Consider the following 229,047-nt stretch of genomic DNA (forward strand, 5'->3'; position numbering starts at 1 on the left):
TGCCGGTGGCGATGCGCGTGCACCTCTGGTGGGCGCTGTGGATCGGCGCCTGGATCGTGGGCCTGGCGGGCGGCCTCGCGACCGACCGGGAGTCCCTGGACTCCTCGCGCGCCGGGGACATCCTCGACGGCGCCGCCGACGTCCTGATCATCGCGGGCGCGGTCATGACCAGCGCCCTGGTGCACCGCATCACCGAGCGCCAGGACGCGCGGGCCGCGGCGCTGGCGCAGCGGATGGCGGTCGGCCTAGCGTCGGGCCTGGGGACGCCCGGGAACCTGCCCCGGGCGTCGCCTCAGTCGCAGTTCGTGCTCGTCCAATAGCCGTCCCAGCGCACGCCGACCGGCTCGCCCGCGGCCTCGGGACGCACGGTCAGCTCGTACGTGTTGACGCCGCCGCACTCGTCCCCGTCGCCGCCGGTCTCCACCAGCCGCAGCGAACTCGCCAGCTGCGTGGTCGCTCCGGGCCAGCTGCCGACCAGGACGAGCTTCTCCTGCAGCACCGAGGGCGGCGTGGCGAAGCTGCCGATCGGCGCGACCTTGTCCTCGGCGGGGTCCTGCAGCGCCCCGACGACCGACCCGCCCTTCGTGACCCAGGCGATCCCACGGTCGTTCGCGACGATCCGCGCGACGGTGTCCTCGCGGGCGGCCAGATCGGCCCCGCCCGGGTTCGGCTTCTGACCCAGCATCCAGCGCTTGCCGGTGTCGGCGCTGCCCGCCCAGACCCGGTCGGTCTTCTTGCCCGCGGCGGTCGTGCGGACCGTCCACGCGAGGTTCACCCCGTCGAACGAGACCTTCGTGTTCGAGGACCACGGCCCCATGTAGCGCGACTTCGGGGCGTGGCCGTAGACCGTGGTGCACGCGTAGAGGCGGGTACCCCGGTGGAAGACGCGACCGGCCCCGTCCTTGACGATCGTCCCCTTCTGGGACGGGCAGCTCTTGGCCTTGGGGGCCGCGGCGGCCGGGGACGGAGCGCCGGCGAGGGCGGAGCCCGCGGCGGCGACGGCGAGGAGGGAGGTGAGGCGACGTGCGTTCATGCTCCTTCAACGCCACGACCGCCACGGAGTGACGCGGTTGACACCGACCTGAGACCCGCCGGTAGTGTCGCTCCATGTCCACGATCGACAGCACGGCCATCGACACGTCCGCCCTCGACGCCCTGCTGCAGCAGGCGGCCGACAGCGGCGCGGTACCCGGCATCGCCGCGGTGGTGTCCACCCGCGACGGCGTCATCTACGAGGGCGCGGCGGGTCGCCTCCACGCCGCTGACCCGGACGCCCCGGCGGTCGACACAAGCACGGTATTCCGGATGGCGTCGATGACGAAGGCGATGGCCAGCGTCGCCGCGCTGCAGCTCATCGAGGAGGGCCGGCTGGCGCTCGACACGCCGGTGCAGGACGTGATCCCGGCGTTCGGCGAGCTGCAGGTGCTCGACGGGTTCGACGGCGACACGCCGATCCTCCGCGCCCCCGCCCGGCCCCCGGTCGTCCAGGACCTGCTCACCCACACCGCCGGGCTGGGGTACTTCTTCTCGAGCGCGAAGCTCACGAAGTGGCACGAGGTCACGGGCGCGCCGGTCGTGCTGACCGGCCTGAAGAGCAGCCTGATGGCGCCGCTGATCCACGACCCGGGCACGATCTGGGAGTACGGAGTCAACACCGACTGGCTCGGCATGGTGGTCGAGGCGATCACCGGCAGCACGCTCGATGCGGTGCTGCAGGAGCGCGTCTTCGGCCCGCTCGGCATGGACGACGCGACGTTCCGCCCGACCGACGAGCAGCGCACGCGGCTCATGGGCATCCACTCGCGGCAGGCGGACGGCTCGCTCGCCCCGGCGCCCGTCGACCTCCCGCCCGACCCCGAGTTCGCGGCCGGCGGCCACGGCTCCTACGCCACCGCCGCCGACCACGGCCGCTTCCTGCGCGCACTGCTGCGCGGGGGCGAGCTCGACGGTGCCCGGATCCTGAAGCCCGAGACCGTCGACCTGATGTTCACCGACCACATCGAGGGGATCACGCAGCCCGACGGCATCGTGTCGGCCGCCCCCGAGCTGTCCAACGACGTCCCCGCGCTGCCGATCAAGACCGGCTGGGGCCTGGGCCTCGCCCTGCGTCACGAGCGCATCCCGGGCTTCCGCGCGGCCGGGAGCGGCGACTGGGCCGGACTGTTCAACTGCTACTACTGGATCGACCGCGAGAGCGGCCTGAGCGCGGCCGTCCTGACGCAGGTGCTGCCGTTCTTCGACCAGAAGGTGGTCGAGACGCTGCTCGCGTTCGAGCTGGCGCTGTACGCGGACGCACCGGCCTGAGCGCCGGCGGGCCCGGCGGCGGCGCGACCGTTTCCTTTGCGACTGCGTACCGTTTCGGACCTCGATGCCGACCGCCGCGCCCCGTCCCCTCCTGCTCCTGCTCGTCGTCCTGACCGTCGTGGCCGGTGCCGCGGCGGTCACCTTCGGCCCCGCGGCAGCGGCCAACCCCGCCGCGGAGCCCGGCTCGCATGCGCTTCGCGGCACCGGGATCGGCGCCCCGCTCGGCAGCGCGCCGGACTCTGACTGCTTCGGCGCCGCCGCCCGCGACCCGCAGCGCCCGTGCCGCGACCCGAAGCTGCGCCTGACCGTCGTCCCCAAGCCCGACGACGCGGTCCTGGAGCCCAACAGCGCCTGCACCCCGTTCGAGCGGACCAAGGTCCTGCTCCCGTGCGCGTTCGGCGCCTCCCCGGACGACGCCGAGAACACCGTCGCACTGGTCGGCGACAGCCACGCCGCCCACTGGCGCGCCGCGCTGGACGTCGCCGCCGCCGGCCGCACTTGGCGCGGGGTCTCGCTCACGCACTCCGGCTGCCCGTTCTCAAAGGCCGTCGCGAAGCTCGACGACCCGGCGGACCTGAAGGAGTGCAAGGCGTGGAACAAGGCCGCGCTGGGATGGTTCACGAAGCATCCCGAGGTGACGACCGTCTTCGTCTCCCAGCACACGGGTGGCAAGGTCGTCGTCCCGTCCGGCAGCACGAACGAGAAGACGCAGATCGCCGGCTACCAGGCGGTCTGGAAAGCCCTCCCCAAGACCGTCACGCGGATCTTCGTCATCCGCGACACCCCGCGGAACACGGGCCGCACCGCCGGCTGCGTGACCCGCGCGATGAAGGCGAAGAAGCCCGCCGGCCCCGCCTGCGCCGTCCCCTACGCGACCGCCCAGGACGCCGACCCCTCGGTCGCCGCCGCCAAGCAGTACGGCGGCAGCCGGGTCAAGGTCATCGACCTCACGTCGTTCATGTGCAGCAAGCGGCTCTGCCTGCCGGTCATCGGCGGGGCGCTGGTCCACAAGGACAACGACCACCTGACGCAGACGTTCTCGACGACGCTCGGGCCGTACCTCCTGCGGGCCATCAACAGGCACGGCGTCCCGGCCCCGCCGGCCGCGGAGGAGTAGGACCGGGCGCCGGCGTCTTGACTTGCGGGCCGGGCCCGCGGTACGACCTGCGACATGACCGACCCGCGCCCGGACGAGCACTACGAGACCCTGCTGTACGCGACGGACGGCCCGCTCGCGACCATCACGCTGAACCGGCCGGATCAGCTGAACACGATCGTGCCGCCGATGCCGGAGGAGCTCGAGCGCGCCGTCGGCCGGGCCGTCCGCGACACGGGCGTCAAGGTGATCGTGCTGCGCGGCGCGGGCCGGTCGTTCTGCGCGGGCTACGACTTCGGCGGCGGATTCCAGCAGTGGGGGGACGCGCTGCAGACCGACGGCGCCTGGGACCCGGGCAAGGACTTCCAGTTCGCCACCGCGCCGGAGATCGCGCCCACCCAGCAGTTCATGTCCGTCTGGCGCGCGCCCAAGCCGGTCATCGCCCAGGTGCACGGCTGGTGCGTCGGCGGCGGCAGCGACTTCGCCCTCTGCGCCGACCTGGTGATCGCCAGCGACGACGCGGTCATCGGGACGCCGTACAGCCGCATGTGGGGCAGCTACCTGTCGGGGATGTGGCTCTACCGCCTCGGCCTGAGCCGCGCGAAGTACCACGCGCTGACCGGGCGACCGCTCACCGGACGTGAGGCCGCCGACGTCGAGCTCATCAACGAGGCCGTCCCCTTCGCCGAGCTCGAGGCCCGCGTCGCGGCACTCGCCGCCGAGCTGGCCGCGATCCCGTCCTCCCAGCTGGCGGCGATGAAGCTGATGACGAACCAGGTCTACGAGAACATGGGCCTGGCGTCGACCCAGACGCTCGGCCCGATCCTCGACGGCCTGATGCGCAACACGCCCGACGCCCGGCGGTTCATCGACATCGCGGAGCGGGACGGCGTGCGCGCCGTCGTGACCGAGCGCGACGGGCCGTTCGGCGACTACAGCCAGGCGCCGCGGGCCGACCAGCCGGACCCGTCGCACGTGATCATCCCGTGACGACGCGCCGCCGCGGGGGAACCGCCGATCAATCGGGGGCACCGGCGGTGCCGGCGGCCACGAGCTGACCGGCCAGGCGGACGAGCGGGCGCCGCAGCGCCCGGATCGCGTCGAGGTCGTTGGCCGCCAGGCGCGAGGTGACGAGCGAGCTCGTCGCGGCGACGAGCGCCTCGGCCATGAACAGGCCCTCCTCGTCGTCCGCGCCGAACAGCGCGGCGACCAGCGCGACGAACCGCTGCTGCCCGGCCGCCCGGTGCGCCAGCGCCGCCGGGCCGGCGGCGTACACCTCGAGCAGGAAGACGCGCGCGAACGCCGGCTCGGCGGCGACCGCCTCCAGATACGACCCGAGGGCCTGGTCGATGCGCTCGAACCGGCCGAGCCCCTCCGCGTCCCCGCCGCCGACCGACGTCCCGATGCCCTCCAGGATGATGCCGACGGCCGCGTCGTAGGCGACCATGAAGCAGTCCTCCTTGGAGGAAAACTGCTGGTAGAAGGTCTCGCGCGAGACGCCCGCCGTGCGCAGGACGTCCGCGACCGACGTGCCGACGAAGCCGCGCTCGGCCATCGCGTCGGCCATCGCGCGCAGGATGCGCTCACGCTGGGAGGCGACCACCTCCTCGCGGGAGAGGCCGTGTCGACCACGGGGCAGGCGCTGCGGACCGGTGCTCACGGGAAGCACCGTATCGCCCCGCCCGCCTCGCACCGGGTTCCGGACCGTCGTCCGCGCGTCAGCGGCGCGCGACGATCGACTGCACGACCCGCAGCGCGCGCGGCGGGCGGCCGGCCGGCGCGTCGGGCTGGACCCGGAGGGTGTTGAGCGTCATCGCGAGCATCGAGTAGTGCCCGACGACCAGGCACAGCTCGATCAGCTCGGCGTCCTTCATGACCGGTCGCAGCTCGGCCCACAGCTCGTCGTCGATGGTGTGGTCCGCGTGCAGCGCGTCGGCGGCGCGCAGCAGCAGCGCCTGCCGGGCCGACCACCCGTCGGCGTCCGCGCCGGCCCTGACCCGCTCGACGTCGGCGGCGGTCAGCCCGGTGGTGAGGGCGATCCGCGCGTGCTGGGACCACTCGTACTCGCTGGCGCAGTTGTGGGCGACGCGCAGGATGAGCAGCTCGGTCTGGTCGCGCGGCAGGACGCCGCCGGGCATCAGCGCGCCCGCGAACCGCAGCCACGGCCGGAAGATGCCGCGGTGCCGCGCGATGGTCGTGAACACGTTCGGCGGCCCGCCCCCGGCGACCAAGCCCAGGAGCCGGGCGATCCCGTGGTTGATCGTGCCGATGTCGGCCCGCCCGCCCGGGGCGATCCGCGGAGCTGTCGAGTCCATGCCCGCCACGCTAACGCATCGACGAACGACCTTGTTCGCCAACCGCGTGACGGCGACGCGATAGCGTTTCGGGACAGCCCGTCGGCAGCGGGTCAGCATGGTTTTCGGGGGCCAGTGCTGGGAACGACACGGACATGTCACGACCGGAGATGAGATGAAGCGCCACACCCTCTGCCTCGCCCTGGCGGCGTGCGTTCTCGCCGCCGGGGCCGCGCCCGCCGCCGCGGCCCCGTACTCGGTCGCCGTCGGCCCGGACGGGACCTCCTACGTCGCCGACAGCGGCTCCAGCCTGATCACCAAGATCGCCCCCGACGGCACCGTCGGCCCGACCTTCGGCGGCACCGGCACGACACCCGGGACGTTCGGCGTCATCACCGGCATCGACGTCGACAAGGACACCGGCCACGTCTGGGTCCTCGACGGCACCAACCGCCTGCAGGAGCTCAGCGCGGCCGGCGCCCCGCTCGCCCTTGCGACCCCGACACCGTGCACCGGCACGACGGACGCGATCTACAAGGGCGGGGTCAGCGTCGCCGACACGTCCGTCTACGTGGCCTCGAGCTGCTCGAACGTCGCCGTCCGGCTCGAGAAGACGAACCTCACGAGCCTCTTCACCTGGAACCTCGACTTCGCGCCCGGCGGCATCTCCTACAACCAGTACGCGTCGGCCGGCTACAAGGTCGCCATCGCCGACCCGGTCGGCAAGCAGGTCAAGCTCTACAAGTCCAACGGCAACGCCGTGACGACGTTCCCCGTCGGCGGGACCGTCACCGACGTCGAGCTCGACGACTACGGCGTGGTCTTCGCGTCCGACCTCGACCAGGACGTCATCCACTTCTACGGCAGCGACGGCTCGCAGTTCCGGCAGCTCGGCGGTACGGGCTCCGATCCCGGCAAGCTGAACGACCCGACCGACTTCGACGTGTTCTGGCAGTACGGCGGCGAGCTGCAGGGCAACCTCTTCATCGCCGACTTCGGCAACGCCCGCGTGCAGCGCTGGAACAGCTACGGCTACACGTACTGGGCCAAGGCGCTCGGCGATCCGGTGCCCCCGGGTGGCGGGACGACGACCCCGCCCGGCGGGGGAACCACGACCCCGCCCGGGGGCGGAACGACCACCCCTCCGGGCGGCGGGACCACGACCCCGCCCGGCGGCGGGACGACGGACCCGCCCCTCGGCGGCTCGCCGGACCCGACCGGCCCGATCGGCGTCTCGATCGCGGCGGGCGCCTCCTACGTCTCGTCGACGACGGTGAACCTCAACATCACCGCACCGGCCGGGACCACAGCCGTCCTCGTGTCGAACGACGGCGGCTTCCAGAACGCGGTGTCCAAGCCCTGGAGCGCGACCAACGTCTACGCCCACACGCTGGCGACGTCCGGCTCCGAGCGCCTTCCGAAGACCGTCTACGTCCGCTTCGTCGGCGCCTTCGACGCGACGAAGACGTTCAGCGACGACGTCATCCTCGACCAGACGGCGCCGACCGTCCGCTCGGTGCGGGCCTCCGGCGGCACCACGGTCGGCCGCGGTACCTCGCTGCGGGCGGCGCGCCGGTCGAACACGAAGGCCACCACGATCCGCCTGAAGGCGTCCGACGCCACCTCCGGGGTCGCGTTCGCCGAGGTCGCCCTGAAGCCCGGCGTCAGCTCGGTCACGCGCCGGTTCGGCCCGACCCTGACCGTCAAGGGCGTCGGACCACGTCCGTACGTCCGGGTCGTCGACGACGCCGGCAACAAGTCCAAGTGGGTCCGCGCGCGCCGTTGACGCCGGAAACGCCGCGATCGCGCCACACCGCCGTACCTGACCCCCCCCTTTTGCTCACGTAGACCCCCGGGAGGGGGGAGGTTCGACGGTCTTCGCGACCGTAGCTTTGGGCCAATGACCATCTGGCTCGAAGCGCGGCGCCTGCACTCGGGCTGCACTGCGGGCCTGTCCCGAGAGAAGAGGGTGCGAGCGTGAGCGCGTTCAAGGATGCCGATGAGGTCTACGAGTACATCGGCAAGATGTTCGAGACGGCGACGCAGACGGAGTCGTTCGTCAAGGCCACGGAAGGGACCAACCTCGTCGTGCTGCTCAAGCAGACGAGCCCCGACGCGACGATGCTGATCGACTTCCCGGGCCAGACCGTCGTGACCGGCGACGCGGCGCTGGAGGGCAAGCACACCGTTCAGCTGCGGATGTCCTCCGACAACGCCAACAAGTTCTGGCAGGGCAAGCTGAACTTCACGCTCGCCATGGCCCAGCGCAAGGTCAAGCTCGACGGCAAGCGCTCCGTCGCGCTGAAGCTGCTGCCGCTCACCGAGGGCCTGTTCGACACCTACAAGCAGCGGCTGGCGGATGCGGGTCGCGACGACCTCCTCGCCGTCTGACCGCGACCGACCCACCCCGACCTACCCGAGAGAGACGGAGAACCAACGCATGGCTACCACCGAGACCGACGACTTCCAAGCCGCGAGCACGACGTCGGCGTTCGACGCAACCCTGAGCGAGGCGGACTTCGACCGCCTGTTCGAGCAGGCGGAGGAGCTCTCTGAGTACTTCCGCGAGATCGGCCCTGAGTTCGACGAGAAGAACACCTTCGCGTTCCCGTCGATCGAGCGGTTCAAGGCGACCGATCTCGGCGCCATCTCGGTCCCGAAGCGCTTCGGCGGTCACGGCGGCAGCCTGCTGCAGACGTCGAAGATCATCAGCGAGCTGTCCAAGGGCGACTCGGCGATCACCCTCGCCTACAACATGCACTACATCATGGTCGGCATCGCCGGCGGCCTGATGAGCGATGAGCAGAACGAGTACTGGCTGGGTCGTGTCGCCAACGGCAAGGAGCTGATGTTCGGCCCCTTCTCCGAGAAGCGCGCGGGCTTCAGCGGCCTGGCCGACATGAAGGCGATCCCGCAGGAGGGCGGCGGCTGGAAGATCTACGGCACGAAGACCTGGGGCACCAACTGCGAGGCCGCATCGATCATCACGACCAACGCGACGATCACCGACGCCGAGGGCAACCTGCCCGAGACCTTCGAGGAGCGCGTCGCGGCCGAGAGCTTCTTCATCGCCGACTTCGGCTTCGACACGGAGACGCTCGAGGGCGACGGCCTGCGCGTCGAGCGGTCGTGGGACTCACTCGGCATGCACGCGACGGGCACGCACGTCATCCACTTCGACGGCTTCTTCATCCCCGAGTCGGGCTTCATCTGCGAGTGGCGCACCGGCGCGTTCGGCGTCCTGGAGTGGGCGTCGCTCACGTTCGCCAGCATCTACCTCGGCATGCAGGCACGGGTGCTCGAGGAGTCCCGCGCGCTGCTCTCGAAGAAGACGCTCGGCGCGGTCTTCGGCGCGATCGCCGCCAACGAGGTCAAGGTCTCGGGCGTCGGACACATCGTGGACGGCGTCGGCGAGATGGCGTCCCGCTACGAGATCTGTCGCCGGGTCCTCTACCAGACGTGCAACGAGGTCACCGAGGGCAAGGACGACGACTGGCCCCTCGAGCTGCGCTTCCCCTACATCGGCCTGGCGAAGACGTTCATCGCCGAGAACGTGATGTGGATGACGAAGCACGCGATGAGCATGGTCGGCGGCCAGTCCTTCCGCCGCGGCAACATCTTCGAGCGCCTCTACCGCGACTCGGCCGCGTCGCTGTTCCAGCCGCTGAACGGCGACCAGACGCGCACGTACATCGGCGAGTACCTCCTGCAGCCGGACGAGCTCGAGGACTGACGCCCGCGCACACCCGCTGCCTGCGACGGCCCCGCCCTTCCCGGCGGGGCCGTCGTCGTTCCGGGACGGCGCAGCGGTCGCTAACGTGCCGCGCGTGTCCGGCATCGGCGTGCTCCGCGAAGGCCCGCTGCACGCCGCCCTGAAGGACGCCCTGGCCGGCCCCGGCGACCGCACCGAGGTCAAGGTCGGTCGCTACGTCATCGACCTCGTCCGGGCCGACGGCGAGCTCGTCGAGATCCAGACCGGGGGCTTCGGCCCGCTGGGCCCGAAGCTCGACGCGCTCCTGGACCAGCACCGCGTGCGGATCGTCCACCCGATCGCCGCCGAGCGCCGGATCGTCCGCGTCGACGAGCACGGCGAGGTGCTGTCCACGCGCCGCTCACCGCGGCGCGCGACCGCCGTCGAGCTGTTCGACCGGCTCGTGACGTTCCCGTCCCTGCTGGCCCATCCGAACCTCACCCTCGAGGTCGTGCTGACGCGCGAGGACCACATCCGCGGGGCTGCCCCGGTGAAGAAGCGGCGCCGCACCCTCGACAGCGGCCAGCGCCGGCTCGTGGAGATCGTCGACCGCATCGTCCTGGCGACCCCGGCCGACGCGCTCGGGCTGCTGCCGCCGCTGCCGGCAGCCCCGTTCACCACCAAGGAGCTCGCTGCGCTGGTCGGCTGCCGCACGGTCCTTGCCCAGCGGACCGCGTACTGCCTGCACGTGATGGAGCTCGTCGAGCCGGCCGGCAAGCGCGGACGGGCGCCCCTGCACCTGGCGCGTCAGGGCTGAACCGGGAGCTGCCTGGACGTCCCGTCGGCCGTTACGCTGGTGTCCAGATGGCCGAACCCGCCCACGACCTCGGCACCCGCCCGCGGCGCACCCAGGCCGAGCGCCGGGCGACCACCCGCGCCGCGCTCCTGGACGCCGCGCTCGTGTCGCTCGTCGAGGACGGCTACGGCAGCATCACCACCCGCGGCATCGCGGAGCGCGCGGGCGTCTCCCAGGGAACCCAGCAGCACTACTTCGCGACCAAGGCGGACCTCGTCGTCGAGGCGATGCGCCACGCGACCGAGCAGATCGCGCACGACGTCGGGCAGCGCGTGCGGCTCAGCGCGGTCGCCGACCCCGCCCAGCACGAGGCGTTCCTCGAGGAGCTGTGGCGCGTGCACCAGAGCCTGGCGTTCCGGGCCGCGCTCGAGCTGTGGATCGCCGCCCGCACCGACGACGAGCTGCGCCGGCACATGCGCGGCCTCGAGCGTGACATCGGCACGCTCCTCCGCCGGACCGCTGCCCCCGTCCTGCCCGACCTCGAGCAGCGCACCCAGGTCCTGGAGCTGCTCGACGTCGCGTTGGCCGCGATCCGCGGGTTCGCGACGCTGGCGCCCGTCGTCCCGGCCGCCACGCTCGAGCGCCGCTGGGCGATCGCCCGGCCGCACCTCGCGGCCGTCCTGCGCGCCCACACCGAGACCCCCGCCTGATCAGGCGGCGAGCAGCGCCTCGAGGCTGTCCAGCGTCCGGTCGACCCGGACGTCGAGCCAGCTCCCCAACTGGCCCGCGACCGGCTTCAGGACCAGGCCGCCGACCTTGGCCTGCAGGGCGATCCGGCTGCCGCCGTCCCGCGGCTGGATCCGGAAGTCGACCTCCATGTTGGTCCGCTTGGAGCCCTTGCCCTTGAGGACGATGTGCCCGGGAAGGTCGAGCTTCGTGACCTCCCACTTGGTGTCGGCGGGGACGCCCAGGACGCGGACCTTGTGCTGGAAGGTCGCGCCGACCTTCGCCTCGGTCGGAATCGGGCCGATCCACCCCTTGTGCAGGGCGAACCACTCGGGCCAGCGGGAGAGGTCGGTGACGAGCGCCGCGACCTCGTCCGGCGTGCCGGGGACGTCGCGGGTGCGGGTGATCTCGGTCATGGTCGGCGGGACGTTACCGGTCGGCCGACTGGCAACACCGGCGGGTGGCGCTCACGCCGGGACCGCGGCCCCGTCGGCCGGGACCGGGACCTCGATCGGCACCGCCTCGACGCCGATGCCGTTCAGCCACGCGTTGCCCGACGCCACGTCCAGCGTCGCGCTGTCGTTCGGCACGAGGTCGTTGTAGCGGCCGCCGCCGGCCGCCACCGCGACCTTCCAGCCGCCCTTGTGGCCCCAGTGCTGGTTCAGCCCGACCGATCCCGGCATGACCTCGTCCGTCACGCGCGCCTCGACCTCGATCCGTCCCCAGCGCGACGCGACGGCGATCGCCATTCCGTCCTCGATCCCGCGCGCAGCGGCGTCGTCCGGATGGATCCGCAGGCGACAGCCGCGGCCGCCGGACATCAGCTTCGGGACGTTGTGCAGCCACGAGTTCTGCGAGCGCAGCTCGCGGATCGTGAACAGGCGCAGCGGATGCTCGGCGTCGGCCGACGGCGTGGCGTGCAGCCGCGCCATCTCGCTCGTGAATACGGGGTGCTCGAGGTGGACCCGCTTGTCCTTCGTGTGGACCTTCTTGCGCAGGACGCCGGTCGCGGGGCGGTCGTGCAGCTTTATGGCGCCGTCGTGCCGCAGCAGCTTCTTGCGGCTGATCCCGCGGCGCCGCAGGCCGAAGAGGTCGCCGTCCGGCGAGACCCGCATGAAGAGGTCCACCCCGACCCACGGCGGCAGGCGGATCCCGAGGCGGCCCATCAGCTGAGCCCCCGGCGCCGGTGACGGCACCAGGCCGATGCGCCTACAGATGTCGTCGAAGATCCGCCAGTCGTCGCGCACGTCCCCCCGGGGCGTGACGATCGCATCGGTCCATGACGCGTTCGGCACCCCGTAGTGCAGCTGGCCGAACAGCGGGAAGCCTTCGCGCTCCAGGAGCATCGTCGGCGGCAGGACGTAGTCGGCCAGGCGACTCGTCTCGGTGAGGTAGGGGTCGAGGGAGACGAACAGCTCCAGGTCGGCCAGCGCCCGCTCCATCTCGCCGGAGGCGGGCGAGGTCGTCGCCATGTTGGTGGACACGGCGACGAGCGCGCGCAGCTGGCCCTTGCCGGGCGTCAGCACCTCGCGCGGCAGGGTCGCCAGCGGCGAGGTCCCGAGGACCTCCGGAATGCCGTCCACCCGCGTGCGCCACCGGTCGTAGCCGTTCAGCTTCATGAGCTTCGTGAACTTCTCCGCGTCCAGGAACGGCTGCGGGAAGACCATGCCGCCGGGCCGGTCCAGGTTGCCGGTGACGATGCCCAGGACGTCGAGCAGGTACTTCGTCAGCGTCGAGAAGCGGCTGAGCGACGCACCGGCGCGGCCGTAGACGACCGCGGCGTCCGCGGCGGCGAGGTCGCGCGCCAGCGTCTCGATGGTGGTGCGGTCGATCCCCGTCTCCTCGGCGGCGAAGTCCAGGTCGACGTCGGCGACGAGCGCGCGCAGCGTGTGCGCCCCGGTCGTCTGCTGCCCGATCGCGGCGCGGTCCTCGAGGTTCTCGTCGAGGATCACCTTCAGCATCGCGGCGAGCAGCCACGCGTCGGAGTCCGGGCGGACCGGGACGTGCTCGTAGAGCCCGGCCGTCTCCGAGCGGCGCGGATCGACGACGACGATCCGCCCGCCGCGCTCGACGATGCCGTTCATGCGGTGGCGGATGTTGCCGATGGTCGCCATCGATCCGTGCGAGACGACGGGGTTCGCGCCGATGATCAGCGCGAACGTCGCGCGGTCGAAGTCGGGGATCGGGTTCACGAGGTTGTGCCCGTAGAGCAGCTCGCCGACGACCCAGTAGTTGTTGATGTCGACGGAGCCGGCGGTGAAGAAGTGCTTGGTCTTCAGCGCGGCGGCCATGCCGAAGGCGAACAGGAACGCCCCGTAGTTCCACCCGGTGGGGTTGCCGAGGGCGACGCCGACGGACTCGCGGCCCGTCGCATCGATGACGCCGTTCAGGCGCCGGCCGATGTCGTCCAGTGCGACGTCCCAGCTCACGGCGGTGAACGTGCCCACCGGCTGGCGCTGCATCGGGGCGGTCAGCCGGTCTGGGTCCTCGAGGATCGCCGGGTAGAGGATGCCCTTCGGACACGCGAAGCCCTCGGAGTTCGGGTGGCTGTCGTCGGGGCGGATCTTCGTGACGCGGTCGTCCTCGACGGTCGCGACGAGCCCGCACGTCGCCTCACAGACGCCACACCAGATCTTGTGATCAGCCATGCCCAACCCTCCCACACCGACGCCCTCCGCAGGCGCCGAGTGATAGCTGACGCGCACCCGTCCGTGCGTCATCTGTCACTCGGCGCGCTGGGTGACCTCCAGGATCGTCTTCGTGACCAGCGCCGGGTCGTCGAACATCGGGACGTGGCCGACGTCCGGCAGCGTCACGAGATCCGCTCCGGGGACGCTCGCCAGCAACGGTCGGCCGTACTTCTTGAAGGGGATCGTCCGGTCCTTCTCGCTCCAGGCGACGCGGATCGGGTAGTCGGCCTGCGCGGCGGCCGGGAACGACTCGCGGCCGCCGACCCACGTCAGGAAGCTGTCGAAGACCGCGCAGCCAAGGGACTCCTCGAGCATCGCCGCGACGTCCTGCGGGGGGACGCGGTCGCCGTGGACCGCGACCGACCAGAGGGCGAGCTTGCGCACGCGCGGGGACTGCAGGCGCTTCGGCGTCAGGAACCTGCCGCCGCGGGCGTTCGCCAGACGTGCCGTCTTCATGAGCCGGATGACGCGGTCGCGGTCGCGCGGGCGGTTCCAGCCCCCGGCCGGCGACAGCGCGGTGACCGACAATGCGCGGCCGCGGCGCCCGAGCTCGAGCGACAGCCAGCCGCCGAGCGAGTTGCCGACGATGTGCGCCCGCTCGATCCCCTCGTTGTCCAGCTGCGCCTCGAGCACGTCGAGCATCCCGTCGATCGAGCCGACGAAGCCCGGATCCAGGGCGGCCGCCCCGTGGTGACCAGGCAGCGTCGGCGCGAAGACTGTGTGCTGCGCGGTCAGGTCGTCCAGCAGCGGGCGCCAGACCCGCCAGGTGCCCATGAACCCGTGCAGCAGCACGAGCGGCTCGCCGCTGCCGCCGCGGAAGCCGGTCAGGTCCCCGAGCGCCTCGTCGCTGACGGTCATCCGCGCCAGACGGGCGCCGGGGCGTCCGGGACCAGGGCCAGCACCTCCGTGAAGCCCTCGACCAGGCAGCGGCCGAACAGCTGCGGGTCCTTGATCGCCGCCGGGTCGAGGTTGACCGCCACGCAGCAGGTGTCGCCGTGGCTGATCAGCACGATCATCGCCGCGCACCCGGGCAGGGGCGCGTAGCCGTAGAAGCGCGTCACCTTCGCGCCGGCGAAGTAGGCGTCCTCCCGCAGCCCGGGGACGTTGCTCGCCTGCAGGTCGTTGGCCTTCGTCAGGCCGCCCGCCAGCTGCGCGATGACGGGACCGGGCAGGCGGGCCAGGGCCGGAGCCATCGCGCCGACGCCGTTCAGGGCGGGCTCGGAGCGGACATCCCGCACCGCCGCGCCGACGGCCTGCATCCGGGCGACGGGGTCCTTCTCGGCGACCGGCCCGGACAGGCGGGCGGCGGCGAACGCGTTGCCGCCGGCCGGGTCGCCCTCCTTGCGGATGCTGATCGGCATCGCGAACGGCATCGCCTCGATGGCGACGTCGTGCTCCTCGTGGTAGCGACGGAAGCCGCCGAGCAGCGCGGCCAGGAAGGCGTCGTTCAGCGAGGCGCCCGCCGCCTTGGAAGCGGCCCGCAGCGGCGCGAACTCGACGTCGAGCGCGCCGAACCACCAGTCGGTGCTGCGATCCGCCAGGAGCGGCGAGGGCGCGGCGCCGCTGTCGCCCAGGACCCGCTGAAGCGACGCGACGTAGCGCGCGAGGTCACGCGCCGCCTTGTCCGGGCGCCCGAACCGCAGCAGGCGACCGGGGACCGAGGCCACCGCGCCCACCACGCCGCGGACGTCCCGCCCGGCCTGGTCGGTGACCGCCCGCACGACGGACGTGCTCCCCGCCGCGGGGAGCGGCGGCGTCTGCTTCGGCCCGGATGGCCCACGCTGGCGCGAGTGCAGCCCGGCGACGAGCTGGATCCCCGCCATGCCGTCGAGCGTCGCGTGGTGCATCTTCAGCGCGTAGACGGCCTCGCCGTCCGGGAGGCCCTCGATCAGGACCGCCTGCCACGGCGGCTTGGCGCGGTCGAACGGCACCTTGGCGATGTCGCGCGCGCGATCGAGGGCGTCGCGCATGGTGGCGCCCTCCGGCAGCCGCACACGCCGCACGTGGTAGTCCAGGTCGAACGACGGGTCCTGCACCCAGCTGGGCTGGCCGAGCCCGGCCGGGCCGTCGACGATGCGCTCGCGGAACCGCGGCACGATGCGGGAGCCCCAGTCGTGCGCGGCGTAGAACCGCTCCCAGTCCGGCTCGCAGTCCAGGACCTCCAGGGCGAGCACCGTCGAGCTCAGCGCGGGATCGACCTCCGCCCGCCACATGATCGTCTCCAGGGCGTTGAGCCGGTCGGCCACGCCCCATTCGAAGACGCCGTCCTCGTGCGCCGTGTTGGTCATGCCTTCGCCTCCGGTCGGGTTCCCGCGTAGCTGCCGGGCCAGTTCTTCAGGACGTCGAGCATCGCGTCGCGGACCTCGTCCGCGTGCGCTCCGACGGTCTTCGGCTTCCAGTCGGTGGTGACGAACGGCGGCAGGATCACGACCTCGACCCGGCCGGGCCGGATCATCTGGCCGCCGCGCGACTGCACGGTGTGGATGCCCTTCAGGACGATCGGGACGACCGGTACCCCGGCCTGCATCGCGATGTGGAACGGTCCCTTCTTGAACGGCGCGAGCCGCGGGGTCGGCGTCCGGGTCCCCTCGGGGGAGATCATCAGCGACTTGCCGCCGCGGACCGCCTCGACGACCGGCGCCAGCGCCTCGCGGGCCTTCGCGTTGTCGCTGCGGTCGATGAACGTCATGCCGGCGAGCTGGAAGAACTGGCCGAACAGCGGCACGTTCTTCGCCTGCGCCTTGCCGACCGCCGTGAAGCGCTCGCGGATGAGCTTGGTCACCACCAGGGGGTCCATCTTCGACTGGTGGTTGAAGAGGAAGATCGCCGGCCGGTGGGACCAGAGGTGCTCCTCGCCCTCGATGACGTCCACGTCGACGCCCGCGAGCTTCAGGCTCACGTCCGTCCCCATGCCCATGCCCACGTCGGCCATCGCGCTGCGCTTGCCGGAGATCAGCCCGACACCGGCGCCGATGCTCATGGCGCCCAGCAGCCCGCCGTAGAAGGCGGCGGTGCGGGCGACGTCCTTCGGCCCGGGCAGGCCCGACGGCGGCTTCTGGCAGCGCAGCACCGGCCAGCCCCGCAGCGCGGCCTCGGCGTGCAGGTCCGGGTCCGGCTCGATCGCGGTCGCGTGCCCGACCGCCTCCAGGAAGGGGATGTCCTCGCGCCCGTTGGAGTACGCGAAGGACGACGCGAGGTCCAGGCCCTGGGCGGCGGCGAGGTCGCGCAGGCCGCGGGCCTTCTCGGGCCCGAACAGGGGCTCACCGATCACCAGGCCGGTGATGCGGCCCTCGATGATCTCGATCTCCGTGCTGAGGACGTGCTCGATGCCGAGCTCGCGCGCCATCGGCTCGGTCTGGAAACGCATCGCGGACGACGCCAGGACCAGGGTGTGGCCCATCTCGCGGTGCGCCTCGACGAGGGCGAACGCCTCGTGGTGCAGCTTCGACGCGATCGTCCCCTTGAAGAGCTTCTCGCCGAGCGCCTCGAGCGTCGCCTCCTCCGTCCCGATCCAGGCCTCGAGCGCGAACGTGAAGAAGCTCGCGAACTCCGACGGGTCGCCGATTCCGCGGCGCGCGATCATGGCGGTGCGCGCGAGCTCGATCGGGCCCATGTCGCCCTTCTTGATCCGGTGCTCGTAGAACGCGCCCGCGGAGAAGCCCGAGATGAGCGTGCCGTCGTAGTCGAACGCGGCCACGACCTGCGGCCCCGGGTCCGCGGCGTAGATCTTGTCCAGCAGGGCGTCAACGGTCGTCATCGAGTACCTCGTTCAGTGCGGCGGTGTCGGCGGAGTGGACCTGCTCGAGCCCGACCAGGACCTCCTTGACCTCGGCGAGCCAGGCGGCCCGCGCGACGCGGACCTCGTCGCGACCGGGATCCACGAGGTCGCGGTTGGCGGCCAGGTCCAGCGCGGCCGCGAACGAGTCGCGGGACACGGCGGCCTCGCTGTGGAGCCGTCCCTGGAGGACCATCTGGTGCCCGACCTCCATGCACTGCTGGACGAACTCCTTGGGGTCGACGGCGAGCCGCGGCTCGCGCTCGTACAGCAGCGTGGCGGCCACGAGCTGCGCGTCGACGAACGCCCGCAGCGTGCGGTGCGCGACCAGCAGCGTGGCGCCGGACAGCAGCGCCGTGGCGCCTGCGCCGTCGGCGGCGCGCTCGCGCCAGTCAGGGTGGATGAGCTCGAGCTCGGCCTGCAGCTGCGTCCGGAACCGCTCCTTCTCCGCGAAGAAGAACTCGAACTTGAGCAGGTCGCGCAGCCGTAGCGCGGCCTCCCACGCCGGGTCGGTGATGTCGGTGCTGTCGTCGGCGCGGGTCCGCAGGACCTCGAGCAGGGCGAGCTCGATGATGGCCCGGTTCACGAAGTGGTGCACGGCGCCGTTGCGGTAGAAGGCGGCGATGTGCAGCTTGCCCGGATCCACCGACCAGACGGGCTCGCTGCCGGCGTCGTAGCACGTGACGATGCCGGCGTCGACGAGGCTGTCCAGGCCGCCGCGCAGGCCGCCCGGCCGGGCCATCTCGATGATGGGACCGGGCAGGTCGCGCCTGGCCGCGTAGTCCAGGAGCGGCCGCGTCAGCTCCTCGATCTGCGGATATGTGAGCGCGACGCCCTGCGACCCCAGCAGCGCGAACGTCACCAGCGAGGTCGGCGTGAGCGGGCTGACGGCGTTGATCCCGTCGCAGATGCGGAACGCCACCTTCTCGAGCCGGACCGCAGGATCGCCGGCCTCGTCGAGCGCCTGGCGGAGCATGAACGGCTCGCCGAAGTGCACGCGCGCCTTGCCCACGTTCTGGCGCTGGCTGCGCACGTAGTCGAACATCCAGCGCAGCCCCTCGCGCTGCTTGGCCTTCCCCTGCTGCTCGGTCGCCATCGCGCCGACCTCGCGCAGGCGGTCGTACACGATGGACACGGGCACGAGCGCGACGTCGTCGGCGCGGTCGTCGTCGATCGCCTCGGTCAGGTAGCGCAGCAGGCCGAGCTTCGGCGGGCGCAGCTTCCCGGTCCGGGTCCGGCCCCCCTCGATGTACCACTCGAGGTTGAAGCGCTTGGACACCAGGTGCCCGAGGAACTCCCGCACCGCGAGCTTGTAGACGCGGTCGGTGCCGAAGTTGCGGCGGATGAACACCACGCCGGCGCGGCGGCCGATCGGGCCGAGCGGCCACCACGCCATGTTGTTGCCGCCCAGGACGTGGTTGCGCGGCAGGTCGTTGGTCTGCAGCGCCTCCTGCAGGACGAGCGGGTCGACGTAGGAGCGGTGCGTCGGCAGGAAGACCAGCGCGTGCTTCTTGTTCAGCTCGCGCAGCGGCTCGAGGCCGGCGCGGTCGACCTCGACCGTCCACGCGTGCGCGTGCATCGGGGCCATGAACCTGCGGTAGGCATCGATCCCGAGCGGGGACTGGACGGTCGCCAGCTCGGCGAGGCACGCCTCGCCGTCGGCCTGCAGGTCCTCGACGGTCCGCCCGGTGATCGGCGCCAGCGCCGCGATGCGCTCGCGGAACCGCGCGCTGGCGGCGATCTGCTCGGCCACCAGGCGCGGGACCTTGTAGCGGTCGCCCAGCAGCAGGCGCTCGGCCCGGTCACACGTGAGGACCGCCTGCCGGGCGACGAACGCGCTCAGCGCGGCGTCCCCGCGGGATCCGGTCTCGGCCGCGAACCGCGCGCGCAGGTCCGCCACGGTCGCCGCCTGGCCGGCGGTCACCTGGACCCGGCCGCGGCTGTGGTCCGCGACACGGCCCTGCAGGACGCCCCACGGACGGCGGGGCTGCATCAGGGAGAGCAGCTCGCCGACCCCGGCCTTGTCCTCCTCGTCCGCGGGCGGCAGCCACGTGACGCGGACGGGCACGACCTCCCGCCCGTCCAGGTCGCCCAGGCGGCCGGCGACCGCCGGCGAGTCGTGCGGGACGACCTCGGCACCGGGATGCGTGCGGCTGCACCACTCGTCGATCAGGCGCTGCTCGGTCGTGCTCTTGGCGCCGACGCTGAGGACCAGCGGCGGCGGGACGTGACCCGACGGCGTATCCGTCGGGTCTGGGCTGAGTGTGGTCATTCGCTTCCCGGGCAGCACGACGTGGACAAGCGCTACCTGCCCACCCTCTCAGGCCGCGCAACCCCGGGCATCGACCCAGTGGGGGACGTCCCTCTCCTGCGCGGGGGGGTAAATCGGTTTCAGCGCCCACGCGCCGGGTTGCCCGGCCCGCCGTCAGGCCGCCGGCTCGAGCAACGTGTCGGCCAGCAGCTCCGCGAACGTCTCGTCCAGACAGCGGCTCATCAGCGCGGGGTCGGTGACCGCGGCGGTGTCGTAGTTGAAGCCGATGCAGGCCTGATCCTGGTGGGTCACGAGCGTGGCGGACAGCGCGCAGCCGGTCGTCGGGCCGAACGAGAACATCCGCAGGACGCGGCCGCCGGCGAGGTAGGCGTCGCGGTTCAGGCCGCGCACCACGAACGCCTGCAGGGCCAGCGGCCGGTTCGAGCGCTCCATGGCCTGGGCGACCAGCGCGGTCGGCGTACGGCTGATCGCGGGCGCCGCCAGCTTGACCAGGTCGACGGTGGTGCGCTGCTCGGCGACCGCGACGCGCTCGCGCAGGACGGCCACCCGCTGGGCCGCGCTCATGCGGCCGGTCGGGGCGCTGATCCGGGCGCGGGCGAAGCGGTCGCTGCTGCCGTCCAGCCGCAGCTGCAGCGGGACGGCGACCGGCAGCTCGTCGAGCGGCGTGCCGAGAGCGGCGTGGTACCGGCCCAGCGCGTCGATCGCCGCGGCCAGCATCCCGTCCGCGAAGCCCCGGCCGGCAGCCGCCCGCAGCCGCTCGGTCGGCAGGTCGATGGCGTGGAAGGCACGGTGGGAGCTGCGGGCCCGCAGCAGCGGGGAGCCGGCGCCGGCGCCGCCGACCAGCGACTCGGCCACCGTCTGCGCGACCTCGAGCGACGCGACGATGCTCCGCGCCGGGTGACGCAGGAGGGTGGCGCCGGTTCGCGCGGCACCGGTTGCGGCGCGGCTGACGGCCAGCGGCGTCTCGGCCACGGCCTGGAGCGCATGCTGCGCGGAGAGCCGTAGCGGCGTGATCGGCTCGTGGATGCCCTGCGGCAGCTGCGGCGACCCGGCGGTCGGCTCGCGCACGCTGCTGTGGAGCAGCTCGAACAGCGCGACGAGCGCCTGGTCGTCGGCCATCGCGTGGTGGAGCTTCAGCGCGTAGGCGGACTGGCCGCCCGGGAGCCCTTCGACGAGCGTGGCCTGCCACAGCGGACGGGTCGGGTCGAAGGTCTCCTCGTGCATCGCGCTCGCGACGGCGAGCGCGTCGGCCAGCGTCCCGCCGGAGCCGAGCTGCACGCGCCGGACGTGGTGCTCGAGGTCGACGCGCGTGTCCGCCCACGCAGGGGGACCGATCCGCAAGGGATCGGACACGACCCGCTGGCGTAGACGCGGGACGCGACCGAGCGCCCAGCTGTGACCGTGGACGAGCCGTCGCCAGTCGGGCGTGATGTCGAGCACCTCGACGACGACGCTCGCCGCGCGGAGCGTCGCGCGGTCGGAGGCGTGCCAGAGGGCGGCCTCGACCGCGGTCATCTCCGTCCCCTGGCCCCAGCGCACGATCGTCCGGTCGTACTGGAAGGCCGCACTCGCGCGATCGGGCGACGGCTGTGGCTGCGGCGCCGCAGCGGGCACGGGCAGCGGGCCGAGCTTGCGTGCGGTCATGATGCGCTCCGTGCTCGCGAGGGCTGCGGGGTGGACGCGTCCACGTCGAGCGTCACCTCGAGGATCGTGGCGGTGACGAGCAGCGGGTCGTCGTACATCGGGACGTGCCCCACGCCGGGCATGACGGTGAACTCGGCGTTCGGGACGCGGTCCAGCAGCGGACGGCCGTGGTCGTCCGCCGGGATCGTGCGGTCGTTCTGGCTCCAGGCGATCCGGACACGGCACGTCACATGGGACATGTCGCTGTTGAAGCCGCCGTCGCGCTGCGTCGCCACCATGAACTGGTCGATGATCGTGCACCCGCCGGCGTCCTCGATCATCTGCAGCATGCGGCCCGGGGGCATGCGGTCCCCGCGCTCCATGACGGACTTCAGCATCGCGCGCCGCGCCTGCGGCGCCAGCAGCGGCCCCCGCAGGAACGGCGACGAGCGCACGCTGAGCCGGGTGATGTTGCGGATCATCGTCGCGGTCCGGTGCAGGTGCCCGGGGTCCCGCCACCCGCCGGCCGGCGACAGCGCCACCACGGACCGCGCCCGCCCCCGGCGCGCGAGCTCGAGCGACAGCCAGCCCCCGAGCGAGTTGCCGCAGATGTGAGCGGTCCCGATGCCGGCGGCGTCCAGGCTCTGCTCGATTCCGTCGGCGAGCAGCTTGATGCTGACCTCGGTCTCGCGCGCGATGACCGGGCCGCCGTGATGTCCCGGCAACGTCACCGCGGTGACCTCGTGGTGCCGCTCGAGCGTCTCGAGGACGGGGTGCCAGATCCGCCAGCTGCCGGTGAAGCCGTGCAGCAGGACGAGCGGCGAGCCTTCGCCGCCGCGGTGCAGGGGTGCTGGGGGTGGCCGGCGCGCGATCGCCGGCTCAGTCGTCGTGTTCGGACAGGGTGATCTGCGAACGGTAGGCCATCGCACCACTCGGGGGCGCCCACCCCGCGGGAGAAGGTGCCCCCCGAAAAGGGGCACAGACCGGCGCACGGACCCGCACAGCGCTGCTACCCGCGCGAGTGACTCCCGGAAGTCCGGCGGATCACCTGTGCTGCGGCACGCGACCCAGCGACCGCACCGCGAGACCGAGGAAGACGACCGCGATCGCGACGAGCCCGATGATCGGCGTCGTCGGCTGCGCCGCGAAGAAGGAGGCCTCCAGGCCGGTCACGGAGCCGAGATTCGACCCCAGCCGCTCGTCCAGCCCCATGGCCCCGCCGATGCCGCCCAGTGCCCAGCGCCCGGTGACCGCGTTCGTCAGCACCTGCAGCGGCGGGATCATCTTGTCGACCGGGATCAGCGCGCCTGCGAACAGCAACTGGGGAATCAGCAGCAGCGGGACGGACGTCGTCGCCTGATCCGGCGTCCGGGCCCAGGCCGACAGCCAGAGCCCCATCGCCGCAGCGCTCCAGCCGGTGACCACGCAGAGCCCGAGAATCAGCGGTGCACCCTCCGGCACCGGCTGCAGGATCAGGACGACGATGGCCATCAGCAGCGTCTGCGCAGCGACGACCGGCATCAGCGTGAGCGCCTTGGCGAAGACGTAGGCCTCCGCGCGCACGCCGACCGCGAGCTCGCGGTCGATGATCGCGCGTTCGGAGACGACGGTCCGGCAGGCCGCGATGACGCCGAGCCAGATGCTCGCCGTCAGCAGCATGAAGCTGAGGAGCATCCCGTAGAACGGGCCGAGGGTCTGGTCCTCGACGACACCGCGCGGCAGGACGACCGCCATCGCGAGGCCGATGACCGGCGCCTGGCCGATGAGGATCGCCAGCGACCGGCGATCGCGCAGCTGGCAGATCGCCGCGCGCGAGACGAGCGTTCCGAGCTGGGCCCCGCCGCCCGGGGCGGCGCCGCGTACGCGGTCGCCGCTGCCGTGGCCCGCCGGGACCGCGGGCAGCTGCGCGTGTCCTCCGCGTCCGGCGGGCGCGCTCAGCGCGGCGTACGCCTCCTCGAGGTCCCGGACGCCGAGGGCGCCCGTCACTCCCTCGGGCGGCCCGATGTAGCGCACGGTCCCCCCCGGGCCCATCGCCACGATCGTGTCGCAGAGGTGCAGGCTGGCGGTGGAGTGCGTCGCGACGAGGACCCCGCGGCCATCGCCGGTCAGCTCGCGCAGCATCACCATCAGGCGCCGCTCCAGACCGGGATCCAGGCCGGCGGCGGGCTCGTCCAGCAGCAGGACCTGCGGCCGGCCGACGAGCTCGACCGCGCAGGACGTGCGCCGGCGCTGGCCCTTCGAGAGGCTGGCGACGCGCGTCTCGCCGAACTCCAGCATGTCCAGGTCGCTGACCACCCCCTCGACCCGCGCGACGAGCTCGGCCTCGCGGGCGCCGGGCTCGGCCCGTAGGCGCGCGGCGAAGAGCAGCTCCTCGAACACGCTCAGCTCGTCATGCAGCAGGTCGTCCGACGGGACGAAGCCGATTCCGCCGGCCGCGGTGCCGTCGCCGGCCAGCAGCTGCACCGATCCCCGCGTCCGGGCCTCCGGGCCGGCGAGCGCGCGCAGCAGCGAGGTCTTGCCGGCGCCGCTTGGGCCGATGACGGCGACCAGCTCGCCGACGCCGAGCGCCAGCGAGACGGGCTCCACCAGGGTGCGGTCGTCGGCCTCCACGCTGACCTCGCGCGCGATCAGCAGCGGCGCGCGCAAGGGCGCCGAGGACGAGCCTGCCGGGACGGCGGCGGCGCGGGTGACGTCGGTCATCCTCGAACCATGCCCTCTCCTGTGCGCCAAAGCATCCGCTGCAGGGATGACTTCCGGGGTGCTTTGGGGATAAGGTTTGTGTCGAAGGAGACAATCGCGACGGTTCCGGCAAGGTCGACGTGATCAGGTCGGGCGGGCGCGGATGGAGGAGAGAGAGGACGGGATGGTCAACCCAGCGCGGTCACTCGACCGGGTCACAGGCAGTTCCCCTGCGGTGGAGGTCGGTGCGTCGCCGGCGCAGCGCGTCGCGTCGTTCGTCGATGTGGTCCAGGAGGCGTTGAAGGACGACGCCGTCGCCTTCCGCATGGCTCAGGCCGGCGTCCTGGTCCGGCTCGACTTCACGGACCGGCCGGTGCAGCCGGTGTTCCTCGCGCTCGACGTCGCCCGTCCGTACGCCACCACGGAGGCCCAGCCCCGTCGCGCGGACGTCGTCCTCACGATGACGACCGCCGACCTCGACAACTGCCTGCGCCAGGGCGAGGAGCTGCCGCTCCGCATCCTCGCCGGCGACATCCGCTTCGAGGGCTACGTCCGCAAGTTCCTGCGCGTGCTTCCCGTCCTGCGCGCCGCCGTGCAGGCGTGCGACGCGGCGCGCGCCCCGGCGACCTGACGGCCCGGGCTCAGTACGCGGACCGGTCCGCTTCCCGGCCGGCCATCATGCGCCGGTAGACGGGGAACAGCGGCTTGGTGAGCGGCAGCAGCGGCAGCAGCCGGGCGATGTCACCGGTGGCCTGGACCTTGCCCTTCGCGAGGCCGACCGCCAGGTTGTACTCGCCACGCCAATAGCGGTCGGCGATGTCCGCCGGCATCGTCAGGACGACGTCCGCGTCCGGCCCCGGGCCGCCCTCCTCGACCGTCATCGGCTCGTGCAGCCGGATCGTCAGCACCGCGTCCGGATCCGTGTGCTGCACCCGCAGCGTCAGCGCGGCGGCAGCCAGCTGCGATCCGACCTCGGGGTGCTCCGCCGCCGCGCGGTAGATCCCGCCGACATAGCGGTACACCTCGCTCGCGTTCTCGAAGATGGGCACGCCTCCATGCTGTCGGCTGGCCCTCGCCGGGACATGCCCCTCACGGGTGAGGGCCGTCCGCTCAAGGAAGGGGGTTGGCGCACCGGAACGCCCTCCGGTGCCCCCGACCCCTGCGTGTATAGTCGCCCCAGGGTTAGAGAGAGAGGGAGTTCGATGGCGACTGCGGCGACGCAGACCGAGAGCACGGACGGCACGCTGGAGCAACGCGCCAAGGCGATCGCGCAGCGCGCGCGCGACCTGATCGAGTCCCACACGCTGGCCACCGATCCGGGGTTTCCCGAGCAGCTGGCCGAGCGTCTCGAGCGCGTCTGCGAGCAGCTCCGCGCGCGACTGCTCGACGACCGCTCGCTGGCCAACGCCCCGATCGAGGCCGCCACGCTCTGCGACGCCCTCGTGGAGCTGACCGACCTGCAGCAGGACCTGCGCGAGACGGTCATCGCGCAGCGCTTCGACGTGCTCTCCCGCATCCACGGCGGGCTCACGCGCCTGCGCGGCGTCGGCTCGGTCGCCGAGCTGCTGCAGGAGACGCCAGAGGAGCTGTGCCACTGCTGCGACTTCGACCGCGCCGTGCTGTCGCGCGTGAACGGCTCCAGCTGGCAGCCCGAGGCGATCTGCATCGCCGCCGGGCAGGACGCGGCCGTCACGGAGGCCACCGAGGAGTTCCTCACGGGGGCCGAGATCCCGCTCAGCCCGATGCTGCTGGAGACCGAGCTCGCGCGCCGCGCGGCTCCGGCCCTGGTCAGCGACCCGCAGACGAGCCAGCGCACGTTCAGCCCGCTGATGGAGGCGTCGGCGACGACGGCCTACGTCGCCGCGCCGGTCCTGCAGGGGCGCCGCGTCATCGGCTTCCTGCACGCGGATGCGTTCGGCAGCGGCCGCGAGCTGACGACGCTGGACCGCGACAACCTCTGGACGTTCGCCGAGGGCTTCGGCCTGATCTTCGAGCGGATGGTCCTCGTCGAGCGCCTCGACGCCCAGCGCTCGCGGGTGCGGGACGCCTTCCGCCACGCGGAGGCGAACCTGGACCAGCTCTGCGACGCGGAGGTGAAGCTCGCCCGTCAGGAGCGCGAGGCCACCTCGGTCACCCAGAGCGCGGCGGGCATGCTCGCGCCGACCCAGTCGCGGATCAACCTGCTGCTGACCGCGCGCGAGCGCGAGGTGCTGAACCTGATGATCAGCGGGGCGCGCAACAGCACGATCGCCGACGAGCTCGTCATCGCCGAGGGCACCGTGAAGTCGCACGTCAAGAACATCTGCCGCAAGCTGCGGGCCTCCAACCGGGCGGAGGCGGTCTCGAAGTACCTGCAGATCGTCATGCGCGCAAAGCTCTAGGCGACCCGACCGTCCGATGACCGTCACCGACGAGCCCCGCGAGCAGCCGTTCCCCGCCGCGTCCCCGACCGTCCGCTGGCGACGCCGGCGCACGCAGCTCACCGCCCGCATCAACGAGGCGGTGCAGCGCGCGAAGGTCCTGATCGGGGCCGACCTCGAGGTCGAGCCGCTCGACGCGAGCAACCCGGGCCAGGCCGCGGAGGTCATCGCCTCGCTCACCTGGCTCGCCATCGAGCGCCTGCGCGAGCAACGGCCCGGCCGGGCGGCGACGGTCGGCATGTGCGAGCTCGTCTGCGACCTGCAGCGCCTCTCGCTCGAGCTGCACGACCACGAGATGGCGACGCGCACCCGCCGCATCGCCGCCGTCGAGTCCGGCCTCTCGAGCCTGCGCGCGATCTCCGACACGTCCGACCTGCTGGACCGCGTCTGCAAGGAGCTCGTGCGCAGTGGCGGCTTCGGCCGGGCGCTGCTCTCGCGGGTCGAGGACGGGGTCTGGTCGCCCTGGGTCGGGCACTTCTCCGACGCGATGCCCGGCTGGTTCGACGCCTGGATCGACACGCGCATCCCCCTCGGCGACATGGTGCTGGAGACGCAGCTGCTGACCGAGCACCGGCCCGCGCTCGTGCACGACACGTCCGCGCCGGAGGTCCACCAGATCACGCGCGACGGGCTGTCCGGCTCGTACGTCGTCGCCCCCGTCATGCCGGCCGGCAACGTCGTGGGGTTTCTCCACGCCGACCATCACCCGTCCGGCCGGCGCTGCGACGAGGCCGACCGCGACGTGCTCTGGGCGTTCGCCGAGGGCTTCGGCCACATCTACGAGCGCACCGTCCTGCTGCAGGGCGTGCGCGCCCAGCGCGAGGAGCTGCGCGACCTGATGTCCGACGTGGACCAGGCCATGCAGCAGCTCAGCGAGTCGGAGATCGAGCTCGCCTTGCAACCCGCCTCGGGCTCCGTCGTCACCCGGACCGCCGTCTCGGTCCTCACGACGATGAGCGCGAAGATGGAGGAGCTGACGCCGCGCGAGGCGGAGGTCCTCGCGCTCATGGTCGCCGGCGCGAAGAACGGTGCGATCGCCGAGAAGCTCGTCATCACCGAAGGCACCGTGAAGTCCCACGTGAAGCACATCCTGCGCAAGCTCGGGGCGGTCAACCGCTCCCAGGCGATCGCGCACTACCTCGGGGTCTCGCACGACGACCTCGACCGCGCCTGACCGCCGGCCACCAGCGCTGGACGCCCCGCGAAAGGGCGACCTCACCGCGTCTCCTCCCAAAGGGGGGGGATCGTGCACCGCAGGCGGGATGCTCCGGAAATGGCCCGGTCTTAGGTTCGATGAGGGATCAGGATCGCGTTCGGTGCGATGTCTGATCAGCCGGACGCACCGGTAGCCGACAGGGAGAGAGAGACCCGCCATGAACCAGCAAGCCCACAGCCTTCCGGCCCTCACCGCCGAGTTCTTCAACCGCGCCGGCGACGACGCGGAGCTGAGCGAGCGGATGAGCTTCGCGGACACGGTCGTCCACATCTACTTCACCGACCTCCCCGACGGGGACAACGCGTGCACGATCTATCTCGACCGCAACCCGATCGGCGGGGAGACGGGCGCCGTCGGCAAGGCCGAGGTCGAGCTGTTCGCGCCGTCCAAGATCTTCATGGGCCTGTTCGCAGGCAAGGAAGCGCTCCCGATCGCCATCGTGCGCGGGGACGTCGAGTACAAGGGCCCGGTGCGCAAGTTCCTGCGCGTCGTCCCGATCCTGACGTCGTTCGACTTCGACATGTTCAAAGACTCCTCACCGGTCACCGGCGAGGCGATCCCCAATCCTGCTGGCTAGCGACCTCCCTCTCTCGCCGTTAGCCGGAAGCACTGCAGGAGGATCGGGCAGGAGGACGACGGGCGCCTTCCCTTTAGGCGCCCGTCGTCGTTTCTGTAAGTAGTTCACGGGGCGCTCCTTTCGGGGCGCCTCGTGTCTTTTCCGGTCAGAGCGCCGGGCCGTCGAACGCCGCGCGGCGCTCCCAGGCCTCGGGCCGACCGCCGGGCCAGTAGCCGAACGCGAGCAGCGCGATGCTCACGAGCCAGGAGATGAACATCGCGTCGCCGATCGGCAGGATCGGGAACGCGCACGCACCCGCGACGCCCCAGTAGCCCAGGAAGCTCGTCAGCAGCCCGACGCGCATCGCCGCGAGCGACAGCCGCGCGACCCAGAACGCGAAGACGGCACGCGCGGCGAGCTCGATCAGCGCGGCAGAGGTGGCGGCGTCGCTGCCGTCGATGAGGTCGCCGGCACGCTTCGCGGTGAGCGGCCCCGAGGTGTACGTGTCGGCGATGTCCTTGAGCGTGAAGTAGCGCCACATGACGGCGGCGGTGACGAGGACGGCGCCGACGACCAGCGAGCGCTGCACCCATGCGGACACCGTGACGCCTCGCCGGGCGACGAGCCAGATGAGGTACAGGCCGACCGGGATGCAGATCAGGAGCCCGACGCCCTTCAGCGCCGCGCCCAGCGCGTGGAGGTCGGCGTGCGCGGCCAGGTCGGCGAGCTCGTTCTGGCGGTCGACGTCGGTCCGCGTCGCCTTGGCCGACCCGGGCTCGCCTGCCCCCTCCCCTCCGCCGGCCCGCGCCAGGCCCAGCGACGCGACGAACACCGCGACGGCGACGAACCCCACGATGCCGGCGATGCGGCCCCGGCGCCGCTCCTCCTGGGCGTCGATCGGCGGCGCGTCGGACCCGTCACGCGTTCCGGCGCCCGTCGGGTCCGTCATGCCACCGGCTCCGGGACGGATGACCCCCGCCGCCGTGACCGGCCGCCGGCGTCCCCTGTCGAGGGCGTGGCGCCGCGGCCGCGATCGAGCGCCACGGCCAGCGGCGGGACGAGCGCAATCGCGGCCAGCACCGACAGCGTGAGCTCGAGCGCGGCGACGACGCCGAACTGCTGCAGGACCGGCAGCCGGCTGAGGCCGAGCACCAGGAAGCCGAGGGCGACCGTGCCGGCGGAGACGATCAGGGGCGTGCTGAGCAGGTCGGTCGCGCGGCGGGCGGCAGCCTCCGGGTCCAGGCCCGCCCGGCGCTCCTCGTGATAGCGCGCCTCCAGCAGCAGGCCGAACTCGACGCCGACGGCGAGGACCAGCGGATCCAGTCCGGCGCTCAGCGGTGACAGCTCCAGGCCGATGCTGTCGACGACGACCGACGTCACGCCGGCGGCGAACAGCGCGGGCGCCAGCGGGATCAGCGCGCGGCGGACGTCGCGGCGCGCCGCCAGCAGCAGCAGGAAGATGATCAGCGCGCTCAGGAGCAGCAGCCACGGGCGCTCCTTCTGCAGGCCGTCGACGCCGGCCGCCGACAGCGCCTGCAGCCCGGAGACCTGCGCGGTGATGCTGCGCGGAGCGCTGCCGTCGAGGACGTCCTGCATCCGCTGGATGAGCTCGGCCTGCTCGCCGGCCGAGCCCAGCGGGATGCCGTAGCTCAGCTCGGCGCGCGTGCGGTCCTTGGTCAGGATGCCGTCGACGAACTGCGCGGGGATCAGCTTCAGGATCCGCGGGATGGCCGCCGCATCGGGGACCCCGGCGCCCGCCGTACCCAGGATCGTGGCGAGGTTCGGCCCCGGGTCCAGCTGGCGGTCGAGCTTCAGCAGCTTCGGCTCGACGTCCTGCATCCACTGCAGCCCCTCGGGGGACGCGACGTTCTTCCCGGTGACCGCCACGCGGATCTGGCCGCCGGTGCCGAGCTCCTCCTGGAGTGCCTCCAGGCGCTGCAGCTCCGGCATGTCACGGTCGGCGAGCTTGCGCACGTCCGACTGCACGTCGGTTCCGCCGCTGAGCACCAGGCCCGCGAGCGTCACCCCGATCAGGACGGCGAGTGCGGCGAAGCGGGCACGCGGGCCGAGCGACGGCCGCGGCAGGCGCAGCTCGGGAAGCGGCCGTGCCGGCCTGTCGAGGGCGACGATCAGCGGCCCGGTGAGCAGCAGCAGGCAGAGCAGACTGCAGCCGACGCCGAGGGCGAGCGTCAGGCCCAGGCGCCCCACCAGCGGCACCGGGCTGAGCATGAGCGCGAGGAACCCCGCCGCCATGACGCCGCCGGCCAGCAGCAGCGTCGGCCCGACCTTGTCGACAGCCGCGTCCGCCGCGGCCCTGGGCTCCAGGCCGCGCCCGCGTTCCAGCCAGTACCTCGCCTGCAGCTGCACGACGTAGTCGACCGCGAGCCCGAGGATGACCGGCAGCGCGGCGAGGGTGGCCGGCGTGAAGCCCAGGCCCAGGGGCCAGCTGAGGCCGGCGGTCAGCGCGACGGCGGCGCCGGCCGGAACCAGCAGGTAGAGCGCCCGGTTGCGTAGGCCCAGGCCCAGCAGCAGCGCGACCGCCATGGCGATGACGACGGCGGGGGCGACCCGCAGCAGCTCGTCGGCGACGCGGTCGGTCGCCTGCGCCACGACGAGCGGCGCGCCGGCCACCGACATCTGCACCCCCGGGAGTCTGCTGCTGCCGATGATCGCCCCGGCGCGGCGTCCGATGTCGGTCACCTCGGCGTCCGAGAGCCCGGCGCGGGGACGCAGCACGACCAGCGCGTGCTCGCGGTCGGGGAACAGGAACGCGAAGCGCTTCTTCGGCTCGACGCCCGAGCCGAGGACAAGCTGCGCGACGAAGTTGCGGTTGGTCGCCGACGGCAGCCCGGTCGCGCCGAAGCGCGCGAGCAGCGCCGAGTACTCCTGCTGGACCGGGGCGAGCGCCTTCAGCCGCGTCTGGTCCTTGATCGTCTCGACCTCCTCGGGCGTGAACTTCCCGCTCTTGGTCGCCTCGGCGGCGGCGGCGTTCGCCGCCTTGTCGGCGGTCTCGGCGATCGGGCCGAGCTCCCGCTTGACGACCGCGAACAGCTGGTCGACCGACCGGTGGACGAAGGTCGACGGGCCGATGGCGGTCTTGACCCCGGGGATCTTCGCCAGCCGGGTCTCGATGACGTCGAGCTTCTCGATGTTCGCCGGGCTCAGCGTCGCGTCCAGGATGTCCCCCTTGAGCAGCACGACGATCGGCTCGCCGCCGAACGCCCGCTCCTGGGCGATCGTCGCGGCGCCGACGTCAGACCCCGAGCGGGCGAGCAGCGTCTGCGACGACGTGGGCGTCAGCTGCAGGGCGGCCAGCGCGGCCACCAGCACGGCGAGGACCCCCAGAACGAGCGCACGGCGCGGTCGTGCGACCGCGCCGTGCGCCATCCGGATGGCGACATCCGGGATGCGCCTCATCGAACCACTCCCATAGGCGGAAGCTACTTCTTCTTCGCTGCCGCGTCGGCCTCGATGATCGGGTAGTTGCCGTCGAAGTCCGACAGGCCGGCCGTCTTGGCGATCCCGGGCGGACGGTAGGAGTTGTTGTGCGTGTTCTCGATCTGCGAGACGGCCTGCGACTTCAGCAGGATGTTCGCCGCCTGCAGCATCGCCGGCGAGAACGCCGCGAAGCTGTGCTCACCCGCCGGGCAGGTGCAGCGACCGATGCCGCCGTACTTGTCCCAGAAGATGTTGGACGAGAAGTGCTGGAGCGTGTTGACGACGTCCATGTTGTACGGCTTGAGGAAGGACAGGAACGGGTTCAGCTGTCGCAGCGTCGCCTCGAGCGCCGGGAACGTCGGGTTGCCCGCCTTGGAGAACGAGCGCAGCTGCGTCAGGAGCGGGTCGGCCCGGTCGGTGAACTTCGGCAGCTCGTCGAACAGGCGGTTGGCCTGGTCGGCCGTGGGGCCGAGATCGCGGATGACGGGCGTGAGGTCGCGCAGGGCGACGTTCAGGTCCCGCACGACCGGCACCGCGCGGCCCGAGAAGCCGGAGAGCCGCGTGACGCTGCTCTGCGCCTGGCGCAGCGTGGCCGGGAACTCGGCGAACGCGCTCTTCAGCTGCTCGTCACGCTCGGACACCGCCTCGGCAGTGACCTTCGCCGACTTCAGCAGCGTGGTCAGGTCGGCACGACGATCCGAGATGGCCCGGAAGATCGTGTTGCCCTGCTGGATGAGGTCGCCGACCTGACGGCTCTGGGCGTTGAGGACGTCGGTGACCTGCGTGCCCTTGGACGTCAGCGGCGCGAGGTCGCCGATGAAGGCGTTCAGGTCCTTGCCGTGCCCCTGGAGGCCGCCGCCGAGGGCGCGGAGGTTCGTCGAGATTGCGGCACGCGTGTCCTTGTCGAGCGAGTTGAGGACCTTGTCGATCGGCACCGCTTCCTTGCTGGCGCGGTCCGGCAGCGAGCCCCCGTCCTTCAGCTCGCCGCTCGACGGCGAGCCACGGGTGATCTCGACGTAGTTCTCGCCCACGAGCGTCTTCTGGCGGACCAGGACCGTCGCGTCGTTGTAGATCGGGACGATCTCGTCCTCGAGGTCCATGACCACCAGCGCCTTGGTGCCGCGCGGCTTGACGTCGACGACCTCGCCGACGGTGACACCCGCCGCGCGGACGTCAGCGTGCTTGAGCAGCTGCTGCGGCTCGACCTGGGCGTTGACCGTGTACCGGTTCTGCGCGGTGGGCAGCCGCCCGCCGGCAGCGCCGTAGTAGTAGATCAGGATCAGGAGCGCGCCGAGGCACACGAGCGCCAGGACGAAGACCTTCCCGAACAGGTTGTTGATCTTCATGGGTTCACGATCCTGTCGCCGCCTTGGACCTTGTCTTCGAGGTGGCACGGCACGAAGCGCTTCCACTCGGGTGAGGGGAAGAACTCGCCGAGCGAGTTGAAGTCGACGTTCACGTCGGCGCGGAAGTTCGCCACCGACGAGTTGGCCGGCGCGGGCGTCGCGTCACCGAGCTTCGTCGCCGAGAGGAACCGGCTGACGAACCGTCCGGTGATGTCCAGGCAGGGCACGCCCATCTCGACGCCCTTGTCGAGCTGCGGCGCCTGCGTCCGCAGTTGCTTGAACACCCCGACGAGCGATCGGGACGTCGGCCTGACGGAGCGGGCCAGTGGCCTGAGCTCCCTGACCGGCGTGCGGAGCGCCTGCAGCGCCGGGGTCGCGTCCTTCGCGAACTCGTTCAGGCTGTCCAGGCCGGACGGCAGCTGCTTGGCCACCGGCCGCAGCGACTGCAGGGCCGGGTCGAGGACCTCTTCGGTCGCCCGCAGGTTCGCGAACGAGCTCTTCATCGCCTGGAGCGTCCCGGGCAGCTGCGCGAGCGTCGCGGCGAACGGGCCGTCGTTGTCGTTCAGCGTCCCGAGGACCTCGTCGCCGTGCCTGACGAAGCCGGCCAGCTGGCGGTCCTTCTCCGACAGCTCACCCGCGATCCCGCTGAAGGCGGTGACGAAGCGCTTGAGGTTCTGCCGGCGCTCGGCGAGCGCGTTCAGCACGCTGGTCGCGTTCTCGAAGAACGGCTTCAGCTGCACGAAGCCCCAGCGCAGGTCGTTGCCGCCGTCCTCCAGACCGCGGCCGAGCTGGTTCAGCAGGCTCGCGAGGTTCGTCCGCGTCGGGTCGTCGAAGGTCTGCAGGACGTTGCCGATCTGGACCGGGGAGATGGTCCGCTGGTCCGGGAGCACGTCGTTCTTGCCGAGCTCACCGGCGGCCTTGGTCCCGCGGGTGATGATGTCGACGTACATGTCCTCGAGCGGCGTGATCGGCCGGATCCGGACCTGCGCGTCCTTGTAGAGGGGCGCGTACTTCTTCTCGAGGTTGAGCGTGAGGATCGCGCGGCCGTTCGTCAGCTCGGACTTCTTGATCGAGCCGGCCTTGACGCCGGCGAGCCGCAGCTCGACCCGGCTGGGGACGACGCCCTTCGCGTCCGTGAACGCGACCTTGTAGGGCTCGTACTTCACCCACGGCTTGTCGCCCGCCAGGTTGCGGATGATCTGCGCGCTGGCGAACAGGCCGGCGACCATCAGCAGGACGAACATCGCAAACGGGCCGGAGGCGCGGCGCGCCTCGAGCTTCAGGCGGTCGATGCCCGCCTTCTCGGCGGCAACACCCTTGTTATCGAGCGCCATCTCTAGCGTCCCTTCCTGAGCTTCGTCGCGAGCGACTTGGTGAGCTTGGGCAGATCCTTGAGGAGCTTGTTGCCCTTGATGTACGAGTTGAGCGTCTCGAGCGAGAGACCCTCGACGCCCTCGCCGCGGAGCTTGAACAGCTTCGGGTCCTTGCCGGTCACGGCGCTGGCCATGGCGACCTGCGTCATCGCGCAGGCGAGCTTCGCCTGCGTCTCCGGGTTGAAGACGTCGATCTTGCAGGGGGCGATGTTCAGGGCGTTCGCGCCGGCGGCCGCCTCGAAGTTCGCCATCGCGCCGTAGCGGTCACCCCAGGACGTCGCCGCGCTGGCGTGCGAGGCGAGCGGCCCGATGTTCGTGTAGTTCACACGGTGCGTGGCCGGGTCCTTCGCCTTCAGGAACGGGATGTACTTGTCCTCGGCCAGGGCCAGCGTGTGGTTCAGCGGCTCCAACGCGGGGACGCCCGAGTTGGCCGCGGTCCGCAGGTCGGTCAGCGCGGGCCGCACGTCGTTCAGCGTCGGGCGCAGGTCCGCCAGCAGCGGGCGCAGGACGCGGAGCGTCGTGGACGTCTGGTCCGCGGTCGGTGCGAGCTTGCGCAGCCCGGGCTGCAGCTCGTCGGCGACCGGGTCGACGATGTCGAGCGTCGTCTCCAGCCGGTTCAGCGTCGTGCGCGTCTCGCGCAGGGCGGCCGGTGCCGTGTTGAGCGTGGCGGCCAGGTTGGCCCGCTGCGCGGAGGTGACACCGAGCGCGCCGGCGCCGTTGTCCACCAGTCCGCCGAGGGCGACCTGGTCGCCGGCCAGCTCGCCGAGCGCCTTGCTGGCGTTCGCCACGAGCTCCGGCAGGTCGGTGCCGGGGTCCAGGCCGCGCAGGCCGGGGAGACCTTCCGCCCCCGCCTGCATCGAGCCGACGGCGCCGGTCGAGCCGCCGAACCTGCCGGGCGCGCTTGAGCCACGCAGGCCGTCGGTCGCGCTGCCGATCGCGCCGCGGACGGCTTCCGGATCCGCGAAGCCCTTGTCGAACTCGGTGATCATCGTCGCGAGCGCGGTGCGGCCCTTCGCGTCGAGCGGCTCGAGCGTCGTGTCGAGCTCGACCTGGTCGGTGGTGCGGCTCTTCGGCAGCGTCCCGCCGGCCCACTTCGGTGCGCTGGGCGACCCGGGGTCGATGTCGACGTAGAGGTTGCGGCCCAGGAGCGTCCGCCAGCGGAGGGCCATGCGCAGATCGCTGTGGAGGTCGAGCTTCTGGCCCTTCTTGATCTCCATGGTGACCAGCGCGCCCTTGCCGTCGGACGCACGCTCGATCTTCTTGACCTGGCCGACCTCGACGCCCTGCACGCGGACCGGGGTGTAGCCCGGGCGCACGTTGGCGCCGAAGGCGAACTCGGCCTTGAGCTCCTTGCCGCCCCCGGAGAGGAGCGGCACGCTCGGACGCGTGTAGATCGTGTAGAGGAAGATCGCGGTCAGGGCCACGAAGATGGCGCCCGTGCGGATCGTCTTCGGGCGGTACTGGCCCGGGCGGTAGTCGAACCGGCCTCCGATTTTCGCCATGACTACTTGCCTCCGAAGTTGACGTCGCGGGCCGGGTCAGCCCGGATGTTGGGATCGGTCTCCCAGGGGATGTTCGTCTTGCTGAACGGCTTGACGCCGGCCATCAGGTTGCGCTCGGGCAGTGGCGGCTGCATGCCCGACGCACCGACCTGGTTCTGGCACGGCCCGTAGTACGGGGACGCGTTGACGAAGTTGTCGTACAGGTTGTTCAGCGCCTCGCTGCCCTTGCCGGCCTGACCACCCGTCTGCTCGGGGCGGACCGCCAGCAGCTGGAAGCGGATGAAGTTGTTCGAGGCCGCGTCACCGATGCCGAGGTACTGACCCCAGCTGAGCACGCCGTTCGTGAGCTCGCATGCCCGCGGACTCAGCACCTGCAGCTGCGGGTCGATGTTGCCCAGGAAGCTGTCGACCGCCGGCAGCGCCGGACGCACCTTGTTCAGCAGGCCGAGCGTCGGGTTGACCGCGTCGTTGGCGAGCTGCAGCGTGTCCTTGACGTCGGTCAGCGGCTCCTGCGCGTTCACGAGCAGGGTGTTGGTCCTGCGCAGCGCCGAGGGTGCCGCGCGGAACGCCGGCCGCGCGGTGCGGGCGAGCGTCGCCGTCTCACCGACGAGGCGGTCGACCTGCGGCAGGGTGGACCGCAGCGACGCGAGCGTCGGACGGGCCTGCGCCAGCGTGCCCTGCACGTCCGGCTTCGCGTCGGTGAAGATCTTCAGCGCCTGGGTCTGGGGCCGGAAGCCCGCGACGATGTCGTTCGCGGCGTCGTCGAAGCCCTTCGCCACCTGCGCGCCGTTGCGGATGAACCCGCTCATCTGGTCGCCGGGTCGCGAGGTGATCGCGTTCGAGACGCCACGCAGGCCGGCGAGCAGCCGCGGGGTGTCGCGGAAGGTCTCGTTCAGGTCGTTGCCGCGGCTCGCCGTGCCGTCGCCGAGCTCGCGCAGGAGCGTCGAGGTCTTGGCCCGGGTCTGCGTGTCGAAGGTGCCCAGGACCTCGTCGAGCGCGACCGAGTCCTTGACCGCGGAGCTCTTGATCGTGTCGCCCTCCTGGAGCATCTGCGTCGACGTGCCCGGGAAGATCTCCAGGTAGCGGACGCCGACCGCACTGCGCAGGCGGACCTGCAGCGTGGAGTCGACGGGCAGCGGCTTGAACTTGTCGTCGAGCTTCAGGTCGACGACGGCCTTGCCGTTCTCGACCCGCGGCTCGAGGATCTGGCCGGCGCGCACACCGCTGAGGCGGACCTCGTAGTGGTTCGAGAGGTTGTTCGCGTCCTCGAACTCGGCCTTGATGTTGTAGTAGCCGCGCCCGGGGACGCTGACCGCGGCCTGGTAGCCGATGTAGAACGTGATCGCGGCGAGGATCAGGCCGGAGACACCGACTGCCGCCATGAACCCGCGACCGCGGACGTTGCCGACGGCGCGACCGCGCCGGCGGGGGATCCGCGAACCACCTGAGGAGTTGCGCATTCTCGTAGCCATCGTCTACTGCCCCATGAGGTAGTCGAAGAGGCGGACCGCATCCGAGCCGGTGTCGGTGGGTGTCGCCCCCTGCTTTTTGCCCTTGAGCCGGTCACCCAGTCCGGGCACCAGCCCGTTCAGGGTGTTCTGGACGGTCTCACCGACCTGATCGCCGGCCGCCTTCACAGCGGGGAGCACCTTGTCGGTGGTCTCCTTGAGCTTGTCGGTGAGCTTCTTGACCGGGTTGTCCGACGGAGCGGCCGCCTGGTCCTGCGGCGTCTCGGTCGTGGTCGGCGTCTCGGGCGCCGTCTCCGGCGTCACGTCCGCGGACTTCTTCTTCGTCGCCGGCTTGTTCAGGTCGACGTTCGTGAAGTTCTCGATCGCGTTGTCGATGTACTCCGTCGCGATGTTGAGCTTCGCCCCGATGAAGTGGCCGATGCCGTCCCGGTCGCGCAGACCCAGGTTCAGGTTGTTGATGAAGTAGAAGAGGTCGTTCCAGGCGCGACGGTCCAGCTGCGCGAGCAGCGGCGAGGCGAGGTCGAGCTGCTCCTTGGCGTTCTGCATCGTCGGCTGCAGCGCCTTCACCGTCGGGGTGGCCCCCTTGGCCAAGCGCGTGAGCGCCGGGCTGACGGCCTTGGCCTTGTCGAGCGCGGGCCGTGCGTCCTCGGCGAAGTCCGGGATCGTCTCCAGGGTCTTCTTCAGGGGCGCGGTGGTGTTCCGCAGGTCGACCGCGGCCGGCCGCAGGTCGATCGCGGCGGCGTCGAGGTTGTTGAGGGTCGAGCGCAGCTGCACGAGCGTGCCCGGGGCGTTCTGGATCGTGCCGGCCAGGTCCTGGCGCTTCTGCGCGACGACGTCGAGCGCTTCGCTGCCCTGACGGATGAGGTTGCCGAGGTCGTCGCGGCGGCCGTTCACGAGCGTGGCGACGTGGTCGGCACGCTTGATGCCGGCCTTCATCGCGGCGTTCTCGTTGCGGACCTGCCGCAGGAGCTTCGTGGTGTCCTCGATCGACGGCGGCAGCTCGGCGAGGAGCTTGTTGAAGTCCGTGCCGCGTCCGTTGAAGGCGACGCCGACCTCGTTGATGAGGATGCCGAGCCGCGTCCGCGTGTCCGCGTCGAGCATGTTGAGGACGTCGTCGAGCTCCACCGGCTGGGCGGTGTCCTTCTTCGGGATCGTGTCGCCCTTGCTCAGCGGCTGGCTGCTGTCGCCGCCCTTGATCTCGGCGTAGCGCTCGCCGAGGAGGTCGGTCGGTCGGACGTTGACCTTCGCGCCCTTGCCCAGCGGCCACGCGCCCTCGTCGATCTCCAGCGTTGCGATGGCGGTGTCGTCGTCGCGGACCTCGAGGTCCTTGACGACGCCGGCCGGCACGCCGTGGATCTTCACGGACGAGTTCTTGCGCAGGCCGCCCGCGTTCACGAGCTCGGCCTTGACCGTGTACTTGTCGTCGCTCCCCGACATGGCGAAGAGGACGACCGCCGCGAGGACCACGACGAGCGAGAGGATGCCGTTACGCGTCTGCTTGGACATCACTTACCGCCCTCCGCCTTGAACTTGGCGATGTTCTTCGCGGACTCGGGGTCCTTGAAGGGATCGAGGTTCTCCTTCGTGTAGCCACACTCGGGAATGAACTGCGGCTTGCCGGCGCTGTAGCCGGGCGGGCGCGGGAACGCGTACTGCTTGATGTTCCCCTCGCCGGCCGAGAAGGTCGACGAGTCCGTGACGCCCGGGATCTGCGCGAACTCGGCGGAGCTCGTGCTGAGCTGCGGCTGGGCGCGCAGGCCGTACTGGACGATCTTGTCCTGGCCGTTGACCTTCTCGATGCGGCCGCGGAACATCGGCGGCGCGGTCGGGTCGACGATCGAGTCCAGGCCGATGAACTGGCCGTTCTTCAGGTCGTACGTCTGGTGGGACGTGGCGAGGCCGACGAAGGCACCGCCGAGCTCCGGCGCGTACGGCCGGATGCAGGCGACCATCGGGGCGAGGTCGGTCAGCACGCTGGAGGCGCGCGTGACGGTGGGCGTTCCCGTGCGCAGCAGCTGCGTGATCTTCGGCGCGGTCTTCGTACCGGTCTGCAGCGTCTGGACGGTGGTCGGGACGATGCTGCGCAGGTCGGCGAACGCCGGGCGTGCGGCCGCGGCGAGCGGGACCAGCGCCTTGGCGCCGGGGCGCAGCGCGGTGATCAGGCCGTCGAGGTTGTCGATCGAGCCGTCGACACGACGGAGGCTGGAGCGCGCCTGGGTCAGGGTCGGGGTCAGCTCGGCGATCGAGTCCTGCGTGCCCTTCGTGTTCGCGGCGAAGGTGGCGAACGTCCGCGCGGCGACGGTGACCAGGTTGCGGACGTTCTCGTCGCGGCTGGCCAGGGTGCTCGTGGCGCGGTGGCCGTTGCGGACCAGGGCGCGCAGGGCGAACGTGTCGGTCGCGAGGTCGCTGAGGACGTCGGTCGCGGCGCCGGTGCCTTCCGGAGCGTTCTCGAGGATCGCGCCGACGTCCTTCTCCTTGTCCTTGAAGGACGCGCCCATCCCCTTCTGCCAGCTGGTCAGCGAGCCGCGGACCTTCTTGTTCAGGGTGTTGAGCACCAGGTCGACGTCGACCGCGGGCTGCGTGTCGGCCGTCGGGATGATCCCGTCCTGCTTGATCTCGGGGTTGGTCGCCGGCCCGGGCTCGAGGTCGAGGCGGCGCGTGCCGGACCCGATGGTCGTGCCCCAGCGGCTGATGACCTTGGTGCCCTCGTGGAGCGGCCAGTACTTCTCGTCGTTGATGCCGATCTCGACGAGCGACTTGCCGTCCTTGTACTCGACGCTGCCGATCTTGCCGACCTCGATGCCGTCCACCGAGATCGCCAGGCCGGGCACGAGGTTGAACGCGCTCGAGAAGTTGGCCTTGATCTGGTGCTCGGTCTTGCGGGTCCCCATGACCCACAGCACGAACCAGATGAAGACGGCAGCGAAGACGACTGCCCAGGGGTTGTCGAGCAGCCACCCTACGGGGCTGCGGCGGTCCTTCGTCATGTCGATTTGCTCCTAGCCGCCGACGGGGATCTTGGGGTTGACGCCCCAGAAGAAGAACGTGAAGCCTTCGTTGAGGACCATCGTCAGGACGAGCGCGACAACCATGCTCTTCGCGGTTGCTGCGCCGACGCCGACGGGTCCGCCCTTGGCTTTGAAGCCGTAGTACATGGCGGCGATCACGATCGACACCCACATGATCAGCGTCTTCACGTAACTGAAGATGATCGAGGTCAGATCGGTGAACGACCAGTGCACCGACTGCCACGTACCAGAACTGATTTCTCCGATCTGGCCGAGGATGACGAAGATCTCACCGAGGTAGAACGTCGCCAGGCCGATGATGAAAATCGGGGCCGAGACGAGGATGTTCGCCAGAAGGCGGGTGCCGATGAGGTACCGCATCGGGTTGATCCCCAGCGACTCCATCGCGTCGATCTCGTCGTTGATCCGCATCGACCCAAGCTCAGCCACGTAGCCGCAGCCGATCTTCGCGCCGACGAAGTAGGCGAACATGAACGGCGTCGCCTCACGAATCGGACACAACGCCGAGAACACACCCGCGTACGACGATGCGCCGTAGCCGCGGAGGATGTACACCGACTCGTTGCCGCACGTCAGGCCGAACGTGAACTGCATCGCCAACAACACCAGGGCGGACCCGGTGATGAGCATGCCCAGCTGCCGCAGCATCTCGCTGAAGTACCGCAGGCTGCCGGGGATCTCCACGAACGCCCGCCCCGCGAACTGGGCCATCTCACCAGCCTCGGTCAGGATGTTCCTGACCGGCTCTGAGAACCCCTTCGCCAAACGGCTCGAGGCTTCGCTGCCGCCGGCACGCTGCCGACGGTACGGGGAGGTAACGGTAGAAGCTTCCATAGCTCTCAGCCCCTATCGCAACGTCGCCGTCTCAGGGAACGCCCCGAGCAGCAACGAGTTGAGCAAGTAGTTGTAGACGTAGATCAATGAGAACGCCACGACCACGGCCTGGTTGACCGCGCGGCCGACACCCGCCGATCCGCCCTTGGCGTTCATCCCCTTGTAACAGCAGACGATCGCGATGATGAACCCGAACGTCAGCACCTTCAGACCGTTGAACACGATCTCCGCAATCGTGAAGTTCGACCCGAACGTCGCCACAAACCCCGCCGCGGTCTCCTTCCACACCGTCATGTTCGCCACCATCTGACCGACGATCGAGATCAGCGTGTTCCAGTAGTTGAACACCACCGTCATCAACCCCAGCGCCAGGAACCGCGGAACGATCAACGACTTGATCAGATCCGTACCCAGCACCGCGAGAGCGTCCAGCTCATCCCGGATCTTCCGGGCACCCAGATCAGAACAGATCGCGGTGCCGGCCACACCGGCGACGACCATGCCGTTGATCCACGTCGCGAGCTCCCGGATCGACGCCATGATCGCGAACGACCCCAAACGATCCGTCGTCGCCAAAGTCGCGATGATCGACCCGCCCGTGATCCCCGGAGCGCCCCAGGAGAACACGGCGGTGCAGAACATGCACGGAATGAACGCCCGCTTGACCACCAGCCACGACTGCTCGATGAACTCAGGCCCCCACGAATACGGCGGCGTGAACATCGACACGATCGTCTGACCCGTGAGCATGATCATGCCCGCGAGCTGCTCCAGCCAGCCGAACGGACCGTTGCCGAGCGTGGGCTTGGGAGCCGGGCGTACGCCGGTCCCTGTCCCTACCCCAGGTCCTGTGACTACTTCTTGCGTGGCCATCTACCTCTCCCTTGCCCTGACGGGCGTCCAGCGCGGTCTTCAGGCCGACCGGGGATAGACGTACCCCTGGTCGGTAGGGCGAGCCTAGGTCGCGGGGGTGGACGGACGCCATACCCCCTGCGGGTGGTACCCCTCAACCTTTGGGGTACATGAAGGGGGAGTAATCCGCCGAAATACCCCATGAACACTGGGTTTCTGGCCTAATCCCGAGCTAAAGGCAGGGCCCTGACAGGTCTACCCCCTCCGTCGACCAGACCGCCGGCGTCGCGTGGACGCCGGCTCGGGGAGCGCCTCGGCGTCTACCGGGACGGGCGGGGGTGCAGCGCCTGCATGAGCTCGTCGCGCAGCGCCTCGAGCTCGCTCGTCGGCGGCATCGCCGGCCCGCGGCGGGGCGTCACGCAGGTCGGCTCCCAGCCGGGGACCCGCGCGCTGAGCTCGACCTCGAGCTGCCCGATCTGGCGCAGCAGCTCACGCCGCATCGGGCCTTCGTCGATCGGGTCGGGGGCCGCCGGGGGCGCCGGTGGGGCGCCCGCGTCGGACGGCGGGATGGTGCGCTCGCGCGTGGTCATGAGCTGCTTCAGACCGTGGCACGGCGACGCGCCAGATGCAAACCGGTCGGCGCGGCCCCGCTACGCTGCGCTCCCCATGGACCAGGGAATCGGCGTGATGAAGGTGGCGGTGTCAGACGCCGTACGCGCAGACTTCCCCCGGCTCCAGCTCTGGGTCAGCTGGGTCGCGGTGCCGCCCGGCAAGAAGAGCTCGCCTGCCCTGCGTGAGCATCTCGCCGACGTCGACGACCGCGTCAAGGGGTTCGCCGTCGGCTCCCTCCGCCTGGACCCCGTCGCGTCGGCGTACCGCGCGTTCGCCCGGCAGATCGGCCTCGACCCCGACGCGGACCGCAACCCCCTCGAGCGGCTGGCCGTCGAGCGCCTCACGGTCGGCCGGCTGGCGAGCGGCGGCCCGCTCGCCGACGCCATGACGGTGTCGATGCTCGAGACGGGCATCCCGCTGTGGGCCATCGACTCCGAGCAGACGAACGGCTGGCTGCGCGTCGACGCCGATGAGCGCGGGACACTCGTCATCGCCGACGACAAACGCTCGCTCGTCCCGCTGCTGGCGACGCCCGGGACGGACCTCGCGCCCGCGATCCACCGCCGCTCGCCATCGACCGCGCTCGTCTACGCGCTGCAGGTGGGCAAGGTCCCCACGCCCGCGGTCGAGGAGGCCTTCTGGCACCTGAGCGCCGCCGTCGCCGACCGATCGCACGTGCGCTAGATGCTCCCCCTCGCCATCGGAACCCTCGGCCTCGGGTTGACCGTCGTGGTCATCATCGTCGTGCTGACCGCCATCGGCATCGTCCGGGCCCGCGGCAACAAGAACAGCACCTTCCTCGAGTGGGACCCGATCGACCGCACGGCCTGGCGCCGCGAGGTCGACGACGCCGACGTCGTCCACATGCTGGCCGAGCACAACCAGCGCCGGGCCGAGCGCGGCCTGGACCCGCAGACCATGGAGGAGTACGTGGAGCAGCTCAGGCGGCGCTGACCCGCCGGAGCGGGTACGCTGCGGCGGATGGAAAATCCGAACGAGCATTCAAAGTCCCCCCGAAGTAACCCCCTTCTCCCCCACCGGGTGAGGATCCGGGCGACGGGGACGGAGTAGCGTCGAGCGCCATGACCCCCGACGTCGCTTCTGCGGGCCCCTGGTTCGCGCTCGGTGAGGACCACCAGCACATCGTCGAGCAGGTCGAGCGGTTCGCGAAGGACCGCTTCTGGCCGCTCCAGCAGCGGATGGACGACGACGAGTGGTGGCCCGAGGAGGTCTTCCCGTCGTTCGGCGCGGCGGGCTACCTCGGCGTCACCGCACCCGAGTCCCTCGGCGGCGCCGGCCAGGACTTCTTCAGCTCCGCGCTCGTCATGCAGGCGCTCTCGAAGTGGAACCCGTCGATCGGCCTGGCGGTCCTCGCGCACGAGAACCTCTGCCTGAACAACATCCTCCACAACGCCAGTGCCGAGCTGTGCGAGCGGTACATCCCCGGCATGAGCGACGGCTCGATCGTCGGCTGCCTGGGCCTGACCGAGCCCGGCGCCGGGTCGGACGCCCTGGGCTCGATGCGCACGACGGCGAAGCTCGACGGCGATCACTACGTCCTCAACGGCTCCAAGCTCTACATCACGAACGGGCCGATCGCCCAGGTCTGCCTCGTCTACGCGAAGACGAACCTCGACGCCGGCGCGCACGGCATCACGGCGTTTGCGGTCGACTGCGACACGCCCGGGTTCGAGATCGCCCAGAAGCTGAAGAAGATGGGCATGCGCGGCAGCCAGACCGCGGAGATCGTCATGGACGACTGCCGCGTCCCCGTCGAGAACGTCGTCGGCGAGGTCGACAAGGGCGTCCGCGTCGTCATGTCCGGCCTGGACCTCGAGCGCATCGGTCTCGCGTTCATGATGATCGGGATGTGCGAGCGGGCGCTCGAGCTCTCGATCGAGTTCGCGCAGTCCCGCGAGCAGTTCGGTCAGAAGATCTCGCAGTTCCAGTTCATCCAGGGGATGGTCGCGGACATCTACGCGGAGACCGAGTCGCTGCGGTCCTTCTGCTACCAGGTCGGCGCCGAGGCGACCGCCCTGGAGGCGAGCGGAGCCGACAAGAAGCACCTGAGCAAGCGCGCCGCCGCGTGCGTCCTGCAGGCCGGCCTCGTCCTGATGCGCTGCGTCGACCGCGCCGTCCAGATCCACGGCGGCGGCGGGTACATCTGGGAGACCGAGGTCAACCGCCTGTACCGCGCCGGCAAGCTGCTGCAGATCGGCGCCGGCACCAACGAGGTGCGCCGCATCATCATCGCCCGCGACCTCCTCGGCCGCTAGCACCCCGTGCCTTCCCCCCGTCCCGCCGTCGCAGGAGCAGGAGCAACGCCATGAGTCTGAACGCCGTGCTGATCGCCAACCGCGGGGAGATCGCGGTCCGCGTCATCAAGACCGTGCAGAAGCTCGGGTTGCGGGCGATCGCGGTCTACTCCGACGCCGACGCGGCCGCGCCGCACGTCCGGCTCGCCGACGAGGCCGTGCGCCTCGGCCCGGCGCCCGCGGGGCAGTCGTACCTGTCGGTCGAGAAGGTCCTGGAGGCAGCCCGCACCAGCGGGGCGGACGCGATCCATCCCGGCTACGGCTTCCTCTCGGAGAACGCCGGCTTCGCCCGTGCCTGCGTCGACGCCGGCCTGACGTTCATCGGCCCGTCGGGCGACGCCATGGAGGCGCTGGGCGACAAGGTCAGCGCGAAGGCCGTCGCCGACAAGGCGGGCGTGCCGGTCCTTCCCGGCCTCAGCCGCCCCGGCCTCACGGACGACGACATCATCGCCTTCGCCGACGCCGAGGGCGACGGCGTCTTCCCGCTGATGGTCAAGGCCGCCGCCGGTGGCGGCGGCCGCGGGATGCGCGTGGTGAAGGACCGCGCCGGCCTGCCCGAGGCCCTGGGCGCCGCCCGCCGCGAGGCCGTCGCCGGCTTCAGCGACGACACGCTCCTGGTCGAGCGCTACGTCCCCCGCTCACGGCACGTCGAGGTGCAGGTCGTCGCCGACCAGCACGGCGGCGTCATCCACCTCGGCGAGCGCGAGTGCTCGCTGCAGCGCCGTCACCAGAAGGTCGTGGAGGAGTCGCCCTCCCCGGTGATCTCCCCGGAGACCCGCGAGAAGATGGGCTCGGCCGCAGTCCAGCTCTTCCGCGAGGCGCAGTACGTCGGGGCGGGGACCTGCGAGTTCCTCGTCCCCTATGAGACGCCCGACGAGTTCTTCTTCCTCGAGGTCAACGCGCGCCTGCAGGTCGAGCACCCGGTCACCGAGCTGGTCACCGGCCTGGACCTCGTCGAGCTGCAGCTGCGGATCGCGGCCGGCGACCCGCTCGGCATCGCGCAGGAGGACGTCACCCTCACCGGCCACGCGGTCGAGCTGCGAATCTGCGCGGAGGACCCGTCGTCCGGCTTCCTGCCCGCGACCGGCACGCTCGTCGACTACATCGAGCCCGTCGGCGACGGCGTCCGCGTCGACAGCGGCGTCGGCCGCGGCTCGGTCGTCGGCAGCGACTACGACTCGCTGCTCGCGAAGCTCATCACCTACGCCCCCGACCGCGAGACCGCGCTCGACCTGGCCGTCGAGGCCGCCGGCGGCCTGCACCTGCTCGGCGTCACGACCAACACGGGGTTCCTCGCCCGCCTGCTGCAAAGCGAGGAGGTGCGCGCGGGCGACATGGACACCGGCATGATCGAGCGCGGCATCGCGGCCGTCGGCCCCACGCACGACGACGTCGTCGGTGCCGCCGTCGCGCTCGCGGTGATCGAGACCCTCCTGATCCACGAGGCCGGCGCCGCCACCGGCGACCCGTGGGACTCGCTCGTCGGCTTCCGCATCGCCGGCCCGCGGCCGGTCGAGGTCAAGCTGTCCGCGCCGTCGCTCGACGAGCCGCTGCTCGTGCAGGTCGCCGGCCCGCCGTCGGCGCTGACCGTCACCGTCGCCGGTGAGAGCGCACCGGCCGCGGCCGAGCGGACGGGGCCTGAGAGCGTGTCCATCCGCATCGCCGGGTGGCGGAGCGAGTGGCACCGCGCGGCGAGTGGCAAGCAGCGGTGGGTGGCCAGCGGCGCCGACGCGTTCGCGTTCACGCTCGTGGAGCCCGAGGTGCTGGGGGCCGACGCCGCAGCGGCAGGCGCCCTCGAGGCGCCGATGCCCGGCACCGTGCTCTCGGTCCGCACCGAGGCCGGCGCCCACGTCAAGGAGGGGGACGTGCTCGTCGTGATCGAGTCCATGAAGATGGAGCTCGCGCTCACCGCTCCCACCGACGCCGTCGTCGAGGCCGTCCACGTCACCGAAGGGCAGTCCGTGCGCCAGGGCCAAGCCGTGGTCGAACTCGAGGAGGAAGAGTCATGAGCAACGTCCTGCGCTCCCACGCCGTCCCCGGCTCCGAGGAGTTCGTCAAGAACCAGGAGGCCCACGCCGCGCTCGCGGCCGACCTGCGCGAGCAGATCGACGTCGTCCGCGCCGGCGGCGGGCAGAAGGCGGCCGACCGCCACACGAGCCGCGGCAAGCTGCTCCCGCGCGACCGCGTCGAGCAGCTGCTGGACCGTGGCTCGCCGTTCCTGGAGCTGTCGACGCTCGCCGCCCACGGCATGTACGACGACGGCGCCCCGGGCGCCGGCATGATCACCGGCATCGGTCGCGTCAGCGGCCGCGAGGTGATGATCGTCTGCAACGACGCGACGGTGAAGGGCGGCTCGTACTACCCGATGACCGCCAAGAAGCAGACGCGGGCACAGGAGATCGCGCTGCAGAACCGGCTGCCGTGCGTCTACCTCGTCGACTCGGGCGGCGGCTTCCTGCCGCTGCAGGACGAGCTGTTCCCCGACATCCGCGGCTTCGGCCAGTCGTTCTACAACCAGGCGAACCTGTCGGCCGAGGGCATCGCGCAGATCGCCGCGGTGCTCGGGTCCTGCACCGCCGGCGGCGCCTACATCCCGGCGATGTGCGACGAGACGGTCATCGTCAAGAACCAGGGGACGATCTTCCTCGGCGGCCCGCCGCTCGTGAAGGCGGCGACCGGTGAGGACGTGAGCGCCGAGGACCTCGGCGGCGGCGACCTGCACACCAAGAAGTCCGGCGTCGCCGACCACCTCGCCGCCGACGACACCGAGGCCCTGGCGATCGTGCGCGAGATCGTCGCGTCGCTCGGCACCCGCGACACGCAGAACCCGCCGTGGCAGCGCCTGGCGCCCGAGGCCCCGGCTGTCGACCCGTCCGAGCTGACCGGCGCCGTCCCTGCCGACCTGCGCACGCCGTACGACCCGCGCGAGATCATCAGCCGGATCGTCGACGGCTCGCGCTTCCACGAGTTCAAGGCGAACTACGGCTCCACGCTCGTCACCGGCCTCGCGCACCTCCACGGCCACCAGGTCGGGATCATCGCCAACCAGGGCGTGATCTTCAGCGAGTCCGCGCTGAAGGGCGCGCACTTCATCGAGATGTGCGACCAGCGCGGCATCCCGCTCGTCTTCCTGCAGAACATCACGGGCTTCATGGTCGGCCGCGAGGCCGAGGAGGGCGGCATCGCCAAGCACGGCGCGAAGATGATCTCCGCCGTCTCGACCGCCCGCGTCCCGAAGCTGACCGTCATCGTCGGCGGCTCGTTCGGTGCCGGCAACTACGGCATGAGCGGCCGGGCGTACTACCCGCGCTTCCTGTGGATGTGGCCGAACGCGCGCATCAGCGTCATGGGCGGCGATCAGGCCGCGAACGTCCTGGCGACCGTCGGCCGCGAGACCGACCCCGAGAAGATCGAGGCCGGCAAGCAGAAGATCCGCGACCAGTTCGAGCGCCAGGGTCACCCGTACTACGCCAGCGCCCGCCTCTGGGACGACGGCGTCATCGACCCGCTGTCCACGCGCGACGTCCTGGGCCTCGCGCTGTCCGCCTGTGCGAACGCCCCCCTCGGCGAGCGCCGCAGCCCCGTCTTCCGGATGTAAACCACCCCCAACGCAGCAGGAGAGAGAGTCATGGGCAAGATCGAAGGTGGGTGCCTCTGCGGCGCCATCACATACTCCAGCGAGGCCGAGCCGATCCTCACCGGCATCTGCCACTGCACCGACTGCCGCAAGCAGTCGGGCACGGCCTTCTCGATCAACCTCGGCGTCCCGAAGGACGAGCTGGTGATCACCGGCACGCCGAAGACGTTCGACACGATGGGCACCGACCGCGGCGCACCCGCGCACCGCTCCTTCTGCGGCGACTGCGGCTCACCGATCATCTCGGTGCTCGGCGACGCGCCGGACATCGCGTTCATCAAGGCGGGGACGCTCACCGACCCGTCGTGGGTCGAGCCGGAGCTCGAGCTCTGGGAGGAGTCCCGCCTGCCCTGGGTCGACCGCGTGGAATCGGACGAACGCGGGTACTTCCCGCGCGGCCTGAACACCGACTGACCCCCGACCGCCCCCTTCGGGGGGTGCCACTGCACCCCGGGGGGATGATCCGGTGTCCCCCGGGGTCCATGCTGTGTCCATGAGCCCGTTCAGCACGATCGAAGCGGCCCTGGACGACATGCGCGCCGGGAAGATGGTCGTGGTCTGCGACGACGAGGATCGCGCTGACTCGGACCCGCCCGCCCACCTGACGTTGGCCGCGCAGTTCGCGACGCCCGACGCCATCAACTTCATGGCGACCCACGGGCGGGGCCTCATCTGCCTGGCGATGACACCCGAGCGCTGCGACGACCTCGGCCTGCCGATGATGACCGACGCGAACGGCTCGACCTTCGAGACCGCGTTCACGGTGTCGATCGAGGCCCGCGTCGGGACGACGACCGGCATCTCCGCCGCCGACCGCGCCCGCACCGTCCAGGCTGCGGTCGCCGCCGGCGCCACGGCCGCCGACATCGTCTCCCCCGGCCACATGTTCCCCCTGCGCGCCAAGCCGGGCGGCGTCCTGGAGCGGACCGGGCAGACCGAGGCCGCGGTCGACCTCGCGCGCCTCGCGGGCCTCACGCCGGCCGGTGTCATCTGCGAGATCATGAACCCGGACGGGACCATGGCGCGCGTCGACGACCTGCGCAGCTTCTGCACCGAGCACGGCCTGAAGATGATCACGGTCAAGGACCTGATCGCCTACCGCCGCCGCAACGAGCAGCTGATCGAGCGCGTGGTCGAGACCACGATGCCCACCGCGCACGGCGTCTTCCGCGCGATCGGCTACCGCGACCTCGCGACCGGGGCGGAGCACATGGCCCTCGTCCGCGGCGACGTCATGGGGCGGCACGACACGCTCGTCCGCGTCCACAGCTCCTGCATGGCCGGCGACAAGCTCGGCTCGGCGGCCTGCGGCTGCGCGAGCAAGCTCGACGACGCGCTGCACCGGATCGACCGCGAGGAGGCGGGCGTCATCGTCTACTTCGAGCAGCCGGGCCTCGGCTGCCTCGGCGAGGCCGCGGAGGGCCACCTCCCGAATCCGGGGGCGACGCCGTTCGACGAGCTGCGCGAGTTCGGGATCGGCGCGCAGATCCTGGCCGACCTCGGGCTCGGCTCGATCCGCCTGATGACGAACCACCCCAAGCGGATCCGCGGCCTCGAGGGCTACGGCCTGACGCTGAGCGACCAGGTCCCGGTGGGCCCGGCGTCGCCGGCCCGCCGTCCCCTGCCGCCGGCCGGCCTGCCGCTACTTGAGATGGACCTGCTCGACGAATGGCGTGACGGGTGTGCGGCATGACGGCACACTGTCCACGTCGGCAAAGCCAGAACGAGAGGATGTACCGATGACGATCGTGCCGCAGTCCTGCACCAGCGCCATGTTCGGCGACCTGATGGCCGAGCTGCCCGCCGGCGTGGCCGTCGTGACGGTCGGCGACGGCGGAACGCCGAAGGGCCTCGTCGTCACGAGCCTCACGGCCTACACGGCGAACCCGCCGTCGATCCTCGTCTCCGTCGCGCACACGTCGCGCTCCTACGACTCGCTGCTCGCGGCCAGCCACTTCGGCGTGCACGTACTGCAGGTGGGCCAGGACGAGGTCGCGGGCAAGTTCGCCAGCAAGGACGAGGACAAGTTCGCGGGCATCGACTGGGAGTGGGACGGCGACGTCCCCAAGGTCAACGGCTCTCTCGCTTACCTCAAGTGCGAGACGTCCAAGGCGTTCCACCACCTCGATCACACGGTGCTGATCGGGGAGATCGGCGACGTCGACCGGGACGAGGCCGCCGAGCCCATGCTGTACCTGCGCCGGCGCTTCGCCTGGCGCGTCTCCGGCTGAGCGCCCGTCAGGAGGTCTCGAGCCGTGGCGTGAAGCGCCACAGCTCGATCGCGTGCTCGATGCGCTCGACGATCGCCTCGACCTCGACGACCTGCTCGTGCTCGAGCGGTCCGCCGGCGATGGCGGCGACGATGCGATCGGTGTCGTTCGCCAGCTCGTCGAAGTCGACGCCGATGTTGCCGCCGTCCAGGTCCCGCAGCTCGAGCTCCAGCAGGTGCACCGCTGCCCGCACCTGCAGCGCGGCGGCGCGCGTGCGCCCGTGGTCCAGGTCGGTGTAGGCGCGCAGGAGCAGGTCCTCGCCCTCCAGCACCGAGGCGCGCCCCGCGAGCACGTTCGCCGTGGTCTCCGACGGCGCCAGGCGCTCCTCCCGGCTGGCCTTCAGGCCGAGCGGCAGCGGCAGGACGGCGGCACGCGTGAACTTGCCGTTCGGGAGGGACTCGGTCGTGCCGTAGCCGATGCGCGTGGTCCGGGAGTCCCGCTGGGCGACCTCGCGGACGTACGGGTCACGCGAACCGGCCCGGTAGGCGCGGATCGCGCGGTTCAGGACGAGGAGGCCCTCGGCGACCCACGCCTGTTGCGCGTCCTCGTCGACCGACAGCTCGAGCAGCTCCGCGTCCGCGACCTTGCGATCGAGGGGGCGGGTGCCGCGGATGAAGGTGGCGAGCAGCAGCGGCACCTCGGCCGGGCCACTGTCGACCTCGGCCTCCTTGGCCTTCCGCCGCAGCTTCGGGATCCGTGCCGGCGCCACGTCGACGCTGATGGCCAGCACGTCGGCCGTGCCCTTCTGCATCGTCTGGCCGGACAGCTGCTGTCGGCGCGTGAGGGCGTCGCTGCGGAGGGCCGCGCCCGTCGAATCCACCGAGCTCGGGTGAGCGACGATGTAGCGTCCGGCGTGCGGGCCGATCGCGTGCGTGAACTCGAACTGCACGGCGAGGAATGACGACGCCATGGGGCGACTGTACCCCCGCGAATGAGGGGTGACCCACCAAAGGTGGAGAGAAGTACCCCTACGAAGGCACGCCAGGTCTGGTCCGCGGAGAGGATGATCATCCAGCTTGCATTGCCGCGAGGAACGATCGCCAGAGGAGAGCAGCACATGAGTGGCTTGACAGAAGTTCCGTCCATCGGAGGACCCGGCGCCCCGGACCCGGCAACACGCGACCTGCTCGACAGCGCTGCGAACTTCGCGTTCCACGAGGGCGCCGAGTCGCTCATCGAGGATGTCCCGGGTGAGTTCTGGTCCATCCAGTGCAAGGACGTCTACAAGAACTTCGGTCGCCACCAGGTGCTCGACGGCCTGAACCTCGGCATCCCGGAGGGCATGATCTCGGTCGTGCTCGGCCCGTCCGGCACCGGCAAGTCGGTGCTCATCAAGCACCTGATCGGCCTGCTCTTCCCCGACGGCGGCGACGTCCTCGTCCACGGCCAGTCGGTCCCGCAGCTACGGATGTCCGAGCTGCTCGAGCTCCGCCGCCGTTTCGGCATCCTGTTCCAGGACGGCGCGCTCTTCGGGTCGATGAACGTCTTCGACAACACCGCCTTCCCGCTTCGCCAGAACTCGAACCTGTCGGAGAGCGCGATCCAGGACGTCGTCCGGGCACGCCTCGCCGAGGTCGGCCTGTCCGGCGCCGAGACGGCCATGCCGTCCGAGCTCTCCGGCGGCATGCGCAAGCGCGCCGGCTTCGCCCGCGCACTCGTGACCGAGCCCGAGATCGTCGTCTTCGACGAGCCCGACTCCGGCCTGGATCCCGTCCGCACGTCGCTGCTCTGCGACCTGATCCGGGACATGCACCGGCGTCACGGCGGCACGTACATCCTGATCACCCACGACATCGCGACGATGCGCCAGATCGCCCAGTACGTCGCCGTGCTGTGGAAGGGCCGGATCGTCCAGGCCGGCGGCCGCGACGAGATGCTCGCGTCCGAGAACCCGTTCGTCCGCCAGTTCCTAAACCGGCAGTCCGAGGGCCCGCTCGGCATGGACTGAGCCCCAGGGCTCGACCGCAGCAAGCCTCTCCGATGCCCGGCCGCCGCCGGGCATCGGCTGTTTAACAGGGCCTTGGCGAGGCCGTCCTCCTTTCGACCGGGGCATCCACCCCTTAGGGAAGACGGCACGCTCGGGCGCCGGTTCTAGCGTCTTCGTGACGAGGGTCACCTGGCCCACTCCGTACGCACCCAAGCCTCGGGAGATACCGCCCCATGCATTACAACTTCGCCATCAAATGGCTCAAGGCCTTCCGGTCCAGCTCGGAGGAGGTCTGCGCGCTCTACGCCGACGACTTCATCTTCGAGGACCCGATGCTCGACCAGCACAACGTCAACACCAAGCCCGACCTGCTGCGTCTGTTCTCCCTGTACGCCAACAAGGACCGCGAGAACGGCCTCGGCGTGCACAACTTCCGGGTCCGCGGGTACGAGGGCGACCGCGACTGCGGCCTGATCTCGTGGGAGTGGAGCCCCGAGGACTGCGCGAACTTCATCGGCATCGACGTCGCCGGGAAGCCTTTCCTCACCATGGGCCACACGTGGCACGAGTACGACGCGGACGGCAAGATCACCCGCGAGTCCTCGTGGTGGGACGCCGCCTGCATCCTGCGGCAGACGCACGAGATCAAGCCCGACCGGCTCACCACCGGCACGAAGCAGGCGGTGACGGCATGAGCAACCTCGAGCACGCGCAGAAGTGGGCCGACGCCCTCGGCAACGACGTCGAGGCGCTCGTCGCCCTGTACGCCGACTACCCGACGATCCAGTTCGGGAAGATCGAGGACCACGAGGTCGACACGCTCACCGACGCGGACATGATCCGCGAGCAGCTCGGCCCGATCAGCGCCGGCGAGAACGGCAAGTACACCTTCACGGCCACCGAGTGGCTCGGCAAGGAGAAGTTCGGCCTGATCCACTGGGACGTCACGATCGAGGGCGCCTCGACCTTCCGCGGGATCCCGACCGAGGGCAAGACGCTCACCGGCACCGGCTCGACCTACCAGGAGTTCGACGACCAGGGCAAGATCCTGCGCGAGAACACCTACTGGGAGGACAACCGCATCTTCGAGCAGCTCGGCATCGCGCTCATGCGCCCGCACTACTGGGAGGAGGACTTCGACATGGAGGCCTTCCTCGCCGAGGCCGCGGGCTAGCCGCGCCGGGCGACATCGACGTCTGACCGGGGCCCGTCGACGCTGACGGGCCCCTCGTCGTATCCGGGTACCTAAGAGCACTCTTAGCGTCTCGCCCGATAGGTGGAGGAACCTCCCCCTTCCAGGCCATACGGCGGTGCTGCGCGGTCGAGATACTCGATCGCATGTATCCAGGCGCCCAGGACCCCAGCAAACCCGCGATCATCATGGCCGGGTCCGGCCATACGACGACCTACGGCGAGGTCGACGCCGCCGCCAACCAGATCGCCCAGCTGTTCCGCGACGCCGGCCTGCAGCCCGGCGACCACGTCGCCTTCGTCGCCGAGAACTCCCCCGAGTACCTCGTCTTCGCCTGGGGCGCCCACTACGCCGGCCTGCTCTACACCGCCTGCTCCACGCAGCTCACCGGTGAGGAGATGGGCTACATCATCGACAACTGCGAGGCCCGGATCGCGGTCTTCTCCTCGCGGTACGCCGACCGGGTCAAGGGCGCGCAGGGCGCGGCTCCGAAGGTCGAGAAGTGGTACGCGATGAAGGGCGAGATCGATGGCCTCGAGTCCTTTGAGGAGGCGTACGCGAAGTTCCCCGCCGAGGCCACCGAGCCCGACCGGATCGCCGGCCGGGACATGCTCTACTCGTCCGGCACCACCGGCAAGCCGAAGGGCATCCGCCCGGCCGATCTGACCGCCCCGCTGGAGACCGAGCCGATCATCGTCACGCCGATCCTCAAGGGCATGTTCGGGGTCGGCGCCGACGACGTCTACCTGAACCCGGCACCGCTCTACCACGCCGCTCCGCTGCGGTTCTGCATGGCGAACCACCAGCTCGGCGGGACCGTCGTCGTCATGGAGCGGTGGGACGAGGCGAAGGCCCTCGACTACTTCGCCCAGTACGGCGTGACCGTCACCCAGCTCGTCCCGACGATGTTCGTGCGGATGCTGCGCCTGCCGGAGGACGTGCGCGCCGCCGCCGACGTCTCGAGCCTGCGCCTCGTCATCCACGCGGCCGCCCCGTGCCCGCGTGAGGTCAAGCAGCAGATGCTCGACTGGTGGGGCCCGATCATCCACGAGTACTACGCGTCGACCGAGGCCTGCGGCCTCACCTGGGTCACGCCCGACCAGTGGCTCGCGAAGCCCGGCACCGTCGGGAAGGCGCTCGTCGGCGTGCCGCACATCGTCGACGAGGACGGAAACGAGGTCCCGGCCGGGACCGACGGCGCGGTCTGGTTCTCGGACGGGCCGCAGTTCCAGTACCACAACGACCCCGAGAAGACGGCCGGCGTCACCAACGACAAGGGCTGGCAGACGTTCGGCGACATCGGTCACCTGGACGAGGACGGCTTCCTGTTCCTGACCGACCGCGCGTCCTACATGATCATCACGGGCGGCGTGAACGTGTACCCCCAGGAGGCCGAGGACGCCCTGCAGTCCCACCCGAAGGTCATGGACGCCGCCGTCTTCGGCGTCCCCCACCCCGACTTCGGCGAGGCCGTCCAGGCCGTCGTGCAGCCCGTCGAGATGCCGGCCGACGAGGCGGCAGCCGCTGCGCTCGAGGAAGAGCTCATCGCCCACTGCCGCTCCGGCCTGGCGAAGCTCAAGTGCCCGAGCTCGGTCGACTTCCGCGAGGAGCTGCCGCGCACCCCCACCGGCAAGCTGCTCAAGCGCCTGCTCAAGGACGAGTACAAGGAATCGGCGACCGCAGGCGCCGCCGGCTGATGTCGGACACCGTCGCGCCGGCGCCGCTGTGGGAGCCGCCGGCCGAGTTGATCGAGGCGGCCGAGGTGGCCGCCCTCATGCGCGACGTGGGCGCGGCGGACTACAACGAGCTGTGGCAGTGGTCGGTGGACGACGTCGAGCGCTTCTGGGGAACCCTCTGGAAGCGCTTCGACATCGTCGCCGACGGTGACCCGTCCCGTGTCCTGGACACCCACGACATGCCGGGGGCGCGCTGGTTCCCAGACGTGGCGCTGTCGTTCCCCGAGCACGTCTTCCGCGGCAAGGACGCGGCCGCCCCGGCCCTGCACTTCGCGACGGAGAGCCGCGCCCTTGAGCAGTGGACCTGGGCCGAGCTCGCCGAGCAGACGACGCGGATCCGCGCGGGCCTGCGGGCACTCGGCGTCGAGCGGGGCGACCGCGTCGCCGGCTACCTGCCGAACATGCCGCACACCGTCGCCGCGTTCCTGGCGACGACGTCGCTCGGCGCCATCTGGTCCTGCTGCTCGCCGGACTTCGGCACGCGCACGGTCGTCGACCGGTTCGCGCAGATCGAGCCGAAGGTGCTGCTCGCCGTCGACGGCTACGAGTACGGCGGCAAGTCCTTCGACCGCACGCAGATCGTGGCCGAGCTCGCGGAGGCGCTGCCGACCGTGCGGCAGACGGTGACGCTGCCCTACCTCGGCGACGCGGGCAACTGGGACGAGCACTTCCCGGCCACCGACGAGCCGCTCGCGTTCGAGCGCGTGCCGTTCGACCATCCGCTGTGGATCGTCTACTCGTCCGGGACGACGGGGCTGCCCAAGCCGATCGTGCACGGGCACGGCGGCCCGCTGCTGGAGCACCTGAAGACCTGGCGGCTGCACCACGACATCAAGCCCGGCGACCGCGCCCTGTGGTTCACGACCACCGGCTGGATCATGTGGAACTACCTGGTCTGCGGGCTGCTGTCGGACATCTCGATCGTCCTCTACGACGGCAACCCCGGCTACCCGTCCCTCGGCGCGCTATGGGACCTCGCCGACGAGGCCGACGTCGCGCTGTTCGGCGCCGGCGCCGCGTTCATCCACGGCTGCATGCGCGCCGAGGTGCTGCCCGCCCAGGGCCGCAAGCTGACGTCACTGCGGTCGGTCGGCGTCACGGGCTCGCCGCTGGCGCCCGAGGGCTTCCCGTGGGTCGCCGAGCACGTCGGCCCGCACATCTGGCTTGCGTCCACATCGGGCGGGACGGACATCGCCGGCGGCTTCTTCGGCGGCTCGCCGCTGATGCCCGTCTACTCCGGCGAGCTCTCCTGCCGCATGCTCGGCGTGAAGGTCGAGGCCTGGGACGACGAGGGCCAGGTCGTCGTCGACGACGTCGGCGAGCTGATCGTCACCGAGCCGATGCCGTCGATGCCGGTCAAGTTCTGGAACGACGCGGGGGACGAGCGCTACCGCGAGTCGTACTTCGAGACGTTCGACGGCGTCTGGCGCCACGGCGACTGGATCCGCATCACCGACCGTGGCTCGGCCGTCATCTACGGGCGCTCGGACTCCACGGTCAACCGCGGCGGCATCCGCATCGGGACCGCGGAGATCTACAACGCCGTGCTCGCGATCGACGGGATCGAGGACGCGCTGGCGGTCGACGTCCCGCCGGCCGACGGGACGGGCGACAGCTGGCTCGGCCTCTTCGTCGTCCTCGCGGGCGGCGCCGAGCTGACGCCGGAGCTGACCAAGCAGGTCGCCTCCGCGATCCGCGCCGACGCGTCCCCCCGGCACGTCCCGGACGAGCTGCTCGCCGTCCCGGACCTGCCGAAGACGCTGACTGGCAAGCTGCTCGAGGTCCCGGTGAAGAAGCTCCTGATGGGCCGCGACCCGGGCTCGGCGGCGAACGCCGGCTCGCTCGCGAACCCAGAGGCGTTCCAGTGGTTCGTCGACTGGTCCCGCGAACGCGGCCCGGTGGCGTAACAGCGGCTTGGCAGCTGGGTCGCGCGTCGGCGTGCGGCCCAGAGAACGCATGGGTTCCTTGCGCCGCGCGCCGGTCGGGTGCGCCGGGTTCGTGCACCTGCCGGATCCGCCCGGCGCTCCGTTACGATGTCCGGACATGCCGTCCGTCACCCGCAAGTCCCAGAGCACGCGCACCCAGCGCCGTGACGACGCCCGCCACCGCCTGCTCGGGGTGGTCGAGAAGCTGCTCGAGGAGGGCGAGTCCTTCACCGAGATCAGCGTCGAGCGCCTCGTCTCCGAGGCCGGCATGTCGCGGTCGACGTTCTACGTCTACTTCGAGGACAAGGGCGATCTGCTGCGGGCTTGGTTCGAGGACATCACAACCGAGCTGTACGGCGCCGCGACGGACTGGTTCGCGCTCGACGCGTCGGCCTCACAGGCCGACCTGCGTGCCGCGCTGGACAAGGTCGTGAAGACCTACAAGCCGCACACCACGCTGATGGCGGCGACCTACGACGCCGCGGCCTACGACGCCAACGTCCGCGAGCTGGTCGAGGGCATGATGACCACGAACATCGCCGGCCTGCGCAAGCACATCAAGACCGGTCAGTCCGGCGGGTTCGTCGACCCCGCCCTGCCCGCCGCGCAGACCGCGGCCTGGCTGCAGTGGATGGCCGAGCGCGGCCTGCACCAGCTGGTACGCACCGCCGGCGGCGCCGAGCTCGAGAAGCTGATCGACGCGTACACCGGCATCGTCTGGAACACGCTCTACGCGCCGACCCGCAAGTAGCTCCGCGCGGCGGCGCTCGCTGCTCAGCGCCCGGTGAACGCCGCCGGCCGGCGAGCCGCGAATGCTGCGACACCTTCGCGCGCGTCGTCCGTCGCGCCGCACGCAACCTGCGCGTCGAGCTCAAGCGTCAGGTGCTCGGCCCAGCTGACCGTGCTCGCCCCGCGCAGCAGCCGCCGGGCGTGGCCGTAGGCGACCGTCGGCCCCGCCGCGAACCGGCGACCCTCGGCCAGTGCGCGGTCGGCGAGGTCCGCCGCCGGGACGACCTCCGACGCGATCCCCCACTCGACCGCCTCGTCGGCGTTCAGGACCTTGCCGCCCAGGATGAACTGCTGCGCGCGCCGCAGGCCGACGAGCCGCGGGAGCGCCCACGCGCTGCCACCGTCCCCGCTGAGACCCAGCAGCGGGAAGCCCGCGGCCAGCTTGGCCGTGTCGGCGACCAGGACGATGTCCGCGCACCACAGCAGCCCGAGTCCGCCACCCGCCACCGGACCCTGAGCCGCGCAGACGATCGGAACCGGTAGGTCGCCCAGCGTCGCGAGCGTGCGATGGAACGGCCGCACCATCGCGTCGAGCTCGTCGGGCATGCGGTCTGCCTCGCGCGCGAAGTGCGCGAGGTCGCCGCCGACGCTGAAGCTCGCCCCGTCCGCGGTGACGAGGACCGCCCGGACGGTGCCGTCCGCGGCGATCGCGTCGACCGCGTCGCCCAGCGCCGCGACCCAGGCCGGATCGATCGCGTTGTGTCGCTCCGGCGCGCTGAACGACAGCTGCGCGAGGCCATCCTCGACCGTCAGGCGAACACGCTGCTCGGGGCTCATGGTCGCAGCCTACCGGCCGTCGGCCACATGCTCTGCACACACTGATCGGACAACCTGTAAGACTTGGCTGCATGAGTCTTCCCGTGCCGGCCGGAACCACGCGCGTCGTCGCCATCAGCGGCGCCGGACGCGGAATCGGGCTCGCCACCGCACGTGCCCTGCACGCCAGCGGGGCCTGCGTCGTCCTGGGTGACATCGACGTCGAGGCGGCCGAGGCTGCCGCCGCCGGCCTCGGCGATCGTGCCCTCGCCGTCCGGCTCGACGTGTCCGATGCGGACTCGTTCGTGGCGTTCGTGGACGCCGCCGAGACCGCGTTCGGGCCGCTCGGCGTCCTCATCAACAACGCGGGGATCATGCCGATCGGCCCGTTCCTGGACGAGGCGCCGGCGACGGCTCAGCGCGCGCTGGACATCAACATGATGGGCTGCCTGAACGGGATGCGCAGCGTCCTCCCGGGCATGCTCGAGCGGGGCCGCGGCCACATCATCAACGTGGCCTCCGTGGCCGGGAAGTCCCCCGTCCCCGGCGGCCTGACCTACGCCGCCACCAAGGCCGGCGTGATCTCGATGACCGAGACCGCCCGCGTCGAGTACGCCGGCACCGGCCTGGCGTTCACCTGCGTGATGCCCTCCTTCACCAACACCGAGCTCATCGCCGGCACCAAGGGCACACGGTTCGTCAAGAACATCGAGCCGGACGACGTGGCGGCGGCGATCGTGGCTGTGATCGCCAGGCCGCGGCCCGACGTGTTCGTCCCGAAGGTGGTGGGGACGCTGGCGCGGACCCAGCCGCTGATCGGCCGTCGTGTGCGTGACCGGATGAACAAGGCCATCAAGGCCGACCGCACGTTCCTCGAGGTCGACCAGTCGGCCCGGGCGGGCTACGACCGCCGGATCGGCACCACGCCGCAGCCGCCGTCCCTGACCCCGGGCGACGAAGCCTGAGCGTCGCACTCGCTCCCGACGCCCCGCGTTTGGGGGGGGTCAGGTGGGGGTCGGAAGGGCTGCGTAGAGGTCGGCGAACTCGGCCTGGATGTCGGCGACCAGGTCCCATGCGTCCGGGACCAGCTCGCGGTCGCCGACGACGCCGATCTCCAGCTCGCCGGCGTAGCTGACCACGGTGACGTTGAGCGCGGCCCCGTCGAAGATCAGGCTCAGCGGCGCGACCTCCTCCATCGGCGCGCCGTCGAGGTGCAGCGTCACCGGCGGGCCGGGAACGTTCGACAGCACCAGGTTCAGCGGCGGCGCGAGCAGGCCGCTGCCCATCAGGCGCATGATGCCGCCAGCGAGCGGCGCGAACACGAGCGGGAAGATCAGCTCGTTGGCGTCCTCGAGCAGCGTGGTCGGCGCGTCGGCGTGGCGGGCCTTCGCAGTGTTCATGCCCTCCGCCGCCGCCTGCAGCCTCGCCACCGGGTCGGCCAGCTGCGTCGGCACCGGCACGACGTACGAGGAGATCGCGTTGCTGATCTTCCCGTCGCTGTTCGCGGTCCGCACGCTCGACGGGACGAACGCGAGCAGCGGCTCGTCCGGGACGCCGTCCGTCGCCGCCAGGCGACGCCGCAGGCCGCCGGCGACCGCGCCCACCACGACGTCGTTGAACGATGCACCCGACGCCGACTTCAGCGTCCGCACCACGTCGAGGCTCACCCGGCCGAACGCGATCGAGCGCCCGGGCGACAGGGGCCCGTTGAAGCGGACCTTCGGCGCCTGCAGGTACTCGCCGTGGTCCTTGGTCTCGCCGGGGCGCAGCCCCTGGCCCGCACGGGCCGCCTTCGCCGCGGTCTGCGCGCCGGGCAACGCGCGCAGCATCGGGACCTGGTCGAGGTACGGCAGCGCCTTGGCCCCCGACCGGGCGGCGCGCAGCGGGTGCGTGACCGTGCGGCGGACCGTGGTGGCGGCGCGGTGCGAAGCCGGCGGCGGCGGCGTGTGCGGGACGACGTCCGGCAGGTCGCTGCGGTCGGCCGGGTCCGGCTGGACGTCCAGCAGCAGGCTCAGGATCGTCGCGAACGCCAGCGCGTCCGCGGCGGCGTGATGGAAGACCATGGCGACGGCGACGCGGCCGTCGGCGAGCCCGTCGATCAGGACGAACTGCCAGAGGGGGCGCCGGCGATCCAGGCGGGTGGCCATCAGGTCCGCGGTCACGGCGGCGAGCTCCACCGGCCCGCCCGGCGCTGGGAGCGTCCGCTGCAGGACGTGCGCGTCGAGGTCGACGGGGCCGTCGACGAACGACGGGTGGTCCAGGCCCAGCGGGCTCGTCTGCAGGCGCCAGCGCAGCGCCGGGATGCGCTCGATACGCCGCTGGAAGAGCGCTCGGACGCGTTCGCGCGTGAGGACCTCGCCGTGTCGATCGGGGCCGAAGATGCCCAGCCCGCAGTAGTTGCTGGTCATGTTCCCGGCCTCCGCGGCGAGGAACTGCGCGTCGAACGCCGTCAGCGGGCGCGCGCGGTCAGGTGTGTCGCTCATATGGGTCAGGCCTCGCCGCGCCAGCGCAGCAGCGAGGGATCCAGCAGCTTGTGCAGGCCACCGTCCGGCAGCCAGGCGAGCGTCTCGAGCTCGAGCGGGTCCAGATAGCCGACGTGCCCGGTGCGCAGATCCTCGATCCGCAACCTCGGCCCGTTGCCCTCGGTGTCGATCGAGACCTGGACGGACGCGAACTCGCCGCTCACCTCGCCGAGCCCGCCGGTCCCCTCTTGGATCTCGCCCGCCATCAGATCAGGAACGCCAGCGTGTAGAGCGGCCGGTCGTTGTCGACCAGGAAGACCTTCTTGTAGGCCATCCGCAGCCCGTCGTCGGTGCGGCGCAGCGTGTACTCGCTGCGGCCGGCCCAGAGCGTGACGCCGCGCTCGCGGGACTCGTACACCAGGAAGTTCGCCCCGACGCGGATCGCGCCGCCGTCGTCGTCCCCCGCGCCGTCGAGCAGCTCGACGTTCGAGATCAGGCGGCGCAGCTTGGACGGCGGGGTCTGCGAGTGGCGCTTGCCGGTGTGCAGCTGCTTGATGCGGGTCGCGATGCGGGCGCGGTTGTCGAAGATGATCGACACCTGCTTGGTCGGGTCCGAGTCGTCGGCGTTGGCCGGGACCCAGTAGACGCCGTCGTCGGTCCACAGCGCCTCCCAGTCGTCGTAGCGCAGCTCGTCCTGAAAGCGCGCCTCACGGAAGATGAACTGCTCGACCTCGCGGAGCAGCTCGATGTCGAGGACCGTCATGCCACCAGGCCCTGCGGACCGGCCTTGACCGCCGTCTCGGGCTCGGGCACCGGGGCCTCCATCAGCGAGCGGTAGTGCTTCCAGATCGCGCGCTGCGGGACCTCGTCGGTCGCGTCGCCGACCGTGAACCCGTTCTCGTCCTGGCGCTCGCGGTGCATGCCGCGTTTGATGACGAGCCACTCCGGGTTGCGGGCGTGGACGCCGCGCTGGTTGCGCTCGTACATCTCGCTGTCGTCCGCCAGCAGGAAGCCCGCCGGCCCGACCGACCCGATCGTCTGCTGCAGCATCCGCCGGTTCATGTCCGGGGCGCCCTTGTACTGGACGGCTGTGACGTGCTGCACGGTCTCGTCGACCGCGGTCGGCTGCAGGACAAAGAGCTGGATCTCCGCGATGAACAGGTTCGGGAAGACCATCACGTGCGGCGACCCGTCGATCAGGATCTCGCGGGTCTTGTCCCCGTGGACGGCCGTCAGCTGGTCGACGTAGTCGGGGACCTTCTTCGGGTCGGTGCCGAACCAGCCGAGCGGCTGGTCCAGGCGCCGGAACTCGGGGCGCAGGTCGTTCTCGGTGTGGCCGTTGCCGAGGTCCCGGCAGACGGCCGTCGACTTCTCGCCGTAGAGGTCGCCGATGCCGCTGGCCGCGACGGAGAAGATCGAGGAGTGGACGAACTGCGGGTGGTAGCCGTCCGTCTCGTTCTCGAGCAGCATCTTCCAGTTGGCCTTGCACTTGTGCTGCAGCCAGCCGGCGGTGAGCTCGACCTCACCCGTGGGGGAGAGGCGAACCAGGCGGTCAAAGGCGTCGGTGGCCGCGCCGAGGTGCTCCTCGAGCGTCGGGCCGTCCTCCGCGAACGAGCCGAAGACGAAGCCCTGGTACGTCGCGACGCGGGCGACCCGGCCGAGGCCGAGGTCCTTCTTCGCCTCGCGCCCGCCGTAGCCGCTGTTGAACGGGTAGCCCAGGAGCTTGCCGGTGTTCGAGAACGTCCACCCGTGGTACGGGCAGCGGAACGCCGACGAGTTGCCCTTGGCCGCGTCGCAGACCAGGTTCGCCCGGTGCGTGCAGCGGTTGAGCAGCAGGTGGATCTCGCCCTGCTTGTCGCGGCTCATGATGATCGGCTGCGGGCCGATCGACTTCAGGACGTAGTCGTTCGGCTCCGGGACCTCGCTCACATGGCCGACGTAGACCCACGTCGTGTACCAGATGCGCTCGAGCTCGAGGGCATAGATGTCCGGGTCCGTGTAGAGCGAGCCGTGGACACGTCCCGGCTCGATCAGGTCGTCCCAGCGGACCGCAGTATCTGCGCTCGTCATGCACGCATCCTACATGATTTTACGATCTGTCCGGACAAAGTGTCCGAGACATGTTCGCGGACGGCGATCAGGCGGTCGCGACGCGCCCTTCCAGCAGCTCCTCGACGACCAGGCGGGCGGTCGTCGCGCACGACTGGGTGCCGCCGTCGCCGTACTCCCGCACGCCGTCACCGACGTTGAAGAGGTTGTCCAGCGGCGTCTCCCGCGGCAGCTCGTAGCCGGACGCCGCCCGCTGGGCGGGCCACTCGTCGCGCATGACGCGGGCGTCGATGACCCGCGTCTCGGGGTCCTTCATCCCGGGCAGCTCGCTCTCGAGCTCCTCCAGCGACAGGCGCAGCTCCTCGGCGCTGTCGAAGTCCCCGATCGCGGGGCGCGGGACGGCATAGACGACGGTCAGGTGCCAGCCCTCGGGCGCGAGCTCGGGGCAGGTCGCGGTCATGTTGCCGGCGTTGCAGATGCGCTCGGTGGCGCTGAAGACGATCAGGCCGGGAGTGTCGAGCAGCGGCTCGCGCGACGCGACGTGGATGATGATGTTCGCGGACGGCTTGGACTGGCGCGCGATCGAGTCGACGTACTCCTGGCCGAGCGTGTCGGCCCCGCCGGCCAGCGCGATCGTCGCCGTCGGCCCGGCGTTGGAGATGACCGCGCCGCAGGTGACCTCGGTGCTGACGCCGTCCCGCTCGATCGTCGCTCCGGTGACCCGGCCGCCGTCCACGTGCAGCTTCGTCACCGGGCTCGAGAGCCAGATCTCCCCGCCGTCGCGGGTGACCACGTCCGCGATCGCCTGGCACACGCCGATCGTCCCGTCCGGGTGGAAGCCGAAGTTCCGGAACGCGCCCTTCTGCATGAAGTAGGTCAGGAACGCCTTGGCGGGGATCTCGTCGGCGTTGACCGCGAAGATCGCCGCGGCGAGGTTGCGGAAGAGGCGGTGGACGGTCTCGTTCGAGGTCGCGCCCGCGATCCACTGCTCGAGCGTCAGCTGCTCCTCCGGGTACTCGCCCTTGCGTGCGTCGCCCAGCCCGGACAGCACCTTGGCGCCCTTCTTCGTGATCTGGTCCAGCAGGAAGGACCAGCCGCCCTTGGCCGGGTTGACGGTCTTGCCCTTGATGCGGAAGACGTTCGCGGGCTTGGGGTAGCGGATGTCCAGAACCGCATCGAGGTCCGTGAACGTCTGCTCCATGTCGCCCCCGTTCTCGATCGCGACGGCGCCCGTGTTCACCTTGAAGCCGTCGACGTCGAAGGTCGACGCGCGCCCGCCGACGCGGTCCTCGCGCTCGACCAGGAGGGTGCTGACCCCCGCGTGCTGCAGCCGGGCCGCGGCACAGATGCCGCCCATCCCGGCGCCGATGACGAGGACGTCCACGTGCTTGGTCTCGGTCTCCATGTCCCGAGGCTAACGCATTTCCGGACAGTCTGTCCAGGCGGACCGTCCGCGCAGGTCGCCGGCGGCCGGTCACCGGTAGCCTGCAGCCGATGGCGACCAGTGCCCAGGCCGCGATCCTCGCGGCCACCGAGGAGCTGCTGGCGGAGCGGTCGCTGAGCGATCTGAGCGTTGCCCGGATACTGCAGCGCGCAGGGGTCTCACGGACGACCTTCTACACGCACTACCCCTCGAAGAACGCCGTCGTCGCCGCCTGCTTCCGGCAGTTCATGGACGAGGTCCTCGTCGCCGTCGACCCGTTCCTGGCCGGGCCGGCCGCCGACCCGGAGGCGGTCATCCGCGCGAGCCTCCGCGGCTGGGTCGCAACGTGTCTCGAGCACCGCGGGCTCGTACGCGCGGTGAGCGAGGAGTGGCCGCACGACGACGAGCTGCGCCGCCTGTGGTGGGGCCGGCTGGAGCGCGGGGCCCGCGACATCGCCGCGACGATCGTCGCCGACCGGGCGACGGGTGCAGCGCCGCAGGGCGCGGACGCGGTCGCGCTGGCGTCCTGCCTGATCTGGGCCTTCGAGCGGGTGGTGCACGTGGCGCTGGCCGGCGGCGCCCACGGGCTACCGGACGCGGAGTCGACGGTGGAGCCGCTCGTGCAACTCCTGGTCGGGGGGGTCTACGGGCGTCCTCTGGCCTCCCCCGCGCCCGTCTTCCGCGTCGAGTGATAGCTGACGCACACCCGTGTGCGCGTCAGCTATCACCCGGTGCGTTCGTGGGGGCCGCCGGGACGATCGGGCGACCGTAGATCGTCCCGACGTAGAGCTGCACCAGCGGCTCCACGATCGCGTCGAGCCCGGTCAGCGTCCCGTGGCCGCCGAAGAGCGCGACGTGGAACGCGCGCTCGGTCGCCCAGGCCAGGGTGGCCCCGAGGGCCTGCGCGTCCGCGCCGGGCGGCGCCACTCCCGCGGCGCGGTCGCGATCGATGACGACGGCGATCTGCTCGCCGACGGCCTTGCCGACCCCCAGCCAGAGCTCGCGCAGCTCGGGTGCCCGCGGCCAGCCCTCCGTCGCCGCGAGCCAGATCTGGTGGTTGGCGGCCGCCCCGTCGAGCCACGCGGTGATCCCGTCCCGGAAGACGTCCTCCACCGGGCGGCCCGACGGGGCCAGCAGCCGCGCCATGTCGCCGGCCGCGCGCGCCGTCACCGACGCCGCGAGGGCGAGGACGACCGCGTCCTTGGAGCCGAAGTGCTCGTAGAAGCTCGACCGCGATGTCCCGGACGCGGTGACGATCTGCGCGACGGTGAGGTCGGCCAGTGACGTGGCCCGGAGCAGCTCGGCGGTCGCCTTGAGGACCGCGGACTCGGTCTTGGGCCGGCGCCCGCGACGGGGCGGGACGGCGAGCGTGTCGTCGGGTTCGGCGATCTGCCGGAGGCTACCGGCGCCGCGGGGGGACCTTCTGTTTCGGGGCAGTCAGATGATCTGGTTGCGGCGAAGAAGCGAGCACTCTCGTAGGACGCGGAACAGCCTCACGACGGCGCGACCGGCTTTGGCGGCGGCGTGTGCCGTGGTTCCGCGGGCGGGCCGCGGTGGCAGCCAAGCGGGAGCGGAGCTCCTCAGGCTGGGCGTCGTGCCACGCGTGGAGGGTTTGGGGGGTATGCCCCGCCGAATCCTCCGAGGGACCACCGCCGCCCGGCCGCGACCAGGACGCGTGGAGGGTTAGGGGGGCAAACCCCGTCACATCCTCCGAGGACCCCGATGTCGCGGGTGCGGAGCCGACCTTGCGCGCTGAAGCATGCATGGCATGCGCTGAGGGACAAGGTCCCCGATCTCCGCGGTTCGCACAGCCGGCCACCCCGCCCACAGCCCCGCACCCAGGCCGCCGCGACCGCCCAGCGCATCCACCGTCTGCAGCCCGCAGTTCCCACAGCCACCGCGACCGCGGCGGTCCTCGGCGTCAGCACCACCAGCACGCGAGCACCCGGTCCTCGGCGCCAGCGCCACCGACCCCCGACCACAACCGCCCTTCCAGCGCAAGGTGGGGGTGCGATTGCCGCCGCGGGTCGCTTCGCACCCTGCGGTCTGCCCCATGCGGCACCCGGCCCGCCTGACGCTTACGACGGTTAGTATGCGCACATGCGGATCGGCAGAGTTCTTGGAGTGCGCGTGCGCGCCGGCGCCGTCCTGGCCGCCGCATGCGTCGCGGCCGCGCCCGCCGCGCTCACCGGCGCGGCGCCCGCGACGGCAGCCAAGAAGAAGACCGGCTGCGCCGCGCTGTCGACGAAGGCCAAGCAGAAGCAGTGCGTGAAGCTGCGCAAGACCACCAAGCTCCGGCGCGGGATCGTGTGCTCGCTCGGCGCCAAGAAGGGGCTCGAGTACCGGCGGGCCGGCTACTTCTGCCTCGACATCTCCGCCGGCCAGGACGGGTCGCTGACGTACCTGGAGGAGCTTGGGCGCTAGCGGCCCTGCCACTCCGGCGGGCGCTTCTCGGTGAAGGCCCGCGCGCCCTCGCGCGCGTCGTCCGACGCCATCACCGGGCCGACGCGCTCCTCCTGCCGCGCCCAGAAGTCCGCGTCGTCCCACGACCACTGATCGCGCAGGATCGTCTTGGTCGCCCGCAGCGCCAGCGGGCCGTTCGCCGCGATCGCGGCCGCAAGCTCCAGGGCGCCGTCGAGCGCGCCGCCCGGTTCGGTCAGCCGGCTGATCGCGCCCAGCTCATGCAGCCGGTCCGCCGTCGTCAGCTCGCCCGTGAGCGCCAGCTCGGTCGCGAACGCCGCCGGCAGGATGCGCGGCAGCCGCCGCAGCGCGCCACCGGCCGCGACCAGGCCGCGCTTGACCTCCGGCACGCCGAGCTTCGTCCCGCGGGCAGCCACGATCAGGTCGCAGGCCAGGGCGATCTCGAAGCCGCCGGCCACGGCGAAGCCCTCGACCGCCGCGATCAGCGGCTTGTCCGACGACCGGCGCACGATGCCCGCGAAGCCACGGTCGCCGGACCACGGGCGCTCGCCCGTCTCGCCGAACGCCTTCAGGTCCATGCCCGCGCAGAAGCCCTTGCCCGCCCCGGCGATGATGCCGACGCTCAGCCCGTCGTCCGCGTCGAACTCGTCCAGCGCCGCGGCGATCGCATCGGCCAGCGGCTTGTCGATCGCGTTGCGGACGTCGGGGCGGTTCAGCGTCAGGACCAGGACCGGCCCTCGCCGCTCGACCAGCAACCGGTCCTCGCCGGACGAGCTCACCGCGTCAGTCCTGCTCGGCGCCGACGATCGAGACGAACGACACGCACGTCCCGGGCCGGCCGCCGAGGTTGTGCGTCAGGCCGAGCTTCGGGTTGTCCAGCTGACGCTCACCCGCCTCACCGCGGAACTGCTGCCAGTTCTCGAAGAGCATCCGCAGGCCGGACGCGCCGACCGGGTGCCCGAAGGACTTCAGGCCGCCGTCGGAGTTGACGGCGATCCGCCCGTCCAGGTCGAAGGCGCCGTCCAGGACGTCCCGCCACGCCTCGCCACGCTCCGAGAAGCCCATGTCCTCCATCAGGACGAGCTCGGTCGGGGTGAAGCAGTCGTGGACCTCCGCCAGCGCGATCTGCGTGCGCGGGTCGGTGATCCCGGCCTGCTTGTACGCGTCGGCCGACGAGCGGACGACCTCCTCGAAGGTCGTGTAGTCGTAGCCCGGGTCCATCGGGCCGTTCGCGGGCCCGGCCGCCAGCGCGAGCGCCTTGATGAACATCGGCCTGTCGGTGTACTTGTAGGCGTCCTCGGCCCGGACGATCAGCGCGCAGGCGGCGCCGTCGGAGACACCTGAGCAGTCGAAGATGCCCAGGCGGCCGGCGACCAGCGGCGACGCGGCGATCTTCTCCTTGGACACCTCCTTCTGGAACTGCGCCCGTGAGTTGAGCGCGCCGTTGTGGTGGTTCTTCCACGCGATGTGGGTCATCGCGTCGCGCATGTCCTGCGGGTCGACGCCGTACTTCTTGCAGTACGCGGGGTCCAGCAGCGAGAACGCCGCGGGGGCGGTCACGGTCTGCTCCGGCGCCGTGCCGTCACCGGCGACGTTCGACCGGACCAGCCCGGAGAACCCGGTGTCCTTCAGCTTCTCGACGCCGACGGCCATGACGGTGTCGTAGGCACCCGAGGCGACCGCGTAGCAGGCGTTGCGCACGGCCTCGGACCCCGTCGCGCACATGTTCTCCACGCGCGTGACGGGCTTGTAGTCCAGGGCCATCGGGCGGGACAGGACGGCGCCGGACTGCCCGGAGTTCATCGTCCCCAGCCAGAAGGCGTCGACGTCGGCCAGCGTCAGCTCCGGGGTCGACGCGAAGCACTCCTTGATGGCGTCGACCAGGAGGTCGTCGGCCGAGCGGTCCCAGTGCTCGCCGAAGGTCGTGCAGCCCATCCCCACGATGGCGACGCGATCACGGATGCCGTTGCTGGCCATGACTCAGCCCTCCCCCTCTGCGGCGCTCAACGGCACCGCCTTCCAGAAGTAGTTGTGGACGCCGTCCACCGTATAAAGCCGCCGGAAGCTCATCTTCACGCGGGTGCCGATCTGAATGTCCTCGGGCGTCGCGTCGGCGAGCTCGACCATGTAGCGGCCGCCCCCGTCGAAGTCGACGACGGCGTTGATCATCGGCGGCGACGGCGAGAAGGCGAGGCGGTCGACCGTGAACGTCGCGACCGTCGCCTCGTTCTTCGCGAGCGCGATCCGCTCCATCTCGTCGATGTGGTGGCAGCTCTTGCAGACTCGCAGCGGCGGGGCGTGGACGAAGCCGCAGTTGGTGCACCTGGAGCCGACGAACGCGAACTTCCACGCCTCGGTGCGGCCGGCGGGCGGGCCGGCCGGACGGTCGGGCTCGGGCCGACGCGGCGGCTCGCGGTCCAGGAGCCCGCGCCACGTGAGGTACTGCGCGTAGGCGACGTCCCGGCCCTCGGCGAGCTGCTCGTGGACGCCGACGCCCGCGCGTCCCTCGGCGATGAGGTCCGTCGTCCGGAAGACCGTCGCGTCACAGCCGTCGGCCGCGGAGATCACCAGGATCGTCTGGCCCGGCTCGGCCCGGTCCAGGACGGCGGCCAGCTTGAGGCCGACGTCCGCGGCACCGGCGTATCCGAGCCGGCCCTCCTCGGAGGGGACGGCGCCGGCGTGCTTCTTCGCCGCGGCCCCGGCCGATCGCGTGTGCGGCGAGGACACGATCACGTGGTCGGCCTGCTCGATCCCGGCGGCGGCCAGCACGCGCTTGACGGCGTCGGCGATCAGCGGCAGGTACATCTCCTGGCCGAAGCGCTCCTCCCAGGAACGGCTCGCGATGTCGCCCGGCGTACGCCAGCGGTCCAGGAACTCCGCGCTCGCGCTCGCCTCGGCGACGACGACGGCGATCGCGTCGGCCTCGTCCCCGAACAGGAACGCCGCGGCACCGTCGGCCCCGCCGCGCTCGTCGGCGGACGACGGCCGACCGGTCCGCAGGTCGCTCAGGATCGCCAGGCCCCCGAGCGCAGCGGACGCCTTCAGCGCGCCGATCGCCGAACGCGGCGAGCCGGCCATGTCGACGGCGAAGCCCTCGTGCCCAAAGTCGAGTGCCGCGTGGATCGCGGTCGCGTTCGTCTTGTCGAGGTACGGCGGGGTGCTCGTGGCGAAGTGGATCGAGACACCCGCAGTCGCAGAGCCGAGCGCCCGTCGAGCCGCCTCGACGCCCATCGTGGTCGCGTCCTCGTCGTAGGAGGCCACCACGCGGGAGCCCTTCCCGCGCTTCGTCCCCAGAGCCGCGCCGAGCTCCTCGTTCTGGAGGCGGTAGCGCGGGACGTAGGACCCGTAGCCGACGATCCCGAAGCTCATGCGTACAGCCCCTCGACGACATCCGAGTACTTCGCATCGATCGGTCTCCGCTTGAGCTTCATCGTCGGCGTGAGCTCGTCGCCGCCCGGCAGCCACTCCTCCGCGATCAGCTCGTACTTCTTGATCTGCTCGACGCGGGCGAGCTTCGCGTTCGCCCCCTCGACCGCGGCGTCGATCGCGGCGCGCACATCGGGGTCCGCAGCGACGGCGGCGACCGACGCGTCGGTCATCCCCGCCCGCGCGGCGTGGGCCGCGGCGGCGTCGGGGTCCAGCACGATCAACGCGACGTTGTACGGGCGGCGGTCACCGATGACCGCGACCTGGCCGATCAGCGGGTGGGCCCCCTTGATCACGCCCTCGATGTTCGCCGGGGACATGTTCTTGCCCCCCGCGTTGATGATCAGCTCCTTCTTGCGGTCGACGATCCGGACGAAGCCGTCGTCGTCCATCGTCACCACGTCGCCCGTGTGCAGCCAGCCGCCTGAATCGATCGCCTCGGCGGTCTTCTCCGGGTCGCCGCGGTAGCCGCGGGTGATGGTCGGTCCCTTGGCGAGCAGCTCGCCGTCGTCGGCCACCTTGAGCTCGAGGCCCGGGATCGCCGGCCCGACCGACCCGATCCGGGCCCCGTCGGGGTGGACCATCGTCAGGCAGCAGGAGGCCTCGGTCATGCCGTAGATCTCCGTGACCGGAAGGCCGATCGCCAGGAGGAACTCGTGCACGTCCCGGGACATCGGCGCGGCGCCGACGACCATCCACTCGACCTGGTCCAGGCCGATCTTCTCGCGCAGCTTGGAGAGCACCGCGGCGTCCAGGGCGGCGTACCGCTCGGCGAGCGCGTCCGGGACGGGCTTGCCGGCGTCCTTCAGCTGGGCGACCTCGACGCCGGTCGCGATCGCGGTCTGCAGCGCGCCGCGGCGGGTGTCGTCCGGCTCGTTCGCGACGGCGGCATCGAGCGCCGCCTTGATCTTCTCGACGACGCGCGGGACCGCGCCCCAGATCGTCGGCTTGACGACGGGCAGGACGGCGGCCACCTGGCGGGCGTCGGCGACGGGGATGACGTGGATCCCGAAGACCATCTGGTTGTAGTGCGAGGACCAGCGATCGGCGATGTGGGCCGACGGCAGGTAGGACGTCAGGCGGGCACCGGGCCTGAGCGGCAGCACGCTGCCGACCGCGCGGCACTGGGCGAGCATGTTCGCGTGGGTCGTCTCGACGCCCTTCGGCGGGCCGGTCGTCCCGCTCGTGTAGATGAGCGTGAGGACGTCGTCGGCCGTGACGGCCTGCCAGGCGGCGTCGAAGTCGAAGCCGTCCGCGGCGCCCGCCTCGAAGTCGGCGAGCGGGACGGTGCCGTCCGGCGCACCGTCGACGCAGACGATGGTCGACGGCTCGGCGCCCTCGCCGCGGGCGGCCTTGATGCGGTCGACGAACGCCTCCTCCGCGATCATCACCCGCGCCTTCGAGTTCTCGAGCAGGTACGCGATCTGCTCGGGCGACGAGGTCGGGTACACCGAGAACGGGGTCGCGCCGAGGTGGACGGCGGCGGTGTCGCAGAGGTGGAACTCGATGCGGTTGCTCATCAGCAGCGCGACGGTGTCGCCGCGGCCGATGCCCGCGGCGGCGAACGCACCGGCGAGCTGCCGGACCCGGGCCGCGTACTCGCCGAACGTCACCTCGACCGACCCGTCGGGTGTGCTGAGCGCCACCTGATCCTGGAAGCGCGCGGCGGTGGCCTGGAACGCCTCGCACATCGTGGTCGCGGCCGGAGCGGCCTCGACCGGCGCGGGCCGTGTCTCTTCAGCGGTCGACATCGCGCCAGCTTACAACAAGTATGGACAAACTGTCCGAGCTAAGGACGGGGTGGGGGAAGTCCAGCCCTCCGGCCATCCCTGGGGTCGCGCGGATCCATCCCTGGGGTCGTGGGAACCGCGCCGCCGCCGCGGCAGTGTGCTGCCCATGACCTCCTCCTTGCCCCGCACCCCTCGCACCACGCGCCGCAGCCTGGCTGTCGCCGCGACGACCCTCCTCGCCACGGTGGCCGCAGCGGCCGCGGCGCCCGGAGCCCACGCCGAGACGCGCTACACCACCCCGTTCAGCTCCGCGACCACCGCACCCGGCGTCGCCGGCGCCTGCACCCCGAGCGCGCCCTGCCAGATCAACGCCGCGTTCGCCGCGGCCCAGCCGGGCGACACGATCCACGTGGCCGCCGGCGACTACGGCAGCGCCGACGCGCCCCTCACCCGCAGCCTCGTCCCCGGCGGACTGGCGGCGAACGTGACGATCCACTTCGAGGACGGCGTCCGGCTGGACCTCGCGCCGACCGGCAAGGGTCCTGGCCTGGCGGTGCCCACCGGCGCGCGGGTGCACGGCAACGGCGTGCAGCTCCGGTTCCGCGGCGACGGGTACGGCGTGGCGAACTTCGGCGGCGCCGTTGAGCGCATGGAGGTCCGATCGAGCGACGGTCCCAGCTGCGTCGCGCGCGGCGCGGGGGCACGCTTCACGTCGACGCTCTGCCTGAACACCCGCGCCACCCTCGGGTACGGGTTCGTCAGCACCGCCGAAGCGGTCGAGGTCGACCACCTGACGGCCGTCGTGACGGGCGACTACAGCAGCGCGATCCTGGTCGACTCGCGCGGCGGGAGCGCGTACGACTCGGACTCGCCGGCACGCCTGACCATGCGCAGCTCGATCGGATGGGCGTTCGACGCGGCGTCCCGCGTGAGCGCAGGCCTCTACTTCGCGACCGACGGAAACCGGTCCGCGACAGCGACTGTGGTCCGCTCGATCGTGAGCAGCCACGGCGCCCAGGGCCCCGGACCGTGGGCCCTGGACGACCAGGGGATGCGCGGCGCGGACCCGCGTCCCGTCGGCACCGGCGACTGGCACCTCAAGGCCGGGTCCCCCGCGATCGACGCCGGCGACGACGCGCCGGGCACGACGAACACGCGGGACCTCGTCGGGAACCCGCGCGTGAGCGGCGCGGCCAGCGACATCGGCGCCTACGAGTTCGACCCGCGCCACCCCGGGTCGGCGGCGGTCGGCGGCGGGGGCGCGGCTCCGGTCCTGACCCCGGGCAGCGTCACCCCGCCGGCGCCGGCGACCACGACCACGGGCACGGGCACCCCGTCAGAGCCCGCCTTCACCCCAGGCAGCGTCGCCGCGCCCGTGCCGGCCACCACCACCACGAGCACGACATCGGGGCCGGTCCTCACCGCGCCGTACACGTCCACCGCCGCGCCCACGGTCACCCGGCGCTGCGTCGTCCCCCGGGTCGTCAACCTCACCCTCGCGGCCGCTCGGCACCGCCTGACGAAGGCGGGCTGCGCCGTCGGCCGCGTCGGTGAGCTGCGCCGACTGTCCAACGGGACCCTCGTGGTGCAGCGGCAGTCGATCGCCGCGAAGCAGCGACGCGCGGCCGGCACGCGGGTGAGCCTGGGCCGCCTCTGAGCCCGCCGGCCCACTCGCCCGCTCGCCCACCGAAACGCAGTGCAGCCGGTGACGCTCAGCGTCACCGGCTGCATGCCGTTCCCCCGTCGCTACGCCGCGGGTGGGCCGCCGCGCAGAGGCCTACCGGCCGTAGACCGCCTTCACCAGCTTGCCGAGCATGCGGGAGCGCCACGGCTTGTACGGGAACATGTTCAGGTCCTTCTTCAGCGCGAAGGGCACGATCATGATCGTCTGCGTCTTGCAGTACTTGCGGATGCCGTTCGCGCCGTGGCGCGACCCGAGGCCGGACTGCTTCCAGCCGCCCATCGGGGCACCGAACGCGACGTAGTTGAGGATGGCGTCGTTCACGACGACCGCACCGGCCTCGACGCGGCGGGCGATGGCCTCGCCCTTGGCGGTGTCCTTGGACCAGACGGACGCCTGCAGCCCGTAGATCGAGTCGTTCGCCATGCGGACGGCCTCGTCCACGTCGTCGACCTTCATGACCGGGATGGTCGGGCCGAACGTCTCCTCGGTCATGCAGCGCATCTCGTGCGTGACGTCGGTGAGGACGGTCGGCTCGAAGAAGCGCCCGGTGCCCGTCCCGGCCTTGCCGCCGATCTCGATCTTCGCGCCCTTGGCGACCGCGTCCTCGACGTGCGAGCGGACGATGTCCAGCTGCGGCGCGAAGGTCAGCGCGCCGACCTCGACGGAGCCCGCGCCCTCGTTGGCGCCCTGGCGCAGCTCACGCACGTTCGCGACCAGCTTGCCGACGAACTCGTCGTACACCGGGGCCTCGACGTACACGCGCTCGACCGAGATGCAGACCTGGCCCGAGTTGAGCAGGCCGTAGTAGGCCGCGGCGTTCGCCGCGCGGTCGACGTCGGCGTCGGCGCAGACGATCATCGGGTCCTTGCCGCCGAGCTCGAGCGAGACGGGCGTGAGCGTCTTGGCGGCACGCTCCATGACGGCCTGGCCGGTGCGCGTCGAGCCGGTGAACATCACGGTGTCCGACACGTCGATGACGGCGGCACCGGTCGCGCCGTCGCCCGCGGCGACCGCGAAGACGTCGGGGGCGATACCGCTGTCGTTGAGCATCTCCTCCACCAGGAACGCCGTCATCGGCGTGACCTCGGAGGGCTTCAGGATCACGGCGTTGCCGGCCATGAGCGCCGGCACGCAGTCGCAGAACGCGTTGACCAGCGGGTAGTTCCACGGGCCGATCACGCCGACGACGCCGACAGCCTCGTAGCGGACCTTGACCTTGCGGCCGACGATGAAGACCGAGCGGTGCGCGACCTTCTCGTCCTTCAGGTACTTCTTCGCGTTCTTCGCCCAGAAGGTGAACGACTCCACGGCGACGGACAGCTCGAGCTGCGCGTCCTCGTAGGTCTTGCCCGTCTCCCGCGAGATGGTGTCGAGCATGCGGTCGCTGTTGTCCAGCAGCCATTTGCGCGCGCGCAGCAGGACCGCGCCGCGGGCCTCGAAGCCGGCCGCTGCCCAAGCGGGCTGCGCCATGCGCGCGCGGGTCGCGAGCGCGTGCACCGCCGCGTCGTCGAGCACCGGGATGTCCGCGATGATGGTGCCGCGGGCCGGGTCCTCGACCGGGATCGTGCGACCCGAGGCCGCGGTTTCTTCAGGAATGCGGACGTCGCTCATCCCGCGATTGTCGCACACCCGGCGATCACGCTTCCACGGTGACCGGACGGTCCGTACGGACCCGTTGTCCGAAACCTGGGACGATGGCGGACGATGGCCTCGCCCGACCGCCGCCCGCCGAGCCGCCGCACCGAGCGCCGCGAGGAGATCCGCACGCGACTGCTCGAGGTCGTCGAGCGGCTCCTGGCCGACGGCGAGAGCTACACGGAGATCAGCGTCGAGCGACTCGTCTCCGAGGCGGATCTGTCGCGCTCGACCTTCTACGTCTACTTCCAGGACAAGGGCGACCTGCTGCACGCCTGGTTCGCGCGGATCACCGACGAGCTCGTCGACGCCGCGCGGGTCTGGTGGGCGCTCGGTCCCGGCCTCACCGAGGCGCACGTGCACGACGCGCTCGCCGGGGTCGTCGTCACGTACCGGCCGCACGCGACGCTCATGGCCGCGCTCTACGACGCGGCGGCCTACGACGTCGCGGTCCGGGAGCTGGTCGACGCGATGATGAGCACGAACGCCGCCGGGCTGCGGCGCCACATCCGTGCGGGGCAGAAGGCCGGGTTCGTCGACCCGTCGCTCCCGGCGGCGGAGACGGCCGGGTGGCTCACGTGGATGGCGGAGCGGAGCCTGCACCAGCTGGTGCGGGACGCCTCGGACGCGGAGCTCCCGCTGCTGGTCGACGGCTGCTGCGCGATCGTCTGGAACACGCTCTACGCACCCGTCGCGCATTGGGAGCCTGTTGAAGAATCTGCCGTCGATGCGAGCGTGGCCGGATCGTGGATGCCAGACGACGACGGGTGAGCCGAAGAAGGCTGGTGGCCTTCCACCGGCTCGCCCGTTGGCGGCTGGCGCCGCGAGACGGTTCGGTCGCGCGGCGGGCTTTCTTCGGGCAGGCTCCTAGACGCGGCATACTCCCGCCAATGCGTCCGGACACCACGTCCAGCCCATCCGCGACCGAGCTGGTGACGGTCCGCCACGAAGCGGGCGTCGCCCACCTCGAGCTGAACCGGCCGGAGGCGCTCAACGCCTGGACCCCCGACCTGGGGCGTGCGCTGCTGGCCGCCGTCCGCGACGCGTCCGCCGACCCCGCGGTGCGCGCGGTCCTGCTGACCGGTGCAGGCCGCGCGTTCTCGGCGGGGGCGGACGTCAAGGTCCCGCGCGAGCACCTGCCGAACGGGGACATCGACCTCAGCGTCAGGCTGCGCGAGATCTACAACCCGATCGTGGCGGAGATCCGCGCGGCACCGAAGCCGGTCGTCGGCGCGGTCCAGGGCGCGGCCGCCGGCCTCGGCTGCTCGCTCGCGCTGTCGTGCGACCTGCTGGTGGCGTCCGAGTCGGCGTACTTCCTGCTGGCGTTCGTCCACCTCGGCGTGATCCCGGACGCGGGGGCTGCGTTGTTCCTGGCCGAGAAGGTGGGCTCGCTGCGGGCGGCCCAGCTGATGATGCTGGGCGAGCGGCTGCCGGCGGCGACCGCCCGCGACTGGGGCCTGGTGACGGACGTCGTCCCGGACGCCGAGCTGCGCGACACTGCGACGGCGCTGGCCACCCGCCTGGCCGCCGGGCCGACCGTCGCCCTGGCGAGCATGAAGCGGACGCTGACGAGCGCCGCGCAGTCCCGCCTGGCCGACCACCTCGAGCTCGAGGCGACCCTGCAGCAGTCCCACGCGACGACGGACGACTACGCCGAGGGCGTCGCGTCGTTCAAGGAGAAGCGCCGCCCGCAGTTCCGCGGCCGCTGAACGTCAGCGGGCCTCGAAGACCGGCTTGCGGCGTTCGATGACCGCCGCCAGGCCCTCGCGGGAGTCGTAGGTCCCCGACAGCTCGGAGACCGTCCGCGCCTCCTCGGGCAGCCGTGCCTCCACGACCGAGCCGAGTCCGTCCCAGAGCAGCCGCTTGGTCGCGGCCAGCGCGAGCGTCGCGCCGGCCGCCAGCGACTGCGCGAGCTTCAGCCCCTCCTCCTTGACGTCGTCGTCCGCGACCACCCGCGTGATGAGGCCCATCTCGAGCGCCTCGGCCGCGCTGATGGTCGGGTTCGTCAGCGCGATCTCCATCGCCTTGCGCAGCCCGACGAGCTGCGTCAGCGTCACCGAGCCGCCGGCGTCCGGGGCCATGCCGACGCGGGTGGCGCCGAGCAGGAACTTGGCGGACTCCCCGGCGATCACGAGGTCGGACGCACAGACCATGCCGAAGCCGCCGCCGCCGGCCGCGAAGCCGTGTACGGCACTGATGACCGGTGCCTGCAGGCGCATCATCGCGCTCGCGCAGATCTGCAGCCCCTGCGTCGCCTCCCGCAGGTAGTCCGGCAGCGCCTCGCCCTTGGAGGCGAACGTCTTCACGTCCCCGCCGGCGCAGAAGTGCGGCCCCTCGCCGGTGATCAGCAGCGCGCGCAGGCGCGGCTCGCCGTGGGCCGCCATGAGCGCGGTGTAGAGCGACTGCAGGAACGGGACGTCGAGGCCGTTGGAGGCCTCGGGACGGTTCAGGCGCAGGTGCGCGACGCCGTCGTCGTGGAGGTCCAGCAGGACGGTGCCGGAGTCGATCAGTGCGGTGGACATGTGGTGGTCAGGCTCCCCTGCTCGTGGTGAAAGATGCGATGCCGGCGCCACCGGCCTCCCCGGCGATGTGGTCGACGACCGCGCGGCGCTCGAGCGCCAGCCCATCGTCGAGCGTCCCCTGCAGGCCGTCGAGGACCAGCCGCTTGATGCCGGCCAGCGACCGCGGGTCCTTGGCGGCGAGCTTGGCCGCGAGGTCGACGACGACGGCGTCCAGCTCGGCTGCGGGCACCGACCGGTAGGCGAGTCCCCAGGCGACGGCGTCCGGTCCGCGGAGACGATCGCCGGTGAGGATGTGGGTCAGCGCGCGCTGCCGGCCGACCAGCCGCGGCAGGCGCTGCGAGCCGCCGCCCCCCGGCACCATCCCGAAGTTCGAGTGGTTGTCCGCGATCTTCGCCTCATCGGCCACGACCACGATGTCGCTCGCCTGCATCAGCTCGAAGCCGCCCGCCATGGCGAAGCCCTCGACGGCGGCGATGACCGGGACGTCGAGCGTCGCGATGACCGCGGTCGCCCGGCCGAAGGCCTCGAACAGGCCGGCCATGGCGTCCGGCCCCTGCGCGCGCAGCTCCTGCAGCGCCTTGAAGTCACCGCCGACGCAGAAGTTGCCCCCGGCGCCGCGGACCACGATGACGTGCACGTCGTCGCGTCCGGCGAGCTCCGCGAGGCCCTGCTCGAGCCGGGTCGCGAGCTCGACCGTGATGGCGTTCATCGCGTCGGGCCGGTTCAGCGTCAACGTGCCGACGCCCGCGTCGGCACGCGTGAGGACCACGGGTTCCATGACGGCGATGCTACCCCAATCGGGCGGTTTGTCCGGACGGTGTGTCCCGAAGGGGTGACACAGGGGTCGGACAAGGTGTACGGTCATTCGCATCATGACGACGGACACCCTCGATCTGACCGACATCGACATCACCGACGCGACGTGGTTCGCGGACGGCATGCCGTACGAGCTCTTCGCCCGCATGCGCCGCGAGGCCCCCGTCCGGTGGAACAAGCTCCCCGACGGCACCGGGTGCTGGTGCGTGACGCGGCACGAGGACGTCTCCGCCATCAGCCGCGACACCGAGACGTTCTCGTCCAACAAGGCGGGCATCTTCCTGCACCCCGACCAGGTCCTGCCCCTGGATCTCGCGCGCAACCTGCTGCTCTACATGGACCCGCCGCAGCACACGAAGTACCGGCTGATCCTGCAGAAGGCGTTCACGCCGAACACGGTCAAGAAGCTCGAGGACATCATCCGGGCGCGCGTCACGAAGACGCTCGACGCCGTCGTCGAGGCGGGCGAGTGCGACTTCGCGCACGACATCGCCGTCCCCATCCCACTCGGCATGATCACCCAGCTGATGGGCGTCCCGGACGAGGACATCCCCCAGTTCTACGCCTGGACCGAGCAGATCGAGGCCGCGCAGCGGGCGGACGAGCCGAACGCCGCGTCCAACGTCTTCATGGAGATGGCGGGCTACATCCACGCGCAGATCGAACGCCAGATCGGCGAGGGCAACGAGGAGTCGCTCGTCATGCGCCTGCGCGCGGCGGAGGTCGAGGGCGAGCAGCTCACCGACCCCGAGATCCTCGTCTTCTTCGGTCTGCTCGCGTTCGCGGGGAACGACACGACGCGCAACACCCTGGCCAACGGGATGCACGCGCTGCTCGAGCATCCCGAGCAGCTGCAGGAGCTCGTCGACGACCCCTCGCTCATCCCCGCCGCGATCGAGGAGATCCTGCGCTACACGTCCGTCGTGCGCTGGTTCAACCGCACCGCGACGAAGGACACCGAGCTCGGCGGCCAGCAGATCAAGGAGGGCGACCGCGTGATCATGTGGTACGCCTCGGCCTCGTTCGACGAGGAGGTCACCGAGGACCCCACGCGCTTCGACATCCACCGCGACAAGCCCGACCACAAGACCTTCGGCGGCGGCGGGCGCCACTTCTGCCTCGGCGCCGGGCTGGCCCGCGCCGAGCTGCGGATCTCCCTCGAGGAGATCACCTCGCGGCTGAAGGACATCAAGCAGTCGGGCGACCTCGAGCGCCTGCCGTCGTCCTGGGCCAACGGCCTGGTGAAGCTGCCCGTGACGTTCACGCCGGGCCCGAAGCTCGGCGAGTAGCGGGCAGCCCGGCCCCCGGCCCGCGCTCCTCGGAGGATCTGACGGGTCAGGCCCGCCGGATCCCCCGGGCTCCGGTTCAGGCGGCGGCGAGCAGCGCGTCGGCCACCGCGGCCGCCGCGGCGTCCGCTCCGCCGGCCAGCCGGCGGCTGGACTCCGCGCGGCGGTAGTAGAGCATCGCGTCGTGCTCCCACGTGGCGCCGACGCCGCCATGGATGAAGATGTTCTCCGGCGCGCTGTAGTCCAGGGCGTCCGCGGCCGCCGTGCGCGCCGCGTTTGCGAGCAGGCCGAAGTCGCTGTCGCCCCAGGCGTTGCCGGACGCGACCAGGAGCGACCGCGCACCCTCCGACAGGCGCAGCATCTCGACGAGCTTGTGCTTGATCGCCTGGTAGGAGCCGATCGGGCGACCGAACGCGACGCGGTCCTTCGCGTACTCGGTCGCCATGGTCAGGCAGCCGTCGACGGCACCGACCGACTCGGCCGCCAGCAGCGCGCGCTGCAGGTCGCGGCCGGTCGTCGCCGGGACGTCGGCCGGGAGCGTGAGCGCCGTCGCGCGAGCACCGCTGAACGCCACGTCGGCGAGCGCACGCGTGCTGTCGTAGGCGGCCTTGCCGCTGACGGTGACGCCGTCGGCGCCGGTGTCGATCACGCTCAGGACGGCGGCGCCGTCGGCGTCGCGCCCGAGGACGACCAGCACGTCGGCGCCGTCGGCATCGAGGACGCCCGTGACACCGCCGTCGAGGACCGCCGCGTCCCCGTCGACCGTCGCGGTGACCGCCCCCGGCCGGTCACCCGCCGACGGACAGACCAGGGCCGCACGCCTGTCGCCCGACGCGAGCGCGCTGCGCAGCCCGCTGTCGGCGCCGGCGGCCTCCAGCAGCGCCGTCGCGGGCAGGTGGCCCAGCAGGCGGGCGTCGGCCAGGCGGCTGCCGCAGGCCTCGAGGATCAGGAGCGCCTCGTACGCGCCGAGGCCGACGCCGTCGGCGTCCTCGCCGATCAGCAGGCCGGTCCAGCCGGCCTCGACCGCGACGGGCCACAGGGACGGATAGGCGGACGGCTCGTCAAGCGCCTCGCGGGCGGCCTCGACGGTCTTGTGGCGGGCCAGCGCCTCGGCGGCGGCCTGCTGCAGGAAGGACTGCTCGTCGGTCAGGGCGCGGTACATGTCGTGTCTCTCCTAGGCGGCCGCGCCGGCGGGCGCCGGGGCAGCGGGTGAGGGTGCGGACGGCGGCGGGACGATCCGCGGCTCGGGCGGAAGGCCCAGGTAGCGCTCGCCGATGAGGTTGCGCAGGATCTCCTCGGTCCCGCCGGCGGAGCGGACACCCGGCAGCGCGGAGACCTGATGGCCCCACTCGCCGAACAGCGCGTCCGGGCCGAGCGCGTCGACCACGAAGCGGCACGCGTCGAGCGACGCGACGACGCTCGTGATCTTGATCAGGCCGGCCTCGGGGCCGGGGACCTTGCCCTCGGCGATCTCCTGCACGACGCGCTCGCTCGTGTGGCGCAGCGCCAGCAGCTGCGACGCGGCCTGCCCCATGCGGACGCGCAGCGCCGGGTCGGCGGACGCGGCCTCGTCGCTGGCGATCGCGGCGACCAGGCGCTCCAGGCGGACCGCGTGCAGCCCCGAGCCGACCGCGACGCGCTCGAAGCCGAGCATCGTCAGCGCGACGCGCCAGCCCTCGCCGGGAGCGCCGATGATGGCGTCCGCGGGGAGCTCGACGTCGTCCATGAAGACCTCGTTGAACTCCGCGTCCCCGGTGATCTGCCGCAGCGGCATGATCTTCAGGCCGTCCGCGTCCATCGGGACGAGGAACATCGTCAGGCCCTTGTGCTTGGCGACGCTCGAGTCGGTCCGCGCGAGCAGGATGCCGTGGGCGGCGTGCTGCGCGAACGAGGTCCAGACCTTCTGCCCGTTGACGAGCCACGTGCCGTCGTCCCGCTGGACGGCCTTGGTCTGCACGTTCGCGAGGTCCGATCCCGCGCCCGGCTCGGACAGGAGCTGGCACCAGAACTCCTCGCCGCGGATGAGGGGACGCAGGAACGTCTCCTTCTGCGCGTCGGAGCCGTGGGCCATGATCGTCGGGCCGACCATGCCGATGCCGATGAAGTCGAATGGGCCGGACAGGCCGCGCGCCTCGAGCTCCTGGTCGACGATGACCGCCTCGGCCGGGGTGCCGCCCGGGCCGCCGGCGACCTCGGGCCAGGTGACGCCGACGTAGCCCGCGTCCGCCAGGACCCCCTGCCACTCGCGGAGCCGCGCGACCGCGGCGTCGTCCTGGGGCTCCAGGACGTGACGCGGCGGGGCGTCCTTCCCGTGCTCATCGAGCCACGCGCGCAGGCGCTCGCGGTAGGCGTGCTGGTCGGGCGTCAGCTCGAGGGCCATGACCGCAACTGTACACCGTGTCCGAGCAATGTGTGCGGGCACCTCGGCCGGGGGTGGCAACCACCCCGGACGGGGCACTCGATGTGCCACCACGTGCGCCCGTGGCACGTGGCGGCACATCGAGCAGGGTCAGCCGGCGAGGCCCGCGCCGATCGCCGCGCGGTAGCGGACCAGTGGCGCCGCGCGGTAGCGCTCCTCGCGGCGGTCGTCGGCCAGCCCGTCGAGGAGCGCGAGCACACGGCCCAGCCCGATCCGCTCCGCGAGCGCGACCGGGCCGACGGGGTAGTTCAGCCCGAGCTCCATGCCGGTGTCGACGTCGGCGGGGCTGCCGTTGCCCTCGCCGATGAGGACGGCCGCCTCGTTGATCACCTGCACCAGGATGCGCCCGAGCACGAGTCCCGGGCCGTCCCCGACCGGCTCGACGAGCTTGCCGAGCGTCGTGAGCAGTACGGCGAGGCGGTCGGCCGCGTCGGGATCGGTGAGCGGCGTCCGCGTCACCTCGACGAGCGCCGCCGCCGTCAGCGGGGCGACCACGTGGAAGCCGGCCGCCGCCGGGGCGGTGAGGTGCAGCGACGCCGTGCTGAGCAGGACAGCGCGCGGTCCGGCCGCGCGTCCGCCGTCCCCGCCCCCGTCCGACGGCGAGGCGGACGCGTCGACCGTCAGCCAAGCAACCTCGCCCGCGGGACCGGCGGAGGACGAGACCGCCCACCCCGCGTCGGCCGCCGCCTCGCGCAGCTCGACGGCCACGCGCGTGTCACCGAGGACGACGAGCGCACGTCCGTCGCCCCCACCCGGGCCTGGGGCGGCGGGGTCCGCCGCGCGTGCCGGGGCATCCTCCCCGTAGGGATACCACCCGATGCCGGTCTTGCGGCCCAGCCGCCCGCCCGCGACCATCCGCGCCGCGAGCGGGGACGGCCGGTAGCGGGGTTCGCCGTAGGTCTGCCGCAGGAACGACTCGGCGACCGCGTGGTTCGTCTCGATGCCGATCAGGTCCATCAGCTCGAACGGCCCCATCCGGAAGCCGCCGCCCAGGCGGACGATGCGGTCGATCTGCTCGGTGGTCGCGATGCCGTCCTGCAGGATCCGCAGCGCCTCGAGGAAGAACGGGCGGTTCACGCGGTTGACCAGGAAGCCCGCGATGTCGGCCGCGTCGATGACGGTCTTGCCCATCGCGTCGCCGACGGCGCGGGCGGTGGCGAGCGCGTCCGGCCCGGTGGCGAGGCCGGCGACGACCTCCACCAGCCGCATCACCGGCGCCGGGTTGAAGAAGTGCAGCCCGACGACCCGTTCCGGGCCCTCGACGCCGGCGGCGATCTCGGTGATCGAGAGCGACGAGGTGTTCGTCGCCAGGACGCACGCCGGCCCGACCACCGCGGCCACCTCGCCGAGCAGCGCGTGCTTGAGCTCCAGGCGCTCGGGGGCGGCCTCGATGACGCAGCCGCATGGCGCGAGCTCGGCGATGGAGCCGACGGGCTGCAGCCTGGCGAGCGTGGCCGCCTTCGCCGCCGCGTCGATCCTGCCACAGGCCTCCATCCGCCCGAGGCCGTCGGCCACCCGCTCGATCCCCTTCTGGAGCGCGGCCGGGTCGGGGTCGTAGAGGTACGTCGTCGCCCCGGCGTGGGCCGCGAGCTGCGCGATGCCGGCGCCCATCTGCCCGGCGCCGAGAACCCCGATCGCCTCCGGGACCGTCCCGTGCTGCGCGTGTGACTGTGCCTCGGTCGTCATCGCCCGGAAGCGTATCGGACAAGCTGTCCGGCCAGATCGTTCGGTAGACGTCCGAGGCGTAGACTTCGGCAGGTGCCTGCCGCCCGCCAGACTCCGGCACCGACTCGGGACGACCGCCGCCGCCGCATCACGGACCTGCTGCTCGTCGAGGTCGAGCAGCTCCTGGAGGCCGGCGAGAACTACGCGGACATCAGCGTCGAGCGGCTGATCACGGCGGCGAACATCTCGCGGTCCACGTTCTACGTCTACTTCGAGGACAAGGGCGCCCTGCTGCTGGCACTGGCCGAGGACGTCGTCGAGCAGCTCGTGCTGTCCGCGCAGGCCTGGTGGTCACTCCCGCACGACCTCGACCGACCGCTGCTCGAGCAGACCATGCGCGGCATCTTCAGGACCTACGCCCAGCACGCGAGGATGTGGGAGGCGATGATCGACGCCGCCGCCTACGACCACAAGGTCCGCAGCTCCTTCCGGCGGGTCGTGGACGGCTCGACGCTCGGCCTCGAGCAGCACATCCGCGCCGGCCAGGCGGCCGGGTCGATCCGCGCCGAGCTCGACGCGAAGCGGACGGCAGGGTGGCTCACGTGGATGACCGAGCGCGGCCTCTACCAGCTGCTCGGGGACGCCACCACAGCTGAGACGAACCGCCTCTGCAAGGCGCACACGGCGATCGTCTGGCACACGCTCTACGACGGGGTCGCGGCGGCGTGACCGTCCGGCAAGCACGTCCGGCGGCGTGCGCCCGGACCCCGCGGTAGCGACGGTGGCGCGCGGCAGCACCAGCGACGGTGAGCGCCGGGTGCTCGACGCGATGGACGCGTTGCTCGCCGAGGGGACGTCCTACACCGCCCTCGACATCGGCCGCATCACCGAGCGTGGCGGCATCGCCCGAACGTCCTTCTACAACACGTTCCCCGACAAGCTGACCGTCCTGCTCACGGTGCTGCGGCCGGTCGTCGACCAGCTGTTCGGAGTGGTCGACCGCTGGGCGGGCGACCCTGCTGCCGACGCGGCCGGCCTGCGCCGGACGACGCTCGATGTCGTCGCGGTGTATCGCGACCATGCGCACCTGCTCGGAGCGCTGGCCGAGGCCGCGACGTACGAGCCGCGGGCAGCCGCGTTCTGGCAGGCGCACATGGAGGGCGTCGTGGGCACCTTCCGGCGGCGCATCGAGGAGGCCCGGAGGCCGCAGTCCGGCGTGGACAGCACCGATTCGCAGGCCGCGGCGATGTGGCTCGCCTGGGGGACCGAGCGGGCGATCGCCCACCACGTGGCCGCGGGCGGCGACCTGCCGGACGAGCGGTTCGCCGACGCGATCGCCGACAACGTCTGGGCCACGATGACGGGCCACCGGCGCTAGTTGAGCGTCAGGCAACGTTGTTAGACAACCTGTCTGGACGCTACGGCAGGGACGACCTAGGGTGGCGCCATGGCCGTCATGTCCCCTCGCGTCCCGCCCACCCCGCTCGACCCACCGCCGCCGGTCACGGGCGTCGGCGTCGGCATCGTCGCCGGCCAGGTCGAGCTCGACCGCGAGGCCCGCGGGGTCCACGGCGGGATGGTCGGCGCCTGGGCGGTGCTGGGCGCGCTGCTGGTGGGGCTCACGCTGTCGATCTGGGTCCGCTGGGTCACCTCGGGCACCGAGTTCGACCCCGCGCCGATCCTGGGCCCGGACAAGGTGCCGACCTGGAACCTCGTCGTCCTGCGCATCGAGGAAGCGCTGTCCTTCCTCGAGATGGCGGCGCTGTTCGCGTTCGCGGTCTACTTCCCGCTGAAGCGCTTCGGCAAGCTGGGCCTCGACGCGAAGATCGCCCTCGGCTGCCTGATCGGCAGCGTCACCGACGGCGTGCTGAACATGCACGACTACCTCTTCGCGTGGAACGCCAACTCGGTGAACATGGGCTCGTGGGCCTCGTTCGTCCCGACGGCGTCCCCGGACCACAAGTCGCGCTACGCGGAGGCCCTGATCTGGGGCATCCCGATGTACACCTACTTCTGCATCGGCGTGGCGATCTACGCGACGAAGTGGATCGTCCGCTGGCGCCGGGACCGCGGCTGGTCGAACGCGCGCTGCTACGGCGTCGTCTTCGCGATCGCGCTCGTTTTCGACTTCGTGGTCGAGAACCTCGTCATCCGCCTCGGGCACGGCTACGCGTTCGCGCGGACGCCGTCGGCGCTGACGATCAACGCCGGCTCGCAGTTCCAGTTCCCGGTCTACGAGATGGTCTCCGTCGCCCTCCTGGGCTGCCTCTTCACCGGGCTGCGCCTCAGCGCGATCGACTCACCGGACGGCCTGTCCTACGTCGAGCGGGGCTTCCACCGCCTGCGGCCCGCGCTGCAGGCTCCGGCGCGGTGGCTCGCGGTCATCGGGTGGTGCGTGACGACGCTCTTCGTCGTCTACCACCTGCCGTTCCAGTTCTTCGGGCTCACCGGCGACTCGGTGGCGGACCTGCCGTCGTACATGCTGCCGGGCGACAAGCCCTGACAGACCCGGCGGGGGTGGCAGCGTCAGGTGTCGTTCTCCGACACCTGACGCTGCCACCCCCCTCCGGCCGGGCCGTCTAGCAGTCGGCCTCGATGCGCGGGTACTTGTAGCCCGACGCCGGGACCTCGTCCGGGCCGGCCGGCGTGTTGGTCAGGGCGGACGTCCGGCCGACCGACCCCGGCTTGGGGTAGGCGTCGAAGTTCGTCCGGTTGTTCAGGACCCGGCCGATGAGGCCGGTGTGCAGCAGCGTGTCCCGCGCCTTGATGACCGAGTCCGGGAGGCCCGAGTTGAAGCCACCCTCCTCCACCGCGGCGAGCCGGATCAGGTGCCCGGTCGCGTCGTAGCTGTTCGAGGCGGACCCGAGACCTATAACGATCCCGAGGGCGTCCCGCGTGTACGGGGCGATGTAGCGGATCATCGGCGCGACCTCGCACACGGTCTTGTGGACCTTCGGCAGCGCGGTCGAGAGCGGACCCGAGAGCGACGTGATGTTCTTCAGCGTCGTGCGCAGGCCGGGGGCCGCGCCGGACAGGTTGCTCACGACGCCGCGACCGGCGTTCGCCGCCGGCTGCAGGCGCGTGACGGCCGGGCGCAGCGCGGTGAGCGCCGTGGTGGCGTCGTCGACGACCGGTCGCGTGGTCGCCGAGACCCGCTTCACGGTGTCCGACGCGCTCCGGATCCGTCGCAGCGACTCCGGCAGCTGCTCGACCGTCTCGCGCAGCGCGTCGTCGCGGTCGGCGATGGCGCGCAGGCTCACGAGGCCCTGGTTCGCGATCGTCGTGATCGCCTGGTCGCGCTGGCCGATGGCGGCCGCCACGTTGCCGAGCTGGTCGATCAGGCGGCTGGCCTTGACGCGGTCCTTGTACAGGACGTCGACGGCCTTGCTGGCCGGCTTGAGGAACTCGCCCGCCCCGCCGAGCAGCTCGTTGAGCTCCTCGCCACGGCCGTCGAGGGCGCCGCCGACGCCCTGGATCGTCTGGCGCATGCGCTCACGCGTCTCGCCCTTGAAGACGCTGAGCACCTTGTCGACGTCGACGAACTCGTCGGACTGCGCGACGGGGAGCGGGTCGCCGGACTCGAGCTTGCGCGCCGACCTGCCGGCCGTCAGCGAGATGTAGTTCTCGCCGACCGGCGTGTGCTGGCGGACCTGGACGCGGGTGTCGGCCGCGAGCGGCAGGACGGCCTTGTCCTTGATCTCGAGCTGGAGCAGCGCCCCGGCGCCCTCGCGCTTGACGGTCTTGACCCGGCCGACGTCGACGCCGGACATCGTGACCCGTGAGCCGGGCGCGAGCGCCGCGCCGGTCGGGATGACGGCCGACACCTTGTAGTTCTCGCCGCTGAGGCTGGGGAGACCCCCGCCCTTGGCGAGGATGAAGAGCGCCCAGGCGACCGCGACGGCGGTGAAGCCGAGCAGGCTCAGCAGGGACGGGAGCAGCGTTCCGCGACGGGTCATCAGCCTTCGTCTCCGGTCGTCGGGACGGCGCCCCGCACGGTCTTGCCGCCGGCGCAGTTCTGGACGGGGGTCCGCGTGGGCAGGCTGCTGGTCACGTCCGGCACGCCGACGGCGAGGTTGCCGCGCGGGATCGGGCCGGTCAGGTCACCGAACTTCGACAGCGACGAGTTCCACTGGAAGAAGCCGATGACGCCCTGCTCGCACTTCGTCAGGCCGTCCGTGATCTTGTTGATCGAGTCGGTCTGCGGGCGCAGCGCGACGACGGACGCACGCAGGTCGCTCGCCACGGGCCGCAGGCTCGTCGCCAGCGGGGTCAGCTTCGTGACGGGCGACTGCAGCCGCCGGGCCGCCGGCCCGAGCACGTCGTTGAGCGCGCGCACGTCCTTCAGCGCGTTCGGCAACTGGTCGGCGACCGGCCCGAGGTCGGTCACGGCCGTGTCGACGTCGCCGAGGACGCCGCGGACCGCCGCGAAGCTCGCGTTGATCTCGTTGACCGTGGACGGCAGCTCCGCCAGCGTCTGGTTCAGGTCGGGCGAGCCCTCCTGCAGCGCGCCGAGCGTGGCGCTGCCGGCGGTCACCAGGGTGCGGACCTGCTTCTGGCGCTCCCCGAGTGCCGTGGTGAGGATGCCGGCGTTGTGGACGAGGCGCTTCATCAGGCGCTCGTGCTTGGCGACCGCGGAGGAGATGCGGCCGGCCTCGGCGACGAACGGCGTGAACTCCGCCACGGCGTTCCGCAGCCCCGCACCGCGGTCCTTGAGGCCGTTGCCGAGGTTGTCCAGCAGCTGCTCCATGCGCACCCGCGTGTTCGGCTGCAGCGCGTTGAGGACCTCGTTGATCTTGACGTTGCTCGCGGTCCGCGGCTCGGGCAGCGCGTCGCCTGACTTCAGCTCGCCGGCGGCCTTCGTCCCCGGGTCCACGAAGTCGAGGTACATGTCGTTCAGCGGCGTCTCGGGACGCAGCTCGGCGCGGGCGTCCTTGTAGATGGGGAAGTCCTTGCGCACCGACAGCTTCAGGACGAGCTGCGTGCCGCGGCGGTCGATCTTCTTGATCGTGCCCGCCGGCACGCCGCGATAGCGCACCTGGTTCACGCCGGCCAGCACGCCGAACGCGTCATCGATCTCGACGTTGACCTCGCGCGTGCTCTTGAACAGCGTCGGAGTCAGCTGCGAGAACAGCAGCGCGCCGCCGACGAGCGTGGCGATGACGCCGAGCAGGATCGGGGGCAGCGACGGCAGCGAGCGCTTGCTCTCGAGCCGCAGGCGGGTGGCGTTCAGCCCCTCGGTGATGCGGTCCCGCGTGTCGACGGTCACTTCGAGCTCCTGGCGTTCTTCTTGGCTTGCAGGACGGGCGGGAGGTACTCCAGGTAGTTCTGCAGCGCGGTCTGCAGGCCGTCGCAGGCGACGAGCTGCGCCGCGGTCGGATCGGTCAGCGCCGTCTTGCACGGCAGGTAGACGGACTTTGAGCCGCCGGTCGCCGGGAAGCGGATGATGTGGCCGTTCTTGTCCTGCTGGGACGCGAGGCCGCCGAAGCCGGCCGCGGTGCCGCCGATCATGACGCTGGTCGGCTTGCCGGTCTCCGGGTCCTTGCGGGCGAGGTACGGCAGGATCTTGTCGTCGAGCTGGTCGAGCGCCGGCTGCAGCGCGTCCATCAGCGGGACGCCCTGCGCGCCGAGCGACGCGAGCGAGGTCGCGGTCGGCCGCAGCGCGCGGACGACGGGCCGGGCCCGGCGCAGCAGCGTCGAGGTCGAGCCGAGGGACGGACGCAGCGCGGCGAGCGTCGGGCCGACGTCGGCCGCCGACCTGTCGAGCTTGCCGACGAGCGTGTCGGCGCCGGACAGGGTCGTGTCCAGGCGGGCGAGCGTCGTGCGCACGTTCTCGGTGAGGGCCGGACCGGCATCGAGCGTGGCGCGCAGCTCGGCGGCGCGGTTGCCGGTCGTCGTCAGGAACGAGGCGGCGCCGGCGACCAGCTTGCGCAGGTCGTCGTCCGGCGCCTGGAGCGCCTCCATCGTCGCCGCGGTGCCGGTCAGGACACGACGCAGGTCAACGTCCTGGTCCTGTCCGCGCAGGCCGCGCAGCGTCTTCTCGAGGTCGGGGGACGCCTGCTCGGCGGCGGTCAGCAGGCCGGGCAGGTTGTCCGGGTCGCGCAGGCCCTTGCTGAGCTCGCCGGGCAGCACGGTCAGGCCCTTGCGGGCACCGCCCTGGAAGACGGAGGTGACGTCGTCGAGCTCGACCTGCGAGCGCGTGTTCGCCCGCGGGATGGTCGTGTCGCCGAGGGCCCCGGTCCGCGCGGTCCCGCGATCGATCTCGAGGTAGAACGACGAGCCCAGCAGGTTGCGCCAACGCAGCTCGGCGACGCTGTCCTTGTACAGGGGCCCGGCGCCGTCCTCGACGTCGAACGTGACCTTCGCGCCGCGGCCGCCGCCGAGGTCCTCGATCTTGCGGACCTCGCCCTCCTTGCGGCCGTCGACCCGGACGGGGTCGCCCGGCTGAAGCTGCGGGACAGCCGCGAACTCGGCGGTGACCGTCCGGCCGTCCTTGTGCAGCAGGTCGTACGCGTAGCCGAGGTACCAGAACAGCGTGACCGCGACCAGGAAGACCAGGGCGAACGCGCCGAGGCCGGCCATGCCGAAACGTGTGCGGAGCTGGGTCATCGCCCGGTCCCCCCGTCGAACTGGACATAGGGTTTGGCGAGGAACTTGCACGGCCCGGAGCTCTGCGCCGTGTCACGCGTGCTGAACCCGGTCGTGTCGGTGATGCCGAGCGGCTCAGCGCTGATCGGCAGCAGCAGCTGTAGGCGGAACGCCTGGGCCTGACCGATCGGACCGGTCGGGCCGGGCTGCGAGAAGCCGGTCATGCTGCGCATCGTGGTGCCGAAGTTGACGACGTCGCAGCGGTACTCGGCGATCGTCTTCAGCGGCGGGCTCGCGTCTTGCAGCGCGTTCTTCAGCGGCGTCAGGACGGGCGACAGGCTGCTCGTGATCCGGAGCGCGCCCGGGACGGCGTCCGGGACCTCCTTCAGGAGGGCGTCCGTCCGCTTCAGCGGCTCCTGACCCTCCTTCAGCAGGCCGGTGAGGCTCCGCAGACCGGCCGGCGCCTTGGGCAGCGTCCGGTTCACCGCGGTGGCCGCGCCGCGCAGGGAGACCACCAGGCGCTCGCCCTCGGACAGGCCGGGGGTCAGTGCGTTGAGGGCCGGCGGCGCCTCGTCGAGCGTCGCGCGCATCTCCTCGCGACGGTCGATGAACGGCTCCACCGCGGCCGATGCGGCGGGCATGAGCTCGCCGAGCTTGCCGCGGTTGCGGTCGAGCGGCGCGACGGCTGCGTCGAGCGCCGGGACCAGGCGGCCGGCGGCGCCCTCGCGCTTGAGCACCTCGGCGGCGAAGACCCCGAACGGCTCGGCGCGCGTGCCGGCGGCGTGGATGCCGTCGTTGAGCTTCTCGCCGTTGGCGAGGAAGCCCTGACCGAGCCCGCCGAGCATGTTGCGCAGCTCGCCGCGGGTCTGCTTGTCGAACGTGTCGAGCGTCTCGGGCAGGCCGAACGTGTAGCTGGCCTCGGTGCCCTTGATCGTCGCGTCCTCGGCGACGGTCTCGGTGCTCTTGCCGGGGATCAGCTCGACGTAGCGGGCGCCGAGCAGGCCGGCGCCGCGGACCGCGACCTTGGTGTCGGCGGGCAGGCTGGTGCCGGGCTCGATCTGCAGCTCGACGCGGGGGTTGCCGTCCGGGCCGATGTCGCGGCCGAGGACCTGGCCGACCCGGGCGCCGGCGACGCGGACGGGGTCGTGGCTGAGGAGGTTGCCGACCTGCGGCGTGGAGACGTACACGCGGGAGTAGTTGCGCGCGGGGACGCCGTTGTAGACGCGCAGCGCCTGCCAGCCGAGGAACGCGAGCAGCGCGATGACGGCCAGGCCGCCGGCGGCGGTCGGGAGCGGCGGCGGCGTGTCGCGCCGGCGCGTGCTGCGGGTGGGTCGTCGCGTGCGCATCAGTTGCCCAGGAGGTAGTCGAGGAGGGCGGTCGGGTTCTGCTTCGGCGTGTTCTGCGGCTTCTGCTTGCCGCCGCTGAGCGCGCCGGTCAGGCCGTCGAGGACGCCCTGCACGGTCTTGCCGACGTCGGGCAGCTTGATCTCCGGCAGGCCGGGGACCTTCAGGGACTTCGGAACCTCGAGCAACGGCTTGCCTGCGCTGCCTGCGGACGAGCCGGAGGACGGCGCCTGCGGTGCCTTGGCCGCCGCGGCGGGCTGCTTACGGCTCGGAGCCTGCTTCGCGGTCCGCGGCGCGAGGCGCTCGATCACGCTCTGCAGCGCGTCCGGGGCGATCGAGGCCTCACCGCGGAAGATGTGGCTCGCCCCGTCGCGGAACTGGATGGCTGCCGCCCAGTTCTCCAGCACCGCGAGGATGTTGTTGATCGAGCGGTCGGTGGTCGCGAAGATCGGCGGCAGGTCGCTCGCCGCGGTCTGCCGGACGGCCTTCAGCGTCGGGACGGCCTTGCGCAGCACCGGGGTCGCCCTCGCCGCGAGCTTCTCGAGGTCGGGGGCGACGCCGGTCGCGGTCTTCAGGGTCGGCGCGGCCGAGTCGGTGAACGGCTCGACCTGGTTCAGCGTCGTGCGGAGCGGCGCGGAGACGGCGCTCAGCTGCCGGGCGGCCGGACCGAGCGGCTTGGTGGTCTGGCGCAGCTCGGCCAGGAACGAGCGCAGGGTGCGCAGCCCGCCCGGGGCGGCGGCGAGCGTCGCCCGCAGCTCCGCGCGCTTCGTGGAGCCGGTGACCGCGGCCTGCCCGACGCGGTCGACGAGCTTGACCACGTCGTCCTTGCGCGCCGTGACCGAGGCCACGTAGCGGTCGCCCGTCTGGACGAGCCGCTCGAGCTCCGCGTTGTCGTCGGCCAGCTGCTTGAGCAGCGGGTTGGTCTTCCTGACCGCCGGCCCGATGTCGCGCAGCGTGTCGCTGAAGTCCTGGCGGCGGCCGGTGAAGGCGGTGCCGGCCTCGTTGAGGAAGATCGCCAGGCGCGTGCGGGTGTCGGCGTCGAGCACGCTGAGCACGCGGTCGAGGTCGGTGCCGGCGACGATGCGCGACTCGGGCACCACGAAGCCGGACGCGGCCGGCTTGGCGGCGGAGCCCTTCGTCAGCTGCACCTGCTTCTGGCCGAGGACGTTCTGCGCGACGATCGTGGCGCGGGTGTCCTCGCCGATCGGCTTGTACTCGTCCTTGATCTGCAGCGTGGCGACGGCCTTCTGGTCCTTCGTGTCGACGTCGACCTTGACGGTGCCGACCCGGACGCCGCCGATCGTGACCGGCGAGCCGTCCTTCAGGCCGTCGGTGTTGTCCATGCGGAGCTTGAGCTCGTAGCCGCTGGAACCGCCGGTGAAGACGATCGCGGCGACGAGGGCCACGGCGGCGACGAGCGTCACCCGGGCGATGGTCGCGGGCTTCACTTGGTGCCTCCGGCAGCCGTCGGGATCTTGTTGGTGAAGGACGCGGCGCCCTCGACGTCCTTGCTGGGGTCGACGGCGTCCTTGCCGGCGCCGCACTCGTCGATGTACCACGGCTGGCCGGCGTTGTAGCCGGGGGGCCGCGGGAAGCCGTAGCGCAGGTCCGGGAACGTCTGCTTCAGCTGGGCCGGGGTCTGCGGGACGTCGTTGGTCGGCGTCGGCAGGAAGTTCTCCACGCGGGCGCGCAGGTACTTGTCCTTCGTGTCCGACCAGGACATGAAGTCGCCCCAGGTGGTCAGCAGGCCCATCAGCTCCGGCGTGTACGGCCGGATGCAGTTCAGGTTCTCGATCGCCTTGTCGGCGATCGACCCGATCTGCGGCGTGAGCGTGGTCGTGCGCTTGAGGAACGTGTTGACCTGCGGCGTGGACCGGCGCACCGTGGCAAGCGTCGCGTTCGCGTCCGGGGCGATCGTCTGCACGGAGGCCAGGACGTCGTTCAGCGGTGCCGCGATCGTGCGCAGCTGCCGGACGCCGGGGTGGAGCTTGGTGGCCAGCGCGCCGGCGTCGTCCAGCGTGCCCTCGGCCTTGGTCAGCGTCGAGCGCGTCTGCGCGAGCATCCCCGGCAGGCGCTCGACCGTGGTCTTCAGCTGCGTCTGCTTGTCGGCGATGGCGCTGAACGTCGTCGCGGCGCCGGTGAGCAGGCGCTCGAGGCCCGGGTCGGCGCGGCGGACGGCGTCGACCACGTCGTCGGTCTTGGTCAGCGTGAGGCTGAGCGCGTTGCGGTCGTCGGTGAGGTCCTCGAAGACGCGGGCCGCCTGCGTGATCGCCTGGGGCGTCTTGTCGAGCGTCTTGCGCAGCGGCTCCTGCGAGCGGTCGAGCGTCTCGCCCGAGCGGTTGACGAACGACTTCAGGTCGCGCCGGACGTCGGTGTCGAAGACCGACAGCAGCTGGTCGACCTCGACCGGGACCCGGAAGTCGAGCGCCGGGATGTCGGCGCCCTCCGTCAGGGAGGCCCCGCCCTCTTTACCCGGCGTGACGAGGATGTGGCGGTTGTAGAACGCCGCGGTGCCGCCGAAGCGGGCGGTGAAGGTCGTGTCCTTCGGGAGCGGCCAGGCGCGGTCCTCGACGCTCAGCGTGAGGCGGGCCTTGGCGCCGCCGTCGATCGCGCGGACGTCGTCGATGACGCCGATCTTGCCGCCGCCGGCCTTCAGCTCCTGCCCCTTGATGAGGTTGGTCGCGTCGCTGACGGTGGCGTAGAGCGTGTGGCTGCCGGCGTTCCCGCCGCCGGTGAGGAGCACCACGAGCAGGACGATGGCCGCGAGCCCGCCGAGCGCGACTGCCCTGCGGATGACGACGGGCTGGACGGAGGCGCGCACGTCAGCCTCCGATCGGGATGTTGAGGTTGCGGCCGTAGAAGAAGACCCCGAAGAAGGCGGCGATCACGTGGACCAGAACCAGGTTGATCATCAGGGACTTCGCGACGGCCCGGCCGACGTCCGCCGGGCCGCCGCTCGCGTTCATCCCGTAGAAGCAGGCGACCAGCACGCACGGCAGCGTCATGAACCCGAAGGTCACGAGCGCATAGAGCTGGCCCGTGACGCTCTGCACGCTGAATGTCACGTCCAGGAACTGGCGGGCGCTGTTGCCCTGCAGCACGACGACGATGTCGAGGAAGTTGCCGAGGTTCTGGCCGATCAGCGCGATCACCGTGCCGAGCGGGACGAACAGCATCGCGGCGAGCACGCGTGTCCCGACGATGAACTGCATCGGGTCGGTGCCGGTCGAGGCGTAGGCGTCGATCTCCTGCTGGATCTTCGCCGCGCCGATGACCGCCGTCATCGAGCAGCAGATGCTGGCGCTGAGGACGTAGCCGTACATCGTCGACGACGTCTGACGCTGGGTCAGCAGCCCGGTGAAGACGCCGACGAAGTCGCCGCCGCCGATGGTCCGCAGGAAGAAGAAGCCGAACGTCGCCACGGAGAACCCGAGGAAGACGCTCATCGCGAGGAGGATGAAGCTGCTGCGCCGGATGATCTGGGCGTTGAGCCGCAGGATCTCCGAGAAGTAGCGAGTCGACCCGGGGACCGCGCGGAGCGCACGGGCGGAGAAGACGCAGAGCTCGCCCATCTCCTCGAGGAACTCCTTGACGGGACCGGCCTTCGCGCGGCCGGCGGCGGGGACCTCGGGCTCGGCGCCGGCGGGCGTGGGGCCTGTGGCTTGAACGGTGGCCATGGTCAGCCCTTCAGGACGAGGAGGTCGGGGAAGATGGTCAGGAACCCGATGTTGAAGACGCTGTTGAACGCCCAGATCCCGAAGAACGAGACGACGACCGTCTGGGTCACCGTGAGGCCGACGCCTTCGGCGCCGCCCTTCGTCGCCAGGCCCCGCTCGCAGGCGACGATGCCGATGAAGAAGCCCATGATCGCGTGCTTGAAGAACGTCGAGTACAGGTCTAGCGGCTGCAGGTTCAGGTACATCGACTCGCGGTAGACCGAGGACGGGAACTCGAGGAACGCCGGCACCAGCGTGTAGTAGGCGGCAATCGGGACGAGCAGCCCGATCAGTCCCAGGATGAGCGCGGCGTAGACCATCGCCATCACGCGCGGGACGATCAGCGTCCGGAACTGGTCCACGCCGAGCACCGCCATGGCGTCGAGCTCCTCGCGGATCTTGCGGGCACCGATGTCCGCGGCAAGGGCGCTGCCGGCGATCCCGGCGATGATCATCATCGTGATCCAGGTGGCCACCTCGCGGGTGTAGCCGACCATCACCCCGCCCGGCGCGCGGTCGGAGACGCCGAGCGTGTAGGCGACCTCGCCGAAGTTCAGGACGCCGAAGCCGATGATCCAGATCGCCTGGGAGATGGCGAGCGGGATGATGCAGCGGCGCATGGCGAGGTTCGCCTCGACCATGGCATCCGGGAGCCACGAGTACGGCGGCGTCGCGGCCAGGCGCAACGTCTTCGGGCCCAGCATGAACATGTCCTTGCACGTCTTCAGGACGCCGTAGGCCGGCGACCCCTCGACGCGCACGCCGACACTCGCGCGCCTGTTCCCAACGACCTCTCCCATGCCCATATCCGATCGTACAGCGTGTTCGATTACTAGACCCGACCGGGGGAAAGACCCACCCCTGTCGGGTGAATCCGTCAGGCCTCGGTGACCGCGGGCCGACCGTCGGGCGCCTCGGCCCCGCCGGCCTCCGCGGCCGCGACGGCATCCCAGTGCCGGGCCTCCTCGACCGCGTGCGCGCCGACGCCCTTCTTGTCCTCGCGCTTGAACAGCTTGAGCATCGTCCGCGCGGCGTTCTGGCCCGGCATCCCGCTGATGCCGGCGACCGGGTGGGTCCCCGAACCGGTCAGGAACAGGCCGGGCACGGGCGTCGAGTAGCCCGCAAAGCCCGCGGCCGGCTTCAGCGGGCCGAAGCGGGTGATCAGCGGATCGACGTGGTAGACGGTGCCGTCGAGGGCGAAGTGCCGCTCCTCGATGTCCGGAAGCATGCGGACGCGGTGGAAGACGTCGAGCTCTTCCAGGCCCTCGTAGTAGTGGTCGCTCTGCTCGATGATCGTCTTCGCGGCGTGCTTACGGGCCGCGTCCCAGCCCTCGCGCGGATCGTTCGGCGCCAGGCCGGACCAGAACCACACCGAGTCGCAGCCCTCTGGTGCGAAGCTGCGGTTCGACGGCAGCGCCGTGGCGACCTGCATCAGGCCGGGGTACGTCTCGGGGAGCTCGCCGCGCTTGACCGCGACCTGCGCCGCCTTGGCCTGCTCGTACGTGTGGTAGCCGTTGGCCGGCAGGCGGCAGTCCAGGCCGTCGCCGCGCCACTTCTCGATCTTGGTCATCGAGACCTTGCCCTTGGTCAGGACGTCGAGCTTCAGGTCGGCGAACGAGCGCGACTTCGTCGGGATGTGCGCGACACGGTTCTCGAGCTTGGGCGGCAGGGTGCCCTTCGGCAGCAGGTCCCGCAGGACGCGCTTGGGGCTGAACGCGGTCAGGACGCCGCGGCGGGCGTGGATCTCCTGCCCGCCCTTGATCCGCACGCCGGTCACGCGGCCTGAGGTCATCACGAGCTCCTCGACCTCCGCGCCGCACTGCACGCTGCCGCCGTGGTCCTCGATCAGGCGGATGAGCGCCTTCGGCAGCTCGCCCGTCCCGCCTTCGAACATCGCGACGCCGTACTTCGTGATGATGCCGAGGTAGATCAGCGACCAGCCGGAGAAGTCCGAGTCGTAGGACATGAAGGGCAGCCCGATCAGGACGATGGCCTTGATCGGATCGCTCTCGAAGGACTCCTCGAGCGCCTCGAGCTCGGTGCAGCGCATCCAGCGACCGAGGGCCAGCAGCTCGCTGCGGTGCTTGAGCGTCTTCCGGGCGGCCTCGAAGATCTTCTTGATATCCGGGCGGACCGGGTTGGTCTGCATGACGGGAACGCCGATGTCGACCGCCGCGTGGACGACCCGGTAAAGGTCGATCAGCGCCGCCGCGTCCTTCATGGACCAGTACTTGAGCTCGTCCGCGGTCTTCTGGGCGTCGCGCCAGAGGGCGAGCGACGTGTGGTCGTGGTTCAGCTGCAGGTGGACCGGATCGATCACCTTCATCTTCAGCCCGTACTTCTCCTCGAGCTGGAGGTCCTTCATGATCGTGGTGGTCCGGAAGAGCGACGGCTGGATCGAGGCGTCGTTGACCTTGTACCCCGGCATCTCGTCGACGTCGGAGGTCGACGTCATGCCGCCCGGCTCGGTGTGGGCCTCGACGACGTGGACCTTCAGGCCCGCCTTCGCCAGGTAGGCCGCGGCGATGAGGCCGTTGTGGCCCGCCCCCGCGACGATGACGTCGGCGCTGCTCGTTGTGCTCATCCTGTCCACTCCCCGTGACGGTGGCTGATTCGACCCTCGGTCGGGTCGACCATACACTATGTCCGGTCAGCGCGTCAGGCGTCCATACCGAGCGGCCCCTCCGACTGCCCGGCGAGGAACTGCTTGATGAACGGCTCTTCCGAGGAGAGCAGCTCCTGGGCCATCCCGGCCGCCAGGGTCTGCCCCCGCCAGAGCACCGCCATGTAGTCGGCGATGCGCTTGGCCAGCGCGATGTTGTGGGTCACGACGATCATCGTGCCGCCGTACTGCGCGTGCTGCTCGACCAGGACGTCCCCGAGCAGCGCCGTGCGCACCGGATCCAGGCCGGAGTCGGGCTCGTCGCAGAGGATGATGCTCGGGTTCAGCACCAGCGCGCGGGCCAGGCCGGCGCGCTTGCGCATGCCGCCGGAGAGCTCGCCGGGCATCCGCTCGATGGCGTAGAGCATCCCGACGGAGTCCAGGCGGTCCTCGACGACCTCCCGGACCTCCTTCTCGTTCAGGTCGGTGTGCTGCCGCAGCGGGAACGCGACGTTGTCGTAGACGTTCATCGCGCTGAACAGCGCGCCGTCCTGGAACATCACCCCGATTCCGCGGCGCAGCCCGAGGACCTCGGCGCGGCTCATCGCCTTCAGCGACTTGCCGCGGATCAGGACGTCGCCCTGGTCGGCCTGCAACACGCCGATGATGTGCGACAGCAGCACGCTCTTGCCGGTGCCGGACGGGCCGAGCACCACGGTGATGGTGCCCTCGGGGATCCCGAGGTCCAGCCCGCGCAGGACGGCGTTGGACCCGAACGCCTTGTGCAGGCCGCGGGTCTCGATCGCCAGCAGCTCGTTGTCGATCGTCTCGCCGACGGCGCCGCCGCCGCGCTCGAGCTCGTCGACCCCGGTGAGGCCCGCATCCTCCTGCAGGGCACCGCGGATGATCGGCTCGACCTCGAGGTACTTGCGCACCGGGCCGCGGAACTCAACGTCCCCGCCGAGGATGGCCGCCACGAGCGAGTACGTGCCGGTGACGGCGGCCTCGGCCTGCTTCGCGGACAGGAACAGCTCGATCTCGGACGGTTCGAGGTCCACGACCTCGCACGGGCGCCGGTCCAGGCGGATCGTGAACGACTGGTCCGCCCGGTCCTGCACGTTGAACGCGACGGTGGTCGGGACGTGCACGAGCCGCTCGATCGAGGGGCGCCCGGAGGCGAACACGCGCTGGTGTGCTTGGCGGAGATCGACGGACACGAGGGTGGCAGAGCCGACGGTGCGACCCGCGTACGACACTCCGCCGTGGGCAAGATCATCGGACACGGTGTTCGACGCTACACGTCGACGGCGACGGGTGTCAACACCGGACAGACAATATGTTTGAACGCGCTGTCTGGTCGCCGTGTGGCCGGCCGTCTCCGAACGCGACGGACATGGCCTGCGCGGCCCCTGCTCCGGCCTCGTGGGAGGATCGCACGGCGGTGGACGTCAAGGACCTCATCCCGAGCTACGAACGTCTCAGCGCGCTCGAGGACCTCGACGACCTGCTCACCGTCGCGGCGGAGGTCGCCGCGGACACACTGGGCTTCGACCGTGCCGTGGTGGCCGCCGTCGCCGACGGTCGCGTGGGCCGGGTCGTCGGTGCGTCGCCCGCCGGCGAAGAGCTGCGAGCCGGCCTGCTCGCGGGCCGGACGAGGCTCTGGACCGACGATGACTCCGGCGGGCCGCCCGTCCTGCCCACGACGCTGCCGCCCGGGCTGCGGCCGGGCCTCGGCCTCGGCCGCCACATCTGGGCCTGGGTCGCGCCCGACGACCGGCCACTCGCGCTGCTGATCGCCGACGGGCGCGCGGCCCCGATCCGTGCGGGCGACCGGACGGCGGCGCGGAACGTCGCGGCGGTCGTCGGCATCGCCGTCGAGCGCGTGGTCCTGCGCCGGCGCTCGCGGGCGTTCGCCGCCGACGTGAGCGCCTTCGGCGTGCTGGCGCGGGGCATGTCCAGGGAGGTGCTCGACGGGGAGCCCACGTTGCCGGCCGGTCCCGACAGCGGGCGCGACGCCATGGCCGCGCTCCCGGACGTGGCGCTGCTCGCGCGGCTCACGCCGCAGGAGCGACGGGTGGCGGTCCTGCTCGGCGAAGGCCGGACGAACGCGGCCATCGGCGAGCTGCTCCTGCTCGCGCCGGACACCGTGAAGGCCCACGTCGGACGTATCCGGCGCAAGCTCGGGGCGAGCACCCGGGTGGAGGCGATCGCGTTGCTCCTCGGGACGCCGCGGGCGTGAGCACGGCGGCACAGAGCGCGCAGCTGCTCGCCGCGTACGCCGCGTTCCGCACCGCGCGGAGCGTCGAGGACCTCTTCGCGGCGGCCGCCGAGGCCGCCCCCGCAGCGACCGGCTTCGACCGCGCGATCATCGCCGCGGTCCGCGACGGGCACCTGACGGCGGCGGGGTCGCGGCCGATCGGGCATGGCCCGAGCGACGAGCTGCGCCGGCGCCTGATGGCCGACCCGGTCCGCCTGCGCCCCGGCACCGAGGAGGCCGAGCACACCCGGCTCGTCCGCCGGCCGCGCGCCGCGGGACGCGTCCCCGGGGCCGCAGAGGCCCTGGGGCTCGGCGCCCACGCGCTCGCGGTGGTGGCGCCCCGCAGCAAGGCGCTCGCGCTGGTCGTGGTCGACCGCGCGCGACGTCCTCCGAGCGCTGCCGACCTCGAACGGGTCGACGCGTTCGCCGGGCTGGTGGCGATCGCGCTGGGCCACCTGCTGCTGCGCCGGCAGGTCGCGGACCTGGCGCAGGAGGTGCGGCAGTTCGCCGGCACGGCGCAGGCGCTCGCCGCGGAGGTCCGGGATGCACCGGCCGCGATCGTCGGCGAGGGGCTCGTCGATCCGCGGCTGATCGCCGGGGCCGACGCGGGGCGGGGTGACGCGGCCGACGTCTACGGGCGGCTGAGCGAGAAGGAGCGCCCGGTCGCGCGCCTGGTGGCCGCGGGGCGCTCGAACCGCGAGATCGCCGCCGCGCTCACCCTCTCCCCCGAGACGGTCAAGTCGCACGTGGCGAGCATCCTGCGCAAGCTCGGGGTGCCGGGGCGCGTGGAGGCGGCGACGCTCCTGCTGCGCGCGGAGCGCTGAACGGTCGCGGTCGCGGTCGCGGTCGCGGTGGCCGGCGGTGGGCCGTGGATGTGTGGTCCGGCGGTCGTCCGGACCCGGCGCGCGCTCGATGTGCCACCACACGCCACCCGCGCACGTGGTGGCACATCGGCCGCGGTCGCCCGCTGGACCGCCCCGGACCATGGGCGCTCGATGTGCCACCACACGCCACCCGCGCACGTGGTGGCACATCGAGTGGGCCGCGCGGCGGAGGCGACGTCAGCGGGCGCCGGCGAGCGCGGCCTTGATCCGCGCCGCGGTAGCCGCCGGGTCGCGCGTGACGTCCGACCACGACAGGCGGATGACCGTGTACCCGCGCTCCCGGAGCCACGCGTCCTTCTCGGCGTCGCGGCGGCGCTGGGCAGCGGTCGCGTGGAACGCCTTGCCGTCCGTCTCGACCACCAGCCAGGCACCCGGCCACCGGAAGTCCGGCACCCAGGGCCCGAGCGGCTCGTTCACCAGCGGCCGCGGGATGCCGTAGGCGTCGCACAGCCGCAGGAAGCGCAGCTCCAGGACGCTTGCGACCGCGGCCGGGTCGACCGCGCCCTCGAGCACCGCCCTCAGGTTCGGCGTCCCGCGGTAGCCGCGGCGGCAGAGGACCTCGGCCGCGAGCTCGTCCGGATCGAGCTTGTGCAGCACCTGCGCCTGCTCGAACACACGCTCCAGGCGGCTCAGCGGCAGGACGGCAGCAAGGTCGAGCAGGGTCCGGACCAGCGTGGTCACGCGCAGCCCTCGATGGATCGTCACGTGCTCCGGCGGCAGCTCGGCGCGGTGCACGGTGATCGTCGGCCGGCCGCGCCGGCGGGTCCCGGGCGGAATCGTGACCGTCGTCCTGACGGCGCCGCGGAGGACCTCCCACTGGGCGCCGGCCGCGTGGAAGCTGAGCGTGGCGTCATCCCCCATCGTCAGGAGCGCCGAGGCGAACGTCGCTTCTCGCGGGCGCTGCTTGTGTCCCACCAGGTAGACGCCGCGGTGCTCTCGCACGAGCCACCCCCGCCCGCACAGCCGGCGGATCTGCGATTCGGAGACGCCGGCTTTCCGGAGCTCAGCCCAGGTGATGCGGCCGTGTTGGCGTTCGGCGACGCGCCGGACCTTCTTCATGACGGAGGCGTTCATGCCCCCTATAGGTCGCGGGCGACCGGCTTCGCCCCTCTAACCCAGCGCTCGATGTGCCACCACCTGCCACCCGCGCACGTGGTGGCACATCGAGCGGGTGCGCCAGGGTCAGACGCCGACGGGCACCCGGTCCGGCCGCCCGGCGACCGGCGCCGGCTCGGCCGCGGGCCCGGGGACGCTCGGCGCGGGCGGCTCCGGTGGGCGCTTGCCGGTCGCCACCAGCGAGATCACCCAGACCAGGAACGCGATCAGGCCGACCGTGATGATCGCCGAGCCGTAGGTGAACCAGTACGACATGTCGCCGCCCAGGGTCACGTACATCGGCCAGCCCGTCCCCGCGTTCGACAGGCCCTCGGAGACGAAGATCAGCGGGATCACACCGGCGAGGCCCCAGCCGCGCCCGAAGTACGGCTTGACGCCGTACACGAACGCACCGGCGGCGAGCGCAGTGAAGGCGTTCGCGCAGCCCCACCACAGCGGGTGACCCCAGATGTTGAAGGGCTGGTTGCCGTAGTAGTTGTAGACGTCGGTGAAGAGTCCGGGAGCCTCGAGCAGGTAGTTCACCAGGACGAACGTCCCCCAGAGCTGGAAGACGCCCTTCGTGGTGATGCCCTTCTCGAACTGCTTGCACGTGTAGTACGCGAAGCCGCCGATGTACCACGGGTAGATGATCGGGACGAACAGGGGCATCGTCCGGTCCAGGAAGGTGAACGTCCCGATCGAGCCGTTCTCCGTCAGGTAGACCATCCCCATCACGTCGACGAACGGCTCGAACAGTGATGCGGCCAGGCCGCCGACCAGGCAGAACGCGAGCAGCGGTCCCTGCCCGGTGCGCAGGTGCCGGATCGCCAGGTAGATGACGGCGACGAGGGGAACGGCACCCCCGATCGTGAAGATCAGCTCGGCGGTCTGCGGCATCTCGATGCCCGTCGGCGGGCTCGGCACGGCTGCAAGCATGGGTCAACGTCCTCCCTGGTTCACCAGACGAGTCGACCATACATCCTGTCTGGCGCCGCTGCAAGCCCCGCCATCGGCGGCCGTCACTCCACGCGCCGGACGTCGAGCGTGTAGACGAAGACGCCGCAGACGCTCACGGTCCGGCCCGCGCCGCGCGGGCATCCGCGGTCCCGGCCCGCGTGCCTCACCACCTCGCGGATCTGCGTCCGCTGCCCCGGCTTCAGCCGGCCGATCTCACCGAGCGCGGTGGCGTCGAGGGGAATCTCGCCGGGAAGGCCGATCTCGTCGGGGAGCATGTCGGACGTGGCGAGCGGGCAGTCGTCGAGCAGGCTCTCGACCGGTCCGCCCGCCAGTCCGTACAGCGTCCGCTTGCGCAGGACGAGGCCGAGCGACCCGCCCTTCGCCGAGGACCGGGCGCAGTTGCCGTTCAGGCGTTCGTCGGCCGGGACGTCCGGGCACGGGCCGTACTCGCTGGTCGGCCCGCAGCCGCACGGATACCCGCGGTGCTGGGTGCCGCTCGTCCTCAGGCGGGTGCTGACCTTCGCCTGCAGGAACGAGTGACTCAGGATCAGGCCGACCGGGCCTGGCGGGTCGAAGACGGTCAGGATGCCCTGCCGCGCGGTCCTGATGCTCGTGGTGACCAGGCCGTCGACCTTCGTCCAGGACGCGCAGCGGTCGCCGATCTTGCCCTCGCGGACGGTGAAGTCGGTGCTGTCGGTCGCGGAGATGGTGGTGCGGTACTCGCGCGGCTCGACCGCACCGGCCGCGGCCGGCGCCGGGGCTGCACCAGTCAGGCCGGCGAGGGCGAGGGCGGCCGCGCAGGCGACGTTCGACGGCAGGCGGCGGGGTGAACGGGGGCTCATGGCGGCGACACTAGGCACGGCCCGCGGCGCCCACATCGGGTGACTCCCTCGCCCGACGACCCGCGGAGCGCGAGCGTCGGGAGTCGTCCGGACACCGCGTTTATACGCCGTGAATGGACACCCCCGGACCCACCGGTAGAGTGCCGGGAGTGAGCGCCAGCCCCGCCGGTCGGAAGCGACCCCGAGCCCATACCGGAGACCAGGCGGCCGAGCGCGCGATCTTCGAGGCCACCGAGCAACTGCTGGCCGACGAGCGCCTGCACGACCTGTCCGTCGCCCAGATCATCAAGGCGGCCGGCCTCTCCCGGGCCAGCTTCTACCACTACTTCAGCTCGAAGTTCGAGGTCGTCGCCGCCCTGATGGCGCGGATCTGGGACGAGATCTACTCCGACACCCACACGGAGCTCGAGGGACCGTGGGAGGACCCGGGCGACGCGCTCCGGTCCAGCCTGCGGACGGGCATGGAGGGCTGGTTCGCGCACAAGGCCGTGATCCACGCCGTGCTCGAGAACCAGCACGCGGTGCCGGCTCTGGCCGAGGCGTGGTCGGCGCTGTCCGGGCGCTTCGCCGCCGCGCTCGCCGAGCAGATCCGCCGCGAGCGCGAGGCCGGCCGTGCCCAGGCGGGGCCGTCCGCCCTGCCGCCGGAGACGATCGCGACGATGCTCGTCTGCGGCGCCGAGCGCATCTTCTACGTCGGATCGACCGGGACGGACAGCCGGATGCGCACGCACGACCAGCGCCTCGACGCGATCGTGACGATCGCGCTCGCGGCGATCTACGGCTCACCGACCGGCCCCGCGGCCGCGAAGGCCGCCTGATGGCCACCGCTGCGGCACCCCGGGAGGCGGCGGACGGCAGCGCCCGGGCCGCCATCCTCGGGGCGACCGAGCGCCTCCTGCAGGACGAGTCCCTCGACGAGCTCAGCGTGGCCCAGATCCTGACGGCGGCAAACGTCTCCCGCGCCACGTTCTACTTCTACTTCGCGAGCAAGGACGACGCGTTCATCGCGCTGCTGGCCGGCTTCATGGACACCTTCGTCCCGCGCTTCGAGGCGATCGTCGGGGACGTCGAGCGTCGCCGCGACCCGGCCCTCCTGCGCGAGGACATCGCCGCATGGCTCGCGATCGAGCCTCCGCACGAGGTGATCGTGCGCAGCGCCGTGGAGGAATGGCCGCGCCGCGCGGAGCTGCAGGCCGTCTACCTGGCGGGCCAGCGGCGCCTGTCGAAGGCCCTCGCCAAGGCGATCGATCAGGACCGGAAGGCCGGCGTCGCCCTCGCGAGCATCCCGAGCGCGCAGCTGGCGGCCGGCTGGATGTGGACGATGGAGCGCTCCTGGTACGAGGCGGTCGGCGGCGCGACGCACATGCGGGACCTGCCCGCCGTCCGCGACGCCCTCGCGGCGACGCTGGTCGCCGCGATCTACGGCCGCTGAGGACCGTCCGGCCGGCGGCCCGCGGACCGGTCCGCACGCCGCCGGACGAGGAGCACCGCCCGGGTCAGCCCTGGACGACGAGCCGCGTGCGCAGCCGCGCGACGGCGCCCGGGTCCAGCCCCTGCGCGATCAGCCACGCCGCCGCCCCGCCGGCCGCGTCGAAGACGTCGAGCGCCGTCTGGATCGCGGCCGCCGGGGCGGTGAAGGCCTCGGGGTGCTTCGTGCGCAGCTTGGCCATCAGCTCGGCGCCTTCGCCGGCGCTCATGCGCTCGACGACTCCGCTCATGTTGGCCTCGGTGGCCACGTAGTCCGCGACGATGTCCCCCCGCGCGACGCCGGCGGCGGCGAGGACCGCAGCGATGACCATGCCGGTGCGGTCCTTGCCGGCGGCACAGTGGATGAGCACAGGCCCGGGCGCGTCGGCGACCACGCCGGCGACCGCGGCGATCCTGCCACCGGCGGCGTCGATCGTCCGCGCGTAGAGGCCTTCGAGCCCGCCCTCGAGCAGCTGGCTCCCACCCGCGATCTCCTGGACCGAGAGGTGTGCGGTGAGCGGGTGGTGCCGCACGTCGGCGCCGAGACCCGCGAGCGGGTGCTCGGTGTTCTTCTCCCCCGAGGCGCGCAGGTCGACGACCGTGCGCGGCGGCCAGACCGGCAGCCCCCCGTCGCCGTCCCCGTCCCACGGGGCGTCTCCGCGGTACAGGATCCCCGACGCGACCTGGCCACCACCGGCGACCGGGATGCCGCCGACGTCGCGGAGGTTCTGCATCGCGGAGAGGTACATCGCCTATCAGATAGCGCACGCGCGGCGGGCGTTGTGAACGGCATGCGAAACTCCCCTTGCACCCCGACCAGACACTGCGTATGGTTGCGTTGTATGGGGCGCCCGCCCCTCGACGTCATCAATGAGGAGGTTGACGCTTCGTGCTGTCAGAGGAATATGGGATGCAGCCCGCGCCGGGTTACGGGAAGCTGCTTCCCAACGCGCCGAACCTGCATCCGTCCGATTTCGAGATGTGGTTCTTCCTGTTCTGGGCGGGCGCGCTCGTGGTCGTCATCGCGCTGCCCTGGGCCTTCATGCAGTACCGCAAGGGCAATCACATGCCCGCGCTGTGCCTCGCGGGCGGCCTGGCCTGCTCCATCCAGGAGCCGATGTGGGACCACCTGGGGCACCTGCGCTGGGCCGAGGCGCTGCCGGACGCGTTCAGCAACTTCGGTCTTGACGTCCCCGTCCTGATCCCGCCGTGTTACATGCTGTTCTTCGGCCTCGAGGTGTTCTTCATCTTCACGATGCTGAACCGCGGCATCACGCGGAAGGACCTCGCGCTGCTGTTCGTCGCCTGCGGCATCACGGACGCGATCATGGAGCACCCGGGCCTGCTGATGGGCATCTACGAGTACTACGGCAACGGCGGCCCGCAGCCGTTCGACTTCGGCAACAAGTTCCCGTTCTACTGGTCGATCGTGAACTCGGCCGGGTTCATGGCCGGCGGCGTCATGTGCCACTACCTGTGGCCGAAGCTCAAGGGCAAGGGCTGGAAGGAGCTCATCATCATCGCGATCCCGCCCGTGGGGATGATGGTCGGCTACAGCTTCACCGCGTGGCCCGTGTTCCTGGCCATCAACGCCAACATCTCCGTCGAGCTGCAGTGGATCCTCGGCGGCGGCGGCTGCGTCATCGGCGCGATCGGGTTCGTCTACCTGGTGGCCGAGCTCGTCTGCGTCGAGGAGTCCGACGTCGAGTGGACCCTCTGGAACCTGTTCAAGGCACGCTTCATGCTGCCGGCGCAGCGTGAGCGGTTCTACGAGTCGGGCGGCAAGACGACGAAGCGGCAGCCGAAGGTCGTGGCGAGCACCACCACGAAGTAGCCACACCCCGGTCCCACGCCGTACCGGACGGCCGTCCCGCAAGGGGCGGCCGTCCGTCGTTCCAGCCCTCGACCCGCCTCAGACCACGTTGTAGAGGACCAGCAGCACCGCGAGGACGACGACCACGTAGGCCTCGAAGATCCCCTTCAGCGGCTGCAGCGCGCCGCCGAGCTCCATGAACTCGTGGCCCACGAGCCAGACCTTGACGAAGGCGACGACGAGGACGATCGCGGCGACCGTCGTGTGCGAGCCGGAGCCGTGGTCGGCCCCGAGGATCCAGGAGACGCACGTCGCGGCGACCAGCACCACGTAGACGGCGAAGAGGCGGGTGCGGAGCAGGGCGGCCATGGTCAGTTCACCAGGTAGAGGAGCGGGAAGAGGACGACCCAGAGCAGGTCGACCATGTGCCAGTAGCTCGCGCCGCTCTCGATCAGCATGCGGTCCTTGGCGGTGAGCGCGGGCCGTCCCGAGAGGCGCATCAGCCACACCAGGACGCCGATGCCGGCGGTGACGTGCAGCAGGTGGATGGCCGTGAAGACGTAGAAGTAGGCGAAGAAGTCGTTCGTCGCGGGGACCAGGCCGGCGTCGATCTTCGTCCCGTACTCGGCGGCCTTGATGACGGCGAAGCCGAGCCCGCAGGCGAGCGCGAACCCGAACAGCTTCCGCGCCCGCAGGTGGTGGGCCGCCCCCGGCTCGCGGGCGGCCCGCACGGCGAGCGCGACGAGGACGGAGCTGGTCAGCAGCAGGATCGTGTTGAGGGCGCCGGACGTCACGCTCAGGCGCGCCTGGGACTCCCGCACCAGGTCGGGCTGCTCGGCGGCCAGCACGACGATCACGGCGAAGAAGACCGCGAAGACGATCATGTCTCCGATCACGAAGACCCAGATGCCGACCTCGCCAGGGCTGCGGCGCGCACGCGCGGAGGGGGTGCTCATGCGGGGACGGCCTCCCGGTCGGCGGACGTCGGCGGCGGGGCGGTGGCCCCCGCAGCCGCGGACTCCTCCTCGGCCCGCTGCTCGCGGATCGCCCTCCGCAGGACGTGGCTCATCACGATGAACCAGTTGCCGAACAGCACGGCCACGACCCAGAAGACGACGGCGCCGTTCCAGGCGAACGCCCCATCCTTGAAGTAGACGACCAGCAGACCCGGCAGGAAGAGGAACGCGGTCCAGAGGTTGTAGTACCCGACCCAGCGGGGCAGGATCGGCTTCTCGCGCTGGTCGGCGAGGATCGCGACGCCGATCGCAGCGAGCTGGACGCAGGCCGGCGGGAAGTTGCCGATGAACGGCAGGAACGCGAGGTCGTTGAGCGCCTCGGTGATCTGCGGGTCGCGGGTCGGCTCGAAGGCAGCAGCGAGGAACATCCACATCGGGACGAGGATCGCCAGGACCCCCGCGGTGCCACCGATCAGTTGCAGCGTCGGCAGCGGCGAGTCCGGCCCGGCGATGCGCCGCAGCTGCACGCTGATGAGCGCGACGAGCGGCGCCGTGAGGCCGGCCGAGATCATCATCACCACGAGGCCGGCCCGCAGGCTGTCGGTGTCCTCCTGGTAGAAGGCGGCGACGCGCTCCGCGTTCCAGCCCGGGGACGGCGGCGGGATCATCCCGGCGACGATGAAGCCGGTGAAGAAGACCGCGACGAACGCCGGCCCGCACCACGCACACCACATCTGGATTCGTGAGTTCACTGCCGCCCCTCCGGAGCTCCGTTGCCGATCAGCCGACTCACCATACATGTTGTCCGTACGGTCCGTTTATGGCCGGAAGAGGGCCGGACACGGGTTCCGAACAACCTGTCCACTAGCATCGCCGACGTGTCCGAGCAGCCGCCAGACCCCCGCGACCTCCCCGAGCCCGGAGAGGTCACGAAGGCCGCCGGCGGGGCCGAGCTGGACCGGCGCCGCGCGCTCGCCGACGGCATGGGCGGGGCCACGCGCGTCGCCGCCCACCGCGCCGCCGGCAAGCTGACCGCGCGCGAGCGGATCGCCCTGCTCGTCGACGAGGGCTCGTTCGTGGAGCTCGGCCGGCTCGCGTTGTCAGACCGGCCCGAGGTCGGCGAGCGTGCCCCGGCCGACGCTGCGGTCACCGGCGTCGGCACCGTCGACGGCCGCAAGGTGGGCGTCATCGCGATCGACGCGACCGTGCTCGCCGGCAGCACGGGCAAGGTGGGCGCCCGCAAGCAGGGGCAGATCTTCAGCCTGGCCGCCCGCAAGGGCTACCCGATCGTGACGCTCGGCGACGCGAACGGCGGCCGCCTTCCCGACCTGCTCGGCTCGGACTTCGGCGGATCCGCGGGCGGCGACGAGGGTGAGCACTTCCTCGGCATCCGCGTCACGGGCGACCGCATCCCGCGCGTCAGCGCGATCCTCGGCAACGCGTACGGCGACCCGGCGCTGTGGTCCGGGGCGTCCGACTTCGTCGTGATGTCCGAGGGCTGCTCGATCGCGCTCTCGGGCCCGTCGCTCGTCGGCTCGTCGACCGGCGCGGCGACGACGCACATGGACCTCGGCGGGCCCGAGGTGACCGTGAAGACCTCCGGCCTCGTGACCCAGCTGCACCCGACCGAGCAGGCCACGATCGGGGCGATCCGGACGTATCTGAGCTACCTGCCCTCGCACGCGGCCCTCGACCCGCCGCTCGCGGAGCCCGTCCCGCCGGCCACGCCGGGCGCCGACCTGGCCGCGATCGTCCCCGACCGCGGGCGCCGGGGCTACGACGTGCGCAAGGTGATCGACGGCGTCGTCGACGGCGGGTCGTTCTTCGAGCTGCACCCGGACTTTGCGCGCTCGATCGTCGTCGGGCTCGCCCGCGTCGAGGGCCGGCCGGTCGGCATCGTCGCGAACCAGCCGAAGTTCCGCGGGGGCGTCCTTGACGCCCCCGCGATCACGAAGGCGCACCGGCTGATCGACCTGTGCAGCGGTTTCGGGCTGCCGCTCGTCTTCCTGCAGGACATGCCGGGCGTGATGATCGGGATCGAGGCCGAGCGCCTGGGGGTCGGCCAGCGGCTCATGGGGCTGTTCACCGCGGTGGCGCGATCACCCGTCCCCAAGGTCACGATCATCCTGCGCAAGGCCTTCGGCTTCGGCTACATCGCCCTCGGCGGCCCGTCGATGGGGACCGACTACGCGGTCGCCTGGCCGAACGCCGAGATCGGGTTCATGTCCGCCCCGAACGCGGTGCAGGTGCTGTACGCCAAGCGGATCGCAGCCGCGCGCGAGGCCGGCGGCGACGCAGCCGCGCAGGCGCTGGCGGCCGAGCTCGAAGCCGAGACGCACAGCCACTTCGCCCCCTGGCAGGCCGCCACGCAGTCGTTCCTGCACGACGTGATCCAGCCGGAGGAGACGCGGCAGGCGGTCGTCGACGGGCTGTTCATCGGGACCGGCTACCACTGACGCGGCACCCTTCGTCAGGGCGCCCTTACCGTTGTTAGGTTACCCTTACACGAATGGGACGCTACACCGGACCGGTAGAGAAGCTCGAGCGGCGCGAAGGGGTCGACCTCGGCCTGAAGGGCGAACGCTCGCTGCTGGGGAAGACCGCCCTCGCGCGTCGCGGACCGGTGCCCCCGGGCGAGCACGGGATGCGCCGCCGCAACAAGCAGAGCATCTACGCGACGCAGCTGCGCGAGACCCAGAAGCTCAAGCTCATGTACGGCGTCCGCGAGAAGCAGTTCCGCCGCTACCTCGTGATCGCATCACGCCGCCGCGACGTCACCACCGGCGCCGCCCTGCTCGAGATCCTCGAGCGCCGGCTCGACAACGTCGTCTACCGGATCGGGCTGGCGAACACCCGCGCGCAGGCGCGGCAGTTCGTCTCCCACGGGCACATCCTCGTCGACGGGGTGCGCTGCAACATCGGGTCGCGGCTGCTCGAGGCGGGCAACACCGTCGCGCTGCAGACCGGGTCCGCCGTCGAGCCGATCGCGCGCGAGGCGACGCAGTCCCTGGGCCGGGTCGAGCGCTGGCTGGAGGCCGACCTCGACGCACTGCGCGGCCGGGTCGTGCGCGCCCCGAACCGTGACGAGATCACGGTCCCGGTCGACGAGCAGCAGGTCATCGAGCGGTACTCGCGCCGGTGAGCTCCACCGATCCGCAGCACGCCCCGTTCGGCCGGGTCGTCGCCCTCCACGACCCGTCGCTCGAGGCCATCGCCTGGGCGCTCGTCGGGGCGCTCGGCGGGGACACGGCCGCCCGCCTCCACGCCCGCACCAGCGTCCTTGCGCAGCGCCTCGACGGCGTCGGGTCCGACCCGGCGCTGCAGCTCGACGCGCTCTCCGGCCGCGTGGCCTGCGGCTTCGCCGTCCCCCGCCGCGCCGCACCGGACCTCGAGGACCTGCTGCCTGACCGCGTCCTCGAGTCCCGGAGCGGGACCGCGCTCACCGTCGCGCTGCTCGTGGCCGTCGTCGGCCAGCGCCGCGGCTGGGACGTCGAGATCGTGTGCGGGAAGGCGATGGCGTTCGTCGCGCATCGCCGGCTGGACCACCCGCTCGTGTGCTCGCCGCAGCACGACGGCCGGCTGATCGACGCCCGCGACGTCGAGGACGGCGACCTGTGGCGGATGTGCGCGCACGAGGTCGCGGACACGCTGCTCGCGCGGATCGCCGGGCGCGCCCGCGGGATCGCGCGGCACGACCTGGCGACGCGCGCGCTCGAGCTCTCGTGCGTCCTGCCGGGCACGCCGCAGGACATCGCGCGCCGTCAGATGGCGCTGACGCGGGCGCGGTCCGCCTTCAACTGACCCGCCGGACCCGCCGGTTGACCGTCTGACGACCGGTTTTGGCCGTCCCGACGACCAAAACTGGTCGTCAGACGGGTGGAAGGGTGGCGACGGTCAGGTGCGGATGCCGATGGTGCCCGCCTCGGCGAGCCGCCCGATCTCGGCGTCGCTGAGGCCGAGGTACTCGGTCAGCACCGCGTCGGTGTGCTCGCCCAGCAGCGGCGCCCGGCGGACCGGGACGCGCGGGACCCCGGAGAAGTCCAGCGGCGTGCCGGGCATCAGGTAGGAGCCGACGCCCGGGTGCTCGGTCGTCGTCCACATCGGGTTCTCGCCGGACAGGCGCGGGTCGTAGTGCACCAACTGCTTGAACGTCTGGTAGGGCCCCCAGGAGACCCCGGTCCCCGTGAACAGGCGGCGGATCTCGGCCAGGGCCCGGGCCGCGAACCACGGTCGCAGGATCGCGGCGATCAGGTCGCGGCCCTCGTAGCGACCGGACTCGCTGTCGAGGTCGATGCCGGCGGCCTCGCCGATCTTCGCGAGTGCCGGACCGAGGCCGGTGACCTCCTGCAGCGCCGCCCACTGCCGCGGCGTCAGCGCGACGATCATCACGCGGCGATCGTCGCGGGTCGCGAAGTCGTGCCCGAACGCGCCGTACAGGTAGTTGCCGTCCTTCGTCTGGTCGTGCCCGTCGAGCTGCGCCTCGGCGACGCGCCCCAGGTGGCCGACCATCGCGAACGCCACGTCCGACAGCGCCAGCCCCACCAGCTGCCCCTCGCCGGTGCGCGTGCGGTGCCGCTCGGCCGCGAGCAGGCCGGTCGCGGTCAGCCCGCCCATCACGGCGTCCCACGACGGCATCAGGGAGTTCGCCGGCTCCGCCAGGTTGCGCGGACCCGACGCCGCCGGGAAGCCGGTCGCCGGGTTGACGGTGTAGTCGACCTCGCTCGTGCCGTCCCGGTTGCCGGTCAGCGCGACCATGATGAGGTCCTCCCGCGCCGCCTTCAGCTTCTCGTAGGAGAGCCAGCCGCGAGCCGGGAAGTTCGTGATCAGGTTGCCCGCCGCGGCGATCAGCGCGGTGATGAGCTCACGGCCCGCGTCGCTGCGCAGGTTCACGCTGACCGAGCGCTTGCCCTTGTTCATACCCGCCCAGAACAGCGATTCGCCGCCGGGGGCGAGCGGCCAGCGCAGGTGGTCCAGGCCGCCGTCGATGTCGTCGAAGCGGATGACGTCGGCGCCGAGCTGGGCGAGCGTCATGCCGCCGAGCGGGGCCGCGACGAAGGCCGAGCCCTCGATCACCTGCAGGCCGTCGAGGATGGGTTTCGTCGTCATGGCATGAGCCCCACTGCGGACCAGTCGAGGACGGCGCGAGGGTGCTCGTCGGCTGGTCCTTGGGCCGACGAACGCGCGCGGAAGTGGACGAGGCCGCCGTCGGCCAGCGGCTCGAGGCGCGTCAGCTCGACGGTGGTCCGCAGCAGGTCCTCCTCGAACGTCGGCCCGAGGTGGTCGCAGGAGTGCCACGCGAGGACGGTCGCGAGGTCCGGCAGCACGCGGACGACGTGCGCCGCCGCGACGCCGATGACGTGGCCGCCGTAGACGAGGCGCTGCCCGTGGGCCCCGCTGCTGCCGTCGGTGTGGGTCATCGCGAGGTTCAGCGACAGGCGTGCGAGCTCGGGGGCGCTGGTCACGGTCTCCCCCGCCTCGACCACGTACCGGCGGTGGGTCTGCAGGTCGGCGAACAGCGGGCCGAGGGGCTCCTCGCGCAGCGGGGCGAGCGTCCAGCCCGCCGGCACGAGGGCTGCCACGTCGACCTCGTGGCCGACCGCGGCCAGGTCGTCCGCGTGGACCGGGGCGGCGTCGCCGTCAGCGTCGGCCGGGCGCGAGGGCAGGAGCGGGCAGCGCCAGAAGTCGAGGACGTCCTTGCCGTCCTGGTCGGTCGTGGTCACGCGCAGCGCCGCGATGCCGCGGCCGCGCGAGGAGCTCTTGAGCGCGACGACCTCCGTGCTGGTGCGCAGCGTGGTGCCGACCGCGACCGGACGGCACGCCAGGCCGCGGTAGAAGAGGTTCCCCAGGACGCGGCCGCTGGGGGCCGTCGACTGCCCGATGGCGATGTCGCAGACCAGGGCCGGATGGGCGAGGAGCCCCGGCGACCCGGTCACGGCCGCGTACAGCGGTGCGTCGAGGGACAGGCGCAGCCGGTCGCCGATGGTCGCCTGGTGCAGCGCCGCGTGGCCGTCGGTGAGCGTCAGGCCCGGCGCGGGGAAGATGTCGCCGACCGCGAGGTCGTCGAAGTACGGCGGCCCGACGGGGATGACGGTGAGGCCGTCGTCGCCCGCGTCCGTTGCGGGCACGTCCGGGACGGGCCGGGCCGGGAGCGCCGCGATGCGGCGGGCACGGCGGACCATCGCCTCGTCGACCATCCCGCCCTGCATCCGCGCGACGGCCGAACCTGAGGCAGCGGCGGCGGCCACGGCGGCCTGCACGTCGGCCGCCCACCGGTGCTCGTCGGGACCGGCGGCGAGCCCGTCGTTGATCGGCCCGACCTGCTCGGGGTGGATCGCCCACTTGCCGTCGAAGCCGAGCTCGCGGACGGCGGTCACCGCTGCGGCCAGGCCGGTCGGATCGCCGAGCCGGAAGTACGGGCCGTCGATCGCCTCGACGCCGCCGGTGCGCGCGGCGGCGAGCAGCAGCTCCTGGGCGACGAGCCACCGGTCCAGGTCGTTCTCGGCGCCGCGTCGCCCCAGGGCGGCCGCGAGGTCGGCGTAGCCGAGGATCAGGGCGGTGACGTTCGGCGCCTGCGCGACCGCCGCGGCGTTCATGAGCCCGAGGGGCGTCTCGATCAGCGCGTGGACGGACGTGCCGTCCGGCAGCGCCGCCGCGACGCGCGCCAGCGTTCCTGTGTCCTCCGCCTTCGGCAGGACGACCGAGAAGCCGTCCCGCGCGAGCCGCGCGCAGGCCGCGAGGTCGGCGTCGAACTGCGGCGTGTCCGCCCCGTTCACGCGCACGGCGACCGTCCGGCCCGACCACTCCGGGCTCGTCAGGGTCTGCTCCACCTGGGCGCGTGCCTCGTCCTTCGCCTCGGGCGCGACCGCGTCCTCGAGGTCCAGGACGACCTCGTCGGCGGCACTGGCCAGTGCCTTCGCGTGCATGCGCGCGGCGTGACCAGGGACGACGAGGCAGGAGCGCCTCACGAGGACTCGGTCGGCGACGTCGGCAGGGGTGGCCACGGGGGTGATGCTACACCTCACCCTACGTCCCGCACACGACGCCCGGACACACTGTTCGATGAACGCGGAGGTTCATTTCCAGCGGCCGGCAAGGACGCTAGCCGGCGGCGGTCTCAGCCCTTGGGCGGCAGCGTGCGGACCAGCGCCACGCTCCGCTCGACCCACGCGGAGAGCGCTGCGTCGTCCGCGATGGCGGACGGGGCCACCCGCAGCCAGCCCGTCATCTCGCGGCCGTTCATCTCCATGGGCGTCACCCCCGGCGCGCCGAGGAGCGCCTCGGCGCTCGCCGGGTCGACGCGGGCCAGGAGGCCTCCCTGGGCGGACGCCGTGACGCTCATGTGTCCGTGCAGCAGGAACGTGAGGCCGCCGAACATCCGGCGCTCGGTGACCGCGTCCTCCCCCGCGAGCTGCTCCCGGAGGCGCTGCGCGAGGTCCTCGTCGAAGGCCATGGGCGGCACCGTAGCGAGCCGGCGGACCCGGGCGACGCGTTGGCTGCACCGGTCCGCGCCGGCTCATCCGTCGCAGGCCGCTGACCAGCGCGTGAGCAGGTGGTCGAGGCCGGCGCCGCGAACCGTGCCGCCGATTCGCCGGACCAGGACATCGCCCGGGCCGAGCACGAACGCGTCGTCCGGGATGCGGGGGTCGTCCCCCGCGGTCAGCGACGGCAGGCCGAACGCCGCCAGGCTCGACAGCACCCGCGCACCGCCCAGGACGGCGGGCGACGCAGAGACGCCAGGGTCGCCGGTATCGAGTCCGTCGTCCAGCACCGGCCGGTCGTCTCGCTCGACCCGGGTGCGGGTGCGGACGGCGCCGCCGGGTTCACCGTGCCGTCCGAGGACGAGGGTGTCCCGGTGCACCGCGGACGCGCTGCCCTCGAGCGCGAGCCGCACCGAGCGCCGCACCCTGGCCCCGTGCGCGATCACCAGCGGCTCCTCCGCGATCACGACGCGGGCGCCGTCGGCCACCCGCACGTCGAGCGACTGCGCGGCGGCCGGGACGCCGGGGGCCATCGGGTGCGCCAGCGTCGCCGAGATGTCCTGCAGGACCAGGGACGCCCCCGGGCCCACGTCGACCTCGAGCCGGACGTCGTCACCCCCGACCAGCATGGCGCCGGTCTGGACGATGCCCACCCGCACCGCCGCCTCGCCGAGGCTCGCTCCCGCCCACCCGCGCAGCTGCCGCAGGCCGATCGGCAGACCGGACCGTAGCTCGCGCACGACCGTCCGGCCGCCGACGCGCGTCACCACCAGCCGGGCCGAGGCGGTCGCCGGACGCGCGACATCAGCCGGTGCCGATGATGCCTCAGTGGCTATGGCCGTACAGCTCCCCGTCCCCATCCGCGTGGAAGTGCGGAACCGGCGGGCCGACGTCGACCGTCGTCAGCGTCCCGGTGCGATGGTGCTCGAGCTGATGCACGACCCAGGCCGCGACCTGGGCCGCGCCGCCCTGGCGCAGGCTGATCGGCAGGACAGGGAGGTCGCCGCGGTGCGACCGCGCCCCGGCGAGCATCACCTCGACGTCCGCCCCGACGTACGGCGCCAGGTCGGTCTTGTTGATGACCAGCAGGTCCGATCGGGTGATCCCCGGGCCGCCCTTGCGCGGGACGTCGTCGCCCCCCGCGCAGTCGAGGACGAAGATCTGCACGTCGGCCAGCGCCGGCCCGAAGACCGCGGTGAGGTTGTCCCCGCCGGACTCGACGAGGACGATGTCGAGGCGGCCGTGGTCGAGCTCCAGCTGCTCGACGGCCTCGAGGTTCGCGGTGACGTCGTCGCGGATGGCGGTGTGCGGGCAGCAGCCCGTCTGCACCGCGACGATCCGCTCGACGGGCAGCACGCCGGTGGACCGCAGGAACTCGGCGTCCTCGGTCGTGTAGATGTCGTTCGTGACGACGCCGACCTCGAGCTCGCCGGAGAGCGCCCGGCACAGCTCGGCGATGAGCGAGCTCTTGCCGGTGCCGACGGGGCCGCCGATCCCGACGCGCATGGCGCGCGCCGCCGACGCGGTGGCAGGAGCGGCAGACGGATGGATGTGGCTGTCAGCTCGCAAAGAGCCTCCCTCGGTCGGTGGTGTGGCGAAGTGAGCGGCGCTCGACGAGCGGCGCGGAGAGGCTCGGCAGGTCGTCGCGCAGCGCGGCGGCGACCGCGAGCGCGGCGGCCTCCTGCAGCTGCGGTGCGAGGCGCGCGATCCAGCCTGCGGCGTCCCCCGCGTCGACCGGCAGCAGCTTGACCGCGGCGGCGGCGACCGTGGCGGCGTCGTCGTGCAGTGCGATCAGCGCCGCCTGCTCGGACGTCAGCCCGCCGGCGCCCGCCACCACGCCGAGCGCGACGCAGCGCGGCGTGTGGCTGCTCGCGGCGCGATACGCCGGGACGATGCCGGCGTCCGGGAAGAGCTGCGCGCCGGTCCGCAGGAGGCCGCGGCCGAGGGTGGTCGCCGCGGTCCGCAGCGCCGGGCTCGGGCAGCGCGCGACCGCCTCGTCGTCGAGCGCCAGCAGCAGGTCGAGGTCGCCTGAGGCCAGCACCGCCGCAGCAGACAGCGCAGCCTCCGTCACGGCGACCGTCCGGAGCCGGCCGCGCATGAACGCGGGCACCTCGTCCGGTCGCAGCCCGCTCTGCACGGCGGCCTCCAGACCGGCCGAGTGCGCGTACGAGCCCGTCGGCGTCCGCGCGTCGGACAGCAGCAGCATGATCGGGTTCAGCATCCGGTCCGCCTCAGAACAGGCTGTAGCGCTGGGCGAGGGGCAGTTCAGCGACCGGCGCGGGCTCGATCAGCTCGCCGTCGACCGTCACGGTGAAGGCATCCGAGTCCACCACGATCGACGGCATCGCGTCGTTCAGCGGCATGTCCGCCTTCCCGGTCGTGCGCGTGTCCCCGACCGGCACCATGCGGTGCATCAGCCCGAGTCGCTCGGGTAGCCCGTCGTGGATCGCCAGCGGCGAGACGAACGTCAGCGAGTGCCGCCCGGCGACCGTCGGCAGCGCGCCGTACATCGGCCGCATCATGATCGGCTGCGGCGTGGGGATCGATGCGTTGGCGTCCCCGATCGGCGCGCCGACCGCCGCCCCGCCTTTCAGGACCATGTCCGGTCGGATGCCGAAGAACGCCGGCGACCACAGGACGAGGTCCGCGAGCTTGCCGACCTCGACCGAGCCGATCTCCGCCTGCAGGCCGTGCGCCACCGCCGGGCAGATCGTGTACTTGGCGACGTAGCGCTTGGCGCGGTCGTTGTCGGCGACCTCGGACGCACTCAGCGCCCCCCGGCGGAGCTTCATGACGTGCGCGGTCTGCCAGGTGCGGATGATGGTCTCGCCCACCCGACCCATCGCCTGCGCGTCCGAGCCGATCATCGAGATCGCGCCGAGGTCGTGCAGGACGTCCTCCGCGGCGATCGTCCCCTCCCGGATCCGCGACTCGGCGAACGCGAGGTCCTCCGGGATCGCGGGGTTCAGGTGGTGGCAGACCATCAGCATGTCCAGGTGCTCGGCGACCGTGTTGACCGTGTGCGGCCGGGTCGGGTTGGTCGACGACGGCAGGACGTTCGGCTCGCCGGCGATCGCGATGATGTCCGGCGCATGCCCGCCGCCCGCCCCTTCGGTGTGGTAGGCGTGGATGGGCCGGCCGGCGACAGCGGCGAGCGTCGTCTCCAGGTACCCGGCCTCGTTCAGCGTGTCCGTGTGGATGGCCGCCTGGACCCCGGCGCGCTCGGCCGCCCGCAGGCAGGCGTCGATCGCCGCGGGCGTCGAGCCCCAGTCCTCGTGCAGCTTGAACCCGCCGGCGCCGGCGCGGGCCTGCTCGTCCAGCGCCTCGTCGGACACGGAGTTGCCCTTGCCGAGCAGCAGCACGTTGACCGGGAACGCGTCCAGCGCCCGGTGCATCAGCTCGAGGTTCCAGGCGCCGGGGGTGCAGGTGGTGGCGCGCGTCCCCTCGGCCGGCCCGGTCCCGCCGCCGATCAGCGTGGTCACCCCGGCCGCCAGCGCCTCGGTGACGATCGTCGGCGTGATGAAGTGCACGTGGCAGTCCACGGCGCCGGCGGTGAGGATGCGGCCCTCGCCGGCGACGATCTCGGTCGAGGCCCCGATCCGCAGCGCCGGGTGGACGCGGTCCACCACGTCGGGGTTGCCGGCTTTGCCGATCGCGACGATGCGGCCGTCGCGGATGCCCACGTCGGCCTTGACGATCCCGCTGTGGTCGAGGATGAGCGCGTTCGTGATGACCACGTCCGGGGCCCCGTCGGCCCGGGTCGCCAGCCCTTGCGCCATCGACTCGCGGATGGTCTTGCCGCCGCCGAAGACGGCTTCGTCGCCGGGCGGTCCGGTGAGGTCGGCCTCGACCTCGATCCAGAGGTCGGTGTCGGCCAGGCGCACGCGGTCGCCGACGGTGGGCCCGTAGAGCGCGGCGTAGCGATCGCGTCCGATCGAGCTCATGACCCGTCCCGCATCTGCAGGCCGGGGACGGACGCCCGGCCGCCGAGCGCGACGAGCGTGATGTCCGCGTCGACCCCCGGCTCGAAGCGCACGGACGTCCCGGCCGGCACGTCGAGGCGGAAGCCGTCGGCCGCCGCGCGGTCGAAGTCGAGTGCCGCGTTCACGTCCGCGAAGTGGAAGTGCGAGCCGACCTGGATCGGCCGGTCGCCGGTGTTCACGACAGTGACGCTGACGCGTGCACGGCCGGGGGCGAGCAGATGCTCGCCGTCGGGCGTCCAGACCTCACCGGGGATCATGCTCACGCGACCGGGTGGTGGAGGGTGACGAGCTTGCGCCCGTCCGGGAACGTCGCCTCGACCTGCACCTCGTCGAGCAGCTCCGGGATGCCGTCCATGAGCTGCTCCCGGGTCAGCACGCGCCGCCCGTCGTCCATCAGCTGCTCGACCGAGGCGTCCCCGTCCCGCGCCCGCTCGAGCACCCACGTCGCCAGCAGCGCGACGGCCTCGGGGTGGTTGAGCCTCACCCCGCGCGCGAGGCGGTCGCGGGCCACCATGCCGGCGACGGACAGCAGGAGCTTCTCCTGGTCGGACGGGGTCAGGCGCACTTAGTTACGTCCCTTCATCGGGGTGAGCGAGGCGTGCTCGGCGAGCTCGGCGGCCAGGGTCTGCACGGCGTGCGGGTCGGGATCGGGGTCGCCCGCCAGCAGCTCGATGCCGGCGGCGTCGGCGGCGACCTCGTGCGCCCCGACCATCCGGCTGGCCCCGGCGATCTGGTGGGCGTGGCGCCGCACCCCCGCGACGTCGCCGTGGTCGAGCGCCGTGTGCAACGCGGCGAGGTCGGTGGTCAGCGACTCGAGGTAGCGGAGGGTGATCTGCTCGCGCAGTGCCGGGTCGCCGCCGGTGAGCTCGTCGAGCACCTCGCTGTCGACGGCAAGACCGCCCTGCGGCGCGCCCGCTCCGGGCCCGGCCGCCGGCCGCGACCACGCCAGGTGCGGGAGCCACCGCTGCAGGGTCTGGGCGAGCGTCGCCAGGGTCGCCGGCTTGACGACGAGATCGTCCATGCCGGCCGCCCGGCAGCGGTCACGCTCGCCGCGCAGGGCACTCGCGGTGAGGGCGACGAGCGGCGTGCGGCCCTGGCCACGGCCGGCCTCGAGGTCACGCAGCGCCCGTGCGAGGCCGTAGCCGTCGGTCCCGGGGAGGTTGATGTCGCTGAGGACGAGCCCGTAGCGCGTCTGCCCGCAGAGCGCGAGGGCGGCGTCCGCGTCGCCGGCGACGTCGCACGCGAACCCCATCGCCCGCAGCTGGCGCTGGATGATCTCGCGGTTGACGGGATGGTCCTCGACGAGCAGCAGCAGGCTCCCGTCACGGGCGGCCTCCTCGCGCCCCGCCACGGCGCGGGCGAGTTGCGGGACCGGCTGGTCGTCGTCCGCGCCAGGTGGCGTGGTCGTCGCCAGCGGCAGCTCGACGCGGACCGTCGTCCCCGTCCCCGCCGCGCTGCTCAGTGACACCTCGCCGCCCATCGCGTCCACGATCTGGCGGCTGATGACGAGCCCGAGTCCGGTGCCGTCCGTCCGCCGCGTGGTCCCCGACGCCGCCTGCGTGAACGGTGAGAAGAGCTCGGCCTGATCGGCCGCGGTGATGCCGACGCCGGTGTCCGTGACGCAGATCGCCACGCGCTGACTGCGCGCGTCGCTGCCACCCTCCACGACCTCGGTGCGCAGCGTCACCCCGCCGACGTCGGTGAACTTGACCGCGTTGGCGACGAGGTTGCCGAGCACCTGGCGCAACCGAACCGGGTCGGCCTCGTGCCCGGCCGCCAGGCGCGGGTCGCGGACCGTCGTGATCGAGAGGCCCTTCCCCGCGGCCGCCTGCCGGTACTGCGCCGCCAGGTCGTCGACCAGCGCACCCAGCGCGACCGGGGCCACCACCAGGTCCAGGTGGCCCGCCTCGATCTTCGAGAAGTCGAGCACGTCGCCGATCACGGCGAGCAACGAGCGGGCCGAGCGCGTCGCGACGTCGACGAGGTCGCGCTGCTCGTCGTCGAGCCGGCGCAGCGCCAGGATCTCGAGCGTGCCGGTGACCGCGACGAGCGGCGTCCGCAGCTCGTGGCTCATCATCGCGAGGAACCGCGACTTCGCCCGGTCGGCGGCCTCGGCGTCCGCCCGCGCCTGACGCAGGTCGGCTTCGAGGGCCTTGCGCTCGGTGACGTCGGCGACGTAGCCGTAGAGGTCGCCGCTGCCGTTCGGCCAGGCGCGGGCCTCGGCTTGGGCCTGCATCCAGGCGACCTCGCCGGTCGGGGTGTAGATCCGGTACTCGTGGTGCCAGGTGTCGCCGCTACGGGCTGCGGCCACCATGGAGTCGAGCCACGCGCCGCGGTCATCGGCGAGCACAGCGCGGGCGACGGCGGGGAAGTCGACCCCCTGGTTCGCGGCGACACCGTGCACGGAGGCGTCCCGGCTCGCGAAGCGGACCGACAGCGCATCGTCCGCGTCGACGTGGAACTGGAAGACGGCGCCGGGGACGCGGTCGGCGATCGTGCGCAGCCGGCGGCCGGCGTCGCGGGCCTCCTCCTCGGCGGCCCGGCGGGCGGCGAGGTCCCGCTGGACGGCGTCCGCCATCGCGTTGAAGTCGCCGGCCAGGCGGCGCAGCTCCAGGACGCCGTCCGCAGGAGCGCGGCCCGACCAGTCGCCGCCGGTGATTCGCCGCGTCACCGCGGTGAGCCGCTGCAGCGGGCGCGCGATCATCCGCACGGCCAGCGTCAGCAACACGAGCACGACCAGGCCGAGCAGGATCAGGATCGCGCTCTGGGCGACCAGCAGGTGGTCCGTCCGGGTCTGCAGCTGCTCGCTGCGCCGGGTGGTGCGGGCATCGACGAGGGCGGTGAACCGCTCGATCGCCGCCATGATCCGGCGCTTCTGGACGTGGTAGGACGCATCGACGAGCCGCCGGTACTGCGGTGCCACGGCCTCCAGATAGCCGGCACCGGTCCCGCGGACGATGCGCGCGGCGACGGTGTCCATCACCCGCCGCTCGAGCTGCGCCAGGCCGTCCGAAGCACGGAGCGACGCGTTGAGCGCGGTGAACTCCCCGGGTGCGAAACGGGCACGGCGCATCAGGCCGGGCAGCGACACCGGGGGGCCGTGCGTGACCCGGTCCCCGCCATCGGCCAGGACGCGATCCCAGAACGAGCTGTCGTAGCCGACCGGGCGCGGGGCCCGACCCCGCCTGATCGCGAGGATCTCCTCGTAGAACCGGCGGTAGCGGGCGTCGCCCGTCGTGACGTAGAGGCGGACCATGCGGGTGAGGTCGTTGGAGCTCTGGCGCATCTGGTCCGACAGGCCGAACGACGTCACGCGGGCGTGCTCGGCGGCGGTGCGGTCGGCGGCGGTGTCGCGCTGCAGGATCGTCACGCTGAACAGCGCTCCGGCGAGCGCCATCACGAGCGTGAGGAGCGTCCCGAAGAGCACCCGGATCGACAGCGCCCGCCGCCTCACGTCGCCACTTCCTTCCCTGCCCCGAACCAGCCGTCGACGGCCTGCAGCAGCAGCCGCGCCGTGAGCGGCTTCGGGATCGCGCCGAGCACCTGCAGACCGTGGTCCCGGACGCGCGCCGCGGCGTCCGCGAGGACGTCCGCCTCCAGGCCGCTGGCGATCACCACCGCCGTGGCCGGGGCCCGCGCGGCGACGTGGCGCAGGAACTCCACCCCGTCCATGCCGGGCATGTCGAGGTCGCAGATCAGGATGTCCGGACGCGGGTCGGCAGCCAGCAGCGTGAGCGCGGACGGCCCGTCGGCGGCCTCCACCAGCGCTCCGGCACCGAGGTTCGCAAGCATCTGGAGCATCGTGCGGCGCTGGAACTCGTGGTCTTCGACCACCATCAGCGTGCAGTCGGCGAGCGTCATCGTCCTCCTCCTGGAAGTAGACCCAGCGCGCGGCCGCGGTCGACCGCCTCCTCGCGCGAGCCGACGCCGAGCTTGGCGTAGAGCGCGCGCGTGTGGGTCTTGATGGTGTTGCGCGAGATGTAGAGGGCGTCGGCGATCTCGCGCAGGCTGCCGCCGCCGGACATGGCCTGCAGGACCTCGACCTCGCGTGCGCTGAGCTCGTCGGCCCCGACGAGGGCGATGCGGGCGGCACCCCCGCCGGCGGACGGGCCCGCGGGCGCAGCGGGGCGGCGGGCCCCGTCGGCCGACTGCAGGACGGCGTCCAGCCCCGCCAGCAGGTGCCCGGGAGCGACCGCGTCGGCCAGGCGGCCGCGGCACGCCCGGGCCGCAGCGTCGGCGGCCTCGCGGTCGCCGGCCGCGACCGCCCCGCGGGCGAGCTCCAGCAGGACGGCCGGGACCATCTGCGACGAGTCACGCCACTCGCGGGCCAGGGCGAGGCCGGCACGGCAGCTCGCGACGGCCTCCGCGCCGCGACCGTCGAGCGTCAGCACCCGGGCGGCCGCGCAGGTCACCGGCAGCGCGTGCGGCGCCGTCCGCAGCGGGCCGGCGTCGCGGGCGGCGGCAGCCCGGGCGGCGTGGTCCCGTGCGGCGTCCAGCGCCCCGCGGTCGCACGCGACGAGCGCCAGGACCGCCGACGGCAGGTAGGCGACGAGCGGCAGCGCGGCGGACGGCACCCGCGGGTCGGCGTCCTGCGCCGCATGGGCCATCCGCTCGGCGTCGTCGACCCGGCCCAGGAGCAGCAGGTGCCAGGCGGTCAGGGCCTGGACTGCGGACCGCATCGGCGCGGCGGCCGGCAGGACCGCGAGCGCCGCGTCGGCGGCCGCGACCGCGCTGCCGGGATCGTCGAAGCACAGCATCGCGGTCAGGCACTCGCGGGCAAGGCCGAACGACGCCGTTCCGTCCGGCATGGGCCCTGCCCACCCTGCGCGCTCACCGTCGGCGAGCCAGGCGTCGCGCCGGGTCCGGGAGCCGTCCAGCGCCGCGAGCAGGGCGCTGACGAAGCAGAGCCGGGCGTCGCCGCGGACGACGTCCGCCGGGAACCGCGCGATCCACTCCCGCGCCCGGCCGCCGAGCGCACCCGACTGCACGAACTGCGTGGAGTGGCGTGCCAGCAGCTCCGCCGCCGGGTCCCAGGCCTCGGCGGCCAGGTAGTGCTGGAGCGCGTCGTGCAGCTCCGTCTCGCCGCCCTCCGCCTCGAACCAGCGGCCGGCGCGCAGGTGCAGCTCGCGCACGCGCACCGGGTCCTCGGCGGTCAGCCGGTGGCGGAGCACGTCCCGCAGCAGGTGGTGGCAGCGATACCACGTGCGCGACCGGTCCAGCGGGATCAGCAGCAGCGACGACCGGGTCAGATCGCGGAACGCGGCGCGCGTCGCGTCCTCGTCCCCCAGCACCCGGACGCAGAGGTCGACGTTGAACCGCTCGAGGACGGCGGTCTCGAGGACGAACCGGCGCTCGTGCCCTGGCGAGGAGCGGAGGACCTCGTCGGTGAGGTCGCCGAAGAGATCCTCGTCGCTCGCGGTCAGCTGGGCCATCACCTCGGTGATGGGGTCGCCGAGGCGCAGGCGCATCGCAGCGAGGTAGAGCGCGGCGGGCCAGCCCTCCGTCCGCCCTTCGAGCCCCGTGACCTCGGCGTCGTCCAGCGCCAGCCCGAGCCGGTCGCGCAGGAACGCCGTCGCCTCGCCGGGGCCGAACCGCAGCTCGGACGTCTTGACATCGAGCAGGTCGCCCTGGATGCGCAGGCGCCCGAACGCGGCCAGCCCGGGATCCCGGCGGGACGCCAGCAGCACCCGGTGCGCCGCCGGCAGCCGTCCGAGGACCCAGTCGAGGCTGTCGCGTGTCGCGCCGTCGTCCGCCACCAGGTGCAGGTCGTCCAGGATCAGCGTGATCGGCTCGGGCGCCTTCGCGAGCGCGTCGAGCAGGGCGATCAGGACACCGCTGCGCAGGTCCGCGTCCGGGGCGTCGACGGCGTCGAGCGCCGGGTCGACGTCCGCGCCGAGCAGCTCGCGCAGCGCCGTGAGGACCGCGGCCCACAGGCGCGGACCGCGGTCCTCCGCGTCGAGGGAGACCCATGCCACCGGTTGGCTCGTCCGCAGCGCGCACTGCGCCAGCAGCGTGGACTTGCCGAAGCCGGGCGGCGCGGTGACGAGGATGACGCGGGCGCCGCTGCGATCGACCGCGTCGAGCAGCGCGGACCGCTCGATGTGCTCGTCGCGGACCGGGGGACGGTGGAACTTCGTCTGGGGGAACACCGCCGCCGCCTTCGGGGTGGGCGGGGTGAGCTCTGACCTCGCGGCAAGGGCCGACACACGCGCATCGTCGTGGAGTGCCGGGCGTCCCACAATCGCCCGGGTGGCGAATCACCCCGGGTGATTCTCGCCCGGCGGGAGGCACCGGCAGGACGGGCCTCCCCGGAGCGACCTCACTTCCGCTGCGGCAGCTGCTCGGTGCGGACCTTCTTGTTGTCGTTGTCGAGGATGTCCACGGGGAGCGTCTTCGTCGTGTTGCGCAGGTAGTGGAAGCGCAGCGACTCGCCGGTGTCGGGGTTGACCCCGTAGAGCTCGCCGAAGTAGTTGCGGGCCTTGAAGTTCGACCGCTTCCCGATCGGCTCGGACTCGACGGTGACCACGAACCGCGCATCCTTGGCCGACAACCGCTGACCGCCCGGACTGGCCACCTCGACCGTCCCGTTGGCGGGCTTCAGCTTGAGGCCGATCGGCGAGCCGGGCTTAAAGCCGATCCAGCCCGTGGCCATGGTGATGAGCCGGGCCTTGGGCGCCGTCCCGCGCTTGTGGCCGAGCAGGTCGAACTGCGGGAACTCGGCGGCGAGCGTCGGGCTGCCCGGGAAGTTGCGGCCGGAGATGTAGAGGATCCCGAGGTCGTCGGCCGGGAGGATCAGCTTGTCCTGCTGGCCCCGGTTCATCTTGATGCCGTCGACGTAGAAGACCACGCCCCCGCCGTTGACCGAGATCCGCGTGGTCACCTCGCGCTTCAGATCGGCTCCGTCGACCGTGACCTCGTACTGCGGGTGGCCCAGGGGCAGGTGATAGCGCGGCTCGGCGCCGCCCTCCCAGTTCTGCACGCTGAGGTCCTGGATGACCTTGACGCCCGGGATCTCGCGGACGAAGCGCCCGTCCTTGAAGCCCGTCTCGCGGCCCTGCTCGTCCTTGAAGAGCAGGCGCGGGTGGTTCGCGTCCCGGCCCCGCAGGACGACCTCGATGTACTTCAGCCGGTCCGGGACCGGGTACTCCAGGTCGCGACCGGGGACCTTCGGGCAGAACGGACACGGCTGCAGGCCCTCGCCGGGCTTGGTCGGCAGCAGGAACAGCGAGCGCGTCCGGGCGTCGCCCTCGTAGACCTCGTCGGCGTTCGCCGGGTTGATGCCGCCGACGTACCGCCAGCGGTTCGTGTTCGTGTCGACATCGACCCCGCGGATGACCCCGGGGAAGTTGTTGTCGTAGACGAGGACCTTGGCGAGGCCGCGGCCCTTGTCCTCGACCGCGAACGGCGTGATCGCATGGCCGCCGGTGCCGTCGGCCTTGTAGATGCCGAGGGTGTACGCCTCCTTGTCGGTGCGCAGCGCCGCGACCAGCTTGTTCAGGACCTGGGTCGGGGTCCCTTCGACCGCGCGGTCGGTGACGGCGGGCAGGGACTGGTAGGCGAAGTCCTCGGCGATCAGGGACTGCAGGTCGGTGTTCCCGCGGACGGGCAGGTCGATCGTGCGGTTCGCGCCGTACACGGCCGGCTTCAGCGTCTTGGCGAAGAACCGCAGGGCCGTCACCGAGAAGCCCATGCAGTGACCGTCGGCCATGGCCTCGTTCTGCTGCTCCATCCACTGTGCTGCGGCCGGGATCAGCCGGCACGTGGGGCCGGTCCCGATCGCGCAGACCTGGTTTCCGAAGATGTCCTCGACGTTCGCGGGGCGCAGGTTGACCGGGCCGGCGTCGTTGCCGTAGTTCTCGAAGGCGAACCCGTCGACGTCGGGACGGAAGCCGGAGTCGCCGACGATCGCGCCGGTCGGCAGGTAGCTGCGTCCGCTGCCGGCGCTGGCCGCGTCCCCCAGCAGCCCGGCGCGGAGCGTGACCTTCCCGGGGGCCCTGACGACCGAGTCGATCGGCGCTCCGATGGCGGTCGACGCCGCCCCTGCCGTGGCGGAGGCAGTGGTCGAGGAGGACTTCCCGCCGCAGCCGGCGACGAGCAGGGCGAGCGTTGCGATCAGCGCCGGGCCTACCGCCCGGTGCCGCAGTACGAGGTTCATGGCGCCGAAGCTACGGCCGCCGCGCCGCGTCCGCACCGGTGATCGGACCCTGAACTTTGGTGCGTTCACCCGGGGTGATCGCGCCGTGGGGGGATGTGCGGTCACCCGGGTCTGCCGCAGCCTGCTGTCACCCGGACCAGCCGCAACCCTGGAGGCGCAGATGGACCTTGACCTGCAACCCGACGACGTGACCCTCGACGACCTGGAGGCACCTCCGGTCACAAGGACCGCGCCGCAGCCGCCCGTCGTCCCCACCGGTGAGCCCGCCGCGAAGGACGCGCGCAGCGAGATGCTCGAGGACTACTCGCTGCGGTACGCCCCCACGACCTACCGCAAGTGGAGCTCGCTGATGGTGGGCAACACCGCCCTCGGCGGCATCGCCTACCTGGCGGACTTCGCGATCGGTGGCTCGCTCGTCGTGACGTTCGGCTTCACGAACGCGCTGTGGGCGATCCTCCTCGCCGCGACCGTCATCTTCCTCACGTCCTTCCCGATCGCCTTCTACTCGGCGAAGTACTCGATCGACATGGACCTCATCACCCGCGGTGCCGGCTTCGGCTACTACGGCGGATCGGTCACGTCGCTGATCTACGCGTCCTTCACGATCATCTTCTTCGCGCTCGAGGGGTCGATCATGGCCCAGGGGCTGAAGCTCGGGTTCGGGCTGCCGCTCTGGCTCGGCTACTTCGTGTCGGCGATCATGATCCCGCCGCTCGTCGTCTTCGGGATGAGCCTCCTGTCCAAGCTGCAGGCCTGGACGCAGCCCATCTGGCTCGTCGGGATGTTCCTGCCGTTCATCGTGATCGCGTTCGCCGAGCCCGAGACGTACTCGGAGTGGACGCACTACGGCGGCGTGGACGGGATGGGCTTCTCGTTCATCGCGATGGGCGCCGGCGCGGGCGTCGCGCTGTCGCTCATCGCCCAGATCGGCGAGCAGGTGGACTACCTGCGCTTCATGCCGACCAAGACCAAGGAGAACGCGACGGCCTGGTGGGTCGCCGTCATCGCGGCCGGCCCGGGCTGGGTCATCCTCGGCGCGCTCAAGCAGCTCGGCGGCGCGTTCCTCGCGTTCTACGTGATCGGCGAGGTCGGCAACGCCAAGGCTGTCGAACCGGTCGAGCAGTTCTTCGCCGGCTTCGACGAGTTCCTGCCCTACACCCTGGCGCTCGGCGTCGCGGTCTTCTTCGTCGTGCTCTCGCAGGTGAAGATCAACGTCACGAACGCATACTCGGGCTCGCTGCGCTGGACCAACGTCTTCTCGACGGTCTTCAAGTGGTACCCGGGCCGCGTGTACTTCGTGTTCTTCAACGTCGGCATCGCGCTCGTGCTGATGGAGGCGGACATGTTCTCCTTCCTCAACGACCTGCTCGCCTTCTACTCGAACGTCGCGATCGCCTGGATCGGTGCAGTCGTCGCCGACCTCGTCATCAACAAGCCGCTCCTGAAGACGAGCCCGTCGTTCATCGAGTTCAAGCGCGCGCACCTGCGCAACTTCAACCCCGTCGGCTTCGGGGCCATGGGCGTCGCGTCGGTCGTCTCGATCGTCGCGTACTTCGGCGCCTTCGGCGAGACGCTGGACGCCTGGTCCCCGTTCCTGGCGATCACCATCGCGATGGTCCTGTCGCCTGTCCTGTCGATCGTGACGAAGGGCAAGTACTACCTCGCCCGCACGCCGACGGTCGACCCGGCCGCGCGCTCCACGGTCCAGGTGCAGTGCTCCGTCTGCGCCGAGCACTACGAGATGCCGGACGTCGCGCACTGCCCGTTCCACTCCGGCGCGATCTGCTCGCTGTGCTGCACGCTCGAGTCGTCCTGCAAGTCGGTCTGCAAGACGGAGCCCCAGCCCGAGGTCACGGGTTTCGCGCTGCCGATGGCAGGCAGCCAGGCCCCATGATCGGCTGACGCACCAAGGTTCCCCTGGTCAGGAGCAAGCACGCGCTACGCCCCGCCGAGAGATGTCTCGGCGGGGCGTTCGTGTCTCTACGAGGCGTCCAGGAGCGGGCGCGGGTCGAAGGCGACGCGGATCTGCGCGATCCTGCCGTCCCGGACGCGGCTCCAGTTCGCCGTCAGCATCGGTGGGGCCGGCCTGGTGTGGAGCTCGAACATCGTGACGACGTCCTCGCCGTCGACGGTCACGGCCTTGACGTCGATGTCGGTGACGATCTGCGACATCCCCTCGATGCCCTTCACACACTCGTCGGGGCCGTCGGCGGTGCCGAGGGGGCCGCGGAAGCTGACGCCGTCCGCCAGGACGCTGCGGAGGCGGTCGAAGTCGCGCGCCTTCCAAGCGCTGAAGTAGGTCTCGGCGGCGGTCCTGGTCGCGGCCTCGTCGGTCTTCCTCGTGGTGGTCATGGGTCCATGCTCGTGCCTGAGTCCCCAGAACTCAAAGAACGATTCTTGCTTCGTGCTAGAACTGCTGGTTATGGAGCTGAGGCAACTTGAGTACTTCGTCGCCGTCGCCGAGGAGGCGTCGTTCACCCGGGCCGCGGCCCGCGTCCACGTCGCCCAGCCGGGGGTCAGCGCGCAGGTCCGGCGCCTTGAGGACGAGCTCGGCCAGGCGCTCTTCGACCGCTCCGGGCGGGCGGTGCAGCTGACCCAGGCCGGCACGGCGATGCTGCCGTACGCGCGGCGTGCCATCGGCGCTGTCGCCGGGGCGCGGGACGCCGTCGACGAGCTCGCCGGCCTGGCGACGGGCGAGGTGACCATCGGCATGATCACCGCGTGCACGTCGCTGGAGCTGATGGACCTGCTGGCGGAGTTCCGCGGCCGGCACCCGGGGATCGCCATCCGGCTCCGCGAGGCCGGGTCCGACGAGCTGCTCGAGGGGCTGCGGACCGGGCACCTGGACCTCGCGTGGATCGGGGTCTCCAGCCACTCAGGCGACCCGCCCGGCATCGCGACGCGCACGCTGGTCGAGGACACCGTCGTGGCTGCCGTCGCCCCCGGGCACCGGCTGGCGGGGCGCAGCGGCGTGACGCTGCGCGCCCTGCGGCACGAGCCGCTGGTCACGCTCGTGCGCGGGACGGGGGTCCGGTCGGCGCTCGAGCACGGATGTGCAGCGGCAGGGGTGGTCCCGACCGTCGCCTGCGAGGCGACCGCACCGCACACCGTCGCCGAGCTGGCGGCACGGGGCCTCGGCGTGGCGACGCTGCCGGCGAGCGTCGCGACCGCGTACGCGGGGGTGCTGCAGACGCTGACGCTCGAGCGCGGCCGGTTGCGCAGCCGCATCGCGCTGGCCTGGCGGGCGGACGAGCCGTCCGGACCGGCAGCTCGTGTCCTGATCGACCACGTCCGCGACGAGCTGCCGCGGCCGGACGCGCCGACGGGCCCGGTCAGGCCCGCCGGGCGATAGCGGACGCAGCGGCACCGCCTGCCGGCGAGCGACCGGGGTCCCGCCGGGTGGACAGCGCGCGCCGTCCGCGCTACTGTCCCGCGCCGTCATGTCCGTCAGCTCTCGCACATCCGACCGCTCGCCCCGCTCCGGGCCGGTCGCCGCCGTCCGCGCCCGCTTCCTCTAGCGACCGCCGCACGCCCGGCCGACTTTCCGGCCCGCGGCGTTCCCCGCACGCAGCGCACGTCCTCGATGTGCCACCACGTGCCACCCGCGCTCGTAGCGGCACATCGAGCGCCGCCCAACGCATCACACCGCCACTCCCGACGCCCGTCCGGCGACCCTCGGGGGGTTCGACTCCCCCGGCGCGTCCTTCCCGTGCCCATCCGCATGCACAACTCGATCGCCCCGTCCCCTGCCGCCACGCGGCAGCACGCGTCGCTGCCCGCGCTGCGCGTCGCCGTGTCCCCGCGCGACGTCACCGACGAGCTCTACGCGAACGACGTGCTGGCCGCGCGCTTCCTGGCCCGGATCGAGCGGGACGACCTGCGCCACGTCGCCAGCCGGACCTTCCCGCGCCGGAGGACCGCGTTCGGGGACCTGGGGGTACTCGGCGAGGTCGAGCTGACCTGGACCGTCGGCGACGCCGAGGACGCCCTGATCCTGGTCGACGGTGTGCTGCCGGCGCTGCTGATCAGCTCCCGCGGGACGTGCGAGGTCGTGGTCGCCGCCCCGGACGCCGCTGCCGCTCGCGACACCGCGGCCGGGCTCGAGCGGGCGCTGCGCGACGAACCGCCACCGGACGACCGCGTCCCGCTGCGCTTCTGGGCCCGGGGCGACAGCGGCGGGGAGCTGCAGCGGCGCGCCGTCGACGCCCCGGGCTGGGACGACGTCGCGCCGAACTACCCGCCTGCCGTACGGGACCAGGTGGCCGGCCTGGTGGCCGCGACCGCGCCGGCCGGCGGATCCCTGCTGCTGTGGCACGGCCCTCCGGGCACGGGCAAGACCCACGCCCTGCAGGCGCTGACGCGCGCGTGGCGCCCGTGGTGCACCGCGCACTACGTCACCGACCCCGAGGCGCTCCTGCAGGGGACGGCCTACCTGATGGACGTCGCCACCCGCCGGCTCGGCGACGAGCAGCGGCCGTGGCGGCTGATCGTCCTCGAGGACGCCGGCGAGCTGATGGCCGCGGACGCGCGCTCGGAGGTCGGACAGGGCCTGTCGCGACTGCTGAACCTGACCGACGGCCTGTTGGGCCAGGGGCTGCGGTGCATCCTGCTGGTGACGACGAACGAGCCGCTCGGGCGGCTGCATCCGGCGATCCGCCGCCCTGGCCGCTGCTGGGCCGAGGTCGCCTTCCCGGCGTTCGGCCCGGCGGACGCGGCGGCGTGGCTCGCACTGCGCGGGGTGGAGCACGACGCCGGCCGCGGTCCGGTGAGCCTGGCGGAGCTGTTCGCGATCGCCGACGGGCGGACGCTCGGGCGGGACACCGCGGCCGGGCCGCGGGTCGGCTTCGCGCAGGCCCTCCGGGCCTGACGCCCCGCCGCGCTCCACGCGCTGCCTGCTGTCCGCGCCGGCGCCCTTGGGATGTGCGGCCGGGGCCGACTCAGGGACGAGCGCGGGCGACCGTCGCGCAGACCAGGTAGTCCACCCCACCGCCGAACGGCCAGCGCCAGAACGCGGTCTCGGTCACGGGGGCACCGAGGCGAGCGGACGCGGCGCGCGGATCGCAGCCGAACGGCAGGCTCCCCTTCAGGGCCAGCCGGAGGGCTGCGTCGGGCCCGTCCTGCTCGGCGCACGCCAGGACGTCGTCCAGCGCGAACGGCTGCCGCTGGCCGTCCCACCAGCCCAGCAGGTCGTGCAGGTGGACGACGATGCCGTCGGGCGCCGCAGCGTGCAGGCGCGCGACGGCCGCGTTGGTCACGCCCTGCCCGGACTGCAGCAGCGCCCGGTCGATCGCGAGCCCGTCCAGCCGTCCGCTGTCGGCGAGCGCGGGGTAGAGGAGCTGCGTGTAGAGGCAGTCCGCGATGACGACGTCGTGCGTGCCGAGGTCGACGTCAGCGGCGGCGCCGGCCGCCGACGGGCGCTCGCCGAGCGCCGCCCGGATCGCCGCGTCGGCCTGACCGCCGGTGATGTCGGCGACCCGGGTGCGGACGCGCGAGCGGTCCCCGAACGCCACGCGGCGGCGCGCGCGGGCGAGGGCGCCGTCGTCCAGGTCGATCAGCTCCAGCGCCTGCGCGCGGGCAGCGATCCGGCGCAGCGGAAGCGTGTCGCCGTTGCCCGCACCGACGACCGCGACGCGCGCGCCACGCGGGACGTGCCGGGCCAGCAGCGACCAGGCCGCTTCACGGGCGGGCGCCCAGCGGCGATGCCGCGCGCGGTCGCCGTTGGCGTTGCGCGCGACGTTGGCCCCGGCCACCGTCGGCACCGCCCGCGCGGTACGTGGCCCACTCACCGGCGCGCCTGGGGCGAGGACGATCGGGCCGCGCAGGCAGGTGCATCGACGCTGACGGGGCGGCCGGCCACGGCGGGAAGGTACACCGCGGGCAGACGCCGGACCCCGCCGACCGTCGGGTTCGCCTGCTGATACATGGATCTACGACTACCTGACGCCCTACTATCGGACGTCATGGCGACCAGCACATCCTTCTCCGCGACCGACGACTGGGCCACGGTCCTCGGGAGCGTCAAGCAGTTCGAGGCCGAGCGACCCGCGCCGTACGGCGTGGCGGTCGAGTCGGCCCTCGAGGACCTGCAGTCCGCGGCCACGAGCGGCCGTCCGCTCGCGCCGCTGCTCGCGGCGGCCACGCGCGCCGGCTGCTCGGCCGACGACATCTTCCATGCGCTCGGCGAGGTTCGCGGGACGGGCGCGCAGGCACCGCCGCTGTAGGCGACGACGACAGCGGCGGCCGGACGCGCCGCCGCCCGGTCAGGCCGTCTCGTCGCCGAGCGCTCCGCGCCAGACGTGCACCAGCGCGTCGAGCAGCGCGTCCTCGGCGAGGGTCGGCCATGCCAGGTGCTCGGTGATCGACCGCTCCGTCGACCACACGAGCACATACGCGCGCGCGTCCGCCTCGTCGGCGGTGATGCGCGGGTTGGACGCCAGCAGCCGGTCGCGCGCCAGGACCCGGAAGCCCTCGTGCACGCGGCGCCACAGCGCGGCGACGTCCTCGTCGTAGGTGGCGCCCTCGACGAGGGCACGGACCGCCCCTTGGTGCGCGGCGAAGGTCCGCAGCAGCTCGCCGAGCGTTCCGCGGACGTCGCCGGTCCCGTCCCGCAGCCATGGCTCGGTGCCGCGTGCGAGCTCCGCCGCCAGCCGCTCCCCGAGCGCGAGCGCGAGCGCGCGCTTGTCCGCGAAGTACGCGTAGAACGTCGCGCGCGAGAAGCCGGCCTGCTTGGCGATGGCGTCGATCGACAGCTCGCCGAACGGGGCCCCGGCGGCGACGAGTGCTTCCGCGGCGTCGAGCAACGACGCCGCTCCGAGACGGCGCTTCTCCGCGACATGCGTGGACCGGCGGGCGAGCGGCGACATGACGACGAGTCTACGCGACACGACGACTGGTATCGAAGTCCAGACTCAAAGACTTGACAAGCTGTCAAGTCGTGGTGCATAGTGTGCCCATGACCTCGATCAACAGCGCAGCACGCACCGCCGTCGAGAGCACGGCGATCATCGCCGTCTTCGGCCTGGGCCGCGTCGGGTTCTTCTCGACGGTCCGCCGCCACACCACGGCGGTCGACGACCTGTTCGCCACCGACACGGTCGACGGCCTGCTGCGGAGGATCGGGGCATGACGGCCACGGCGACCGGCGTCGACCTGAGCTCGCTCGACCTCGGTGACCACGCCCACTGGCAGCCCGAGCCCCCGTACGAGTTGCTGGCGCAGATGCGCCGCGAGGCGCCGGTGCACTTCAGCCGCAACGACCGCTACCCCGGCGAGGGCGGCTTCTGGTCGCTGACGCGGGCCGCCGACGTCCACGCCGCAACGCGCGACTTCGAGACGTTCTCCTCCGAGGGGCGCGGCATCTTCCTGATCGACGACATCGGCCTGCCGCTCGAGGTCCAGCGGCTGCAGATGATCTCGATGGATCCACCGCGGCACGACCGCCTGAAGCAGCTGGTCGGCAAGGCGTTCACCCCGAAGCGGATCGCGGCGCACGAGGACACGGTCCGCCAGATCATCTGCGACGTCCTGGACGAGTTCTCGGACGCAGACCGCTGCGACCTCGTGCATGACATCGCTCGCCCGGTCCCGGCCCGGGTGATCGGGTCACTGCTCGGCACGCCGCTGGAGGACGACAGCAAGCTGCTGCGCTGGACCAACGTCGCCACCGCGTTCGAGGACCCGGACATCCGCTCCGGCTGGGGCGACAGCGCCGACGAGATGGTCGACGTCGTGAACTACATCAACGCGGTGCGCGAGGAGCACATCGCGCACCCGACCGACGACCTGCTGAACGGGCTGATCAACGCGGAGGTCGACGGCGACCGGCTGAACGAGCTGGAGATCGCGACCTTCTTCATCCTGCTGCTCGCCGCCGGCAACGACAGCACCCGGGCCACCTACAGCGCGACCATGCGCGCGCTGATGAACGACCCCAAGCAGCGGCAGCTGCTGCTCGACGACCCGTCGCGCATACCCGCGGCCGTCGAGGAGGGCCTGCGCTGCTTCCCGGCGTTCAGCTTCATGGGACGCATGACCACCCGCGACGTCGAAATCAACGGGACGACCATCCCGGCCGGCGAGCGCGTGCTGCTCTGGTACATCGCGTCGAATCGCGACCCCGAGCTGTTCGAGGATCCCGAGCGCTTCGACCTCACGCGAGAGGGACTCGAGAAGCACCAGGCCTTCGGCGCCCGCGGCCGTCACTTCTGCCTCGGCGCGGCGCTGGCGCGGATGGAGCTACGAATCTGGATCGAAGAGACGCTGCGGCGCTTCCCCGACATGCAGCAGGACGGGGAGACCAAGCGGGTCCAGGCGCTGTTCCTGAACCAGTATCGGTCGATCCCGGTGCGCCTGCGGTAGCCGCGGTGACGGACCGGGGTGCGGCGGGTAACGTCCGACCATGCCGATCAAGCTCCCCCCGGCCGTCGCCCGCTTCAACCAGCGGATCAACAACCCCGTCCAGGGGCACTTCGCCTGGCTGCTCCCGCCGTACGCGCTGATCGTGCACACCGGTCGCAGGACGGGGCGCACGTTCTCGGTCCCGGTCACCGGCTTCATGGCGGGCGACCGGCTCGTGGTGCCGCTGCTCTACGGGCGCGGGTCGCAGTGGGTGCTGAACCTGGAGGCCGCCGGCGGTGGCGAGGTCGTCCGCCGGGGTCGGCGGTACGTCCTCGCCGACCCCGAGGTCGTCAGCACGCCACCCGCGGCCCTCGGCCCGGTCGCCCGGCGGGTCAGCGCGGCGGCCGCGCATCAGCTCGTCGCGCGCCTGGGCGAGCCGCTGCCCGGGGGACCGAAGGAGCTTCACGCGCTACGGCCGCGCAGCCGCCGGCGCGGGAGCTGACGACCGGCATCACCGGACCGTGCGTCCGGTGATGCCGTTCTGCCGTGTCGTCGCGATCGCTGCCCGACTGCCCCAGCCCGGTGGTCGGCCGGCGGGCGCCGAACTTGTGACCGGCGGCCGGCCGGCCGCGGCGATCGTGGCGCGCGCCACCCGTCTCGCGGCCGCGGCCGGGCACCGCGACTGTCGGCGGACCCGCCCCGCGGCTCGGGCATACTTGGCCGATGCGCGTCCCTGTTCCCGCGGTCGCAACGACCGTCCTGCTGGCGTTGCTGGCGGGACCCGCGACCGCCGCACGCGCCGCCGAGGTGACCGTCACCTCGTTCGACGGCACGAAGATCAACGCGGCCTTCACCCCGGCGGAGGGACTCAAGCCCGGCGAGCGCGCACCCGTGATGCTGATGACGCACGGGTTCGGGCTCACGCGGGAGTCGGTCGAGGGAGGCCTGGCCGAGTTCGGGCAGGTCGGTGCGCCGGCCTTCCGGGCACGCGGCTACAGCACGCTCACCTGGGACTCGCGCGGGTTCGGCCGCTCCGGCGGCGAGGTCGGCCTCGACTCGCCGGACGTCGACGGCCGCGACGTGTCCGCCCTGATCGACTACCTCGCCGCCCGCCCGGATGTCCTGCTCGACAAGCCGGGCGACCCGCGGATCGGCATGCACGGCGCGTCGTACGGCGGCGGCATCGAGTGGGCGACCGCCCTGCGCGATCAGCGCGTCGACGCGATCGCCCCCGCGATCTCGTGGGTCAGCCTCACGGACGCGCTCGCGCGGGACGGACGGGTCAAGCTCGGCTGGGGCGCCGCCCTGGTCGGGCTCGGCGAGGCGTCGGGCCTCGCGGTGGGCGTGCTCGCACCGCAGGGGCTGGAGCTCGGGGCGATGCCCGCGGCACTCGTGCAGCACGCGGTCGAGTCGGCCGCCACGGGGGCGGCGTCGCCCGCCTTCACCGACTACCTGCGCGCCCGCGGCACCGAGGACCGCCTCGAGCAGGTCCGCGCCCCCGCGCTGATCCTGCAGGGCACCGCCGACACGCTGTTCACGCCGAGCCAGGCGGTGAAGATGCGTGCGCTGCTGCGGCCGGCCGGGGTCCCGGTGAAGATGGCGTGGTTCTGCGGCGGGCACGGCGTGTGCCTGACGGGCAACGCGCTGGCCGACCGGATCGAGCCGATGACGCTGGCCTGGATGGATCGCTGGGTCAAGCGCGACAAGACCGTCGACACGGGCCCCGGCTTCGAGTGGGTGGCGGACGACGGCCAGGCGCGCAGCGCCGCCGACTTCCCGCTCGCGCGGGCGGGCACCGTGGCCGCGACCGGCAGCGGCACGCTCGCCCTGGCCCCGGCGGCCGCCGCCAGCGGGCTCGCCGTCCTGGCCACCCCGTCCCCCACCGCCGTCGACATCCCGATCCCCGCGCCGCGGACGGCGACGGACGTGGTCGGCGACCCGCAGCTCGAACTGCGCTACAGCGGGCGCGCGGCGGGCGGTCCCACCCATGTCTTCGCGCAGTTGGTCGACGAGGCCCGCGGCATCGTCGTCGGCAACCAGGCGACGCCGGTCGCCGTGGTCCTCGACGGGGCGACCCACACCGTGCAGACGTCGCTCGAGGGGGTCGCGATGCGGATGACGCCGTCGAGCCGCTACCGCCTGCAGATCGCCTCCGACACGACGATGTACGGCGTCGGGCACGCGGTCGGGTCGGTCCGCATCCTCGAGGCGAACCTCGCGCTGCCGGCGGGTGACGCGGCAGCGACCAAGCCGGCGGCGTTCACCCTTCCCGGCACCCGGTCCACCTGCGCCACGCCCCGCACCATCACCCTCGCCCTGGGACGCAGCCGCCACCTGGCCGACATCGTCGTCCGCCTCGGCGGACGCACCGGCAAGCGGATCGCGTCCCGCCGGCTGGCGGGGACCCGGGTGCGGTTCACGCTGAAGGGCCAGGCGCCGGGCCGCGTGACCGTCACGGTCACCGCGCGTCGCCGGGGCGGCGGCAGCTTCACGCTCACGCGGCGGTTCCTCACCTGCGCGCGCGGCGCGGTGCGCGGATGACGCGGCCCCGGCGGGCGCGCCGGTCCCGGCGCCGCGGACGGTCGTCGGGCCGCCGGAAGCGCACCCGGCCGGACATGCGCACCGCGCTGACCGAGACCGTCGCCGCCCGGCTGGGACGGTCCCACAAGCGTGCCCGGGGCGGCCGGCCGTGGCTGCAGGGCGTCATGGTCCTGGTCCTCGTGCCGCTGCTGTCGGTGATGGCGCGCATCCGCGTGCACGGCCGTGAGCACGTCCCCTCCGAGGGCGGCTTCATCCTCGCGCCGAACCACCCGTCGGTCCTGGACGCGTTCTTCGCGGCGCTGCCGCTGCTGCCCCGCCGGATGTACTTCATGGGCATGGCCGAACTGTGGCAGCGGCCGCTGCCGGCGTGGCTGATGTCGCGCGTCGGGGGTTTCCCGATCGTGCGCGGGACCTGGGACCGCGACGCCTTCGAGACGGCCGAGGCGGTCATCGGCCGAGGGCGTGTCCTGGTCCTGTTCCCCGAGGGCGGGGTGAGCCCGGCCGACGGCTACAAGCCGGCGAAGCCCGGGATCGGGCACATCGCCCATCGCACCGGCGCCAGCATCGTCCCCGTCCACCTGTCCGGGCCGCGGCGCCTGTACCGCTGGTGGAGCTGGCCGCGGATCACCGTGACGGTCGGGGCGCCGATCGCTGTCGCGCGCGACGAGGAACCGAGCCGCGAGCGGTCGCTCGCCACCGCCGAACAGGCGCTCGCGGCGATCAAGGCGCTCGACCCCGAAGGCGACGCCCGCTGACAGTCCATCCGGGCCGGATGTGCGAACCCACCCAGGCATCACCCCCGGATGGTGGTGAGACACCCCTGACCGCCGTGCGAACGGTCGTTATGGTCGGAGCAACACGTTTTCCACGTCACAGGAGAGAGCATGAGCACGCAGACCTTGATCGAGAGCAACGAGCTCTTCATCGGCGGCGGGTGGGTCAGCCCGCAGGGCTCGGACCGCATCGACGTCTTCTCGGCCAGCACCGAGGAGCTGATCGGATCGGTCCCGGACGGCACCAACGCCGACATCGACGCGGCTGCGACCGCCGCCCGCAACGCCCTCCAGGATCCGCAGGGCTGGTCGTCCTGGTCGGTCGACGAGCGCGCATCAGCGATGGAGCGCCTGGCGGACGCGATGGACAAGCGCTCGGAGGAGATGACCACCCGCATCTCCATGCAGAACGGCATGCCGATCGCGATTGCCCAGCAGCTCGAGGGCGTCTTCCCGCAGGTGCTGCTGCGGTACTACGCCGGGCTCGTGCGTGGCACGGACTTCGAGGAGGAGCGTGCCGGGCTCCTCGGCGGGACGATCATCGTCAAGAAGCAGCCGATCGGCGTCGTGGGCGCGATCGTGCCGTGGAACTTCCCGCAGGCCCTCGCCGCCTTCAAGCTCGCGCCGCTGCTGGCCGCCGGCTGCACCGTCGTCATGAAGCCGTCGCCCGAGACGGTCCTCGACAGCCTGACGCTCGCCGAGGCGATCATCGAGGCCGGCATCCCCGACGGCGTCATCAACATCGTCCCCGGTGGCCGCGAGGTCGGCGCCTACCTGGTCGAGCATCCGCAGATCGACAAGGTCGCGTTCACCGGCTCCACTCCGGCGGGCCGCAAGATCGCCGCGCGCTGCGGCGAGCTGCTGCGCCCGGTCACGCTCGAGCTCGGCGGCAAGTCCGCGGCGATCGTCCTCGACGACGCGGACATCGCGAGCTCGGTCGAGAACCTCTTCTCGGCCACGCTGCTGAACAACGGGCAGACGTGCTTCCTGGGGACACGCGTCCTCGCGCCGCGGTCGAAGTACGACGAGGTGCTGGCGGTCTTCGGCGGCCTGGCAGACGCGCTGACCGTCGGCGACTCGATGGACCCCGCCACGCAGATCGGCCCGATGGCGTCCAAGCGCCAGCAGGAGCGCGTCGAGGGCTACATCGCCAAGGGCAAGTCCGAGGGCGCACGTGTCGTGGCCGGCGGGCGGCCGACGGGCCAGGAGCAGGGCTGGTTCGTGCAGCCGACGATCTTCGCCGACGTCGAGAACAGCCACACCATCGCCCAGGAGGAGATCTTCGGGCCCGTGCTGTCGGTGATCCCGTACGACAACGACGAGCAGGCGATCGCGATCGCCAACGACTCGGAGTTCGGCCTCGGCGGCAGCGTCTGGACCGGCGACGCCGAGCGCGGCGAGGCGATGGCCCGCCGAGTGCAGACCGGCTCGATCGGCATCAACCACTACATGATCGACCCGGCCGCGCCGTTCGGCGGCGTGAAGCAGAGCGGCCTCGGCAAGGAGCTCGGGCCCGAGGGCCTGCAGGCCTACCTGTCGACGCAGTCGATCTACAAGACCCAGGGCGGCGCCGGGGCCGGCGCGCCGTAGGCCGGTCAGGCAGCGGGGCGGCGACCACGTGGTCGCCGCCTTCTGGCGGCCCTGGGGGCTCGGGTCAGCGGCGGCACTTCTGGTTGTCGGCGATCCCGTAGCACGCTGCGGGGGCCCGCTTGCTGACGTCGGTCGACGACGGGGTGCTCCCGTCGATGGTGGACGGCGTCGACACGGAGGACCCCGTGACCGTCGGCGGGGCGCTCGCGGCGTCGGCCGCGGGCTGGGCGTCCGCGGCGGGCTGCGCGTCCGCAGCGGGCGCGGGGGCCACCGCCGGCGTGCTCGTCACGTAGGTGACGACCTGCTCGGTGGTACCCGGTACGCGGGCCTGGTTCTGATCGTCGGCGGCGCCGCAACCGGTGCCGACGCCGAGCGCCAGCACGGCGATCGTCGCCACGATCACGGGTCGGGCACGGCGGCTGTGCGTGCGCGCAGGGTCATTCGCCGGCTGGGAGATGGTCGTCGCGCGATCCTTCGCACTGTGGTTGAGCATGCTCGGTCGGCTACCCGGAGGTGCCCACGCGAGTCTTCCGCTGGCGCATCGCCGCTATGCCGGGTCCGCGTCCGTCCGCGCGTTGACGAAAGCGACGACGCTTTGTCGGCAACCAGACCGGGGTGCGTTTCAGATGTTGGCGCCGTTCCCGGACAGCGTGCCCGGACGCACTGTAGGCTGACCGGTCATGGAGCGCTTCACGGGCCGTCGAGCCCTGGTCACCGGCGGCGGCAGGGGTATCGGGGAGGGCATCGCACGTCGGCTCGCGGCCGAGGGAGCCGAGGTCATCATCGCGAGTCGCACCCTCGACGTCGCGCAGGCGGTCGCCGACGAGATCGGTGCGCGCGCGGTACAGGTCGACATCTCCGACACCGACGCCGCTCGCGCCGCCGTGCTCGACGCCGGGCCGCTGGACATCCTCGTCAACAACGCCGGCTTCGACGACCCGGGGTTCTTCGGCGAGACGACACCGGACCGCTGGCGGCGCCTGCTGGACACGAACCTGATGGGCACGTTCGCCTGCACCCACGCCGCTCTGCCCGGGATGGTCGAGGCCGGCTACGGTCGCATCCTGAACGTCGGCTCCGAGGCCGGCCGGATCGGGTCCAAGGGCAACGCCGTCTACGCGGCGACGAAGGGCGCCCTGATGGCGTTCAGCAAGTCGCTCGCACGCGAGAACGCCCGTTACGGCATCACGGTCAACACGCTGGTCGTCGGACCGATCGACACACCGCTCCTGGACAAGGTCCGGGCGAGCGAGCACGGGCCCAAGATGGTCGCGGCGATGGAGGCCGGCACGCTGCTGCGCCGGCTCGGCACGCTCGACGAGGTCGCGGCGACGGCCGCGTTCGTCCTGTCCGAGGAGGCGTCGTTCATCACGGGCGAGAACGTCGGCGTGTCCGGCGGGATGGGGATCGGGTCCGCCTGAGGACCTGACGGGCGCCGGCCGGCAGGCACGGCTTCCCGACTGCGGTCAGGCCGGCGTGGCCGGCACGCGGCCACCGGCGACCCACTCGGCCTCGAGCCGGCCGAGCTCCGTCTGCGGCTCGTCGCCGAACAGCGTCTCGCGCGCGATCAGCGACCAGTTCGCCGTCGCGCCGAGCTGGCTGAGCACCCCGAGGACGAGCCCGAAGGCGCGCATGGTGGTCACCTGCTCCGCAGGGAGGGTGATCTCCCCGAAGCCGTCGGAGCGCATGTTCGCGTGCTCGAGGACGATGCGCGTCACGTCCGACGGCTGCACGGACACCTCGCGGTCGTCGAGGAACCACCACGTGGCAACCCGATACTTCTCGAGCAGCTTGTCCGCGATCTCGGGGCCGGCGGTGACGATGCCCTGCGCGCGCGAGAGCTCGTATAGGCGCTGCGCGTCCTGGGCGTAGGCGGCCTGCAGCACGGTCCGCTGCACCTCGACCTGCTCCTTCGACTGGCGCTTGAAGAACCCGAAGTCCAGGAACGCGACGCGGCCGTCGTCCAGGAACAGCGAGTTGCCCGGGTGGGGGTCCCCGTTCAGCAGCCGGTTGCGGAACGGACCGCTCACGTAGAAGCGGAAGAGGATCTCGCCGAAGCGGGCGCGGGCCGCGGCGGCGTCCCCCGTCACCGCGGCGAAGGGACGCCCGTGGACGAACTCGGTGACCAGCACGCGCTCGCGGCTGAGCTCGGTGATCACGTCGGGCACCACGATGAACGGATGGTCGCGGTAGGCCCGGGCCATGGCGCGGTGGTTGGCGGCCTCGAGCTCGTAGTCGAGCTCCTCGGTGATCCGCTCGACGACCTCGCGCGCGACCTCCTTCGTCGCGAGCCCCGGCGTCACGCGGGCCGCTGCCTTGAGCAGCAGGTGCACGTTCTTCAGGTCGGCGCGGACGATGTCCTTGATCCCCGGGTACTGGATCTTCACCGCGACCTCGCGACCGTCACGCAGCCGCGCGCGGTGCACCTGGCCGATGGACGCCGCGGCGATCGCGGTCTCGTCGAACTCGGCGAAGACCGCGTCCAGTGGCTGTCCGAGGTCCTCCTCGACGACCTTGCGCATGTCCGCGAAGGCAACGGTCGGCGCCATGTTCTGAAGCTTGGCGAGCTTGGCCTGGAACTCCTCACGGACCTCCTCGTCGGTGAAGCCGATGTCGACGACCGAGAGCGACTGGCCGATCTTCACGGCCGCACCGCGCATCGACCCGAGCACCGTGACCATCCGCTCGGCCGTCTCGAGCGCGGCCTTGCGGTTCGCCGCCTCGCGGGCCTCCTCGCTGCGAGCGACGTTCGCCGTCCTCGTCCCGGCCTTGCGGACCGCGGTCCCGGCCGCCAGGCCGCCGAGCCGGGCGGCGCGGCCCAGGCGTGAGCTGTTCAGGCGATCGGCCATGCTGCACATGGTGGCGGCACCGGGCGAGGGCGTCCCGTGGTCGCCCCCTCTCCGTGTGACCACGCGGTGTGGCCCAGCCACACCCGCCCCGCTGCCGTCCCGCGATCAGCCGGGGTCGAGCGGCATCCGGCTGATGACGCGGGCCTCGTCGGCCGGCACGCCGAGCATCCGCAGGACGGCCTCGGCGTGCGCCTGGTCGGCGTCGGCGGGGGCGGTGCCGTTGAGGATCGCGCGGATCAGGGCGAACGCGCTGCCCGCGAGCATGAGCAGCAGGACGTCGAAGTCGGCCACGGCGAACCGGCCGCTCGTGATGCCGGGCTCAAGGGCCGCCTGCGCGTACGGCAGGGTCGCTTCGATGAAGAGGTCGTCGCCGTGGTGGAGGTTGACCAGCAGACGGGCGAACTCCGCGTCCTCCGACGCGAGGCGGATGAAGCTCCGGTCGGCGATGGAGGCGACCACCGCCGGGTCCGCCTGCGCCGTCACCGCGGTCACGGCGACCGACGCCAGCGCCTGGATGGAGTCCCGGAGCACGGCCTCGACGAGCTGCTCCTTGGACTCGAAGTAGTTGTAGAAGGAGCCGCGACCGACGTCCGCGGCCTCGGTGACGTCGCCGATCCGCAGCCCGGCGACCCCCTTGTCGGCGATCAGCGTGCGCGCCGCGCCGATCAGCAGGCCGAACGTGCGCTCCCGGCGCCGGTCGCGGCGCCCGGGGACGGCGGGAGTGACCGCGTCGCTCGTCGGGTCGGCTCGCATGCCGTCCGAACACTACGCCAAGTACGAACCCTGCGCCAGTATTGAACATTCTTTCAGTTTGGGTTACGGTCGCCGGGGAGAGCGAAAGGGAGGAAGCACCGCATGCACATGAAGAGCACTCACGCTCAGCACGACGTGATCGTCGTCGGGGCGGGCCACAACGGGCTCGTGGCCGCCGCGTACCTGCGCAAGGCCGGGTTCGACGTGCTCGTCGTCGAGGCCTCGCCGACCGTCGGCGGCATGATCTCGACGAACCCCGTGATCGACGGGGCACCGGGGCACCTCATCAACGAAGGTGGCATCCAGGCGTCGCTCTTCCGCGCCACCAGCATCGTCGAGGACTTCGACCTCGGGCGCTATGGCTTCCGCCAGCTCATCGCCGACCCCTTCCACGTGCACCTCGATCCGGAGGGGCCGTCGCTGGCGTTCTGGCGCGACGCGCGGAAGACCGCGGACGAGATCCGCCACTTCTCCCGTCACGACGCGTCGAACTACCTCGACTTCGCCCGGCAGCTGGACGCGGCGATGGACCTGGCGATCCCGTTCATGCTCGGCCACCCCACGCGGCCGGCGCTGAAGGACATCCTGCCGCTGATCCCGACGGCGGCCCGCCGGCGCAAGGACCTCGCGCCGCTGCTCAGCTTCCTCACGACGTCCCACGCCGAGGTCATCGAGGAGCGGTTCGACCATCCTCTCGTGCGCGGCGCGCTCGCGTCGATGCCGCCGTTCTGCTGGATGACGCAGGACGGAACCGGCTGGGCGCTGATCTACATCGCGATGTGCCACCGGACGAACTCCGCACGCTTCGAAGGCGGGACGGGCGCGCTGACGAACGCCCTGCACGCGTGGCTGAAGGACAACGGCACGACCGTCCGCACCGCTGCCCCCGTCGACGAGCTGCTGACCGACGGCACCGCGGTGACCGGCGTCCGGCTGCAGTCCGGCGAGGAGCTGCACGCGTCCCGCGTCATGGCCTCGTGCAGCCCGAAGGCGACCCTCTCGCAGCTGCTGCCGAAGGGCCTCCTCCCCGACCACCTGCAGCGCCGGGCCGACCGCATCCCGACGAACGTGCTGGAGACGACGACCTTGAAGATCGACGTCGCCGTGTCCGGGAAGCTCGACATGCCACGCCACAACAAGTGGCGCAAGGACGGACTCGACCTGTGCCGGCCGATCGTCTCGTGGCAGACCTACGAGGAGCACGTCGACGCCTGGAACGACGTCGTCGCGCACCGGTGGCCGAGCGCGATCCCGTTCATCGGCATCGTCCCCTCCCGCATCGACCCGACGCAGGCCCCCGCTGGTCAGGACACGTTCTGGCTGTGGTCCGGCATCACGCCGCGCAACCCGGACCAGCCCTGGGAGGAGGTCCGTGACGCGATCGGCGACAAGGTCCTGAAGGAGTGCGCGACGGTCTACGAAGGCCTCGAGTCGCTCGAGATCGGGCGGCGTGTCTTCTCCGCGCCGGACATCGAGGAGCGCTTCCACGTCCCGGACGGCAACGTCTACCACGTGGAACCGGCGGCGATGCGCTTCGGGCCGCTGCGCCCCGCACAGGGCTTCGGCGCCTACGAGACACCCGTCCCGGGACTCTGGATCACCGGCGCCGGCACGCACCCGACGGGCGGGATCAGCGGGATCCCCGGGATGGTCGCGGCCAAGACCATGATCCGGCACGCCGGACGCGACTCCGCCGTCGACCGCGCCAAGCGGCTCGTGGGAACCCGCTGAGCCGCATGCCACCTCCGGAGAGCGTGAGCACCATCCCGGGCGCGTCCGGCGACATGGATCCGCGAATGGCCGATGCGCCGCTGAGAAGCGCGCTCGAGTCGGTCCTGTCCCAGCGCCTGCGGGCCGTCCGCCGTCTGCGCCACGCGATGACGAGCGTCTGCTTCGTCACGCCCACGGAGGCGGTCACCGTGCTGCTCGACCGGTCGCCCCCCGTCGTGGCGGCGGACGACGAGCCGGCAGAGGTCGAGATCGAGCTCACCGCGGCCCAGGCGCAGGCGTTCGCCGCGGGCGCACTGCCCCTGACCGCCGCGATCGTCGGCGGCCAGGTCCGGCACCGTGGCCCGGTCCGCAAGTACCTCGAGGTCGATCCGATCCTGCGCGCGCTGCTCGGCCGCACGGACGGCGGCGGGGCCGGCAGCGGAGATGCCGGGGCGGCCGTCCCGGCCGCGGGCGGCCCGCCGGACAGCGCGGCACTGGACCCCGACCTGCTCGCCATCGAGACGCGCGGCGTCCACAAGGCCTTCGGTTCGTCGTCCGTCCTGAAGGGCGTCGACCTGCGCATTCCCGAGGGCGTCATCTCGGTGATCCTCGGTCCGTCCGGCACCGGCAAGAGCGTCCTGCTCCAGCACATCCTCGGCCTGATGTCCCCGGACGCGGGCGAGGTCCTGGTGCGCGGTGCGCCGCTCAGCCGCATGTCGCGATCCGAGCTGCTCGGCCTGCGCCGTGAGATCGGCGTCATGTTCCAGGACGGCGCGCTCTTCAGCGCGATGAACGTCTACGACAACGTCGCGTTCCCCCTGCGCCAGCACTCGAACCTCGACGAGCGCGAGATCCGTCGCGTCGTCGAGCAGCACCTGGACGGCGTCGGCCTCGCCGGCGCCGCGTCACGAATGCCGGGCGAGCTCTCGGGCGGGATGAAGAAGCGCGCCGGCCTGGCCCGCGCGCTCGTCCTGAACCCCGGGATCGTCCTCTGCGACGAGCCCGACTCGGGGCTGGACCCCGTGCGCACCGCGCTCCTGGGGGACCTGCTCGTCGACCAGCACGCGGAGTACGGCGGGACGATGGTCGTCGTGACGCACAACGTCGCCCTGGCGCAGTCGATCTCCGACCACATCTCCGTGCTGTGGCAGGGCCAGGTGCTGCAGGACGGGCTGTCCGAGCAGATCCTGCAGTCGGACTCCGCGTTCGTCCGCCAGTTCCTGGCGGGCGACACGGTGGGCCCGCTGACGATGGACGCCTGAGCGGTCCGCGGCGGTCGGGCAATCGGGGTCACCACCGCCCGATGAGGGCCGGAGGGTCCTGCGGGCCATACCCGTCGAATCCTCCGAGCGCCTGGCCTGGGCCGGCTGCGCGGAGAGACTGGCGGGCCTGATCCCCCAAAGCCTCCGAGCGAGCCGGGAGGCCCGGACCACCGGGCCCGCGGCGTCAAGCGCCGCAGACCTCGACTGCGTCAGGCCGGCGCCGGCGTCCGCGTCTCGCGCGGGACCTCCGGGACGGCCGGCACCCGAGCCTCGTCCGGCACCCCGAAGACCGCGGCCTTGATGATCCCGAGCTTGGTGGTCTCCGCGACTTCGGACTCGGGGCGGGCGACCACCAGCGACAGGATCCAGACCACGTACAGCGCCAGCGCCAGCGTGATCGCCGTGGCGATGTGCGTCACGAACAGCGACTCGTCGCGGTTCAGCGCGGTCCACACGGGCCACGCCGTCGCGGCGTTCGCGAGGCCGTCGGACATCGGGATCAGCGGGACGATCGCGACGATCTTCCAGCCCGGCATGTACGGCTTCAGGCGGTAGATGAGCGCGCCGATGATCATCGGCATCAGCGGGTTGACCATCACCCACCACAGCGGCAGGCCCCAGAAGTTCAGCGGCTGCGGTCCGTAGTACTCGTAGGCCCCCATGAGCACACCGGGGCTCTCGAGGAAGATGTTGATGCACGCGTCCATGGCGTAGAGGAGGAACAGCGCCTTCTTCGTGATGCCGTTCGAGAAGATGCGGTACGCCAGGTACGCGAGCCCCCCGACGTACCAGATGTAGACGAAGTTGATGAACAGCGGGAAGTCGCGCCCCATCGACGAGAACGTCGTGATGTTCGCGTCCTCCTTGATGTAGCAGAGGCCCATCGTGTCGACGATCGGCTCCCACAGGCAGGCGATCGCGCCGCCGAACAGGCACATGAGCAGCAGCGGCCCCTTGCCCGTCAGCAGGTGGCGGACCGCGAAGAACAGGCCGATGACCACCGGGATGCCGAGGAAGATCGTGAAGACGATCTCCGGCGTGTAGGGCATCGTCGAGTCCGGATGCTTCGGGATCGGCGCGACAGCGAGCAACGTCGAGAGCATGCCCTTACCCTAACCGAAAACTGAAAGAGTTTTCAACTTTGATTTACCATTCATCGCGAGTCGTCAGCGGCCGCAGTCCGCCGTCACACGGGGGTAGACCCAGCCGGACTTGGCGAGTCCCTCGGGGCCGTTCACGGGCGTCTTGATCTGATCGACCTTCCCGATCTGGTTCGGCTCCGGGTACGGGTTGAAGCTCAGGGGCCGGAGCTTGCCGAGGATGCCCTTGTTCATCAGCTCGAAGACCGGGTCCGAGACGGACTTCGGAAGGCCGGCCAGCTCGTTCTCGCTCACGAGGGGCACGAGCCGGATGACGTGGCCGATCGCGTCGTAGCTGTTGGCCGCGGACCCCAGGCCGGCGAGCGTCGAGACGACGTCGTTCGTGTAGGGCTTGAGGTAGCGGATCATCGGGTTCAGCTGGCAGAACATCGAGCGCAGCTGCGGGAGCGCCTTGGTCGCCGGGCCCGACAACGCGCGGACGCGTGCCAGCGTCCCCTCCAGCGGCGGCGCCGCGGCCCCGAGCTCCCGCACCACGCCGCGGCCCTCCGAGGCCGCCGGCCGCAGCGCGCGGACGGCGGGGCGCACCTGGCGCACCGCGGTCGCGAGCGACAGCACGACCGGGGTGGCGCGGTCGGTCACGCGGCCCACGGTCCCCGACGTCTTGCGGACCTGGCCCAGCGTCGCAGGGAGGTCGGCGATGAGCCGCTCCAGCGCCTCGTCCTTGGCGGCGATCGCCCGCAAGGAGGTGAGGCCCTTGCGCGACACCGTCCCGATGGCCGCCTCACGCTCGCCGATGGCGGCGGTGACGCGCCCCAGCTGCTGCACCAGGCGGCTCACCTGGCGACGGTCGGTGTAGCCGATATGGACCACGTCGGCGAACGGGTTGATCGTGCCGGTCACGCCGCGGACGAGGCCGTTCAGCTGCTCGCCGCGTCCTTCCAGCGCGCCGCCGGTCGCCCGGATGAGCGATCGTGCGCGCTTCTGCGTGGGACCGCTCAGCGTGGACAGGACCTGGTCGACGTCGACGAACTCGCCCGCCTGCTTGATCGGCACCGTCGCCCCGGAGGCGAGCGTCGTCGCCGACCGACCCGGCTCGATCGACACGTAGTTCTCGCCGACCGGGGTGTGCTGGCGCAGGCGGACCGTGGAGTCCACGGGCAGCGGGAAGACCCGGTCGTCGGTCAGCTCGAGCCGGACGATCGCGCCGACGCCGTCCCGGTCGACCGCCTTCACCGTGCCGACCTCGGCACCGGACATGGTGACCCGCGAGCCCGGGGTCAGCGAGGCGACGGTGGGCAGGACGACCTTCACCGAGTACGTCTTGCCGAACGTCGGCAGGCCGCCACCCAGGTAGAGGCAGACGAAGAAGAACGAGCCTGCCGTCAGGACGAGGGCGAGGGCGGCAAGGGAGTGCCGGCGGTAGTGGGGGATCTTGGTGCCCATGGTCTGCTCAGCGCCCGTCGCTCGGCTTCGCGGGACGTCCGCCGATGGGGCGACCGGGGGCGCAGGAGCTCGGGAAGAACTCGCTGGGGTCGTTCAGGACGCTGCTCGACTGCGCGCCGGCGGCGAGGTTGCCACGCGGGAACGGCGCCCGGCTGTCGCCCAGCTTGCTGATCGACGCGTTCCACTGGAAGAAGCCGATGACGCCCTTCCGGCACGCGACGAGGTCGCTCGTCACCTTGTTCACCGTGTCGATCTGCGGCTGCAGCGCGTCGACGGTGCTCGCAAGCTCACGCGAGAGCGGCCGCAACGTCGCCGTGAAGGGGACCAGGCGCCGGACCGGCGTCTGCAGCGCGCGGACGGCCGGTCCGGCGTCCTTGTTCAGCGCTCGCAGCGCGGTCAGCGAGGACGGCAGTGCGTCCGCGACCGGATCCAGCGCGCGGACCGCGCCGTCGACGTCGCCGACCACCCCGCGGACCGCGGCGAACGACGAGTCGAGCGACTGCATGGTCGGCGGGAGCGCCCTGAGCGTCGCGCCGAGGTCGCCACGGCCGTCCCGCAGGGTCGCGAGGGTCCGGCTGCCGCTGTCGACGAGCGTGCCGAGCTCCTGCTGGCGGTCGCCGAGCGTCGTCGTCAGCTTCGCGGTGTTGTGCACGAGCCGGCGGACCATCGGCGCTCGCCGCGCCAGCTGGCGGCTCACGCGGCCGACGTTGTCGATGAACGGGACGAACTCGGCGAACGCCGCCCGGAGGCGGGCGCCCCGGTCCTGAAGTCCGTTCCCCAGTTCGTCGAGCAGCGTGTTCAGCCGGTTGCGGACCGGGGCCTGAAAGACGTTGAGGACCTCGTCGATGCCGACCGGGACGGCGGTGCGGCCCGCCGCCAGCGGCCGCGAGCCACGCAGGACACCCGCACGCTCGGTCCCCCGGTCGACGATGTCGAGGTACATGTCCTGCAGCGCCGTGTTGGGCCGCAGCTGGACGCGGGCGTCGCGGTAGATGTCGCCGTACTTCTTCTGCACCTTGGCGGTGATCACGGCACGCTGGTCCTTGATCTCGATGCCGGTGATACGGCCGATGCCGATGCCCTTCAGGCGCACCTCGTCCACGCCCTGCACCACGCCCGTCGCGTCGTCGACCACGAAGGCAAGCTCCTCGGTGCTCGAGAAGAGCGTCTTGCTGATGTGCGTGGCGATGTAGCCGGCGACGAACAGGCCGATGGCGGCAGCGATGAGCACGGTCACCAGCGGGCGCGCTCCGCGACGGGCCTCGAGCTCCAGACGCCGGCGGCCACCGCGCTGGCTGAGCCGGTCACGGACCTCGAGCTCGTCGTCGTCGTCCCAGTCGTCCCGACCGCCGTCGCGGCCCGACGTGCTGCGCAGCTCCGTCATCGCTTCCTCCGCGCCGGCGGCGGCGCGCCTTCCGCGGTGCCCGGGGCGGGCGCGAGCGGGTTGTAGGAGAAGAGCCGCGAGAGCGTGTCCTGCAGCGCCTCGCACTCGATCTGCTTGGCCTTGTCCGGGTTGTTGATGTAGGTCTGGCAGGGCAGATAGAGCGGCGCGCTGCCGGCGCTCAGGGCGAAGCGGAGGAAGTGCCCGTTCGCGTCCATCTGCCCGGCCGACCCGGCGCCGAGACCGGCGAAGGTGCCGCCGATCATCACGGTGGTCGATTTGCCGGTGTCCGGCGCCTTCTCCGCCAGGTACGGAAGGATCGTGTCCTGGACGCGGTCGAGGGACGGCTGCACCTCGGTGAGGAGCGGCAGGCCGCGACGTGCGGTGGTCGCCAGCGAGCGCACGGCGGGCCGCAGGTCGCGCAGCAGCGGGGTCGCCCGGGTGAGCAAGGTGTCGGCGCTGCGCACGGTCGGGTTCAGCGCCCGCAGCGTCGGGCCTACGTCGCCGGCCGGGTCGCGCAGCTTGCGCACGAGCGGATCGGCCAGGTCGAGCGTCGTGTCGAGGGCGGTCAGCGTGGTGTCCGTCCGCCGCAGCACCCCCGGCGCGAGGCGCAGCGTGCTGTCGATCGCCCCGGCGCCACGGCCGGTCTCGTCGAGCGTCGCGGCGGCGCCGGCGACGACGGTCCGGAGGCGCCCGGGCGCCGCGCCGAGGATGTCCACGGTCCGCGCCGCACCGGTGACGAGCTCCTGCAGATCCTCGTCCTGCCGGGTCCCGCGGGCGGCGTTCAGCGCGAGCCCGATGTCGGGCGACGCGTCGGCGGCCCGGTCCAGGAGACGGCCGGGGGTCGCATGGTCGGCGAGGGCGGCGGACAGCTCGCCGGGCAGGCGCTGCAGGCCGGTGCGTGCGTCCCCCCGGACGATGCCGGTGATGTCGTCGAGCTCGACCTGGCTGGACGTGCGGCTCGCCGGGATGGCACCGGTGAGCGGGCCGTCGCTCGCGTGGCCGCGCTCGAGGTCGACGACGAAGGCCGCGCCCAGGACCGTCCGGAAGTGCAGCGCCGCCGTGGCGTCGCGGTACAGGTCGCCCGCCGAGCGCTCGATGCTCATGGTGACCTTGGCCGCGCGGCCGCCGTCCGCGAGCTCGATGCGGCGGACCTTGCCGACGTTCACGCCGTCGATCCGGACGGGGTTGCCCTTGCGCAGCTGCTTGGACGAGCCGAACATGGCGACGACGTCGCGCTTGCCGCCGCTCGTCGCGATGTTGCGTGCGATCCCGGTGAAGTTCAGGAGCACGGCGGCAAGGATCACGGTGATCGTGACCAGACCGACCACGGACGTCCGGCCACCGATGCGCTCGGAGAAGGACCCGGTCATGGCTTCGGGATGTGCGGGTAGGTGGTCGGGCCGTACTTGCAGGGTGCGGGGTACCCGTCCTTGATGAGCAGGCCGGTCTGGTCGGAGACCTGCGTCACCTCGCCGAGCGCGGGGACGATCGCCTGCAGGCGGAAGTTCTTCAGCGGGCCATTGGGGCCGGTGCCCGTGCCGCCGGATCCGGTCATCGACCGGAACGTCGTGCCGAGGTTGATGATGTCGCAGCCGTAGCGGCCGATCGTGGTGACCATCGGCGTCAGGTCGTCGCTCGCGGCGCGGACGCCGGGCAGCACGGGCCGCAGCGCGTTCGCCGTCTTCAGCAGCTGCGGGACGGTCGGCCGTGCCTCCTGGAGCAGCGCGTTCGCGCGTTCCAGCGGGGTGTCCGCCTCACGCAGGAGTGCAGCGGTCTGCCGCAGGCCGGCGGGGGCGGGCGGCAGGGTCCGGGTGGCGGCGGTCGCGAGCGTGCGGACGGCGGCCAGCAGGCGCACGCCCTTCCCGAGCCCGGCGTCGGCGGCCGCCAGGGCCGGCGGCGCGGCGTCCAGCAGGGCGCGCACGCCGTCACGCCGGGTGACGAACGGCTGCAGTGCGTCGGACGTCACGGCGAAGCCGGCGGTGAGGTCGGCCCGGTTGGCGTCGAGCGGTGCCACTCCGGCACGCACCGACGGGAGCAGCGCCTGCACCGACCCGGGCCGGTCGGTGATCGCGGTGAGGAAGTCCTGCGCGTGCGTGATCTCGTCGCTGGCCCGGCGCAGCAGGGTGTTCACGCCGGTGCTGCGGGCCGCGAGGCCGGTGCCCAGGCCCTCAAGTGCGTCCTGCAGCCGGCCGCGGGTCCGCGCGTCGAAGGTGTCCAGGGTCTCGGGGACGCCGAAGGTGATCGATTCGCGGGCGGGCCGGACCTCACCGCCGTCGCGCAGCTCCGTCTGCGCCCGACCGGGGACCAGCTGCACGAAGCGGCCGCCCAACAGCCCGTTGGCGCGGACGACGAGCGTGGTGTCGGCGGGCAGGGTCGTGCCCGGCTCGAGCTGGAGGCGCAGGCGGGCGCGACCACCGGTGGTGGTCCCGACGGCGCTCACCTGACCGACGCGGACGCCGTCGACGCGGACCGGGTCGTGCTCGAGCAGGTTGCCGACCGCGGGCACCGAGGAGCGCACGTACATGTAGTCGCGTCCCGGCACGCCGCTATAGAGCGAGACGGCGAGCGCGATGAACGCGACGATCAGGCCGACGACGACGCTGCCGCGCAGGACCACCTGGACCGGCGGGACCTGGTTCGTGCGCGGGCGGCGGCGAAGGGGACGTCGGGTTGCCATCGTCAGGGCCCCAGGAGGAAGTCGAGCAGGGACGCGGCGGCGGGCCTGCGGTCACCGGACGGGGACGGGGCCGGCGTGGACGGGCCCGAGCCCTTGGGACGCAGCAGGCCGTCCAGGACGTCGGTGACCGGGTCGACCACGCCGCCGACGACCTTCTTCAGGGCCTCCTTCGCCGTGGCCGGGCGGTCGCCGCCCGCGGGTGCGGGCGACCCCGGCTGCGCGGGGGACGCCGCCGCCGGTCCGTCGCCCGTCTTCGCACCCGTCCGCCGGGCGGGCTTCGTGGCCGCCGCGTCGGCCGGCTTGTTCAGCCTGTCCAGGACGCTCGTCAGCAGGTTCGGGCTGAACGTCGCCTCGCCGCGGAAGATGTGGCTCACGCCGTCCCGCAGCTGGATCGCCTGCGACCAGTTCTCGATCGTCCCGAGGAGGTTGTCGGCGCTGCGATCGAGCGTGTCGGACACCGGCGTCAGCGCCGTGGCGAGGCCGGCCAGCGAGCGGACCGTCGGCTCCGCGCGGCGGAGCGTCGGGGTCGCCCCGTCGGCGAGCGCGGTCAGCTCGGGCGCGACGTCGGTTGCGGTGTCCAGCGTCGGCCCGGCCGCCCGGCGGAACCCGTCGACCTCGGTGAGGGTCCGCCGCAGCGCGGGTGCCGCGCGCGTGATGTCGCGGGCGGCGGGGCCCAGCGGGACCGTGGTCCGCTCGAGCTCGGCCAGGAACCGCTGCAGGGTGGAGAGTGTCCCCGGCGCCTTCGCGAGCGTGGCACGGAGCTCGGCGCGCTTGGTCTCGACCGTCTTCGCGGTCTGCCCGAGGGTGTCGACCATGCGCACCAGGCCGTCCTGCTTGGCGGCGGTCTGCGCGATGAAGCGGTCGCTCGAGCTGATGAGCGCGGCGAGCGTGTCGTTGTCGCTGACGAGGCGGCCGAGGAAGACGTTGGCGTCGGCCAGCGTGCGCGGCACCTCCTTGACGAACCGGCTGATGTCCCACTTGCGGCCGAGGACCGAGGCGCCCGCCTCGTTGACGAGGAGCGACAGCCGCGTGCGGGTGTCGGCGTCGAGCGTGTTCAGGACCTGGTCGAGGTCGGTGGACGTCGAGACGCGCGACGCAGGGAACTCGTAGCCGTCGGGTGCGGGCGTCGACACGTCGCCGCCCGTGAACGAGATCTGCTTCTGGCCGAGGAAGTTCACCGCGGAGATCGCGACGCGGGCGTCGCGCGGGACGACGGTGCCCTCGTCGAGGACGATGTCGGCCAGGACCTTGTCCCCCTCGCCGAGCTCGAGCTGGACCTTGCCGACCTTGACGCCGCCGATCGACGCGGGCGAGCCGTCCTGCAGGCCGCCGGCGCTGTCCAGGCGGAGCTTCAGATGGGTCTTGCCGTCGTCGCCGCCACGCACCACGAGCAGGAGTGCCAGCGCGGCCACGGCGCCGACGACCCACGGGACGATCCGGGCGGTGCGGACGGAGATCATTTCCGGGTCTCCGAGTCCAGGAACGGGTTGACCTGGTCGGCGGTCACGCCGCAGTCGGGCTGGTACCACGGCTGGCCGGCGACACCGCCGGGCGGGCGGGGGAACCCGAACTCCATACCGGGGAACAGCTGCTTTGCGGTGCCGGAGTTGTAGGGCAGCGCGTTGAAGGACGCCGGCAGCGGGACGATGACGTTCGCGCGGATGAACTTGTCGCGGCCGTCCGTGTCCGACAGGAAATCGCCCCAATTGGTGAAGAACGACGCGATCTCCGGCGAGTAGGGGCGCAGGCACGTCAGCTCCGTGGAGGCCTGCTTCCCGATGTCGCCGAGCTGCGGCAGCTGAGCGGTGGCCTTGGTGAGCAGCGGGTTCAGGTCCGGGACCGCGCGGCGCGCGGTCGCGAGGGTGCTGCGCGCGTCGGGGCCGACCTTCACCACGGTGCCGAGGACGTGGTTCAGCGGGCTGGCGATGCGCTGCAGCTCGGTTGCGCCGGGGGCCAGGCGATCGGTCAGCGCAGCCGCTGCGTCGAGCGTGCCGTCGGCCTTGGCGAGCGTCGTCCTGGCGTGCGCGAACGTCCCGGGTGCGGCATCGAGCGTCGCCTTGAGCTCGCCCTGCCGCGCGGCCACCGCGTCGAAGGTCCGGGCGGCGCCGGTGAGCAGCGTGCGCAGACCGGGGTCGGCGGTCTGGACGGCGTTCACGACGGTGTCGGCCTGGCGCAGCAGCGTGTCGAGGGCGCGCTGGTCGGCGGTGAGGTCGACCATGACGTGGCTCGCCTCGTCCAGCGCCGCGGGGGTGACGCCGAGCGCCCGCGTCAGGCCCGGGCGGGCCTGCTTGAGCGTGGCGCCGGCGTTGTCGATCATCCCGCGCAGGTCGGTGCGCACCCGCGGCGTGAAGGTCTGCAGGAAGGTGTCGAGCTCGACCGGAGTCGTGAAGTCGGCGGTCGGCAGCGCGGCCCCGTCGGCGATCGGTGGCGCGCCGCGACGGCCGAGCTTCAGGTCGATGTAGCGGTCGTCGTAGTTCGCCGTCCCCGCCCAGCGCAGCTGCATCCGCGTCCCGGTGGGCAGCGGCCAGACGCTGTCGTCGAGCCGCAGCCCGAGCCGGACCTTGCGCCCGCGCTCGACGGGATCGATGGAGCTGATCTCCCCCACGGTCACCCCACCGGCGCGGATGCGCTGGCCGACGACGGTGTTGGCCGCGTCGCCGACGGTGACGTGCAGGTCATGGCGCCCGTCGTCGTCGCCGCTGACGACGAGCAGCAGGACGACGGCGGCCACCGCGACGAGCACCGAGGTGAGGAGGCCGCGCACCGGTCAGCCGCCGATCGGGAGCTTGGTGTTGCCGCCGTAGAAGAGGATCGCGAAGAACGCGGCGACGACGTGCAGGATCACGACGTTGACGAGGATGCCCTTGGCCACAGAGCTGCCGACCGCCGCCGGGCCACCCGTGGTGCGCAGCCCGAAGAACATCGCGGTGGCGGCCGTCGTGATCGCCATCACCGTGATGGTGATGAGCACGTAGAGCTGGTCGTTCAGCGTCTGCACGGCCCAGTTGAGGTTCAGCAGCGTGTCGCCGGACAGGCCGTGGACGACCGTGACGACGATGATGTAGACGCCGATGATCTGGCCGATCAGCGCGATGGCGCAGGCGATCGGGACGAAGATGATCACCGCGACCATGCGCGTGCCGACGATGTAGCGCATCGTGTCGACGCCGGTGGACTCCAGCGCGTCGATCTCCTGCTGGATCTTCATCGCACCGATCTCGGCGGTGATGCCGCAGCAGATCTTCGAGCAGAAGACGTAGCCGAACATCGTGGTCGCGGTCTGCCGCGGCCCGATCAGCCCGCTGACGAGCCCCATGAAGTCGCCGGCGCCGAGCGCGCGGAGCAGGAAGAAGCCGAAGTTGCCGATCGACATCCCCTGGAAGATGTTCATCACCAGCATCAGCAGCAGCGTCCCGCGGACCATGCCCGCGGCCTGGCGCAGCGCCTCGGAGAAGTAGCGCCCGGTCCCGGCCGTGCCGACGAGCGAGCGCCCGAGGAACTCGGCCCACTCACCGGTGCCGTGCAGAGCGCCGGCGACCCGACCCAGCTTCCGGGGTCGCGGCGGCAGGACCGGGGTCGTGTCCCGTGCGTCCTGGACCGCCATCAGCCGCGGAACTGCCCGGTCTCGGGGAACAGCGTCAGGTAACCGAGGTTGAAGACGCTGTTGAAGAGCCAGATCCCGAAGAACGTGATGACGACGGTCTGGTTGACCGCCCGGCCCACGCCCTCGGCGCCGGCCTTGCACGTCAGGCCCTTGTGGCAGGCGACGACGCCGACGAAGAACCCGAGGATCGTGTTCTTGACCAGCGTCGGGAAGATGAGGTCCAGCGGGATGATGTTCGCCTTCAGCGAATGCGCCCAGACCCCGTTGGAGAAGCCCAGGGTCGTCGGTGCGAGCAGGAAGTTGATGAGGACGACGACCGCAAGGCTGAAGATCACGAGCAGCGGCATCGCGACGGTCGTGGCGACGATCCGGGGGACGACGAGCGTGTCCACCTTCTTCACGCCGAGCACGTCCAGCGCGTCGAGCTCCTCGCGGATCTTGCGCGCGCCGAGGTCGGCGGTGATCGCGCTGCCGACGATGCCCGCGAAGACCATGCCCGTGATCCAGGTCGCGATCTCCCGCGACCAGATGAGGAAGATCGCGCCGGACTCGCGCTCGACGACGCCGAGCGTGGCGAGGATCGCGCCGAACAGGATGATCCCGTAGCCGATCAGGTACACGCCGTGTGAGACCACGAGCGGCAGGACGCAGCGCTGGAACGCGCTCGACACCTCGACGACCGCATCGCGGTACCACCGGTACGGCGGCTTGACGGCCAGGCGCGCGGTCTTGACGGCGAGCGCACCCATGTCGCCCGCCGACTGCAGCCGCTCATAGAGGGTCGCGTCGGTGAGCCGCCACACCGGAGCGGGGGGCGGTCCAACCGCCTTGGCCGCCCGGACGGGCGGCTGAGCCTTGACTCCCACGGCAGCGACGCTAGCCGCGAAGCGCACCCCCGGACCAGCCCCCGTACGGGGGTGACGGCACCCCCAACGGCAGGTTTGCACACGCTGTCCGAGCCAACGGGTGCAAGTGCGGTACGTTCGTCCCGCCCCGGCTCCCTCAGGAGGTTCCGCGATGACCATGACCGACCCCGACGGACGCGGCGAGCACCGCTCGCTGGCCGACGACGACCGCGTGCTCGAGCACGTCGAGCGGCTCGAGCGGCTGCCGGTCATCCACCGTCGCCTGCGGGCGTGCACCGGCGTCGCCGCGATGCTCGCGGAGGCTGCCGAGCTGACGCGCAGCGAGTGCGGGTTCACCCGTGCGCTCGTGCTGACGGTGTCCGCCGGCCGCCTGACCGCGGCCGGGACCCACGCGCTCGCCGATCCGGCGAGCGACCGGCTGCGGCGGCGGGCCCAGGCGAACCCGGTCGCGCTCGTCGCGGGAACGGTGGAGAGCGACGTCGTGCGCGGCGTCGCACGGCGCCGGCGGCGCCCCGGGGCGGCCACCCCGACCAGCCTGCTGGCCGAGGCGCTCGGCCTCGAACACCCGGCGTACGGCGCCGTCGCGCCGGAGTCGCAGGCGCTGGCGCTGCTGGTCGTCGACCGCCCCGGCCGGCCGATCGACGCGCTCGACCGCGCGATGGTCACGAGCGTCGCCTCGACGGTCGGCATCACGCTCGAGCACCTGATCCTGCACGCACGCATGTCCGAGGTCTCGATGGAGCTGCGCAACCTGACCTCGTCGGCGCAGGCGCTGATGACCGAGGTCCTCCACGCGCCCCTGACGATTCCCACCGAGCGCCGCGACCGGGCCGCGTTCCCGCGTGCCGACCTGGCGTCGATGCCGGCTCGCGGCAGCGTCCGCGAGATCCTGACCGACCGCGAGATCCAGATCGCGGCGTTCCTGGTCGAAGGTCGATCCAACCGGGAGATCGCCGCCGACCTGATGCTGTCCCCCGAGACCGTGAAGGACTGCGTCGTCCGGATCCGCCGCAAGCTGCAGGCGGGCAACAGAGTCGAGGCGGCCGCGCGGTACCTGCAGCTGACGCAGGCGGGCTGAGCGCCGTCGGCGGTCAGCGGTGGCTGAAGCCCTCCGTCGTGTTGGCCAGGAGCGCCACCGTCACGGGTCCCGTCCCGGCCCGCGGGTTCGACGTCACCTCGAGGTCGCAGAACCCGACGCGGCCGTCGCGCTCGACCTCGCAGATCGCGTCGATGCAGCTGACGCCGTGGTGCTCGGAGAGCGTGCCGTGGATCGGCCGTGCCTCGACCGCGAACGTCTGCCCGTCCGGGAACGTCCAGGTCGCGTGGCCCGCGCGGTAGGAGACGCCGTCGGCCTCCATCGTGACGGTGATGTCGATCGCGTCCGCGTGGATCACCTCGCCGTCGCGGACCACGTAGCCGAACTGCCCGAGCGACCCGTCGACCGCGTGCCAGGAGATGCACCCGAACGACAGCTCGGGGCCGAACGTCCCCGGCATCCAGCGGTGGTTCAGCAGCGTGTCCCACTTGCGGATCCCCCAGCTGCGGTCGCGGTGGCAGAGGCCGTCCTCGATCTCGTAGCGCTGCCCGTCGAGCTCGACGGTGCCGGTGACGCGCCCGGACGTCTCGAAGTGCGAGGACGCGAAGTCGTCGACCAGCGAGCCGGCGTTCTTCGGGAAGAAGTCCGTCCGCGGGTAGAAGTCCTCGACCTCCAGGTCGATGCGGCAGCCGTCGTCCTCGACGCGGTACCGCAGCCGGTCGCCGGCGTGGGTCAGGCAGTGGCGTCCGTCGAAGGCGCCGAAGCCGTCGTCGCGGCGGTCGGCGTCGGTCAGCGGCGTCGCGACGTTGCGGCGGAAGCGGCGCCCGTCCTTCGCGACGACGCCGGACCACAGCGCCACCAGGCCGTCGCGGTGGTTCGGCTCATGGCCGATCCGCGTCAGACCGCCGATGCCGGCGGCCGGCGAGTACCACGTGAGGAACGCGCTGTCCTGCCACCACTCGTCCGGCTCGGGCGCCTGACGCAGCTCGGACCCGGCGCCGTGCTGGATCGTCGTCGCGCCCACGGGTCAGCGGTTCCCGATGAAGCTCTGCGCGTCACCGGTCGGCGACTCGACGCCGATCAGCTTGGCCAGCAGCTGACTCGCGGGGTTGTTGAGCTTCATCGGCGCGTCCGGGGGCAGCATCCCGAGCTCGATCATCAGGTTGCCCGCGCGGTGCATGAGCGCCGAGAGCCGCACCGCGGCCCACGTCTCGTAGAAGTCGACGTCGAGCGCGGGACGGCCGCTGAAGCGCTCGTACGTGGCGATCGCCTCCTCGCGCGTCAGGAAGCCGGGCGGCAGCGGAGCGCCGATCCCCTCGGTGTGGTGCCGCAGCAGGAACAGCCACCAGCCGAGCTCGACCTCGGGCGGCCCGAGGCAGACCATCTCCCAGTCGAGGACCGCGGTCACGCGCAGGTCCGGCGCGAACATCATGTTGCCCACGCGCGCATCGCCCCAGTTCAGGACGGTGTCGCTGAAGGTCGACGGGCGGTGCTCGGCGATCCAGCGGAAGCCAGCCTCGACGGCCGGGTTCGCATCCCCGGCGCGGCCCCAGTCGAAGATGCGCTGCCAGAGGTCGACGTCGGCGTCGAACGGATGCACGCCGTCCGCCGGGACGAGGAAGTCCAGGCCGAGCGCCTGCCAGTCCGCCCGGTGGATGTCCGCCAGGACACCCAGCGAGTTCTCGCAGAGGGCGCGCTGCTGGGCCGCGTCCAGCTCGAGGACCCAGCCGGCAGCGGTGAACGGCGGGTCGTCGCTCGGGATGTCGCCGAAGGCACGCTCCATCACCAGGAACTGCGCGCCGAGGACGGACGGGTCCTCCTCGACCCAGCGGGCGCGCGGGACCGGGACGCTCGTGCGCTCCGCCAGCGCCTGCATCACGCGGAACTCCTTGACGAGGTCGTAGTCCATGAAGACCGCCGGCCCCTCCGGCGCGACGCGGGCGACGAGCTGCTCGGACGTGGCCTCTCCGGACGACGTCGTCCACGACGCGTCGAACAGGATCGTGAGGTTCGACATGCCGCTGGCCTGCGGGACCTCGAGGTTGTCGATGCCGACGTCGGTCGCCTCGGGCAGCTGCCGCCGCAGCCAGGCCTCGAGGTCGTCCTTGATGTCCTGCGGGTCCTTGTTGGACAACGCCATGGTCTCTCTCCTCTGGTCTCTCGGGTCAGGCGCCCGCGGTTGCCCGCGCGCGATGCTTCATGGCCTGCTGGTAGGTGTCGAACCACAACTCCTGGTAGGTCGCATGGGCGACACGCCCCTGCTCGTCCTCCCAGCGGTAGACGCTGTCGTGGAACGACGTGTTCGGCCACGCCGGCAGCGACGCCGCGGCGACCGCCTCGCCGGTGAAGCGGTAGATCCGGCCGGTGTCGTCCTCGGCCTCGACCTCCTGCCGCATGGGCAGGTAGATGTCCGGGTGGTACTCGAGGACGTTGCGGCGGACACGGACGATCTCCCGCGTCTCGCCGTCGACGACGACCCACGCGTAGTGGTGCGACGGCCGGTCGCCCACCTCGAAGAGGCCCTTCCAGGCGGGGTCGGTGTCCAGCGGCTCGAAGCTGATCTGGTTGAAGATGAGGTCCTCGCCGAAGTACATCGGCGACCAGCCGACCGGCGGGACGGGGACCGCGCCGTGCTTCTCGACGCGGACCTGGCGCCACGAGCGGTCGCGCGGCGCGTGGCAGTCGATCGCGTACTCCTCGCCGCGCAACTTGAGCGTCCCGACGCAGTGCATGAACTGCTCGCTGCCGCCGGTGTCCTTGGCGGGGTCGTGGTGCTGCTCCTCGCCGGGCATCACGTGGCCACGGGCGAGCAGCGGGGTGACCGCGGTCTGCGTCACGTCGATCTCGCACGCGCCGTCACCGGACGCGTAGGTGATCCGCGCGACCCGTCCGAGCTCGAGGAACTCGATCCGCAGGCCGTTGGCGGTGGTGATGGTGTTCGTGCTGGTGTCCACCTCCGGCCACGGCATCGTCATCTCGTAGTCGACGAACGCCATGTCCTGGATCTCGACGTTGTCGGTCCCCTGGAAGACGCAGACCCCGCCCTGGCTGAGCGGGAAGAACGGCTGGTAGCGGACGTAGAGGAACGCCCCGATCTGCGCCTCCGGGATCGAGAACCCGAAGTAGTGCGTGTGGATCGTGTGCGGGTCCCACTGCTCGCCGTCAGCCGGCTGCGGCAGGACGAGGTCGGTCTCCGGCGGGTGCGTGTTCATGGCCATCGTGGGGTGAGCATAACCAGATAGTGAAAGAACTTTCAACTTTGGCTATCCGTTCGTCTTTGGGTGTGCCAGCATGGTCGCCGTGGCCGACACGCAGAACCAGGGCGCCCCCACCCGAACCGACCGCCGCCGCGAGCGGACGCGGGCGAAGCTGACCGGGGCGACGCGCGAGCTGATCACCGAGAAGGGCGTCGCCGGACTGCGGATCAGCGAGATCACCGACCGCGCGGACGTGGCGCTCGGGTCCTTCTACAACTACTTCGACTCGAAGGAGGACATCGTCGACGCCGTCGTCGAGGAGTCCCTCCGCGAGCTGGCCGAGGCCGTGGCCCATCCCGCGACCGCCGACCAGGACCCGGCCGAGCTCGTCAGCTCCGCCATCCGCCGCTTCGTCCACCTCGCCTACGAGGACCCGACGTTCGCGCGGCTCGTCGTCTACCTCAACCACGCCGACTCGTTGTTCGCCGTGGCGGTCCACCCAGCTGCTCGCGGCGCGGTCGAGGCCGGGATCGCGTCCGGCCGCTTCCGGGATGACGACGTGGACGTCGTCGTGACCGGCATCGTCGGCGGGGCGCTCGCGCTCATGCGCGGCATCGTCGACGACCGGGTCGGGCCGGGGGCGCAGGACAAGTACGCCGAGGTCGCGCTGCGCGCGCTCGGCGTCCCGCTCGACGAGGCGGCCGGCATCGCGTCCCGGCCGCTCCCCGTAGCCCCTTAGGACGCCGAGACCCGGTGAGCATCGGACCGGGTGACGAAAACCGGGTCTCACCGGTGGAGGGAACTGAGGCACGGCCGTGGACCGGATGAGGGATGCCACATCGGCGCGGGCCGCCCGCGTCCTACCATCCAGCGGTGAGCACGGCGCTGCCCGAGGCGGGAAGAGGACAGCAGCGGACCGCCCTGGTGTCGATCGGCGCGGCGATCGTGCTGGTCGTGCTGAAGCTCGGCACCGGCATCGCCACCGGCTCGCTCGGCCTGATCTCGGCCGGGATCGAGTCCAGCGGGGACGTCTTCGCCGCACTGCTGACGTTCCTCGCCGTGCGGCTCGGCGGGCGGCCGGCCGACGACGACCATCCCTTCGGCCACCGCCGGGCGGAGAACCTCGCCGCGCTCGGGGAGGCCGCCATCCTGCTGGGCGGCGGCATCTTCATCACGATCGCCGCGCTCGGCCAGCTCGCCGAGGGCTCGAGCCACCTGGACGCCCGCTGGTACGTGTTCGCGGTGATCGGCGTCGCGATCTGCATCGACGTGAGCCGCATCGCGGTGTCGCTGCGGACGGCGCGCAAGTACTCGTCGGCCGCGCTGCAGTCGAACGCGATGCACTTCGGCGCGGACCTCGCCGGCTCGATCGCGGTGCTGGGCGGTCTCGTCCTCGTGGCGGCCGGCCTCGACGCCGGGGACGCGATCGCCGCGCTCTTCGTCGCCGGGGTCATCTTCGCGGCGGCGTTCCGGCTGATCTACGTCAACGCCCGCGTGCTGATGGACACCACACCGCAGGAGGCCTACGAGCGCGCGCTCCGGGCCGTCGCCGCATCTGCCCCGGGTGCGGACGTGCAGCGCCTGCGCGTGCGCGAGTCCGGCGGGCGCTACTTCGCCGACGTCGTGGTGGGGGTCCCGCCGGCGCAGCCCGTCCTCGAGAGCCACCAGACCGCGGACGCGATCGAAGAGGCGGTCCACGCCGCCCTGCCGTTCAGCGACGTCGTCGTCCACATCGAGCCGGGCGGGCACGACCTCTCGTTGCGCGAGCAGATCCTCGGCGTCGCGCTCGCGGCGCGCGACGTGCGCGAGGTGCATGACGTCAACGTCTTCGAGCGCAGCGACGGGGCGATCGTGACCCTGCACGTGAAGTTCGACCCGGCGCTCCCGCTGATCGACGCGCACCGCACCGCCGACGAGATCGAGTCCGGCCTACGCCGGCTGCCGGGGATCCGCGAGGCGCGGACCCACCTGGAGCCGATCGAGCCTGCGACCCGCACGGCGCGGGACAGCGACGGCGCGCACGACTGCCATCGCGCCGTGGCGGCGCTCGTGCTGCGGATGTCGGGGCGGACCGCCCGGGATCTGAGCGTGCTGGAGACGCAGTCGGGCCTGGTGGTCCTGCTCACCGCGGTGGTCGACCCCGACCTCGGACTGGCCGCCGCGCACGACGCGGCCGGCAGTCTGGAGGCGGCGATCCGCCGCGAGGTCACCGGGCTCGCGCAGGTGATCGTGCACACCGAGCCGCTGGCCCACTGAAGCCACCGCGTAGCCCACACCGTGCGCGGGGCGTCCCGGTCAGGCCGGGACGCCCCGCGCCACGTCCGTCAGAGGGCTTCGATGATCGTGGCGTTCGCCATGCCGCCGCCCTCGCACATCGTCTGCAGGCCGTAGCGGCCGCCGGCGTCGCGGAGCTGGTGGATCAGCGTCGTCATGATCCGCGCGCCGGAGCCGCCGATCGGGTGCCCGAGCGCGATCGCGCCGCCGTTCGGGTTCAGCTTCGCCCGGTCCACCCCGGTCTCCTTCAGCCACGCGAGAGCCACCGACGCGAACGCCTCGTTGACCTCGAAGACGTCGATGTCCCCGATGCTCAGGCCCGCCCGCTGAAGCACCTTCGCGGTCGCCGGGATCGGGGCCGTGAGCATGATGACCGGGTCCTCGGCGACCACCGCGACGCTGTGTACCCGCGCGATCGGGGTCAGGCCGAGCTCCGCCGCCTTCGCGCTCGTCGTCATCAGCAGCGCGCCGCCGCCGTCGCTGATCTGGGAGGCGTTGCCGGCGGTGACCGTCCCGCCCTCCTTGAACGCCGAGCGGATCTTCGCGAGCCCCTCGATCGTCCCGCCGCGACGCACGCCCTCGTCGGTGTCGACCACCGTCCCGTCGCCGCTGGTCACCGGCGCGATCTGCGCGGTGAACCGGCCGGCGTCGATGGCGTCGGCCGCCCGGGCGTGGGAGGACAGCGCGAACTCGTCGAGCTCCGTGCGGGAGAGGCCCCAGCGCTCGGCGATCAGCTCGGCACCGACGCCCTGGTTCGGTGCGACGCCGTCGTAGCGGGCGAGCAGGGCGGGGCCGTACGGCTCGCCGCCCTCGGCGGAGGCGCCCATCGGCACCCGCGACATCGACTCCATTCCGCCGGCGACGGCGACGTCGTAGTGCCCCGCCACCAGGCCTGCCGCCGCGAAGTGGACGGCCTGCTGCGAGGAGCCGCACTGGCGGTCGATCGAGACGCCGGGGATCGACTCCGGCCAGCCGGCGGCGAGGACCGCGCTGCGGGCGACGTTGAACGACTGGTCCCCGACCTGCGCGCCGACGCCCCAGATGACGTCCTCGACCTGGGCCGGGTCGATGCCGGTCCGCTCGGCGAGCGCGCGCAGCAGATGCGCGCCGAGGTCGACCGGGTGCACCGTCGAGAGCCCGCCTGCCCGCCGCCCCACCGGGGTGCGGACGGCCTCGACGATGACCGCATCGCGCGCGGCCGCCATCAGGACGCCATCCCCAGCGAGAGCCCGCCGCTGACGTTCAGCACCTGGCCGTGGACGTAGTCGCTGCCCGGTGAGCAGAGGAAGTAGACGCCGCGCGCGGCCTCCTCGGCGGACGCAGCGCGCCCGAGCGGGATCGCCATCCCGAAGCCCTGCCGCACGACCTCCGGGACGCCGAGCGTGATCTTCTCGCCGGAGGACCCGGCCTCGACCTCGCCGACCGTCCCGACCGGCGCCGTCAGCCGCGTCTCGATGACGCCGAACGCCACGCAGTTCACGTTGACCTTGAAGCCGCCCCACTCCTTCGCGGTCGCCCGGGTCAGGCCGACGATCGCGCCCTTGCCGGACGCGTAGGCCACCTGCCCGGCGTTCCCCATCACTCCCGCCAGCGAGGTGACGTTCACGACCTTGCGGAAGACCTCCTCGCCGGCCTTCTTCTCCGCCTTGGCCGGCTCACGCAGATGCGGGGCCGCCGCGCGCAGCACGCGGAACGGGACGACCGTGTGGATGTCGAGCATCGCCTGGTACTGCTCGTCCGTGACCTTGTGCAGCGGGCCGTCCCAGGCGTAGCCGGCGTTGTTCACGACGATGTCGAGCCGGCCGAACGTGTCGACCGCCGTGGCCACGAGGTCGTCGCAGACCCCCGCGCCGGTCAGGTCCCCCACGTGCGCCGCCCCGGGCGTGGCGAGTGCACCGACGACGGCCTCGGCCTCGGCCCCGTCGCGATCGGACACGACGACGTGCGCACCCGCGTCCGCCAGTTTGCGTGCGACCTGCTCGCCGATTCCGCGACCGGCTCCAGTGACGATCGCGACCTTGCCGTCCAGCTCACCCATTGCTGCCTCCTCATCATTTCCGGACACTCTGTCCGGGCATCCTAGCCGCACACGACGTCCGGCACGAATCAGCGGGTCCGTTGTATGATGCAACGCATGACGCCGCTTCCTGATCCGTCGCTCGCCGCCGCGAGCCCGTTCGTCCGTCATGCCGGCCTGGAGGTGCTGACGGCCACCGCGGAGGAGGTCACCGGCCGGATCGACGCCGGCACCGACCACCACACGCCCTGGGGCGTCGTGCACGGTGGGCTCTACTCCACCGCGGTGGAGTCAGCGTGCTCGATCGGCGCGTCGGTCGCCGTGAACGACCAGGGGATGTTCGCGGTCGGCCTGTCCAACCACACCGACTTCGTCCGCGCCCATCGCGCCGGGCCGCTCGACGTCCGTGCCTGGCCGGTGCACCAGGGGCGCACCGGCCAGCTGTGGCAGTGCGACGTGACCCGTGCCGACGGCAAGCTCGTCGCGCAGGGACGCGTGCGCCTACAGAACGTCCCGCTCGCCGCAGACGGCTGAGCGCGCACACTGGCCGGGACGGCGGCGGGCCGCCGGCTCCCACAGGGCTGAACCGGGCGAGCGTCCGATGTACGGTTGCCCATCTTCCTCGAGCGCGACAGCGAGCTGGCGTTGCTGGACCACCTCCTGGAGCTCGCCGTCCAGGGCACGGGTGCGCTCGCCCTGATCGAGGGGCCGGCGGGGATCGGCAAGTCCCGCCTGATCGAGGCGACGGCGCGTCGGGCGGCCGGCTCGGGGCTGCGCGTCCTCCGAGCCCGCGGGGCCGAGCTCGAGCGCGAGCTCGGCTTCGGCGTCGCCCGTCAGCTGCTGCGACCGGCGCTCCTCGACACAGACCACACCCGCGGGACCCCCGGCCACGGTCCCGGCGCCGGCGTCCGGGCGGTCCTGGACCCCGTGCCAGGGGCGGCAAGCGACCAGGCGGCGGCCGTCGACGCGCTCTACTGGGCCGTGCACGACCTCGCCCGCGACGCGCCAGGAACCCTGCTCGTGGTCGACGACGCGCAATGGGTGGACGCCCCCACGCTCCGCCTGCTGGTCCGGCTCGCCGTCGGCCTCGACGACCTTGGCGCCGCGCTCGTCGTGGCGGTCCGCAGCGGCGAACCGGACCCCGACGGGCTGATCACGCGGCTCGGCGCCCATCCCGGCGCGCGCCTCGTGAGCCCCGCGACCCTCACCGACGACGCCGTCGCGACCCTCGTGCGGTCGGCGCTGGGCGACCGCACGGCACCCGAGCTGTGCCGCGCGTGCGCGGTGGCCACCGGCGGCAACCCGTTCCTCGTCAGCGAGCTCACGGCCTCCTTGAAGGCCGAGGGCGTGCCGCCGACCGCAGACGCGGTCGCGGCCCTGGCCGGGATGGTGCCCGCGGCCGTGGTGCGGTCGGTCCGCGTGCGCCTCGCGCGGCTGCCCGCGGCCGCCCGCGCCCTCGCCGAGACCGCCACCGTCCTGGGCCCCGACGCCCCGCTGCGCCACGCGGCGACGGTCGCCGGGATCGACGCGGCCGCAGCAGGCGTCGCGGCGGACGCCCTCGTCGGCGCCGGCATCCTGCGCAGCGCGGACCCGGTGCTCTTCCACCACCCGCTCATCGCCGACGCGATCGCTGCCGCGCTCTCCGAGATGGCGAGGGGCCGCAGCCATCGTCGTGCGGCCGAGGCGCTCGCCGCCGAGGGCGCCCGTCCCGAGCGCATCGCCGCGCACCTGCGCCGCACCCCGCCCGGCGCCGACCCCTGGGTCGTGGACACCCTTCGCGGTGCGGCAGCGGACGCGCTCTCCCGCGGGGAGGCACGGAGCGCGGCCGGGCTGCTTGCGCGGGCGCTCGACGAGCCACCTCTCCCGGAGCTGCGTCCAGGCCTGCTCCGCGACCTCGCCCGGGCCGAGGCCGCCGCCGGCAGCCCGGCCGCGCTCGAGCGACTCGCCTTGGCCCACGGCGACGACGAGGACGTCCACGAGCACGCCCGGACGCTGCAGGCGATGTCCCGCCTGCTCTTCTCCCGCGGCGAGGTCGCCGCCGCCGTCGATGCCGCCGAGCGTGGCCGCTCCGCCCTCGCCCCGGACGACCAGCTGGCGGGCCGGATCCTCGCGAGCCAGATCGCCAGCATGTTCTTCCTGCCGGGGGCCTGGGAGCAGACGCATCGCCTCGCCGCCGAGCTCGAGTCCGGGCTCGACGCGGGCCTGTGGCGGCCGGAGCCGCTTCTGCTCGCCCAGCTCTCGACCCTCCGGGGCGTCTGGCTCGCCGAGGGTCCCGCGCGCGTGCGCCCGCTCGCCGAGCGGATGCTGTCCGCCGTCCCGGACGTGCGCGAGGTCTGGCAGGGCGACCCGAGCCTCGCGGCCGCACTGGTCTTCGTCGGCGAGCACGTCCTGGCCGACCGCGTCCTCGTCCGGATGGCGCAGCACGCCCACCGGACCGGGTCGCCGATCTACGCGAACATGACGGCCCAGTGGCGCGGGACCCTGCGGCTGCAGCAGGGCTGGGTCGCAGACGCCGCGCAGGACGCCCAGCGCGTGATCGACGCGGCGCCGCTGGGCTGGACCTCGGAGACCGGGTGGAGCGCGACCGTGCTCGCGCTCGCGCGCCTGGAGCTCGAGGACCTCGCCGGGGCGCACGAAGCGGTCGCCATCGGCATGCGGGGCGACCATGGCCTACTGCCCCACGGGTTCGTCCTCCACGCCGCGGGCGCGGTGGCGCTCGCAGCCGGCGACGCGGCGACCGCCGTGCGGCACTTCACCGGCGCCGGCACCCACCTGCGCGGTCGGTTCGCGCTCGAGAACCCGGCCGTCGTGCCCTGGCAGGCCGGTGTCGCCGCCGCGCTGCGGGCGCTCGGGGACCCTGCGGCGGCGACCGCGGCGGGCGAGCACCTCGCCGCCGCGCGGGCGACCGCGGTGCCGTACGCGGTCGGCCTGGCCCTGCGGGTCGCGGCGGACTGCGCGGACGACCCCGACGAGCGCCTCGCCACCCTCCAGGAGGCGATCGACCTCCTGGGCCCGTCCGGCGCGCAGCTGGAGCACGCCCGCGCGTTGTGCGACGTCGGGACGACCCTCCGTCATGCGCGCGAGGTCGGAGCCGCCCGTGAGGCGCTGACCAGCGCCCTCGGCCTGGCCGAGCGGCTGGGCGCGACCGCGACCGCCCGGCGCTCCCGGCGCGAGCTCCAGCTGACCGGGCTGCGCGCCGCCCGACGCGGCGCCGGGGAACAGGCCACGGCGCTGACCCCGGCCGAGCGCCGCGTGGCCGAGCTGGCCGCGCTGGACCACAGCAACGCGCAGATCGCGCGGATGCTGTTCGTCACCCAGCGCACGGTCGAGTCGCACCTCACGCAGACCTACCGCAAGCTGGGGATCCGGTCGCGCGTCGGCCTGGCCCGTGCGCTCACGGACACCTGACTCGCCGGCACCGACCACGGTGTTGTGGTTTTCCACGGTGACAGCGGTCGCATGGCGCGGGAGGATGGCCGCTGGCCAGGATGGCCGGGGGTGACGACGGAGGCGCGAGCGGAACGGGACCCGGCGCGCGGAGATTGACGTGGGGAGCGGTGGCATGAGCAGGCAGCGGCAGCGGACGGCGTGGGGACGACGCATGGGCAGTGGGGCGGTCGTCTTGGCGGCCCTGGCTGCGCTCCCGACCACCCCGGCACCGGCCCGCGACAACGCCGAGCTGCTCGGCGCGAACGCCTCGACGCTCGTCCGGGAGCCGATGATCCGCCCGGCCGGGCTGGGCACCGACCCGATCGAGAAGCTCCGCTACGGCAACCCGACCGAGGGCATCGACCTCGTGACGGTGCCGGAGGCGAGCCCCAGCGGCGACGCCGAGCTCACCCTCCCGATGAGCATCCCGGCCGGCCGCGGCGGGGTCCAGCCGGACCTCACCCTCGGCTACAACTCCAGCGGCGGCCCGGGATGGGTCGGCACCGGCTGGGACCTCGACCTCGGATCGATCGAGGTCGACACCGGCTTCGGCGTCCCGCGCTACGACGAGGACCTCGAGACCGAGACCTACACGCTGGACGGCGACCAGCTCGCGCCGAACGCCATCCGGACGGAGTTCCTCCCCCGCGATCGCGGCCGCGCCGACTTCACCCGCCGCGTCGACACCGAGGGCGACCTGATCATCCGCCACGGCGACGACCCGACGGACTACTGGTGGGAGGTCCGCGACAAGCTCGGCGGCATCCGGTGGTACGGCGGCTACCCCGACACGGGCGGCTTCGACGGCGTGCGGGTGCCCGGCAGGGACCTGGACGAGCGCGCGGTCCTGCGCACGAAGCCCGGCGGCCCGATCTACCGCTGGGGCCTGACCGCGGTCCGCGACGTCGGCGTCAACCTGATGCGCATCCGCTACCAGAAGGTCAGCGGCGAGCGAGTGGGCCGCGACCAGGAGAGCCGCGGCACGCAGATGTACCCGCGCGAGGTCCTCTACACCGCTCGGTCGGACGAGAGCGTCGAGGACGACACCGGGGACCCGGCCTGGAAGGTCGTGTTCCTCCGCGACGACGACATCGACCCGCAGCCCACTCCGCGCAAGGACGTCATCGTGGACGCGTCCGGGGGCTTCCTGCAGGTGACCTCCGACCTGCTGCGACGGATCGAGGTGCGCACCGGGGTGCAGAACGACGACGGGTCCCTGCGCGACTTCACGACGCTCTCGAAGGCCTTCGACCTGCACTACACCGAGGGGGCGTTCGGCAAGGCGATCCTCACGAAGGTCGACCAGCGCGGCACCGACAACACGGTCTTCGCGCACAACGACCTCGACTACTTCGACGACGCCCGCGACAGCGGCGGCGGGTACGAGGGTTTCGAGGGCGAGGCGTCCTGGGACACCGGCAACGACGGCCTGGCCACCGACCTGCTCAGCGCCTTCGGGTCGAGCGCACTCGGCGCGACCGAGTCGGACTCGGGCGATGCGAGCGCGTTCGTCGGGTTCAACCCGACGAGCCCCACGAAGAACCTGGCCATCGGCGGCTCGGTGAGCGTCAGCGGCGGCGCCGGCCGCTCCACCATCGAGTTCCTCGACATCAACGGCGACAGCCTGCCCGACAAGGTCTACCGCAAGGGCCCGGGCGACGTGCGGTTCCGGCTCAACACCTCGGGGCCGAGCGGGTCGACCACCTTCGGCCCGTCGCACGGGATCGACGGCCTCTCGGCGCTGTCGACCGACTTCGACATCGGCATCAACGCCGGCCCCGAGGCGTACGTCGGGGTCTTCGCGACGCAGTTCAGCACCGGCGGCTCGGTGTCGGTCGGCGAGGACTACTTCGCCGACGTGAACGCGGACGGCCTCCCGGACTACGTCACCTCCGGCAAGGTCCTCTTCAACCACCTCGAGGGCGGCGTCCCGACGTTCGAGGACACGAGCGACGGGACCAAGGTCCCGATCGGCGAGCGCGACCTCGAGGTCCCCGACATCGAGAAGCTCGATGAGCTCGAGCAGGTGCAGCGCGACAACTCGCCGGTCCAGGACACCGTCCGCCGCTGGGTCGCGCCCTATGCCGGCACGGTCGACATCGACGCACCCGTCACGTTCGACCCGCCGCCGGACACCCGGACGCCGCCGGTGCCGGACGACGACGGTGATGGCGTCCGCGTCTCGGTCCAGCGTGGCGACGACGTGCTGTGGTCGGACACCCTCACGACGCCCGGGAGCGAGGCGACCCCCACCGACGTCGACGATGTCCACGTCAACCGCGGTCAGGCCATCTACTTCCGCCTCCAGACGGGCGACGACGCCGCGCGCGACCAGGTCCGCTGGGACCCGGAGATCCACTACGACGACTTCGACGAGAGCCAGGAGGGCCCAGGTCGCGACGTCAACGGCCGGCTCGAGCGGACCTACCGCGCGTCGGGCGACTTCACGCTCGCCGGACGGCCGGCCGTCCCGATGGTCGCCCCGCTCGACGGCGTCGTGCGCTTCGAGGCCACGCTCAGGAAGCCGAAGCTCCTCACGGACCAGCTCGCCGTGGTCGTGCAGAAGAACGGGGTGGATGTCCTGCGCCGGGTGATCCCCGACCGGGAGACCCACCCCGACGGCCTCTCGCTCAGCGCGAACATCCCCGTCGTCGCGCCGACCGACACGACGGCCGACAAGCTCTCGGTCCGGCTCGAGGTCGACACGGACGTCGACGTGGCCTCGCTGGACTTCAAGCCGCGCCTCTTCTACACGTCGGCGCAGCGCGACGGCCAGACGATCCCGACGAACCGGCCCGACGGGTCGCTGGCCCTGGAGATCCCGGTCCTGCCGTACATCGACCTCTACCCGTCGAGCTCAGCGGTCGCGCCGCCGGAGGGCGTCGCTGTCATCGGCACCGGGGTCCGGGCGAACGTCGTCACGAACGGCGCGCAGCCCGGGACGCGGGTCGTGCTGTCGCTGAAGAGCTCGGACGGCCTCGTCGCCAAGAAGGCCGCGACGATCAGCTCGGCCGACCAGTTCCACCAGACCCCCATCACCATCGGCCCCGACGAGATGGACCGCGAACTGGACGGCCCGACCTGGATCGACCTCACGTTCGCGGACCCGAGCGCGTCGGCGATCCTCGACGACGCCACGAAGGTCACCGAGCTCATCGGCGGCATCGGGCAGTCGCTGCCGTTCACGACACGCTTCCAGGGCCCGCAGGGCTTCTTTCCGCTGCCCTACCGCGGCTGGGGCTACGCGGGCTATTCGTCGACGGGCGCGATCGACACTCCGCTCGACGAGGACGCGTTCACGTTCCGGGAGGACGACTTCCCGAAGACCGCGCCCACCGGCTGGAGCGTCACGGCCTACCCCGACCCGTCCCGCGGCCGTGCGTACCCGTTCATCCCGTACTCGCTGCCGCTGACGAACGCCGCCGGGCAGCAGACGGGCACGGCCGACGTCTGGCGGGGCGCCAAGGACAACATCGTCGGCGGGGCGACCTTCGCGCGCGCCTCTCGCCGCGGTGTCGACGACCCCAGCGACGTGCAGGGCTTCCAGCCGTCGGCATCCGAGGGAGCCGGCGTATCGGCTCCGCGGCGGGTGGGTGTCAGCGCGCCCCAGTTCTCCTTCAACGCCGCGGCCCTCCAGCTGAACGGGTCCTTCGGCGGGACGCCGAGCTACGGCCTCGTCGACTACATGGACCTCAACGGCGACGGCTTCCCCGACGTCGTGACGCCGGACAACATCGAGTACACCGGCCCCCGCGGCGCGTTCTACGACGACAACGGCGACCACGACTACGACGCCCCGGCCATCGTCCGGCAGGACTCGATGCTCGGGTTCGGCGCCGGGTTCGCCGGCTCGGCGATCAGCCCGAAGGGCGACGACAAGGGCCAGGGCGGCACGTCGTCCGGCGACGGCAAGTCGACGAAGAGCGGACGCTCGCGGCGGATCGCCTCGCAGGTCGCGTCGAGCTTCAACCTCGGCGGGTCGTTCGGGCTGGAGACCTCGTTCTCGAACCCGTCGCTGACCGAGGACGCGGTCGAGGAGCTGCCGTCGACGGCAGCGCCGACGCTCGAGTCCGACTACGCGGACGTCAACGGCGACGGGCTCGCCGACCGGATCGAGGCCTCGCCCACCGAGACCACGGTCTCGCTGAACCTCGGCTACTCGTTCGCCGCCCCGATCGCCTGGTCGAACGGCGGCTTCGAGGCCGGCGTCACGATCTCCGGGGCGCTCGGGATCGCGCCCGGGTTCCAGTACAACAAGCGCGAGTTCGCGGGCGGGCTGTCGTACAACGAGGGCGTCTCGCTGGCCCAGACCACCTGGTCGGACGTCAACGGCGACGGGATCCTCGACCGGCTCACCAAGCAGCCGGACACGAACATCACCGTCGCGTTCGGCACCGGCGCGGGCTTGATGGAGGACACCGACTACGGCCGCTGGACGGAGGGCACGATCGGCCTCCAGGGCGTCGAGGGGATCCGGCTCGGCGAGCAGATCGTCCAGGACCGCAGCCGCTCCCTCGGCGGCGGCCTGGACTTCACCTTCGGGATCGGTCCGCTCTGCACGTTCCTCTGCTACATCGTCGTCAACCCCGGCCTGCACTACGACCGCGAGGTCGGCAACACGACCGTCGACCTGATCGACGTGGACGGCGACGGCGCCCCCGACTCGGTCAGCAGCCTCGCCGACGACAGCATCCAGGTACGGCGCAACCGCGTCGGCCGCTCGAACCTGCTGCGCTCGGTCTCGAACAGCATCGGCGGCGAGCTGCGGCTTAACTACAAGCGGGCGGGGAACACGGAGAAGAACCCCGACGGGCAATGGGCGCTCGCGAGCGTCCAGGTCGACGATGGCCACGCGGGCGACGGCACGGACGTCGAGCTGCGCACGTTCGAGTACGAGGACGGCGTGTTCGACGCCCTCGAGCGCCAGCCGCTCGGCTACGGGAAGGTGACGGAGACCGTCCGCGACTTCCGCGGCGACGGCAACCCCGCCGACGACCCGCAGGTCCAGCGGATCGAGCGCACCTACCGCAACGCGACGGTGTTCGACGCGGGCCTCCCGACGCGCGAGAAGGTCTTCGGCGCCGACGGCAAGCCCGTGCGCGAGTCGGTCAGCACGTGGGTCACGGCCGAGCTCGAGAACGCCACGGCAGTCGATGCACTGGCGATCGCGCGCAACGAGCGGCTGCGGTTCTCGCTGTCCCCGCGTCGGACGAAGCTCGAGGAGCGCTCGTTCGCCGCCGACGGCAGCGTCGGCCAGGAGACGTGGAACGACTTCCGCCACGACGAGCTCGGCAACGTGATCTGGCAGCACGACGAGGGCGCGCCCGAGAACGACCAGGACGACCTGATCGCCGTCACGAGGCCGTCGGACTGCACGACGGGCCACCTGCAGGACGAGGAGGACGACGGCAACGACCCCGACGAGGACCCGTCCGGGTTCGTCTGCGGAGTGAAGCTTCCCGAGGGGCGGATCTCCCCCCTCTTCGACCTGGACCGCTGCGCCACCTGGACGAGCATCCCGGCCGAGTACACGGTCACGGACGGCGACGGGAAGGTGCTGCGCCACCGCGACGGCAGCCCGGAGCTGTGCGACAACAGCTCGGTCACGCACCTCGTCGAGGACACGGGTCCGGGCACCGCGCAGGCCATCACGAACCTCGAGTACGACGACTGGGGCAGCTACAACAAGATCACCTACCCGGGGGTCACCGAGGCCGCCCGGTACGGGGTCGAGTACGTCTACGACGCGAACACGCACTCGCAGGTCGCGAGCGTGAAGGACACCTACGGCCTGCAGGCGAGCGCGACCTTCGACGGGGCCACCGGTCGGATCACCTCACGGACCGCTCCGAACGGCGCGCAGACCCGCTACGCCTACGACCCGCAGCACCGGCTGAGGTCGGTCACCGCCCCCGGGGAGACCAAGCCGCAGACCATCCAGTTCGAGTACCGCACCCTGGCGCAGGATCCGCTCGTGATCGCGCGCCACAGCGACCCGGCGCGTCCGGGCGACCCGATCGAGACGGTCGCGTTCGCCGACGGCCGCGGGCGCGTCACGCAGACCAAGCGCGATGCGACCGTCACCGGCGATCCGGCACCGGCGAACGTCATGGTCGTGGAGGGTGCCTTCGACCGCGACGCGCTCGACCGCACGACCAGGACCTTCCAGCCGACCGAGGAGCCAGTGGGCAGCGCTCACGTGTTCAACCCCGTGCGGTCCACCGTCCCGCCGACCCAGACGGCGTACGACGACGCGGGGCGGGTCAGGACGGTCACGTACGCCGACGGCGGCGTCGTGCGGTCCGACCACGCGTTCGGCAGCGACGAGGGCACGGGCGGCACGAAGGCCCGGCAGGTGACGGTCACCGACCAGGAGCAGAAGGTGAAGCGGACGTCCACCTCGGCGCGCGGCGACGTGCTGGCCGTCGAGGAGCGCGGCACGGGCGCCGGCCCGGTGCGGCGCACGCGCTACGGATACGACGCGCTGGGGACGCTCACGACCGTCGTCGAGCCGGGCGGCGGCACGACCACCCACACCTACGACCAGCTGGGCCGGCGGCGGTCGACCCGGACCCCCGACGCGGGCCTCACGGAGCTGCGCTACGACGCAGCGAGCAACCTCGTCGCGAAGGTGACGCCGAAGACGCGGGCGACGAGCACGCAGATCGCCTACTCGTACGACCAGGAGCGGCTGCTCGCCGTCGACTACCCCGACGCCGCGACCCCGGACGTGACCTACGCCTGGGGTCCCGCGACCGGGCCCGCGAACGCGCGGGGTCGTGTCGTGAAGACCACCGACGGCGCGCGGGACCGGACGGTCGAGTACGACGCCTTCGGGCGCGTGACGAGCGAGACCGCGCTCATGAAGGTCCCGGGCTACGACGTGAACGCCATTACCCGCGCGGCCAACACGTACGTGACGTCATTCACCGCGGACCTGCTCGGCCGGCAGCGGACCGTCACCTACCCCGACGGCGAGGTGGTCACGAACGGGTACGACGCCGGCGGCCTGCTGAACCGCGTCGAGGGCAAGAAGGGCGGCCAGACGACCGTCTACGTCGACCGGCTGGAGTACGACCGCTTCGGCGCCAAGCGCCTGCAGGTCAACGGCAACGGCACGCGGTCGACCCAGGCCTACTCGGCACTGACCCGGCGGCTGCAGCGCAAGATCACGACGACCCCGACGCGCGAGGTGCAGGACCTGAACTACACCTACGACCTCGTCGGCAACGTCAAGCGGCTGAACAACGACCTGCCGCCGCTGCCCGCGGGGGCGACGTCGATCGCACCGGGGTATCAGAACTACACCTACGACGACTCACACCGCCTCGCGGCGGCCGACGGCTTCTACACCGAGCCGAACAGCAAGACGCGGAAGTACACGACCGCGCTCACGTACGACCTCGCGGGGAACCTCGCGAGCCGGCAGCAGACCGATCAGCGCATCGGGCCCGGCACGAGCACCAGCACGCTCGCGCCGACGAGCTACTCGCGGACGTACACGTACGACCCCGCGACGGCACACCGCGTCAAGACGTCCGCCGGCCGCACGCTCACCTACGACGCGGACGGGAACCTGACCGGGTGGGCGGTCTCGTCCTTCGGCCTCGCGCGGAAGCTCACCTGGGACACGGCCGGGACCATGCGCTCGGCCGCCGACCGGCAGACGGCGACGTACGTCTACGACGCCGAGGGGCAGCTCGCGATCCAGACCGGGCCGGTCGGGCGCCCGGTGTTCGTGAACCCGTGGTACACGGTGGACACGACCGCGAACAAGCTGACGAAGAACATCTTCGCGGGTCGCGAGCGGCTGCTCACGAAGATCGTCGCACCGACGCAGCCCGAGCTCGGCCAGCGCTGGCTGCACACCGACCTGCAGGGCAGCGTCACCGTGATCACCGACGACAAGGGGGCGGTCCGGCAGCACACGGAGTACTTCCCCGGCGGTGAGCCGTGGATCGTCGACGGCCCCGAGACGAGCGTGAGCTACCAGTACGCCGGCACCCACACGTCGCTGGCCGGGGACATGGTGAACCTCGGCGTTCGCTGGTACGACCCGCGGGACAGCCTCTTCACCGCCCCGGACCCGCTGCTGGCGGACGATCCCGCTGCCGTGATCGAGGACCCGCGGCTGCTGCCTGCCTACACCTACGCCGAGTCGAACCCGCTGCGGTTCGTCGACCCGGCAGGCACCGACGCCGAGGACGCCCAGGCCACGCAGGTCGCGGCGCTCGGGGCAGCCGGGGCGGCGCCGGCCACGGAGGGCGGCGAGGCGGTCGGTCCCGGGCTCGGCATCCGGCCGGGCGAGCGGCCTTACGTGGCCACGCCGCGCGCGGGCTCGCGGATCGACCGGGTGCGGTCGACACTCGAGCCACTCGGCACCGCGTCGCTGTTCAGCTACGGGAAGACCAAGGGCAAGGACGGCAAGAAGCGCTTCGACGTGTCCTTCGCGCCGGCGCTGAACAACCTCAGCGAGTTCTCGCTCCGCAACGCCCCGGGCAACATCCGGTCCGGCTTCAACAAGCTGCGGCGGGCGTTCTCCTCGGGCAAGGGCGGCTGAAGCCGGGCGGCCGGTCCGTCGTCGCGATGACGGCGGGCCGGCCGACGGTCGAGCGTTCAGGCGGTCAGGAGCCGCCCTCCTTCAGCGCCACCTCGATCGGCTCGAAGTCCGCGCCCTTGGTGTCCTCGTCGGCCAGGGCCGCCAGCGCCTTCGTCGCGTACTCGTTGGTGTAGGCGAGGCCCTCGGGGGCCTTCTTGATGACGGTGTCGCCGTCCTGGTTCTTCGTCGTCTGCGCGATCTTGACCGTCTGCTCCCAGGCGGCCTCGTCGATGATGCCGATGCCCTTCGGCGACGGCCAGATCAGCTTGTTGACCTCGTTCGCCTGCCACAGCTGGTGGCTCGCGCCGAGCTTCGAGCCCTTGGCGACGACGATGTCGCGGCACTCCTCCGGGTTGTCCCGGCAGTAGATCCAGCCCTTGAAGGAGCCCTCCAGGAACTTGACGGTCTGGGCCTGATAGGCCGTGTCGGACTCGAGCTTCTCGGTGTTGGCCCAGATGGCGTCCTGGAGCATCGCCGTCCCCTGCTCGTTCCAGTCGATGACGGTGAAGTCCTCCGGCGTGAACAGCTTTCCGGTCTTCGGGTTCTTGGCCTCGAGCACCTGGGCGTACTCGTTGTAGACCATCGCCTGGGCGGCGTCGATATCGCCCTTCAGCAGGGCCTGCATGTCGAACTGCTGCTGGACGAGCTTGACGTCCTTGCCGGGGTTCAGGCCCGCCTTCGTCATGCCGGCGAACAGCTCGAACTCGTTGCCGAAGCCCCAGTTGCCGACCTTCTTGTCCTTGAGCGCGGCGGCGGTCTTCAGGTCCGCGTCCTTCTTGGAGACCTGCAGCGTGCCCGACCGCTGGTAGACCTGCCCGACGTCCGTGATGCCGGCGCCCTGCTCGCGCGACTGCAGCGCCTTCGGCACCCACGCGATCGCGTAGTCCGCGTTGCCCTGGGCGAGCACCGTCTGCGGGACGATGTCCACGCCGCCCTCGATGATCTCGACGTCGAGCCCGGCGTCCTTGTAGAAGCCCTTCTCGACCGCCGCGAAGTAGCCGGCGAACTGGGCCTGCGTGAACCACTGCAGCTGCAGCTTCACCTTGCTGAGCTTGACGGGGGCGGCTGTGCTGGTGGTGCCGCCGGCTGCGGCCGCGGGGGTGCTGCTCGAGCTGTCGTCGTCCGAGCCGCACGCCGACAGCGCCAGCAGTGAGGCGGCAAGCGCGGCTGCCACGGCGCCGCGAAGGGTCCTGGTCACGAGATCTGTCTCCTCTTGGAATTGGGTCGTTTGGTGTGTTTCAGGTGCTCGCACGGCTGCGTTGCCATGGCATGGCCAGGCGCTCCGCCAGCAGCGCGACGAGGTAGAACGCCAGCCCGAGGCCGATCGCAGCCGTCACGATCGCCCACGCGCGGGGGTAGGCGGAAGCTGCGGCGGCCGACGTGATCGCCGGTCCGAGACCCTCCTGCAGCCCGCCGAAGTACTCCGAGACAACCGCCGCGATGACCGCGGTGGACGAGGCGATCCGGAGTCCGGTGAAGAAGAACGGCAGTGCACCGGGGAGGCGCACGTTCTTGGTCATGGTCCACGGGCTCGCCGCGTACGAGCGCATCAGCTCGGCGTGCACCGGGTCCACCTGCCGCAGGCCGCGCAGGGTGTTGACGAAGATCGGGAACGCGACGGCGATGATGATCACGAGGCGGCGCGGGGTCGTCGACGTGGACGTGAACATCGTGTTGAAGATCGGCGTCAGGGCGACGATCGGGATCGTCGCGACCGCGGCCGCCAGCGGCGTGAGCATCTCGTCGAAGGTCCGCAGGCGGGACGCGAGCAGCGCCAGCGCCAGGCCGATCAGCAGGCCGACGGCGAGCCCGACGAGCGCGTTCTGCCCGGTGGCCCAGGCCTGCTCGAGGATGCGGTCGTGGTTCTCGCGCAGCTGCTCCCAGATGGCGCTCGGCTTCGGGAGGACGAACGGCTCGATGTCGCGGACGTTGACGAAGACCTCCCAGAGCGTCAGGAAGGCGATCCCGAACAGCAGTGGGGGCCACGCGGCGCCGAACGCGCGCCGCACCTACCCCAGCTCCTTCTTCAGCGCCGGGGGCGTGGCGGGGACGGCGGCGACCGGGTCGGCCGCGGCGCCGGCGTTCTCGGGAAGGCGGCCGCGGAGCGCCTCGCGCACCTCGGTGACGCCGGCGTAGAAGCGGTCCGACTCCCGCGTGTCCTCGTCGCGGGCGCCGAGCGGGACCTGCACGACGTGCGTGATCCGCCCGGGACGCGGGGACATGACCACGACCCGGTTCGCGAGGAAGACCGCCTCCGGGATCGAGTGGGTGACGAACACGACGGCGGCGCCGGTCTCGGCGCAGATCCGGATCAGCTCGGACTGCATGCGCTCGCGCGTCATCTCGTCCAGGGCGCCGAACGGCTCGTCCATCAGCAGCAGGCCGGGCCGCGGGGCCAGCGCCCGGGCGATCGCGACGCGCTGCTGCATGCCGCCGGAGAGCTGGCTCGGGCGGTGGCGCGCGAACTCCTCCAGGCCCATCAGCGCGAGCAGCTCCCGCGAGCGGGCCTTGCGCTCGGGCTTGCCCAGGCCGGCGAGCTCCAGCGGGAGCTCGACGTTCTTCTCGACGGTCCGCCACTCGAGCAGGCCCGCCTGCTGGAACGCGAACCCGTAGTCCTGGTCCTTGCGCGCCTGGGCCGCCGGCTTGCCGGAGACGAGCGCCGTACCGGTCGTCGGCTCGATCAGGTCCGCGATGACGCGCAGGAGCGTCGACTTGCCGCAGCCGGACGGTCCGATCAGCGCGACGAACTCGCCGGCGCCGACGGTCAGCTCGACGCCATCGAGCGCACGGGTTTCGCCGAACTGCTTCCCGACCCCGGTCAGCTCGACGGCGTTGGCTGCAGGCGTCATGACAGCACCTTCGCGGTCGCGGTCCCGGCCGGGATGCGCGGCTCGCGGACCGCGGCCTCGGAGACCGTCACCGGCTGGTAGCGCCGCAGCGCGAGGTCCAGCAGCGAGATCGCGGCGACGGCGACGAGCCCCATGAGCGCCGCGCCGATGATCGGGGCGTAGACCTTCGCCGGGTCACCGGTCGCCTGCTGGGCGTAGGAGATGATGAGGCGGCCGATGCCGCCCTGGCGGCCGGTCGAGATCTCCGCGACGACGCCGCCGACGACCGCCGCGGCCGCCGCGAGGCGCAGCGACGGGATCAGGTACGGCACGCACGAGGGCAGCCGCAGGACGAGGGTCGTCCGCCACCACGGCGCGGCGTAGGACCGCAGCAGCTCCTGCTGCACCGGCGTCGGCGAGCTCAGCCCGCGCAGCGCGCCGATCGCGACCGGGAAGAACGCGAGGTAGGCGGAGATGATCGAGACCGACATCCACGGCTTCCAGTCCTGCCCGAGGATCGAGACGTTCGCGCCCCACCCGTACACGAGCGGCGCCAGCGCGATCAGCGGCACGGTCTGCGAGAGGACGACGTACGGCAGCAGCGCGCGCTCGACGATCCGGACGCGCTGCATCGCCAGCGCCAGCAGGAAGCCGACGACGACGCCCGCCACGAAGCCGGCGAAGGCCATGCGCAGCGAGTACCACATGGCGTTCGCCACGGCGACGAGGACCGTGTCCCCGCCCGTGACCTCGTCCTCGGTGAACTCGCTGAGGACCTGCGAGAGGTGCGGCATCGACGCGTCGTCGGACCGCGGCAGGATCTGGCTGCCCGAGAGGCTGACCCCGTCGTCCGGGACGACGGCCTTGTAGAGCTCCCAGAACGCGGCCAGGATCAGCAGGGCGATCACCGGCATGAGGGCCCTGCGGACCCGGGCTGCGGTCATTGCTTGGCCGCCTCCCGCGCGTTGACGAACGGGATGACCTGCTCGCCGTAGGCCTGCAGGGTCGCGTCCTTCGCGTCGTGCTGCAGGTACAGGGCGAACTGGTCGACGCCGAGGGCCTCGAGCTCCTTGAGGCGCTCGACCTGCACCGACGGCGGCCCGATCAGGCAGAAGCGGTCCACGATCTCGTCCGGGACGAACGACGTGTGGTCGTTGCCGGCCTTGCCGTGGTCGTTGTAGTCGTAGCCTTCGCGGCCCTTGATGTAGTCGGTCAGCGCGGTCGGGATGCCGGCGCCGCCGCCGTCCCCGTAGCGCGCCACGATGTCGGCGACGTGGTTGCCGACCATGCCGCCGAACCAGCGGCACTGGTCGCGGCCGTGCTGCAGGTCGTCGGTCACGTACGCCGGCGCGGCGACGCAGATCTTCACCGACGCAGGGTCCTTGCCCGCAGCCTCGGCGGCAGCCCGGACGGCCGCGATCGACCACTCGGTGATGGCGGGGTCGGCGAGCTGCAGGATGAACCCGTCCCCCACCTCGCCGGCGAGGGCGAGCGCCTTCGGGCCGTAGGCGGCGACCCAGATCGGCAGCCTGGAGTCCGGACTCCACGGGAACTTCAGCGCGCTGCCCTTGTACTGCGCGGTCCCGCCGTTGGCGAGTGCGCGGATGACCTCGATGCACTCCTTCAGGTCGGCGAGCTTCACCGGCTTGCCGTTGATGACCCGCACCGCGGAGTCGCCGCGGCCGATGCCGCAGACCGTCCGGTTTCCGTACATCTCGTTCAGTGTCGCGAACAGCGACGCGGTGACGGTCCAGTCGCGCGTGGCGGGGTTCGTGACCATCGGCCCGACGTGCAGCTTGTGCGTCTCGTTGAGGATGCGGCTGTAGATGACGAACGGCTCCTCCCACAGCAGGTGGGAGTCGAACGTCCACGCATGGCTGAAGCCGTAGGTCTCGGCCCGCTTGGCGAGGTCGATGACGCGTGCGGCGGGCGGGTCGGTCTGCAGGACGACGCCGAAATCCATGGCTCTACGCCTTCGCTTTCTTGTCGAGGTCGCCGGCCGCGATCAGGGGGAGGGCGGCGCCGACGGTGCGGCCGTACGCCTCGATGGCCACCCGTAGGGCGTCGTCGGGCGAGTCCTCGATCTCGGTGTGGGACAGCGGTGGGTCGGACTGCGCGAACAGCATCACGGAGGGGACGAGGCGGCCGACCTCGGTCGCGTCGTGCAGCGGGCCGGACGGGATCGGCTCGCCGTCGCCGCCGCCGGCCGCGGCGACCGCCTCGCGGGCGAGCTGCACGAGCGTCGGGTGGAACGGCGTCGGCGTGGCGCCGAAGACGCGGTTGATGCTGACCTGGCAGTCGAACTCGGCGGCCGCGGCCGCGATCGCCGTCTTGCAGTCGGCGAGCATCGCGGCCAGGACCTCGGCGTCGAGGTGCCGCATGTCGAGCATCATCTCCGTCGTCCCGGCGACCGCGGTGATGACGCCCGGGGTGGACCGCATGGAGCCGACCGTGGTCACCCCGCCGTGGCGGATCCCGACCTCGCGGATCTCGAGGGCGGCGATGGCGGCGGCCGCGAGCGTGTCCCGCCGCAGGTGCATCGGCGTGGAGCCGGCGTGCGCGGCCTGGCCGGTGAAGTCGATGAGGTAGCGCTCGTCGCCGACCGTGCCAGCGACGGCGGAGGCGAGGCGCCCGGTGTCCAGCAGGACAGGGCCCTGCTCGATGTGGAGCTCGAAGTAGGCCAGGGCGCCGTCGAGCTGCGCGCGAGCGTTGGTCGCGGCGGCGGCGAGGTCGATGCCGTTCTCCGCCAGCGCGTCCTCGAGGCGCACGCCGCCGGCGTCGCGCAGGTCGCGGACGTCGTCCGGGTCGAGCGTCCCCGCGACCGCGGAGGAGCCGACGAGCGAGCGGCCGAACCGCGCGCCCTCCTCGTCCGCCCAGTCGACGAGCTTGACGGTCACCGCCGCCGGCGTGTCGGCCGCCGCGAGTGCGCGCAGGACCCCGAGCGCCGCGGTCACGCCGAGGACGCCGTCGAGCCAGCCACCGTTCGGGACGGCGTCGATATGGGAGCCGACGATGACGAACCCGCCGTCGTCGTTCGCTCCCTCCAGCGTCGCCCAGAGGTTGCCGGCGGCGTCCTCCTGAACGTCGACCGGCAACTCGGCGAGCTTGCCGCGCAGCCACGCGCGGGCGGTCCGCCAGTCCTTCGACCACGCCAGCCGCTTGGCCCCGGCGAAGCGACCGCCGCTGGCGGCGGCCAGCTCGTCGAGGTCCGCGATGACGCGCGCCACGTCGATGGTCAGCGCATCGCTCACGGGGCGGTCACCGCTTCCGGCACGGACAGCGAGCGCGCGACGTACTTCCCGTGGCCGGGCGCGGTCCTGATCTCGCCCTGGTCGTAGACGAGCGTGCCGCGGCAGTACGTGTGGCGGACCGACGCGCTCGCGGTCTCGCCCTCGTAAAGGTCGTAGTCGACGTTCATGAACGAGTTCGCGACGCCGTAGGCCCGCGGCGCCGCCGGGTCGAAGACCACGATGTCGGCGTCCTTCCCGGGCGTGATGGAGCCCTTCGCCTGCAGGCCGAAGCGCCGGGCGACGGTCGTGCTGGTGCGGTCGACCAGCTGCGACGGCGTGATGTGGCCGGCCATGACGCCCTCGTCCCAGAGCTTCGCCAGCCGGTGCTGGATGACGGGCAGCCCGTTCGGGACGAGGCTGAAGTCATCGAGCCCGCGCGACTTCTGCTCGTCGTTGAAGGGGCAGTGATCGGTGGAGACGGACTCCAGGACGCCGCGCCCGACGTAGTCCCACAGCGGCGCGTGGTTGGCCGTGTCCCGCAGCGGCGGGGAGCAGATGTAGCGGCAGCCCTCGACGCCGGGGCGGCGCAGGTCGTCGATCGTGTTGACGAGGTACTGCGTGCAGGTCTCGCCGCTGACGCGTGCGCCGCGCTGCTGCGCGGCCTCGATCTCGGCGGCGGCCGCGGCGCAGGTGACGTGGACGACGAACAGCGACGCGCCGGTGTACTCCGCGATCCGCGCGGCGCGGCCGGTCGCCTCGGCCTCGACGAACTCCGGCCGGGTGAGCGCGTGGTGCACGGCGCTCGTGTTGCCCTCGCCCCGGGCGCGGGTGACGAGCAGATCGACCATGTCGCCGTTCTCGGCGTGGACCATCGTCAGCGCGCCAAGGTCGCGGGCGCGCTCCATCGCCATGGCCAGCTCATCGTCGCGGACCATCAGCGCGCCCTTGTAGGCCATGAAGAGCTTGAAGGAGGCGACGCCCGCGTCGACCATGACCGCCATGTCCTCGATCGCGGCGGGGGTCGCGGCGGTGATGGCCATGTGGAAGCCGTAGTCGACGTGGGCGGTGCCGGCGGCGCGCCCCTGCCACTCGGTCAGCGCGGACTGCAGGGACTCGGGGTCGGACTGGATCGCGAAGTCGACGATGCAGGTGACGCCGCCCGCGGCCGCGGCCTGCGTGCCGGTGTCGTAGTCGTCCTGGGACCACATGCCCATGAACGGCATCGTCAGGTGCGTGTGGTTGTCGATCAGGCCGGGCAGCAGCAGGCAGCCGGAGACGTCGACGACCGCCGCGCCGTCGGGCGCCTCGATCTGCCCGACCGCGGCGATCTGCTCGCCGACGACCAGGACGTCCGCGTCGTACTCGCCGTCGGCGGCGACGACTCGGCCGCCCTTGAGCAGCGTGGTGGACTCGGTCATGCGGTGGCCCTCCGTCTCGTCAGTTCGGTCCCGCAATCGGCCAGGACGTCGCCGACGCGGGACACCAGGGTGTCGATGTCCTCGTGGGTGCAGGTCAGGGGCGGCGCGAGGTGCAGCACCGCGTCCCCGCGATCGTCCGGACGCGCGATGAGTCCCGCCTCCAGCAGCCTCGCGGGCAGGTACCCGCGCAGCAGCCACTCGCGGGTGTCCGCGTCCAGTTGTGCGTCGTCGTCGTCACCCACCAGCTCGAGCGCCCAGAAGTAGCCCGCGCCGCGGACGTCCCCCACGATCGGCAGGCCGCGGAGCTGGTCCAGCCCGGCCTTCAGGTACGGCTCGTTCGCCCGGACCTGCTCCAGGACGTTGTCGCGCTGGAAGATCTTCAGGTTCTGCAGCGCGATCGCCGCGCACAGCGGATGGCCGGCGAAGGTGATGCCGTGCATCAGCGTGAGGCCGGGCTCGTACAGGGGCGCGGCCACCTTGCCCGACACCATCACCGCGCCCATCGGCGCGTACGCCGACGTCAGGCCCTTCGCGGTCGTCGCGAGGTCGGGGACGATCCCGTAGCGCTCGCTGCCGAGCCATTCGCCCAGGCGGCCGAAGCCGCAGATGACCTCGTCGGCGCAGAGCAGGATGCCGTGGCGGTCGCAGATCTCGCGCAGCCCCGGCCAGTAGCCGGCCGGCGGCGTGAGGCAGCCGCCGGCGTTCTGGACGGGCTCGGCGATCAGCATCGCGATCGTGTCCGGCCCCTCGGCCTGGATCGTCGCCTCCAGCTCGTCGAGCAGCCGCCGGCAGAACGCGGGTTCGTCATCGCCGTCGGGTGCGCGGAAGGCGTTGGTGTTGGCGACGTGCGTGACGTCGATCGCCGGCGGGCCGAACTGCGCCTTGTAGCCCGGGACGCCGGTGAAGGCGAGGGCGCCGAGCGTCACGCCGTGGTAGGCGATGTCGCGGGCGATCGCCTTCGTCCGCTGCGGCTCGCCACGGGCGACGTGGTACTGGCGGACGATCTTCCAGGCGGACTCGACGGACTCCGAGCCGCCGTTCGTGAAGAAGACGTGGTCCAGGTCGCCGGGCAGGATCTCGGCGAGCGCATGCGACAGCTCGACCGCGGCGGGGTGCGCCGAGCCCCACACCGTCGCGAACGCGAGCTGCTGCAGCTGGGCGGCCGCGACCTGCCCCATCTCCTCGCCGTAGGAGTAGCCCAGCTGCGCGCAGAACAGCGACGAGAGGCCGTCGAAGTAGGCCTTGCCCTCGGTGTCGAACACGTACGGCCCGGCGCCGCGCTCCAGGACCAGCAGCGGGTCCGTGTTCCCGTTGCGCGCGAAGTGCAGCAGGAGGTTGTCGCGGGGGTCGGAGAGCAGCATCGCCTGCGCCATCGTCCTCCTTCGGCCCAGCGCGCTGCAATCGCTCAGCTGTCAGGTTTGGATGCGCCAGGTATGACGATCTGTCATACGGCTGGGGCCGTTATGGACCATGCTCAGCGAGCTGCGCGCGTACGCTTGGACGCGGTGTCCACTCCGATCCGCTTCCCGGCCGAGCCGCAGATGACCGTCGACGCGGCCCTGCGGCTCCCCGCCCTGCGCCGCGGAGCGCCCGAGGTCCTGGCCGGGACCGATCAGCTGGACCGCCCCGTGCGGTGGGCGCACTCGTGCGAGGCACGGCATGTCTCCGAGCTGCTGGAGGGCGACGAGATGCTGCTGATGACCGGCATGGGGCTGGGCGGGTCGGCGAGCGACCAGCGCGCGTTCGTCCGGGACCTGGTCGAGCGGCGCGTCGCCGGCCTGGTCATCGAGCTCGGGCGCGTGTTCCAGGCGATGCCGGCGCCGCTCGTGCAGGAGGCGCGGCGCCTGCACCTGCCGCTGATCGCGCTGCACGAGGAGGTCCGCTTCGTCGAGGTCACCAAGCAGCTGCACTCGGCGATCCTCACGCGGCAGCTCGCGGTCGAGCGCCGCGGAGCGGAGCTGCACGACCAGCTGACCGCGATGCTGGTGGACGGGGCCGGGGTGCCGTCGATCCTGGGCTCGATCGCGCACGCCATCGGGAACCCTGTATTGCTCGAGCGCGCCTTCGGCGGGGTCGTCTTCCACGCCGCGCACGAGGCCAGCCCGGAGGAGCTGCTGGCCGACTGGGAGCTGCTGCGACCGCGCGTGGACGGCGGCGCGCCGCTGCTGGCGGCGACCGCGCCCGTCCTGGCGAGCGGTGGCCGCATCTGGGGGCGGCTGGTCGCCGTCCCCCACGAGCGGCCGGTCGACGGCCTGGCCCGGGCGGCGATCGAGCGGACCGCGCCGCTGATCGCGCTCGCGCTCGGCCGCAGCGGAGAGGAGCAGCTGCTCGAGTCCCGCGAGCGCGGCAACTTCCTGCACGACGTCATGACCGGCCGGATCGCGCCGGAGGACATCGCGGCCCGCGCGGCGCGGCTGGACCTGCCGACGCCGCACCACCGGCTGCTGGGGATCGTCGCTGCGCGCCGGGACGACGCGCACGCGAGCTCCCCCGACGAGCGGCGGGCGCCGGTCGCGCTGCGGGACGTGCGCGAGGCGCTCGCCGTGTGGGGGATCGCGAGCCTGCTCGGGACGCGGTCCGGGGCCGAGGACGTCGTCATGCTGCTCGCGCTGCCGCGCGGCATGACGCGCGACACCGCGGTGGAGCACGCGGTGGACGCCCTGCACGCGGCGGGCCTGGACCGGCCGCCCCCGACGATCGCGGCCGGGCCGCTCGCCGACTCGTGGGCCGAGCTGCCGGACGCGCTGCGGGCAGCGGACGGCACCGCTGAGACCATGCGCCACGGACCGGCACGGCGCTGGCACGACGCGACCGTCCCGGACGTCGAGCGGCTGCTGTGGGGCCTGCGCGGCGACGAGCGCCTGGGGGCGTTCGCGCGCCAGCGGCTGCGGCCGGTCCTGGACCACGACCGTGGCCGGACGGCGGTCCTGCTGCCGACGCTGCAGGCGCTGTGCGACCACCACTGGCAGAAGGCCCCGGCCGCGCGGGAGCTGGGGATCCAGCGCCAGTCGCTGTACGCGCGCATCGGGCGGCTCTCGCAGGTCCTGGACGCCGACCTCGAGGACCCCGAGACGCGCCTGGGCCTGGACCTGGCGGTGCGGGCGCAGCGGATCATGCCCGCCCCGCCCCTGGCCGAGTGAATGCGGATCCACCGGGCTCGGAGCCCTGCGATCCGCCACTCACCCACCCCAGCCGCGGTGAATGCGGATCCACCGGGCCCGGAGACCTGCGATCCGCCACTCACCGGTGGCACGGTCACCGCGGCGCTACGGCGCAAGCGCCACGGCAGTCGCGGTCGCCCGCGCCGCCACCTCGCCCGTCTGCCGGACGACCTCCAGGGTGATCGACGCCAGGCCGTCCACGACGTCCGTCACGGTGCCGGTGAACGTCAGCTCGTCCCCGGGCCAGACCTGCGCCGTGTACCGGACCGCGAAGCTGCGGATGTTGTCCGGGCCGACCCAGCGGGCCAGCTGGACGCCCAGGATGCCCGCGTGCAGGAGACCCATCCCGAAGACGCCCGGGTAGCCGGAGGCCTGCGCCAGCGTCTCGTCGTGGTGGATCGGGTTGAAGTCGCCGCCGGCGCCCGCGTAGCGGACGAAGTGGTTGCGGGTCATGGGGCCGACGGTTCGCGGCGGCAGCACGTCCCCTGCGGCCAGCGGAATCGGGGCGGACGGGACCGCGCTCATGGCGCGGCCTTCTCGACCCAGGTGTCGCGCAGCGCGGCGACGGCCTCGCCGCGCTGGTTGACGAACGCGGTGTCGATCTTCAGGAGCGTCATGGTGCCGCCGGTGCGGCCCGGCCGTTCGGTGACGTCCGCCACGACCATGGTCGCGGTCAGGTCGTCGCCGAGCCGCACGGGGACGCCGGTGAACGTCCACGCCGACTCGCCGTGCAGCAGCCGCCGGATGTCCATCCCGAGCGCGAGCGGCGGGCCGATGATGCCGCCGTCGGACCAATGCGCCGCCAGGACCGTGGCGGTCGGCGGCACCGGCACGCCCCCGTCGAACCCGTCCGCGGCGGCGGAGTCCGCGTCGTGCCACACCGGGTCCTCGTCGTGGAGCGCGAGCGCGAGCTCCCGGAGCTTGGACCGCTCGAGGGGGAACGTGAGCACTCCGAGCGTGCGCCCGACGGCTGCGGCCAGGTCCGCCACGGTCAGCCGCGCAGCTCGCGCGCGACGGCCTCGACGCGGACGAGCTCATCCAGCATCGCCGTCGCGGCGTCCTGCATGACGTCGTTCGCCTGCACGACGCCGTCCTCGATGAACTGCGGGTGGAACGGGATGCTCACCGCCTCGAACAGCGGCAGCATGCTCAGCGTCGTCACGACCTGCTTGAGCTGCTGCACGGCGCGCGTCCCGGCCGCGACGCCGCCGTAGGACACGAAGCCCACCGGCTTGTGCTTCCACTCCGCGTGCAGGTAGTCGATCGCGTTCTTGAGCGGAGCCGTGTAGCCGTAGTTGTACTCGGGCGTCACGAAGACGAAGGCGTCCGCGGCCGCCACCTGCGCGCTCCAGTCCTTGGTGTGCTGGTGCGCGTACTCGCCGAGCCGCGGGTGCTTGGGCTCGTCCATCATCGGCAGGTCGATCTTCGCGAGGTCGGCGACCGCGACGTCGAAGCCGCCGTGGCTGCGCGCGCGCTCGGCGAACCATGTCGCGATGGGCAGCCCGGCACGGCCGGGGCGCGTGGATCCGATGATGATGCTGAGGGTCGGCATGGCGGCCGACGATAGCCCTTGGGCGCGTTCAGCCCTCCGGCCACAGCCGGCCGCGGAGCGCCGACGCGCGGGCGGCCGGACGCCCGACCGCGTGGCGGATCGTCGCCTCCGTCCCGACCACGACGAGCCGCTCGGCGGCGCGGGTGACGGCGGTGTACAGCAGCTCGCGGGTGAGGATCTGCGAGTCCGCGTCCGGCAGCAGGACCGCCGCGGTGCCGAACTGCGAGCCCTGGGCCTTGTGGACGGTCATCGCGTAGACGGTGTCGACCGCGCGCAGCCGCGTCGGGCTGAAGGCGAGCGGCTCGCCACGTCGCTCGAACGCGGCCACGATGCGGTCCGGCCCGGCGGCGACCACGACGCCCGTGTCCCCGTTGAAGAGCTTGAGGCTGTAGTCGTTCTCGGTCATCAGCAGCGGGCGGCCGACGTACCACGCGCCGCGCGGGTCGAACCCGGGCACCGCCGCGGCCAGCCACCGCTCGATGCTGCTCATCCACCAGGCCGCGCCGTGCGGCCCGCGGCGGTGCGCGCAGAGCACGCGGAAGCTGCCGAGCGCCTCGAGGGCAGCGAGCGCATCGCCGGCCCGGGCGGCCTGCAGGACAGCCTCGCCTGCCGCGACGGCGGCCGCACGAACCGGCTCGAGCGTGGCCGGGTCGGCGGTCGCGACGTCGACCGCGATCCACTCGACGTCGGCGGTGCCGGCCTGCAGGCACGCGATGGCGGCGTCGGCGTCGGCGGCCGCGATCGCCTCGGCGAGCGTCGCGATCGCCCCGGCGTAGCGGTGCGTGCGATCGAGGACGACGATCCCGTCCCCGACCCCGGAGGCGGCGCTTCCGGGCGCCGCCGCCGTCGTCGCGATCGCGGTCCCCGCGGGCTGCCCGGTCGCCGCGGCCAGCGCCGCCTGCGCGGCCGCGCTCATCACCGGGCCGCCCGCGGCCGGCCCGACCACGTCGCCGAGGACCGCGCCCGCCTCGACCGAGGTCAGCTGTCCGGGATCGCCGACCAGGATCAGGCGGGCGTCCGGGCGGACCGCCTCCACGAGCCGGCCCATCAGGCTCAGCGAGACCATCGACGTCTCGTCGACGATCACGACATCGTGGGGCAGCCGGTTGCCGCGGTGATGGCGGAAGCGGCTCGCCGAGTCCGGCCGCCAGCCCAGCAGGCGGTGCAGGGTGACGGCGCCGGAGCCCAGCAGCGCGTCGCGGACGTCGGGGGCGACGGGCAGGCCGGCGGCCTGGGCGTGGACGGCCTCCTCGAGCCGGGCGGCGGCCTTGCCGGTCGGTGCGGCGAGCGCGATCAGCGGCGGCGACCCACCGCTGCCGGCGGACTGCTCCACGAGCAGCGCGATGACCCGGGCGACGGTCGTCGTCTTGCCCGTCCCCGGGCCGCCGGCGATCACGGTGAACCGCCGCAGCACGGCCGACGCCGCGGCCAGGGCCTGCCGGCCGGTGCGCGCCTCGCCGGGGAACAGCCGGGCCACGCCATCGGCCAGCGCCTCGGCGTCGACGCCAGGAGCGGCCCCGACGCCGAACGCGGCGAGGTCGGCGGCGATCTGGAGCTCCTCGCGCCAGTAGCGGTCCAGGTACAGGCGGCCGTCGACGAGCCGCAGCGGTCGCGGATCCGCGGCGGCGTCCGCGGCAGGTTCCTCGCCGACCGCGACCAGCGGGCTCGCCGCCACCGCGGTCGCCCACGGGCCGGGCGCCGGCCAGGGCAGCTGCTCGAGGTCGACGGGGACGTCGGACTCGACGGCCGCCGTGGCGGCGATCGTCCCCAGGTCGACGTACACGTGGCCGAGGCGCGGGGCGCGGACGGCGAACGCGATCGCGAGCAGGACCGCGTCGTCTGCCCCGCCGGCAAGCCGTGCGAGCCGCTGCGCGACGTGGACGTCCGCCGCCGCCAGGACGCCCGCCGCGTTGAACGCGTCCAGCGAGCCACCGGCGCCGTGGACGCGCCGCGCGTCGAACGGATCGGTGACGAGGTCGGCGGAGCTCACGACGCGATCACCGCCCCGGACGGACGCGTCCCGCGGGCACGATCGCCCGGTCCGGCATGCAGCGCAAGCGGGTCCGTCGTCATCGGGACGCACCCCGCTCCAGCAGGTCGCTGAGGTCGGTCACCAGCGCACCGGGCGGACGCCACGCGAAGACGCCGAACGGCGTCCCGTCCATCCGCGGCGTCGCCGGCCCGGCGAGCCCGCGCATGAAGAGGTAGAAGACGCCGGCGATGTCCGTCGCCGGGTCGTATCCGGGGACGCGCAGGCGCAGGTAGCGGTGCAGCGCGACCGTGTAGAGCAGGCCCTGCAGCGCGTAGTGCGACCGGTACATCTCGGCGCTGATCGCGGCGGGACGATGGTCCCACTGGGTGAGCGGCTGCAGCGGGTCGCCGAGGCGGTTGGTCTTGTAGTCGACGATGCCGAAGCGCGGCCGGCCGCCGTGCGCGGCCCCGCTCGTCACCCGGAAGGCGAGGTCGATGCTGCCGGTCAGGTAGCCGGCCAGCGCCGCCCGCAGGGCCGGGTCGGCGAGCCGGTCCGCGTAGCCGTGGAGCGGGTCGCCCGGGTCCAGGTGCCGGCGCAGGACGGCGGCGATCGCGCCCGGGGTGACGACGCCGGTCGGCGTTTCACCACCGGCGAGGGGCAGCTCGAACGCGAGCTCATCGAGGCGGTCGGCACGCGTGAGGTCCGCGAGCCGCAGGTCGTCCGCGAGCGGGCCGAGCGGCGTGCGCAGGCCCGCCACCAGACCGGCGACGACGACGGCCGGGTCACCGACGTCGAGCGCCCGGCGGGCACGTTGCTCGGCCAGCCGCGCGGCGACCTCGGCCTCCAGGTCCGGGGCGGCGAAATCGGCGGCCTCCAGCAGGTTGTGGACGAGCGTCCCGATGTCGACCCCGCCCGGCATGTCGGCCAGCAGCGACGGCTCGGCGCGCAGCGCGGCGTCGGCGGTGGCGGCCGCCGACGCCGCGTCGGCGGAGTCGACCGGTGCGGACCCGTCCGCGTCCGGCTCGTCGTCGACCAGTCCCTCCTCCGGCTCGCTCGCGACGCGCAGGTCGTGCGCCGCGCTCGTGATGTCGCTGTAGGACGTCCGCCGCCAGGTCCGGTCGATCGTGCGGTCGAGCGTCGCGGCGGAGAGCGCCGGCGCGGCCGGGGGTGTCGTCGCCCAGCGGTCCGTCGCCCGGACGGGGACCGACGACTCGACCGCGATGCACCCCGGGGCCGCCGCCGCGAGCTCGCGCAGGCGCGCGGCCGCGGCCGCGTCGGGCTGCACGCGGTCCGGTCCCTGCGCCTTGACGGCCCCGCCGGGACCGCGGTCGAACAGCAGCCGGCTGAGCGCCGAGCCCCGGCTGTCGTGCGTTCCCGCCCACCAGACGACGGCCTGGTGCTGCGCCCGGGTGAGCGCGACGTAGGCGAGGCGCAGGTCCTCCCCGCGGATCTCGTCCCTGTGGCGGACGCGGTGCTTCTGGAAGTCGGGGGACCCGTCCAGCCCGACGTCGAGTGTGCGCCGGTCCCCGTTCGCCGGGTCGTGGAAGAAGACCGGCTGGCCCTTCTTCGCGATCGGCGAAGGGTCCCAGAGCGACGGGTAGTAGACGACGGGGAACTCGAGGCCCTTGCTGCGGTGGATCGTCAGCACCTGCACGGCGGCGGCGTCGGACTCCAGGCGCCGGCTGCGCTCCTCGTCGGTCTCCCGCGCGACCTCGGCGATGCGCTGCCGCAGCCACGTCGCGAGCGCCGCGACCCCGAGGTGCTCCTCCGTCGCCACGCGGTGCAGCAGCTGCCCGATGTGGCGCAGGTCGGTGAGCTCGCGTTCACCGTCGTGGGTCCGCAGCACCCGCGGCGGCAGCTGCTCCTGCAGGGTGATCGTCTCCAGCAGCGAGGCGACGCCGGCCTCGCGCAGGACGTGGGCCCAGCGGTGCAGCCGGCGGTGGACCCCCTCCCACGCTGCGTCGTCCGCCGCCGCGACGGCCGCGGCCGTCCAGCCCAGGAAGGCGGTGAGCGCGACGGCGCGCGCGTCCCGGGCCGACGTGGGCCGCTCCAGCGCCTGCAGCAGCGCGAGCCAGTCCTGCGCCGGCCGGCCCTCGAAGACGCTCCCGGCCCCGTTGATCACGGCGGGCACGCCGGCCGCGTCCAGGCGCTCGCGGATCGTCGCGGCGTCGAAGTTGCGGCGGACGAGGACGGCGACGTCGCCGGGGACGACGGGACGACGGGACCGCCCGCCGTGCTCGTCGGTCTTCACGTCGATCTCCGCGCCGGACGCGAGCAGGCGGACGATGTCGTTCGCCACGTCCGCGGCGATGTGCTCGCGGACGCTGCCGACCTGAGCCGCCCCGGTCTGGGTCAGCGTGATGGGCGGCCGGGAGCGGTCGACGACGCGGATGCGCAGCGGCGCGGACTCGGGGGCGCCGTGCAGCCGGCGCGCCCGGTTCAGCTTCGTCGCCTTGACGTCCCGGTACACGATGTTCTCGTGGCCGAGCTGCGCACCGGCGAAGAGCTCGTCGTAGGCCGTGATCAGATCCTGGTCGCTGCGCCAGTTCTCCGCGAGGGTCTTCACCGTCACTGCGGCGTCGGCCGCCTCCAGGTAGGAGTAGACGTCGGCGCCACGGAACGCGTAGATGGCCTGCTTCGGGTCGCCGATCAGGATCAGCGTGCCGCCGGGATGGCCGAACGCCGCGTTCATGATCGCCCACTGGTCGCGGTCGGTGTCCTGGAACTCGTCGACCAGCACGACGCGGTAGCGCGCGCGCAGCCGTTCCGCCACCGCAGGCCCGCCCTTCGGGTCCTCGAGCGTGGCCTTCAGCCGGGTGAGCAGGTCGTCGTAGGTCATGACCTGCGTGTCGCGCTTGCGCTGCGCGAGGACCTCGCGGGCGGCGTTCGCGAGGCGGGCGCGCATCGCCCACGGCTTGTCCTCGCCCGGCCGGTCGCGAGCCTCCTTCGGGCTGAGCGGGGAGACCGGCAGCAGCACGGCGGACGGGTTCTCGATCGCCTCGCGCGCGACACGCCGCGCCTCGTCCTCGCTCAGCACCTGGGTGGCCTGCTGCCAGAACGCGCGGATGTAGAGGTCGTCGACGACCTCGTCGATGAGCTCGCCGACGTCCTCCACGAACGCGCAGTCGGACGCCACGTCCCCGGCGAACCCGAGGCTGCCCAGCGCCTCCAGGCAGAAGCCATGCGTGGTCGTGATGGTGGCGGCGTCGAAGTCCGCGACGGCGCGGGCGAGGTTGCGCCGGCGGTCCGTGACCTGCTCGCTGGTGCCGTCGGCCAGCAGCGCGGCGACCGTGTCCCCGGACGGGACCGGCCCGCCGTCCAGGACGGCGCCGAGGATCCGCTCGGCGCTGACCAGCCGCTCGCGGACACGCTCGCGCAGCTCGCCGGTCGCCATCCGCGTGAACGTCACGAGCAGCAGCTGGTCGAGGGTGACGAGGCCCTCGGCGACGTAGCGCGCGGCGAGCGCGGCGATCGTGAACGTCTTGCCCGTCCCCGCGCTCGCTTCGAGCACGGCGACGCCGGAGGGCAGCGGCCCGAGGACGTCGAACGGCTCGACGGCCGACCGCAGGGTGCGCTCACCACTCACGGGGCGCCCTCCGACGTGGGGAAGCGAGCCCCTTGGGTGGGGTGGCCCGGCCGAAACCGAGCACGCAGCGCGAGCGGTTCGGCGCTCATCGGTCCGTGACCTCCTCGACGTCCAGCAGCGGGTCCCACAGCCGCAGCGCCCAGCGGCCCAGCCGTGACCCGTGGTCCATCGCCCACCCGGGGCCGCGCTCGCCGTCGGCGGGAGCGATCGCCAGCAGCTCGTCGAACGTGAGAACCCGGCCGAAGACGCGCACGTGCTCCGCCTCCTCGTCCTCGCGGGAGAAGCGCATCTCCTTCCCCCAGGACGACGTCCACTCCTGCGACGCGGGACGGATCGGATCGCGGCCCGCGCGGACCGCGCCTGCATACGCCGCCGCGGTCCGGCAGGCCAGCGGCGGCGGGTCGCAGAGGCCGCGGTCGACGAGCGCGAGCAGGTCCGCGAGGTGCCGCTGGGCGACGGCCTGCCGCGTCTGCGCGTCGCCACCGAGCGGCGGGATGCACGCGATCGACACCTGCCGCCCGGATCCCGCCCCGAACCGCGCGCGGCCGATCGTGACCGCGGTGAACGGGCGCTGCGGACGCGCGGCGGTGAGCGCGAGCAGGCGCACCCACGCCGCCAGCCGGTGCTTCGGCCCCAGCCGCGAGGAGGTCACGAGCTGCAGCGTGTCGCCGCGCAGGCCCGCGACGGTCCCGCTGAGCCGGCGACCCCCGTCGAGCGGGACGCGCACGTCGAGCGAGGCCAGCTGCGCGGTCGCCTCCAGGCGGTCCAGCGCGACGGCGTAGATCGCCTCGACGCGGTCCCTGAGCTTCACCAGGATCGGGAGGGCGAGGTGCCCGGGCGGGACGGCGCCCCGCGCGCGTTCGGCCTGGACGATCTGCGCCATCGACTGGCCGCCGAGCCGCGCCTGCAGCATCCGCTCGGCCACCGCCCACTCCTGCAGCGCGTCCAGCCCGATCGGGATCGCGTCGTCGAGGTCCTCCGAGAAGTCGCCGAACCCGACGCCCAGGCGCTGGCGCAGGAACGCCCGCGCCGGATGCGCGGCGAAGCGGACCACGTCCTCCAGCTCGACGACCGGACCGGTCACCGGGGGCAGGGCGGCGGTGAGGAACGGCGGGCGCGGCACCCGCGTGCCGGCGAGGGCACGCGCCCCGCGGAGCGTGACGTGGTCGTGGCTGAACGGCCGGCCCGCGGTCAGCAGGCCGGGCGTGAAGTTGCGCGGGTCGAAGGGCTGCAGCGGGTGGCGGACGGTGATGCCGGCCCGGGCCGCGCGGTCGTCCCCGGCGGGGGCGCGGACGGTGCGATCGACGACGTCCAGCAGCTCGCCGACCGGGACGGCGGGCGGACGCGGCGCGTTCGTCCGCTCGTCGTTGCCCGTGTAGGTGATGATCAGCCGGTCGCGCGCGGCGAGCAGCGCGTCGAGCAGCATCTGGCGATCCTCCGTACGGCCGTCGTGGTCCCCGACGTGCGGTCCCGAGACGATCAGGTCGTCCCCGTCGTACGGCGCCTTGCGCGGGAAGACCGCGTCGTCCAGGCCGAGCAGGCAGACGACCGCGTGCGGCACCGAGCGCATGGGCGCGAGCGTGCAGAAGGTCAGGTGCCCGGTGCGGAAGTTGGCGCGGGTGGGCCGGCCGGCGATGCGCTCGCCCAGCAGGTCGCGCAGCTCGGCCAGGTCGATCGTCGCGGCGTCCGCGCCGGCGGCGGTCCCGGCCCCGGCCGCGGCGTCGACGAGCCCGGCGAGCACGCCGTCGAGCGCGGCGCGCTGCCAGCCGTCCCGTGGCCCGGTGGCGGTCAGCAGGTCGGCGGCCGTCCCGAGCTCCTGCGCCCACGCGCGTACGGTCCGCGGCTCGCCGAAGCGGTCGACGGTGGTCTGCAGGCGGTGGACGAACTCCGCGAACCGCCCCGCGAGATCGATCGCCCCGCTCTCGACGTCGTCCAGCGGCAGCACCCCGCCGACGAGCCGCTGCTCGTCCTCGGTCATGCTGACGCCGAGCAGCACGCGGTCCAGGCCGCTCGCCCACGTGTTCGCCGGCAGGCCGTCCAGCTTGAAGGGGCTCCGGTGCGCGGCGTCGAGCCCCCAGCGGATGCCCGTCCGGCCGATCCACGCCTCGAGGCGCGCGATCGCGTCGTCGTCCAGCGCGAAACGGCGGCGGACGGGAGCGCGGTCCGCCAGGTCCAGGACCTGCGACGCGGTCAGGCGCCCGTCGGCGAGCTCGAGCAGCCGGCCGATGGTCCCGAAGATCGGGTTCGTCTGGCGCAGCGCACGGTCGGCGAGGCGGACGCGCAGGTCGGGGGCGACCGGGTCCGGTACCTCGGCGGACGGGCCGGCACCCGCGGCAACCGCCCCGAAGTCCTCCTCCTCGCCGGCCTGCAGCGCCGCGTCGCCGACGCCGAACGTCGCGTGGACGAGCGGCGCGAACGTCTCGATGTCCGGGCACATCACGATCACGTCGCGCGGCTCGAGGTCGGGACGCTCGTGGAGGACGTGGAGGATCGCGTCGCGCAGGACCTCGACCTGGCGGGCGCGCCCGTGGCAGGAGTGCAGCTCGACGCTGCGGTCGGCGGCGTGCAGGTGCGGACGGGCGTCGTCCGCCCCCGGCAGCGGTGGCCCGGGCGCGCCGCGGTTCGCGCGGACGTCGGCCTGCAGGCGCCCGAGCAGCGTGTCCGGCGCCGCCTCGTGCGACTCGAGCGGGTGGTCCGTGCCGCCGGCGCCGACGACGAGCTGCAGCTCGCGGGCGTCCCGACCCCACGATTCGAGCAGGCGGTTCGCGACGCACCCCGCCGTCGGGTCGTCGGCGCGACGCAGCACGGGTCCGGTGTGCGTGGCCAGGGTCGCGCCGACCGCCGACCACAGCGCCGGCGACGGGTGCAGCGCGAACACGTGCACGTCGCGGTGGACCGCGACCGCGCGCAGGATCTCGAGCTGCGCGGCCGGCAGGCGGGTCAAGCCGAAGAGCGCGACCCGCTCCGGGAGATCGAGCACGCCGGGGTCGGCCGCGATGCGGCGAGCGGCGAGCTGAAGCCGCTCGGCGGGGTCGGGGGCGGCGATGCGCTCGCGCAGGCGACGCCACAGCTCGGCCTGCCACGCGGTGTGGTCGACCAGCGGCGCGCCGGAGCCGTCCACGTCGTCCCCCGCCGCCCAGCGCGCGAGCATCGCGGGCCGCTGCGTCGCGTACCGGTCGTAGAGGTGCGCCAGCCGGCGGACCGCGACGAGCCGGCGCGGCCGGACCGCGGCGTCGCGGACGGCGAGGCCCGCGCTGTCGTGGAGGTGGTCGGCGAGGATCCGCAGCCACGGGTCCTCGAGGTGGGCGTCGACGACGTCGAGCAGCGGCCAGACCACCCGCTCGCGCGCCCAGGCGTCGGTCCTGGGGTCGATGCCGGCGGCGGCCGCGACCGCCGTCTCCGCGATCTCGCGCGGGGACGGGAACGCGACGTTGGCCAGGATGCCGTCGGTCCGTCCCGGTCCGCTCGTCCCCACCTGCATCGACAGCGCCTGCGTGAGCCAGCGCTCCATCCCGCGGGTGGGGACGCCGACGACCTCCGCCGCGAACGGGTCCGCGGGCGGGGTCGCCAGGAGCTCGCCGAGCGCGTGGACCAGGACGTCCGCGCGATCGGCTCGGTGCAGGTGCAGCATCGGGTTCCGTGAGTCGTACACCACGACGCGGGTCGAGGCGAGCGCGGCGGGTCTGACACCGCACCTTGCGCATGTCTTCTTGTGCCGGGCGGGCTCAAGGCCGGCCCGTCACGTGCCGATCAAAGGAGCAGCAGCAGTGCCGGGAGCCCAGGTTGGAAGGGCCGTCGTCCGTCAGGTGGACGACCGGGAGGGGATCGACGTCCTCCCGCCCCGGCCGCCGCTGCGTCCTCGTTCGCTAACGCGAACGACCGTCCGGGGCCGCGATCGCGGCCACCGTGAACGGCTCCGGCGGCTGCATCGCGCTGCGCTTGTCGAACTGGGAGCCGACGGCCAGCAGGCGCTTTCCGTCCTTGGCGATCGTCGTCGGGTACTGCAGCTGCGGCCCGGTCACGCCGGGGCCGACGATGCCGCGGCGCCCGTCGGCGGACAGCTGCACGGGGACGATCAGCTCGTCGCGGTTCCGGGCGACGTACAGCGCGCGGCCGTCCTGCAGCAGCCCGTCGCCGTTGACGACCGTCCGGCCGCCGAGGTCGATCTCCGAGACGTCCTTGGTGCGGACGTCGACGCGGAACAGCTTGCCGGTCGGGGACTGCACGATGGTGAGGATCCCGTTGCGCGCGCTGATGCCATTCGCGTTGAAGCCGGGGCCGTAGGTGAACGCCGAGCCGGTGAAGTCGACGAAGCGCTCCACCGGGCCCACCGTGCCGCCCTTGCCGAGCTTGAAGCGGAACAGGATGGGGCGGTTCGAGTCGGTCACGTAGGCGTAGTCGCCGTCGATCGCGACGTCGTTGAGGAACCTGGGCGTCGTGCCCGGCTGCGTGTCGAGGACCTTCAGGGTCGCCCCGGTCCGGGCCGACAGGACGAAGATCTTGCCCGTCGCCCCGCCGGCCACGATCAGGCGGTTGCCGGCGACCTTCATGCCGATCGCGGTCGTCCGCCCGTTCGCGCCCGCTGCTGCGAACGGCTTCAGCGCAGCGGTGCGGACGTCCCCGCGGTAGATCGTGCCGTCGGTCGTCGAGCCGACGTAGAACGTGTCGCCGGCGAGCGCAATGCCCTCCGGGAAGATCTTCTCGCCGGGGATCGAGTAGACGGCGGGACGCGCGCCGCCGTCCTTCTGGGCGAGGGCCGTGGTCGAGGCGCCGGTGACGGCGAGCGCCGCGACGAGCAGGGTGGGGATGAGGGGTTTCCGCATGGGCCTGTTGTTGCCCGCACAACCACCCTGCGAAGCGCATCCCGGCGTATTCGCGCTGACCTCCCGTCCGTCAGCGGCCGGCACCGCCGAGCGCGGCCTTGAGCGACGTGCGCCCGCGGACCTGCAGCGACGCCCCGCGGTAGATCCGGTCGGCGAGCCGCAGCACGACGAGCGTCATCGCGAGCATCAGCGCCACCGACAGCGCGACCTCCCACCAGGCGACCGCGCCCTGGATGACCCGTCCGGGCATCACGATCGGCGCCCACGGCGGGAACAGCGACATCGCGGTGGCGATCGTTCCGTCCGGGCTGCTGATCGCCCCCGTCGAGAGCAGGTAGCCGCCGACGAGCAGGATGGTCAGCGGCGACGTCACCGACTGCAGGTCCTCCTGGCGCGCGCACAGGGCGCCGGCCATCGCGTAGGCGCACGCGTACAACAGGTACCCGAGCATGAAGTACAGACCCGTGATCGCGGCCGCGCCCGCGGCGATGCCGGACGCGTCGAAGGCGCCGGATGCGGTCGCGGCGATCGCCCCCAGGACCAGGAACGCCGCGGTCTGCAGCAGCCCCACCAGCCCGAGCCCGAGGACCTTCCCGAGCAGCAGGCGGCGCGGCGGGACGGCGGCCTGCAGGATCTCGACGACGCGCGAGCTCTTCTCCTCGACCACGCCCGAGGAGACCGTGAGGCCGTACGTGAAGATCACGAGGTAGAGCAGCAGCGCGCCGATGTAGGCGACACCCTGCTTGGCGTCGGCGTCCGCGTCGCCGAGCTCGGTCGTGGGCAGCGGCGCCGGGGACAGGACCGCGCGTGCCTCGGCGCCGCGCAGGCCACCGCGCTCGACGGCCTGCCGCTGCGCGTCCGCTCGCCACGCGGCCTGCGCGAGCGCGATCGATCGCGCGTCGGCGTCGACGCCGACCAGCAGCCGCGGACCGTCGACGATCGCCAGGTCCACGTCGCCCTCGTCGACCGCCGCCCGCGCGCTCGCCGCCGACCCGAACGCCTTCTGCTCCGGCTTCAGGTCGTAGCTCTTGCCGGCCGCCTGCATTCCGTCGACGACGCGCGCGGCGTCCGGGCCGGACGTGCCGACCGTCACCTCGTCGGCCCCGCCCGAGCCGATCAGGCCGGCGGCGAGCCCGGCCCCGACGGCGGCCAGGCAGAAGATGAGCGTCGTGATGCGGAACGCCTTGTTGCGCAGGCGCTCACGGACCTCGCGCTGGGCGACGAGCACGACCTGGGAACGGGCGTTCATCGGACCACCTCCGCATCCGGGTGGGCGTCCTCGGCGTCCGGGTCCGGTGGCGCCACCGCCTCGCGGTAGAGCTCGGCCAGGGTCGGTCGCTCGTGGCTGAAGTGCAGCAGCGTCCCGGCGGCGCGGGCGGCATCGATCACGTCGTCGACGCCGGCGTCGTCCGCCAGCTCGACGACGACGGCGCCGCGGTCGGCTCGCACGCCGCGGACGCCGGGCACGGCTCGCGCCCAGTCGCCGGCCGCGTCAGCGCCCTCGACCTGCACGCGCACGCGGGTGCCGCCACCGGCCGCTCGCAGGTCTGCGACCGCCCCCGCCGTGTGGATCGTGCCGCCCGTGATGATCACGACCGCCTCGCACTGGCGCTCGACGAGCTCGAGCTGATGGCTCGAGAAGAGGATCGCGGCACCGGCGGCCGCGCGCTCGACCAGGACCTCGGCGAGGGCGTCGACGCCGGTGGGGTCCAGGCCGCTGAACGGCTCGTCGAGGATGAGGAGCTCGGGATCGTGGACGAGCGCCGCGGCCAGCTGGACGCGCTGCTGGTTGCCGAGCGACAGGGACTCGACCTCCTCCCCGCGACGATCGGCGAGACCCAGCCGCTCGGTCCAGTGGTCCGACGCGCGGACCGCGGCCTTCGCGTCCGCCCCGTGGAGGCGGGCCAGCCAGGTCAGCTGGTCCCCGATCCGCATGCGCGGGTACAGCCCGCGCTCCTCCGGCATGTAGCCGATCCGCTGACGCCCGGGCTCGTCCAGGGGCGCGCCCTGCCAGCGGACCTCGCCCGCGTCCGGCGCCAGCAGTCCGAGGATGATCCGCATGGTGGTCGTCTTGCCGGCGCCGTTCGGGCCGACGAAGCCGACGGACTGCCCCGGCTCCACCGTGAGGGAGACGCCGTCGAGGGCTCGTCGCCCGTCGAAGCTCCGGGTGACGTCTTGGACTTCGAGCATGCCCGGCCCCCTACCCGCCGGGGGAAGCCCCTCAATCCCGCTTCGGTCTGCGTAGCGACTCGTTGTCGCGTTTGCCTGTCCGCCGAGCCGCTGCACACCTGTTGCCCGGGACCCTCCCGCAGCGAGGATGTACCATCGTCGTTCACGTGAACGGTCAACCCGACAGCTCGCCGACGGCCGATCCGATCGACGCGCTCGACGCCGCCGCCGACCGGCCCCGCCGCATGACGCGCGCGCAGCAGCGCGTGGCGACGCGGCTGGCCCTGCTGGAGGCGACGGCCCAGTGCCTCATGGAGGAGGGCTACGACGGCCTCACCACCCGGCGGGTCGCCGAGCGGGCCGGCGTCGCGCAATCGACGCTCATGCACCACTTCCCGACGCGGGACGCGTTCCTCGTCGAGGCCGTCACCCACCTGGCCATGCGGCTCGCCGACCAGGCGCTGGACCGGATCGACCTGCAGGCCCTGCGCGACCCCGCCGGCCGGGGCGCGGTGCTCGACCAGGCGTGGACGCAGTTCACGACCCCCGAGGCGCTGGCGGTCCTGCAGCTGTGGACGGCCGCGTGGAACGAGCCCGAGCTTGCCGCGACCCTCGCCGAGCTCGAGGCGCGACTCGGCGCGATCCTGATGGCGACGGCGTCCACCCTGTTCCCCGAGCAGACGGACGACGCGCGTTTCCCGGCCTTGATCGACACGGCGGTCTGCCTGATCCGCGGACTCGTGATCGGCATCCCGATCAGCGGGATGGACGCGACCGCCGCGCGTTGGGCGGCGATGCAGCCAATTCTGCTCGAGGCCGCGGCGCAGCTCCTGGACGTGCCACCGGACCCTGACTGACTGCGGCCGGTCCGCTCGGGTCGCGTGGTCGCCGGTCCTGAGCGACCGCGGCCGGACCCTTGCCCGTGCGTCGGCTACGCCCCCGCGAAGTTGGGCGCGCGGCGGTCGAGGAAGGCCTTCATGCCCTCCTGGCCCTCGGGGCCGCCGGCCTGCGCGCCGATGCTCGCGGCCTCGGCGTCGAGTTGCTCCTGCAGGGTGTGCTGCAGCGCGGTCTGCAGGAGCCGGCGGGCGCGGCCGTGGGCCTCGAGCGGGCCGGCGGCGAGCTGCGTCGCGACCTCCTCGGCGGCGGCGGCGAGCTCGTCGTCCGCGACGACGCGCGTCACCAGGCCGATGTCCGCCGCGTCCTGCGCGCTGAGCACGGTGTTCAGCAGCGTGAGCTCGGTCGCCTTGCGCAGCCCGACGATCCGCGTGAGCAGCCAGGTCGCGCCGCCGTCGGGCGTGAGTCCCGCCTTGGTGTAGGCGAGCGTGAGCTTCGCCGAGGTCGCGGCGAGGACGATGTCGCCGGAGATCGCCAGGCCGAAGCCACCGCCGGCGGCCGTCCCCTGCACGACGGTGACGACGGGCGCATCGATGGACGCGAGCGCCTGCTGCGCGGCGTGGAAGTCCGTGGCCAGCGTCTGCATCGCGGCGCCCGAGTCGTCGGCGCCGAGGACGTAGTCGAGCTTGCCGCCTGCGCAGAACATGCGCCCGGTGGAGGCGATGAGGACGACGCGCACGTCGTCGCGCCCGACGAGCGACTCGGCGTGACGGCGCAGCGCCGCGCCCATCTCGCCGTCGAGGGCGTTCATCACGTCGGGGCGGTTCAGGGTCAGGCGGGCGATCCCGTCCTCGACCTCGAGGGTGACGGCTTCGGCGGTGGCGGGAGTGGACATGCGGCGGACCATACCCGCGGCGAGGACCTTGGACCCTCGCCGCGGGAACGATCGTTACGGGTGCCTCAGGCGGCGGCAGCGGCCTTGGGGGCGACGGCGTCCTCCTTGATCATGTCTGCGGCCTTCTCGGCGATCATGATCGTCGGGGCGTTCGTGTTGCCGCGGACGACCGTCGGCATGACCGAGGCGTCGACGACGCGCAGCCCCTCGACCCCGTGCACCTTCAGGCGCGAGTCGACGACCGGGCCGATCGCGCAGGTCGACGTCGGGTGGTAGATCGTCATCGTCTGGTCGGCGATGAAGTCCATGAGCTCCTCGTCGGTCGCGTCCGGCTTCGGCGCGCGGAACTCGCCCGTGATGAACGGCTTGAGCGCTTCCTGCTGGGAGATCTCCAGGGCGACCTTCACGCCGGCGAGCATCGTCGCGCGGTCCTCCTCCGTCGTCAGCCAGTTGTGCTGGATGCGCGGCTTGACGTACGGGCTCGGCGTGCGCAGCGTGACCGACCCGACGCTCGTCGGCTTCACGACGCCGGGGCCGAACGCCACGCCGTGCTCGACGGCGGCGCCGAGGCCGTCCTCGTAGAACAGCACGGGCGCGCAGTGGAACTGGCAGTCGGGCGCGTCGAGACCGGGACGCGTGCGGATGAACCCACCGCCCTCGGCGATGTTGGACGACAGCGGGCCCTTGCCCTCGGTCTGCAGCAGCTCGACGTTCTCGGGCGTCAGCGCCGTCATGAGCGAGTCGTAGTCCGCCTTCCAGTTGATCAGCGTCATGCAGTGGTCCTGCAGGTTCTGGCCGACCTCGGGCAGGTGGTGGCGGACCTCGATGCCGAACAGCGGCAGGACCTCGGCGTCGCCGATGCCGGACAGCATCAGCAGCTGCGGGGACTGGTAGGCGCCGGCGGAGAGGATCACCTCGCGCGACGCATGGACCTCCTCGACCGTCCCGGCGTGGTCGATCTCGACGCCCGACGCGCGGCCGTCGTCGTCGAACAGGATCCGCAGCGCCATCGCGTCGGTGATGACGGTCAGGTTCTCGCGCTCCATGTTCGGGTGCAGGAAGCGGACGGACGTGCTCGCGCGCATCCCGTTCTCCTGCGTGGTCTGGAAGCGGCCGAAGCCCTCCTGGCGCGCGCCGTTGAAGTCGGGGTTCTTCTCGTGGCCGGCCTGGGCCGCAGCCTCGACGAACGCGTCGACGACCGGGTTCATCGACCGGCTCTCCTTCACGGGCAGCGGGCCACCGGTCCCGTGGAAGGAGTCCTCGCCGCGCTCGTTGCCCTCGGACTTCTTGAAGTACGGCAGGACGTCGTCGTAGCCCCAGCCCTCGGCGCCGCCGGCGGCCCAGTCGTCGTAGTCGACGCGGTTGCCGCGGATGTAGACCATCGCGTTCATGGACGAGCAGCCGCCGAGCATCTTCGCGCGCGGCAGGTACGAACGCCGGCCGTTCAGGGCGGGCTCGGGCTCGGTGCTCATGTCCCAGTCGCGGCGGCCCTTGAACAGCGCGCCGAAGGCGGCGGGGATGTGGATCTCGTCGTCGGTGTCCGGGCCGCCGGCCTCCAGCAGCGCCACCTTCACGGACGGGTCCTCGCTCAGGCGCGCGGCCAGGACACAGCCGGCCGAACCGGCTCCAACGATCACGTAGTCGTACATCAACTTCTCCTCTCGGCGGGAGCGCTGCGGCGGCTCCGGCCTCGTCGTTTGACCCTCGTCGCCCGACGCTAACCGATCGGGTGGGGCCGGAGTTGACGAACTGTCAGGTTTGGCGCGACCCGACAGCGGCCCGTGCGCGGGGTGTGCGAACACCACCCACCCCCGCCCACCCCGAGCCGAGTGATAGCTGGCGCGCACCCGTCCGTGCGCCAGCTATCACTCGGTGGCGCGGTGGTGGTCAGGGGGTCGGCTTGTCCGCCAGTAGCGCGCGTAGCTGCGCGCGACGGATCTTGCCCGTGCTGGTCCGCGGCAGGACGTCGACCACGCGCACCTCGCGCGGGACCTTGTAGCGCGCGAGGTGCGCGCGTACGTGCTCCTTCAGCTCGTCCTCCCCGGGCGACTCCGCGCCCGGCTTCAGCACCACGAACGCGACGAGCCGCTGGCCGAACTGCTCGTCCGGGACGCCGACCGCCGCCGCGTCCGCGATCGCCGGGTGGTCGGCCAGCAGCTCCTCGACCTCCTGCGGGAAGACGTTCTCCCCGCCGCTGACGATCATCTCGTCGTCGCGACCGTCGATGAACAGCCGCCCGGCACGGTCGGCGTGACCGACGTCGCCGATCGACATCAGGCCGTCCAGCATCTCCTTCGACCCGCCGCCGCTGTAGCCGTCGAAGAGCTGCGCGCTGCCGACGAACATGCGGCCCGTGACGCCCGTCGGGACCTCGTGCCCGGCGTCGTCGACGATCCGGACGACGACGCCCGGTGCCGCCCGGCCGATCGTCCCGGGGGCCGCTCGCAGGTCGGCGGGGGTCGCCAGCGACACGCCCCCGACCTCGGTCGACCCGTAGCCGTTGAACAGCTTCTCGCCGAACTTGTCCATGAACTCCTGCGCGAGCTGCGGCGACAGCGGCGCCGCGCCGCACGGGACCATCCGCAGCGTGCTCGTGTCGTGTCGCGCGCGCACGGCGTCCGGGAGGTCGACGATCCGCTTGAGCATCGTCGGGACGACGCACAGGATCCCGACCCTCTCGGCCGCGATCGTGGCCAGGACGTCCTCGGCGTCGAAGCGCCGCCGCAGCACCAGCGGGGACCCGGCGGCCAGCCCGGCGAACGCGGCTGCGAAGCCGTACATGTGGTAGAGCGGCGGGGCGATCAGGACGGGGTCACCGGCGTGCGGGACGGGCCGCAGGCGGGCCAGGGTGCGGACGCCGGCGGGGATCATCGCGAGCAGCTCGCCGGCGCCCAGCGACACGTTGCGCGGCGCACCCTTCGGTGTGCCGGTCGTCCCGCTGGTGAGCAGGATGCTGCGACCGGGCTGTCCGGGCAGCGGCGCGCGCGGCAGGCTCGCACCGGCCGCGATCAGGCCGTCGACGGTCTCGCCGCCAAGGGCGTCCGGCCCGCCGTCCTGCCACGCCAGAACCCGCTGCCCGCCGAAGTCGGTGCTGTCGAAGAGCGGCCCGAACTCCTCGTCGTGAACCACCACGTCGACCCCCTCCCGCGCCAGCACGGCGCCGAGCTGGGGCCCCGCGAAGTCGGTGTTCAGGGGGACGAGGTCCGCCCCCAGCTGCGCACCGGCGAGCGCCGCCTGCAGGAAGCCACGGTGGTTGCGGCACATGAGCGCCAGGCGTCGCCCGGGGCCGAGGCCCGTCCGGTCGTGCAGGGCGGCGGCCAGGTCGGTCGCGGTCCTCTGGAGCTCGTCGTAGGTCAGCGTCCCGCGGTCGTCGACCACCGCCGACCGGCCACCCCAGAGCGCCGCCCCCACCGCGCCGGTGGTCGCCGGCGACGCACCGTGCCGACGGGCGGCGAGGAGCGCGCGCACGGGCCGGTCGGGCCGCAGCGGCCGGACGGCACCGGTGCCCGCGACCGTCAGCGCCGCGCCCACCGCGTCGTCCGCGAAGGCCGCACCCCGGCCCGCCGCTCCGACGAGCGTGCCCAGCAGGCCGCTACGGGCGCTCGCCGGGTTCGCGACCTTCGCGTAGGCGGCAAGCGACCGCTCGACGACCTCGGGCGTCAGCATCAGCGCCGGCGCGGCGGTCCGGCCCCACCACGCCCCTATCACCCGCGGGCGCTCGACGATCGACCGCGCGACCATGCCGGCGGCCTCGTCCGCGCTCATCCCCGGCAGGTACCGCCACGACCGCGACTCCCCGAGCATCGCGGTGCGGACGAGCATCATGTAGATGGTCGACGTCGTGACGCCGTCCGCGCGGATCTCGGGCGAGACCCCGCGCAGCCAGTTGTCGAAGCCGGTCTTGGACGACACGTACGCCGACCACTGCACGCCGGGCAGGTTCGCGCCGACCGTGGAGACGTTCACGATGTGGCCGCTGCCGCGCTCGCGCATCGACGGCAGCAGGCCCAGGATCAGCCGCGACGGACCGAGGACGTTGACCGCGTTGGAGCGCTCGATGTCGTGGAAGCGGTCATAGGACTGGCTGACCCAGCGCCGGATCGAGAGCCCCGCGCAGCTCACGATCACGTCGACCCGGCCGTGCTGCGCGAGGACCTCGGCGACGAGGCGGTCGACCTGCTCGAGGTCGCGCAGGTCCGCCGGGTGGACGTGCGCGCGGCCCCCGGCGTCCTGGATCTCGTCCCGCAGCGCCTGCAGCGACCCGACCGAGCGGGCGACCAGGAGGACGGTCCCGCCGGCCGTCGCCACCCGGCGCGCGGTCGCAGCACCGATGCCCGACGACGCGCCGGTGATCAGCACCACCTGCCCGGCCACCGCCTGCCGCAACGCATGCGCGGATACGTCCCGGCCCGCCGCTCCGAGCGCGATCCGCACGGCCTTCGGGAGCAGCTCGCCGCGATTTTCCTGATGCATCAGTCGATCATATGCCTGACCGGCGCCGGCTCGTCATCGCCGTCGCCCGCATGCCGTACCGTACGGCGACGATGTCCGCGACCGAGGCCACCGGGAACGCGCCCCGCCGCAAGCGCGGGCGACCGCCGAACCCGGAGCTCGTCGAGCGTCGCAAGCGCGAGCTGGTCGAGGCCGCCTACGAGGTCTTCTCCACCCGGGGCTACACGGCCGCCGGCATCGCGGACATCGCCGAGCGGCTGGACATCGGCCACGGCACCTTCTACCGCTACTTCGAGTCCAAGCGCGACGTCCTGGACCACGTCATCGACTTCGGCGTGGCGCGGATCTCGAAGGCGATCCAGGGGGACGCGCGACCCGAGGCGGCGGCGAGCCTCGACGACCTGGTCGACCAGTTGCGGGCGATCACCGAGCGGCTGTTCGCGCTGCTCGACGAAGAGCCAGGCCTGGTCCAGGTCATCCTGCTCGAGGCGACGGCGATCGACGAGGAGCTCACGTACCGGATCCTCGGACTCGTCGACACGTTCGGCGCCGTCACCGCGTCGTACCTGGAGCACGGCGTGCGGGCCGGCTTCGTCCGCCGGGACCTGAACGTCAAGGCGGTCGGGCGCGGCGTCAACGCCCTCGTCCTGCCGAGCCTGCTGGAGGCCGTGCGCGGCGGCGTCAGCGCTGCGGAGCGCCGCGAGCTGTCCGAAGGCCTCATCGACTTCATCCGGGCCGGCATCGAGGTGCGCTGAGCCGGCACGCGCGAGCAACGCGCGCAGGAGGGCTACCCTGCGCGGATGACCCTCGCCGACGCCCCGTCCACCCCCGTCGCGACGGAGGATCCGGTCGCCGTCGCGTCGCGCTTCCTGGACCTGCTGATGGCCGGGGACCTCGACGCGGCCGCCGACCTGCTGGCCCCGGACGTCATCTACATCAACGTGTCGCTCCCGAAGATCGTCGGGCGCGAGCGGGTGCGCAAGGTGGCGAAGGCCACGCTCGGCCGCCCGTCCGCCGGCTTCGAGGTGTACATCCACGCGACCGGCGCCGACGGCCACGTGGCGCTGAACGAGCGGACGGACGTCCTGACGGTCGGCCCGTTCCGCACGCAGTTCTGGGTGTACGGCCGCTTCGAGGTCGTCGACGGCCAGATCACGGTCTGGCGCGACTCGTTCGATTGGCTGAACATCACGCTCGCGAGCCTCCGCGGCCTCGCCGGCATCGCCATCCCGGCGCTGCGGGCCAAGCCGCCGGTCGCGTGAAGCGTCCGGGGGCGTAACAATGGGGGCATGTCCCTCGAGCACTTCGACGTCCTGATCGTCGGCGCCGGCCTCTCCGGCATCGGCGCCGCGCACCACCTGCAGGAGAGCTGCCCCGGCAAGAGCTACGCGATCCTCGAGTCCCGCGAGCGCATCGGCGGCACCTGGGACCTGTTCCGCTACCCCGGGATCCGCTCGGACTCGGACATGCACACGCTCGGCTACCGCTTCCGTCCGTGGACGTCCGACAAGGCGATCGCGGACGGCCCCGCGATCCTCAGCTACGTGCGCGACACGGCGCGCGAGGGCGGGATCGACCGGCACATCCGCTTCGGCCTGAAGGTCGTCGGCGCCGAGTGGTCGAGCACCGACGCCCGCTGGACCGTCACCGCGGAGTCCACGGCCGGCGGCGAGCCCAGCCGGTTCACATGCGGCTTCCTGTTCACGAACACGGGCTACTACCGCTACGACGAGGGCTTCACCCCCGCCTTCCCGGGGCTCGCCGACTTTGAGGGCACCGTCGTGCACCCGCAGCACTGGCCCGAGGACCTCGACTACGCGGGCAAGAAGGTCGTCGTGATCGGCAGCGGCGCGACGGCGGTGACGCTCGTCCCGGCGATGGCCGAACAGGCCGCGCACGTCACCATGCTGCAGCGGTCCCCCACCTACATCGTGTCGATGCCGGACGAGGACCCGATCGCGAAGGCGCTCGGGCGCGTGCTGCCCGCGAAGGTCGCGTATCCGATCGTCCGCTGGAAGAACGTCGGCCTCGCGACCCTCAGCTACCAGGTCAGCCAGCGGCGCCCGGCGCTGATGAAGAAGTTCATCAAGGCGGGCGTCACGCGGCAGCTGTCGCCCGACTACGACGTCGACACCCACTTCACGCCGCGCTACAACCCCTGGGACCAGCGCCTGTGCCTGGTGCCGAACGGCGACCTGTTCCGCGTGCTGCGCAAGGGCCGCGCCTCGATCGTGACGGACCACATCGAGACGTTCACCCCGTCCGGGATCCGGCTGCAGTCCGGCGCCGAGCTCGAGGCCGACATCATCGTCACCGCGACCGGCCTGAACCTGCTGGCACTCGGCGGCATGCAGTTCACCGTCGACGGCAAGCAGATCGCCCTGCCCGACCTGCTCACGTACAAGGGCATGATGCTCAGCGGCCTGCCGAATTTCGCGTTCACGATCGGCTACACGAACGCGTCGTGGACGCTCAAGGCCGACCTGACCAGCGCGTACATCTGCCGTCTGCTGAACCACATGGATGCCGGTGGCTTCGCGATCGCCGTCCCTGAGAACCACGACCGGTCGGTCACCGAGGAGCCGTTCATGGACTTCCAGGCGGGTTACGTGCTGCGCGCCCTCGACGCGTTCCCCAAGCAGGGCTCGAAGGCGCCGTGGAAGCTGCGCCAGAACTACGCGCGGGACCTCGTCACGCTGCGCCGCGGCCAGATCGCCGACGCCGGGATGGTCTTCCAGAACCCGGCGCCCGCCCCGGCGGTCGCGGCCGCGGCCGAGCCGGTCGAGCCCACCCCGGCCTGAGGGCGCCCGCGCCGCCGTCCCCGGGGCCGCCGTCCCCGGGGCCGGCGGCCCCGGGAGCCGCGCGGACCGTCCCGGAGGCGGCGCTCAGCGTGCCCGGGATGCGGGGACCCGCACCACCGTACGGCCGGGCCGGTGCCCGCGATCGGTGGCGAGCACCCTCAGCGTCCCCGTCCGCGGGACCCGGACGCGCAGCGTCACCGTGCCGGTGGCGTCGGTCCTGCCCCTGCGGCCGGCCATCCTGACGAGCGCACCGGCGACCGGGGCCGCACGTCCGCGGGTCACGGCGCGCACCCGGATCCGGAACGTGGCAAGCGTGCCGGCCGGCGCGGGGGACGGCGACACGGACACCGACAGCTGCAGCCGTGAGGCGACCGGCGGCGCCGCCGCGCACGTCGCGAGGGGCAGCTGCGCGAGGTCGACCGCGGCGGCGAGCGCGCGGTAGCCCGCGGGTGACAAGTGCAGGTGGTCGCCGGAGTCGAAGGCGGGCAGCAGCCGGCCGGGCGCGGCCGGGTCCCGAACCGCGGCGTCGGTGTCGACGACGCCCGCGCCGATCCGCTGCGAGCGGATCCAGGCGTTGACCGCCGTCCGCGTGGTCTGTGCGGCGGGGCTGTCGAAGACGCTGCCGTCGATCGGCGTCAGCGTGGCGAGCCACACCGGTAAGCCCGCCGCGCGGACCTGCTCGACGAGTCCCGTCAGCCCCCCGATCACTTCCGCCGCGCCGGCCTGGGGCGGCATCCCGATGTCGTTGATGCCCTCGAGGACGATCACCCCGGTGACCCCGGACTGCGCGAGCACGTCGGCGCGCAGGCGGTCGCGCGCGGCCGGCCCGTACGCGGCAGAGAGCGGCGTCACCGGGTCGTCGCCGTCGCGCAGGATGCGGTTGCCGCTGACGCCGGCGTTGACGACGGCGAGCGGCCGGCCGGCGGCGATGAGACGCCGGCGCAGCGCGTCCGGCCAGCGTGCCGCGGCGCGACCGGTGCCGGCACCGGCCGTGGCCCCCGGGCCGCTGTAGCCGTCGGTGAGCGAGTCCCCCAGCGCCGCGATGGCACCGGCCTGGCCCGGCGCACGGACCTCGAGGCCGGTGACGAAGGGCCGGGCCGTCAGCTGCGCGCCGAAGCGCAGGGCGGACGTGTCGCGGGTGCGATCGCCGGCGCCGGGCAGCGCGCTGTAGGAGAGCTGCTGCGCGACGAAGTGCTCGGTGATCCGCGCGACCGGGCCGGCGACGTGGACGCTGACGGCCAGGTCGTCGAAGGCGCTGAACGCGAGACCGGCGGCGTCGCTCACGACGTCCCGGCCGGCCGGGACGGTCACGGCGGGACGACCGCCGAACCGCAGCGACCTGATCGTCCCGGGCTTGAGCGAGGCCCCCCTCCGGCGCTGCGCGATGGTCGCCGCGGCGAACGTCACCGGGCCGCTGCCGAAGCGGTTGGAGAGCCGCACCCGGACGGTCGTGCCGCGCAGGTGCGGGGTGATGACCAGGCGGTAGGTCCGCCCGCCGCCGGTGGCGGGGCCGGTGGCGACGGGGCCGGCCGGGGCGGGGCGGCCGTGGCTGGGGGACGCGGCCCAGCTCGTGACCCAGCGCTCGGCGCTGCAGTCCGCTGCCCCGGCCGGGGGCGCGACGACCAGCGCGATCGTCGCGGCCAGCAGGCCGACCGGCCGGCAGAAGAGTGCTCGCATCGGCCGCAGATTCTCCAGAAAGACCACCGGCGCTCGCCTCATCTCTGCGGCCACCGTAGCGTGCGACCCCCGGCCCACGGCAGTCTGCGGAACCGCCGCGCGACGCGAGCCGACCGCGCTGTCAAGGTCGGGGCTGCAAGAGCCGATGCAACGGCCAAGCCGACGGCGCTCCTATCAGACCATCACGTCGTTGGCGCGGCTGAAGCCGAATTTGCACGGATTCCGTGCGAGAATGTGCAAGTCAACCGGCCGGGCCTCTTCGTTTCGGCGTCCCGGCGTCCACGTCGTCAGGGAGAGGAGCAGAGCCATGTTCGGTCCGAACACCCGCTAGTCACCGGCGTCGCCGACGCTCGTGCGCAGCGCACCTGGATCCGCCACGCTGTGTGGCGGTTCTGCGCCGTCCTCGTTCCCCCATGCCCCGTCGTGCTGCGGTCACCGCCCTCGCTCTGCTGGGGGCCGTGAGCGCGTGGGCGCTCCACCGCTACGGCGCGCCCTCCCCACTCTGGCCGGCGGTCGTCCTCGCGTTCATCGCGGCGGCCGCCGATGGCGCGCAGGTGCGGTTCGCTCCGTTCCTGCACGTCACCGCCATCGACGTCGTCGCCCAGGCCGGCGCACTCTTCGGGGGTCCGGCGAGCCCGCTCGTCAGCGCCGCGGGCGGCACGCTCATGAGCTACGGCCGCGAGCGCCACCAGCGCAATGAGTACGCGAAGGTCGCGCTCGCCATCAACCTGAGCGCGAACGTCGTCCCGGCAACGCTCGCTGCGGCACTGGTCTACGGGCTCGGCCTGAGCCCGCACGACAACCCGGACGACCACGCCGCGTTCCTGGCCGGAGCGGTCCTGCTGCCCATCGTCGCCGCCGCGCTCAGCGTGATCGTCTTCACCGTGCTGATCGCGCTGCGGACCGGGCGGGCCGGCTGGGACGTCCTGCTCGAGGTGGTCCGCGACATCTGGCAGACGCTCGTCGTCCAGGTGGGCTTCATCTTCGCGATCGCCGTGATCTACCGGGGCTCGGCGGTCACCGGGCTCGTCGTCGCGTCGATCCTCGCCGGCGCCTTCGCGTACATGGCGCAGCTCGTGGTCCGCTCGCGCCAGCAGGCGGCGCTCGCCACCGACCGCGCCGAGCAGATGACCGCGATGTCCTGGGGCGTCCTGAGCTCCCTGGTCCGGACGCTCGACCTGCGCAGCCCGTCGGCCGCCCGGCACAGCGCCGCGGTCGCCGGATTCAGCCGGGACATCGCGGCGCAGCTGGGGCACACGAACGCGGAGCAGGACCTCGCCCACATCAGCGGCCTGCTGCACGACATCGGGAAGTTCGCGCTGTCGGACCTCGTGCTGAACGCGGCCGAGCCGCTTGGGCATCGCACCGGCGAGTGGGACAGCATCGAGGCGCACCCCACGATCGGCGCCGAGCTCCTGGCGGACCTCACCGAGTACGGCCCGGTGGCGGAGATCGTCTCCCAGCACCACGAGCGCGTCGACGGGACGGGCTACCCGAACGGCCTCGCCGGGGACGAGATCCACCCGATCGCCCGGATCGTCGCGTGCGCCGAGGTCTACGACACGATCAGCGCGCCCGACACCTACCGGGAGCAGCTGAGCGGGATCGAGGCGGTCCGCGAGCTGCGCCGCGTGGCCGGCGGGCAGCTGGACCCCGACGTCGTCGAGGCGCTGATCGCCGTCCTCGCCGGCCGCGACCTCGAGTACCGTCACCGCGCCGCGGCCGACTACGCCGCCGAGCTCGACGTCCAGCGCCGCGCCCAGGGCCGCCGGACCAGCTGACGTGCGGCTCGGGGTCCTCCGCCACGCGGGCTTCGCCCGGCTGTGGACCGCGCAGGCGCTGTCGCTCGCCGGCGACGGCATCTACTTCGTGGCGATCGCCTGGCTGGTGCTGGACGACCACGGCCCCGGTGCGCTCGGCGTGGTCATCCTGTGCTGGACGCTCGGCAACCTCGCCGCCCTGACGCCGGCCGGGCTGCTGGCCGACCGGCGCCCGCGCCGCAACGTCCTGATCTTCGCGGACCTCGTCCGCGCGGCAGCGCTGCTCGGCATGGCGATCGCCTGCTGGAACGAGGTGCACCTGGTCCCCCTGGCGGCGCTGTCCGTCGTGCAGGGCATCGGCGACGCGCTGTTCGCGCCCAGCTTCCTGGGGACGGTCGCCGCCCTGGTCCCCAAGCAGGACGTCGTGCGCGCGAACGCGCTGGAGCAGGTGGCGCGGCCGCTCTGCTACCGGCTGCTCGGGCCGGCCGTCGGCGGCCTGCTGATCAGCGTCTGGTCGGCGCCGGGGGCGCTGCTGATCGACGCCGGGACGTTCGTCGTCTGCGCGATCGTCATGGCCGGGCTGCCGCCGCTGGACCCGCCGCCCGTCGAGGAGCACGAGCCGGACGCCGGACGCGAGTGGCGCGCCGGCCTGGCCTACGTGCGCGCGCGGCCGTGGCTGTGGAGCGGCATGGTCGCGGGCCTCGTGAGCAACCTCGTCCTGTGGGGGACGGTCGAGGTGCTGTTGCCCGTCCGCCTGCACGACGACCTCGGAGCGCAGGCGACGGACTACGGGCTGCTGCTCGGCGCCAACGGCGTCGGCGGCCTGCTCGGCGCGTGGATCCTGACCAGCAGGCTCGCCGACCGCCCCGCGGGACTGGCGGCCGCGACGGGCGCCTGGTCCCTCGCCGCGTTTGCCGTCGCGGGGTACGGCGTGCCGGAGGCGAGCTGGCAGCTGCTGCCGCTCGCCGGCCTCTACGGGTTCGGCATGGCGGTCGGCGGCGCGCTCTGGACCAGCTGCCTGCAGCAGCGGGTGCCGGAGGGGATGCTCGGCCGCGTGGGCGCGCTGGACACGACCGCGAGCAACCTGCTCACGCCGGTGTCGCTGCTCGGCGCCGGTCCCGCGGCGGCGTTCTTCGGCGCCGGACCCGCCCTGCTCATCGCCGGCTCGGTGATGCTGGCCGGGCTGCTCGTCCCGGCGATGGCGGTGCTAACAGGCGCGGAGCGTGGCGCTCGGCCGACGACCGGCGAACACGATGATGGAGGCCAGCGGCCGCTCGCAGCGCCCCGCGCGGGCGCGGAGCCGGGAGCCGAACTCACCGGGCTGGCGCAGCACCAGGCGCTCGACGTCCCCGCCGGACGCGACCCGGATGAGCGTCTCTGACAGCGCGCGCGGCCCGCTGCCGTCCGCGGGCTCGACCAGGTCGACGACCGGCACGCCGACGATGGCGTCCGGGTCCAGGCCGAAGCGATCGGCCGTCGCCACGCTGATCGAGGCCACGCGCAGGTCGCTGTCGACGATCAGGAACTGGTCCCCGGGCGCCGGCGCGATGTCGGCCCCGGCGCGCAGGACGAGCCCCATCTCGCAGCGCTGGCACGTCGGCGGGTTGCCGACCGGGCCGTCCGGTCGCTCGCCGCACGACCCGCAGAACTCGAGCGACGGGACGACGATCTGCGGGGCTGCGGTGACGAGCCGCAGACCTGACGGTCGGGACGCAGGCACCGTCGTGCTTAGGAGACTCGCCGCAGGCCGTCGTCGGCCCGGTCCGGCGAGGACCCCCGCTGTGCGAGCGACTCGTGGATCGACGCGACGGTCACGGCCAGGCTGACCGTGGGCAGCGGTACCTGCCGGCCCTTGGGCTGGCGCTGCGGGTAGAGGACGACCGGCGGCCGGCCGAGGATCGCCGACGCCGCGAACACCCAGCGCCCGACGGTGTCGTTGCTGACCTCGCTGCCGGCGACGAGCAGCATCGCGGGGGCGAGCCCGGAGTCGGCGATCATCCCGATGCGCTCGGTCGCGTCCACGGGCGTGCTCAGGACGCGCACGCCGCTGCGGGCGAGCAGCAACTCGAGGGCGCGGACCGTCACCCGTTCCGGAGTCACCACCGAGCCGAGGGCCTCGCCGATGAGGACGGCGTGCTGCGGGGCGGTGTCGCCGCCCATCCGCTGGACTCGGTCCATCCAGCCCAGCGCCCAGCGCGCGGCGAAGACCCAGGTGGCGGCGTTCGTCCCGTGGCTGTCGTGGATGCTCGTGGTCCCCGGGATCAGGACGGTCTCGACCGCGTTCTCGACGGTGCCGAAGGCGAGGGCGGACTCCATGGCGCGATCGGCGCCGTCGCTGTTGAAGGCGAGCAGGGCGTTGGCGAGGCTGCCGCTCCCGGTGCTGATGCTGCTCCGGGCCTTGCCGATGGCCGACTGGATCGAGAGCCCGTCCTCGAGGGCGTCACGCAGTGCCTCCAGGTCGGCGGCGACGTAGCGCCGGTGGCCGCCGTCGGAGCGCCGCGGCATCGGGTAGCCGAACCTGCGCTCCCAGGCGCGCAGCGTGTTGGGGCTCACGCGCAGGAGGGCGGCAGCCTCGGAGGTCTTCATCGTGCGCACGGGGGTAGGCATCGTCGCGTCTAGACCTATTTCCGCAGGGCCGCAGCGGCCTTTGTGGCCGTTCCGCGTCGGAACCTGTGCAAAAGCGCATCGGACGCCCCGTGCTCCGGTCGGTCTCGCTAGTGAGCCGCCGATCGCCGACGCGAAGAGAGAGGCGGAGCCAGCGTCACGCCGCCGGCCCCGCGTCTTGATCCTGCTGTTGACCGTCAGCCCTTCTGCCCCTGCGGCGACCGACCCTACGGCGGCGTCGCGGTCGCGGCCGGAGCAGGGACATCTTATGGACCCCCGGTTCGCCGAACCGATGCGGAATACGCCGTTGCCGGCGTGCTTGGCCTCCCAGGCCCGCGGACCTGTCAGGTACCGCAGAACGTCCGGTAGTCGCCGAAGTCCGCCGGGGCGGGATGCGCGTACCGCTCGAGCCCAGGGCGCTCGTCGAACGGGTGGGCGAGCACGCCGAGCAGTGCGTGCAGCGGCTCGAGCTCGCCGAAGGTGCCGCGGCTGAGGACGTCCTCGACGAGGTGGTTGCGGGGGATGTAGACCGGGTTCACGCGGTCCATCGCCGCGGCGACCTCGGCGCTGTCGCGGTCGTGCTGCGCGGCGACGCGCGGGCGCCACTCCGCGCCCCACGCGTCGAAGGCGGCCGGGTCCGCGAACAGGGCGCGGGTGGGGTCGCCCTCGCCCAGCGCCGTCGAGAGCGAGCGGAAGCCCGCGGTGAAGTCGACGTCGTGCTCGTGCAGCAGGTTCAGGAAGCGGTCGATCAGGCCGTCGTCGTCCGGCCCTGCGTCCGCCAGGCCGAGCTTTGCGCCGAAGTGCACGCGTCGCCGATCCTCGTAGCGCGTGGTGAAGCTGCGCAGGACCGCGGTCGCCGGTTCGAGCGCCTGCTCCTGGGTCGGGGCGATCAGCGGCAGCAGCGACTCGCCGAGCCGCGCGAGGTTCCAGAGCGCGATCTGCGGCTGGTTGCCGTAGGCGTACCGGCCGCCGTGGTCGATCGAGCTGAAGACCGTGGCCGGGTCGTAGACGTCCATGAACGCGCACGGTCCGTAGTCGATCGTCTGGCCCGAGACCGCCATGTTGTCGGTGTTCATCACCCCGTGGACGAACCCGACGGCCATCCACCGCGCGATCAGGTCCGCCTGCGCGTCCACCACACCCTGGAAGAACGCGAGGTACGGGCTGTCCGCGGTCGCGGCGTCCGGGTGGTGGCGCGCGATCGCGTGGTCGGCCAGCGCGCGCAGCAGCTCGGGGTCGCGAAGTGCTGCCGTGTACTCGAACGTCCCGACCCGGATGTGGCTGGCGGCGACGCGGCTGAGGACGGCGCCCGGAAGCATGGACTCGCGCACGACGTCCTCCCCCGTCGCGACGACGGCCAGCGACCGTGCGGTCGGGATCCCGAGCGCGTGCATCGCCTCGCTGACCACGTACTCGCGCAGCATCGGGCCGACGGCCGCCTTGCCGTCCCCGCCGCGCGCGAACGGCGTGCGGCCGGACCCCTTCAGGTGCAGGTCGTGCCGCTGCCCGCGCGCGTCGAGGACCTCGCCGAGCAGCAGGGCACGGCCGTCCCCCAGTCGCGGTGAGTAGCCGCCGAACTGGTGCCCCGCGTAGGCCTGGGCGACGGGCTGCGCGCCGGGCGGGACGGTGTTGCCGACGAGGACGTCGACGCCGTCTGCCGTCCTGAGCACCGTGGGGTCCACGCCGAGGTCCGTCGCGAGCGCGTCGTTCAGGACGAGCAGCTCCGGCGCGGGCGCCGGAGCTGCCTGCCACGGCTCGTACAGGCCCTCGAGCTCACGGACGAAGCTGTTGTCGAACGCGAACAGGGGGCCGGCGGCGACGCTCATCCGTCCGAGGCTAGCCGTGTCCCGGCGGGGCCTCGTCTTCCGCACGAGGGGAGTGGCAGCGTGACGTGTCGAAAAACGACACCTGACGCTGCCACCCCTTGGTCTGCGGGGGCGGTCGCGCCGTATCCCGGGTGTGATCGGCCGCTCTGTGATCGCGGTGATTGCCGCCGCCAAGGTGCTGATCGTCCTCTACGTCCTGGGTGTCTCCACCGTGGTCACGATCGCGGCCGCGACGGCGATCGCGCTGTACATCACGGTGGTCGGCAGCCGGGTGCGCTGACGCGGACCGCTAGCGTGGCGGGCCGATGGCCATCCTGCTCGCCCTCGGGACGTCGATCAGCTATGGCCTCGCGAACTTCCTCGGCCCGGTCTACGCCCGCCGCTTCCCGCTCGCCGCCGTCCTGCTGGCCGGGCAGGTGGCCGCGCTCATCCTGGCGCTGACCGGGCTGCTCGTGTCCGGCGAGTCGCTGCCCGGCGGGGACGCGATCCTGATCGGCATGCTCGCGGGCGCGGGCAACGCCATGGGCCTGATCGGGTTCCTGCTCGCCGCGGACGCCGGACCGGTGTCCCTCGCCGCACCGATCGGGGCGACGGGCGGGGCGCTGCCCGTCGTCTACGGCCTGGCGCAGGGCGACCCGCTCGGGGCGCTCGAGGCGGCCGGCCTGGTGCTCGCGCTCATCGGCGTCGTCCTCGCGTCGCGGCGTCCGATCGACCCCGACCCCGAGGTCGCCGCCGGCGAGAACCTCCGCGCCTGCGTCGGGTTCGCGCTGATGAGCGCACTGGGATTCGGCCTGCTGCTGATCCTGCTGCCGGAGGCGTCGGACGACGGCCGCTGGTGGGCGCTCGTGGACGCGCGCCTGGTCATCGTGTTCGCCGTCCTCGGGTTCGCCGCTGCGACCGGCCGCAGCCTCCGCGCCCCGCGCGCCCGCCTGCCGCAGCTTGCTGTCCCCGGCGTGCTGCTGCTGACCGGGACGCTGCTCTACACGCTGGCGACCGAGCGCGGGTCCCTCTCGGTCGTCGCGGTGCTCGCGAGCCTGAACCCGGCGGTCACGGTCGCGCTCGCGGTGGTGGTGCTGTCCGAGCGGCTGGCGCGGATCCAGACGATCGGCATCGCCTGCATCATCGCGGGCGTGGTGTGCGTCGCGGCATAGACGAGAACATGAACGCTGTGTATATTCGTGCTCACGGCGTGCACCCGCGTCGTTCCATGACGACGAGCGGAGATGGCGATGGACACGGTGAGGATGGTGCTCGGAGGCGGGCGGATGCTGGTCGGGTTGTCCGGCTGGACGGCGCCCGACCACGCGGTCAGGGTCTTCGGGATCGCCCCCGAGCGCTCGGACCGCTTCGTCACCCGCTTGTTCGCCTCACGTGACTTCGCGCTCGCTCTGGCGCTGCTGACTGCGCCGCCGGCCCACCTGCGGACGATCGCGGCAGCGGGCGCTGCGATCGACGCGGTCGACGCGGTCGCAGGCATCGCCGAGTACCGCCGCGGCTCGCTCTCGACCTATGCGTTCGTCGTCGGCGGCGTGGGCGCGATGGTCTTCGCGGCGATGGGAGCGGCGGTCGCGGGCAAGGCGTCACCTGACGCGTGAGCGGTCCCGGCCGCGGGGACGGCCTGCCGTATGCGCATCTGCTCAAGCGCGTCCCCGTGCAGGCGCGAAGCCGCGCGCGGGTCGAGGCCATTCTCGACGCCGCGGCGGAGTTGCTCGCCGAGGGGGACATCGAGGCGCTGACACTGCGTGCGATCGCGGCCGCAGCGGGTGTCCCCACCGGGACGATCTACCAGTTCTTCGAAGACAAGCCGGCGCTGATCCAGGCGGTCGCCCTACGCTACGTCGCCGCGACCGTCGACGTGCTCGACACGCTGCTCGTGGACGACGCCGCGCCGTGGGATGTCACCCTCGCGGACCTGATCGACGGCTATGCGGACCTGATCGCCGCCGCGCCCGCGATGCGCGCGCTGTGGCTCGCGGGTGCCATGTCCGCGACGACCGCGAAGCTCGCCGGCGAGGCGGACGACGCGATCGCTGCGCGGCTGCAGGCCGACCTGACGCGGCGGGTGGCGGCGGGCGCCCCGTCGGTCGCGAAGCGCCGGCGACGGACTGCTGCGAACGGCGGCGCGGCGAGCGACTGGCGGTTCCTCGTCACGCTGATCAGCGGACTGCTCGAGCTGGCCTTCGCCGACGACCTGCGCGGCGATCGTGCGACGCTGGCGCGGACACGGCGCGTGGCGGTCCTGTACGCCGCCGACCTGCTCGGGGTCCCGCCGCCACCGCCCTGACGGGACCGACCGGTCAGGGTCGCCGCGGCTGCCAGGCGGTCAGGCGCCCCGGCCGGGTTCAGCGCGCCCCGCAGAGCCGGTAGGTGCGGGTGTCGCTGTAGGTGCGGCCCGTGCTCGTCCGCACCGTGATGCGGACCCGCGTGGTCCCGCGTGGCCGGCCCGCGAGGTTGACGGTGACGACGCGGCGGCCGCCGACGCTGCGCACCTTGAGCTGCTTGCCGCCGAGCGTCGCGACCACTCGCGTGATGCGGCCCTTCGTGGGGCGGCGGACGCGGATCGTGACCGAGCGGCGCGAGGCGCACGCCTTCTTCGACGGCATCCCGGTCGGGTTCGGCCACAGCTCGTCGCGCAGCTTCACGCTCCAGAAGCCGCTGGTGGCGTCGGAGTAGTAGACCTCACGACGGGCGGGATCGAAGGCCGGCTGCGCGAACGCGGCCGCCGCCTTCGAGCCATTCGACGTCTTCAGCGGCGCGATGAAGTAGGCGATCTCGCGCGGCTTCTCGGGGTCGCGGATGTCGAAGATGCGCAGGCCTGAGTTCAGGAAGCTGCAGGCCGCGATCTGCGGGTCGACCTCGCGCGGGACGTTGCAGTAGTGCGCGCCGTAGGAGGTCTGCGAGCCGGGGACGAACGACGGGTCGCCGCTGGCCTTCGCGTGGCTGTCCGGCATGTTCACCTCCAGGCGGAGGTTCGACGTCACGCGCGGCTTCTTCGGGTCGCTGATGTCGATCAGGCGCGCGGCGCCGGCGAGGTTGTCGAGCGTCAGCGGGTTGAACCGGAAGGCGAACTCGTCGTACTCGAGCAGGTACGGCTTGCCGCCGATCGTGACCGGGTTCGAGTTCTGCGGAATCGAGGTCGTCTTCCAGCTGAGGCGGCTGATCTCCTTGACGATCGGGTTCGTCTTGCGGGCCTGGATGTCGCTGACGTCGAGCAGCCCGATCCCGCCGTCGATGGCGTTCGTCTGGTAGAGCGTGTTGCCGTCCGCCGAGAGGTTCACGCCGTGCGACGGGATGTTGATCGTCCGCACGGTGTGCGGCAGCTTCGGGTTCGTGACGTCGACCGCGATGATGCCCTGCGCGCCACCGATCCAGAACGTGTTGCCGTCGGGGGAGAAGCCGCTCTCGTGGCCGACCGGTCCCGCGAGGTACTCGGACTGCAGCACCGGCCGGCGGCAGTCGTCGCCGACGTCGTAGATCGCCATGATCCCGGGCGCGGTCCCGGCCGTCCCGAGCTCGGCGGCCAGGAGGCCGCGCTTCTCGTTGAGGTTCAGCGACTCGTGCGGGGCGAGCATGGCGACGGTCGTCAGCCGGGCCGTCTCGACGGGCTTCGCCGGATCGGACATGTCCAGGACGACGACACCCTGACCGGGGCCGGCAATGAGTGAGACCACGTTCAGCGACGTCAGCAGCGACGTGTCGTAGAAGGCGCACTTGTGGCCGTTGCGGTCCACGTAGCGCCAGACGCGGAAGCCGCCCGGGGTCGGGTGGCGGCTGACGACGCTGACGTTGCAGGTCCAGCCGCGATCGGCCTCGCGCGACTGCGTGTCCTTCAGGGTGACGCGGCCCTGCATGCCGGCGAGTGGCTGCGAGGCCGCGTCGCACTCCGCCGCGGGGACGGGCTTCAGCTCGGGCTCGTTCTGCTGGACCGGCTCGGGGACCGGGGTCTGGCCGCCGAGCAACCCGAGCGTTCCCTCGAGGTCGTTGGTCGGCAGGGTCAGCGGACTGGCGATCTGGGCGCCCGCCACGCTCGGCAGGGCGCCCAGCGCGGCGACCACGACGACCAGCACCGACAGTCTGCGTCCGACACCCATTCCGCGATGTTCGCAGGTCGGCGGGGAGCGGATGGCGGCCGGGTGTTCACGCGGCGCGAGGACCGCTCGATGTGCCACCACACGCCACCGGCGCACGTGGTGGCACATCGAAGGACCCCGGGCCGACCCGTCAGTCCGGCGCCTCCGCGACCAGGCGGTCGATCGCGTCCACCGTCCGCGTGAGCTCGCCGAGCGCCGCGACCCCGCCGGTGCCCAGGACATCAGCCCGCGCCGCGAAGGCGTCCGCCAGCGCGCGGTAGTACCACGGCACGTCCGCCGTCGGGTTGAACCGGCCCCACAGGTCCGTGCCGGCCGTGCGCAGGTCGAGCAGGATCGCCCGCGCGTTGTGCAGCTTGTCCGCCAGCGACACCCGCAGCTCGTCGGGCTGCTTGTGGGCGATCGCGGCCACGTACGCCTCCTTGCGCGCGCGCCACGGCGGCTTCGGGATCTCGTCGGTGTCGCTGTTCGCGACGACGATCCGGGCGACGTCGTCCCCGAATCGCCGGCGGATCTCGGCCTCCGCCGCCGCGCCGCCCCCGTCCTCCACCACGTCGTGCAGGAGCCCGCCGATGGCCTCGTCCTCACTGCCGCCCATCTCCAGCACGAGCGAGCTGACCGAGAGCAGGTGCGAGAGGTACGGCACCTCGGTCCCCTTGCGCAGCTGGCGGGCGTGGTGGGTGGCCGCGTACGTGACCGCGTCGGTGTAGCGGTCGGTCAGCAGCGGGGTGTCGGTGTACGTCTCGGGCATCGTGCTCCTGATCTTCGCGGTCTCTCATGGTGCTGGTCGAGGCGGACCGCTCCGGCCTGACGGACGACGTCCCGCGGCCGGCCTTGCGACCGGCCGCGGGGTGGACCTGACTTGGCTACGGGAGCAGCGGCGGAATCGCGACGGGGCTGTCGTAGACCGCCCCGCCGGCGCCGACGAAGAACGCGACGCCCACGCAGGCGCCCTGTGCGTTGCAGACGCCGCCCTGGGTAACCGACAGCGGCGCGCCGACGAAGTCGATCGACGAGTCGCTGATCGTGGCGACGTCGGTCGGGATGTACACGAGCTTCGGGTTCGTCGGCTCGACGCCGGCTGCCAGCGCGTAGACGTGCCGGCCACCGGTGTAGCGGGACGCGCTCACCTGGCGGGCGCCGATGCCGCTCGTCCCGATCAGCCCCTCGATCAGCGGCCCGTAGGTCGTCAGCGGCGCGGGCAGCGCGGGCAACGCCGGGAGCCCGGGCGTCGCCGGGGTCGTGAGCGTGCCGGTGACCTTGTAGGGGCCGGCGGCCGTGCCCTGGTACCCGCCGAGGATCGTGTGCACGATCACGCCGGCCTGGGCCGACGGGGCGCCTTGGACGGTGGCGCCGTTCACCATGCCGGTGCCGGCGAGCTGCTCGAGGCCCTCGTCGAGCGACAGCGCGGTCTGCGTGCCGCCGTCGCTCACCGAGCTCAGCTTCATCGCGGAGATCCGGGCGGCATCGATGCCGAGCGGGGCCGCTGCCGCGATCAGCTGCTGCTTCAGCGCAAGGACCTGGGCGTCGAGGTCACCGGCCGACTTCAGCACGGCGACGCTGTTGCCCACCTTCACGTAGGCGACGAACGCACGGGTCTTGAGGTCGAAGAAGCCGATGACCTCCTCGGTGCTCGAGCCGTAGCTCAGGACGACGAGGCGGTCCGTGCAGGCAGCCGGGTTCTCGGCGCACGCGGGCGGCGTCGGCGGCAGGCACGCTGCGATGTCGTCCGCGCAGACCGAGGGGTCGGCCGGCAGCAGCAGCCCGGCGTCGCTCGGCAGCTTCACGACGGTGTACGCCTCGGGGGCGTTCCGGACCACGCTCTGGCGGTTGCCGCGCAGCGTCAGCTGGAACTCGCGCGAGGAGTTGAGGTTGAAGTCGATGCCGCCTGACGTCTGGAGCGTGTCGCGGAAGCGCTGCTCCCACGGGCGATACTCGAACTTCACGGTGGAGACGAGGACGTCGGGGTTCGGCGTCGCCGTCGTGCTGGTGTTGATCCGGCAGGTGGCCAGCGCGTTGCGCTTGGACGCCTTCTGCGCCGCCGTGTCATTCGCGCCGACGGCCGCATTTGCGTCACCGCGGACGATGTCGCGCTTGTAGCTGCGCGCGGTGTAGGTGCCGGCGGTCGCGCCCTGCGTGAGCCACGTCCCGCCGAACGGCTGGGCGCTACTGGGCGACGGCGCCGCGAGGAAGTCCTGGTTCGACAGGTGGCCCTGGCTGTAGACGACCGCGTTGTCGGCGTCGCGCGTGATGACGACCGAGCCCTGCGTCGCAGTGTCCGCGTCGGTCAGCGTCCGCAGCGGGTTCGTCACGTTGCTGTTCAGCAGGCCGTTGCCCTTCACCAGGCAGCCCGTGCGCGCGCCGAACAGCGTGCCGCCCGCCGACGTGTCGAGCTCGCCCTGGGTGTCCAGGCTGGCGACGCCGGGGACATCCGCCGGCGTGAGCGCGCTGCGCACCCGTCCGCCGGTGTTCTCCTGGACCGGCACGTCGCCGCGGTAGACCGTTGCGTCGACCGGCGCCGTGAGCGCCGCCTGCGAATTGGGCACGCCGCACAGCGCGACCCCGAGTCCGGCCAGCGCGAGCGCGCGAGCACCGACAGATACGACCTTCATCCCCTACCTCCGTGTTCTCCCTGCGAATAGGGTCGTCCCCGCTGGAGGTGATGGATGGGCCCCTGCCCCCGTCACTCCAGCATCGCGGGCGGTGATGACCCGAAAACCAGTCCCGCGATGGCGCGAGCCTAAACAGTTCTGTCGCATTCCGTCGCATCTCGTCACCCACGCGCTCGTCCCGGGTCGGTCGTGGCCGCTCCGTGTTGACCCCGCGAGTCAGGGGCGGGAGCCTTTCCGGCGACTCCCCGCCTGACCGAGACTCCCGAACCGATGGATATGCGATGACCGATGAGCAGCCGGCGATCGGCTCCTACGCAGCAGCCGACGGGACGCGCTACCGCGTCCGGCGGCTCCCCGACCACGAGCGGATGCGGTTCGTCGAGCGCCTGGACGCGCGCTGGCGCCTCGTGGCGGCGTTGCCGCCGGATGCGGTGCGCGACGACAGCGCCGGCGACCAGCCGTCCTACGCGGTCGAGGAGGTCGGCGAGTTCGACAGCGGGGTCGGGA

At 72.3% G+C, this 229,047-nt stretch carries 194 protein-coding genes and 1 pseudogene (2 of these 195 cut by a window edge); 76 read left to right on the forward strand and 119 right to left on the reverse strand.

What is annotated here, in order from left to right; translation table 11 throughout:
* Positions 1-320, forward strand: the 3' portion of a protein-coding gene (locus DSM112329_RS22550) for a DUF4328 domain-containing protein (RefSeq protein ID WP_354698803.1). Its footprint begins 442 nt before the window's first position; the window shows 320 of its 762 coding nt (coding positions 443-762); its start codon lies beyond the left edge, outside the window; the stop codon is at positions 318-320.
* On the opposite strand, the gene DSM112329_RS22555 is transcribed toward DSM112329_RS22550, so the two are convergent.
* Positions 293-1,033, reverse strand: coding sequence for a hypothetical protein (locus DSM112329_RS22555; protein WP_354698804.1), 741 nt, complete (start codon positions 1,031-1,033; stop codon positions 293-295). The two genes, DSM112329_RS22550 and DSM112329_RS22555, sit on opposite strands and share 28 nt — an antisense overlap.
* Positions 1,034-1,107: 74 nt before the next feature.
* On the opposite strand from DSM112329_RS22555, the gene DSM112329_RS22560 reads away from it, so the two are divergent.
* The 3 genes from DSM112329_RS22560 to DSM112329_RS22570 all read left to right on the forward strand — a co-directional run bounded on the left by DSM112329_RS22560 (position 1,108) and on the right by DSM112329_RS22570 (position 4,390).
* Complete coding sequence (locus tag DSM112329_RS22560) at positions 1,108-2,304, forward strand: serine hydrolase domain-containing protein (RefSeq protein WP_354698805.1); 1,197 nt, start codon at positions 1,108-1,110, stop codon at positions 2,302-2,304.
* Positions 2,305-2,368: 64 nt separating this feature from the next.
* Entirely contained in the window at positions 2,369-3,421 is a 1,053-nt protein-coding gene (locus DSM112329_RS22565) for an SGNH hydrolase domain-containing protein (RefSeq protein ID WP_354698806.1), read from the forward strand.
* Positions 3,422-3,475: 54 nt separating this feature from the next.
* Positions 3,476-4,390 (forward strand): crotonase/enoyl-CoA hydratase family protein, encoded by a 915-nt coding sequence (locus tag DSM112329_RS22570; RefSeq protein WP_354698807.1) that lies wholly within the window; start codon positions 3,476-3,478, stop codon positions 4,388-4,390.
* Positions 4,391-4,418: 28 nt separating this feature from the next.
* Here the strand turns inward: DSM112329_RS22570 and DSM112329_RS22575 are convergent, their stop codons facing one another.
* Positions 4,419-5,060, reverse strand: a complete 642-nt coding sequence (locus DSM112329_RS22575) for a TetR/AcrR family transcriptional regulator (RefSeq protein ID WP_354698808.1) — start codon at positions 5,058-5,060, stop codon at positions 4,419-4,421.
* A 58-nt stretch (positions 5,061-5,118) separates the two neighbouring features.
* Positions 5,119-5,715 carry a carboxymuconolactone decarboxylase family protein gene (locus DSM112329_RS22580; RefSeq protein WP_354698809.1) on the reverse strand — a complete coding sequence of 199 codons (597 nt, stop codon included), beginning with the start codon at positions 5,713-5,715 and terminating at the stop codon, positions 5,119-5,121.
* Positions 5,716-5,869: 154 nt separating this feature from the next.
* Between DSM112329_RS22580 and DSM112329_RS22585 the strand changes: the two genes are divergently transcribed.
* The 5 genes from DSM112329_RS22585 (at position 5,870) to DSM112329_RS22605 (ending at position 10,891) form a co-directional block, all read left to right on the forward strand.
* On the forward strand, positions 5,870-7,480 hold the full coding sequence (locus DSM112329_RS22585) for a hypothetical protein (protein WP_354698810.1): 1,611 nt from the start codon (positions 5,870-5,872) through the stop codon (positions 7,478-7,480).
* 191 nt (positions 7,481-7,671) lie between these two features.
* A complete protein-coding gene (locus tag DSM112329_RS22590; RefSeq protein ID WP_354698811.1) occupies positions 7,672-8,085 on the forward strand; it encodes an SCP2 sterol-binding domain-containing protein in 414 nt (137 codons plus the stop codon).
* Between the two features lie 49 nt (positions 8,086-8,134).
* Positions 8,135-9,427, forward strand: coding sequence for an acyl-CoA dehydrogenase family protein (locus tag DSM112329_RS22595; protein ID WP_354698812.1), 1,293 nt, complete (start codon positions 8,135-8,137; stop codon positions 9,425-9,427).
* A 94-nt stretch (positions 9,428-9,521) separates the two neighbouring features.
* Positions 9,522-10,202: a hypothetical protein gene (locus DSM112329_RS22600; protein WP_354698813.1), complete on the forward strand. Its 681-nt coding sequence runs from the start codon at positions 9,522-9,524 to the stop codon at positions 10,200-10,202.
* A gap of 47 nt (positions 10,203-10,249) precedes the next feature.
* On the forward strand, positions 10,250-10,891 hold the full coding sequence (locus DSM112329_RS22605; RefSeq protein WP_354698814.1) for a TetR family transcriptional regulator: 642 nt from the start codon (positions 10,250-10,252) through the stop codon (positions 10,889-10,891).
* Here the strand turns inward: DSM112329_RS22605 and DSM112329_RS22610 are convergent, their stop codons facing one another.
* From DSM112329_RS22610 to DSM112329_RS22650, 9 genes are all read right to left on the reverse strand, one after another.
* Entirely contained in the window at positions 10,892-11,323 is a 432-nt protein-coding gene (locus DSM112329_RS22610) for an SRPBCC family protein (RefSeq protein ID WP_354698815.1), read from the reverse strand.
* Between the two features lie 51 nt (positions 11,324-11,374).
* Positions 11,375-13,555, reverse strand: coding sequence for a molybdopterin-dependent oxidoreductase (locus tag DSM112329_RS22615; RefSeq protein ID WP_354698816.1), 2,181 nt, complete (start codon positions 13,553-13,555; stop codon positions 11,375-11,377).
* A gap of 75 nt (positions 13,556-13,630) precedes the next feature.
* Positions 13,631-14,455 (reverse strand): alpha/beta fold hydrolase, encoded by an 825-nt coding sequence (locus DSM112329_RS22620; RefSeq protein ID WP_354698817.1) that lies wholly within the window; start codon positions 14,453-14,455, stop codon positions 13,631-13,633.
* The gene (locus DSM112329_RS22625) at positions 14,452-15,885 is read right to left on the reverse strand and encodes a wax ester/triacylglycerol synthase domain-containing protein (protein WP_354698818.1); all 1,434 of its coding nucleotides are present in this window, start codon (positions 15,883-15,885) and stop codon (positions 14,452-14,454) included. Before DSM112329_RS22625 ends, DSM112329_RS22620 begins: the two co-directional genes overlap by 4 nt.
* Positions 15,882-17,354 (reverse strand): HAD-IB family hydrolase, encoded by a 1,473-nt coding sequence (locus DSM112329_RS22630; protein ID WP_354698819.1) that lies wholly within the window; start codon positions 17,352-17,354, stop codon positions 15,882-15,884. The genes DSM112329_RS22625 and DSM112329_RS22630 overlap by 4 nt, the downstream gene beginning before the upstream one ends.
* Positions 17,341-19,644, reverse strand: coding sequence for a glycerol-3-phosphate 1-O-acyltransferase (locus DSM112329_RS22635; protein ID WP_354698820.1), 2,304 nt, complete (start codon positions 19,642-19,644; stop codon positions 17,341-17,343). The genes DSM112329_RS22630 and DSM112329_RS22635 overlap by 14 nt, the downstream gene beginning before the upstream one ends.
* Positions 19,645-19,797: 153 nt before the next feature.
* On the reverse strand, positions 19,798-21,288 hold the full coding sequence (locus DSM112329_RS22640; protein WP_354698821.1) for a wax ester/triacylglycerol synthase domain-containing protein: 1,491 nt from the start codon (positions 21,286-21,288) through the stop codon (positions 19,798-19,800).
* Positions 21,285-22,196: an alpha/beta hydrolase gene (locus DSM112329_RS22645; protein ID WP_354698822.1), complete on the reverse strand. Its 912-nt coding sequence runs from the start codon at positions 22,194-22,196 to the stop codon at positions 21,285-21,287. Before DSM112329_RS22645 ends, DSM112329_RS22640 begins: the two co-directional genes overlap by 4 nt.
* Before the next feature lie 115 nt (positions 22,197-22,311).
* Positions 22,312-23,967 (reverse strand): ABC transporter permease, encoded by a 1,656-nt coding sequence (locus DSM112329_RS22650; protein ID WP_354698823.1) that lies wholly within the window; start codon positions 23,965-23,967, stop codon positions 22,312-22,314.
* Between the two features lie 214 nt (positions 23,968-24,181).
* On the opposite strand from DSM112329_RS22650, the gene DSM112329_RS22655 reads away from it, so the two are divergent.
* Positions 24,182-24,577, forward strand: a complete 396-nt coding sequence (locus DSM112329_RS22655) for a hypothetical protein (protein WP_354698824.1) — start codon at positions 24,182-24,184, stop codon at positions 24,575-24,577.
* Between the two features lie 10 nt (positions 24,578-24,587).
* Here DSM112329_RS22655 and DSM112329_RS22660 read toward each other — a convergent pair whose 3' ends face one another.
* On the reverse strand, positions 24,588-24,995 hold the full coding sequence (locus DSM112329_RS22660) for a hypothetical protein (RefSeq protein WP_354698825.1): 408 nt from the start codon (positions 24,993-24,995) through the stop codon (positions 24,588-24,590).
* Positions 24,996-25,148: 153 nt separating this feature from the next.
* Between DSM112329_RS22660 and DSM112329_RS22665 the strand changes: the two genes are divergently transcribed.
* From DSM112329_RS22665 to DSM112329_RS22675, 3 genes are all read left to right on the forward strand, one after another.
* A complete protein-coding gene (locus tag DSM112329_RS22665; RefSeq protein ID WP_354698826.1) occupies positions 25,149-26,327 on the forward strand; it encodes a LuxR C-terminal-related transcriptional regulator in 1,179 nt (392 codons plus the stop codon).
* 16 nt (positions 26,328-26,343) lie between these two features.
* Positions 26,344-27,540: a LuxR C-terminal-related transcriptional regulator gene (locus DSM112329_RS22670; RefSeq protein ID WP_354698827.1), complete on the forward strand. Its 1,197-nt coding sequence runs from the start codon at positions 26,344-26,346 to the stop codon at positions 27,538-27,540.
* A gap of 199 nt (positions 27,541-27,739) precedes the next feature.
* Positions 27,740-28,159, forward strand: coding sequence for a hypothetical protein (locus tag DSM112329_RS22675; protein WP_354698828.1), 420 nt, complete (start codon positions 27,740-27,742; stop codon positions 28,157-28,159).
* Between the two features lie 145 nt (positions 28,160-28,304).
* On the opposite strand, the gene DSM112329_RS22680 is transcribed toward DSM112329_RS22675, so the two are convergent.
* The 11 genes from DSM112329_RS22680 to DSM112329_RS22730 all read right to left on the reverse strand — a co-directional run bounded on the left by DSM112329_RS22680 (position 28,305) and on the right by DSM112329_RS22730 (position 42,571).
* Positions 28,305-29,087 carry a hypothetical protein gene (locus DSM112329_RS22680; RefSeq protein WP_354698829.1) on the reverse strand — a complete coding sequence of 261 codons (783 nt, stop codon included), beginning with the start codon at positions 29,085-29,087 and terminating at the stop codon, positions 28,305-28,307.
* Positions 29,084-31,555 (reverse strand): MMPL family transporter, encoded by a 2,472-nt coding sequence (locus tag DSM112329_RS22685; RefSeq protein ID WP_354698830.1) that lies wholly within the window; start codon positions 31,553-31,555, stop codon positions 29,084-29,086. The genes DSM112329_RS22680 and DSM112329_RS22685 overlap by 4 nt, the downstream gene beginning before the upstream one ends.
* A 23-nt stretch (positions 31,556-31,578) precedes the next feature.
* Positions 31,579-32,922, reverse strand: a complete 1,344-nt coding sequence (locus tag DSM112329_RS22690; protein ID WP_354698831.1) for an MlaD family protein — start codon at positions 32,920-32,922, stop codon at positions 31,579-31,581.
* Complete coding sequence (locus DSM112329_RS22695; protein ID WP_354698832.1) at positions 32,919-34,256, reverse strand: MlaD family protein; 1,338 nt, start codon at positions 34,254-34,256, stop codon at positions 32,919-32,921. Before DSM112329_RS22695 ends, DSM112329_RS22690 begins: the two co-directional genes overlap by 4 nt.
* A 2-nt stretch (positions 34,257-34,258) precedes the next feature.
* The gene (locus DSM112329_RS22700; RefSeq protein ID WP_354698833.1) at positions 34,259-35,797 is read right to left on the reverse strand and encodes an MlaD family protein; all 1,539 of its coding nucleotides are present in this window, start codon (positions 35,795-35,797) and stop codon (positions 34,259-34,261) included.
* 2 nt (positions 35,798-35,799) lie between these two features.
* Entirely contained in the window at positions 35,800-37,257 is a 1,458-nt protein-coding gene (locus DSM112329_RS22705) for an MlaD family protein (protein ID WP_354698834.1), read from the reverse strand.
* 15 nt (positions 37,258-37,272) lie between these two features.
* Positions 37,273-38,772, reverse strand: coding sequence for an MlaD family protein (locus DSM112329_RS22710; RefSeq protein WP_354698835.1), 1,500 nt, complete (start codon positions 38,770-38,772; stop codon positions 37,273-37,275).
* Positions 38,772-40,253 carry an MlaD family protein gene (locus DSM112329_RS22715; RefSeq protein WP_354698836.1) on the reverse strand — a complete coding sequence of 494 codons (1,482 nt, stop codon included), beginning with the start codon at positions 40,251-40,253 and terminating at the stop codon, positions 38,772-38,774. Before DSM112329_RS22715 ends, DSM112329_RS22710 begins: the two co-directional genes overlap by 1 nt.
* Positions 40,254-40,265: 12 nt before the next feature.
* Positions 40,266-41,006 (reverse strand): ABC transporter permease, encoded by a 741-nt coding sequence (locus DSM112329_RS22720; RefSeq protein WP_354698837.1) that lies wholly within the window; start codon positions 41,004-41,006, stop codon positions 40,266-40,268.
* Positions 41,007-41,141: 135 nt separating this feature from the next.
* Positions 41,142-42,002, reverse strand: coding sequence for an ABC transporter permease (locus DSM112329_RS22725; RefSeq protein ID WP_354698838.1), 861 nt, complete (start codon positions 42,000-42,002; stop codon positions 41,142-41,144).
* Positions 42,003-42,301: 299 nt separating this feature from the next.
* Entirely contained in the window at positions 42,302-42,571 is a 270-nt protein-coding gene (locus DSM112329_RS22730) for a hypothetical protein (protein ID WP_354698839.1), read from the reverse strand.
* Between the two features lie 76 nt (positions 42,572-42,647).
* On the opposite strand from DSM112329_RS22730, the gene DSM112329_RS22735 reads away from it, so the two are divergent.
* The 8 genes from DSM112329_RS22735 to DSM112329_RS22770 all read left to right on the forward strand — a co-directional run bounded on the left by DSM112329_RS22735 (position 42,648) and on the right by DSM112329_RS22770 (position 50,776).
* The gene (locus DSM112329_RS22735) at positions 42,648-43,277 is read left to right on the forward strand and encodes a hypothetical protein (protein WP_354698840.1); all 630 of its coding nucleotides are present in this window, start codon (positions 42,648-42,650) and stop codon (positions 43,275-43,277) included.
* On the forward strand, positions 43,278-43,547 hold the full coding sequence (locus DSM112329_RS22740; protein WP_354698841.1) for a hypothetical protein: 270 nt from the start codon (positions 43,278-43,280) through the stop codon (positions 43,545-43,547).
* A gap of 128 nt (positions 43,548-43,675) precedes the next feature.
* Entirely contained in the window at positions 43,676-44,869 is a 1,194-nt protein-coding gene (locus tag DSM112329_RS22745) for an acyl-CoA dehydrogenase family protein (protein WP_354698842.1), read from the forward strand.
* Positions 44,870-44,919: 50 nt separating this feature from the next.
* Positions 44,920-46,917 (forward strand): biotin carboxylase N-terminal domain-containing protein, encoded by a 1,998-nt coding sequence (locus DSM112329_RS22750; protein WP_354698843.1) that lies wholly within the window; start codon positions 44,920-44,922, stop codon positions 46,915-46,917.
* Positions 46,914-48,506 carry a carboxyl transferase domain-containing protein gene (locus DSM112329_RS22755; protein WP_354698844.1) on the forward strand — a complete coding sequence of 531 codons (1,593 nt, stop codon included), beginning with the start codon at positions 46,914-46,916 and terminating at the stop codon, positions 48,504-48,506. Before DSM112329_RS22750 ends, DSM112329_RS22755 begins: the two co-directional genes overlap by 4 nt.
* A gap of 30 nt (positions 48,507-48,536) precedes the next feature.
* Positions 48,537-48,959 (forward strand): GFA family protein, encoded by a 423-nt coding sequence (locus tag DSM112329_RS22760; protein ID WP_354698845.1) that lies wholly within the window; start codon positions 48,537-48,539, stop codon positions 48,957-48,959.
* A gap of 79 nt (positions 48,960-49,038) precedes the next feature.
* Positions 49,039-50,238 (forward strand): 3,4-dihydroxy-2-butanone-4-phosphate synthase, encoded by a 1,200-nt coding sequence (gene ribB / locus DSM112329_RS22765; protein WP_354698846.1) that lies wholly within the window; start codon positions 49,039-49,041, stop codon positions 50,236-50,238.
* A gap of 46 nt (positions 50,239-50,284) precedes the next feature.
* Entirely contained in the window at positions 50,285-50,776 is a 492-nt protein-coding gene (locus tag DSM112329_RS22770; protein WP_354698847.1) for a flavin reductase family protein, read from the forward strand.
* Between the two features lie 7 nt (positions 50,777-50,783).
* On the opposite strand, the gene DSM112329_RS22775 is transcribed toward DSM112329_RS22770, so the two are convergent.
* A complete protein-coding gene (locus DSM112329_RS22775; RefSeq protein ID WP_354698848.1) occupies positions 50,784-51,725 on the reverse strand; it encodes a hypothetical protein in 942 nt (313 codons plus the stop codon).
* A gap of 147 nt (positions 51,726-51,872) precedes the next feature.
* Here DSM112329_RS22775 and DSM112329_RS22780 point away from each other — a divergent pair, with 147 nt between their 5' ends.
* The 6 genes from DSM112329_RS22780 (at position 51,873) to DSM112329_RS22805 (ending at position 58,346) form a co-directional block, all read left to right on the forward strand.
* A complete protein-coding gene (locus DSM112329_RS22780; protein ID WP_354698849.1) occupies positions 51,873-52,763 on the forward strand; it encodes an ABC transporter ATP-binding protein in 891 nt (296 codons plus the stop codon).
* Between the two features lie 212 nt (positions 52,764-52,975).
* On the forward strand, positions 52,976-53,437 hold the full coding sequence (locus DSM112329_RS22785) for a hypothetical protein (RefSeq protein ID WP_354698850.1): 462 nt from the start codon (positions 52,976-52,978) through the stop codon (positions 53,435-53,437).
* Positions 53,434-53,916 (forward strand): hypothetical protein, encoded by a 483-nt coding sequence (locus DSM112329_RS22790; RefSeq protein WP_354698851.1) that lies wholly within the window; start codon positions 53,434-53,436, stop codon positions 53,914-53,916. The genes DSM112329_RS22785 and DSM112329_RS22790 overlap by 4 nt, the downstream gene beginning before the upstream one ends.
* A gap of 164 nt (positions 53,917-54,080) precedes the next feature.
* Complete coding sequence (locus DSM112329_RS22795) at positions 54,081-55,631, forward strand: acyl-CoA synthetase (RefSeq protein WP_354698852.1); 1,551 nt, start codon at positions 54,081-54,083, stop codon at positions 55,629-55,631.
* Positions 55,631-57,577, forward strand: a complete 1,947-nt coding sequence (locus DSM112329_RS22800; RefSeq protein WP_354698853.1) for an acetoacetate--CoA ligase — start codon at positions 55,631-55,633, stop codon at positions 57,575-57,577. The genes DSM112329_RS22795 and DSM112329_RS22800 overlap by 1 nt, the downstream gene beginning before the upstream one ends.
* A 136-nt stretch (positions 57,578-57,713) precedes the next feature.
* Positions 57,714-58,346: a TetR/AcrR family transcriptional regulator gene (locus tag DSM112329_RS22805; RefSeq protein ID WP_354698854.1), complete on the forward strand. Its 633-nt coding sequence runs from the start codon at positions 57,714-57,716 to the stop codon at positions 58,344-58,346.
* Between the two features lie 23 nt (positions 58,347-58,369).
* On the opposite strand, the gene DSM112329_RS22810 is transcribed toward DSM112329_RS22805, so the two are convergent.
* Positions 58,370-59,161, reverse strand: coding sequence for an enoyl-CoA hydratase-related protein (locus tag DSM112329_RS22810; protein WP_354698855.1), 792 nt, complete (start codon positions 59,159-59,161; stop codon positions 58,370-58,372).
* A 71-nt stretch (positions 59,162-59,232) separates the two neighbouring features.
* Here DSM112329_RS22810 and DSM112329_RS22815 point away from each other — a divergent pair, with 71 nt between their 5' ends.
* Positions 59,233-60,105 (forward strand): SDR family oxidoreductase, encoded by an 873-nt coding sequence (locus DSM112329_RS22815; RefSeq protein WP_354698856.1) that lies wholly within the window; start codon positions 59,233-59,235, stop codon positions 60,103-60,105.
* A gap of 39 nt (positions 60,106-60,144) precedes the next feature.
* On the opposite strand, the gene DSM112329_RS22820 is transcribed toward DSM112329_RS22815, so the two are convergent.
* The 5 genes from DSM112329_RS22820 to DSM112329_RS22840 form a co-directional block, all read right to left on the reverse strand.
* The gene (locus DSM112329_RS22820; RefSeq protein WP_354698857.1) at positions 60,145-61,623 is read right to left on the reverse strand and encodes a wax ester/triacylglycerol synthase family O-acyltransferase; all 1,479 of its coding nucleotides are present in this window, start codon (positions 61,621-61,623) and stop codon (positions 60,145-60,147) included.
* Between the two features lie 5 nt (positions 61,624-61,628).
* Entirely contained in the window at positions 61,629-61,868 is a 240-nt protein-coding gene (locus tag DSM112329_RS22825; RefSeq protein ID WP_354698858.1) for a hypothetical protein, read from the reverse strand.
* Positions 61,868-62,365 carry an aromatic-ring-hydroxylating dioxygenase subunit beta gene (locus DSM112329_RS22830; RefSeq protein ID WP_354698859.1) on the reverse strand — a complete coding sequence of 166 codons (498 nt, stop codon included), beginning with the start codon at positions 62,363-62,365 and terminating at the stop codon, positions 61,868-61,870. The genes DSM112329_RS22825 and DSM112329_RS22830 overlap by 1 nt, the downstream gene beginning before the upstream one ends.
* Complete coding sequence (locus tag DSM112329_RS22835; RefSeq protein ID WP_354698860.1) at positions 62,362-63,672, reverse strand: aromatic ring-hydroxylating dioxygenase subunit alpha; 1,311 nt, start codon at positions 63,670-63,672, stop codon at positions 62,362-62,364. Before DSM112329_RS22835 ends, DSM112329_RS22830 begins: the two co-directional genes overlap by 4 nt.
* 67 nt (positions 63,673-63,739) lie before the next feature.
* Positions 63,740-65,056 carry an NAD(P)/FAD-dependent oxidoreductase gene (locus DSM112329_RS22840; protein WP_354698861.1) on the reverse strand — a complete coding sequence of 439 codons (1,317 nt, stop codon included), beginning with the start codon at positions 65,054-65,056 and terminating at the stop codon, positions 63,740-63,742.
* Positions 65,057-65,145: 89 nt separating this feature from the next.
* On the opposite strand from DSM112329_RS22840, the gene DSM112329_RS22845 reads away from it, so the two are divergent.
* Positions 65,146-65,766, forward strand: a complete 621-nt coding sequence (locus DSM112329_RS22845; RefSeq protein WP_354698862.1) for a TetR/AcrR family transcriptional regulator — start codon at positions 65,146-65,148, stop codon at positions 65,764-65,766.
* A 25-nt stretch (positions 65,767-65,791) separates the two neighbouring features.
* Here DSM112329_RS22845 and DSM112329_RS22850 read toward each other — a convergent pair whose 3' ends face one another.
* Positions 65,792-66,244, reverse strand: a complete 453-nt coding sequence (locus tag DSM112329_RS22850; protein ID WP_354698863.1) for a hypothetical protein — start codon at positions 66,242-66,244, stop codon at positions 65,792-65,794.
* Positions 66,245-66,265: 21 nt separating this feature from the next.
* Positions 66,266-66,511 (reverse strand): annotated as a pseudogene (locus DSM112329_RS22855) (TetR/AcrR family transcriptional regulator); the annotation flags it as partial.
* A gap of 663 nt (positions 66,512-67,174) precedes the next feature.
* Between DSM112329_RS22855 and DSM112329_RS22860 the strand changes: the two are divergent.
* The gene (locus DSM112329_RS22860; protein WP_354698864.1) at positions 67,175-67,498 is read left to right on the forward strand and encodes a hypothetical protein; all 324 of its coding nucleotides are present in this window, start codon (positions 67,175-67,177) and stop codon (positions 67,496-67,498) included.
* Here the strand turns inward: DSM112329_RS22860 and DSM112329_RS22865 are convergent.
* From DSM112329_RS22865 to DSM112329_RS22880, 4 genes are read right to left on the reverse strand one after another with little or no spacing between them, the layout of a single operon-like run.
* A complete protein-coding gene (locus DSM112329_RS22865) occupies positions 67,495-68,274 on the reverse strand; it encodes a crotonase/enoyl-CoA hydratase family protein (protein ID WP_354698865.1) in 780 nt (259 codons plus the stop codon). The two genes, DSM112329_RS22860 and DSM112329_RS22865, sit on opposite strands and share 4 nt — an antisense overlap.
* 4 nt (positions 68,275-68,278) lie before the next feature.
* The gene (locus DSM112329_RS22870; protein WP_354698866.1) at positions 68,279-69,472 is read right to left on the reverse strand and encodes an acetyl-CoA acetyltransferase; all 1,194 of its coding nucleotides are present in this window, start codon (positions 69,470-69,472) and stop codon (positions 68,279-68,281) included.
* Positions 69,473-69,475: 3 nt separating this feature from the next.
* Positions 69,476-70,864, reverse strand: coding sequence for an OB-fold domain-containing protein (locus DSM112329_RS22875; RefSeq protein ID WP_354698867.1), 1,389 nt, complete (start codon positions 70,862-70,864; stop codon positions 69,476-69,478).
* Positions 70,861-72,672 (reverse strand): long-chain fatty acid--CoA ligase, encoded by a 1,812-nt coding sequence (locus tag DSM112329_RS22880; protein ID WP_354698868.1) that lies wholly within the window; start codon positions 72,670-72,672, stop codon positions 70,861-70,863. The genes DSM112329_RS22875 and DSM112329_RS22880 overlap by 4 nt, the downstream gene beginning before the upstream one ends.
* A 145-nt stretch (positions 72,673-72,817) precedes the next feature.
* Here DSM112329_RS22880 and DSM112329_RS22885 point away from each other — a divergent pair, with 145 nt between their 5' ends.
* Positions 72,818-74,308 (forward strand): PASTA domain-containing protein, encoded by a 1,491-nt coding sequence (locus tag DSM112329_RS22885; protein WP_354698869.1) that lies wholly within the window; start codon positions 72,818-72,820, stop codon positions 74,306-74,308.
* Between the two features lie 120 nt (positions 74,309-74,428).
* Here DSM112329_RS22885 and DSM112329_RS22890 read toward each other — a convergent pair whose 3' ends face one another.
* The gene (locus tag DSM112329_RS22890) at positions 74,429-75,946 is read right to left on the reverse strand and encodes an aldehyde dehydrogenase family protein (RefSeq protein WP_354698870.1); all 1,518 of its coding nucleotides are present in this window, start codon (positions 75,944-75,946) and stop codon (positions 74,429-74,431) included.
* 93 nt (positions 75,947-76,039) lie between these two features.
* Between DSM112329_RS22890 and DSM112329_RS22895 the strand changes: the two genes are divergently transcribed.
* Together DSM112329_RS22895 and DSM112329_RS22900 are read left to right on the forward strand one after the other, a co-directional pair.
* Positions 76,040-76,741, forward strand: a complete 702-nt coding sequence (locus tag DSM112329_RS22895) for a TetR/AcrR family transcriptional regulator (RefSeq protein ID WP_354698871.1) — start codon at positions 76,040-76,042, stop codon at positions 76,739-76,741.
* Positions 76,742-76,860: 119 nt separating this feature from the next.
* Positions 76,861-77,679 (forward strand): enoyl-CoA hydratase-related protein, encoded by an 819-nt coding sequence (locus DSM112329_RS22900; RefSeq protein WP_354698872.1) that lies wholly within the window; start codon positions 76,861-76,863, stop codon positions 77,677-77,679.
* Between the two features lie 3 nt (positions 77,680-77,682).
* Here DSM112329_RS22900 and DSM112329_RS22905 read toward each other — a convergent pair whose 3' ends face one another.
* Positions 77,683-78,492, reverse strand: coding sequence for an enoyl-CoA hydratase-related protein (locus DSM112329_RS22905; RefSeq protein WP_354698873.1), 810 nt, complete (start codon positions 78,490-78,492; stop codon positions 77,683-77,685).
* Positions 78,493-78,499: 7 nt separating this feature from the next.
* Positions 78,500-79,270: an enoyl-CoA hydratase/isomerase family protein gene (locus DSM112329_RS22910; protein ID WP_354698874.1), complete on the reverse strand. Its 771-nt coding sequence runs from the start codon at positions 79,268-79,270 to the stop codon at positions 78,500-78,502.
* Positions 79,271-79,364: 94 nt separating this feature from the next.
* On the opposite strand from DSM112329_RS22910, the gene DSM112329_RS22915 reads away from it, so the two are divergent.
* Complete coding sequence (locus DSM112329_RS22915; protein WP_354698875.1) at positions 79,365-80,597, forward strand: cytochrome P450; 1,233 nt, start codon at positions 79,365-79,367, stop codon at positions 80,595-80,597.
* Positions 80,598-80,673: 76 nt separating this feature from the next.
* On the opposite strand, the gene DSM112329_RS22920 is transcribed toward DSM112329_RS22915, so the two are convergent.
* From DSM112329_RS22920 to DSM112329_RS22930, 3 genes are all read right to left on the reverse strand, one after another.
* Positions 80,674-81,756, reverse strand: a complete 1,083-nt coding sequence (locus DSM112329_RS22920; protein WP_354698876.1) for an acyl-CoA dehydrogenase family protein — start codon at positions 81,754-81,756, stop codon at positions 80,674-80,676.
* A gap of 12 nt (positions 81,757-81,768) precedes the next feature.
* Complete coding sequence (locus tag DSM112329_RS22925) at positions 81,769-82,974, reverse strand: acyl-CoA dehydrogenase family protein (RefSeq protein ID WP_354698877.1); 1,206 nt, start codon at positions 82,972-82,974, stop codon at positions 81,769-81,771.
* Positions 82,975-83,103: 129 nt separating this feature from the next.
* Complete coding sequence (locus DSM112329_RS22930; protein WP_354698878.1) at positions 83,104-84,699, reverse strand: 3-hydroxyacyl-CoA dehydrogenase NAD-binding domain-containing protein; 1,596 nt, start codon at positions 84,697-84,699, stop codon at positions 83,104-83,106.
* Between the two features lie 72 nt (positions 84,700-84,771).
* On the opposite strand from DSM112329_RS22930, the gene DSM112329_RS22935 reads away from it, so the two are divergent.
* From DSM112329_RS22935 to DSM112329_RS22945, 3 genes are all read left to right on the forward strand, one after another.
* Entirely contained in the window at positions 84,772-85,407 is a 636-nt protein-coding gene (locus DSM112329_RS22935; protein WP_354698879.1) for a TetR/AcrR family transcriptional regulator, read from the forward strand.
* Between the two features lie 25 nt (positions 85,408-85,432).
* On the forward strand, positions 85,433-86,056 hold the full coding sequence (locus tag DSM112329_RS22940) for a TetR/AcrR family transcriptional regulator (RefSeq protein WP_354698880.1): 624 nt from the start codon (positions 85,433-85,435) through the stop codon (positions 86,054-86,056).
* Between the two features lie 69 nt (positions 86,057-86,125).
* Positions 86,126-87,181 (forward strand): spirocyclase AveC family protein, encoded by a 1,056-nt coding sequence (locus tag DSM112329_RS22945; protein WP_354698881.1) that lies wholly within the window; start codon positions 86,126-86,128, stop codon positions 87,179-87,181.
* A gap of 76 nt (positions 87,182-87,257) precedes the next feature.
* Here DSM112329_RS22945 and DSM112329_RS22950 read toward each other — a convergent pair whose 3' ends face one another.
* The 10 genes from DSM112329_RS22950 to DSM112329_RS22995 all read right to left on the reverse strand — a co-directional run bounded on the left by DSM112329_RS22950 (position 87,258) and on the right by DSM112329_RS22995 (position 100,207).
* Positions 87,258-88,634, reverse strand: a complete 1,377-nt coding sequence (locus DSM112329_RS22950; protein WP_354698882.1) for an MlaD family protein — start codon at positions 88,632-88,634, stop codon at positions 87,258-87,260.
* Positions 88,634-89,944 (reverse strand): MlaD family protein, encoded by a 1,311-nt coding sequence (locus tag DSM112329_RS22955; RefSeq protein WP_354698883.1) that lies wholly within the window; start codon positions 89,942-89,944, stop codon positions 88,634-88,636. Before DSM112329_RS22955 ends, DSM112329_RS22950 begins: the two co-directional genes overlap by 1 nt.
* Positions 89,941-91,284 carry an MlaD family protein gene (locus DSM112329_RS22960; protein WP_354698884.1) on the reverse strand — a complete coding sequence of 448 codons (1,344 nt, stop codon included), beginning with the start codon at positions 91,282-91,284 and terminating at the stop codon, positions 89,941-89,943. The genes DSM112329_RS22955 and DSM112329_RS22960 overlap by 4 nt, the downstream gene beginning before the upstream one ends.
* Positions 91,281-92,609, reverse strand: a complete 1,329-nt coding sequence (locus DSM112329_RS22965) for an MlaD family protein (RefSeq protein ID WP_354698885.1) — start codon at positions 92,607-92,609, stop codon at positions 91,281-91,283. Before DSM112329_RS22965 ends, DSM112329_RS22960 begins: the two co-directional genes overlap by 4 nt.
* Complete coding sequence (locus DSM112329_RS22970) at positions 92,609-94,054, reverse strand: MlaD family protein (protein ID WP_354698886.1); 1,446 nt, start codon at positions 94,052-94,054, stop codon at positions 92,609-92,611. The genes DSM112329_RS22965 and DSM112329_RS22970 overlap by 1 nt, the downstream gene beginning before the upstream one ends.
* Positions 94,051-95,427: a hypothetical protein gene (locus DSM112329_RS22975; RefSeq protein ID WP_354698887.1), complete on the reverse strand. Its 1,377-nt coding sequence runs from the start codon at positions 95,425-95,427 to the stop codon at positions 94,051-94,053. Before DSM112329_RS22975 ends, DSM112329_RS22970 begins: the two co-directional genes overlap by 4 nt.
* Position 95,428: 1 nt before the next feature.
* Positions 95,429-96,283, reverse strand: a complete 855-nt coding sequence (locus DSM112329_RS22980; protein ID WP_354698888.1) for an ABC transporter permease — start codon at positions 96,281-96,283, stop codon at positions 95,429-95,431.
* Between the two features lie 2 nt (positions 96,284-96,285).
* Positions 96,286-97,122 carry an ABC transporter permease gene (locus DSM112329_RS22985; RefSeq protein ID WP_354698889.1) on the reverse strand — a complete coding sequence of 279 codons (837 nt, stop codon included), beginning with the start codon at positions 97,120-97,122 and terminating at the stop codon, positions 96,286-96,288.
* A gap of 77 nt (positions 97,123-97,199) precedes the next feature.
* Positions 97,200-98,906 (reverse strand): NAD(P)/FAD-dependent oxidoreductase, encoded by a 1,707-nt coding sequence (locus DSM112329_RS22990; RefSeq protein ID WP_354698890.1) that lies wholly within the window; start codon positions 98,904-98,906, stop codon positions 97,200-97,202.
* Between the two features lie 74 nt (positions 98,907-98,980).
* Positions 98,981-100,207 carry an ATP-binding cassette domain-containing protein gene (locus tag DSM112329_RS22995; protein WP_354698891.1) on the reverse strand — a complete coding sequence of 409 codons (1,227 nt, stop codon included), beginning with the start codon at positions 100,205-100,207 and terminating at the stop codon, positions 98,981-98,983.
* Positions 100,208-100,365: 158 nt separating this feature from the next.
* Between DSM112329_RS22995 and DSM112329_RS23000 the strand changes: the two genes are divergently transcribed.
* Positions 100,366-101,163: a helix-turn-helix transcriptional regulator gene (locus DSM112329_RS23000; RefSeq protein ID WP_354698892.1), complete on the forward strand. Its 798-nt coding sequence runs from the start codon at positions 100,366-100,368 to the stop codon at positions 101,161-101,163.
* The gene (locus DSM112329_RS23005; protein WP_354698893.1) at positions 101,160-102,005 is read left to right on the forward strand and encodes a LuxR C-terminal-related transcriptional regulator; all 846 of its coding nucleotides are present in this window, start codon (positions 101,160-101,162) and stop codon (positions 102,003-102,005) included. Before DSM112329_RS23000 ends, DSM112329_RS23005 begins: the two co-directional genes overlap by 4 nt.
* Before the next feature lie 237 nt (positions 102,006-102,242).
* On the opposite strand, the gene DSM112329_RS23010 is transcribed toward DSM112329_RS23005, so the two are convergent.
* The 3 genes from DSM112329_RS23010 to DSM112329_RS23020 all read right to left on the reverse strand — a co-directional run bounded on the left by DSM112329_RS23010 (position 102,243) and on the right by DSM112329_RS23020 (position 104,959).
* Complete coding sequence (locus DSM112329_RS23010) at positions 102,243-103,139, reverse strand: type IV toxin-antitoxin system AbiEi family antitoxin domain-containing protein (RefSeq protein ID WP_354698894.1); 897 nt, start codon at positions 103,137-103,139, stop codon at positions 102,243-102,245.
* 108 nt (positions 103,140-103,247) lie between these two features.
* Complete coding sequence (locus DSM112329_RS23015; protein WP_354698895.1) at positions 103,248-104,096, reverse strand: hypothetical protein; 849 nt, start codon at positions 104,094-104,096, stop codon at positions 103,248-103,250.
* An 83-nt stretch (positions 104,097-104,179) separates the two neighbouring features.
* Positions 104,180-104,959: a hypothetical protein gene (locus DSM112329_RS23020; RefSeq protein WP_354698896.1), complete on the reverse strand. Its 780-nt coding sequence runs from the start codon at positions 104,957-104,959 to the stop codon at positions 104,180-104,182.
* A 149-nt stretch (positions 104,960-105,108) separates the two neighbouring features.
* Between DSM112329_RS23020 and DSM112329_RS23025 the strand changes: the two genes are divergently transcribed.
* Positions 105,109-105,777 carry a TetR/AcrR family transcriptional regulator gene (locus tag DSM112329_RS23025; protein WP_354698897.1) on the forward strand — a complete coding sequence of 223 codons (669 nt, stop codon included), beginning with the start codon at positions 105,109-105,111 and terminating at the stop codon, positions 105,775-105,777.
* Positions 105,777-106,391, forward strand: a complete 615-nt coding sequence (locus DSM112329_RS23030; RefSeq protein ID WP_354698898.1) for a TetR/AcrR family transcriptional regulator — start codon at positions 105,777-105,779, stop codon at positions 106,389-106,391. Before DSM112329_RS23025 ends, DSM112329_RS23030 begins: the two co-directional genes overlap by 1 nt.
* A gap of 64 nt (positions 106,392-106,455) precedes the next feature.
* On the opposite strand, the gene DSM112329_RS23035 is transcribed toward DSM112329_RS23030, so the two are convergent.
* On the reverse strand, positions 106,456-107,175 hold the full coding sequence (locus DSM112329_RS23035; RefSeq protein WP_354698899.1) for a tyrosine-protein phosphatase: 720 nt from the start codon (positions 107,173-107,175) through the stop codon (positions 106,456-106,458).
* Between the two features lie 161 nt (positions 107,176-107,336).
* Between DSM112329_RS23035 and DSM112329_RS23040 the strand changes: the two genes are divergently transcribed.
* Complete coding sequence (locus DSM112329_RS23040; RefSeq protein WP_354698900.1) at positions 107,337-108,260, forward strand: hypothetical protein; 924 nt, start codon at positions 107,337-107,339, stop codon at positions 108,258-108,260.
* 78 nt (positions 108,261-108,338) lie between these two features.
* Here DSM112329_RS23040 and DSM112329_RS23045 read toward each other — a convergent pair whose 3' ends face one another.
* Genes DSM112329_RS23045 through DSM112329_RS23055 form a run of 3 tightly spaced genes read right to left on the reverse strand, consistent with a single transcriptional unit; the run spans position 108,339 to position 109,947 of the window.
* On the reverse strand, positions 108,339-108,608 hold the full coding sequence (locus tag DSM112329_RS23045) for a cytochrome C oxidase subunit IV family protein (protein WP_354698901.1): 270 nt from the start codon (positions 108,606-108,608) through the stop codon (positions 108,339-108,341).
* 2 nt (positions 108,609-108,610) lie between these two features.
* Entirely contained in the window at positions 108,611-109,195 is a 585-nt protein-coding gene (locus DSM112329_RS23050) for a cytochrome c oxidase subunit 3 (RefSeq protein WP_354698902.1), read from the reverse strand.
* On the reverse strand, positions 109,192-109,947 hold the full coding sequence (locus DSM112329_RS23055) for a hypothetical protein (protein ID WP_354698903.1): 756 nt from the start codon (positions 109,945-109,947) through the stop codon (positions 109,192-109,194). Before DSM112329_RS23055 ends, DSM112329_RS23050 begins: the two co-directional genes overlap by 4 nt.
* A 126-nt stretch (positions 109,948-110,073) precedes the next feature.
* Here DSM112329_RS23055 and DSM112329_RS23060 point away from each other — a divergent pair, with 126 nt between their 5' ends.
* From DSM112329_RS23060 to DSM112329_RS23070, 3 genes are read left to right on the forward strand one after another with little or no spacing between them, the layout of a single operon-like run.
* Entirely contained in the window at positions 110,074-111,651 is a 1,578-nt protein-coding gene (locus DSM112329_RS23060; RefSeq protein WP_354698904.1) for a carboxyl transferase domain-containing protein, read from the forward strand.
* A 53-nt stretch (positions 111,652-111,704) separates the two neighbouring features.
* Positions 111,705-112,337: a 30S ribosomal protein S4 gene (rpsD, locus tag DSM112329_RS23065; RefSeq protein ID WP_354698905.1), complete on the forward strand. Its 633-nt coding sequence runs from the start codon at positions 111,705-111,707 to the stop codon at positions 112,335-112,337.
* Positions 112,334-112,996 carry a transglutaminase family protein gene (locus tag DSM112329_RS23070; RefSeq protein WP_354698906.1) on the forward strand — a complete coding sequence of 221 codons (663 nt, stop codon included), beginning with the start codon at positions 112,334-112,336 and terminating at the stop codon, positions 112,994-112,996. Before rpsD ends, DSM112329_RS23070 begins: the two co-directional genes overlap by 4 nt.
* A gap of 93 nt (positions 112,997-113,089) precedes the next feature.
* Here DSM112329_RS23070 and DSM112329_RS23075 read toward each other — a convergent pair whose 3' ends face one another.
* The 13 genes from DSM112329_RS23075 to DSM112329_RS23135 all read right to left on the reverse strand — a co-directional run bounded on the left by DSM112329_RS23075 (position 113,090) and on the right by DSM112329_RS23135 (position 128,811).
* Positions 113,090-114,301: a CoA transferase gene (locus DSM112329_RS23075; RefSeq protein WP_354698907.1), complete on the reverse strand. Its 1,212-nt coding sequence runs from the start codon at positions 114,299-114,301 to the stop codon at positions 113,090-113,092.
* The gene (locus DSM112329_RS23080; protein ID WP_354698908.1) at positions 114,298-116,196 is read right to left on the reverse strand and encodes an aldolase/citrate lyase family protein; all 1,899 of its coding nucleotides are present in this window, start codon (positions 116,194-116,196) and stop codon (positions 114,298-114,300) included. Before DSM112329_RS23080 ends, DSM112329_RS23075 begins: the two co-directional genes overlap by 4 nt.
* A gap of 113 nt (positions 116,197-116,309) precedes the next feature.
* On the reverse strand, positions 116,310-116,645 hold the full coding sequence (locus DSM112329_RS23085; RefSeq protein WP_354698909.1) for a TfoX/Sxy family protein: 336 nt from the start codon (positions 116,643-116,645) through the stop codon (positions 116,310-116,312).
* A 63-nt stretch (positions 116,646-116,708) separates the two neighbouring features.
* Positions 116,709-117,443: an urease accessory protein UreD gene (locus DSM112329_RS23090; protein WP_354698910.1), complete on the reverse strand. Its 735-nt coding sequence runs from the start codon at positions 117,441-117,443 to the stop codon at positions 116,709-116,711.
* A 55-nt stretch (positions 117,444-117,498) separates the two neighbouring features.
* A complete protein-coding gene (ureG, locus tag DSM112329_RS23095) occupies positions 117,499-118,179 on the reverse strand; it encodes an urease accessory protein UreG (protein ID WP_354698911.1) in 681 nt (226 codons plus the stop codon).
* A 52-nt stretch (positions 118,180-118,231) separates the two neighbouring features.
* The gene (locus DSM112329_RS23100) at positions 118,232-118,894 is read right to left on the reverse strand and encodes an urease accessory UreF family protein (RefSeq protein ID WP_354698912.1); all 663 of its coding nucleotides are present in this window, start codon (positions 118,892-118,894) and stop codon (positions 118,232-118,234) included.
* 10 nt (positions 118,895-118,904) lie between these two features.
* A complete protein-coding gene (locus tag DSM112329_RS23105) occupies positions 118,905-120,617 on the reverse strand; it encodes an urease subunit alpha (RefSeq protein WP_354698913.1) in 1,713 nt (570 codons plus the stop codon).
* Entirely contained in the window at positions 120,614-120,913 is a 300-nt protein-coding gene (locus DSM112329_RS23110) for an urease subunit beta (RefSeq protein WP_354702524.1), read from the reverse strand. Before DSM112329_RS23110 ends, DSM112329_RS23105 begins: the two co-directional genes overlap by 4 nt.
* Positions 120,914-120,915: 2 nt before the next feature.
* Positions 120,916-121,221 (reverse strand): urease subunit gamma, encoded by a 306-nt coding sequence (locus tag DSM112329_RS23115; protein ID WP_354698914.1) that lies wholly within the window; start codon positions 121,219-121,221, stop codon positions 120,916-120,918.
* Entirely contained in the window at positions 121,222-124,110 is a 2,889-nt protein-coding gene (locus DSM112329_RS23120) for an ATP-binding protein (protein WP_354698915.1), read from the reverse strand. It abuts the gene before it with no gap.
* Positions 124,107-124,517 carry a response regulator gene (locus DSM112329_RS23125; protein ID WP_354698916.1) on the reverse strand — a complete coding sequence of 137 codons (411 nt, stop codon included), beginning with the start codon at positions 124,515-124,517 and terminating at the stop codon, positions 124,107-124,109. The genes DSM112329_RS23120 and DSM112329_RS23125 overlap by 4 nt, the downstream gene beginning before the upstream one ends.
* Positions 124,514-126,862: a LuxR C-terminal-related transcriptional regulator gene (locus DSM112329_RS23130; protein ID WP_354698917.1), complete on the reverse strand. Its 2,349-nt coding sequence runs from the start codon at positions 126,860-126,862 to the stop codon at positions 124,514-124,516. Before DSM112329_RS23130 ends, DSM112329_RS23125 begins: the two co-directional genes overlap by 4 nt.
* 113 nt (positions 126,863-126,975) lie before the next feature.
* A complete protein-coding gene (locus tag DSM112329_RS23135) occupies positions 126,976-128,811 on the reverse strand; it encodes a hypothetical protein (RefSeq protein WP_354698918.1) in 1,836 nt (611 codons plus the stop codon).
* A 160-nt stretch (positions 128,812-128,971) separates the two neighbouring features.
* Between DSM112329_RS23135 and DSM112329_RS23140 the strand changes: the two genes are divergently transcribed.
* A complete protein-coding gene (locus DSM112329_RS23140) occupies positions 128,972-130,705 on the forward strand; it encodes a hypothetical protein (RefSeq protein ID WP_354698919.1) in 1,734 nt (577 codons plus the stop codon).
* A gap of 86 nt (positions 130,706-130,791) precedes the next feature.
* On the opposite strand, the gene DSM112329_RS23145 is transcribed toward DSM112329_RS23140, so the two are convergent.
* Positions 130,792-131,163: a nuclear transport factor 2 family protein gene (locus tag DSM112329_RS23145; protein WP_354698920.1), complete on the reverse strand. Its 372-nt coding sequence runs from the start codon at positions 131,161-131,163 to the stop codon at positions 130,792-130,794.
* A 70-nt stretch (positions 131,164-131,233) separates the two neighbouring features.
* Between DSM112329_RS23145 and DSM112329_RS23150 the strand changes: the two genes are divergently transcribed.
* Entirely contained in the window at positions 131,234-132,163 is a 930-nt protein-coding gene (locus tag DSM112329_RS23150) for a LysR substrate-binding domain-containing protein (RefSeq protein ID WP_354698921.1), read from the forward strand.
* Positions 132,164-132,520: 357 nt separating this feature from the next.
* Entirely contained in the window at positions 132,521-133,678 is a 1,158-nt protein-coding gene (locus DSM112329_RS23155) for a DUF5925 domain-containing protein (protein ID WP_354698922.1), read from the forward strand.
* 70 nt (positions 133,679-133,748) lie between these two features.
* Here the strand turns inward: DSM112329_RS23155 and DSM112329_RS23160 are convergent, their stop codons facing one another.
* On the reverse strand, positions 133,749-134,570 hold the full coding sequence (locus DSM112329_RS23160; RefSeq protein ID WP_354698923.1) for a hypothetical protein: 822 nt from the start codon (positions 134,568-134,570) through the stop codon (positions 133,749-133,751).
* Positions 134,571-134,771: 201 nt separating this feature from the next.
* Here DSM112329_RS23160 and DSM112329_RS23165 point away from each other — a divergent pair, with 201 nt between their 5' ends.
* On the forward strand, positions 134,772-135,032 hold the full coding sequence (locus DSM112329_RS23165; protein ID WP_354698924.1) for a hypothetical protein: 261 nt from the start codon (positions 134,772-134,774) through the stop codon (positions 135,030-135,032).
* 39 nt (positions 135,033-135,071) lie between these two features.
* On the opposite strand, the gene DSM112329_RS23170 is transcribed toward DSM112329_RS23165, so the two are convergent.
* A complete protein-coding gene (locus tag DSM112329_RS23170; protein WP_354698925.1) occupies positions 135,072-135,674 on the reverse strand; it encodes a helix-turn-helix domain-containing protein in 603 nt (200 codons plus the stop codon).
* Between the two features lie 89 nt (positions 135,675-135,763).
* Here DSM112329_RS23170 and DSM112329_RS23175 point away from each other — a divergent pair, with 89 nt between their 5' ends.
* The 6 genes from DSM112329_RS23175 to DSM112329_RS23200 all read left to right on the forward strand — a co-directional run bounded on the left by DSM112329_RS23175 (position 135,764) and on the right by DSM112329_RS23200 (position 142,052).
* Entirely contained in the window at positions 135,764-135,937 is a 174-nt protein-coding gene (locus DSM112329_RS23175) for a hypothetical protein (protein ID WP_354698926.1), read from the forward strand.
* On the forward strand, positions 135,934-137,169 hold the full coding sequence (locus DSM112329_RS23180; RefSeq protein WP_354698927.1) for a cytochrome P450: 1,236 nt from the start codon (positions 135,934-135,936) through the stop codon (positions 137,167-137,169). The genes DSM112329_RS23175 and DSM112329_RS23180 overlap by 4 nt, the downstream gene beginning before the upstream one ends.
* 40 nt (positions 137,170-137,209) lie before the next feature.
* Positions 137,210-137,650: a nitroreductase family deazaflavin-dependent oxidoreductase gene (locus DSM112329_RS23185; protein WP_354698928.1), complete on the forward strand. Its 441-nt coding sequence runs from the start codon at positions 137,210-137,212 to the stop codon at positions 137,648-137,650.
* 221 nt (positions 137,651-137,871) lie between these two features.
* Positions 137,872-139,689: a CocE/NonD family hydrolase gene (locus DSM112329_RS23190; RefSeq protein ID WP_354698929.1), complete on the forward strand. Its 1,818-nt coding sequence runs from the start codon at positions 137,872-137,874 to the stop codon at positions 139,687-139,689.
* Positions 139,690-139,763: 74 nt separating this feature from the next.
* Positions 139,764-140,444, forward strand: a complete 681-nt coding sequence (locus tag DSM112329_RS23195) for a lysophospholipid acyltransferase family protein (protein ID WP_354698930.1) — start codon at positions 139,764-139,766, stop codon at positions 140,442-140,444.
* 129 nt (positions 140,445-140,573) lie between these two features.
* A complete protein-coding gene (locus DSM112329_RS23200) occupies positions 140,574-142,052 on the forward strand; it encodes an aldehyde dehydrogenase (RefSeq protein WP_354698931.1) in 1,479 nt (492 codons plus the stop codon).
* 64 nt (positions 142,053-142,116) lie between these two features.
* Here the strand turns inward: DSM112329_RS23200 and DSM112329_RS23205 are convergent, their stop codons facing one another.
* A complete protein-coding gene (locus tag DSM112329_RS23205; RefSeq protein WP_354698932.1) occupies positions 142,117-142,545 on the reverse strand; it encodes a hypothetical protein in 429 nt (142 codons plus the stop codon).
* A 187-nt stretch (positions 142,546-142,732) separates the two neighbouring features.
* Between DSM112329_RS23205 and DSM112329_RS23210 the strand changes: the two genes are divergently transcribed.
* Positions 142,733-143,473, forward strand: coding sequence for an SDR family NAD(P)-dependent oxidoreductase (locus DSM112329_RS23210; RefSeq protein ID WP_354698933.1), 741 nt, complete (start codon positions 142,733-142,735; stop codon positions 143,471-143,473).
* Positions 143,474-143,518: 45 nt separating this feature from the next.
* Here DSM112329_RS23210 and DSM112329_RS23215 read toward each other — a convergent pair whose 3' ends face one another.
* Positions 143,519-144,901: an AarF/ABC1/UbiB kinase family protein gene (locus DSM112329_RS23215; RefSeq protein ID WP_354698934.1), complete on the reverse strand. Its 1,383-nt coding sequence runs from the start codon at positions 144,899-144,901 to the stop codon at positions 143,519-143,521.
* A 105-nt stretch (positions 144,902-145,006) separates the two neighbouring features.
* Positions 145,007-145,654, reverse strand: coding sequence for a TetR/AcrR family transcriptional regulator (locus DSM112329_RS23220; protein WP_354698935.1), 648 nt, complete (start codon positions 145,652-145,654; stop codon positions 145,007-145,009).
* A 108-nt stretch (positions 145,655-145,762) separates the two neighbouring features.
* Between DSM112329_RS23220 and DSM112329_RS23225 the strand changes: the two genes are divergently transcribed.
* Complete coding sequence (locus DSM112329_RS23225; protein WP_354698936.1) at positions 145,763-147,385, forward strand: NAD(P)/FAD-dependent oxidoreductase; 1,623 nt, start codon at positions 145,763-145,765, stop codon at positions 147,383-147,385.
* Positions 147,386-147,408: 23 nt separating this feature from the next.
* Positions 147,409-148,626 (forward strand): ABC transporter ATP-binding protein, encoded by a 1,218-nt coding sequence (locus DSM112329_RS23230; RefSeq protein WP_354698937.1) that lies wholly within the window; start codon positions 147,409-147,411, stop codon positions 148,624-148,626.
* A 209-nt stretch (positions 148,627-148,835) separates the two neighbouring features.
* Here the strand turns inward: DSM112329_RS23230 and DSM112329_RS23235 are convergent, their stop codons facing one another.
* From DSM112329_RS23235 to DSM112329_RS23275, 9 genes are all read right to left on the reverse strand, one after another.
* Complete coding sequence (locus DSM112329_RS23235; protein ID WP_354698938.1) at positions 148,836-149,729, reverse strand: hypothetical protein; 894 nt, start codon at positions 149,727-149,729, stop codon at positions 148,836-148,838.
* 63 nt (positions 149,730-149,792) lie between these two features.
* Positions 149,793-151,169: an MlaD family protein gene (locus tag DSM112329_RS23240; protein WP_354698939.1), complete on the reverse strand. Its 1,377-nt coding sequence runs from the start codon at positions 151,167-151,169 to the stop codon at positions 149,793-149,795.
* A gap of 7 nt (positions 151,170-151,176) precedes the next feature.
* Complete coding sequence (locus DSM112329_RS23245; protein WP_354698940.1) at positions 151,177-152,553, reverse strand: MlaD family protein; 1,377 nt, start codon at positions 152,551-152,553, stop codon at positions 151,177-151,179.
* Complete coding sequence (locus DSM112329_RS23250) at positions 152,550-153,923, reverse strand: MlaD family protein (protein WP_354698941.1); 1,374 nt, start codon at positions 153,921-153,923, stop codon at positions 152,550-152,552. Before DSM112329_RS23250 ends, DSM112329_RS23245 begins: the two co-directional genes overlap by 4 nt.
* The gene (locus DSM112329_RS23255; protein ID WP_354698942.1) at positions 153,920-155,230 is read right to left on the reverse strand and encodes an MlaD family protein; all 1,311 of its coding nucleotides are present in this window, start codon (positions 155,228-155,230) and stop codon (positions 153,920-153,922) included. Before DSM112329_RS23255 ends, DSM112329_RS23250 begins: the two co-directional genes overlap by 4 nt.
* A 2-nt stretch (positions 155,231-155,232) precedes the next feature.
* Entirely contained in the window at positions 155,233-156,690 is a 1,458-nt protein-coding gene (locus DSM112329_RS23260) for an MlaD family protein (protein ID WP_354698943.1), read from the reverse strand.
* Positions 156,687-157,994 (reverse strand): MlaD family protein, encoded by a 1,308-nt coding sequence (locus tag DSM112329_RS23265; protein WP_354698944.1) that lies wholly within the window; start codon positions 157,992-157,994, stop codon positions 156,687-156,689. The genes DSM112329_RS23260 and DSM112329_RS23265 overlap by 4 nt, the downstream gene beginning before the upstream one ends.
* Positions 157,995-157,997: 3 nt before the next feature.
* A complete protein-coding gene (locus tag DSM112329_RS23270; protein WP_354698945.1) occupies positions 157,998-158,834 on the reverse strand; it encodes an ABC transporter permease in 837 nt (278 codons plus the stop codon).
* Positions 158,834-159,700 (reverse strand): ABC transporter permease, encoded by an 867-nt coding sequence (locus DSM112329_RS23275; RefSeq protein WP_354698946.1) that lies wholly within the window; start codon positions 159,698-159,700, stop codon positions 158,834-158,836. Before DSM112329_RS23275 ends, DSM112329_RS23270 begins: the two co-directional genes overlap by 1 nt.
* A gap of 151 nt (positions 159,701-159,851) precedes the next feature.
* Between DSM112329_RS23275 and DSM112329_RS23280 the strand changes: the two genes are divergently transcribed.
* Positions 159,852-160,778 (forward strand): LuxR C-terminal-related transcriptional regulator, encoded by a 927-nt coding sequence (locus DSM112329_RS23280; RefSeq protein ID WP_354698947.1) that lies wholly within the window; start codon positions 159,852-159,854, stop codon positions 160,776-160,778.
* A gap of 13 nt (positions 160,779-160,791) precedes the next feature.
* Here the strand turns inward: DSM112329_RS23280 and DSM112329_RS23285 are convergent, their stop codons facing one another.
* From DSM112329_RS23285 to DSM112329_RS23295, 3 genes are read right to left on the reverse strand one after another with little or no spacing between them, the layout of a single operon-like run.
* Positions 160,792-161,760, reverse strand: coding sequence for a hypothetical protein (locus DSM112329_RS23285; RefSeq protein WP_354698948.1), 969 nt, complete (start codon positions 161,758-161,760; stop codon positions 160,792-160,794).
* 3 nt (positions 161,761-161,763) lie between these two features.
* The gene (locus tag DSM112329_RS23290; protein ID WP_354698949.1) at positions 161,764-162,876 is read right to left on the reverse strand and encodes a phosphotransferase family protein; all 1,113 of its coding nucleotides are present in this window, start codon (positions 162,874-162,876) and stop codon (positions 161,764-161,766) included.
* Between the two features lie 25 nt (positions 162,877-162,901).
* Positions 162,902-163,954, reverse strand: a complete 1,053-nt coding sequence (locus tag DSM112329_RS23295) for a tyrosine protein kinase (protein ID WP_354698950.1) — start codon at positions 163,952-163,954, stop codon at positions 162,902-162,904.
* A gap of 82 nt (positions 163,955-164,036) precedes the next feature.
* On the opposite strand from DSM112329_RS23295, the gene DSM112329_RS23300 reads away from it, so the two are divergent.
* Both DSM112329_RS23300 and DSM112329_RS23305 read left to right on the forward strand, forming a co-directional pair.
* Positions 164,037-164,672, forward strand: coding sequence for a TetR/AcrR family transcriptional regulator (locus DSM112329_RS23300; protein WP_354698951.1), 636 nt, complete (start codon positions 164,037-164,039; stop codon positions 164,670-164,672).
* 134 nt (positions 164,673-164,806) lie between these two features.
* Positions 164,807-166,189, forward strand: coding sequence for a cation diffusion facilitator family transporter (locus DSM112329_RS23305; protein ID WP_354698952.1), 1,383 nt, complete (start codon positions 164,807-164,809; stop codon positions 166,187-166,189).
* A gap of 68 nt (positions 166,190-166,257) precedes the next feature.
* Here DSM112329_RS23305 and DSM112329_RS23310 read toward each other — a convergent pair whose 3' ends face one another.
* Together DSM112329_RS23310 and DSM112329_RS23315 are read right to left on the reverse strand one after the other, a co-directional pair.
* Positions 166,258-167,412: a thiolase family protein gene (locus DSM112329_RS23310; protein ID WP_354698953.1), complete on the reverse strand. Its 1,155-nt coding sequence runs from the start codon at positions 167,410-167,412 to the stop codon at positions 166,258-166,260.
* Positions 167,412-168,245 (reverse strand): SDR family NAD(P)-dependent oxidoreductase, encoded by an 834-nt coding sequence (locus DSM112329_RS23315; RefSeq protein WP_354698954.1) that lies wholly within the window; start codon positions 168,243-168,245, stop codon positions 167,412-167,414. Before DSM112329_RS23315 ends, DSM112329_RS23310 begins: the two co-directional genes overlap by 1 nt.
* Positions 168,246-168,341: 96 nt before the next feature.
* Between DSM112329_RS23315 and DSM112329_RS23320 the strand changes: the two genes are divergently transcribed.
* The 3 genes from DSM112329_RS23320 to DSM112329_RS23330 all read left to right on the forward strand — a co-directional run bounded on the left by DSM112329_RS23320 (position 168,342) and on the right by DSM112329_RS23330 (position 180,213).
* Complete coding sequence (locus DSM112329_RS23320) at positions 168,342-168,758, forward strand: PaaI family thioesterase (RefSeq protein ID WP_354698955.1); 417 nt, start codon at positions 168,342-168,344, stop codon at positions 168,756-168,758.
* 75 nt (positions 168,759-168,833) lie between these two features.
* Positions 168,834-171,632 (forward strand): AAA family ATPase, encoded by a 2,799-nt coding sequence (locus DSM112329_RS23325; RefSeq protein WP_354698956.1) that lies wholly within the window; start codon positions 168,834-168,836, stop codon positions 171,630-171,632.
* 154 nt (positions 171,633-171,786) lie between these two features.
* A complete protein-coding gene (locus DSM112329_RS23330) occupies positions 171,787-180,213 on the forward strand; it encodes a SpvB/TcaC N-terminal domain-containing protein (RefSeq protein WP_354698957.1) in 8,427 nt (2,808 codons plus the stop codon).
* A gap of 64 nt (positions 180,214-180,277) precedes the next feature.
* Here the strand turns inward: DSM112329_RS23330 and DSM112329_RS23335 are convergent, their stop codons facing one another.
* From DSM112329_RS23335 to DSM112329_RS23370, 8 genes are read right to left on the reverse strand one after another with little or no spacing between them, the layout of a single operon-like run.
* Positions 180,278-181,450, reverse strand: coding sequence for an ABC transporter substrate-binding protein (locus DSM112329_RS23335; RefSeq protein ID WP_354698958.1), 1,173 nt, complete (start codon positions 181,448-181,450; stop codon positions 180,278-180,280).
* Positions 181,451-181,490: 40 nt separating this feature from the next.
* The gene (locus DSM112329_RS23340; RefSeq protein WP_354698959.1) at positions 181,491-182,261 is read right to left on the reverse strand and encodes an ABC transporter permease; all 771 of its coding nucleotides are present in this window, start codon (positions 182,259-182,261) and stop codon (positions 181,491-181,493) included.
* The gene (locus tag DSM112329_RS23345) at positions 182,262-183,101 is read right to left on the reverse strand and encodes an ABC transporter ATP-binding protein (protein WP_354698960.1); all 840 of its coding nucleotides are present in this window, start codon (positions 183,099-183,101) and stop codon (positions 182,262-182,264) included.
* Positions 183,098-184,024, reverse strand: coding sequence for an ABC transporter permease subunit (locus DSM112329_RS23350; protein WP_354698961.1), 927 nt, complete (start codon positions 184,022-184,024; stop codon positions 183,098-183,100). The genes DSM112329_RS23345 and DSM112329_RS23350 overlap by 4 nt, the downstream gene beginning before the upstream one ends.
* Positions 184,021-185,043 carry a TIGR03842 family LLM class F420-dependent oxidoreductase gene (locus DSM112329_RS23355; RefSeq protein ID WP_354698962.1) on the reverse strand — a complete coding sequence of 341 codons (1,023 nt, stop codon included), beginning with the start codon at positions 185,041-185,043 and terminating at the stop codon, positions 184,021-184,023. Before DSM112329_RS23355 ends, DSM112329_RS23350 begins: the two co-directional genes overlap by 4 nt.
* 4 nt (positions 185,044-185,047) lie before the next feature.
* Complete coding sequence (locus tag DSM112329_RS23360) at positions 185,048-186,331, reverse strand: Zn-dependent hydrolase (protein ID WP_354698963.1); 1,284 nt, start codon at positions 186,329-186,331, stop codon at positions 185,048-185,050.
* On the reverse strand, positions 186,328-187,728 hold the full coding sequence (hydA, locus tag DSM112329_RS23365) for a dihydropyrimidinase (protein ID WP_354698964.1): 1,401 nt from the start codon (positions 187,726-187,728) through the stop codon (positions 186,328-186,330). The genes DSM112329_RS23360 and hydA overlap by 4 nt, the downstream gene beginning before the upstream one ends.
* Entirely contained in the window at positions 187,725-189,089 is a 1,365-nt protein-coding gene (locus DSM112329_RS23370; RefSeq protein WP_354698965.1) for an aspartate aminotransferase family protein, read from the reverse strand. The genes hydA and DSM112329_RS23370 overlap by 4 nt, the downstream gene beginning before the upstream one ends.
* A 144-nt stretch (positions 189,090-189,233) precedes the next feature.
* On the opposite strand from DSM112329_RS23370, the gene DSM112329_RS23375 reads away from it, so the two are divergent.
* Positions 189,234-190,868, forward strand: coding sequence for a PucR family transcriptional regulator ligand-binding domain-containing protein (locus tag DSM112329_RS23375; RefSeq protein WP_354698966.1), 1,635 nt, complete (start codon positions 189,234-189,236; stop codon positions 190,866-190,868).
* A gap of 126 nt (positions 190,869-190,994) precedes the next feature.
* Here the strand turns inward: DSM112329_RS23375 and DSM112329_RS23380 are convergent, their stop codons facing one another.
* The 9 genes from DSM112329_RS23380 to DSM112329_RS23420 form a co-directional block, all read right to left on the reverse strand.
* Positions 190,995-191,414 (reverse strand): MaoC/PaaZ C-terminal domain-containing protein, encoded by a 420-nt coding sequence (locus DSM112329_RS23380; RefSeq protein ID WP_354698967.1) that lies wholly within the window; start codon positions 191,412-191,414, stop codon positions 190,995-190,997.
* Positions 191,411-191,878: a MaoC family dehydratase N-terminal domain-containing protein gene (locus DSM112329_RS23385; protein WP_354698968.1), complete on the reverse strand. Its 468-nt coding sequence runs from the start codon at positions 191,876-191,878 to the stop codon at positions 191,411-191,413. Before DSM112329_RS23385 ends, DSM112329_RS23380 begins: the two co-directional genes overlap by 4 nt.
* A 2-nt stretch (positions 191,879-191,880) precedes the next feature.
* Positions 191,881-192,441, reverse strand: coding sequence for an NAD(P)H-dependent oxidoreductase (locus tag DSM112329_RS23390; RefSeq protein ID WP_354698969.1), 561 nt, complete (start codon positions 192,439-192,441; stop codon positions 191,881-191,883).
* Positions 192,442-192,469: 28 nt separating this feature from the next.
* Entirely contained in the window at positions 192,470-194,431 is a 1,962-nt protein-coding gene (recD, locus tag DSM112329_RS23395; protein WP_354698970.1) for an exodeoxyribonuclease V subunit alpha, read from the reverse strand.
* A gap of 79 nt (positions 194,432-194,510) precedes the next feature.
* A complete protein-coding gene (locus tag DSM112329_RS23400; protein ID WP_354698971.1) occupies positions 194,511-197,999 on the reverse strand; it encodes a UvrD-helicase domain-containing protein in 3,489 nt (1,162 codons plus the stop codon).
* A gap of 85 nt (positions 198,000-198,084) precedes the next feature.
* Positions 198,085-201,651, reverse strand: coding sequence for an exodeoxyribonuclease V subunit gamma (gene recC, locus DSM112329_RS23405; RefSeq protein WP_354698972.1), 3,567 nt, complete (start codon positions 201,649-201,651; stop codon positions 198,085-198,087).
* 214 nt (positions 201,652-201,865) lie between these two features.
* The gene (locus DSM112329_RS23410) at positions 201,866-202,822 is read right to left on the reverse strand and encodes a superoxide dismutase (RefSeq protein ID WP_354698973.1); all 957 of its coding nucleotides are present in this window, start codon (positions 202,820-202,822) and stop codon (positions 201,866-201,868) included.
* Positions 202,823-202,892: 70 nt separating this feature from the next.
* Entirely contained in the window at positions 202,893-204,071 is a 1,179-nt protein-coding gene (locus DSM112329_RS23415) for an ABC transporter permease (RefSeq protein ID WP_354698974.1), read from the reverse strand.
* A complete protein-coding gene (locus tag DSM112329_RS23420; RefSeq protein ID WP_354698975.1) occupies positions 204,068-205,012 on the reverse strand; it encodes an ATP-binding cassette domain-containing protein in 945 nt (314 codons plus the stop codon). Before DSM112329_RS23420 ends, DSM112329_RS23415 begins: the two co-directional genes overlap by 4 nt.
* A 146-nt stretch (positions 205,013-205,158) precedes the next feature.
* On the opposite strand from DSM112329_RS23420, the gene DSM112329_RS23425 reads away from it, so the two are divergent.
* Positions 205,159-205,848, forward strand: a complete 690-nt coding sequence (locus tag DSM112329_RS23425) for a helix-turn-helix domain-containing protein (protein ID WP_354698976.1) — start codon at positions 205,159-205,161, stop codon at positions 205,846-205,848.
* Between the two features lie 74 nt (positions 205,849-205,922).
* On the opposite strand, the gene DSM112329_RS23430 is transcribed toward DSM112329_RS23425, so the two are convergent.
* The 3 genes from DSM112329_RS23430 to DSM112329_RS23440 form a co-directional block, all read right to left on the reverse strand.
* Positions 205,923-206,720 carry an enoyl-CoA hydratase-related protein gene (locus DSM112329_RS23430; protein WP_354698977.1) on the reverse strand — a complete coding sequence of 266 codons (798 nt, stop codon included), beginning with the start codon at positions 206,718-206,720 and terminating at the stop codon, positions 205,923-205,925.
* Between the two features lie 65 nt (positions 206,721-206,785).
* Entirely contained in the window at positions 206,786-208,369 is a 1,584-nt protein-coding gene (locus DSM112329_RS23435; protein ID WP_354698978.1) for a GMC family oxidoreductase N-terminal domain-containing protein, read from the reverse strand.
* Between the two features lie 238 nt (positions 208,370-208,607).
* On the reverse strand, positions 208,608-211,193 hold the full coding sequence (locus DSM112329_RS23440; protein WP_354698979.1) for an SDR family NAD(P)-dependent oxidoreductase: 2,586 nt from the start codon (positions 211,191-211,193) through the stop codon (positions 208,608-208,610).
* An 11-nt stretch (positions 211,194-211,204) separates the two neighbouring features.
* Between DSM112329_RS23440 and DSM112329_RS23445 the strand changes: the two genes are divergently transcribed.
* The 3 genes from DSM112329_RS23445 to DSM112329_RS23455 are packed head-to-tail and all read left to right on the forward strand — an operon-like array spanning position 211,205 to position 213,973.
* Positions 211,205-211,927: a TetR/AcrR family transcriptional regulator gene (locus DSM112329_RS23445; RefSeq protein WP_354698980.1), complete on the forward strand. Its 723-nt coding sequence runs from the start codon at positions 211,205-211,207 to the stop codon at positions 211,925-211,927.
* 45 nt (positions 211,928-211,972) lie between these two features.
* The gene (locus tag DSM112329_RS23450) at positions 211,973-212,434 is read left to right on the forward strand and encodes a limonene-1,2-epoxide hydrolase family protein (protein ID WP_354698981.1); all 462 of its coding nucleotides are present in this window, start codon (positions 211,973-211,975) and stop codon (positions 212,432-212,434) included.
* A 27-nt stretch (positions 212,435-212,461) separates the two neighbouring features.
* Positions 212,462-213,973, forward strand: coding sequence for an NAD(P)/FAD-dependent oxidoreductase (locus DSM112329_RS23455; protein ID WP_354698982.1), 1,512 nt, complete (start codon positions 212,462-212,464; stop codon positions 213,971-213,973).
* Between the two features lie 84 nt (positions 213,974-214,057).
* Here DSM112329_RS23455 and DSM112329_RS23460 read toward each other — a convergent pair whose 3' ends face one another.
* Entirely contained in the window at positions 214,058-215,650 is a 1,593-nt protein-coding gene (locus DSM112329_RS23460) for a GDSL-type esterase/lipase family protein (protein ID WP_354698983.1), read from the reverse strand.
* A 413-nt stretch (positions 215,651-216,063) separates the two neighbouring features.
* Here DSM112329_RS23460 and DSM112329_RS23465 point away from each other — a divergent pair, with 413 nt between their 5' ends.
* Both DSM112329_RS23465 and DSM112329_RS23470 read left to right on the forward strand, forming a co-directional pair.
* Positions 216,064-217,431, forward strand: coding sequence for an HD domain-containing phosphohydrolase (locus DSM112329_RS23465; RefSeq protein ID WP_354698984.1), 1,368 nt, complete (start codon positions 216,064-216,066; stop codon positions 217,429-217,431).
* Between the two features lies 1 nt (position 217,432).
* Positions 217,433-218,791: an MFS transporter gene (locus DSM112329_RS23470; RefSeq protein WP_354698985.1), complete on the forward strand. Its 1,359-nt coding sequence runs from the start codon at positions 217,433-217,435 to the stop codon at positions 218,789-218,791.
* Between the two features lie 347 nt (positions 218,792-219,138).
* Here DSM112329_RS23470 and DSM112329_RS23475 read toward each other — a convergent pair whose 3' ends face one another.
* Positions 219,139-219,996: a MerR family transcriptional regulator gene (locus DSM112329_RS23475; protein WP_354698986.1), complete on the reverse strand. Its 858-nt coding sequence runs from the start codon at positions 219,994-219,996 to the stop codon at positions 219,139-219,141.
* Between the two features lie 362 nt (positions 219,997-220,358).
* Positions 220,359-221,840 carry a protein adenylyltransferase SelO gene (locus DSM112329_RS23480; RefSeq protein ID WP_354698987.1) on the reverse strand — a complete coding sequence of 494 codons (1,482 nt, stop codon included), beginning with the start codon at positions 221,838-221,840 and terminating at the stop codon, positions 220,359-220,361.
* Between the two features lie 133 nt (positions 221,841-221,973).
* Here DSM112329_RS23480 and DSM112329_RS23485 point away from each other — a divergent pair, with 133 nt between their 5' ends.
* From DSM112329_RS23485 to DSM112329_RS23500, 4 genes are all read left to right on the forward strand, one after another.
* Positions 221,974-222,120 (forward strand): hypothetical protein, encoded by a 147-nt coding sequence (locus DSM112329_RS23485; RefSeq protein ID WP_354698988.1) that lies wholly within the window; start codon positions 221,974-221,976, stop codon positions 222,118-222,120.
* 25 nt (positions 222,121-222,145) lie between these two features.
* Positions 222,146-222,991, forward strand: coding sequence for an EamA family transporter (locus DSM112329_RS23490; protein WP_354698989.1), 846 nt, complete (start codon positions 222,146-222,148; stop codon positions 222,989-222,991).
* 78 nt (positions 222,992-223,069) lie between these two features.
* Positions 223,070-223,435, forward strand: a complete 366-nt coding sequence (locus tag DSM112329_RS23495) for a hypothetical protein (protein ID WP_354698990.1) — start codon at positions 223,070-223,072, stop codon at positions 223,433-223,435.
* Positions 223,432-224,124: a TetR/AcrR family transcriptional regulator gene (locus DSM112329_RS23500; protein WP_354698991.1), complete on the forward strand. Its 693-nt coding sequence runs from the start codon at positions 223,432-223,434 to the stop codon at positions 224,122-224,124. The genes DSM112329_RS23495 and DSM112329_RS23500 overlap by 4 nt, the downstream gene beginning before the upstream one ends.
* 58 nt (positions 224,125-224,182) lie before the next feature.
* Here DSM112329_RS23500 and DSM112329_RS23505 read toward each other — a convergent pair whose 3' ends face one another.
* From DSM112329_RS23505 to DSM112329_RS23515, 3 genes are all read right to left on the reverse strand, one after another.
* On the reverse strand, positions 224,183-225,931 hold the full coding sequence (locus DSM112329_RS23505) for a hypothetical protein (protein ID WP_354698992.1): 1,749 nt from the start codon (positions 225,929-225,931) through the stop codon (positions 224,183-224,185).
* A gap of 130 nt (positions 225,932-226,061) precedes the next feature.
* Positions 226,062-226,679 carry an HD domain-containing protein gene (locus DSM112329_RS23510; protein ID WP_354698993.1) on the reverse strand — a complete coding sequence of 206 codons (618 nt, stop codon included), beginning with the start codon at positions 226,677-226,679 and terminating at the stop codon, positions 226,062-226,064.
* Positions 226,680-226,794: 115 nt separating this feature from the next.
* Positions 226,795-228,540: a hypothetical protein gene (locus DSM112329_RS23515; protein ID WP_354698994.1), complete on the reverse strand. Its 1,746-nt coding sequence runs from the start codon at positions 228,538-228,540 to the stop codon at positions 226,795-226,797.
* 281 nt (positions 228,541-228,821) lie between these two features.
* On the opposite strand from DSM112329_RS23515, the gene DSM112329_RS23520 reads away from it, so the two are divergent.
* Positions 228,822-229,047, forward strand: the start of a protein-coding gene (locus DSM112329_RS23520) for a hypothetical protein (RefSeq protein WP_354698995.1). Its footprint extends 245 nt past the window's final position; the window shows 226 of its 471 coding nt (coding positions 1-226); it begins with the start codon at positions 228,822-228,824; its stop codon lies beyond the right edge, outside the window.

Source organism: Paraconexibacter sp. AEG42_29, assembly GCF_040581415.1.
In the GTDB taxonomy this organism is placed as follows: domain Bacteria; phylum Actinomycetota; class Thermoleophilia; order Solirubrobacterales; family Solirubrobacteraceae; genus Paraconexibacter.

Bases quoted from the DNA above. Each gene is read 5' to 3' on its own strand.
- DSM112329_RS22980 (WP_354698888.1), bottom strand. From the start codon at position 96,283: ATGGCCACCGTTCAAGCCACAGGCCCCACGCCCGCCGGCGCCGAGCCC.
- DSM112329_RS22785 (WP_354698850.1), top strand. From the start codon at position 52,976: ATGCATTACAACTTCGCCATCAAATGGCTCAAGGCCTTCCGGTCCAGC.
- ureG (WP_354698911.1), bottom strand. From the start codon at position 118,179: ATGCGCGTCGGGATCGGCGGCCCCGTCGGCACCGGCAAGAGCTCGCTC.
- DSM112329_RS23370 (WP_354698965.1), bottom strand. From the start codon at position 189,089: ATGCTGCTCTCCGACCCCCGCGACAACCTCCTGCTGCACTTCGCGCGC.
- DSM112329_RS22585 (WP_354698810.1), top strand. From the start codon at position 5,870: ATGAAGCGCCACACCCTCTGCCTCGCCCTGGCGGCGTGCGTTCTCGCC.
- DSM112329_RS23165 (WP_354698924.1), top strand. From the start codon at position 134,772: ATGGCGACCAGCACATCCTTCTCCGCGACCGACGACTGGGCCACGGTC.
- DSM112329_RS22905 (WP_354698873.1), bottom strand. From the start codon at position 78,492: ATGTCCACCGCACTGATCGACTCCGGCACCGTCCTGCTGGACCTCCAC.
- DSM112329_RS22775 (WP_354698848.1), bottom strand. From the start codon at position 51,725: ATGGCGTCGTCATTCCTCGCCGTGCAGTTCGAGTTCACGCACGCGATC.
- DSM112329_RS22920 (WP_354698876.1), bottom strand. From the start codon at position 81,756: ATGTACCGCGCCCTGACCGACGAGCAGTCCTTCCTGCAGCAGGCCGCC.
- DSM112329_RS23435 (WP_354698978.1), bottom strand. From the start codon at position 208,369: ATGTACGACTACGTGATCGTTGGAGCCGGTTCGGCCGGCTGTGTCCTG.
- DSM112329_RS23345 (WP_354698960.1), bottom strand. From the start codon at position 183,101: ATGACGCCTGCAGCCAACGCCGTCGAGCTGACCGGGGTCGGGAAGCAG.
- DSM112329_RS22990 (WP_354698890.1), bottom strand. From the start codon at position 98,906: ATGAGCACAACGAGCAGCGCCGACGTCATCGTCGCGGGGGCGGGCCAC.
- DSM112329_RS22830 (WP_354698859.1), bottom strand. From the start codon at position 62,365: ATGACGGTCCTCGACATCGAGCTGCTCCGCGAGGTCGAGCAGTTCATC.
- DSM112329_RS22845 (WP_354698862.1), top strand. From the start codon at position 65,146: ATGGCGACCAGTGCCCAGGCCGCGATCCTCGCGGCCACCGAGGAGCTG.
- DSM112329_RS22745 (WP_354698842.1), top strand. From the start codon at position 43,676: ATGACCCCCGACGTCGCTTCTGCGGGCCCCTGGTTCGCGCTCGGTGAG.
- DSM112329_RS23320 (WP_354698955.1), top strand. From the start codon at position 168,342: ATGACGCCGCTTCCTGATCCGTCGCTCGCCGCCGCGAGCCCGTTCGTC.
- DSM112329_RS23390 (WP_354698969.1), bottom strand. From the start codon at position 192,441: ATGCCGACCCTCAGCATCATCATCGGATCCACGCGCCCCGGCCGTGCC.
- DSM112329_RS22815 (WP_354698856.1), top strand. From the start codon at position 59,233: ATGAGTCTTCCCGTGCCGGCCGGAACCACGCGCGTCGTCGCCATCAGC.
- DSM112329_RS22630 (WP_354698819.1), bottom strand. From the start codon at position 17,354: ATGACGACCGTTGACGCCCTGCTGGACAAGATCTACGCCGCGGACCCG.
- DSM112329_RS23140 (WP_354698919.1), top strand. From the start codon at position 128,972: ATGGACCTTGACCTGCAACCCGACGACGTGACCCTCGACGACCTGGAG.
- DSM112329_RS22570 (WP_354698807.1), top strand. From the start codon at position 3,476: ATGACCGACCCGCGCCCGGACGAGCACTACGAGACCCTGCTGTACGCG.
- ribB (WP_354698846.1), top strand. From the start codon at position 49,039: ATGAGCCCGTTCAGCACGATCGAAGCGGCCCTGGACGACATGCGCGCC.
- DSM112329_RS23250 (WP_354698941.1), bottom strand. From the start codon at position 153,923: ATGACCGGGTCCTTCTCCGAGCGCATCGGTGGCCGGACGTCCGTGGTC.
- DSM112329_RS23310 (WP_354698953.1), bottom strand. From the start codon at position 167,412: ATGGCGGCCGCGCGCGATGCGGTCATCGTCGAGGCCGTCCGCACCCCG.
- DSM112329_RS22610 (WP_354698815.1), bottom strand. From the start codon at position 11,323: ATGACCGAGATCACCCGCACCCGCGACGTCCCCGGCACGCCGGACGAG.
- DSM112329_RS22835 (WP_354698860.1), bottom strand. From the start codon at position 63,672: ATGACGAGCGCAGATACTGCGGTCCGCTGGGACGACCTGATCGAGCCG.
- DSM112329_RS22605 (WP_354698814.1), top strand. From the start codon at position 10,250: ATGGCCGAACCCGCCCACGACCTCGGCACCCGCCCGCGGCGCACCCAG.
- DSM112329_RS22900 (WP_354698872.1), top strand. From the start codon at position 76,861: ATGCGTCCGGACACCACGTCCAGCCCATCCGCGACCGAGCTGGTGACG.
- DSM112329_RS23225 (WP_354698936.1), top strand. From the start codon at position 145,763: ATGAAGAGCACTCACGCTCAGCACGACGTGATCGTCGTCGGGGCGGGC.
- DSM112329_RS23180 (WP_354698927.1), top strand. From the start codon at position 135,934: ATGACGGCCACGGCGACCGGCGTCGACCTGAGCTCGCTCGACCTCGGT.
- DSM112329_RS23035 (WP_354698899.1), bottom strand. From the start codon at position 107,175: ATGTACCTCTCCGCGATGCAGAACCTCCGCGACGTCGGCGGCATCCCG.
- DSM112329_RS23315 (WP_354698954.1), bottom strand. From the start codon at position 168,245: ATGGGTGAGCTGGACGGCAAGGTCGCGATCGTCACTGGAGCCGGTCGC.
- DSM112329_RS23330 (WP_354698957.1), top strand. From the start codon at position 171,787: ATGAGCAGGCAGCGGCAGCGGACGGCGTGGGGACGACGCATGGGCAGT.
- hydA (WP_354698964.1), bottom strand. From the start codon at position 187,728: ATGACCGAGTCCACCACGCTGCTCAAGGGCGGCCGAGTCGTCGCCGCC.
- DSM112329_RS22640 (WP_354698821.1), bottom strand. From the start codon at position 21,288: ATGACCGCACGCAAGCTCGGCCCGCTGCCCGTGCCCGCTGCGGCGCCG.
- DSM112329_RS22805 (WP_354698854.1), top strand. From the start codon at position 57,714: ATGCCGTCCGTCACCCGCAAGTCCCAGAGCACGCGCACCCAGCGCCGT.
- DSM112329_RS22890 (WP_354698870.1), bottom strand. From the start codon at position 75,946: ATGAGCGACGTCCGCATTCCTGAAGAAACCGCGGCCTCGGGTCGCACG.
- DSM112329_RS22895 (WP_354698871.1), top strand. From the start codon at position 76,040: ATGGCCTCGCCCGACCGCCGCCCGCCGAGCCGCCGCACCGAGCGCCGC.
- DSM112329_RS23015 (WP_354698895.1), bottom strand. From the start codon at position 104,096: ATGCTTGCAGCCGTGCCGAGCCCGCCGACGGGCATCGAGATGCCGCAG.
- DSM112329_RS22950 (WP_354698882.1), bottom strand. From the start codon at position 88,634: ATGACCCGTCGCGGAACGCTGCTCCCGTCCCTGCTGAGCCTGCTCGGC.
- DSM112329_RS22615 (WP_354698816.1), bottom strand. From the start codon at position 13,555: ATGGCTGATCACAAGATCTGGTGTGGCGTCTGTGAGGCGACGTGCGGG.
- DSM112329_RS23205 (WP_354698932.1), bottom strand. From the start codon at position 142,545: ATGCTCAACCACAGTGCGAAGGATCGCGCGACGACCATCTCCCAGCCG.
- DSM112329_RS23415 (WP_354698974.1), bottom strand. From the start codon at position 204,071: ATGAACGCCCGTTCCCAGGTCGTGCTCGTCGCCCAGCGCGAGGTCCGT.
- DSM112329_RS22735 (WP_354698840.1), top strand. From the start codon at position 42,648: ATGGACCAGGGAATCGGCGTGATGAAGGTGGCGGTGTCAGACGCCGTA.
- DSM112329_RS23270 (WP_354698945.1), bottom strand. From the start codon at position 158,834: ATGGCGGTCCAGGACGCACGGGACACGACCCCGGTCCTGCCGCCGCGA.
- DSM112329_RS22725 (WP_354698838.1), bottom strand. From the start codon at position 42,002: ATGGCCACGCAAGAAGTAGTCACAGGACCTGGGGTAGGGACAGGGACC.
- rpsD (WP_354698905.1), top strand. From the start codon at position 111,705: ATGGGACGCTACACCGGACCGGTAGAGAAGCTCGAGCGGCGCGAAGGG.
- DSM112329_RS23440 (WP_354698979.1), bottom strand. From the start codon at position 211,193: ATGCATCAGGAAAATCGCGGCGAGCTGCTCCCGAAGGCCGTGCGGATC.
- DSM112329_RS23150 (WP_354698921.1), top strand. From the start codon at position 131,234: ATGGAGCTGAGGCAACTTGAGTACTTCGTCGCCGTCGCCGAGGAGGCG.
- DSM112329_RS23445 (WP_354698980.1), top strand. From the start codon at position 211,205: ATGCCTGACCGGCGCCGGCTCGTCATCGCCGTCGCCCGCATGCCGTAC.
- DSM112329_RS23185 (WP_354698928.1), top strand. From the start codon at position 137,210: ATGCCGATCAAGCTCCCCCCGGCCGTCGCCCGCTTCAACCAGCGGATC.
- DSM112329_RS22740 (WP_354698841.1), top strand. From the start codon at position 43,278: ATGCTCCCCCTCGCCATCGGAACCCTCGGCCTCGGGTTGACCGTCGTG.
- DSM112329_RS22790 (WP_354698851.1), top strand. From the start codon at position 53,434: ATGAGCAACCTCGAGCACGCGCAGAAGTGGGCCGACGCCCTCGGCAAC.
- DSM112329_RS22675 (WP_354698828.1), top strand. From the start codon at position 27,740: ATGAACCAGCAAGCCCACAGCCTTCCGGCCCTCACCGCCGAGTTCTTC.
- DSM112329_RS22720 (WP_354698837.1), bottom strand. From the start codon at position 41,006: ATGGCCCAGTTCGCGGGGCGGGCGTTCGTGGAGATCCCCGGCAGCCTG.
- DSM112329_RS23420 (WP_354698975.1), bottom strand. From the start codon at position 205,012: ATGCTCGAAGTCCAAGACGTCACCCGGAGCTTCGACGGGCGACGAGCC.
- DSM112329_RS22820 (WP_354698857.1), bottom strand. From the start codon at position 61,623: ATGAGCGACACACCTGACCGCGCGCGCCCGCTGACGGCGTTCGACGCG.
- DSM112329_RS23045 (WP_354698901.1), bottom strand. From the start codon at position 108,608: ATGGCCGCCCTGCTCCGCACCCGCCTCTTCGCCGTCTACGTGGTGCTG.
- DSM112329_RS23195 (WP_354698930.1), top strand. From the start codon at position 139,764: ATGCGCACCGCGCTGACCGAGACCGTCGCCGCCCGGCTGGGACGGTCC.
- DSM112329_RS23460 (WP_354698983.1), bottom strand. From the start codon at position 215,650: ATGCGAGCACTCTTCTGCCGGCCGGTCGGCCTGCTGGCCGCGACGATC.
- DSM112329_RS22885 (WP_354698869.1), top strand. From the start codon at position 72,818: ATGACCTCCTCCTTGCCCCGCACCCCTCGCACCACGCGCCGCAGCCTG.
- DSM112329_RS23100 (WP_354698912.1), bottom strand. From the start codon at position 118,894: ATGCTGAACCCGATCATGCTGCTGCTGTCCGACGCGCGGACGCCGACG.
- DSM112329_RS23510 (WP_354698993.1), bottom strand. From the start codon at position 226,679: ATGCCCGAGACGTACACCGACACCCCGCTGCTGACCGACCGCTACACC.
- DSM112329_RS22685 (WP_354698830.1), bottom strand. From the start codon at position 31,555: ATGAGGCGCATCCCGGATGTCGCCATCCGGATGGCGCACGGCGCGGTC.
- DSM112329_RS23490 (WP_354698989.1), top strand. From the start codon at position 222,146: ATGGCCATCCTGCTCGCCCTCGGGACGTCGATCAGCTATGGCCTCGCG.
- DSM112329_RS23260 (WP_354698943.1), bottom strand. From the start codon at position 156,690: ATGATCTCCGTCCGCACCGCCCGGATCGTCCCGTGGGTCGTCGGCGCC.
- DSM112329_RS22825 (WP_354698858.1), bottom strand. From the start codon at position 61,868: ATGGCGGGCGAGATCCAAGAGGGGACCGGCGGGCTCGGCGAGGTGAGC.
- DSM112329_RS22925 (WP_354698877.1), bottom strand. From the start codon at position 82,974: ATGGCCCTCGAGCTGACGCCCGACCAGCACGCCTACCGCGAGCGCCTG.
- DSM112329_RS23380 (WP_354698967.1), bottom strand. From the start codon at position 191,414: ATGAGCGCGGTCCCGTCCGCCCCGATTCCGCTGGCCGCAGGGGACGTG.
- DSM112329_RS23075 (WP_354698907.1), bottom strand. From the start codon at position 114,301: ATGACGACGAAACCCATCCTCGACGGCCTGCAGGTGATCGAGGGCTCG.
- DSM112329_RS22595 (WP_354698812.1), top strand. From the start codon at position 8,135: ATGGCTACCACCGAGACCGACGACTTCCAAGCCGCGAGCACGACGTCG.
- DSM112329_RS22715 (WP_354698836.1), bottom strand. From the start codon at position 40,253: ATGACGAAGGACCGCCGCAGCCCCGTAGGGTGGCTGCTCGACAACCCC.
- DSM112329_RS22880 (WP_354698868.1), bottom strand. From the start codon at position 72,672: ATGTCGACCGCTGAAGAGACACGGCCCGCGCCGGTCGAGGCCGCTCCG.
- DSM112329_RS23450 (WP_354698981.1), top strand. From the start codon at position 211,973: ATGACCCTCGCCGACGCCCCGTCCACCCCCGTCGCGACGGAGGATCCG.
- DSM112329_RS22730 (WP_354698839.1), bottom strand. From the start codon at position 42,571: ATGACCACGCGCGAGCGCACCATCCCGCCGTCCGACGCGGGCGCCCCA.
- DSM112329_RS23125 (WP_354698916.1), bottom strand. From the start codon at position 124,517: ATGACGCTCGCCGACTGCACGCTGATGGTGGTCGAAGACCACGAGTTC.
- DSM112329_RS22580 (WP_354698809.1), bottom strand. From the start codon at position 5,715: ATGGACTCGACAGCTCCGCGGATCGCCCCGGGCGGGCGGGCCGACATC.
- DSM112329_RS23175 (WP_354698926.1), top strand. From the start codon at position 135,764: ATGACCTCGATCAACAGCGCAGCACGCACCGCCGTCGAGAGCACGGCG.
- DSM112329_RS22560 (WP_354698805.1), top strand. From the start codon at position 1,108: ATGTCCACGATCGACAGCACGGCCATCGACACGTCCGCCCTCGACGCC.
- DSM112329_RS23495 (WP_354698990.1), top strand. From the start codon at position 223,070: ATGGACACGGTGAGGATGGTGCTCGGAGGCGGGCGGATGCTGGTCGGG.
- DSM112329_RS23515 (WP_354698994.1), bottom strand. From the start codon at position 228,540: ATGAAGGTCGTATCTGTCGGTGCTCGCGCGCTCGCGCTGGCCGGACTC.
- DSM112329_RS22700 (WP_354698833.1), bottom strand. From the start codon at position 35,797: ATGGCGAAAATCGGAGGCCGGTTCGACTACCGCCCGGGCCAGTACCGC.
- DSM112329_RS22945 (WP_354698881.1), top strand. From the start codon at position 86,126: ATGGCCGTCATGTCCCCTCGCGTCCCGCCCACCCCGCTCGACCCACCG.
- DSM112329_RS23010 (WP_354698894.1), bottom strand. From the start codon at position 103,139: ATGAACGCCTCCGTCATGAAGAAGGTCCGGCGCGTCGCCGAACGCCAA.
- DSM112329_RS23135 (WP_354698918.1), bottom strand. From the start codon at position 128,811: ATGAACCTCGTACTGCGGCACCGGGCGGTAGGCCCGGCGCTGATCGCA.
- DSM112329_RS23020 (WP_354698896.1), bottom strand. From the start codon at position 104,959: ATGAGCCCCCGTTCACCCCGCCGCCTGCCGTCGAACGTCGCCTGCGCG.
- DSM112329_RS22565 (WP_354698806.1), top strand. From the start codon at position 2,369: ATGCCGACCGCCGCGCCCCGTCCCCTCCTGCTCCTGCTCGTCGTCCTG.
- DSM112329_RS23465 (WP_354698984.1), top strand. From the start codon at position 216,064: ATGCCCCGTCGTGCTGCGGTCACCGCCCTCGCTCTGCTGGGGGCCGTG.
- DSM112329_RS22985 (WP_354698889.1), bottom strand. From the start codon at position 97,122: ATGGGAGAGGTCGTTGGGAACAGGCGCGCGAGTGTCGGCGTGCGCGTC.
- DSM112329_RS23455 (WP_354698982.1), top strand. From the start codon at position 212,462: ATGTCCCTCGAGCACTTCGACGTCCTGATCGTCGGCGCCGGCCTCTCC.
- DSM112329_RS22555 (WP_354698804.1), bottom strand. From the start codon at position 1,033: ATGAACGCACGTCGCCTCACCTCCCTCCTCGCCGTCGCCGCCGCGGGC.
- DSM112329_RS22650 (WP_354698823.1), bottom strand. From the start codon at position 23,967: ATGACCGACGTCACCCGCGCCGCCGCCGTCCCGGCAGGCTCGTCCTCG.
- DSM112329_RS23255 (WP_354698942.1), bottom strand. From the start codon at position 155,230: ATGGCAACCCGACGTCCCCTTCGCCGCCGCCCGCGCACGAACCAGGTC.
- DSM112329_RS22695 (WP_354698832.1), bottom strand. From the start codon at position 34,256: ATGGCGCTCGATAACAAGGGTGTTGCCGCCGAGAAGGCGGGCATCGAC.
- DSM112329_RS22795 (WP_354698852.1), top strand. From the start codon at position 54,081: ATGTATCCAGGCGCCCAGGACCCCAGCAAACCCGCGATCATCATGGCC.
- DSM112329_RS23240 (WP_354698939.1), bottom strand. From the start codon at position 151,169: ATGGGCACCAAGATCCCCCACTACCGCCGGCACTCCCTTGCCGCCCTC.
- DSM112329_RS22690 (WP_354698831.1), bottom strand. From the start codon at position 32,922: ATGAAGATCAACAACCTGTTCGGGAAGGTCTTCGTCCTGGCGCTCGTG.
- DSM112329_RS22760 (WP_354698845.1), top strand. From the start codon at position 48,537: ATGGGCAAGATCGAAGGTGGGTGCCTCTGCGGCGCCATCACATACTCC.
- DSM112329_RS22680 (WP_354698829.1), bottom strand. From the start codon at position 29,087: ATGACGGACCCGACGGGCGCCGGAACGCGTGACGGGTCCGACGCGCCG.
- DSM112329_RS23410 (WP_354698973.1), bottom strand. From the start codon at position 202,822: ATGCGGAAACCCCTCATCCCCACCCTGCTCGTCGCGGCGCTCGCCGTC.
- DSM112329_RS23220 (WP_354698935.1), bottom strand. From the start codon at position 145,654: ATGCGAGCCGACCCGACGAGCGACGCGGTCACTCCCGCCGTCCCCGGG.
- DSM112329_RS22780 (WP_354698849.1), top strand. From the start codon at position 51,873: ATGAGTGGCTTGACAGAAGTTCCGTCCATCGGAGGACCCGGCGCCCCG.
- DSM112329_RS23190 (WP_354698929.1), top strand. From the start codon at position 137,872: ATGCGCGTCCCTGTTCCCGCGGTCGCAACGACCGTCCTGCTGGCGTTG.
- DSM112329_RS23030 (WP_354698898.1), top strand. From the start codon at position 105,777: ATGGCCACCGCTGCGGCACCCCGGGAGGCGGCGGACGGCAGCGCCCGG.
- DSM112329_RS23105 (WP_354698913.1), bottom strand. From the start codon at position 120,617: ATGAGCTCGATCGGACGCGATCGCTACGCCGCGCTCTACGGGCCCACC.
- DSM112329_RS22705 (WP_354698834.1), bottom strand. From the start codon at position 37,257: ATGCGCAACTCCTCAGGTGGTTCGCGGATCCCCCGCCGGCGCGGTCGC.
- DSM112329_RS23170 (WP_354698925.1), bottom strand. From the start codon at position 135,674: ATGTCGCCGCTCGCCCGCCGGTCCACGCATGTCGCGGAGAAGCGCCGT.
- DSM112329_RS22800 (WP_354698853.1), top strand. From the start codon at position 55,631: ATGTCGGACACCGTCGCGCCGGCGCCGCTGTGGGAGCCGCCGGCCGAG.
- DSM112329_RS23350 (WP_354698961.1), bottom strand. From the start codon at position 184,024: ATGACCGCAGCCCGGGTCCGCAGGGCCCTCATGCCGGTGATCGCCCTG.
- DSM112329_RS23235 (WP_354698938.1), bottom strand. From the start codon at position 149,729: ATGCTCTCGACGTTGCTCGCTGTCGCGCCGATCCCGAAGCATCCGGAC.
- DSM112329_RS22960 (WP_354698884.1), bottom strand. From the start codon at position 91,284: ATGACCCAGCTCCGCACACGTTTCGGCATGGCCGGCCTCGGCGCGTTC.
- DSM112329_RS23050 (WP_354698902.1), bottom strand. From the start codon at position 109,195: ATGAGCACCCCCTCCGCGCGTGCGCGCCGCAGCCCTGGCGAGGTCGGC.
- DSM112329_RS23200 (WP_354698931.1), top strand. From the start codon at position 140,574: ATGAGCACGCAGACCTTGATCGAGAGCAACGAGCTCTTCATCGGCGGC.
- DSM112329_RS22770 (WP_354698847.1), top strand. From the start codon at position 50,285: ATGACGATCGTGCCGCAGTCCTGCACCAGCGCCATGTTCGGCGACCTG.
- DSM112329_RS23280 (WP_354698947.1), top strand. From the start codon at position 159,852: ATGACCATGACCGACCCCGACGGACGCGGCGAGCACCGCTCGCTGGCC.
- DSM112329_RS22860 (WP_354698864.1), top strand. From the start codon at position 67,175: ATGCGGATCGGCAGAGTTCTTGGAGTGCGCGTGCGCGCCGGCGCCGTC.
- DSM112329_RS23110 (WP_354702524.1), bottom strand. From the start codon at position 120,913: ATGATCCCCGGTGAGGTCTGGACGCCCGACGGCGAGCATCTGCTCGCC.
- DSM112329_RS23040 (WP_354698900.1), top strand. From the start codon at position 107,337: ATGCAGCCCGCGCCGGGTTACGGGAAGCTGCTTCCCAACGCGCCGAAC.
- DSM112329_RS22635 (WP_354698820.1), bottom strand. From the start codon at position 19,644: ATGACCACACTCAGCCCAGACCCGACGGATACGCCGTCGGGTCACGTC.
- DSM112329_RS22810 (WP_354698855.1), bottom strand. From the start codon at position 59,161: ATGAGCCCCGAGCAGCGTGTTCGCCTGACGGTCGAGGATGGCCTCGCG.
- DSM112329_RS22620 (WP_354698817.1), bottom strand. From the start codon at position 14,455: ATGACCGTCAGCGACGAGGCGCTCGGGGACCTGACCGGCTTCCGCGGC.
- DSM112329_RS22910 (WP_354698874.1), bottom strand. From the start codon at position 79,270: ATGGAACCCGTGGTCCTCACGCGTGCCGACGCGGGCGTCGGCACGTTG.
- DSM112329_RS22670 (WP_354698827.1), top strand. From the start codon at position 26,344: ATGACCGTCACCGACGAGCCCCGCGAGCAGCCGTTCCCCGCCGCGTCC.
- DSM112329_RS22840 (WP_354698861.1), bottom strand. From the start codon at position 65,056: ATGGAGACCGAGACCAAGCACGTGGACGTCCTCGTCATCGGCGCCGGG.
- DSM112329_RS23430 (WP_354698977.1), bottom strand. From the start codon at position 206,720: ATGTCCACTCCCGCCACCGCCGAAGCCGTCACCCTCGAGGTCGAGGAC.
- DSM112329_RS22710 (WP_354698835.1), bottom strand. From the start codon at position 38,772: ATGTCCAAGCAGACGCGTAACGGCATCCTCTCGCTCGTCGTGGTCCTC.
- DSM112329_RS23475 (WP_354698986.1), bottom strand. From the start codon at position 219,996: ATGAAGACCTCCGAGGCTGCCGCCCTCCTGCGCGTGAGCCCCAACACG.
- DSM112329_RS22665 (WP_354698826.1), top strand. From the start codon at position 25,149: ATGGCGACTGCGGCGACGCAGACCGAGAGCACGGACGGCACGCTGGAG.
- DSM112329_RS23355 (WP_354698962.1), bottom strand. From the start codon at position 185,043: ATGGATTTCGGCGTCGTCCTGCAGACCGACCCGCCCGCCGCACGCGTC.
- DSM112329_RS23480 (WP_354698987.1), bottom strand. From the start codon at position 221,840: ATGAGCGTCGCCGCCGGCCCCCTGTTCGCGTTCGACAACAGCTTCGTC.
- DSM112329_RS23245 (WP_354698940.1), bottom strand. From the start codon at position 152,553: ATGACGGAGCTGCGCAGCACGTCGGGCCGCGACGGCGGTCGGGACGAC.
- DSM112329_RS22930 (WP_354698878.1), bottom strand. From the start codon at position 84,699: ATGACGACCGAGGCACAGTCACACGCGCAGCACGGGACGGTCCCGGAG.
- DSM112329_RS23215 (WP_354698934.1), bottom strand. From the start codon at position 144,901: ATGGCCGATCGCCTGAACAGCTCACGCCTGGGCCGCGCCGCCCGGCTC.
- DSM112329_RS23505 (WP_354698992.1), bottom strand. From the start codon at position 225,931: ATGGGTGTCGGACGCAGACTGTCGGTGCTGGTCGTCGTGGTCGCCGCG.
- DSM112329_RS23145 (WP_354698920.1), bottom strand. From the start codon at position 131,163: ATGACCACCACGAGGAAGACCGACGAGGCCGCGACCAGGACCGCCGCC.
- DSM112329_RS22915 (WP_354698875.1), top strand. From the start codon at position 79,365: ATGACGACGGACACCCTCGATCTGACCGACATCGACATCACCGACGCG.
- DSM112329_RS22870 (WP_354698866.1), bottom strand. From the start codon at position 69,472: ATGGCCAGCAACGGCATCCGTGATCGCGTCGCCATCGTGGGGATGGGC.
- DSM112329_RS22965 (WP_354698885.1), bottom strand. From the start codon at position 92,609: ATGCGCACGCGACGACCCACCCGCAGCACGCGCCGGCGCGACACGCCG.
- DSM112329_RS23210 (WP_354698933.1), top strand. From the start codon at position 142,733: ATGGAGCGCTTCACGGGCCGTCGAGCCCTGGTCACCGGCGGCGGCAGG.
- DSM112329_RS23085 (WP_354698909.1), bottom strand. From the start codon at position 116,645: ATGGCCTTCGACGAGGACCTCGCGCAGCGCCTCCGGGAGCAGCTCGCG.
- DSM112329_RS22875 (WP_354698867.1), bottom strand. From the start codon at position 70,864: ATGAGCTTCGGGATCGTCGGCTACGGGTCCTACGTCCCGCGCTACCGC.
- DSM112329_RS23290 (WP_354698949.1), bottom strand. From the start codon at position 162,876: ATGGCGTTGTCCAACAAGGACCCGCAGGACATCAAGGACGACCTCGAG.
- DSM112329_RS22755 (WP_354698844.1), top strand. From the start codon at position 46,914: ATGAGCAACGTCCTGCGCTCCCACGCCGTCCCCGGCTCCGAGGAGTTC.
- DSM112329_RS22625 (WP_354698818.1), bottom strand. From the start codon at position 15,885: ATGACCAACACGGCGCACGAGGACGGCGTCTTCGAATGGGGCGTGGCC.
- DSM112329_RS22750 (WP_354698843.1), top strand. From the start codon at position 44,920: ATGAGTCTGAACGCCGTGCTGATCGCCAACCGCGGGGAGATCGCGGTC.
- DSM112329_RS23295 (WP_354698950.1), bottom strand. From the start codon at position 163,954: ATGGCCATGAACACGCACCCGCCGGAGACCGACCTCGTCCTGCCGCAG.